Genomic DNA, 227,398 nt, shown 5'->3' on the forward strand with positions numbered 1-227,398 from the left:
CCGGCACGCGCTGGTGCAGGCCGGTGGGCTGCACTTCCATGATGCGCTGCGTGCCCGTCGTCGCGGCGCCGCCGGCCTGTTCGACGATGAACGACATCGGGTTCGCCTCGTACATCAGGCGCAGCTTGCCCGGGCGGTCCGGCGTGCGCTTGTCGGCCGGGTACATGAAGATGCCGCCGCGGTTCAGGATCCGGTGCACGTCGGCGACCATCGAGGCGATCCAGCGCATGTTGAAGTTGTCGCCGCGCGGGCCGTCCTTGCCGGCGTTCAGTTCGTCGATGTAGCGCTTCACCGGGTCATACCAGTGGCGCGCGTTCGATGCGTTGATCGCGTATTCGCGCGTCTCCGCGGGGATCTGCATGTTGCTCTGCGTGAGCACCCACGAACCGACTTCGCGATCGAGCGTGAAGCAGTTCACGCCGTTGCCGGTGGTCAGCACGAACACCGTCTGCGGGCCGTACACCGCGTAGCCGGCCGCGACCTGCTGCGTGCCGGGCTGCAGGAACGACTGCTCGGTCGCCTGCTGGCCGTCCGGGCAACGCAGCACCGAGAAGATCGTGCCGATCGATACGTTCACGTCGATGTTCGACGAGCCGTCGAGCGGATCGAACACCAGCAGGTATTCGCCGCGCGGGTAGTTCGACGGGATCGGGAAGAACGTTTCCATTTCCTCGGACGCCATCGCGGCGAGGTTGCCGCCCCATTCGTTGGCGTCGAGCAGGATTTCGTTGGACAGGATGTCGAGCTTCTTCTGCACCTCGCCCTGGACGTTCTCGCTGCCGGCGGTGCCGAGCGCTTCGCCGAGCGCGCCCTTCTGCACGTTGTAGCTGATCGCCTTGCATGCGCGGGCGACGACTTCGATCAGGAGGCGGAGGTCGGCGGGGAGGTTGTTGGTCTCACGCTGCTGTTCGATCAGGAACTTGGACAGCGTGGTGCGGCGGGCAATGGACATGACAGACTCCGAGAGGCCAAATGAATCCTTGAATTGCGTCAATTTTACCCGCCGCGTCCCGGGCCCCACGGGCTTTTTTCGTCCGGTTACACGGCCGGGCGGTCAGAGCAGTTCGATTTCCGGCAGCGCCGCGGCGCACGTCGCGCGCATCGTCGACACGAAATCGGCCGCGTACGGCCGCGACGAAAACGCGGGCAGCGTGGCCGCGTACAGTTCGCCGGACAACGTCGTGCCGTCGCCGCGCAGCACCGGGCGCGCGCTCACGTAATGCTTGTCGAGATAGGTGGCGACCGCCCACAGCGGCAGCGCCGCGACCCCGCGCCGGCTCGCGACGAGCTGCAGGATCGCAACCGTCAGCTCCGACGTGCGCCGCTTCGGCGCGATGCCGGCCGGCACGAGGACCTGCCGCATGATGTCGAGCATCTCGTCCGGGACGGGGTAGGTGATCAGCGTCTCGGCGCGGAAATCGTCGGCGCAAAGCGCGGGCTTCGCTGCGAGCGGATGCGCGTTGCCGACGAGGCCGACGATCTGGAAGCGGAACAGCGGATGATAGTCGACTGCCTCGGCCGGGTCCGCCTCGGCGACGATCGCGAGATCCGCGCGGTCCTGGTGCAGCAGGCCGACCGGGTCCGCATGGAAGCCCGACACGATGTCGAGCTCGACTTCCGGCCAGCGCTGGCGGAACGCGTCCATTGCCGGCATCAGCCAGTCGAAGCAGGTATGGCACTCGACGGCGATCCGCAGCGTGCCGCCCGTGCCCTGCGCGAGGCGCGCGATATCGCGCTCGGTCTCCTCGATCGCGGGCACGACCTGCTCGGCGAGCGCGAGCAGTCGCTTGCCGGCCGGCGTAAACGTCAGCGGCGCCGATTTGCGCACGAACAGCGGCAAGCCGAAGTGCGCCTCCAGCGCCTTGAGCTGATGCGACAGCGCCGACTGCGTGAGGCACAGGAACTGCGCGGCGCGCGACAGGTTGCCGGTGTCGCGCAACGCGACCAGCGTCTGCAGATGACGGAATTCGAGCGGTGAGCGGATCATCGACGAGCCCGCTTCGCGATGCGATATTGAAATTTATTCATATTCAATCGAAAAAACTTTCGTTTGAGTAATGATAAGGCAAATCCGATACTCGCTGGACTATTGGAGGATCGAGATGAGCACTGCACACGTATTGGGTTTCCCGCGCATCGGCGCGCAGCGTGAACTGAAATTCGCGCTCGAGCGCTATTGGCGCGACGGGCAGGGCGCCGACGCCGAGCGCGCGCTGGTCGACACCGGCGTCTCGCTGCGCGCCGCGCACTGGGCCGCGCAGCGAGACGCCGGGCTCGACTGGGTGACGGTCGGCGATTTTGCGTGGTACGACCACGTGCTGACGACGCTCGCGCACGTCGGCGGGCTGCCGGCGCGGTTCGGCTTCGATGCGCGCAAGCTGTCGCTGGCCGACTATTTCGCGGCCGCGCGCGGCAACGTCGCGCAGCCGGCGATGGAAATGACCAAATGGTTCGACACGAACTATCACTACCTCGTGCCGGAATACTCGCCGTCGACGACGTTCGGCGCGGGCGTCGAATGGCTGTTCGACGAAGTGCGCGAAGCGCAGGCGCTCGGCCATCCGGTGAAGGTCGCGCTCGTCGGCCCGCTGACGCTGCTGTGGCTCGGCAAGGCGCGCGACGGGCTGGCCGACCGGCTGTCGCTGCTGCCGCGCCTGCTGCCCGCGTACCAGGCGCTGCTCGCGCGCCTGAAGGCCGACGGCGTCGAATGGGTGCAGATCGACGAGCCGATCTTCGCGCTCGACCTGCCCGGCGCGTGGCGCGACGCCGCGCCCGCCGCGTACGCCGAACTGGTTGCGCATGCGCCGCGCGTGCTGCTTGCGACCTACTTCGAATCGGTCGACGCGCACGCGACGCTGCTGAAATCGTTGCCGGTCGCGGGGCTGCACGTCGATCTGGTGCGCGGCGCCGCGCAGCTCGACGCGATCCTGGCCGGCTATCCGGCCGACAAGGTGCTGTCGTGCGGGATCGTCGACGGGCGCAACGTGTGGCGCAACGATCTCGACCGGTCGCTCGCGCGGCTCGCGGCGGCGCGCGCGCAACTGGGCGAGCGGCTGTGGATCGCGACGAGCTGCTCGTTGCTGCACGCGCCGGTCGATCTCGGCAACGAGCCGAAGCTGGACGCCGAGCTGAAGCAGTGGCTTGCGTTCGCGGTGCAGAAGGCGCGTGAAGTCGCGGTGCTGCGCGATGCGTTCGTGAAGGGGCGCGAGGTCGTCGCCGGCGAGCTCGACGCGTCGCGCGCGGCGGCGCAGGCGCGCCGCACGTCGACCCGCATCCACAACCCGCTCGTGCAGCGCCGCGTCGCCGCGCTGACGGATGCCGATGCGCGGCGCGCCGCGCGCTACGACGAGCGGGCGCGCCGCCAGCGCGCGCGCTTCCAGCTGCCGCTGCTGCCGACCACGACGATCGGCTCGTTCCCGCAGACAGTGGAGATCCGCAAGGCACGCGCGGACTTCAAGGCGGGCGCGCTCGACCATCTCGGCTACCTCGAGGCGATGCGCGAGCAGATCCGCATCGCGATCGGCAAGCAGGCGCAGTACGGGCTCGACGTGTACGTGCACGGCGAAGCCGAGCGCAACGACATGGTCGAATATTTCGGCGAGCTGCTGTGGGGCTTCGCGATCACCGCGAACGGCTGGGTGCAGAGCTACGGGTCGCGCTGCGTGAAGCCGCCGCTGATCTACGGCGACGTGTTCCTGCCGGAGGCGATGACGGTCGGCTGGGCGCAGTACGCGCAAGGCCTGACCGACAAGCCCGTGAAGGGGATGCTGACGGGGCCCGTGACGATGCTGCAGTGGTCGTTCGTGCGCGACGACCAGCCGCGTGCGACCACCGCGCTGCAGATCGCGCTCGCGCTGCGCCAGGAGACGGTCGACCTCGAGCGCGCCGGCATCGGCATGATCCAGATCGACGAGCCGGCGCTGCGCGAAGGCCTGCCGCTGCGCGAGCGCGACCGCGCCGCGTATCTCGACTGGGCGGTGCGCGCGTTCCGGGTGGCGGCGTCGGGCGTCGCCGACGACACGCAGATCCACACGCACATGTGCTATTCGGAGTTCGGCGACATCCTGCCGTCGATCGCCGCGCTCGACGCCGACGTGATCTCGATCGAGACGACCCGCTCGAACATGGAGCTGCTCGACGATTTCGAATCGTTCGCGTATCCGAACGAGATCGGCCCGGGCGTCTACGACATCCATTCGCCGCGCGTGCCCGGCCGCGACGAGATGGTCGCGCTGATCGAGCGCGCGCTGGTGCGGATTCCGGCCGAGCGGCTGTGGGTCAATCCGGACTGCGGGCTGAAGACGCGTGACTGGCGCGAAGTCGACGCGGCGCTGACCGCGATGGTCGAGGCCGCGCGGATCGCGCGTTCGCGGGTGGAGGCGCAGGCGCCGGCCGTGCCGGCCTGAAGCGGACCCGAACCCGGCCCGTCCGGCCGGGGGACGCAAAAAAGCCGGCGCCGCATCGAGCGGCGCCGGCTTTGTCGCGTTGGGCCGACGCGGAAACGGGTCGCGTCAGGCGAGCGCCTTCTCGACGATCTCGCGCACGTCGCGCGACTTGGCGCCGGCGGCGACCTGCTCGAGCGCAGCCTTCATCCGCTCGCGCAGCGCGGGCGTGAAGCGGCGCCACAGTTCGAGCGAGCGTGCGAGGCGCGCGGCGACCTGCGGATTGATCGCGTCGAGCGCCAGCACCTGCTCGGCCCAGAACGCGTAGCCCGAGCCGTCCGCCGCGTGGAACTGCGCGGGGTTCGCCGCGCAGAAGCTGAAGATCAGCGAGCGGGCGCGGTTCGGGTTCTTCAGGTTGAACGCCGGATGCGCGAGCAGCTTGCGAACCTTGTCGAGCGTCGGGTGCGCGGGCGTGCCGCGTTGCGCCGCCTGCATCGAGAACCACTTGTCGATCACCAGCGCTTCCTTTTCGAAGCGCCGGTAGAAGTCGGCGAGCGCGCGCTCGGCCGGCTCGTTCGCGCCGGCCGCGGCGGCCGACAGCAGCGCGCCCAGCGCGGCCGCGCGATCGGTCATGTTGTTCGCCACGTCGTATTGCGCGCTCGCGACGCGCACCGCGTCGGCCGGATCTTCCAGCTCGGCGAGGTAGGCGAGCGCGAGATTCTTCAGCGCGCGGCGGCCGGACGCGTCCGGCGTCGGTTCATAGGCGCCCGGCGTCTGCTGGCCGTCGTATGCGGCGAGCCAGTCGGCTCGCAGCGCGGTCGCGAGCTGGCGGCGCACGAACTGGCGCGCGCGATGCACGGCGGCCGGATCGGACTCGGCCATCTGGTCGGCGAGGTAGGTTTCGGACGGCAGCGTCAGCGCGAGCTCGCGGAACGCGGGCGACAGCGCGTCGTCGGTCAGCACGCGGCGGAACGCGGTGACAAAATTCTCGCCGAGCGTGAGCGGCTCGTCGGCGGCCGCGCGCGCGGCGAGCGTCAGCAGCGCGCGGGTCGCGAGGCGCTGGCCTGCTTCCCAGCGGTTGAACGGATCGCTGTCGTGTGCGAGCAGGAACGCGAGGTCGTCGTCGCTGTAGTCGTACTCGACGATCACCGGCGCGGAGAAGTTGCGCAGCAGCGAGGGCAGCGGCTCGCCCGGCACGTCGACGAACGTGAAGGTCTGTTCGGCGTCGGTGAATTCGAGCACGCGCGTCGTGCCGGCGGCGGCCGCCTCGCCGTCGAGGCGCAGCGGCAGGTCGCGGCCGTCGCGGCCGATCAGGCCGATCGCGAACGGAATCAGGAGCGGACCCTTCTGCGTTTCGCGCGCAGCCGGTGACGCGTCGCCGAAGCCCTGCGCGAGGGTCAGCGTGTAGCGGCGCGCGGCCGCGTCATACGCGGTCTTCACGGTCACGCGCGGCGTGCCGGCCTGGCTGTACCAGCGCTCGAACTGTGCGAGGTCGCGGCCGTTCGCGTCCGCCATCGCGTGGCGGAAATCGTCGCAGGTGACCGCGTGGCCGTCGTGGCGCTTGAAGTACAGGTCCATCCCCTTGCGGAAGCCGTCGCGGCCGAACAGCGTCTGGTACATCCGCACGACTTCCGAGCCTTTCTCGTAGACGGTCATCGTGTAGAAGTTGTTGATCTCGACGTAGCTTTCCGGGCGCACCGGGTGCGCCATCGGGCCCGCGTCCTCGGCGAACTGCAACTGGCGCAGCACGCGCACGTCCTCGATGCGCTTGACCGCGCGGGCCGCCGCGTTCGCGTCGTCGCCCGCGGCCATGTCGGCCGAGAATTCCTGGTCGCGGAACACCGTCAGGCCTTCCTTCAGGCTCAGCTGGAACCAGTCGCGGCAGGTCACGCGGTTGCCGGTCCAGTTGTGGAAATACTCGTGGCCGACCACCGATTCGATGTTCGCGAAATCGGTGTCGGTCGCCGTTTCGGGATTCGCCAGCACGTACTTCGTGTTGAAGATGTTGAGCCCCTTGTTTTCCATCGCGCCCATATTGAAGTCGCCGACCGCGACGATCATGAAGCGGTCGAGATCGAGCTCGAGGCCGAAGCGCTGCTCGTCCCAGCGGATCGAGTGGATCAGCGAATCCATCGCGTGACGGGTCTTGTCGAGGTCTTGCGGCTCGACCCACACCTGCAGCAGCTTCTCCTTGCCGGAGCCGGTCGTGATCTTTTCCTCGATCGCGACGAGCTTGCCCGCGACGAGCGCGAACAGATAGCTCGGCTTCCTGAACGGGTCTTCCCACTTCGCGAAGTGGCGGCCGTCGGGCAGCTCGCCGGAATCGACCAGGTTGCCGTTCGACAGCAGCACCGGGTATGCGGCCTTGTCCGCGCGCAGCGTCACCGTGTACGACGCCATCACGTCGGGACGGTCCAGGAAATAGGTGATGCGGCGGAAGCCCTCGGCCTCGCACTGCGTGAAGAAGTTGCCGCTCGACACGTACAGGCCCGACAGCGTCGTGTTCTGGTCGGGGGCGCAGGCGCTGTCGAGCGTCAGCTCGAACGCGTCGGGCACGTTCTCGACGGTCAGCCCGCGCTCGTGCGCGCGCACGGCCGCATGCGGCGCACCGTCGAGCGATGCGCCGACGAATTCGAGCGCTTCGCCCATCAGCTCCAGGTGCGGGGCGGGCGCGGTGTCGGGATTGCGGCGCACGCGCATCGTGTTCCTGACGATCGTGCGGGCCGGCGCGAGGTCGAATTCGAGCGCGACGGAATCGATGAGGAACGCCGGCGGCGTGTAGTCGGCGCGGCGGATCACGGTGGAGGAGGCGTTGTCGGACATGGTTGTCGAGGTCGGTGGAATCGGGATCGGGCGCGCGGCGCGGGCCCGGCGAATCGGCCCATTGTACAAAGGCTTGAGTTTGCGTGCCGTGCGAACTTTTTACCGTTTCGGACAGTCCGCGTATTATCGGCATCCCGACCGTTTCGCGCGACGCGACGGCCGGGTGACGGATTGACGAGGACGATCATGAGACGCGAACGGATTTTTCGCGGTGCGGGTTGGCTGGCGGCGCTGTGCGTGGCGCTGCTGGCGGGCTGCACCAGCTACGTGACGACGCAGGTCACGGCCTTCTCCGACTGGAGCGGCAGCGACGCGACACGCACCTATGCCTTCACGCGCAGCGACGCGCAGAAGAACAGCATCGAGCAGTCGACCTACGAGCCGATCGTTGCCGGCGAGCTGTCCTCGTATGCGTTCCGCCAGGTGCCGCAGGCGAGTGCACGCTACCTGGTCGGGCTGACCTACGGCGTCGGCAGCGACCTGGTGGCGGTGCCGACGCCGGTCTATTACGACCCCTGGTTCCCGGGGCCGTACTGGCGGCGCGGGCCGTGGGGCCCGTGGGGGCCCTGGGGGCCGTTCCCGGCCGGCTACGTGAACCAGACGTACCAGGTGTTCGACTACACGCTCGGCATCCGCATCACCGAGCGCGCGACGGGCAAGGAAGTCTATAACGTGACCGCGCGCACGACCGGCGACAACGGCGTGCTGCTGTATGCGATGCCGTTCCTCGCGCGCAGCGCGCTCGCCGATTTCCCGCTCGGCAACGGCGCGGTCAGGACGGTGCGGCTGCCGGTCGACAAGAAGGGCGGGCCGGCCGCGCCGGCGGCCAACGAGCGCGCGGTGTCGGCCGCGCCGGCGTCGGGCGCGGCGGCGGTCAAGTAGCAGGCGATGGCGGCGCCGCGCCGCGCGGGTCATGCCCCGACGCCGAACAGCGCGAGCACGCCGAGCACGACGAACAGCACGGCCGCGATGCCGTGCACGACCTTCGTCGGCAGGCGGTGCGCAAAGCGGTCGCCGAGCAGGATCGCCGGCACGTTTGCGAGCATCATCCCGAACGTCGTGCCGGCGACGACGCCGATGTAATCCTGGAAGCGCGCGGCGAGCGCGACGGTCGCGATCTGGGTCTTGTCGCCCATTTCGGCGAGGAAGAACGCGACCAGGGTCGCGCCGAACACGCCGAGCCGCGAGCGGTTCGCGTTGGCTTCGTCGGCGTCGAGCTTGTCCGGCACCAGGATCCACAGCCCCATCCCGATGAACGAGAACGCGAGCGCCCAGCGCATGATCGACGGCGTGACGAGCGCGCCGAGCCATTCGCCGAGCGCGCCCGCGAAGCCGTGGTTGACGAGCGTCGCGACCAGCACGCCGAGAATGATCGGAACGGGCTTGCGATAGCGCGCGGCGAGCACGAGGGAAAGCAGTTGCGTCTTGTCGCCGATTTCTGCGAGGGCGACGGCGCCGGTGGAGATCAGGAAGGCTTGGGTCACGTACGGGGGTTCCACGGGCCTGTCGTTATGCGTGCGAGCGACGATCCACGGCGCGCCGGGCCCTGATGCGGCGCACTGTGAACCATCGGTCTCGCCAGGCCTTCGGTGGCTGCGCCCGCCATGGCCGAACGGCCAAGTCTGTTGACGGACGCCTCCGTCACGATGCGCGCCGGTGGCGCGGGACATCGAGCGGAGCGGCTACTCCCCAATGAGGAGCGGATTCTAGCACGGTGCGCGCCGCGCGCAAAAGCGGTTCGGATACCGCATCGCGCGGCGCGCGCCGGCATTCGGTCAGGCGGCGCGGCGCGCGGTGCCGCGCTCGTGCACGCAGCGGCCGGCCGCGTAAGTACGGTACACGGCCCGGTCGTCGCCGAGCAGCGCGAACGCGAACAGCAGCTCCTCGAGCGATTCCGCGCGTTGCGTGCGGCGCGCGAGCAGCGGCGTCGCCTGCGGATCGAGCACGACGAAGTCCGCCTCGGTGCGTGGCGCGAGCGTGCCGACCGTGTCCGCGAGGTCGAGCGCGTGCGCGGCGCCCGCGGTCGCGAGCCAGAACATCCGCGTGGCGCTCAGGTGATGCCCGGACAGCCGCGCGACCTTGTGCGCCTCGTTCATCGTCTGCAGCATCGAGAACGACGTGCCGCCGCCGACGTCGGTCGCGAGCGCGACCGGCACGCCGTATTCGCCCGCCTTGTCGAAGTCGAACAGGCCGCTGCCGAGGAAGAAGTTCGACGTCGGGCAGTGCGCGACCACGGTGCCCGTCTCGGCCATCCGGCGGCGGTCCTCGTCGTCGAGATGGATGCAGTGGCCGTACACCGCGCGGCGGCGCAGCAGCCCGTAATGATCGTAGATGTCGAGGTAGCTGCGGTGGCCGGGGAACAGCTCGGCCGCCCATTTCACCTCGTCGACGTTCTCGGCCACGTGGCTCTGCACGAACACGTCCGGATGGCGGCGCGCGAGTTCGGCGCACGCCTCGAGCTGCGCGTCGGTCGACGTCGGCGCGAAGCGCGGCGTGAGCGCGTACATCTGGCGGCCGCGGCCGTGCCAGCGGCCGATCAGCTCCGCGCTGTCGTCGTACCCCGATTGCGCGGTGTCGCGCAGGAATTCGGGGCAGTTGCGGTCCATCAGCACCTTGCCCGCGATCATCCGCAGGTCGCGCGCGTCGCTCACCGTGAACAGCGCGTCCGCCGACTGCTTGTGCACCGTGCAGTAGACGAGCGCGCTCGTCGTGCCGCACGCGAGCAGTTCGTCGACGAAGAATTCCGCGACCTCGCGCGCATGGTCGGCGTCGCCGAACTGCCGCTCGGTCGGGAACGTGTACTTGTCGAGCCACGGCAGCAGGCCGGGCGCCGGCGACGCGATCATGTCCGTCTGCGGATAGTGGATGTGCGTGTCGATGAAGCCGGGCACGATCAGCTTGTCGCGCAGGTCGTGCACGAGCGCGTCGGGCGGCAGCGTCGCGGCGAGCCGCGCGTGCGGGCCGGCCGCGACGACCTTGCCGTCGTCGACGATCAGAAGGCCGTCGGTCTCGTAGTGCACGGCCTGGGCGGATTGCGCCGGGTCGCCGCTGAAGGTCAGCAGCCGGGCGCGGAAAGCGGTTTGCGTCATGACGAATGGTCCTGCGTGAAAAAAACGATCAGCGTGGTGCGAGCGGCGGCGCGGGGTGGGTTGCGACGGCCCGCGCCGCCTCGGATATCAATCGGAAAAGCGTTCCTCACGGTCGGTCGCCGTGACCGCGGCAGTCCGCATTCGTCGGTCGCCTCGTCAGGCGGCGTGCCAGTACGCGTCGAGGCGCGCGGTCAGCGCGTCGCGCTGCGCGGCGTCGACGAACGACGCCTCGAAGCCGTTGCGGATCACGGTGTGGACTTCCGCGTCCGTCAGGCGCAGCCCTTCGACGGTCGCGAAATAGTTGTCGTTGACGTAGCCGCCGAAGTAGGCCGGATCGTCGGAATTGATCGTTACCGCGACGCCCCGGTCGAGCAGCGCCTTCAGCGTGTGCTTCGCCATGTCGTCGAACACGCACAGCTTCAGGTTCGACAGCGGGCAGACGGTGAGCGCCATCCGCGAGCGGGCGAGACGCTCGACGAGCGCCGCATCCTCGATGCTGCGCACGCCGTGGTCGATCCGGTCGACCTTCAGCAGATCGAGCGCTTCGTATACATACGCGGGCGGGCCTTCCTCGCCCGCGTGCGCGACGAGCTTCAGGCCGAGCGCGCGCGCCTTTTCGAACACCCGCGCGAACTTCGACGGCGGGTTGCCGCGCTCGGACGAGTCGAGGCCGACGCCGATCAGGCGATGCTTGTACTGCTCGAAGAGCGGCAGCGCGGCGTCGAACGTCGCGAGCGCATCCTCTTCGGACAGATGGCGCAGGAAGCACAGGATCAGCCGGCTCGACAGGCCGCGCTGCTCCGCATCGGCGAGCGCGCGCTCGATCCCCGCGACGACCGTTTCGATCGGCACGCCGCGCTCGGTGTGCGTCTGCGGGTCGAAGAACAGCTCGGTGTGGACGACGTTGTCCGCGAGCGCGCGTTCGCAGTACGCAGCCGTCATGTCGTAGAAATCCTGCTCGGTGAGCAGCACGCTCGCGCCCGCGTAGTAGATGTCGAGGAACGACTGCAGGTCGGTGAACGCGTACGCGGCGCGCAGCGCGTCGATCGAGTCGTACGCGAGCTTCACGTCGTTGCGCTTCGCGAGCGCGAAGATCAGCTCCGGCTCGAGCGAGCCTTCGATATGGATGTGCAGCTCCGCTTTCGGCGCACGGGCGATTTTCTCTTTGAATGTCGGGGTCATGGCGTTTTTCTTGGTCGGTCAGAAAGTAGGGGAAGCCTGCGCGTGCGCTTCGACGGCCTGCAGCAATTGCGCGGCCACCGAGATCGCGATCACTTCGGGCGCCTTGTCGACGATGCCTTCGACGCCGATCGGGCAGCGCATCCGCGCGATCTGCGCCGGATCGACGCCGATCGCCGCGAGCCGGTGATCGAACTGCACGCGCTTCGTGTGCGAGCCGATCATCCCGAAGTACGCGTAGTCGCCGCGCCGCAGGATGCGCTCGGCCAGCGCGAAGTCGCGCGCATGATCGTGCGTCATCACGACGAAGTAGCTCTGCGGCGGCGCGGCGTCGACGGCGTCGCCCGGGTTGTCGCTCGCGTCGATCGTCAGGTTGCCGATCCCGGCGAGCGTTTCGGACGGCGGGAACGCCGCGTCGCGACGGTCGACCCAGCGCACGCTGCACGGCAGCGTCGCGAGCACCTTCACGAGCGCGGCGCTCACGTGCCCGGCGCCGAACAGCACGACCGGGAACGCATGCGGCGCGATCGTCTCGGTCATCAGCGAGACGCCGCCGGTTTCCCACAGCAGGCAGTCGGCGCGCGCGGCGGCCGGTTCCGGCTCGCTCAGGAGCGGCGCGCCCGGCGAGGGGCCGAATGATACGCTACGCACGGTCGCGGCGCCGGCCGCGACGCGTTTCGCGAGCGACATGATCCAGCCGAGATCGCCGACGTCGAGCCGCTCGAACGCGAGCACCACCGCGCCGCCGCAGCACTGGCCGAGGCTCGGGCCGAGCGCGAGCCGCTCGAGCTTGCGTGCGTGCGGCACGTGCGCGCCGTCCTTCAGCAGGTGCCGCGCGATTTCGATCGCCTTCCATTCCAGATGGCCGCCGCCGATCGTGTGGCGCGCGGTGTCGCGCGTCACGAGCATCTTGGTGCCGGCTTCGCGCGGCGCGGAGCCGTCGGTGTGCGCGACGGTGACGAGCACGGCCGCTTCGCCGTGCGCGAGCATGTGCTGGAGATCGCCGAGCCACGGTTCCATCAGCGCGCTCCCGGACGGTCGGCGCAGGATGCGCGGCGCGGGCGAGGTGCGCCGCCGAATGAGCCGCCGAATGCGGCGCGGACGCCATGAGGGTGACAGATGCGGATGGTTTGCGTTGTCATGATGAATCCGGTCGACATTGCGGATCAGGCGCGCGTTACGCAGGGGTCGAGACTGCCCGGCCTCGCGCACGTAGATCGCCATCCAGCACGCACGATATCACTGCAAAAAGGCCGGAAGATCGTTCGGCGTTGATGCGCGCTATCAGACGGCGATCATGTCGATCATAGGCCCGTCGCGGGACGTCGCGGGTCCGGCGGTCCGAGGCCGGGCCGGGATGCAGGCCCGGCGGGGCTGGGCGGGGTGCGACGGTGAAGCGGGGCGGGAGGCGGTCTGCCCGGAAAGGCGCGCCGCAAAGGGGTAGGTGTTTACGCGCGGCCGGCCAGGCGCGGCCGGCCGCGCCTGGCCAGTGAGATGCGGCCGGCAGTTGCGGCCGGCCGCGGCCGCGCGCGCGGAACCGGTCGCGGCTCAGCCCGCGAGCTTGCGGCGATTGCGCCAGAGGCTCGCGGCAACCGGGATCAGGATCGCCGCGAAGCCGATCAGCGCCCAGCCGGGCAGCAGGATGCCGAAGATCGGCGGATAGACCGTCTCGCACAGACCGGCGACCTTGAACATGCCGGGGAACCAGTGCGCGGGCGGCAGGCTGTCGACGATCGGCTGCAGCGTGTCGAAGCCGCAGCTGAAGCCGGGGTTCATCTGGATCGACAGGTGCCGCGCGGCGGTGCCGACGCCGGCGGCCGCCGAGATCGCGATCAGCAGTTCGAGCAGCCAGACGCCGCGCCAGTGGCGCATCCCGGCGGCGAGGAACGCGAAGATGCCGATCGCCGCGAAGAAGTAGCGCTGGATGATGCACAGCGGGCACGGGTCCTCGTTCTTCACGTACTGCAGATAGAGCGCGCCGGCGAGCAGGGCGATGCATACCCAGCCGAGCAGCATCAGCAGGCGGCGTTCACGGCGTAGCGCAAGCGTGTAGTCGTTCATGGTCAGCGAGGTCCCTCGTGGGTCGGTCCGGAAATCAATCGCGCGATTTTAGCGCGAACGAACTGGCACGAAACTGACAGCGCGCTCCGCTCATGCGTCAGCGGATCGTGTTCAGCACCGCTTCCACCGCCTGGCCGATCGCGAGCAGCGCGTCGTCGCGATGCGGCGCGGCGGCGAGCATCAGGCCGACCGGCGCGGCGTCGCGCGGATGGCACGGCAGCGACAGCGCGCACGCGTCGAGGAAGTTGAACGCGCTCGGGTTGCGCAGGATCAGCGCGTTGGCGCGCGCGAACGCGTCGTCGTCCGTTTCCAGCTCGGCGATGCGCGGCGGCACGACCGGCACCGTCGGCGCGACCAGCGCGTCAAAGCGCGACCAGACCGTGTGCGCGGCTTCGTCGAGCAGCGCGTGGCGCGCGGCGAGCAGGTCGAGGTAGTCGGCCGCGCTCGCGGGCTCGCCCTTCAGGATCCGCGTCAGCACGCGCGGGTCGTAGCGGTCGCGGTGCTGCGCGAGCAGCGGCCGGTGCCATGCGTAGGCCTCGATCGGCGAGAAGCCGAAGCGGTTGATGTCCGGCAGCCGGTCGAGCGCCGCGAAACGCACCTCGGCGACGATTGCGCCGGCCGCTTCCAGATGCTTGAGCGCGGCGTCGAGCGATGCGGCGACGTCGGCGTCGACGCCGTCCGTCACGTAGTTCGTCAGCACGCCGAGCCGCACGCCTTCGAGCGGGCGTGCGGCGGGCACGTGCGGCTCGAGGCCGGCGAGCATCCGGTCGACGAGCGCGCAGCACGCGACCGTCAGGCCGATCGGGCCGAACGAGTCGAGCGTCGTCGACAGCGGCACGCCGCCTTGCCGCGGAATCCGGCTCGCGGTCGGCTTGAAGCCCGTGAGCCCGCACAGCGCGGCCGGGATGCGGATCGAGCCGCCGGTGTCGGTGCCGAGCGCGACGGCCGCCATGCCGTCGGCGACGGACGCGGCGGCGCCCGACGACGAGCCGCCGGCGATCCGCGCGTCGCCCGGCACGTCGCGGCGATACGGCGAGCGCGGCGTGCCGAAATGCGGATTCAGGCCGAGGCCGGAGAACGCGAATTCGCTCATGTTGGTGCGGCCGACCAGCACCGCGCCCGCGCGCTTGAGCCGCGCGACGGCGATCGCGTCGGTCGCGGCGGGCGGCGCGCCGTCGAGCACGCGCGAGCCGGCCCGCGTCACCTGGCCGGCGACGTCGAACAGGTCCTTCACCGACACCGGAATGCCCGCGAGCGGCGACAGCACGGTGCCGGCCGCGCGCAGCCGGTCGTGCGCGTCGGCGGCGGCGCGCGCGTTGTCGGCGTCGACTTCGGTGAACACGACCGCGCCCTGGCCGGCCGGATCGGCAATCCGTGCGAGCGCGGTGTCGACGAGCGCGCGGCTCGTCGTCCTGCCGGACGCGAGATCCGCGGCGAGCTGGGCGAGCGGAGGGAAGGGCGTGAAAGTGGTCATGGTCGGCTCAGGGGTGAAGATGTTGAAGAAGGGCGGCGCGGAACGAGTCGATATGGCGTTCGACGGCCGCGCGCGCACCGGCGGCGTCGCGCGCGGCGAGCCGTTCGAACAGTTCGCGGTGTTCGCGCTGGACGTCGGCGAGGTGGTCCGGTGCGGACAGCGTGACGAACCAGAAGCGCAGCGAGCGCTCGTGCAGCCCGCGCAGGATCTCGGCCAGCACCGGGTTGCGCGCGGCCGCGCCGATCGTCAGATGAAACGCGCGGTCGAGTTCCATCATGCCCTCGACGTCGTGCGCGTCGGCGCGGGTCTCGCCGTCGTCGAGCAGCGCGGCCAGGCGCGCGAAATCGTCCGGCGTCGCGTGGCGGGCGGCGAGCTCGACGCAGTGCGCTTCGTTGATGCGCCGCACGTCGATGATCGCGACGATGTCGTCGAGCGACAGCGGCTGCACCATCAGCCCCTTGCGCGGGATGACCGACAGCAGCCCCTCGAGCACGAGGCGATGCACGGCCTGATGGACCGGCGTGCGGCCGATGCCGGTGCGCGCGACGAGCTCGGCTTCGTTGAGCGCCGCGCCGGGCTTGAGGCGCATCGTGATGATGTCGCGCTGGATCAGCGCATACGCGCGTTCGGCGAGACTGGCGGACGAGGCCGGGGGCCGGTGGACGTGCGGGGCGTCGATCCGGGTGTTCATGCGGATGGCGGCGCGGCGGCCGGGCGAGGCGAGGGCATGCGGATTGTTCCGGCGCGTGGGCAATGAGCCGATATTATGGTGATATATCACTGGTGTCCAGTGCGCCGGCGGGCGGCGATTTCCGCGCGGGATGTGACCGGACCCCTGCAACATTGATGACAAGATGTTGTCGGCTCCCCAAGCGATCGGGCACTGAAGCATAATGAACCTTCGTCAATCCACCCGCGTGAGCGACGCAGCAGACCACCGTCATGAGCGAAAACACGCCTTCCTTCGCCGGCTCGGCCGGCACGTCATCTCCTTCTTCCGATCCCACCCGTCCGAATTCGGTGAACGCAGCGGCCGGCACGGCCGCTCAGACGTCCGAGGCACAAGGCGTCGTCGATGACGTCGCCGGGGCGGGCGCTTCGCCCGTCACCGGGGCGTCCGAGCCGGGTGCGCCGGGGGCCGCGGCCGGCGGCGCCGGCGCGACGGCGAACGAACGCAAACCGGGCGCGCCGCCGCCGGGATTCGGCGCGCCGCCCGACTTCGACACGCCGCGGCCGCCGCCCGCGAGCGCGCAGACCGCGCCGCCCGCCTACCTGAAGCAGAGCGACACGCCGTGGTCGGTGTTCGGCCGGATCATCGCGGCGCGTGCGCGCCGCCTGTTCGATCGCGCCGGCCAGCGCATCACGCAGCGCACGCTGCGCATCGGCGTGTCCGCGCGGATCTTCCATCCGGAGCCGGGTGCAAAGGGGCTGCGCGGCAAGACGCTGCAGTATCTGGAGGAATCGATCGCGCACTGGGTGATGTCGCGCGACGTGCTGGTCTTCATGATTCCGACCGTCGGTCATCAGGGGATGCTGCATCCGAGCAACATCCGCCTGCGCGACTATGCGAAGCATCTCGACGGCCTGCTGCTGCAGGGCGGCGCCGACGTGTCGCCGCAGACCTATGCGGCGTCGGACGCGCATCCCGAATGGCCGGGCGACCGCGTGCGCGACATGTACGAGCTCGAGCTGCTGCACGAATTCGTCGAGTCCGGCAAGCCGGTGCTCGGCGTGTGCCGCGGCTGCCAGCTGATCAACGTCGCGTTCGGCGGGTCGCTCTACCAGGACATCGCGACCGACGTGCCGACCGCGAACCCGCACGTGAGCGAGCATTACGACCAGCACCGCCACGCGATCCGGTTTCCCGACAGCTCGACGCTCGCGAGCATGTTCCCGGGGCGCCGCGAGGCGATCGTCAACTCGATTCACCATCAGGCGATCCGCGACCTGGGCCGTGACCTGAACATCGAGGCCGTCTCGGCCGGCGACGGGATCATCGAGGGCATCCGCTACCGGCGCGCGCCGTTCGTCGTCGGCGTGCAGTGGCACCCCGAGTTCCATCGCGCGGGCGGGGCCGAACTGCTCGATTGCACGCCGCTGCTCGACGCATTCCTGCGTGCCGCGCGCGAGACCCGCCTGTAAGACCGTCAAGCGTTGCAACGACGCGCCGCATCTCGCTAAATTCGAGATGCGGCGTCGGCGAATTGAACGATAATCGTGCGTTCCCGATTCGTCCGCCGGAGTCTGACGTTGGTCTTCCGAAATCTTTCCCCTGTCCGATGCGCAACGTGGATCGTTGCGATGGCCGCATGCGCGCACGCCGTTGCGGCGTGGTCCGCCGACGACACGGCGCCCGTCGCCGGCACCCGCCCGGCCGTGACGAGCCTGGGCGGCGAAGCCGCACCCGCGGCGGAGGGGGCCGCGCAAGGCAACGTCGCCGAGCTGACGCGGATGCTGCGCGACGGCCGGGTCGTCGAAATGCGCACCACGTACAACGGCAGCTACGGCGCGAGCCTGATGTTCGATCCGCAGGAAATGACGTACTACGTCGCGCTGTTCCAGGACAAGCACCTGTGGCGCGTGATCAAGTCGCAGGACAAGAGTCGCGCGGAAATGATCTATGCGAATTTCAGTCAGCAGACCGTACAGTTGTCGGACATCGAAATCCGCCGGACCGAACTGCAGGCGCAGAAGGCGTTTCTCGAGCGCGTGATCGCATTGTCGAACAGTCGCGCGCAGCAGCTGCAGGCGGACCTGGGCATCGCGCGCAGCCAGCAGGCGGAAGTCGCGCAGCGGCAGAAGTCGGCGCAGGAGCAGGCGCATGCGCTGCAGATCGAGAAGCGCGCCGCGCAGGCGCAGCTGCGCGAGCTGCAGCAGCAGGTGCAGCAGCTCGAGCGGCAGACCGAGACGGGGCTGCCGGCGCACAAGTAGCCGCGCGCCGGCCTGGAACTACAAGGATCGACGATCCTCGCCGGGCCTGACGACAAGGGCACACTGAACGAATCAACCCGATCGGCTTGCACGGATCGGGTTGTTTTTTTGCGGCACGCCGGTCAGTGCATGAATGCGTCCGGCGTGTCGGTCAGGCGCCGATGTGACAGCCGCGACGTCCAGTCGCCGTCGGCCGCAGCCGTTTGCGGTGCCCGCACGGCGGCGGGCTGTTCGGTTCGCAGCGCCTTTTCCAGCGCGATCAGCGTTCGCGGGTCGTCGAGATCGTCGAGCGGCGCTGACATGGACGCGCGCCGAAGCGCGGAGGCTGCCGCCGGCGGTGGTGCGGGCTGGACGCGTGCGGCGACCCGGTGGTGCGCGGCGGGCATCGCGGGCTGCGCGCGCGCCGTTGCCTGCCGTTCGCTCGCACGACCAGTCCGCGGTAGCGCGGCGGCGTGCGTCACGACCGGATGTTCGGTTTTGGCGGTCATCGGCGCGGCGTCGGCAGTGATCACTGGCTTGGCCGCTGCCGCTTCGGGCGCGGCGTGGACCGAAGACTCGGTGGCAGGTACGCGGGCAGCGGCGAGCGCGGGCTCCGGCGGCTGGGCGATGCGGCTGATGGCGGTGACGCCCGTTTGCGTGTTTCCCGGCACCCGCGCAGGATCGAAAGCCGGTTCGTGGGCAGCGATGAGCCAGCCGATGATGCCGAGCGCGCCGAGGGTCCAGCAGGACGCGAGCACGGCGCGCCGCGCAGGTGCGGCAGCGTCCGAATGCGAGCGAGGGTGGACCACGACGGGTTCGGGCTCCGCATTGCTCGACGGCGTCCAGTGGCAGGCGCGATGCGGAGCATCGACGTCGATGCAGGTAGTCTCGGTCCGAGCGGTGTACGGGCTGCCCGATCGGGCGTCCGACGTGCCGCGAAACGCCCATTCGCGCCCGAGCGGGATGCCGTCGAGCGGACGGAATCGGGGAACGGCAAGGTCGCCTTCAACGGGAACGAATGGCGATGGATTCATGGCGGCGATACGCGGTGCGGCACGGGCGTGGAGCGGATGTGGCGCTGGCGTCGAAGTAAATCCGAAATTGTGATCGCTGGGGCGCCGGCAGTCGATCGGACTGATCTGAATTTGGAGGCCGATGTTCTGACAACCCAGGGCAATCGCACGAAACGTATAGCGCTCTTGCCGTCTATCACCACGACTTCATCGCCCAGCGCCGGGCGGAGCCCTCGCAGTCTGGCTGCCGCTGTCGGACCGCATCGGCCGCCGCCCGGTGCTGATCGCGTTCACGCTGCTCATGCTCGTGACCGCCTATCCGGCCGTTCAGTGTCTGGTCGCGCAGCCGTCGTTCCTGCGGCTGCGCGTGGTCGAGCTGCGGCTATCGTTCCTTTATGCATCAAGCAACGGCGCGATGCCGGCCGACGTGCGCACGGCCGGCTTCGCGCTCGCGTACAGCCTCGCGACGACGATCGACGGGTTTACGCCCGCGATCTCGACACTGCCGATGGGCTCAGGCAGTGCGCAGCATGTCGGCGACTTCGCTCACGACGTCGCGCCATTGCCCCGGCGCGGGCTGGCGCACGAGCCGGGCTTGCGGATACCACGGGCAGTCGCGACCGCCGAACCAGCGCCAGTCGGCCGCGAACGGCAGCATCAGCCACAACGGCTTGCCGAGCGCGCCGGCGAGGTGCGCGGCTGCGGTGTCGATCGACACGACGCCGTCGAGCCGTTCGATCAGCGCGGCCGTCGCGGCGAAGTCGGTCAGCCGGTCGCCGAACGGGTGGACGCGCGGATGCGCGTCGAGGCGGGCCAGCTCGTCGTCGTCGACGGCCGGCTGCAGCACGATCCAGTCGATGTCGGGCAACGCGAACAGCGGCTCGAGCTCGGCCAGCGGCATCGAGCGATTGTCCCGTGCGTTGCGCCGCCCGGACCAGACGATGCCGAACTTGCGTCGTTGCTGCCCGCCGAGGGAGCCGCGAAAGCGCCGGCGGGCTGCGTCCGGGGTGTGGAGGTAGCGCGTGCCGGACAGGATGTCGTCCGGCTGCAGCCCGAGCGCGAACGGCAGGCTCAGCAGCGTGCAACCGATGTCCGCCGCGGGCGCCTTCGCCGCGCCCTGCGCGACGAGCGTGACGCGCCAGCGCGCGGCGGCCGGTTCGAGCAGCGCGACGAGTTCCGGCTGCACTTCGAGCACGACGTGCGCGCAGCGCGCGCGGGCGAGCGGCACGAAGCGGACGAACTGCAGCGTGTCGCCGAACCCCTGCTCCGCGCGGATCAGCAGCGTGCGCGACGCGATCGGCTCGCCCTGCCAGCGCGGCAGCGCGCCGAGCGGCGTCGCGCCGGGCGTGGCGTGGCGCGCCTCGTAGGCGGGCAGGCCGCGGGTGAAATCGCCGAGCGTCAGCAGCGTGACCGCGCGATGCAATTGCGCCAGCGTGAAGTCCGGCTCGACGCGCAGCGCCTGGTCGAACGCGCGCAGCGCCATCTCGTGCGCGCCGAGCGCGTGGTGCGCGGTGCCGAGGTTCAGCCATGCGAGGCTGAACGACGGATCGAGGCCGACCGCGCGTTCGTAGTAGGGCAGCGCGTCGCGATGGCGGTCCTGCGCGCTCAGCGCGTTCGCGAGGCCGAACAGCGCGAGCGGAAAGGACGGATGCAGCGCGAGCGTCGCTTCGAACGCCGCGGCCGCTTCGGCGTGGCGGCCGACCGCGTCGAGCGTGTTGCCGAGGTTGAAATGGGCGGCGACGAAGCGCGGCTGCGCGGCGATGGCCGCGTGGAAATGCGCGATCGCGTCGTCGGCCCGGCCCATCGCGGACAGCGCCATCGCGAGGTTGTTGTGCGCGCCGGCATGGCCCGGCCGCAGCGCCAGCGCGCGATGGAACGCGGCCAGCGCATCGTCGTGGCGGCCGAGCGCGTTCAGCGCGTTGCCGAGATTGTTGTGGATCGACGCGTCGTCGGGCGTGAGCCGCAGCGCGCGGCCGAACGCGTCGATCGCCTCGTCGTGACGCTGCAGCGCCGCATACGCGTTGCCGAGGTTGTAGTGCGCGAGCGGAAATTCGGGTGCGAGCGTCAGCGCGTTGCGAAAGCGGTCGAGCGCCTCCTCCACGCGGCCGAGCGCTTTCAGCGCATTGCCGAGATTGAGCTGCAGCGCGGCATCGTCCGGGCGCAGCGCGACCGCGCGGCCGACGAGATCGGCCGCTTCGGCGTGCTGCCCCTGCTGATGCCGAAGCACGCCGAACAGATGCAGCGCGTCGGCGTCAGCGGGATTGGCGGCGAGCGCGGCGCGGTAGCCGTGCTCGGCGTCGGCGAGGCGGCCCGCGCGATGCGCGGCGTACGCTCGGTCGAAGGCGGAATCCATGACGCGAAAACTGGCGGGAAACGCGCATTGTCCCATACCCGGCCAGGGGCCCCGGTCGGCCGTCCGGCATATGGTCCCGTCAGGCGGAGCGGCGTAGACTTGCAGGGTCGCGTGTCATCGAGGTTCTCATGGTCGACGAACTGCTCGATATCCCACCCGTGCTGGTCGTCGGCGCGGGGCCGACCGGCCTTGCCGCCGCGATGAGCCTTGCCCGGGCGCGCGTGCCGGTGCGCGTGATCGACCAGGCGGCGGAGCCGTCGCCGTATTCGCGCGCGATCGGCATCCAGGCGCGCACGCTCGAATTGCTGGAGCAGCACCGCGTGGTCGAACCGTTTCTCGCGAGCGGGCATCGCGCGCACGCGGCGGCGCTGCACGCGGACGGCCGCGTGATCGCCCGGCTCGATTTCGATCCGCTGCAGACGCGCTATCCGTATCTGCTTTTTCTTGACCAGAGCGTCACGGAGCGGCTGCTCGCCGAGCATCTCGAAAGCCTCGGCGTCACGGTCGAGCGCGGCCTTGCGCTGACCGCCTGCGACGCGGGCGGCGCGTCCCTCGACGTGACGATCCGCGATGCGCGCGGCGCGGAGGAGCGGCTCGCGCCGTCGTACCTGATCGCCGCCGACGGCGCGCACAGCACGGTGCGGCATCTGCTCGGCGTGGGCTTTGCCGGCCGGCCGTTCGAGCAGACCTTCCTGCTCGCCGATCTCGCGGCGATTCCCGACTGGCCGGACGACGAGATTCATCTGTTCACGACGGCGGAAGGCATCGCGGGCCTGTTTCCGATGGGCGACGGCCGCTACCGGCTGGTCGCGGACCGGCCGCGGGAGAACGGCGCGCTGTCCGACGAGCGCGGGCCGTCGCTTGCACAATGCCAGGAGATCGTCCGTGCGCGGATGGGGACGCCGATCGTCCTGAGCGACCTGACGTGGTCGTCCTATTTCCACCTGCATAGCAGGATGGTCGAGCGCTTGCGGCACGGGCGCGTGTTCTTCGCGGGCGACGCCGCGCACGTCCATAGCCCGGCGGGCGCGCAGGGCATGAACACCGGCATCCAGGAGGCGTTCAACCTCGGCTGGAAGCTCGCGCGGGTGCTGGGCGCGGGGGCGCCGGAGCGGCTGCTCGACACGTATCACGCGGAGCGCCATCCGATCGAGCGCGACGTGTTGCGGCAGACGAGCTTCCTGACGCAGATCGTCGAGGCCGATCGCGGGCCGATGAAGCTGTTGCGCGATCATGTCGTGCCGCTGCTGGCGTCGTTCGGGCCGATGCGCGACGCAGTGCGGCGCACGGTCAGCGAACTGGGGGTGCAGTACCGCAAGAGCCCGCTCACGCTCGAGCGCGTGCTCGACGGCGGCCCGCGCGCGGGAGAGCGGGCGCCCGATGCGCTCGTGCACGTGATCGACGGGCCGCTCGGGCAGGCGCCGGGCGTCGCGCGGCTGTTCGACCTGCACGAGCCGACGGGCTTCACGCTGCTGCTGCTCGAGGAGCCGCCCCAGGAGGGCGGGGCGGGCGCGCCGCCGCCCGCTGCCGAGGCCGCGCAAGCGCTTGCGCAGTCGCTCGAACGGATCATGCCGGGCGCGGTGCGCGTGTGGCGCGTCGCCGATACCGAAGGCGACGGCGCGGCAGGGCTGGCCGACGCCTACGGCCGGTCTCGTCCGTCGTTCTACCTGGTGCGGCCCGACGGCTACATCGCGGCGCGCGGCCGGCTCGCGTCCGACACGAACGCGCTGCTGCGCCACTGCGAGAGCTGGTTCGCCGGCGTGTCGCTGCCCGCGTAGCGGCGGCGATACGCCGGTCGGGCGTTCAGACGGGCGCGTCGGCAGGCGTCAGCGTGTCGCGATAGGCGGCAATCGCCTCGCGGACGATCGGCGCGGCGCGCTGCGCCGCGTCGCCGGCCGGATCGTCGAACGCCGCGAGCAGCGCGCGGCGCATCCGCGGTTCCCAGAAGCGCCGGATGTGGTCGGCGATACCGGCCAGCGCCTCGTCGCGATCCGGCATCGATGCAAAGAACTCGCCGATCTGGTTGGCCATGTCGATCAGGTGTCCGGTGTTCATGGCGTCCTCACTTGCCGGTCGTCACGGCCGCGGGCGGGGCTGCGCGGCGTTCGAGCAGGTCGAGCTGCTCGGCGTTGAAGCGCGCGTACGCGCGCTGCCAGTCGGACGGCTGCGCGACCGGCATCACCTGTACCGCCGTCACCTTGTACTCGGGGCAGTTCGTCGCCCAGTCCGAGCTGTCGGTCGTGATCACGTTCGCGCCCGATTCGGGGAAGTGGAACGTCGTGTATACGACGCCCGGCTGCATGCGCTCGGTCACGAGCGCGCGCAGCACGGTCTGGCCCGCGCGCGACTCGATGCCGACCCAGTCGCCGCTGCGGATCCCGCGGTCCTGCGCGTCGTGCGGATGAATCTCGAGCCGGTCCTCCTTGTGCCACTGCACGTTGTCGGTGCGGCGCGTCTGCGCGCCGACGTTGTATTGCGACAGGATGCGGCCCGTCGTCAGGATCAGCGGATAGCGCTGCGTGACCTTTTCCGGCGTCGGAATGAACTGCGTGATCATGAACCTGCCCTTGCCGCGCACGAACGTGTCGATGTGCATCGTCGGCGTGCCTTCCGGCGCATGCTCGTTGCACGGCCACTGGATGCTGCCGAGCGCGTCGAGCTTCGCGTACGACACGCCCGAGAAGGTCGGCGTGAGCCGCGCGATCTCGTCCATGATCTCCGACGGATGCGCGTAGTCCATCTCGTAGCCGAGCGCGCGGGCGAGCATCAGCGTCACTTCCCAGTCCGCGTAGCCGGCGAGCGGCGGCATCACCTTGCGCACCCGCGAGATGCGGCGCTCCGCGTTCGTGAACGTGCCGTCCTTCTCGAGGAACGACGAACCGGGCAGGAACACGTGCGCGTACTTCGCCGTCTCGTTCAGGAAGATGTCCTGCACGACGATGCACTCCATCGACGACAGCGCGGCCGCGACGTGCTGGGTGTTCGGGTCCGACTGCACGATGTCCTCGCCCTGGCAGTACAGCCCCTTGAAGCTGCCGTCGAGCGCCGCGTCGAACATGTTCGGGATGCGCAGCCCCGGCTCCGGCTGCAGCTTGGCCGCCCACGCGTCCTCGAACAGCGCGCGCACGCCGGCGTCGCCGATATGCCGGTAGCCGGGCAGCTCGTGCGGGAACGAGCCCATGTCGCACGAGCCCTGCACGTTGTTCTGGCCGCGCAGCGGATTGACGCCGACGCCTTCGCGGCCGATGTTGCCGGTCGCCATCGCGAGGTTCGCGATGCCCATCACCATCGTCGAGCCTTGCGCGTGCTCGGTCACGCCGAGCCCGTAGTAGATCGCGGCATTGCCGCCGGTCGCGTACAGCCGCGCGGCGGCGCGCACCTGCTCGGCCGGCACGCCGGTCACGTCCGCGGTCGCTTCCGGCGAATTCTCGGCGCGCGAAACGAACTCGCGCCACTGCTCGAACGCGCGCGTCTCGCAGCGTTCGGCGACGAAGGCCGTGTCGACGAGCCCTTCGGTGACGATCACGTGCGCGAGCGCATTGACGATCGCGACGTTGGTGCCGGGGCGCAGCTGCAGGTGATGCGACGCCTTCACGTGCGGGCCGTCGACCACGTCGATGCGGCGCGGATCGACGACGATCAGCTTCGCGCCTTCGCGCACGCGGCGCTTCAGGCGCGAGCCGAACACGGGGTGGCCGTCGGTCGGGTTCGCGCCGATCACGACGATCACGTCGGCCTTGGCGACCGACGCGAAGGTCTGCGTGCCGGCCGATTCGCCGAGCGTCGTCTTCAGGCCGTAGCCGGTCGGCGAGTGGCACACGCGCGCGCAGGTGTCGACGTTGTTGTTGCCGAACGCGGCGCGCACGAGCTTCTGCACGAGATAGGTTTCCTCGTTCGTGCAGCGCGACGACGTGATGCCGCCGATCGAGTCGCGGCCGTACTTCGCCTGCAGCTTGCGGAACTGCGTGGCGGCATAGGTGAGCGCCTCTTCCCAGCTCACTTCGCGCCACGGGTCGGTGATCCTCTCGCGGATCATCGGCTTAGTGATGCGATCCTTGTGCGTCGCATAGCCCCACGCGAAGCGTCCCTTCACGCACGCGTGGCCTTCGTTCGCGAGGCCGTTCTTGTGCGGCGTCATGCGCACGACCTGCGTGCCTTTCATCTCCGCCTTGAACGAGCAGCCGACGCCGCAATACGCGCAGGTCGTCACGATCGCGTGCTCGGGCTGGCCGAGCTGCACGACCGACTTCTCCTGCAGCGTCGCGGTCGGGCACGCGGCCACGCACGCGCCGCACGACACGCATTCCGAATCCATGAACGCTTCGCCTTCGCCCGCGGCGACGCGCGATTCGAAGCCGCGCGCCGCGATCGTTAGCGCGAACGTGCCCTGCGTTTCCTCGCACGCGCGCACGCAGCGGTTGCAGACGATGCACTTCGACGGGTCGTACGTGAAGTACGGATTCGACTCGTCCTTTTGATCGCGCAGATGGTTCGCGCCGTCGAAGCCGTAGCGCACCTCGCGCAGCCCGACGACGCCCGCCATGTCCTGCAGGTCGCAGTCGCCGTTGGCGGGGCAGGTGAGGCAGTCGAGCGGGTGGTCGGAGATGTACAGCTCCATCACGTTGCGGCGCAGCGCCTGCAGCCGGTCGGACTGCGTGCGCACCTTCATGCCGGCTTCGGCCGGCGTCGTGCACGACGCCGGATAGCCGCGCCGGCCTTCGATCTCGACGAGGCACAGCCGGCACGAGCCGAACGGTTCGAGCGAGTCGGTCGCGCACAGCTTCGGCACGTTCACGCCGGCTTCGATCGCCGCGCGCATCACCGACGTGCCGGCCGGCACCGTGACCGGCTGGCCGTCGATCTCGAGCGTGACGTCGGTATCGGCGTAACGCTGCGGCGTGCCATAGTCGGTGTCGTCGAACGGATCGCGCGCGCGCGCGCCTGCGCGGCGCTCTTGCACGCGCACTGGCCCGAGCCGCAGCCGCCTTGTCTGGAATTGAGCGCATCGAGGGACATGCAATGCTCCTTCTGGGTCAGGCCGCGGCCTTGGCCGGGCCCGGCGCGGCATCCTTGCCGGCGGCGAGCCCGAAATCTTCGGGGAAATGGTCGAGCGCGGACAGCACCGGGTACGGCGTCATCCCGCCCATCGCGCAGAGCGAGCCGGCGAGCATCGTGTCGCACAGGTCGCGCAGCAGCGTGACCTGGCGCTCCGACGTGTCGCCCCGGCGGATGCGCGCGATCGTCTCGACGCCGCGCGTGGAGCCGATCCGGCACGGCGTGCATTTGCCGCACGATTCGATCGCGCAGAATTTCATCGCGTACTCGGCGAGCTCGGCGAGGTTCGACGTGTCGTCGTGCAGCACGATGCCGCCGTGGCCGACCACCGCGCCGATCGCCGCGTACGCCTCGTAATCGAGCGGCACGTCCCATTGGTGCTCGGGCAGGTAGGTGCCGAGCGGGCCGCCGACCTGCGCGGCGCGTGCGGGCCGGCCGCTGGCGGTGCCGCCGCCGAAATCGAACAGCAGCTCGCGCAGCGTGACGCCGAACGCGAGTTCGACGAGCCCGCCGTGCCGGATGTTGCCGGCGAGCTGGAACGGCAGCGTGCCGCGCGAGCGGCCCATCCCGAAGTCGCGATAGAACGCGGCGCCGCGCGCGAAGATCACCGGCGCGGTCGCGAGCGTGATCACGTTGTTGATCACGGTAGGCTGGCCGAACAGCCCGGCGAGCGCCGGCAGCGGCGGCTTCGCGCGCACGACGCCGCGCTTGCCCTCGAGCGATTCGAGCAGCGCGGTTTCCTCGCCGCATACGTACGAGCCCGCGCCTTTCGCGACGTGCAGCTCGAACGCGTGCGCGGAGCCGAGTACGCTCGCGCCGAGCCAGCCGGCGTCGCGGGCGCGCGCGATCGCGGCTTCGAGCGTCGCGATCGCGTGCGGATATTCGCTGCGCACGTAGATGTAGCCGATCGTCGCGCCGGTCGCGATGCCCGCGATGATCATCCCTTCGATCAGGCAGTACGGGTCGCTTTCCATGATCAGGCGATCGGAGAACGTGCCCGAGTCGCCTTCGTCCGCATTGCAGACGATGTATTTCTGATTCGCGCTCGCGTGCCGCACCGTGCGCCATTTGATGCCGGCCGGAAATGCCGCGCCGCCGCGGCCGCGCAGGCCCGACTCGATCAGCGCGTCGCACGCGGCGTCGCCGTCGAGCGCGAGCGCGTTCTTCAGGCCGGCGAGGCCGTCGTGCCGCAGGTAGTCGTCGATCGACAGCGGGTCGGTCAGGCCGATGCGCGCGAACGTGAGGCGCTGCTGGCGCGCGAGATACGGCAGCGCGTCGACGAGGCCGACGCCGCTCGGGTGTGCGCCGCCGTCGAGCCAGTTGGCGTCGAACAGGGCAGGCACGTCGGCGGCCGACAGGTTCGCATAGCCGACGCGGCCGGCCGCCGTGCCGATCTCGACGAGCGGTTCGAGCCACAGCAGGCCGCGCGTGCCGTTGCGCACGAGGTCGATCGCGATGCCGCGCCGTTCGGCTTCCGCGACGATCGCGGCGGCGAGCGCATCGGCGCCGAGGGCGAGCGCGGACGAATCGCGCGGCACATAGATGCGGGTCGTCATGCGGTCTCCTGAGCGTGGGCGACGGCGTCGGCGAGCAGCGCGTCGAATTTCTCCGGGGTGACCTTCGCGTGCAGCACGCCGTTGACCGTCATCGACGGCGATTGCGCGCAGAGCCCCAGGCAGTAGACGGACTCGAGCGCGACGGCGCCCGGCGCGACGGCGCCCGCGTGCGACGCGTCGAACGTGCAGCCGGTGCGCGCTTGCGCGTGCGCCGCGAGCGCCTCGCAGCCCATGCTGCGGCACGCTTCGGCGCGGCACATCTGGATCGTCACGCGCGCCGGCGGCTCGGTGCGGAAATGGTGGTAATAGGTGAGGACGCCGTGCACTTCCGCGCGCGACAGGTTCAGCGCCTTCGCGAGCGGCGCGACGCAACCGGGCGGCACGTAGCCCGCTTCGTCCTGGATCGCGTGCAGCACGGCGACGAGCGACCGGCCGCCGTGCGCATGCCGCGCGACGAGTGCGTCGGGCGCTTCGGAAATCGGGGACATCTGTTATGCTCCTCCAAAGTCTCATATGCGCCGGTGATTCATATATTGCGCATGCTGACTTCGTTCTGTTGGATTTGGTTCAACGATAAGCGGAACATTGAGTGGTCGCAATAGGAAGTCATGGTGCATAAATGATTCGAGTCGAATGCGACGCAAATCTGATCGTGCGCGACAGCGAGGGGCGCAAGGCGAGCCTGTCGGACGTCGCGCCGCTGCTGGAGCTCGTCGCCGGGACGGGCAGCATCGCGCAGGCGGCGCAGGCCAAGGGGTTGTCGTACCGGCACGCATGGGGGGTGCTGCGCGCGCTGGAGGCCTGCGTCGGCGGCGCGCTGATCGAAACCGCGCGAGGCAAGGGCTCGGTGCTGTCCGAGCTCGGGCAGGCGGTCGTCGACGCGCAGCGCCTCGCGCGCAGCCGTCTCGACGGGAACCTGCGCGCGCTGGCCGCCGAAGTCGCGAGCGACCTGAACCGGCGGCTCGCGCAGCGCGACGGCGGCGTGCGGATCCACGCGTCGCACGGTTATGCGGTTGCGGCGCTCGTCTCTGCCCTGGTCGACGCACATGCGGCGGTCGACATCAAGTATCGCGAGAGCGTCGAGGCCGTGCAGGCGCTCGCGCGCGGCGAATGCGAGCTGGCGGGGTTTCATCTGCCGCGTGGCGAGTTTCGCGAACAATGCGCGCAGATCTACCGGCCCTGGCTCGACGACGCGCGCCACGTGCTGATTCACCTGACGCGGCGCAAGCAAGGGTTGTTCTTGCCGCGCGGCAACCCGAAGCAGGTGCGCGGCCTGTCCGACCTCGCGCGCGACGACATCCGCTTCGTCAACCGCCAGCCGGGTTCGGGCACGCGCATGCTGCTGGATCTCGCGTTGCGCCGGATCGGCGTCGATCCCGAACGCATCAACGGCTATGCGTCGGCCGAGTTGACCCATTCGGCGATCGCCGCGTTCGTCGCCAGCGGGATGGCCGATCTCGGCTTCGGCGTCGAGCCGGCCGCGCATCATTTCGGTCTCGATTTCATTCCGGTCGTCGACGAGGATTACTACTTCGCTTGCGAGCGCGAAGGGCTCGACGAGCGGCCGCTCGACGGCGTGCTGGCGTTGCTGCGCGATGCGCGCTACGTCGAGCGGGTCGCGCGTCTCGACGGCTACGATCCGGCCGCGTGCGGCACGGTGACGAGCGTCGCGGCGGGGCTCGCCGGCACGGACGCGTAGATGGCGCGCAGCGACAACGCACGGTAACGGGGCCGCGCGAGAGCGGCTCTGCAGCGGCTGCGGATTTGCGCTACGCTTGCCGCTCGATCAACGTTCCAACAAGCACGCCAGCCAGGCGTCGTCACGCCATGAAACTTTCCCTTCCCCTCGCCGCGGCAGCGTTGACCGCGGGGTTGCTGATCGCGGCTTCGCCGCTCGCGTTCGCGCAGAATTCGCCCGGCGTGCCCGGCGGCATTCTGAGCGACCAGTTCCGGCTGAATGAACATCCGCAGATGCCGTTTGCGGCGTCGGCGCCGTCGAAGAAATATCAGAGCGGCAAGAAATCCGCGCTGCGCCGCAAGGGCGACCTGGGTGATCCGAACGGCTGCAACCTGAAGTGCCCGATGGACGGCGAATGAAGCGGCGATGAGGGCGTCCGGGCGTCGCCCGGCGTGGTTTCGTTCCCGGGCGTACTGACATGTTTCATTCATTGCGAGCCCCGCGAGCATCCTGCTTCGCGGGGCTCGCGCGTTTCCGCGGTACCGGCGGCAAACGGAGCCCGCGAGAATCTGACGCTTGCGTAGTGGTTAACCCGTATTCTGGAAGTCTGTCTTCCCGAAACCTGCCTTATTCTTAAGCAACTGCCTACATAAACTTCAGGTGTCAGCGATGAACGAGGTGTTCATCGCGAAAACGGACAAATCTGGAGGTAGGTCATCATGAAATCGCTCGTTCAAGCCGTCGTCGTTGCTGCAGCCCTCGTTGCCCCGGTCGTGTCGTTCGCCCAGCCGGGTTCGCAGATTACCCGCGCGCAGGTGCGCGCCGAACTGGTTCAGCTCCAGCAGGCAGGCTACAACTCGGCACGCGGTGAAGATCCGCATTACCCGGAAGCGATCCAGGCCGCGACCGCGCGCGTCGCCGAGCAGCAGCGCAATGCCGTCGCGCAGGCGCAAGGTGTCGATGCGAGCGGTTACGGCGCGCAAGCGCAGGGCTCATCGGCGTCCGGTTCGCGCGCAGCGGGCGTGCGTCCGGCCACTGCCGACGAAATGAACTTGCTGTATCGCGGCAGCTAAGCCGCGCGTCACCCGGGACGGCGGGCGGAGCGTCAGGTGCGACGATCAGTCGCGCGGCGCGCCGAACGGTCGGGCCAGGGTGGGCTGTCGCCGCGTGCGCCTGTATGAGGCGCTCGCGGGGCGGCCCGATATCCGTCACCTCCTGCCGCCGGGTTTTCCGCGGCATTCCGCCCGGCCCATCGGGGCTGGGCGCTTTTTCCGAAGGAGGGCGGCACCGTGCGCCACGGATGCGTTGCACAGGCAACAAAAAACCCCGCAGGACGGTCGTCGTGCGGGGTTCGTTGCATCGCGAGAATTTGGTGGAGGCGGCGGGAATCGAACCCGCGTCCAGAAGCGCTCCACGACCAGTTCTACATGTTTAGTTCTGTCATTTGATTTAACCGCAGCGACGCGGACGAACACGCTGCGCTACGGCGATTCGCTAGGTTTTCGACCCGGGCGTCGCGACGCCGCCAAGGCTTAACTGACGTAAATGACCTCTGGCGGTATTGCTACCGGTCTTGCGACGCTAGCCCGTCAGTGAACTAGGCAGAGGACGGCGGCCCTTAGGCTGCCAGTGCGAACGTATCGTCGTTTGCAGTTACGTTTTTCCCATTGATTAACGAGGTGACGGGTCCTCGACATGCCCTAGCCGCTTCACAACCCCTGTCGAAACCAGGTCGCCCCCGCGGATAAGATCTAACATTATAGCCCAACATCGCGCAGCAGCTCGCGTAATTGCTGCGTCGTTTCGACAAGGTGCTGCGCTTGCCAGTCTCCCGGCGCGGCGCCGTCGCCGCAATAGCCATAGGCGGCCGCGACGGTCGCCATGCCCGCCGCGCTGCCGGCCTGAATGTCGCGCAGGTCGTCGCCGACGTAGACGATGCGTTCGGGCGAGATCGTCAGCTGTCCGGCCGCATGCAGCAGCGGGGCAGGGTGCGGCTTCGCGTGCGGCGTCGTGTCGCCCCCGACGACGCACGCCGCGCGCGGGCCGAGGCCGAGCAGGCCGACGAGCGGTTCGGTCAGGCGCATCGCCTTGTTCGTGACGATGCCCCAGCGCACGCCGCGCGCGTCGAGTTCGTCGAGCAGCGTGTCGATGCCGGGGAACAGCGTCGTGTGCACGCAAAGGTCGGTCGCGTAGTTGGCCAGGAACTCGTCGCGCATCGCGTCGTAGTCGGCCGATTGCGGGGTGATGCCGAATGCGCCGCCGAGCAGGCCGCGCGCGCCGGCGGACGCCAGCGGCCGCAGCGTGTCGAGCGGGGTTTCGGCCAGCCCGCGCGCGCGCTGCATCTTGTTGACGGCGGCCGCGAGATCGGGTGCGGTATCGGCGAGCGTGCCGTCGAGATCGAACAGCACCGCGTCGCAGCGCTGCAGGCCCGGGTCGTCAGGCGCGGCCCGCGTGGGCGAGAGGGAAGTCGTCATACCGGTCGAATCGTTGTCACGCACCGCGACGGCACGCGACGAGATAATTGATGTCGGTGTCGTTCGACAGCGCGAAGCGCTTGCCGAGCGGATGATACGTGATGCCCTTGATCTCCACGACGTGCAGATCGGTGGCGCGCACGAAGCCGGCCAGTTCCGACGGACGGATGAAGCGTGCGTAGTCGTGCGTGCCCTTCGGCAGCATTTGTGCGATGTACTCGGCGCCGATCACCGCGAACAGGTAGGACTTCAGGTTGCGGTTCAGCGTCGAGAAGAACACCCAGCCGCCCGGCTTGACGAGCGTTGCGCAGGCCGCGACGACATTGGCCGGCGACGGCACGTGCTCGAGCATTTCCATGCACGTGACCACGTCGTAGGTGCCGGGCTCGCGTTCCGCGATCGCTTCGGCCGCGATCGCCTCGTAGTCGACCGTCACGCCGCTCTCGAGGCTGTGCAGGTCGGCGACGCCAAGCGCTTCGGTGGACAGGTCGATGCCTTTCACCTGCGCGCCGAGCCCCGCCATCGATTCGGACAGGATGCCGCCGCCGCAACCGATGTCGAGCACGCGCTTGCCGGCCAGATGGGCGTGCGCGTCGATCCAGCCGAGCCGGACCGGGTTCAGGTCGTGCAGCGGCTTGAATTCGGCATTCGGATCCCACCACCGATGGGCGAGGTCGCTGAATTTCTGGAGTTCGTGCGGATCGGCGTTGGTCATGTCGGCAAACGGGCTACGGGAGGAGGGCGACGCATCGCTGCATCAAGCCCCGAGTATATAAGCGGGCGGACGGCGAGGCCAGCGAGCGCCCCGGCAGGCGTCAATGAAAAAGCCCCGCCGAGGCGGGGCTTTGAGGCAGTCGAGGACCGCGGCTTACTGTGCCGGAACGGTCGTCTTCTGCACTTCTTGCGTACCGACCACTTCGACTTCCACGCGGCGGTCCGGTGCGAGGCAGGCGATCAGCTGCTTGCGGTTCTTCTGGTTGCAGCCGGTCGTGACCGGGTTGCGCTTGCCCTTGCCTTCCGTGTAGATCTTGTTGGCCGGGATGCCCTTGCTGACCAGGTACGACTTCACGGCTTGCGCACGGCGCAGCGACAGACGGTCGTTGTACTTGTCCGAACCGATGCGGTCGGTGTAGCCCGTTGCGACGACCACTTCCGTGTTCATGCCCTGGATCTTGCCAGCCAGGTCGTCCAGCTTCTGCTTGCCCAGCGGCTTCAGCGTTGCCTTGTCGAAGTCGAACAGTGCGTCGGCTTGATACGTGATCTTCTGGCTCGAGATTGCCGGAGCTGCCGGTGCGACCGGGGTCGGTGCGGCTGCCTGGGTGACCAGTGCGCCATCGCACTTCGCATTGGCGGTGGCCGGCGTCCAGAATGCATCGCGCCAGCAAAGCTCGTTCGTGCCGTTCATCCAGACGTATTCGCCGGTACCGTTCACCCAGTTGTCATTCACGGCTTGTCGCGACGCCGGCACCGATTGTGCCGATGCGGATGCAGCCATAACTGCGGTAGCTGCAATGAACGCGAGCTTTGAAAGTTTATTCATATTTCTCCTCTCGAAATTGAGATTACCGCAGGTTTACTGCGAGCCTGTTGACGGTGACAAGTCATACATTGCTCGAAGTATAACATTGGTGCGGCACAAAAAACGCGGCGCCGCTCTGTGTAGACTTCGAGCAGCGTCTAACTTTCAGTGCGTTGGCATTTTGCCATATCGTTCCCTTCCCACGAAAAAAAATCCTCCCCACCCCAACATCGCCTCTCCGTTTGTGGCGCATGCGCAACACCGCCCTGCCGTAACTTTTAGAGATTGTCAAGTGTGCGGGTGCGAATTTGCGCGCGGGTGCGGGAATGTCTGCGTGTACATGTGAAATGGCCGGGCGGGGTGCTTTCGGGGCGCGAACGGGCATGCGGGCGGCCGCCGCGGCTTTCGCCATTCTTATATAGAGGGGGGGCGAATTTGCGGGAGAAGTGCGCATGTTAGAATCTCGCGTTGCGTTGCGCATGCAGCGCTCATGCGAAAGGCGTTCCCGTCTTCGCTCCGAAAAGATACGGATACATGGATCAATTCGCCAAAGAGACCCTGCCCACCTCCCTCGAGGAGGAAATGCGCCGTTCGTATCTCGATTACGCGATGAGCGTGATCGTCGGACGTGCCCTTCCGGATGTCCGCGATGGCCTGAAGCCCGTGCACCGGCGCGTCCTGTTCGCGATGCACGAACTGAACAACGACTGGAACCGGGCCTACAAGAAGTCGGCGCGTATCGTCGGCGACGTGATCGGTAAGTACCACCCTCACGGCGACAGCGCGGTCTACGAAACGATCGTGCGGATGGCGCAGGATTTCTCGCTGCGCTACATGCTGGTCGACGGGCAAGGCAACTTCGGCTCGATCGACGGCGACAACGCCGCCGCGATGCGTTACACCGAAATTCGCATGGCGAAGATCGGTCACGAGCTGCTTGCCGACATCGACAAGGAAACCGTCGATTTCGGCCCGAACTACGACGGCAGCGAGATGCAGCCGCTGATCCTGCCGTCGCGGATCCCGAACCTGCTGATCAACGGTTCGTCGGGCATCGCGGTCGGCATGGCGACCAACATCCCGCCGCACAACCTGAACGAAGTCGTCGACGCGTGCCAGCACCTGCTGCACAACCCTGAAGCGACGATCGACGAGCTGATCGAGATCATCCCGGCGCCGGACTTCCCGACGGCGGGCATCATCTACGGCGTCGCCGGCGTGCGCGACGGCTATCGCACCGGCCGCGGGCGCGTCGTGATGCGCGCGGCCACGCACTTCGAGGAGATCGACCGCGGCCAGCGGATGGCGATCATCGTCGACGAGCTGCCGTACCAGGTCAACAAGCGCTCGCTGCTCGAGCGCATCGCCGAGCTCGTCAATGAGAAGAAGCTCGAGGGCATCTCCGACATCCGCGACGAGTCCGACAAGAGCGGCATGCGCGTCGTGATCGAGCTCAAGCGCGGCGAAGTGCCGGAAGTGGTGCTGAACAACCTGTACAAGGCGACCCAGCTGCAGGACACCTTCGGCATGAACATGGTCGCGCTGGTCGACGGCCAGCCGAAGCTGCTCAACCTGAAGGAAATCCTGCAGTGCTTCCTCGCGCACCGCCGCGAAGTGCTCACGCGCCGGACAGTCTACGAACTGCGCAAGGCGCGCGAGCGCGGCCACGTGCTCGAAGGCCTCGCGGTGGCGCTCGCGAACATCGACGAGTTCATCGCGATCATCAAGGCCGCGCCGACGCCGCCGATCGCGAAGCAGGAGCTGATGGCCAAGGCGTGGGATTCGTCGCTGGTGCGCGAGATGCTCACCCGCGCCGAGACCGAGAACGCCACGGCGGGCGGCCGCGACGCGTATCGCCCGGAAGGGCTGAACCCGGCGTTCGGCATGCAGGGCGACGGCCTTTACAGGCTGTCCGACACGCAGGCCCAGGAAATCCTGCAGATGCGCCTGCAGCGCCTGACCGGCCTCGAGCAGGACAAGATCATCGGCGAATACCGCGACGTGATGGCGCAGATCGCAGACCTGCTGGATATCCTGTCCCGCCCCGAGCGGATCACGGTGATGATCGGCGAGGAGCTGACCGCCGTGAAGGCCGAATTCGGCGATGCGCGCCGCTCGAAGATCGAGCTGAACGCGACCGAGCTGAACACCGAAGACCTGATCACCCCGCAGGACATGGTCGTCACGATGTCCCATTCGGGCTACGTGAAGTCGCAGCCGCTGTCCGAATACCGCGCACAGAAGCGCGGCGGCCGCGGCAAGCAGGCGACGCAGATGAAGGAAGACGACTGGATCGAGACGCTCTTCATCGCGAACACGCACGACTACATGCTGTGCTTCTCGAACCGCGGCCGCGTGTACTGGGTCAAGGTCTACGAGGTACCGCAGGGCTCGCGCAATTCGCGCGGCCGCCCGATCGTCAACATGTTCCCGCTGCAGGACGGCGAGAAGATCAACGTCGTGCTGCCGGTCAAGGAGTTCTCGGCCGACAAGTTCGTGTTCATGGCGACGTCGCTCGGCACCGTGAAGAAGACGCCGCTCGAGGCGTTCAGCCGCCCGATGAAGAAGGGCATCATCGCGGTCGGCCTCGACGACGGCGATTACCTGATCGGCGCGTCGATCACCGACGGCGCGCACGACGTGATGCTGTTCTCCGACGCCGGCAAGGCGGTGCGCTTCGACGAGAACGACGTGCGTCCGATGGGCCGCGAGGCGCGCGGCGTGCGCGGGATGCAGCTCGAGGATGGCCAGCAGGTCATCGCGATGCTGGTCGCGGGCAGCGAGGAGCAGTCGGTGCTCACCGCGACCGAGAACGGCTACGGCAAGCGCACCCCGATCACCGAGTACACGCGTCACGGCCGCGGCACGAAGGGCATGATCGCGATCCAGACGTCCGAGCGCAACGGCAAGGTGGTCGCCGCGACGCTCGTCGACGCCGAGGACCAGATCATGCTGATCACCACGGCCGGTGTCCTGATTCGCACGCGCGTTTCGGAGATTCGCGAAATGGGACGCGCCACGCAAGGTGTTACACTCATCAGCCTCGACGAGGGTACGAAGCTCTCCGGCCTGCAGCAGATCGCGGAAGCCGAAGATGGCGACGGCGAGGCCGACGAGGCGTCGGACGGCGAAGCCTGAACAAGGATGTGACTCTCGAGCGGCCGCGGGCAGGCGCGCAACGCGAACAAGCGCGCCGCGTGCGGCGAAGTACCCATTCATATTTCCAAGAAGGGAGTGATGATGCAAAAGCAATTCAAGCGACTGGTCCTGCTGGCTGCACTGGTGCCGACGTTCGCGATGGCGCAATCGCTGTCGAACCCCGCGCCGGCTCCGGCGGCGGCTGCGCCGATCGACGCCGACAAGAAGGCTGCGATCAAGGATCTGCTCGACGCGATCGACGCGCCGAAGCTCGTGTCGGCAATCGGCAACAGCGCTGAAATGCAGGCGAAGCAACTGGTGCCGGCGATCCTGTCGGACGCGCTGTCGGAAAACAAGACGCTGAACGACAAGCAGAAGCAGGCTGCGGTCCCGACGCTGCAGAAGAACGCAGTGCCGAAGCTGGTCGACGGCGCGGGCAAGGTGTTCTCGACGCCGGCGTTCAGCAACGACGCGATGCAGGCTCAGTACGACGCGTACGCGAAGTACTACAGCACGTCGGAGATCAAGGACCTGACGACGTTCTACAAGAGCACGACGGGCCGCAAGTTCATCCAGGTGCAGGATCAGGTCGGCCGCGACGTGGTCAACGGCCTGATGCAGAAGTACATGCCGCAAGCGATCCAGGCGACGCGCGCGCAGGCTGACAAGGAAGTTTCCGCAGTCAAGCCGGGCAAGTAAGCCGTCGCGGTCCGCCCCCGGCCGCGCGGCCGGGTTTGGCGGGAGCCTGACGACAGTGCGATAATGGCCGTTTGCGCGTGAGCGCAAGCGGCCATTCCTTTTCTGGCGCGGTTCCTTTGCCGGCGGCGAGCCGGCCGCGTCCCTCCCGAGGTTTTCACGATGCGCGTCTTTAATTTCTCCGCCGGCCCCGCGGCGATGCCCGAGGAAGTGCTGCGGCAAGCCGCCGACGAAATGCTCGACTGGCATGGCAGCGGCATGAGCGTGATGGAGATGAGCCATCGCGGCAAGGAGTTCATGTCGATCCACGAAACGGCGCTCGCCGACCTGCGCGAGCTGCTCGACGTGCCGGCGAGCCACCGGATCCTGTTCCTGCAGGGCGGCGGCATCGCGGAAAACGCAGTCGTGCCGATGAACCTGCTCGGGTCGCGCAAGACGGCCGATTTCGTCGTGACGGGCTCGTGGTCGCAGAAGTCGTTCAACGAGGCGAAGAAGTACGGCACGCCGCATCTCGCCGCGACCGGCAAGACCGACGCCGGCTACACGCGCGCGCCGGCCCGCGCCGAATGGCAGCTGTCGGACGATCCGGCCTACGTGCACCTGTGCACGAACGAGACGATCGACGGCGTCGAGACGTTCGAGATTCCCGATCTCGGCGACGTGCCGCTCGTCGCGGACGTGTCGTCGCACATCCTGTCGCGCCCGATGGACGTTGCGAAGTACGGCGTGCTGTTCGGCGGCGCGCAGAAGAACATCGGGATGGCGGGCGTCACGCTCGTGATCGTCCGCGAGGACCTGCTCGACCGCGCGCTGTCGATCTGCCCGTCCGCATTCGAATGGAAGACGGTCGCCGCGAACAACTCGCTGTACAACACGCCGCCGACCTACGCGATCTACATCGCGGGCCTCGTGTTCCAGTGGCTGAAGCGGCAGGGCGGCCTGAAGGCGATCGAGGCCCGCAACATCGAGAAGGCGAAGCTGCTCTACGACACGATCGACGCGAGCAGCTTCTATTTGAACAAGGTCGAGCCGGCGGCGCGTTCGCGGATGAACGTGCCCTTTTTCCTGGCCGACGAAACGCGCAACGAAGACTTCCTTGCCGGCGCAAAGGCGCGCGGGCTGCTGCAGCTGAAGGGCCACAAGTCCGTCGGCGGCATGCGGGCGTCGATCTACAACGCGGTGCCGCTCGAGGGCGTGAAGGCGCTCGTCGAGTATATGAAGGATTTCGAGCAGCACCGCGCCTGACGGCGGCGGTGCTGGTCAACAGCACGGCAAAACGCATGGACGACGAACTGAATTCCCGCCTGAAACCGCTGCGCGACCGCATCGATGCGATCGACGCGCAGCTGATCGAGCTCCTGAACCAGCGCGCCGCGGTGGCGCTCGAGGTAGGCGAGGTCAAGAAGCACTTCAACGCGCCGGTGTTCCGGCCGGAACGCGAGCTGCAGGTGATCAACCGCCTGCAGGACATGAGCGCGGGGCCGCTCGCGAGCGAGCACATCAGCGCGATCTGGCGCGAGATCATGGCCGCGAGCCGCGCGCTCGAGCAGACGATCCACGTCGCGTTCCTCGGGCCGGTCGGCACGTACAGCGAACAGGCAATGTTCGAGTATTTCGGCCAGTCGATCGAAGGACTGCCGTGCCCGTCGATCGACGAGGTGTTCCGCTCGGTCGAGGCGGGCGCCGCGGCGTTCGGCATCGCGCCGGTCGAGAATTCGACCGAGGGCGCGGTGTCGCGCACGCTCGACCTGCTGCTGCAGACGCAACTGCTGATCAGCGGCGAGCTCGCGCTGCCGATCCACCACAACCTGCTCACGCAGAACGGCACGCTCGACGGCGTGAAGCGCGTGTGCGCGCATGCGCAGGCGCTGGCCCAGTGCCAGCAATGGCTGTCGGCGAACGCGCCGCAACTCGAGCGGCAGGCGGTCGCGAGCAATGCCGAGGCGGCGCGCCTCGCGGCGGCCGATCCGACGGTTGCCGCGATCGCCGGCGACCGCGCGGCCGCGCACTACGGCCTGCAGATCGCGTTCTCGCTGATCCAGGACGATCCGCACAACCGCACCCGTTTCGTGATCGTCGGCAAGCAGCCGGCGGGGCCGAGCGGCCACGACCAGACCTCGCTAATCGTGTCGGTGAAGAACGAGCCGGGCGCGGTGTTCAAGCTGCTCGAGCCGCTCGCGCGGCACGGCGTGTCGATGACCCGCTTCGAGTCGCGCCCGGCGCGCGTCGGTACGTGGGAGTACTACTTCTACATCGACATCGAAGGGCACCGGGACGACGCGTCGGTCACGGCCGCGCTCGCGGAACTTGGCCAGAAGGCCGCGTTCCTGAAGATTCTCGGTTCGTATCCGCGCGCGCGCTGACGGGGCGCGCGTCGCGGTGGTGCCGGCGCGCATCGCGCCGGAGTGGGCACGGCAGGCCGGTCGGCGCTGCCGAAGGCGGGGCGGACGACGTTCGGCGCATGGCGCCGGCCGCCGGTCCGCCCGGAATCTGGACTCACGCGTAGCGCGGCATCGGCCGCCACGCGCAACTTGGCTCTTGTCGTGTCAGGCTTTGCATTCAACAAACTGGTCATCTTCGGCGTCGGCCTGATCGGCGGATCGCTGGCCCGTGCGCTGCGCGAGCGCGCGCCGGGCGGCGCGGGCGAGATCGTCGGCGTCGGTCGCTCGGCGGCGTCGGTCGAGCGGGCGGTGTCGCTCGGCGTGATCGATCGCGCAGCGGCGCTCGACGACGATGCGCAATTGCGCGACGCGCTCGCCGGCGCCGATCTGGTGCTGCTGGCCGCGCCGGTCGCGCAGACGGGCCCGCTGCTCGCACGCATCGCGCCGTGGCTCGCCGGCGCGACGATCGTCACCGACGCGGGCAGCACCAAGTCGGACGTGGTGGCCGCCGCGCGCGACGCGCTCGGCGCGCGCGTCGCGCAGTTCGTGCCGGGGCATCCGATCGCCGGGCGCGAATCGAGCGGCGTCGAGGCTGCGCTGCCGGACCTGTACGTCGGCCGCAACGTCGTGCTGTGCCCGCTGCCGGAGAATCCGGCGGCGTCGGTCGCGCGGATCGACGCGATGTGGCGCGCGACCGGCGCCGACGTGCGGACGATGAGCGCGCAGCAGCACGATCGCGTGTTCGCGTCGGTGAGCCATCTGCCGCACGTGCTGTCGTTCGCGCTCGTCGAGCAGATCCTCGGCGAGGCGGACGCGGAACTGAAATTCTCGTATGCGGCGGGCGGGTTCCGCGATTTCACGCGCATCGCCGCATCGAGCCCCGAAATGTGGCGCGACATCTGCGTCGCGAACCGCGCCGCGCTGCTCGACGAGCTCGACGGCTACACGCGCGTGCTCGAACGGCTGCGGGCCGCGATCGACGCCGGCGACGGCGCGGCGCTCGAAACCGTATTCGCGCGTTCGCGCGCCGCGCGCTCGGCGTGGCAGGAGCGCGGCGGCAAGCACGCGCCCGGCGAGCCGGCCCCCGGACAGCCAGCCCAAACGATCAGGAAATAACAGGAAGCTCCCATGGAATATCTCGATCTCGGCCCGTACTCCAGCGCATCGGGCACCGTGCGCCTGCCCGGCTCGAAGAGCATCTCGAATCGCGTGCTGCTGCTCGCGGCGCTCGCCGAAGGCGAAACGACGATCACCAATCTGCTGGATTCCGACGACACGCGCGTGATGCTCGATGCGCTCGACAAGCTCGGCGTGAAGCTCGCGCGCGACGGCGACACCTGCGTCGTCGCCGGCACGCGCGGCGCGTTTACCGCGAGGACGGCCGACCTGTTCCTCGGCAACGCGGGCACCGCGGTGCGGCCGCTCACGGCGGCGCTGGCGGTCAACGGCGGCGACTACCGCGTGCACGGCGTGCCGCGCATGCACGAGCGGCCGATCGGCGATCTCGTCGACGGCCTGCGGCAGATCGGTGCGCAGATCGACTACGAGCAGAACGAAGGCTTCCCGCCGCTGCGCATCAAGCCGGCGTCGATCAAGGTCGACGCGCCGATCGTCGTGCGCGGCGACGTGTCGAGCCAGTTCCTGACCGCGCTGCTGATGACGCTGCCGCTCGTGAAGGCGCCGGACGGCCGGATCGTCGTCGAGGTCGACGGCGAGCTGATCTCGAAGCCTTACATCGAGATCACGATCAAGCTGATGGCGCGCTTCGGCGTGAGCGTCGAGCGCGACGGCTGGCAGCGCTTCATCGTGCCGGCCGGCGTCCGCTACAAGTCGCCGGGACGGATCATGGTCGAGGGCGACGCGTCGTCCGCGTCGTACTTCCTCGCGGCCGGCGCGCTCGGCGGCGGCCCGCTGCGCGTCGAGGGCGTGGGGCGGGCGAGCATCCAGGGCGACGTCGGTTTCGCCAACGCGCTGATGCAGATGGGCGCGAACGTGACGATGGGCGACGACTGGATCGAGGTGCGCGGCATCGGCCACGACCACGGCAAGCTCGAAGCGATCGACATGGATTTCAACCTGATTCCCGACGCGGCGATGACGATCGCGGTCGCGGCGCTGTTCGCCGACGGCCCGAGCACGCTGCGCAACATCGCGAGCTGGCGCGTGAAGGAGACGGATCGCATCGCGGCGATGGCGGCCGAGCTGCGCAAGGTCGGCGCGACCGTCGAGGAAGGGCCGGACTACCTGGTCGTCACGCCGCCGGAAAAGCTCACGCCGAACGCGGCGATCGACACCTACGACGATCACCGGATGGCGATGTGCTTCTCGCTCGTGAGCCTGGGCGGCGTGCCGGTGCGCATCAACGATCCGAAGTGCGTCGGCAAGACGTTCCCCGACTATTTCGACCGCTTCACCGCGCTCGCGAAAGCCTGACCCCGTATTTCCGATGAAATCCAACCGACCCTTTCACCCGACCCCGGTCATCACGATCGACGGCCCGACCGCTTCCGGCAAGGGCACCGTCGCGGCGCTCGTCGCCGCCCACCTCGGCTTTCACCTGCTCGACAGCGGCGCGCTGTACCGTCTCGCCGCGCTGGCGAGCATGCGCTACGACATCGCGGCCGAAGACGTCGATGCGCTCGTGAAACTGATCGACGATCTCCATATCACGTTCCGCGAAGGCTGCGCGCAGCTCGACGGCGCGGACGTGTCGAACGACATTCGCGCTGAAGCGGTCGGCAACCGCGCGTCCGCGATCGCCGTGCATGCGCCGGTGCGCACCGCGCTCGTCGCCCGCCAGCGCGCGTTCCGCAAGACGCCGGGCCTCGTCGCGGACGGCCGCGACATGGGCACGGTGATCTTCCCGGATGCCGTGCTGAAGGTGTTTCTGACGGCCAGCGTCGAGGCGCGCGCGGCCAGACGGCATAAGCAATTGATGCAAAAAGGTTTTTCTGCTAATATTGATAACTTGCTCCGGGATCTCCGTGATCGCGACGCGCGCGACAGCAATCGCGCGGCCGCGCCGCTGAAGCCCGCGGCAGATGCCAAGCTGCTCGATACGTCGGCGCTTTCGATCGACCAGGCGGTCGATCAGGTGCTGCAGTGGTACCGGGCGCTCGGCCAGCCCGCCTGAAAGGGCGGGTGCGGCAGTAGGTGCTCCGCGCGTGAGCGTGGAGCGTGTGTTGAACCCTTAACCCCGTGTGGCTTTCGCTCTGGCCCTCATAGCCGACCATTCCGGCCGGCGCGGCCCTGCGTTCCACGCACAATCCGATTTTTATGTCCGACCTGCAAACCTCCAACCCGAATACCGAATCCTTTGCGGCTCTGTTCGAAGAGTCGCTGACCCGCCAAGACATGCGCGCCGGCGAAGTGATCTCCGCCGAAGTCGTGCGCGTCGACCACAACTTCGTGGTCGTCAATGCAGGCCTGAAGTCCGAGGCTTACATTCCGATCGAGGAATTCCTGAACGATCAGGGCGAGGTTGAGGTGCAGGCGGGCGATTTCGTGTCCGTCGCGATCGACGCGCTCGAAAACGGCTACGGCGACACAATCCTGTCGCGCGACAAGGCGAAGCGCCTTGCATCGTGGCTGTCGCTGGAAAAGGCACTCGACAACAACGAACTCGTCACCGGCACGATCACCGGCAAGGTGAAGGGCGGCATGACCGTGATGGTCAACGGCATCCGCGCGTTCCTGCCGGGTTCGCTGGTCGACACCCGTCCGGTCAAGGACACGACTCCGTACGAAGGCAAGACGCTCGAGTTCCGCGTCATCAAGCTCGACCGCAAGCGTAACAACGTCGTGCTGTCGCGCCGCGCAGTGATCGAAGCGACCCAGGGCGAAGAGCGCGCGAAGCTGCTCGAGACGCTGAAGGAAGGCGCGATCGTCAACGGCGTGGTCAAGAACATCACCGACTACGGCGCGTTCGTGGACCTCGGCGGCATCGACGGCCTGCTGCACATCACCGACATCGCATGGCGCCGCGTGCGTCACCCGAGCGAAGTCCTGTCGGTTGGCCAGGAAGTCACCGCGAAGATCCTCAAGTTCGACCAAGAGAAGAACCGCGTCTCGCTGGGCATCAAGCAGCTGGGCGACGATCCGTGGGAAGGCATCTCGCGCCGCTACCCGTCGGGCACCCGCCTGTTCGGCAAGGTCACGAACATCACCGACTACGGCGCATTCGTCGAAGTGGAATCGGGCATCGAAGGCCTGGTCCACGTGTCGGAAATGGACTGGACGAACAAGAACGTCGCTCCGTCGAAGGTTGTCCAGCTGGGCGACGAAGTCGAAGTCATGGTCCTCGAGATCGACGAAGACCGTCGTCGTATCAGCCTCGGCATGAAGCAGTGCAAGCCGAATCCGTGGGATGACTTCAGCCGCAACTTCAAGAAGGGCGACAAGATCACGGGCGCAATCAAGTCGATCACCGACTTCGGCGTGTTCATCGGTCTGCCGGGCGGCATCGACGGCCTGGTCCACCTGTCGGACCTGTCGTGGAGCGAAGCTGGCGAAGAAGCGGTTCGCAAGTACAAGAAGGGCGACGAAGTCGAGGCAATCGTGCTCGGCATCGACGTCGAGAAGGAGCGCATTTCGCTCGGCATCAAGCAGCTCGAAGGCGACCCGTTCAGCAACTACGTTGCAATGAACGACAAGGGCTCGATCGTTGACGGCGTGGTGAAGTCGGTCGACGCGAAGGGCGCGGTCATCACGCTGACGGGCGACATCGAAGGCTACCTGCGTGCGTCGGAAATCTCGCAGGATCGCGTCGAAGATGCACGCAACGTGCTGAAGGAAGGCGACAAGGTCAACGCGATGGTGATCAACATCGATCGCAAGTCGCGCGGCATCAACCTGTCGATCAAGGCGAAGGATTCGGCCGAGCAGCAGGAAGCGATCCGCGGCCTGCAAGCCGACACCAGCTCTGCCGCGACGGGCACGACCAACCTCGGCGCGCTGCTGAAGGCCAAGCTCGACGGCCAGAACCAGTAAGCCTTACGAGGTCTGCTGAAGTATGACCAAATCCGAGTTGGTCGCGCAGCTGGCATCGCGATTTCCGCAACTTGTCCTCAAGGATGCGGATTTCGCGGTGAAAACGATGCTCGATGCGATGTCCGATGCTCTGTCCAAAGGGCATCGCATCGAAATTCGGGGTTTCGGCAGCTTCGGTCTCAACCGTCGCCCGGCCCGCGTCGGTCGCAACCCGAAGTCGGGGGAAAAAGTGCAGGTGCCCGAGAAGTTCGTGCCGCACTTCAAGCCCGGCAAGGAGTTGCGCGAACGCGTCGACGGCCGCGCCGGTGAGCCGCTGAAGGCCGACGAGCCGGACGACGATCGCTGAACGTCGCCCGGCCCGCCCGGAACCCATCCGGCAAAGGCTGAAGAAGAGCGCCCCTTGCGGGCGCTTTTTTTATTTTTGCGGCACGTGTCTGATGCGCGCGGGCGCGTGCATGCATCGGATGCGCTGACGCAGAAACGCATCCTTTACAATACGGGTCGATTCGGCGCGGCGAAGGGGAGTCGCGTGCGCCGCGGCGAAATCTCAATCATCGAGAGGGCTTCATGAAATTTATCGTCTGGCTGATCCGGGTATTGGTGTTCGTGCTGTTGCTGGTGCTCGCGCTGGCCAATACGCAAACCGCGACGCTGAATTTCCTCGCCGGCTACGCATGGCAAGCTCCGCTGATCCTGATCGGCCTCGCTTTCTTCGGCGTCGGACTGATTGCCGGCCTGCTGTCCGCGGTGCCCGCGATCTTCCGCATGCGCGTCGAGAACGGGCGCCTGAAGCGCGATCTGCGCGCGGCGCGCGAAACTCCGGCCGTCATCGACCAACCGCCGATGCCGCCGGTCATTTAACGACCTTTCAAGCCGCGCGAAGGCTGCGCGGTTTTCGTTTCCGCTTCGATATTTCGCATGGATCTGGATTTCTGGTGGTTGCTCGCGATTCCGGTCGCATTCGCACTCGGCTGGGTGGCGTCACGCTATGACCTGAAGAGTCTCCTGTCGGAGAGCGCGAACCTGCCGCGCTCGTATTTCCGCGGCCTGAATTTTCTGCTGAACGAACAACCCGACAAGGCGATCGACGCGTTCATCGAGGTCGCGAAGCTCGACCCCGAAACGGTCGAGCTGCACTTCGCGCTCGGCAACCTGTTCCGTCGTCGCGGCGAAACGGATCGCGCGATTCGCGTGCACCAGAACCTGCTGAGCCGCACCGACCTGCCCGTCAACGAACGCGACCACGCGCTGTACGAGCTCGGCCAGGACTTCCTGAAGGCCGGCCTGCTCGATCGCGCGGAAGAAACCTTCCACATGCTGGTCGATGGCGACCGTGCACTCGGCGCGCAGCGTGCGCTCCTGACGATCTACGAGATCGAGAAGGACTGGAACAAGTCGATCGAAACCGCGAAGCGCATCGAGTCGATGGGCGCGGGTTCTCTCGGCACCGAGATCGCGCAGTTCCACTGCGAGCTCGCGCAGGAGGCGCTGCAACGCAAGAACGCGGCGGCTGCCACGGAGCAGCTGCGGCTCGCGCTGGCCGCGAATCCGCAGAACGTCCGCGCGACGATCCTGTCCGGCGACGCCGCGGCGGCGGCCGGCGACCATGCGGACGCGATCGACCACTGGAAGCGCGTCGAGTCGCAGAACCCGGCCTACCTGCCGCTCGTCGCGGACAAGCTGATGAAGGCTTATGTCGCGCTCGACCGGGCCGGCGAGGGCGCCGAGCTGCTGATGGACTATGTCGACCGCTACCCGTCGAACGACCTGCTCGACACCGCGTACCAGCACATTGCCGGACTGCGCGGCCAGGATGCCGCGCATCTGCTCGCGCGCACGCAGATGGAAAAGTCGCCGAACCTGTCGGGCATGCTGCACCTGCTCGACGCGCAGATCGCGACGGCCGACGAAGCGCGCCGTAAGGAACTTGAAATGATGCGTGCGCTGATCAAGCAGCGCACCAAGAATCTGCCACGGTATACGTGCCAGAATTGCGGTTTCCGGGCGCGGCTCTTCTACTGGCAATGCCCCGGATGCAGCGGCTGGGAAACCTATGCGCCGCGTCGCGTCGAACCTGCCGTGCCGAACTGATCGAGGCCGGCTGGGCGAACGCGATGCGGACGCCGCCGGGCGCGGCCCGGCGGCCAAGTTAGTCAATCACCGGGAACCATCACCGGAACATCTATGAAAATCACCATCATCGGCACCGGTTACGTCGGTCTCGTCACGGGTTCGTGCCTGGCTGAGATCGGCCACGACGTCTTCTGCCTCGACGTCGATCCGCGCAAGATCGACATCCTGAACAACGGCGGCATGCCGATTCACGAACCCGGCCTGCTGGACATCATCGCCCGCAACCGCGCGGCCGGACGGCTGCGCTTCTCGACCGACGTCGAGGCGAGCGTCGCGCACGGCGAGATCCAGTTCATCGCGGTCGGCACGCCGCCCGACGAGGACGGCTCGGCCGACCTGCAATACGTGCTCGAGGCGGCGCGCAACATCGGCCGCCACATGACCGGCTTCAAGGTGATCGTCGACAAGTCGACCGTGCCGGTCGGCACCGCGCAGCGCGTGCGCGGCGTGGTCGACGAGGCGCTGGCCGCACGCGGCCTGGCGGGCAGCGTCGCGCACCGGTTCTCGGTCGTGTCGAATCCGGAATTCCTGAAGGAAGGCGCGGCGGTCGAGGACTTCATGCGTCCGGACCGGATCATCATCGGCGTCGACGGCGACGAGACGGGCGAGATCGCGCGCGAGAAGATGAAGAAGCTCTACGCGCCGTTCAACCGCAACCACGAGCGCACGATCTACATGGACGTGCGTTCGGCGGAATTCGCGAAGTACGCGGCGAACGCGATGCTCGCGACGCGCATCTCGTTCATGAACGAGATGTCGAACCTGGCCGACAAGGTCGGCGCCGACATCGAGGCCGTGCGCCGCGGAATCGGCTCCGATCCGCGCATCGGCTATCACTTCCTGTATGCGGGCGTCGGCTACGGCGGCTCGTGCTTCCCGAAGGACGTGCAGGCGCTGATCCGCACCGCGAGCGAAAACGGCCAGCCGCTGCGCATTCTCGAGGCAGTCGAGGAGGCGAACCACGCGCAGAAGGCCGTGCTGCTCGGCAAGATCGAGCACCGCTTCGGCGCGGATCTGACCGGCCGCGAGTTCGCGGTCTGGGGCCTCGCGTTCAAGCCGAACACCGACGACATGCGCGAGGCGCCGAGCCGCCGCCTGATCGCCGAGCTGCTCGAGCGCGGCGCGACGGTGCGCGCGTACGATCCGGTCGCGATCGACGAGGCGCGCCGCGTGTTCGCGCTGGATCTCGGCGCGGGTTCCGACGCGCTGTCGCGCCTGCACTTCGTCGACACGCAGGACGTGGCGGTGACGGGCGCGGACGCGCTCGTGATCGTGACCGAATGGAAGGAATTCAGGAGCCCCGACTTCAACCGGCTCAAGGCGGAGCTGAAGGCGCCGGTGATTTTCGACGGCCGCAACCTGTACGAGCCGGAAGCAATGGCCGAGCTCGGCATCGATTACTACGCGATCGGACGTCCCCATGTCGACCCCCAGGCTGGCTCCCGTGGATGATCCGACGATGAGCGCCCCGCGCGAAGCGGCCCCGGTGCCGCGCGAACAACTGGCGGGCTCGCGTGTGCTGGTCGTCGGCGACGTGATGCTCGATCGCTACTGGTTCGGCAACGTCGACCGCATTTCGCCCGAGGCGCCGGTGCCGGTCGTGCACGTGCAGCGCCAGGAAGAGCGGCTCGGCGGCGCGGCGAACGTCGCGCGCAACGCGGTGACGCTCGGCGGCCAGGCGGGGCTCCTGTGCGTGGTCGGCTGCGACGAGCCGGGCGAGCGGATCGTCGAGCTGCTCGGCACGAGCGGCGTGACGCCGCATCTCGAGCGCGACCCGTCGTTGCCGACGACGATCAAGCTGCGCGTGCTCGCACGCCAGCAGCAGCTGCTGCGCGTCGATTTCGAGGCGACGCCGACCCACGAGGTGCTGCTGGCGGGCCTCGCGCGTTTCGACGCGCTGCTGCCGCAGCACGACGTGATCCTGATGTCGGATTACGCGAAGGGCGGCCTCACGCACGTGACGACGATGATCGCGAAGGCGCGCGCGGCCGGCAAGCCCGTGCTCGTCGATCCGAAAGGCGACGACTGGGAGCGGTATCGCGGCGCATCGCTGATCACGCCGAATCGTGCCGAGCTGCGCGAGGTCGTCGGGCAATGGAAGTCGGAAGACGACCTGCGCGACCGGGTCGCGAAGCTGCGTGCGTCGCTGGGCATCGACGCGCTCCTGCTCACGCGTTCGGAGGAGGGCATGACGCTGTTCTCCGACGCGGGCGAGCTGCACGCGCCGGCGCTGGCGCGCGAAGTGTTCGACGTGTCCGGCGCGGGCGATACGGTGATCGCGACGGTCGCGACGATGCTCGGCGCGGGCGTGCCGCTCGTCGACGCGGTCGTGCTGGCAAATCGCGCGGCGGGGATCGTGGTCGGCAAGCTGGGTACGGCCACGGTCGACTACGACGAACTGTTTCATTGAGCGCGGGCGCGCGGTGCGACGAACGCGCGGCGTGCGGCCTCATTTCTCTTTTCAGGCAGGACGATCATGACCCTCATCGTCACCGGCGCAGCCGGTTTCATCGGCGCGAATCTCGTCAAGGCGCTCAACGAGCGCGGCGAGACGCGCATCATCGCCGTCGACAATCTGACGCGCGCCGAGAAGTTCCGGAACCTCGTCGATTGCGAGATCGACGACTATCTCGACAAGACCGAATTCGTCGAGCGCTTCGCGCGCGGCGATTTCGGCAAGGTGCGCGCGGTGTTCCACGAAGGCGCGTGTTCCGACACGATGGAACACGACGGCCGCTACATGATGGACAACAACTTCCGCTACAGCCGCGCGGTGCTCGACGCGTGCCTCGCACAGGGCGCGCAGTTCCTGTACGCGTCGTCGGCGGCGACCTACGGCGGCTCGACGCGCTTCGTCGAGGAGCGCGAGGTCGAGGCGCCGCTCAACGTCTACGGCTACTCGAAGTTCCTGTTCGACCAGGTGGTCCGCCGCGTGCTGCCGAGCGCGAAGAGCCAGATCGCCGGCTTCCGCTACTTCAACGTGTACGGCCCGCGCGAGACGCACAAGGGCCGCATGGCGTCGGTCGCGTTCCACAACTTCAACCAGTTCCGCGCGGAAGGCAAGGTCAAGCTGTTCGGCGAATACAACGGCTACGCGCCGGGCGAGCAGACGCGCGACTTCGTGTCGGTCGAGGACGTCGCGAAGGTCAACCTGTTCTTCTTCGATCATCCGGAGAAGTCGGGCATCTTCAACCTCGGCACGGGCCGCGCACAGCCGTTCAACGACGTCGCGACGTCGGTGGTCAACACGCTGCGTGCGCTCGACAACCTGCCGCCGCTGACGCTTGCGCAGCAGGTCGAGCAGGGCCTGATCGAATACGTGCCGTTCCCGGACGCGCTGCGCGGCAAGTACCAGTGCTACACGCAGGCGGACCAGACGAAGCTGCGCGCGGCCGGCTACGATGCGCCGTTCCTGACGGTGCAGGAAGGCGTCGACCGCTACGTACGTTGGCTGTCCGGCCAGGTTTAAGCCGGCGCGTCGAATCCTTAGACTGGGTCTCACGGTCGGCGGCCGCCGGCCGTTTTTACTTGGAGATCCGGAACATGATCAAGCAATGGTTCGCTGCGGCGGCCCTGCTCGGCGCGATCGCGTCGGCGTGGGCGGCTGTCGACGTCAATACCGCGGGCGAGGATGCGCTCATCGGCATCAAGGGCATCGGGCCCGCGAGAGCCAAGGCGATCCTCGACGAACGCAGCGCGCACGGTCCGTTCAAGAACGCCGACGACCTCGCGGCGCGCGTGAAGGGCATGGGTGGTCACACGGTCGAGCGGCTGCAGCGCGAAGGGCTGACGGTCGGCGCGGCCGGCGCAGGCGCCACACCTGCGGCCGCCAAGCCGGCGGCCGCGCCGGCGCCGGCCAAACCGGCCGCGGCGCGCACCGCCCAGAAATAGCGCACCCGGGGTCGGGTTCGCGAGCCCGGTGAAACGGTTCCTTCAGGCCGTCATTGCGACGGGTTCCCGCGGCATGCCGCGGGTTTTTTGCGTGGACGACGTCCCGCCTGCGCGCTCATGCCGGTCCGGCGCTGGTATCCATCGCTGCAAAGGGGGTAGGCGGCGCGCACTTCTGCGCTGGTTTAAAATCCACCGATTGATCGGCCTCGCATTCACGGTACCTCCATGGCTTACAAAACTATCGAAGACACGATCGGCAACACGCCGCTGGTGCAACTGGTCCGCCTGCCGGACGACGAGATTCGCGCGCGCAACAACGTGATTCTCGCGAAGCTGGAAGGCAACAACCCGGCGGGGTCCGTGAAGGACCGCCCGGCGCTGTCGATGATCCGCAAGGCCGAGGCGCGTGGCCGTATCAAGGCGGGCGATACGCTGATCGAGGCGACGAGCGGCAACACGGGCATCGCGCTCGCGATGGCCGCGGCGATCCGCGGCTACAAGATGGTGCTGATCATGCCGGAGGACCTGTCGGTCGAACGCCGCCAGAGCATGGCGGCCTATGGCGCGGAAATCATCCTCACGCCGGTCAAGGGCGGGATGGAGCTGGCGCGCGATCTCGCGGAGCAGATGCAGCGTGAAGGCAAGGGCGTGATCCTCGACCAGTTCGCGAACCTGGACAACCCGCTCGCACACTATGAAGCGACGGGCCCGGAAATCTGGCGCGACACCGAAGGCCGCATCACGCACTTCGTGTCGGCGATGGGCACGACCGGCACGATCATGGGCGTGTCGCAGTATCTGAAGGAGCAGAACCCGAAGATCGAGATCGTCGGCGCGCAACCGGAAGAGGGCTCGCGCATACCGGGCATCCGCAAGTGGCCGGAAGCCTATCTGCCGAAGATTTTCGATCGCAGCCGCGTCGACCGCGTCGAGAACGTGGGCCAAGCGGCGTCCGAAGCGATGGCGCGCAAGCTTGCGGCCGTCGAAGGCATCTTCGCCGGCATTTCGTCGGGCGGCGCGTGCGAGGTCGCGATGCGCATCGCGCGCCAGGTCGAGAACGCGACGATCGTATTCATCATCTGCGACCGCGGCGACCGCTATCTGTCGACGGGCGTATTTCCCGCTTAAGCGAGACCGGACGCATCAAACGAAGAAGCCCCGCGATCGCGGGGCTTCTTGCTGATGGCCGGAGCGCTTACTGCGCGGCCTGTGGCGGGTTCGCGGCGGCGGGCCTGAGCGCGCCGGTCGCTTCCATCTGCGCCTTCACGCTCTCGCCGAGCTGGTAGACCGCGAGCGCATAGAAGAAGCTGCGGTTGTAGCGCGTCAGCACGTAGAAATTCTTGAGGCCGAGCAGGTATTCGGTCGCGCGTCCCGGCGACGGCAGATCGACCACGGTGACCGGCGTGTCCGCCTCGGCAGCGATATCGATCGCCGGCTCGTTGAGCGTCAGGCCCGCGCGCAACAGCTGCGACAGCGCCCAGTGCGGTTCCGGCTGCCCGTCCGCGGCGGCCTGCGCGATGCCCTGGCTGCCGATGTCGGGCGCGATCTGCCAGACCACCGGGCGATTGTTTTCCCAGCCGTGCTGCTTCAGGTAGTTCGCGACGCTGCCGATCGCGTCGGCCGGGCTGTTGCGCAGGTCGACGTGGCCGTTGCCTTCGTAGTCGACCGCGTATTCGCGGATGCTGCTCGGCAGGAACTGCGGGATGCCGATCGCGCCCGTGTACGAGCCGAGCACGGTCGTCGGGTCGAGCTGGCTGTCGCGCGTCCAGACGAGGAAGTCCTCGAGGTTCTTGCGGAACGTCGCCTGGCGGCTGTCGCGATTCGGCGTGTCCGGATAATCGAAGGTGAGCGTCGTCAGCGCGTCGAGCACGCGGAAGTTGCCCATGTAGCGGCCGTAGATCGTCTCGACGCCGATGATGCCGACGATCACCTCCGGCGGCACGCCGAATTCCTCGGACGCGCGCTGCAGCGTCTCCATGTTCGCTTTCCAGAACTTCACGCCCGCGTTGATGCGGATCGGCTCGATGAAGCGGGAGCGATACACGCGCCAGTTCTTCACCGTCGGCGACGGCGCGGGCTTCACGAGCTTGACCGCGGTCGCCGAGTAGCTCACGCGCCCGAACAGCGCGCGCAGGCTGGCCGGATTGAAGCCGTCGCGGCTCGCGATCTCGTCGATGAATGCATCGACCTGCGCGTTGTTCGCATAACGCTGCGGGACGATTTCTTCCTCGAAGGTCTGGCCTTGCGGCGCCGGCTGCTGCGGCTGGGCCTGCGCGACGCGCATGCCGGCGGACGCCGCCGGCTGCGTCTGCGCACCGGCCGGCGCAGCGGACAGCGCGGCGGCGAGGGCGACGGCAACGAGTGGGAGGCGAACGCGGTACGGCGCGGAGAAGGGTGCGGCAGGCTTCTTGTAATTCATGACGAACCGGGGCGGACAAGGCAAATGAGTTCGGCGCAGTATACCCGACGCATCCGGCGCGCCGGGGCGAAACGGCGCCCCGTTGTGGTAAGTTAGCGGCGAATTCGCGACAGACGATGGACCTCATTGATGGAGACCTGCGGCGCGCATGCGCCGCGGACGACGCTTATGGCAACCGCCTTCTTTACGCACCCCGACTGCATGCTGCACGAGATGGGGGAATGGCATCCGGAGTGTCCGGCACGCCTGTCGGCGATCCAGGACCAGCTGATCGCGAGCCGCATCGACGACCTGATCGCGCACGAGACCGCCGCGCCGTTCGCGAGCGAAGTGGCGCTCGCGCGCGTGCACACGCAGGCGCATATCGACTACATCCGCGGCATGGCACCGGCCGACGGCTATGCCGAGATCGATCCCGACACGCTGATGAATCGCAATACGTGGCGCGCGGCGCTGCGCGCGGCCGGCGCCGCGATCGCGGCGACCGACGCGGTGATCGAGGGGCGCTACGGCAATGCGTTCTGCAGCGTGCGGCCGCCCGGCCATCACGCGGAGCCGGCGCGCGCGATGGGCTTCTGCTTCTTCAACAACGTCGCGATCGCGGCGCGGCATGCGCTCGACGTGCACGGCCTCGAGCGCGTCGCGATCGTCGACTTCGACGTGCATCACGGCAACGGCACCGAAGCCGCGTTCGCGAACGACGAGCGCGTGCTGATGTGCAGCTTCTTCCAGCACCCGCTGTATCCGTTCTCGGGCGCCGAGCATCAGGCGCCGAACATGGTCAACCTGCCGATGCCGGCGCGCAGCAACGGGATGGCGATCCGCGAGGCGGTCGACATGTTCTGGCTGCCGCGCCTCGATGCGTTCAAGCCGCAGATGCTGTTCGTGTCCGCGGGCTTCGACGCGCATCGCGAGGACGACATCGGCGGCCTCGGTCTCGTCGAGGCGGACTTCGAATGGCTGACCGCGCAGATCGTCGAGATCGCGCGCCGTCACGCGCAGGGCCGCATCGTCAGCTGCCTCGAGGGCGGCTACAACCTGTCCGCGCTCGGGCGCAGCGTCGTCGCGCACCTGCGCGTGCTGGCCGGCATCTGACGCCGCGGGCGTCCGGTCAGCGCAGCGGCGCGCGCGCGTGCAGCCACGCGATCAGCGCGCCGATCACCCGGTCGCGCTCGAGGTCGTTCATCGTTTCGTGAAAGCCCCCTTCGTAGAGGGTGAGCGTGCGGTCGGGCGAGCCGACGCGCGCGCCGAATGCGCGGCTGCCGTTTGGCTCGGTCAGCTTGTCCTCGGTGCCGTGGTAGACGAGCACCGGCACGCGCAGCGCGCCGCGGCCCCGTTCGATGCGCGCCATGGCGTCGAGGATTTCCGCGCCGGTGCGCGCGGGCACCGCGCCGTGATGCACGAGCGGATCGGCGCGATTGGCCGCGACGACGGCCGGATCGCGCGACAGCAGCGCCGCATCGATCCGCATCGCGGGGAAGGTCGGCCACACGCGGCTGATGAAGCGGCTCGCCGCAAGCATCCAGCGCGGCACGTCGCGGCCCGGCGCGAGCGCCGGGCTCGACAGCACGAGGCCCGCGAGCGCGCGGCCGCGCGCCGCCGCGCGCTCGATCGCATACAGCGCCGCGACGGCGCCGCCCATGCTGTGCCCCAGCAGGAACAGCGGCGCGCCGCTTCGCGCGGCTTCGTCGACGAGCGCGTCGGCATCGTTCAGGTAGCCGTCGAACCGTTCGACCCACGCGCGCTTGCCGGGCGACTGGCCATGCCCGCGCAGGTCGACCGCCAGCACGTCGATGCCGGCCGCGTTCAGGCGTGCCGCGAGCGCGTCGTAGCGCCCCGCATGCTCGGCGAGGCCGTGCACGAGCGCGACCGTCGCGCGCGGCGCAGCGGCGCCGTCGCCGGCCGGCCAGCGGTACGACGCCAGCTCCAGCCCGTCGGCGGTGCGCAGCCGCCCCATCCGCGGCGCGTGCGCAGCGGGTGACCCGGATGACGCAGTGGCGGGCGCGGAGGCCGGGGTGGTGGTGGCGGTCATCTGGCGTGTCTCCTTCGATCGTTTGTCGTCGCGCTCCCGATCATAGACGCCGCGCCGTCGCCACGCGCCAGCGCTTTCCTCTAATTTCGCCTGGTTATGAAAAGATCGGAATCGATTATTAAGGGGAATGAGGGGTTTGCGGTAAAATCGCCGGCTATTCCGGATCCATCGGCGGCCGACTGGGCGGGCCTGCTCCCCAGCCGTCCGCCGTTTTGTTTACATGATCGAATTACGCAATCTGTCGCAGCGCTTCCCCGGCCCGAACGGCTGGGTCGAGGCGTTGCACAACGTCAACCTGACGATTCCCAAGGGCGAGGTGTTCGGCATCATCGGCCGCAGCGGCGCGGGCAAGAGCACGCTCGTGCGCACCATCAACCTGCTGACCCGGCCGACCGAAGGCAACGTCGTCGTCGGCGGGCGGGACCTCACGCTGCTGCCCACGCGCGAGCTGCGCGAAGCGCGGCGCGAGATCGGCATGATCTTCCAGCACTTCAACCTGCTGTCGTCGCGCACGGTGTTCGACAACGTCGCGCTGCCGTTGGAGCTGGCCGGCGCGAGCCGCGCCGACATCGAGGCCGCGGTGCTGCCGCTGCTCGATCTCGTCGGGCTGTCCGCGCAGAAGGACCGCTACCCCGCGCAGATCAGCGGCGGCCAGAAGCAGCGCGTCGGCATCGCGCGCGCGCTTGCGAGCCAGCCGAAAGTGCTGCTGTCCGACGAGGCGACGTCGGCGCTCGACCCCGAGACGACGCGTTCGATCCTCGACCTGCTGAAGCGCATCAATCGCGAACTGGGTCTGACGATCGTGCTGATCACGCACCAGATGGAAGTGATCAAGCAGGTGTGCGATCGCGTCGCGGTGCTCGACGCCGGGCGCGTGGCCGAGGAAGGCCGGGTCATCGACGTGTTCCTGCAGCCGCGCCACGAAGTGACGCGCGCGCTGATCGGCGACGTGATCGCGCAGGAGCTGCCGCCCGCGCTGAAGGCGCGCGTCGCCGAGCGCCTCAAGACGGGCAGCGGCCACCTGCTGCGCCTCGCGTTCACGGGGTCGGGCGTCGACCAGCCGATCCTGTCGGAGACGATCCGCCGCTACGAGCTCGATTTCAACATCCTGCACGGCCAGATCGACGAGATCCAGGGCCAGGCGTTCGGTTCGCTCGCGGTGCTCGCGGGCGGCGAGCCGGGCAAGGTCGGACAGGCGCTCGCGTTCCTGCGCGAGCAAGGCGTGGTGGTGGAGGAGCTTTCGTATGTTGAGTGAAATGTTCGACATGTTCGTGCAGTCGTTCTGGGAGACGCTGATCATGGTCGGCATCTCCGGCGTGGTCGGCGCGCTCGTCGGGCTGCCGCTTGGCGTGCTGCTGTACCTGACCGATCGCCAGGGCGTGTTGCAGAACCTCTCGGTGAACCGCGTGCTCGGCGGCTTCGTGAACGCGGTGCGCTCGACGCCGTTCATCATCCTGCTGGTCGCGGTGATTCCATTCACGCGGCTCGTCACGGGCTCGTCGATCGGCACCGCGGCGGCAGTCGTGCCGCTGACGCTCGCGGCCGCGCCGTTCATCGCGCGCCTCGTCGAGACCGCGCTGCGCGAAGTGGACCGCGGGCTGATCGAGGCCGCGCAGTCGATGGGCGCGACGACGTCGCAGATCGTGTTCAAGGTGCTGCTGCCGGAATCGCTGCCGGGCATCGTCGCGGGGCTGACGATCACGTTCGTGTCGCTCGTCGGCTATTCGGCGATGGCGGGCGCGATCGGCGGCGGCGGGCTCGGCGATCTCGGGATCCGCTACGGCTACCAGCGCTACCTGCCGGAAGTGATGTGGACGGTGGTCGCGATCCTGATCGTGTTCGTGCAGATCGTGCAGTCGTTCGGCGACTGGCTCGTGCGACGGCTCAGCCACAAGTAAAGCGACATCCGACGTGTTTGGGGGAATGACGATGCAACGACGGTTCATGCTGAAGTTCGCGGCGGCGCTCGGCGCGGCCGCACTGTTCGCGGGTGCGCAGGCGCGCGCCGAGACCATCAAGGTCGGCGTGACGGGCGGCCCGCACGCGCAGGTGATGGAGGTGGTGAAGAAGGTCGCGGCGAAGGGCGGCCTCGACATCCGGATCGTCGAATTTTCCGACTACGTGCAGCCGAACGCGGCGCTCGCCGCCGGCGACCTCGACGCGAACAGCTACCAGCACGCGCCGTATCTTGACGCGCAGGTAAAGGATCGCGGCTACAAGCTGATCAAGGTCGCGGAGACGGTGACGTTCCCGATGGGCATCTACTCGAAGCGCGTGAAAACGCTCGCCGAGCTGAAGCCCGGCGCGCGCGTCGCGATCCCGAATGATCCGACCAATGGCGGCCGCGCGCTGCTGTTGCTGCAAAAGCAGGGCCTGCTGAAGCTGCGCGCGGATGCCGGGCTGAAGGCGACGCCGCTCGACATCATCGACAATCCGAAGAAGCTGAAGATCGTCGAACTGGATGCCGCACAGATCCCGCGTTCGCTCGGCGACGTCGACGCAGCCGCGATCAACACGAACTTCGCAATGGAAGCGGGCTTGAAACCGAAACAGGACGCGATCGCGATCGAGGGGCCGAACGGTCCTTACGCGAACATCATCGCGATTCGCGACGCGGATCGGAGCAAGCCATGGGTCGCGAAGCTCGTCGCGGCCTATCACTCGCCCGAGGTGAAGCAGTTCATCGAGGGCAAATTCGGCGGCGCGGTGATCGCCGCCTGGTAACGCGTGGCGGACGGGGCGCCCGGTGGTGATTAGAGGCCGTGATCGAAAACCCGGGCTTTGCGTCCGGGTTTTTTCTCTTTTAAAATAGAACGACCGTTCGATATCATTGGCGCGTCGCCAAGAAGCGGTATCCTCGACATCCACGATGGATGGGTCCGCTTGGCCGCGCAGTCACGAGGCCTCGCTATAAAATGGGCCTCTGGTCGTATTCGTAACTTTGGAGCGTGTGCATGAAAATCCTGGTGCCAGTGAAAAGAGTGGTCGATTACAACGTGAAGGTCCGCGTGAAGTCGGACAACACGGGCGTCGACATTGCGAACGTGAAGATGTCGATGAACCCGTTCGACGAAATCGCCGTTGAAGAGGCGGTGCGCCTGAAGGAAGCGGGCGTGGCGACGGAAATCGTCGCGGTGTCGGTCGGCGTTGCGCAGGCGCAGGAAACGCTGCGCACGGCGCTGGCGATCGGTGCGGATCGCGCGATCCTCGTGGAGTCGAACGACGGCGTCGAGCCGCTCGCCGTCGCGAAGATCCTGAAGGCGCTGGTCGACAAGGAGCAGCCGCAACTCGTGATCCTCGGCAAGCAGGCGATCGACGACGATTCGAACCAGACCGGCCAGATGCTCGCTGCGCTCGCGGGCCTGCCGCAGGCGACGTTCGCGTCGAAGGTGACGATCGCCGACGGCCGTGCGACGGTCGCGCGCGAAGTCGACGGCGGCGCGGAAACGCTGTCGCTGACGCTGCCGGCCGTGGTCACGACCGATCTGCGCCTGAACGAGCCGCGCTACGTGACGCTGCCGAACATCATGAAGGCGAAGAAGAAGCCGCTGGAAACGGTGAAGCCGGACGACCTCGGTGTCGACGTCGCGCCGCGCCTGAAGACGCTGAAGGTGGTCGAGCCGCCGAAGCGCGCGGCCGGCGTGAAGGTGCCGGACGTGAAGACGCTGGTCGAGAAGCTGAAGACCGAAGCCAAGGTGCTGTAAGAGGGAGCGCAAGGAAATGACGATTCTGGTGATTGCAGAACACGACAACGCGTCGATCAAGGCCGCGACGCTGAACACGGTGGCGGCGGCGCAGAAGATCGGCGGCGACATTCACGTGCTGGTCGCGGGCCACAATGCACAAGCCGCGGCGGATGCGGCAGCGAAGATCGCGGGTGTCTCGAAGGTGCTGCTGGCCGACGCGCCGCAGCTGGCCGAAGGCCTCGCGGAAAACGTCGAGGCGACTGCGCTGAACATCGCGAAGGACTACTCGCACATCCTCGCGCCGGCGACCGCCTACGGCAAGAACATCGCGCCGCGTATCGCAGCGAAGCTCGACGTCGCGCAGATCTCGGACATCACGGCGGTCGATTCGGCTGACACGTTCGAGCGCCCGATCTACGCGGGCAACGCAATCGCGACGGTGCAATCGAGCGACCCGGTCAAGGTGATCACGGTGCGCGCGACGGGCTTCGATCCGGTTGCAGCCGAAGGCGGCAGCGCAGCGGTCGAGAAGATCGACGCGGCGGCCGACGTCGGCAAGTCGCAATTCGTCAGCCGTGAAGTGACGAAGCTGGACCGTCCGGAGCTGACGTCGGCAAGCATCATCGTGTCGGGCGGCCGTGGCCTGGGCAGCGGCGAGAACTACACGAAGGTGCTGGAGCCGCTGGCCGACAAGCTGCAAGCGGCGCTCGGCGCATCGCGCGCGGCGGTGGACGCCGGCTACGTGCCGAACGACTACCAGGTCGGCCAGACCGGCAAGATCGTCGCGCCGCAGCTGTACATCGCGGTCGGCATTTCGGGCGCGATCCAGCATCTGGCCGGCATGAAAGATTCGAAGGTGATCGTCGCGATCAACAAGGATCCGGAAGCGCCGATCTTCAGCGTCGCGGATTACGGCCTCGTCGGCGATCTGTTCACGCTCGTGCCGGAGCTCGTGAACGAGCTCGGCTGACGCGGCGTGACGCTTCAGCGGTAAGCACACGAGACGAGGGGCGCGACGAGCGCCCCTTTTTTACGCCATCAGCAGAAGAATAAGGAGGAGCACCATGAGCTACATCGCCCCCGTCAAGGACATGCTGTTCGTGCTGAAGGAACTGGCCGGCATCGACGCCGTCGCGCAGCTGCCGGGTTTCGAGGACGCGGGCTTCGACACCGCGCAGGCGGTGCTCGACGAATCCGCGAAGTTCTGCGGCGAAGTGCTGGCGCCGCTGAACGTCGACGGCGACCGCGATCCGAGCAGCTGGAAGGACGGCGTCGTGAGCGCGACGCCGGGCTTCAAGGACGCGTTCCGCCAGTTCGTCGAAGGCGGCTGGCAGGGGCTGCAGCATCCGGCCGAGTATGACGGCCAGGGGCTGCCGAAGCTGATCGCGACGCCGTGCATCGAGATGCTGAACGCGGCGAACCTGTCGTTCGCGCTGTGTCCGCTCCTGACCGACGGCGCGATCGAGGCGCTCCTGACAGCAGGCACCGACGAGCAGAAGCAGCGCTACGTGCCGAAGCTGATCTCGGGCGAATGGACCGGCACGATGAACCTGACCGAGCCGCAGGCCGGCTCCGACCTCGCGCTGGTGCGCTCGCGCGCCGAGCCGCAGGGCGACGGGTCGTACAAGGTGTTCGGCACCAAGATCTTCATCACGTGGGGCGAGCACGACATGGCCGAGAACATCGTCCACCTCGTGCTGGCGCGCACGCCGAACGCGCCGGAAGGCGTGAAGGGGATTTCGCTGTTCATCGTGCCGAAGTTCCTGGTCAACGACGACGGCAGCCTCGGCGCGCGCAACGACGTGCACTGCGTGTCGATCGAGCACAAGCTCGGCATCAAGGCGAGCCCCACCGCGGTGCTGCAATACGGCGACCACGGCGGCGCGATCGGCTACCTGGTCGGCGAGGAGAATCGCGGCCTCGAATACATGTTCATCATGATGAACGCGGCGCGCTTCGGCGTCGGGATGCAGGGCATCGGCGTGGCCGATCGCGCGTACCAGAAGGCGGCGGCGTTCGCGAAGGAGCGCGTGCAGAGCCGGCCGGTGGACGGTTCGGCGAAGCAGTCGGTGTCGATCATCCACCACCCGGACGTGCGCCGGATGCTCGGCACGATGCGCGCGCTGACGGAAGGCGCACGGGCGCTGGCCTATGTGGCGGCCGCGCACAGCGACATGGCGCATCGTCATCCGGACGAGGCGACGCGGGCGCGCCATCAGGCGATCTACGAGTATCTCGTGCCGGTCGTGAAGGGCTGGAGCACGGAGATGGTGAACGACGTCGCGAGCCTGGGCGTGCAGGTGCACGGCGGGATGGGCTTCATCGAGGAGACGGGCGCGGCGCAGTACTACCGCGACGCGCGAATCCTGGCGATCTACGAAGGGACGACGGCGATCCAGGCGAACGACCTGGTGGGCCGCAAGACGGTGCGCGACGGCGGCGCGGTGGCGAAGGCGCTGCTCGGCGAGATCGGTCGGACGGTCGATGCGCTGGCCAAGCTCGACGGCGCGGCGGCGGCATCGATGAAGGCGCAGCTGGAGAAGGGCGCGCGCTCGCTGTCGGCGGTGGTCGATTACGTGGTGGCGAACACGAAGCGGGACCCGAACGCGGTGTTCGCGGGCAGCGTGCCGTACCTGAAGCTGGCGGGCGTGGTGCTGTGCGGGTGGCAGATGGCGCGCGCGCTGGTGGTGGCGCAGGCGAACCGCGCGAACGATCCGGCGTTCTTCGATGCGAAGATCGCGATCGCACAGTTCTACGCGGAACACATCCTCGTGCAGGCGGGCGGGTTCGAAGCGTCGATCGTCGGCGCGAAGGGCGGCGAGGGCGTGCTCGCGTTGACGGAAGACCAGTTCTGACGCCGAAGGGGGATGCAATGCAACAAGGCGCCCGAGGGCGCCTTGTTGCTTGATGTGAGACCGGCCCGCGCGCTGCAGCGGGCCGGTGCAGCTTACGCGTAAGCGGGGCGCGGCTGGCCCGCCGTGTCCTTCAGGTAACGGTGCACCGACAGGTCGTCCGCCTGGATCGCCGGCTTCTTGCCGGAAATCAGGTCGGCGAGCAGCTGGCCGGAGCCGCACGACATCGTCCAGCCGAGCGTGCCGTGACCGGTGTTCAGGAACAGGTTCGACACCGGCGTGCGACCGACGATCGGCGTGCCGTCCGGCGTCATCGGGCGCAGGCCGGTCCAGAACGTCGCCTTCGACGTATCGCCGCCGCCCGGGAACAGGTCGTTCACGCACATTTCGAGCGTTTCGCGGCGCGCGTCGCGCAGGCGCTTGTCGAAGCCGACGATTTCCGCCATCCCGCCGACGCGGATGCGCTGGTCGAAACGCGTGATCGCGATCTTGTAGGTTTCGTCGAGCACGGTCGACACCGGCGCGGCCGCTTCGTCGACGATCGGCGCGGTGATCGAGTAGCCCTTGAGCGGATACACCGGAATCTTCATCAGGTTCGCGATGAAGCGGGTCGAGTGCGAGCCGAGCGCGACGACATAAGCGTCGGCGCGCACCATCTCGCCGCCGCACTGCACGCCGGCGATCTTACCGCCGGCGACCGCGAGCGCGTCGATCGGCGTGTTGTAGCGGAACTTGACGCCGAGCCCTTCGGCGAGCGCGGCGAGGCGCGTCGTGAACAGCTGGCAGTCGCCGGTTTCGTCGCCCGGCAGGCGCAGGCCGCCCGTCAGCTTGTGCGACACCGCGGCAAGCGCCGGCTCGGCGTTCTTCAGCTCGGCCGGCGACAGCAGCTCGAACGGCACGTTGGCGTCCTGCAGCACCGCGATGTCCTTCGCCGCGCCGTCGAGTTGCTGCTGCGTGCGGAACAGTTGCAGCGTGCCGCCCGTGCGGCCTTCGTACTCGATGCCCGTGTCGGCGCGCAGCGTCTGGATGCAATCGCGGCTGTATTCGGCGAGGCGGACCATGCGGCCCTTGTTCACCGAGTAGCGCTCGGCCGTGCAGTTGCGCAGCATCTGCCACATCCATTGCAGCTGGAAGCGGGTGCCGTCGAGGCGGATCGCGAGCGGCGCGTGCTTCTCGAACATCCACTTAACCGCCTTCAGCGGCACGCCGGGCGCGGCCCACGGCGCCGCGTAGCCGGGCGAGATCTGGCCCGCGTTCGCGAAGCTCGTGTCGAGCGCCGGGCCGGCCTCCCGGTCGATCACCGTGACTTCATGACCGGCGCGCGCGAGGTAATACGCGCTTGCCACGCCCACTACACCGCTGCCCAGAACGACGACTCGCATAGCTGCTCCAGATGGAAGGACCAGATCGAGGCCGGATGCACCCGCGGCTCCGTGTAACCTCTAGCTGATCTAGTTTTTTGCGCTATGGTATTGTCGAATGTGCAGTTTTTGTTATCGTATTTTTCGGCTTTTCAGCATAAACGAATGAGAACGCAACGCCAACCGGTACGCACGCTCGACAAGCTCGACCGGCGCATCCTCAAACTGCTCCAGAACGACGGCCGGATGGCGATGAAGGATCTCGCCGAGCAGGTCGGGCTGACCGTCACGCCGTGCATCGAACGCGTGCGGCGCATGGAGCGCGACGGGGTGATCACCGGCTATCACGCGCGAGTCGATCCGGCCCAGCTCGGCGCGGCGCTGCTCGTGTTCGTCGAGATCACGCTCGGTCACAAGGGCGGCAACATGTTCGAGCAGTTCCGCCGCGAGGTGATGAAGATCGACGAGGTGCTCGAGTGCCATCTCGTGTCCGGTGATTTCGATTACCTGATCAAGGCGCGAATCGGCGAGATGGCCGACTACCGCAAGTTGCTCGGCGACATCCTGCTGCAGCTGCCGGGCGCGGTGCAGTCGAAGAGCTATGTCGTGATGGAGGAAATCAAGGAGACGCTGACGATTTCTGTCGACGAATAGATCGCTTGTCTCGTCCCCGGGGTTTCGCCCTTGGCACGCGGCATTCAATACTGTATAAATATACAGCATTGAATGCCGGTGACTGGGTGAGGCGATGGACGATCGATCCGACAATGAATTTCCGGTTGCGCCGCCCATGCCCCGCAAGGGGCGCGGGGCGGTCGACAACCTGCAGGGGCGGTACGAGACGGCGCTTCGCGAGGCGGTCGACGACGGCTGGACGCACGAGGCGGACGACGCCGATTTGCCGGCGCCGCTGCGCACGCAGGTATTCGAGGAGCGGGCGCGCAGCATCCTCACGCGCAACCAGTCGCCCGACATTCCGTTCAGCGTGTCGCTCAATCCGTATCGCGGCTGCGAGCATGGCTGCATCTATTGCTTCGCGCGGCCGACTCACAGCTATCTCGGCCTGTCGCCGGGGCTCGATTTCGAGAGTCGCATCTATGCGAAGGTCAACGCGGCCGAACTGCTCGAGCGCGAGATTTCCAGAAAGCGCTACATGCCGGAGCCGATCGCGCTCGGCGTCAATACCGATGCATACCAGCCGGTCGAGCGGGATCTGCGCATCACGCGCAGCGTGATTCAGGTCATGCACGATCACGGGCTGCCGTTCGCCGCGATCACGAAGTCGTCGCTGATCGAGCGCGATCTCGACCTGCTGGCGCCGATGGCGGCGCGCGGGCAGGTGATGGCGGCGGTCACGATCACGACGCTCGACGCGGAACTTGCGCGCACGCTCGAGCCGCGCGCTGCGACGCCGGCTCGCCGGTTGCGTACGATCCGCGCGTTGCGCGACGCGGGGGTGCCGGTCGGCGTGAGCATCGCGCCGTTGATTCCGTTCGTTACCGAGCCGGACCTGGAGCGGGTGCTCGAGGCGTGTGCGGAAGCGGGCGCGACGCACGCGAGCTACATCATCCTGCGGTTGCCTTGGGAAGTTGCGCCGCTGTTCAGGAACTGGCTGACCGCACATTTTCCGGATCGAGCGGAGCGCGTGATGAACCGCGTGCGCGACATGCGCGGCGGCAAGGACTACGACTCGGATTTCGGCAAGCGGATGAAGGGCGAAGGGATCTGGGCGGATCTGCTGAAGCAGCGCTTTCGTCAGGCGGTCAAGCGGCTTGGGCTGAACGAGCGCGCGAACGGCATTCTCGATCTGTCGCAGTTTAGAGGGGCCGGCCAACCGGAGCTGCACACCCGCGGGCCGGAGGGGGGAGGGGCGGCCACCTCTCGATCAAACGCGCGTGTGGCCGGATCGACGTTGCGCGACGACATGCAGTTGAGTCTTTTCTAGTTCCCGGCGCGCCACCGGATGGAGCGCGATGCCGGCACCCGACGCGCCGCTCCTGTTTGTTTATTGCGAGATCTGCTTGGCCGCTTCAACCTGCGACTCGAAATACGTCTGGAACGAAAGGGCGAGCGCGGTCATCAGCAGGAACGCGCCGATCAGCAACGAGAAGATCACGACGAAGATCACCGTCCAGCCCGAGCGGCTGTGCCTGCCGGTGTCCGCATTGAATTGCGCGTCCCACTTTTCGTCCGGACGCAGGCCGTAGACGATGGCCGCAAGGAAGGCCGCGAGCAGTGAAATCGCGCCGGGCAGCGCCAGCCACCAGCCAAGGCCGGCGGTGCGCTGGGTCGCAGCGAGCAGCAGGAAGCCGGGAATGCCGACGATCGTCGCGAGCAGATGGGCCCAGCCATACACGTCCCGAAAGCCGTACAGATAGAAGCGGTGCGCGCCGATCGAGCCGAACAGGAACGCGAGGGCGGCGGTAAGCGTCTTGGAGCGGAAGCGGTGGATCGGGGCGGTGCTGCTGCTGGACATGGATGGGCGGGCGTAATGTCGTTGGGATGGGGCGTTGGAATGGGCCGCCGCAGACGCGGCGCGGGCGTTCAGCCCGGCACGCATTCTACGATGCGGTGGTGGAGGCGGTCACCCCTGCTTTGCGTCAAGGTGCCGCATAGGTGATGCGGTAGATCGCGCCCGCGTAGTCGTCGCTGACGAGCAGCGAGCCGTCGGGCAACGCCAGCACGTCGGCCGGGCGGCCCCACACGGTGCCGTCGGGCCGCAGCCAGCCGGTCACGAACGGTGTTTGCCGCGCGTGGCTGCCGTCGGCGGACGCCACGACGCGCATCACGCGATAACCGACCTTGGTGCTGCGGTTCCACGAGCCGTGTTCGGCGATGAAGATGTTGTTACGATACGCGGCCGGAAACATCGAACCGGTATAGAAGCGCATGCCGAGCGAGGCGACATGCGCGCCGAGCTTCAGCACGGGGCCCGTGTAGTGGCGGCACGCGTCCTGGTTGCCGTATTCGGGGTCGGGCGTGTCGCCGCCGTGGCAATAGGGGAAGCCGAAGTCGAGGCCCGCGTGCGGCGCGCGGTTGAGCTTGTCGTCCGGCACGTCGTCGCCCATCCAGTCGCGGCCGTTGTCGGTGAACCACAGCTCGCCCGTGTCTGGATGCCATGCGAATCCGACCGTATTGCGCACACCGCGCGCGACCACCTCCCGGTGACTGCCGTCCGGATTCATGCGCGCGATGATCGCGAACCGGTTGCGATCGGCGAGGCATACGTTGCATGGTGCGCCGGTCGGCACGTACAGCCGGCCGTCCGGCCCGAACGCGATGAATTTCCAGCCGTGATGGTGCTCGGCAGGCAGCGCATCGGTGACGACCACAGGCTTCGGCGGCGCGGCAAGCTGGTCGTCGATGCGGTCGAGGCGCACAATGCGCGATACGGCCGACACGTACAATGCGCCGTCCCGGTAGGCGACGCCGACCGGCATGTCGAGCCCGGACGCGATCACGTAATGCGCGCTGATCTGGCCCTCCCGCATCACGAGTGCGTGCACGCGGCCTTCGCGGGTGCCGACATACAGGATGCCGCGCGGCGACCACGCCATTTCCCGTGCGGTCGGCACCGCATCGGTGAGCAGCGACACGTGGAAACCGGGCGGCACGACGAGTTCGCTCACCGGCAGGCCGGCGGCGAACGTCGTTGCGGAGGCGAGACAGGCGACGCCGGCAACGAGCGCCGCGACGCGGCGCTGCGCGCGGCGCGCCACGGCGCGAAGCGGCGGCATGGCGGCGGCGGACGGTCCTGGACAGGCCGATTGTATGCCCGGCGGTCGGGCGTTCGCGGATTTTTTGCGCGTAAGTGTTTGTTGTGCCTCTGGTTTCCAGCTATAATTGCACGTTTCAGTAGTTTCGAACCCGGTTTTCCCGAAGGATTTCATATGGTTATCATCCGTCTGGCTCGCGGCGGCTCGAAGAAGCGCCCGTTCTACAACATCGTCGCTACCGATTCGCGTAACCGTCGTGACGGCCGCTTCATCGAGCGCGTCGGCTTCTACAACCCGGTCGCTACGAAGGGCGAATCGCTGCGTATCGCTCAGGATCGCCTGACGTACTGGCAAGGCGTTGGCGCGCAACTGTCGCCGACCGTCGAGCGTCTCGTGAAGCAGGCGCAGAAGGCGCAGCCGGCTGCCTAACATGGCGCGGTGTGCCGGTCGTGCCGGCTGCGAGGTGCATTGATGGCGGGTCACGATTCCGGTAATGCAAGGCGCGGGCGAGCGTCGTTCGGCGCATTCGTCCGCAAGCCGGTCGAGCGCGGTACTGCCGCGAACGCCGGCGCGGCTGCCGAGCAGGGCGGCCGCGAAGCGGTGCAAGCCTGGCCCGACGACGCCGTCGAGGTCGGAGCGGTGGTCGATGCCTACGGCCTGAAGGGCTGGGTCAAGGTGATGACCCACGCCGACGCCGGTCGCGGTGGCGACGCGCTGCTCAACGCGCGCCGCTGGTGGCTGGAAAAAGGTGCGGAGCGGCATGCCGTCCGCATCACGCAGGCGAAGACGCACGGCGACACGGTCGTCGCGCATCTCGCCGGTCTGGGCGATCGCGATGCCGCGCTGGCTTTGCGCGGCTATCGCGTGTTCGTGCGCCGGGAAGATTTTCCGGCGCTGGACGCAGACGAGTTCTACTGGGTCGACCTGATCGGTCTCGACGTCGTCAACGAGCAATCGGTGGCGCTCGGGAAAGTGATCGGGATGATCGACAACGGCGCGCATTCGATCATGCGCATCGAATATCCGGCGACCGGGAAAGACGGCCAGCCGGCGCCTGCCGAGCGGTTGATCCCGTTCGTCGGTGTGTATGTCAAAACGGTCGATCAGGCGGCGCGTCGCATCGTCGTCGACTGGGAAGCCGATTATTAAATGAACCAGGTCACGGAGAGCGCGGTGCAGTTCGATGTCGTCACGCTCTTTCCCGAAATGTTCCGTGCGCTGACCGACTGGGGCATCACCAGCCGGGCCGTTAAGCAGGGCAGCTTCGGGTTGCGTACCTGGAACCCGCGTGATTTCACGACGAACAACTACCGCACGGTCGACGATCGGCCGTACGGTGGCGGTCCGGGCATGGTGATGCTGGCGAAGCCGCTCGAGGCTGCGATCGGCGCCGCGAAGGCGGCGCAGGCGGAGCAGGGCGTCGCAAGTTCGCGCGTGGTGATGATGTCGCCGCAGGGCGCGCCGCTCACGCACGAACGCGTCGTGCGGATGGCGCAGGAGCCGGGCGTCATCGTGCTGTGCGGCCGCTACGAAGCGATCGACCAGCGCCTGCTCGACCGCTGCGTCGACGAGGAAATCAGCCTCGGCGATTTCGTGCTGTCAGGCGGCGAGCTGCCGGCGATGGCGATGATGGACGCGGTCGTGCGCCTGCTGCCCGGCGTGCTGAACGATGCGCAGTCGGCCGTGCAGGACAGCTTCGTCGGCGGCCTGCTCGATTGTCCGCATTACACGCGGCCCGAGGAATACGAGGGCGTGCGGGTGCCGGACGTGCTGCTCGGCGGCCATCATGCCGAGATCGAGCGCTGGCGGCGCCAGGAAGCATTGAGGAATACGTGGCTGAAGCGTCCGGACCTGATCGACCGGGCGCGTCGCGACAAGTTGCTGAGCCGTGCCGACGAGGCGTGGCTCGCGAATCTCGCACGCGAAGCGAAGAACGCCTCCTGAGGCGGCGCTGGCGGGCGGGAATTGGCGGTGCCGTGCATGCGTGCGCGGTGCCTGATGTGAATCCATCCTCTATCGGGGCCGGGCCTGGAAACGGGCGGGCGCAAACGCCGACAAGATGGTTTTAGGAGTCAGTGATGAATCTGATTGCAAAGCTTGAGCAGGAAGAAATCGAGCGCGCGCTCGCAGGCAAGACGATCCCCGAATTCGCCCCGGGCGACACGGTGATCGTGAACGTGAACGTGGTTGAAGGTAACCGCAAGCGCGTTCAGGCTTACGAAGGCGTCGTGATCGCGAAGCGCAACCGTGGCCTCAACTCGGCGTTCATCGTCCGCAAGATCTCGTCGGGCGAAGGCGTTGAGCGTACGTTCCAGACCTACTCGCCGCTGCTGGCGAGCATCGTCGTGAAGCGTCGCGGCGACGTGCGTCGCGCGAAGCTGTACTACCTGCGCGAGCGTTCGGGCAAGTCGGCTCGAATCAAGGAAAAGCTGGTGTCGAAGGATCGCACCGCAGCTGCCCAGGCGTAAGAGCTGTAAGGAAAAAGCACCCACCCGGGTGCTTTTTTCATTCTGGCGCGACAATACGCTCATATCGACTCGAATCAAGAGAGCCCCCGTTGACTCGCCGCCTCATCATTGATCCAGAAGTGCTGCCGGTCGAAGGCACCAGTGCCGGCCTGCCGCCCATCGATCGCGAACGGATGACGCCATCCGGCATGCGCGACCGCTTTGCCCGTCAGCTCGAATGGACCACCGAACCCTCGGAATTCCGCATCCTGGATGGCGTCGATCCGCGCAGCGCGGCCGTGCTCGTGCCGCTCGTCGTCCGTGACGCCGGCCTGACCGTGCTGCTCACGCAGCGTGCCGATCACCTGAACGATCATGCCGGACAGGTCAGCTTTCCCGGCGGCCGGCGCGAGCCGTTCGACCCCGACGCAACCGCGACGGCGTTGCGCGAGGCGAAGGAGGAGATCGGGCTCGCCGGCGAGCAGGTCGAGATCCTCGGCGCGTTGCCCGACTACCTGACGGGCACCGGGTTTTGCGTGACGCCGGTCGTCGGCCTCGTGCATCCACCCTTCACGGTGCAGGCGGATACGTTCGAAGTCGCCGAGATCTTCGAGGTGCCGCTGGCGTTCCTGATGAATCCGGCGAACCACCAGATCCGCACATTCCGTTGGGACGGCGGAGAGCGTCGTTTTTTTGCGATGCCTTATCCGCGCGGCGACGGGAGCGGGGATTACTTCATCTGGGGCGCAACTGCCGGCATGTTGCGCAATCTGTACCGCTTCTTGGTCGCGAAATGAACACGCGCGCCGTTCCGCGCGCGCGGCCGGCCGCAGGCGTCGGCAGCCATGCCCGGCTTACGCTGTGCTATCGTTATGCAAAAAATGACATAACCCGAAGACGGCGCTACGCATGACTTTCTTTTCGGTTCTTCTCGCCCTCATCATCGAACAGGTCCGCGCGTTGTCGCCGAGCAATCCGGTGTTCGCCCTGTTTCAGTTTCATGCGGAAACCGTCGCGCATGGCCTCGACGCAGGCAAGCAGAAGCACGGCATCCTTGCCTGGCTCGCGGTCGTGCTGCCGTGGGTGCTGGTCGTCGCGCTGATCTATTTCCTGCTGTACAAGGTGAGCTTCGTGCTCGCGTTCCTGTGGAACGTCGCCGTCGTGTATTTCACGCTTGGCTTCCGCCAGTTCAGCCATTACTTCACCGATATCCATCTCGCGCTCAACAACGACGACGTGCCGCGCGCGCGCGAAATCCTGCACGAGTGGACGGGCATCGACACGGTCGACATGCCGGTCGGCGAGATCGTCCGCCATACGCTGATCCACGCGGTCGTCGCGTCGCATCGCCACGTGTTCGGCGTGTTCTTCTGGTACGTGCTGCCGGTCGGCCCGGCAGGCGCGGTGCTGTATCGCATTTCCGAATACCTGGCGCGCAGCTGGTCGACGCCGGCCGACGACCGCACCGCCGCCTTCTCGACGTTCGCACAGCGCGCATTCTTCGTGATCGACTGGGTGCCTTCGCGGCTGACTGCGCTGGGCTTCGCGATCGTCGGCAACTTCGAGGATGCGATCTACGCGTGGCGCAACCACACGCGCCAGTGGCCCGACCCGAACGACGGCGTGCTGTTGGCGGCGGGCAGCGGGGCGCTCGGCGCGCGGCTGGCCGGGCCGCTCGCCGAGCCGTCGAGCCTCGACGCGCTGGCGGTCGGTGACAGCGGCCCGTTGACGGTGGGCGACGATTGCACGCCGCGCACGCTGCAGTCGGCGGTCGGCCTCGTGTGGCGCGCGGTGATTCTGTGGATGATCCTGCTGCTGATGCTGACGATCGCGGTCTGGGTGTCCTGACGCAGGGCCCGGAACGGAACGCACAAGGCCGGCTCGACGCCGGCCTTTTTGCTGTGCGTCAGCCGTCGCGCGGGTCGCGCACGGCGCCGCAACGCCAGCAGGCGGTGAATTGCGCCTCGAGCGACTCGCCGCACTGCGGGCAACGCCAGGGCGTCGCGCCGGCGGCCGGCCCGCGCGATGCGGCGTCGAGCAGGCGCCGCGCAAGCGCTTCGTCGCGTTCGTCGTCGAGCCAGACTTCGGGCGTGCACGCATCGGCCGGCAGGCCGCCGAGCGCGCCCGGCGCATAGCGGTTGTGCAGCTCGCAGCCGACGCCGGCCGCCTCGAGGACGTTGGCCCAATGCTGCGCGGTCGCAAGATCCGGCGCCTTGAAACGCATCATCGCTCCCGTCGGTGATGGCCGGGCATCGCGCAGGGCAGGGCGGCCCGGCCGCGCAGCGCGCGCCGTCCGAACGTCAACGCACGACCTGGCTCGCCTCGTGCACCAGTTGCGCGTACAACGCGTGCCGCGACGGCGCGATGCGGCCGTCGGCGACGGCTTCCAGAATCGCGCAGCCCGGCTCGTGCAGATGATGACAATTATAGAAACGGCAGTCCGCGAGCAGCGGGCGGAATTCCGGGAACGCGCGCTCGAGGCGCCCTTCCGTCAGATGATAGAGGCCGAATTCCTGGAAGCCCGGCGAATCGATCAGCGCGCCGTCGCTGCCGGGCAGCGGGTAGAGCCGCGTGAACGTCGTCGTGTGCCGGCCGCTGTTCAGTGCCGCCGAGATCTCGCGCGTCGCGGCTTCGGCGTCCGGCACGAGCAGGTTCACGAGCGTCGACTTGCCCATCCCCGACTGGCCGAGCAGGATCGTCGAATGGCCCGCCAGATGCGGCATCAGTTGCGCGCGCGCATCGTCGGGCGCACCCTTGACCGACAGCTCCAGCACGTCGTAGCCGAGCGCGCGATACGGCGCGAGCCGCTCGCGGGCGACCGGCAGCGCCGCTTCGACGTCGATCTTGTTCAGCACGACGAGCGGCTTCAGGTCGTTCGCCTCGGCGGCGATCAGCGCACGCCCGAGCAGGTCCTCGCTGAAATAGGGCTCGGTCGCGAGCACGATCAGCAGCTGGTCGAGGTTGGCCGCGAACAGCTTCGACTTGAACTGGTCGGAGCGGTACAGCAGATTGCGGCGCTCGCCGATCTCGACGATCACGCCCTGGTCGGCGGACGTGCGCTCGTAGGCGATGCGGTCGCCGACCGCGACGTCGCTTTTCTTGCCGCGCGGGAAGCACTGCAGCATCGGGCCGCCTTCGTCGGGCGCGACGATGTAGTGGCGGCCGTGCGCCGCGATCACGCGGCCTTCGGCGCGTGCCGCGCCCGGGGCGCGCGGGGCCGGCTTGCGGGGGGAGGTCGGCCGGCTCATGCGCGCTGCAGCAGCCGATCGATCCGCTGCGACGCGGGCGGGTGCGAATAGTAGAAGGCCGTGTAGACCGGGTCGGGCGTCAGCGTCGACGCGTTGTCCTCGTACAGCTTCACGAGCGCGCTGACGAGATCCTGCGCGTCGGTCTGGCTGGCGGCGAACGCGTCCGCCTCGAATTCGTGCTTGCGCGACGTGAGGCTGCCGATAGGCGTCGCGAAGAACAGGAACACGGGGATCGCGAGGAAGAACAGCACGAGCGCCGCGCCGGCGTTGCTGGAGTCGAGCGACGGCGTGACGCCGAGCCCCGTATAGAACCACACGCGCTGCGCGAGCCAGCCGAGCAGCGCGAGCAGCGCGAGGCTCAGCACGAACGACACGAGCATGCGCTTCATCACGTGGCGGCGCTTGAAATGGCCGAGCTCGTGCGCGAGCACGGCCTCGATCTCCTCGCCGGACAGCCGCGCGAGCAGCGTGTCGAAGAACACGATCCGCTTGGACGCGCCGAAGCCGGTGAAGTATGCGTTGCCGTGCGCGGACCGGCGGCTGCCGTCCATCACGAACAGGCCCTTTGCCGCGAAGCCGCAGCGCTTCATCAGCGACTCGATGCGCTCGCGCAGCGCGTCGTCCTTCAGCGGTTCGAACTTGTTGAAGAGCGGGGCGATGAAGCTCGGGTAGATCAGCAGCACGAGCATCTGGAACGCCACCCAGACGATCCACGTCCACAGCCACCACAGGCTGCCGGCCTGGTTCATCAGCCACAGCACGACGAACAGCAGCGGCAGGCCGAGCGCGGCGCCGAGCAGCACGTTCTTCAGCATGTCGGTGAAGAACAGGCGCTTGGCCATCCGGTTGAAGCCGAAGCGCTGCTCGATGCCGAACTGGCGGTAATACTCGAACGGCACGTCGACCACGCTCGTGATCGCGAACACCGCCGCGACGAGCGCGACCTGCTGCCCGTAGCCGCGGCCGAGCCAGCCGGACAGCAGCGCATCGAGCGCGCCGACGCCGCCGAGCAGCGTGAGGCCGACCAGCACGGCCGCGCTGACGACGATCTCGAGCATCGTCAGCCGGGTGCGCTCGACCGTGTAGTCGGCCGCGCGCTGGTGCGCGGACAGCGGGATGGTCGCGCTGAAGCGGGCAGGGACGCGGTTGCGGTGCGCGGCGACGAAGCGGACCTGCCGCGACGCGAGCCACAGCTTGGTGACGACCATCGCGAGAACGGCGAGCGCGAACAGCAGGGTGAACGAAAAAGGTGACATCGAAGGCGCCAAAGGGTTCTATGCGAGAATTATATGTTCTTGCGGACCGGGCCCGCTGACGCGAAACCGGCCGCCGGGGCGGCGCCGCGCGCCGTCCGCCATTTTCCAGGATGACTCATGACCGATACCCCCGCTTCCGCCAGCCAGCCCGAACTCGTGCGCAACGAGTTGAACCTCGTCTGGCTCGACATGGAAATGACGGGCCTCGACCCGGATAACGACCGCATCATCGAGATCGCGGTCGTCGTGACCAATTCGACGCTCGAGATCGCGGTCGAAGGCCCGGTGTTCGCGATCCACCAGAGCGACGCGACGCTCGCGAAGATGGACGACTGGAACAAGAACACGCACGGCCGCTCGGGCCTGATCGACCGCGTACGTGCGTCGACCGTGACCGAGGCGGACGCCGCCGCGCAGCTCCAGGCGTTCCTCGCGCAGTACGTATCGCCCGGCAAGTCGCCGATGTGCGGCAACTCGATCTGCCAGGACCGCCGCTTCATGGCGCGCTGGATGCCGGACCTCGAGCGCTTCTTCCATTACCGCAACCTCGACGTCAGCACGCTCAAGGAGCTGTGCCGCCGCTGGCAGCCGGCGATCTACAAGGGCTTCCAGAAGCGCGCGATGCATACGGCGCTGGCCGACATCCACGAGTCGATCGACGAGCTGAAGTACTACCGCGAGCATTTCCTGATCCCGGCCACGCCGGCGCCGGCCGGCGAATCCGCGCCGGCCGCCTGAGCGGGCCGGCATTCTGCGCCGCGTCAGCGCGGCGCGCGCTGCGCGCTCTTCGGCCGGAACGCCGCGACCACCGCGGCGTTCGTCTCGATGTACGGGCCGCCGATCAGGTCGACGCAGTAGGGCACCGCGGCGAAGATGCCGGGCACGGTGGCCCGGCCATCCGCGTCGCGCAGCCCTTCGAGGGTTTCCTTGATCGATTTCGGCTGGCCCGGCAGGTTGATGATCAGCGCCGCGTGGTCGGCCGTCTCGCGGATTACCGCCACCTGCCGCGACAGGATCGCGGTCGGCACGAAATTCAGGCTGATCTGCCGCATCTGTTCGCCGAATCCCGGCATTTCCTTCGTCGCCACCGCGAGCGTCGCCTCGGGCGTCACGTCGCGGCGCGCCGGGCCGGTGCCGCCCGTCGTCAGCACCAGGTCGCAGCCGGCCGTGTCGACCAGCTCGACGAGCGTCGCCGAGATCGTTGCGGCGTCGTCCTGGATCAGCCGGGTCTCCGCGCGCCACGGCGAGCTCAGCGCGGCGGCGAGCCAGTCCTGCAGCGCCGGAATGCCCTTGTCCTCGTAGACGCCGGTGCTCGCGCGGTCGCTGATCGACACGAGGCCGACCACCAGCTCGTCGGGATGGTTACGCTTCGTCGCCATGATCCTCTCCGGAGGACTCGTCTTCCTCGTCGTCCGCGTCAGGTGCGCCGCTCGCGGTCTTGATCCACTGGAACAGCTCGCGGAAGTAGCGCGGCGGCTTGTTCTGCTGCGCCTCCCTGCGGGCATTGCGGATCAGCGTACGGCCTTCCTGCACGTCGGCGTCCGGATGCTGGCGCACGAATTCGGTCAGCGCGGCGTCGTCGGCCAGCAGCTGCTCGCGGGTGCGTTCGATCCAGTGCAGGCGGGCCGTCGCGGCCTTGTTCACGCCGCGCTGCGCGTCGAGCGCGGTGCGCAGCGCGGCCGTCTCGTCGTCGGTCAGCGAGCGCATCACGCGGCCGACGTACTGGAGCTGGCGGCGCTTGCCTTCGTGATCGGTGATGCGGCGCGCTTCGCGCACCGCATCCGCGAGATCTTCGGGCATCGGCATGCGCTTGAGCGCGTCCTTCGGCAGGTCGACGAGCGCCTGGCCGAGTTCCTGCAGCGCGTGCATTTCGCGCTTCAACTGGGATTTGCTGGGGCGATCGTAGCCGTGGCCGGCGTCGTCGTCGGCGTGCTCGATCGGCTGAATACGGGTTTTGCGTGTCATGGGCGGCATTGTATCGCGCCGCGGCCGCCCCAAGCTTCTCCATTGCGGTGTCCCGGACCTGAAATGAAACGGCCCCGGCGCACACTGATATGATCGCGGCATACGACATTTTGAACACGCGGGCCGCGAGCCCGCCACCGGATAAAACGAAGATGGCTGCCAATCTCGACACGCAAGCGCGCTATTTCCCGCATACGCAGGATCAGCTGAAAGAAATCGCCTCGGACATCCTCCGGCACGCGAAGACGCTCGGCGCGTCGGACGCCGCGACCGAAATCTCCGAAGGCGACGGCCTGTCGGTGTCGGTGCGCCGCGGCGAGGTCGAGACGATCGAGCACAATCGCGACAAGATGGTCGGCGTGACCGTGTTCATCGGCAAGAAGCGCGGCAATGCGAGCACGTCGGACTTCTCGCCGGCCGCGATCAAGGACACCGTCGCCGCCGCGTACAACATCGCACGCTTCACCGCCGAGGACGACGCGGCCGGGCTCGCCGAGGCCGAGCTGCTCGAGACGGCGCCGCGTGACCTCGACCTCTATCACCCGTGGGAGCTGTCCGCCGACGACGCGGTCGAGATTGCCCGCCGCGCGGAAGACGCCGCGTTCGCGGTCAGTCCGCAGATCCGCAATTCGGAAGGCGCGAGCGTGTCCGCGCAGCATTCGCAGTTCGTGCTCGCGACGTCGCGCGGCTTCCTCGCCGGCTACCCGTATTCGCGCCATTACATCGCCTGCGCGCCGATCGCGGGCAGCGGCCGCCACATGCAGCGCGACGACTGGTACACGTCGAAGCGCAGCGCGGCCGACCTCGCGGCGCCGGAAGCGGTCGGGCGCTACGCGGCCGAGCGCGCGCTCGCGCGGATGGGCGCGCGCCGCCTCGACACCCGCAAGGTGCCGGTGCTGTTCGAGGCGCCGCTCGCGGCCGGGCTGCTCGGCGCGTTCGTGCAGGCGGTGAGCGGCGGCGCGCTGTACCGCAAGACCTCGTTCCTCGTCGACAGCCTCGGCAAGCCGGTGTTCGCGCCGCACGTGCAGATCGTCGAGGACCCGCACGTGCCGCGCGCGATGGGCAGCGCGCCGTTCGACGAGGAAGGCGTGCGCACGCGCGCGCGCAGCGTCGTCAAGGATGGCGTCGTCGAGGGCTATTTCCTGTCGACCTACTCGGCGCGCAAGCTCGGCACGCAGACGACCGGCAACGCCGGCGGCTCGCACAACCTCGCGCTGCGCAGCAGCAACACGCAGTCGGGCGACGATTTCGACGCGATGCTGAAGAAGCTCGGCACGGGCCTGTTGCTGACCGAGCTGATGGGGCAGGGCGTGAACTACGTGACGGGCGACTATTCGCGCGGCGCGGCGGGGTTCTGGGTCGAGAACGGCGTGATCCAGTACCCGGTCGAGGAGATCACGGTCGCGAGCACGCTGCAGGAGATGTTCCGGCACATCGTCGCGATCGGCGCGGATTCGATCGTGCGCGGCACGAAGGAAACCGGCTCGGTGCTGATCGAGCAGATGACGATCGCCGGGCAGTAAGCGGCGTCGCGTGGCTCGCGCCGCGTCAGGACGGGCCAGCACTGACAAAAAAGCCCGACCGGCAAATCGCCGGTCGGGCTTTTTCATGGGCGCGCGTCAGCCGCGCTTTTTCTCGTAGACGACGAACGCGTAGCCGAACGTGTTCGGCGCGGCGGCCTGGTGCGGATCGCGCGACACTTCCCGCCAGTGCGCGGGATCGGGTGCGGGGAACGTCGCGTCGCCGTCGAAGTCGGCGTCGATCTCGGTGACGACCAGCTTGTCGGCGAGCGCGAGGCCTTCCGCGTAGAGCTGCGCGCCGCCGATCAGGAACGCTTCGGGCGCGCCGTCGCGCGCGGCGAGCGCGAGTGCGTCGGCGAGCGACGTGACGGTGTCGCAGCCGTCGAAGCGGCGCGACCCGTCGCGCGTGACGACGATGTTGCGGCGCCCCGGCAGCGGCCGGCCGATCGATTCGTGGGTCTTACGGCCCATCACGATCGGCGCGCCCATCGTCGTGCGCTTGAAGAAGGCGAGATCCTCGGGAAGTTTCCAGGGCAACTGGTTGTCGCGGCCGATGATGCCATTGCGGGCGCGCGCGACGATCAGGGTCAGCGTCGTCATGAACGTAGGGAAGGGGAAAGCCGGAACGGCGCCGATTCTACCGGAATGCCGGCGCGCATCGCGCGTCGAGTTCGGCTCGATCCGTGCGCCGCATCTATCCCCGGTGCTCGTCGCCGGCCGCCGCCGCCGCGCGCTGCTCCGTGTCGGACAGCTCGCGCAGCCCGTGCGCGCCCATCAGGCGGTACAGCGTGACGCGCGAGATGCCGAGCTCCGCGGCGGCTTCCGTGAGCCGGTGCCGGTGGCGCAGCAGCGCCGCCTCGATCGCGCGCTTCTCCGCGTGCTCGCGGGCCTCGGCGAGCGTCGACGACTGCTGGGCGGCGTACGGCCCGAGATCGAGGTCGGCAGCCGAGATCAGCCGGCTGTCGGCCATCACGATCGCGCGGCGGATCCGGTTGATCAGTTCGCGCACGTTGCCCGGCCACGGGTAGCTGTACATCGCCTCGATCGCACACGGCGTGAAGCCGCGGATCTTCCGCGCGCTGTCGCTGCGAAACTTCAGCAGCACGTGATGCGCGAGCAGTTCGATGTCCTTGCCGCGCGCGCGCAGCGGCGGCTCGTCGATGCGCAGCACGCACAGGCGATGGAACAGGTCGGCGCGAAAGGCGCCGTCGCGCATCGCCGCCTCGAGGTCGACGTGTGTCGCCGAGATGATGCGGACGTCGATCGGAATCGATTCGTGGCCGCCGAGCCGTTCGATCTTGCCCTCCTGCAGGAAGCGCAGCAGGCTCGCCTGGCTCTCGGGCGGCATGTCGCCGATCTCGTCGAGGAACAGCGTGCCGCCATGCGCGGCCTCGACGCGGCCGATCTTGCGCTGGTGCGCACCGGTGAACGCGCCGCGCTCGTAGCCGAACAATTCGGATTGCAGCAGGTGATGCGGAATCGCGCCGCAATTGATCGCGACGAACGGCGCCTTGCGGCGCGACGAGCGCTCGTGGATCGCGAGCGCGGTCAGTTCCTTGCCGGTGCCCGATTCCCCGGAAATGAACACGGTCGCATCGGTGTTGGCGACCTTGCGGATCGTGCGGAACAGCTTCTGCATCACATCGCAGGTGCCGACCATTTCGTCGTCGCCGGTTGCGGCGACGTCGGACGCGAGATCGAGGTCGCACAGCGTCATCATTCCGTATGCGTGGCCGACGAGGTAGTCGATCGTCGTGAGCGTCGGCGCGTCTTTCACGTAGTCGAAGCAGCACTGGCGGATCAGCTTGCGGATGTCGGGTTCGGCGAGCCGCGTGGAGTCGGTGAGCGCGATCCAGCCGATCTGCTGATGGCGCAGGATCGGCTCGAGCGTGGGGAGATCGCGCGCCACGAAGCCGTCGAGATCGACGATGCCCGCATGTGCGGCTTCCGGCTTCACGAGCCGCTGCGCGTCGTGTGCGCTTCTCGCGTGCAGCACGTCCCAGCGGCGCTCGAGCAGATGCGCAACGAGCGTCGCGTCAGGGTGGCGGGACAGATAGACGAGCGGCCGGACGGCATCGGGGTGGCCGTGAGCGGCGGCGCCGTCCGAGCGCGCGATCGTCAGTCGCGGCACGAAGCCCTGCGGGGCGGCTGAGGTGACGAAATGAGAGTCATGCACGATAACCTCGCTGCGTAAGCGCGCTTCGGAAAGAGGGCGAAGCGCGCAGGGCGGCGATCCAGGCCGGCGTGTCGGACGTGCGCCCGAACGCGGCTGGCATCTTCGTCGCCGAGAGTTTCTTCAAGGTATAGGGGCGGCCGGCGCGCGACACGACGGTCGGTGTGTGGCGCGCGGTGGCGCATGCGGTCGGTGCGAGACGCCCGGCCCGATGCCGGGCGAGCGCCGCAGGTTGGCATGCTGCTGGCCGGCGCGCAGAGGCCGCCGCGGCCAGGTCATCGCATGTTGTCGGGTTCGCCGCGAGCTGGTCCGGGATGACGCGTTCGCTCCCCGCGCGCAGGCGCAGCGCCGTGCGCGCATGGTGCAGCGGGTCAGCGGGCAAGCTGAATGCGGACGGCTGCTGTTGCGACACGTTCCCTCCCCCGGTTGGACGGCCTGGCCGCGAACCGACGGGTTCGGGGGCGGGCGTCCGGAATGGCATATCGAATACCATGCAATTTCGGTTCCACGGCTTGCGCGCCGTGCGTCATCTCCTGGTAAACCTGCTGTCGTGCAGCGCTGGCGGGACACTCGTCTGACGGAGCGTTACGCGTAAATCGGTTGTGTACGCAACCGGATATGAAATCGGCCGGAACCGATCATACGGTAACCGGCGAGCGACGGACGGCGTGCAATGTCTAGCGCGCCGTTCGCAAAATGCAGTGGAACGGTATGACGCAGTTCGCATCCGGGCCGCAGCGCCGTGGCCATACGCATCCGGGCCGTCGGGATTCGACGGCGCGAATGGGGCGGTGCGGTTCACGCGGATTGCCATGTCAGTCGTCCGCCGCAACCGTAGCGATCGTCTCCCGGACATGCCGATCTCGCATGGCGCGCGTCGGGCGGACATACGGATCATGCGCGGTCTCCGATGGTTCCGTCAGGACATTGTGTCGAGCACGTCGAGCGCGACATCGTCATGCGCCGAGCGTCGACGCAATGCGGCTGACCGGCCTCACCCGACATTCCGACGTGCCCGCTCGCGCCGGCTGGCGTGATCGCGCACAGGTGTCCGGGCGGGGGCGTATTTGCGTCGCCGGCATCATGTCCGGCTGACGGATCGGAATGTGGCGTGTGCTTCACGGTGTGCTCCGTCACGTGATGGCCTGATCAAGGAAGCGTGTAAAAACAGCATCGAGCGTGTAAAAAGAGTGCCCGCCGGGGGACGGAGCACAAAACCGTTTGCCGCAGCTCGGCGGGCGTCGGGTTTCGGCGCATTCGATCGCATTGCTTCTGACCATGTTGCGTGCGTCTGGCGGGCACGCCTGTCCGTCGCGCCGAGTGATCTCGAAAAATGATTCGTAATCCAATATGAATGATCGGCTTGCGTCTGCAACGTGCAACGCAAGCCCGACGTCCGGCACGCCGCACCCGGTGCCGGCGATTGCCGGCACCGGCCTGTCGGGAAGAGGACAGGGCAGCGCGATCATGACGGATCTCGTGGACGGTTCATTGAAAGAAGTGGTGGGCGCGACAGGTTTTCGATATCGAAGGTCGGTGGTCGTCACTTGCTCGGTGGCGCCGTGACGCGGCCCTGCAATGCATGCTGCGTGTTCACGGGCGCCGGAAGTGGCTTGGGCGGAGTAATCTCGTCCCACAGCGTGACCGTGCCGTTGCCCGGCGTGGACGACGGCGCGAGCGCGACGTCCGATGTGCTGGCCGGCTGGAGCGCAGGCCGGCTCTCGTCGACCTGCGTGTAACGCTTCATCCATGTAGCGTCGTTTGCCGGAGACGCGAGCATGGTGTCGGGTGCATCTCCCTGGGCGGTTTCCTGTGCGATCGCCGCGACCTGTAGCGACGCGGCTGTGAACGCGACGTCGACCCAGGCGATGGAAAGCCGATGAAGAGTTCGCATGGCGTGTCTCCGGTGTGCAGTGATACCAGCGAAATACATGCCACTGCGCCCGGATTGTTGTCGCGATTGCGCCCGCCTCGACGGTGCGGCGGCGCGCGCGGCGAAACGAGGGGAATTTGTTTCAGCTCTGAAACGAGGTGCCTTGGGAGTACTGCTGATTCAAGCGATTCGCTTCGCGGATGACAATCGACCTACGTGTCGATACGGAAACAGCCCGGGCCTGCGGTTATACGCAGAGGAATGGCGAACCTCCGGTTCGTTCGGGTTGCCCTTCGAGCACGCGCATGGCGTTGAAATCGGCTTGTTTCGATCGACGCCTGTAACTAAGCTGTCTTCACCAAAGAACAACCACACGCGAAGAGACCCGCGGCCGCTGTCCGCGATTTCGTGAGCGCCATCATGCGAGGTGTGGCGTTGCCTCGCATTGCATGGTGAATCGAGCCAGCCTGGGCATGGACCCGATTCGATTTTTGCATGCGACTTGGCATGCGCGGTAATCGTCAGACGGTTGATGAACGGGGGTGGGCATATGGAAGCCGAAGCGCGGCACGTGATCTATTTCTCCCGGGAGCCGAGCGATGCGTTGCGCGGGCACCTCGACGCGCGCGGCTGGCGCGTCGATCTCGCCGAAACCGTGCGCGACGTGCGGCGTGTCGTGCAGCACGGCGTCGCGACGGCCGGGCTGCTCGAATTCTCGACGGGTTTCAAGCCGGCCGACCTGCGCGAACTGGAGCCCTGCCTGACGATTCCGCATATCGGCTGGATCGCGGCGACATTGCGCGACCAGTTGCGGGACGCCGCGCTGCGGCACCTGATTCGCGACTATTGCTTCGATTACGTGACGATGCCGTTCGAGACGTCGCGCATCGTCGAGACGATCGGCCATGCGCACGGGATGGTCGCGCTGACCGATCCGGTCACGCCGCAGCCGGGCGCCGGGCGCGGCGAAGGCGAGATGGTCGGCACCTGCGAGGCGATGCTCGCGCTCTTCAAGATGATTCGCCGGGTCGCGACGACCGATGCGCCGGTGTTCATCTCCGGCGAGTCGGGCACCGGCAAGGAGCTGACGGCCGTCGCGATCCACGAGCGCTCGCCGCGCGCGCAGGCGCCGTTCATCGCGATCAATTGCGGCGCGATTCCGTCGACGCTGCTGCAGGCCGAGCTGTTCGGCTACGAGCGCGGCGCGTTCACCGGCGCGAACCAGCGCAAGACCGGCCGCGTCGAGGCCGCGCACGGCGGCACGCTGTTCCTCGACGAGATCGGCGACCTGCCGCTCGAAAGCCAGGCGAGCCTGCTGCGCTTCCTGCAGGAGGGCAAGATCGAGCGGCTCGGCGCGCACGCGTCGATTCCGGTCGACGTGCGGGTGATCTGCGCGACCCATGTCGATCTCGTGGCGGCGATGCGCGAAGGGCGCTTTCGCGAGGACCTGTTCCACCGGCTGTGCGTGCTGAAGATCGAGGAGCCGCCGCTGCGCGCGCGCGGCAAGGACATCGAAGTGCTCGCGCGGCACATGCTCGAACGCTTCAAGGGCGATTCGCATCGCCGCCTGCGCGGCTTTTCGCCCGACGCGATCGCGGCGCTGTACGGCTATCCGTGGCCGGGCAACGTGCGCGAGCTGATCAATCGCGTGCGCCGCGCGATCGTGATGTCGGAAGGCCGGACGATCACCGCGGCGGATCTCGAGCTGGGCGACTATGCGGTGCTGGCGCCGGTGTCGCTCGTCGAGGCGCGCGAGGCGGCGGAGCGGCAGGCGATCGAGCATGCGCTGCTGCGGCATCGCGGCCGGTTCGCCGACGCGGCGCGCGAGCTCGGCGTGTCGCGCGTCACGCTGTACCGGCTGATGTGCGCGCACGGGATGCGCGAGCGCGGCGATGCCGCGCTCGCCGGGTTCTCGGCGCCGCTGCCTGAGCTTCCGCGGCACGCTTGCTAGAATTGGCGGGTGCGGCCGCCCTCGCGGCCGAAGGAACCCGCATGAAACAGTATCTCGATCTCGTCCGCACCATTCTCGACACCGGCACCTGGCAGGAGAACCGCACGGGCATCCGCACCATCAGCATGCCCGGCGCGATGCTGCGCTTCGACCTCCAGCAAGGCTTTCCGGCCGTGACGACGAAGAAGCTCGCGTTCAAGTCCGCGATCGGCGAGCTGGTCGGCTTCCTGCGCGCGTCGCGCAGCGCCGCCGATTTCCGCGCGCTCGGCTGCAAGGTGTGGGACGCCAATGCGAACGAGAACGCGCAATGGCTCGCGAATCCGTACCGGCAGGGCGTGGACGATCTCGGCGACGTATACGGCGTGCAATGGCGCCGGTGGCCCGGCTACAAGGTGCTCGACGCGGGCGCCGACGCGCAGATCGCCGACGCGACCGGCCGCGGCTTTCGGATCGTCGCGCGTTTCGACGAGGACGGGGCGCCGAAGGTGCTGTTGTACAAGGCGATCGACCAGCTGCGCCAGTGTCTCGACACGATCATGCAGGACCCGGGCAGCCGCCGCATCCTGTTCCACGGGTGGAATCCGGCGGTGCTCGACGAGATCGCGCTGCCGGCTTGCCACTTGCTGTACCAGTTCCTGCCGAACGTTGCGAAGCGCGAGATCTCGCTGTGCCTGTACATCCGCAGCAACGACGTCGGACTCGGCACGCCGTTCAACCTGACGGAAGGGGCCGCGCTGCTGTCGCTCGTCGGCCGGCTGACCGGCTATACGCCGCGCTGGTTCACGTATTTCGTCGGGGACGCGCACATCTACGAGAACCAGCTCGACATGCTGCAGCAGCAGCTCGCGCGCGAGCCGTACGAGAGCCCGCGGCTCGCGATCGCCGATCGCGTGCCGGAGTATGCGCAGACGGGCGTGTACGCGCCCGAATGGCTGGAGAAGGTCGAGCCGTCCGACTTCTCGCTCGTCGGCTACCGGCATCATGAGCCGCTGACCGCGCCGATGGCCGTCTGAGCGCCGCGCGCTCGCGCGACGCTGATCCCGCTTCGCACGAAGGCCCGACCGGCTTGCGCCGGCCGGGCTTTTTTTCATCTGCGCGGGCGCTTACTGGCGATGGCGGTCGTCATGACCATTGTTGTGCGGCGCCTGCGGCGGAGGGCTGCTCTGGACGTGCGGTGCGGGCATCGACGGACGAGGCTCCATGCGCGGCGGCTGCGCCGGTGGCCGCGGCTCCATGCGTGGCGCCTGCATCTGCGGACGCGGTTCCATATGCGGTTCCATATGCGGCGCCTGCATCTGCGGCCGGGCTTCCACATGGGGCGGGGGCAGTTGCGGCCGGGGCAAGGCCTGCATCTGCATCGCCGGCGGTTGCTGTCGCGGCGTCTCGCGAGCGGGGGCCGGCGGGCGATATTCGTTCGCTCGCGGCGGCGCGACGTCCTGGCGCGGCGCGGGCGGCGCGTAGTCGCCACGCGGGCGCGGCGCCGGGGTCGCGTCGTCGGGCCGCGGCTGCCCGTGCTGCGCCGGCGTGGAGAAATCGGGGCGCGGTTGCGGCGTCGGGGCGGCGAGGTCGGCCCTCGGGTTCGGCAATGCGCGTGGCGTAGGCGCGGTTTCGGCCGGCCGCGCGGCCGGCGCCGGTGCGGCGTCAGGGCGCGGCGGCTGCATCGCGCTGCGCACCGGCGGCAGCGCGTTCTGTCCCGCCGGATGGGTCGCGGTCGGCGCGCCGGACGAGCCGGGCGCCGCGCGCTGCCGGTCGATCGGCGGGTGCGGCTGCATCCACGCGGGCGATGGCGCAGGCGCGGCCTGCGCGGCGCGCGCGCCGCCGCGCAGCTCGGGCGCGTTGCCGAACGATGGCGGATGCGGGACGTCGGGCGCCGGCGCCGCGGCGGCGTGTTGGCCCGCGGGCGCGTTCGGCGCGGCGCCGTTCATCAAATGCGGTGCACGCGCGGGCTCGCCGTTCGCCGGATGGCCGCCGTGCATGGCGCCCATCAGCGCAGCCGCGCCCAGGCCGGCGGCGGCAGCGCCGACCCCGGCCGCGGCGAGGCCGGACGGGCCGGACGGGCCCGCATGCGCGGCGCCGGGCTGGCCTTCGGCCTGCGCATGCGTCGGCTGCACGACCGGGCCGTGTGGATTGACGAGCTGCACGTTGCGCATCGCCCAGCCGCTCTCGTGCGGATTGCCGGGCACCTTGACCGGGCGCGGCGTGTAGTCGGGCGGCACGCTGGTTTTCACCACCGGTGCGCCCGCGCCGGGCACGCGTGCGCCTTGCTGGACCAGATGCTCGGCCGCCCGGTCGCGGAACGCGGGCGGCACGGCCGGGTTGCGCGTCGCGATGACCGGATGCTGCGCGACGGCGGCCGGCGGACGATAGGCGGCGTTGCGCAGCCCGCCGGTGAAGCTCTGGCGCACCGGCGCGATGCCCGGCGTACCCGGCGTCACGTGCGCGTTGCGCCACTGCTGCGGGTCGACGTGCTGCGCGAAGTGCGCGACCGGCTGGCCATGCACGAACGCGGTCGCGGGCACGGCCGTGATCGCGTGCGGCGCGCGGTAATTGATGTACGTGTTGTTGATGTTGGTGATGTTCGTCACGTTCACGGTCTTGTTCACGTTGACGTTGTTCACCACGATGTTCCGGTTCACGCGGTCGTAGTAATGCGGGCTCCAGCCGCCCCAGCCCGGATGCCAGCGTTCGCCCGGGCCGAGCGGGAACCACGCGCAGCCCGCCGCGGCGACGCCGCCGACCGTGAGCCCGATGCTCCAGTCGAAGCCGCCGCCCCCGCCGCCGACGAACGCGACGAGCGCCGGCGCATAGACGGGCGGCTCGCTGACGACGACCGGACCGGGCACCCACGCCCAGCTGTCGTCGACGTAGGCCCAGCGGCCGTAGTGATACGGCGCGAAGCCCCACGGTGCGTCATCGACCCAGGTCCAGCCCCACGGCGCCTGCCAGATCCAGTGGCCGTCGTGGTACGGCGCCCAGCCCTCCGGCACGTCGTTCGGCACCCACGTTGCGCCGTAGGTCGGGTTCTCGCGCCACGTGCCGTTCGCGTCGAGGTCCTGATAGCCGGGAATGTCGCGCGACACGTAGCGGGCCGACACCGAGCGGTCTTCGCCGGCATCGCGGCCGGCGGCCCATTGGTCGAATGGATCGAGGCCCGGCGTCGGCGCCTGCTGCGCGACCTGCAGGCTGGTGCCGGTGAACACGACCTGCTGCCCGGCCGACAGCGGGTACTGGCCGTTGTCGCCGTAGACGGTCGCGCTGCCGCGCCGCACGGTGACCGTCGTGCTCGCGCCGTTCGGCGCGACGTCGACGCGGTAGTCGCCGGGGCCGGCGATGCCGAGCGCGAGGTTGGGTGTGTCGATTTCATATGACGTGCCGGGCGGCAGCGAACGCACGTGCGTCGACACGGAGCCGAGGCCGACCTTCAGCTGCGTCGTCGTGTCGTCGAGATTCATCACCGACAGGCTCGTCGATTCGCCGAGCCGCACGGCGGTCGAGCCGATGTGCAGCTCCGAGCGCGCCCCCGCGTCGTTCCACAACTGGTCGCCGGTGGTCAGCGGCCGATTCACGGCGGCGTACGACCAGGTATCGGTGCCGGCCGGCTCGGTCGTCACGGCGCCCGACAGGTAATTGAGCCGCGCGACGCGCCCGGGCGGATCGCCTTGCTGCTGTTGCCGGGCGGCCGCGTACGGCGGCGCGCCCGTCGACTGCGCGAATGCGGGGGGCAGCGCGGCCAGCGCGGCGAAGGCGAGCAGGGTGACGCGTGTGGTGCGTTTGAGCGTGAACAGGGTGGCCATGATGAGCGTCTTTCGTCGTTATCCCGGCGCGTCGATTCGTGCCGTTGAATTCACAATATCCGCTCAGGCTGTTTCAGTGCTCTGTGTTTTGTAAGACCTCATGCCCGTCATGTAACAAAACTTGTCCGCCGCACGTGCGCGTCATGGGGCTGTAAGCCACGCGTCGAGCGCCTGCTGTCCGGGCACGGTCACGCGCAGCACGCGCGGCCGCTCGGTGCGCTCGACCCAGCCCTGCGCGCAGAAGCTGTCGAGCAGCGCCGCGCCGAGCGCGCCGCCGAGGTGCGAGCGGCGCTCGCTCCAGTCCAGGCAGCCGCACGCGAAGCGGCGCCGGCGCGTGCGCTGCTGCGCGACGTCGATGCCCCAGCGCGCGAGCGCCTGCGTGCCGAGCTCGGTTGCGTCGACCGCGTCGCCTTGCGTGTCCAGCCAGCCGCGCGCGGTGAGCGCGTCGAAGATGCGCACGGCGAGCTCGCCCGCCATGTGGTCGTAGCAGGTGCGCGCGTAGCGCAGCTCGGCGGGCACGGCGCGCGACGGCGGCGGAACCGGCCGGTGCGGCGCGGCCGCGCGGGCGACGTTCGCGAGCGCCTCGAGCGACGCGGCGATGTCGGCGGACGCGATCCGGTAATAGCGGTGCCGGCCGCGGACGTCGAGCGCGAGCAGCCCGCCTTCGGTCAGGCGCGCGAGGTGCGCGCTGGCGGCGGACGGCGACAGCCCGGCGACCAGCGTGAGCTCGCCGGCGGGGCGGGCGCTGCCGTCCATCAGCACCCACAGCATCGCGGCCCGCCCGGGGTCGGCGATCAGCGCGCCGATGCGGCTCAGGCCCGGAAAATGGTGGTCGTCGGAGTCGGTCATCTTGGCGCCTCGGAGAAGGGGGATGTCTCGCAGTGTAGGCGCTGATCGTATTCGATGTTTCGCGTCGGGCTGAAATGTCGAGTGCGGAGGGCCGGTGGCGGAGGGCCGGCCGCCCCGCGCGTACAATGGCCGGGCGCGGCGGCAGTGGGGCCGCCGCATGCGACACGATGCGACGATGAAGACGATTTTCTGCATGCTGGCGGCCGCGCTGGTCTGCGCGGCTTGCGCACAAGGCGGCGCGAGCGCCGCGGACGAACGCGGCAGCCATATCGAGATGTACGGCGTGATCGACCAGGGCGTGACGGTGCGTCGCTGACCAGGGGCGCATCGCCCGTCCGGCGTGACCCGCTCCCGCTCCCGCGCGCCGGGCCGGCCGGCGCGCCGCGGCGCATTGTCGCGGTGCACCGCGCAGTGCACCGTATAATGGCGCCGTTTGCCGTGCCCCCCGCCGCCTGGAGTCAACAAGATGTCCGCCTCGTCCCCCGCCACCGCGACTCTCGATCGCAACGAAACCGTTTTCCGCTTCCTCGCCGAGCCGTCGTCCGTGAACTTCGGCGGCAAGGTGCATGGCGGTGCGCTGATGAAATGGATCGACGAGGTCGCCTACGCGTGCGCGGCAGTCTGGTCGAGCCGCTACTGCGTGACGGTCAGCGTCGGCAACATCCGCTTCCAGCGTCCGATCATGGTCGGCAACCTGGTCGAGTTGAAAGCGCGCGTCGTCGCGACGGGGCGCACCAGCATGCACATCCACGTGTCGGTGCACGCCGGCGATCCGAAGGGCGGCGTGCTGCGCCAGACGACCGACTGCCTCGTCGTGTTCGTCGCCGTCGACGAGAACGGCAACCCGCTGCCGGTGCCGCCGTTCGTGCCGGAGACCGACGAGCAGAAGCGCCTCGCGAAGTACGCGATGGACGTGCGCGCCGCGCTCGACAAGATCGTCGAGATGAAGCCCGAAGAGGTCGCGAAGGGCACGGTCTGACGCAAGCGCCGCCGTGCCGGACCCGTCGCGCGCCGCGCGATGCCGGCGGCGCGCGACCCGCGCGTCAGCGCGTCCCGATCATCTGCTCGGGACGCACCCATTCATCGAATTCCGCGTCGGTCAGATAGCCGAGCGCGAGCGCGGCGGCCTTCAGCGTCGTGCCTTCCTTGTGCGCCTTCTTCGCGATCTGCGCGGCCTTGTCGTAGCCGATGTGCGGATTGAGCGCCGTCACGAGCATCAGCGATTCGTTGAGCAGCAGGTCGATGCGAGCGCGGTTCGGCTCGATGCCGACCGCGCAATGGTCGTTGAAGCTCTGCGCGCCGTCGGCGAGCAGCCGCACGGATTGCAGCACGTTGTGCGCGATCATCGGCCGGAACACGTTCAGCTCGAAATTGCCGCTCGCGCCGCCGACGTTCACCGCGACGTCGTTGCCGAACACCTGGCAGCACAGCATCGTCACGGCTTCGGACTGCGTCGGGTTCACCTTGCCCGGCATGATCGAGCTGCCCGGCTCGTTCTCGGGAATCGACAGCTCGCCGAGCCCGCAACGCGGCCCGCTCGCGAGCCAGCGGACGTCGTTGGCGATCTTCATCAGGCTTGCCGCGACGGTCTTCAGCGCGCCGTGCGCGAACACCAGCGCGTCGGCGGCCGCCATCACCTCGAACTTGCTCGGCGCGCTCACGAACGGCAGCTTCGCCAGGCGGCCGATTTCGTCGGCGACGCGCACCGCGAATTCCGGATGCGCGTTCAGCCCGGTGCCGACCGCGGTGCCGCCGAGCGCGAGCTCGTACAGGTGCGGCAGCGCCGATTCGACGTGCCGGATGCCCTGGTCGAGCTGCGCGACGTAGCCGGAGAATTCCTGGCCGAGCGTGAGCGGCGTCGCGTCCTGCAAGTGCGTGCGGCCAATCTTCACGATGTCGGCGAACGCCTTCGACTTCGCGTCGAGCGTCGCGCGCAGCGTGCGCAGCGCGGGCAGCAGGTGGTTGACGATCGCATACGCGGCGGCGACGTGCATCGCGGTCGGGAACACGTCGTTCGACGACTGGCCGCGGTTCACGTCGTCGTTCGGATGGACCTTGCGCGCTTCACCGCGCTCGCCGCCCATCAGCTCGCTTGCGCGGTTCGCGATCACCTCGTTGAGGTTCATGTTGGTCTGCGTGCCGGAGCCGGTCTGCCAGACCGCGAGCGGGAATTCGCGCGGATGCTGGCCCGCGATGATCTCGTCGGCCGCCGCGATGATCGCGTGCGCCTTGTCGGCGGCCAGCACGCCGAGCGACTGGTTCACGGCCGCCGCCGCGCGCTTCACGATCGCGAGCGCGTGGATCAGCTCCGGCGACTGCTTCTCGGTCGAGATCCGGAAATTCTGCAGCGAGCGCTCGGTCTGCGCGCCCCAGAGCCGGGCGGCCGGCACGGCGATCTCGCCGAACGTGTCGCGTTCCATCCGAACTGCTTCGTTCATGATGCACTCCTCTTCGAAAGGGGAAAGGCCGCGCGGCGCGCGGCGTCGGGCGTATCGTGGGCAGGCCGCGCCGCTCGTGCGCGGCGTCTCTTCGGCGGGCCTGGCGCAGGCCCGTGATCTGCGTGATCCGGGTGAACAGCCGCTAGCATAGCGCCGGCGGCGGTTTTGCGCCGTCGGGCGCGCTCACGCGCGCAGCGTGGCGAGCGACGCGCTCTTGCGGTGGAAGCGCCACGCCATCAGCGCGGCGACGCTCGCGAGCCCGGCCGCGAGCCCCCACCACAGGCCGCGCGCGCCGAGACCCGCGTGGAACGCGAGCCAGTAGCCGGTCGGAAAGCCGATGCCCCAGTAGCCGAGGGTAGCGGCGAGCATCGGCACGCGCGTGTCCTTCAGGCCGCGCAGCGCGCCGGAGCCGACCGTCTGCATGCCGTCGACGATCTGGAACACCGCGGCGATGCCGAGCAGCGACGCGGCGAGCGACACCGTGGCGGCATTGGCGGGGTCGTCGAGGCGCAGGTAGAGGCTGACGATCGTGTGCGGCGCGACGATCATCACGAGGCCCGACAGCGACATGAACGCGACCCCGAGCCCGAGCGCGACGAAGCCCGCGTGCCGCGCGGCCACGGCGTTGCCCGCGCCGGCCCAGTAGCCGACCCGGACGTTGGCTGCCTGGCCGATCGCGAGCGGCACCATGAACGATACCGACGCGACGTTCAGCGCGATCTGGTGCGCGGCGAGCGACGTCGCGCCGAGCACGCCGACCGTGAGGCCGGTGGCGAGGAACAGCGTCGATTCGACCCCGTACGTGATCGCGACCGGCCAGCCGATGCCGATCAGCTCGCCCATCATCGGCAGCTTCGGGCGCGATACGGTCACGAAGTGCTTGAACCGCTGGCGGCCGTGCAGCAGCCACACGAGCGCGAGCGCGCTGAGCCAGATCGTGATCGTCGTCGCGACCGCGGAGCCGAGAAAGCCGAGCCGCGGCAGCCCGAACGCGCCGTGGATCAGCCCGTAGTTCAGCACCGCGTTGACGCCGACGCCGCCGATCGATACCCACAGCAGCCGTCGCGCGGCGCCGATCGCGGGCAGGAACGAGCGCATCAGGCCGACGCCGATCAGGCTGCCGAGCGCGGCGAACCGCAGGATGCCCGTGTATTCGCCGACGTTGCGCGCGAGCGCCGGCGGCTCGTGGAACATCAGCAGGATCGGCTCGGAAAGCGACAGCGCGACGATCGCGGGGATCGCGAGCAGCACGGATAGCGCGAAGCCCGTCCAGTAGATGTGCGGCACGCGATGATCGGCTTGCGCGCCGCGCGCGTGCGCGACGCTGACGCTGATCGACGACAGGACGCCCTGCAGCACCGTGACGATGACGAAGAAGAAGTTCGCGCCGAGGCCGCCCGCCGCGAGCGAATCGGGGCCGAGCGACCCGAGCAGCACGGTGTCGGTGACGCTCATCGCCATCTGCGACAGTTGCGCAATGGCGAGCGGGGCGGCGAGGCGCGCGGTATCGGCGGCGTGACTGGACAGGGAGGGCGGCGCGGCGGCCGTCCGCGAGAGACCGGAATGCGACATGGAATGAACGCCTGCGCGGGTGCCGGCCCGCGCTGTGTTTATTTTGAGAGAGGCGCCTAGCTTACGGGTTTATTCGCACCGTGTCGAACGAGGGGCGATGGCCCTGTCGCGCGCAGGGTCGGGTGCGGCGTCGCGCGGCCGGATGCTTGCGCTACGCGCCGTGCACCGCGATGCGCGTGTCGCCGAGCAGCACGACCTGGCCTGCGCGGATCTTGCAGGTCTTGCGGAGTTCGACTGCGCCGTCGACCTTCACCGCGCCGGACGCGACGATTCCCTTCGCGGAGCCGCCGCTGTCGGCGAGGCCGGTGATCTTCAGGAGGTTGTGCAACTCGACGAATTCGCCGGTCAGCGTGAAATCCAGATTGGGCATGACGAGGAAAGCGCGCGGGGCGCGGGATGAATCGCCCCGCATCATACGGCACCGGAAGCCTGCGCGCGAGCGCGGCGATACGGCGTCGGCGCGGGATGTTAAAGAGTGTGAGCGATTCGTCAGCAAATGAAACGGTGGGTAACAGTCTGCGAGATCGGCGAACCCGTCCTGCGAACGCCGGGTCTCTAGGCGTACCTGTTGCATGTTGCGGCGGGGGACGCGATGGACCGCATCGATGCAGTCCACGCCAACAACTTCTTGAGGAGGATTGTCATGTCCACGATTCGTACGATGCTGATCGGTGCCGCGCTGACGGCGTTCGCGACCTCGGCTGCGTTTGCGCAGACGGCGGGCGCACAAGGCTCGGCAGGCGCCGGCGTGCAGGTTCAGACGCCGGCCGCCGGTGCGGGCATGCAGGGCGGCGCCGACGCGTCGGGCGGCGCGACCGGCGCAATGAGCTCGGCGACTGACGAGGCGAAGGACACCGCATCGTCGGCCGTCCACTCGACGAAGAAGCACGTCAAGCACGCCGCGAAGTCGGCGAAGGGGCACGCCAGCGCCGCGAAGGCGAAGGCCGGCGAAGCCGCCGACGGCGGCGCATCGGCCGGCGTGAAGGGCGGTGCGTCGGCCGAAGGCGCCACGCAGTAACGTCGTTCGTCCGCCGCGCGACGCTCGCCCCGGAAGGCGCGTCGTGGCGGCGGCATCAACCCGGCGGCCCGGTTCGCTTCGCGCGGCCCGGGCCGTTGTTCATGGCCGCGAGCGCGCGGTCACGGCCGGCGCTGTTCGGGCGTCTGGCCCTGTTGCGTGCGCACCGCGGGCGGCGAGAACACGCTGCGCAGCCACGCGGCGAGCCGCGCGAACACGTCGTACGGTTCCTCGACGAAGATTTCCGGCTTCAGGAGCCGCAGGTATTCCATGATCTGCTGCGCTTCCGCCTTCTGGAACGAGCCGTGCGCGAGCGCCAGCCGCAGCAGCCCGCGCAGTTCGCCGAGCTTGTCGCGCGCCGTGCTGCCGACGCTCATCTCACACGCGAGCTTGGCTTCGTAGATCCGCTGCCGCAGCGATTCCGCGAGCCGCCACGCGGGCGTCTGCATCTGCTCCTCGAGCGCCTGGATGTCCAGCACCGCGCTCTTGATCTGCGCGGCGAGCGGATCGATCAGGGTCGCATCGCCCTGCGCTTCGGCGACGATCGCCTTCGCCCAGTCGCGGCATGCCTTCGCCAGCTCGTCGGGCGTCCATTCCGAGCGCGACGCGAAGCCGAAGCCGAATTCGCCGGCCTGCCGCATCAGGATCGCGACCACGTCCGGGAATTCCTTGTCGAGCGTGCGCTTGGCCCACGCATACTGGCCGCCCTCCAGCATGCGCTGCACGGCGTGCTCGGTGAGCGGCACCATGTTGTCGAGCAGTTTTGCGCGCAGGAAATCCTCGAACGACGGCGTCGCGAACTGCGGGTCGAGTTTCAGCGACACGCGCACGAATGCGTCGTAGTCCTTGCGCAAGGACGCGAGCGTGTCGTCCTTGAGGGAAAGGGTGATCTGGCCCATGAATCGTCTCGGTGGCGGCCCGCGCCGGCCGGATGCCGGGGTCTCGCGCGCCGGCGCCGGCGCGTCGTCGACGGTCCGGCGCGCGCCGGGACCGACAGCGGGTCTTCAACCGTTTATCGGCCGGGCGGCGCGAAACTTGAGCGGGATGTGCGCTCGCGCATTCCGGGGCGCCGGTTCAGCCGGGCAGCCAGCCGTGCGGCAGCACCACGCCCTGCCAGAAGAAGAACATCGCGAGCCCGGCCGCGATCGTCACGAGCGGCCGGCGCGTCGCCGCCGACACGAGCACCGCGGCGAGCGCGCCGACGAGCTGCGGATTGCGCCACGTCAGCTCGGCCGCGCCGCCGTGCGGCGACACGGTCATCGGCACGATGATCGCGGTCAGCACGGTGACGGGCACGAAGCCGAGCGCCGTGCGCGCGAGCGGCGGGAACGTCAGCCGCTCGCCGAACAGGAACAGCGTCGCGCGGATTGCATAGGTGATGGCGGCCATGCCGAGGATCAGCAGCGCGTAGCTCACGATGCGGCCTCCGGGTGCGAGCCGGCGCGTGCGCGGTCCTGCAGCAGCGTCAGCGCGACGCCGACGACAACCCCCGCCGCGACCGCGCCCAGCAGGCCGAGCTTGTACGGCCAGCCCTGCCAGTAATACGCGAGCACGCCGGCCGTCGCGGCGGCCGAGAAATAGCGCAGCGTGCCCAGTTGCGGCACGACGATCGCGATGAAGGTCGCCGCCATCGCGAAGTCGAGGCCGAGCGACTGGAGCCCCGGGAATGCCGAGCCGAACCCCAGGCCGGCGAGCGTCCAGATCTGCCAGTTCACGTACATCGCGAGTCCCGAGCCGAAGAAGTAGTGCGGGCCGATCGCGCCCGGCGGGAAATGCCGATAGTGCGCGTACGCGACCGCGAACACCTCGTCGGTCATCAGCGCGCCGAGCGTCGCGCGCCAGCGCAGCGGCAGATGGGCGACGTACGGCGCGAGCGTCGCGCTGTACAGCAGGTGGCGCAGGTTAACGATCAGCGTCGTCGCAAGCACGACGACGAAGCTCGCGCCGCCCGCGACGAGCCCGAGCGCGATGAACTGCGCAGAGCCGGCGAACACGGTCAGCGACATCAGCGCGCCGTGCCAGCCGGCGAGCGGACCGCCGGCGACGAGCGTGCCGAAGATCACGCCGAACGGCGCTGCGCCGACCATCATCGGGATCGTGTCGCGGGCGCCGTCGAGCCATTCGTTCAGCGGACGGCGTGGGGATGACGCGGATGAGTGATTCACGATTGTCACGATTGCTCCTCCATATGCGGGAGGATAGCGGGCCGGCGAACGGGCGGCTTGTACGTTCTTGCGCTGCCGGGCAGGCGGCGCCGTTGCGTGCGTCGCCGGCGGCCTGCAGCGATGCGCCGGGGCGTCAGCGTGTCTGCCAGCGCCCCGGCGGCACGCCGAACATCCGCCTGAAGTGGCGGGTGAAATGGCTCTGGTCGACGAAGCCGCTGGCCGCGGCAACCTCGGCGACGGCCGCGCCCGCGCGCAGCGGCGCGAGCGCGCGCTGCAACCGCAACTGGTTGCGCCACGCGTGCGGCGGCATGCCGGTCGTGCGCGTAAACAGGCGCGCCGCATGGAACGGCGACAAGCCCGCCGCCTGCGCGATCTCGTCGAGCGTGACCGCGCCCGTCAGGTCGGCGGCAAGCCGCTCGCGCATCGCTTCGACGCGCGGTTCGTCCGCGACGAGCGACGCCGGCCGCAGATGCGCGTCCGCGTGGCGCACGATCAGCGTCGAGAATGCGTCGAGCATCGCCGTCTCGGCGGCGAGCGGGTCGTAGATCCGCGGCGCGTCGGGCATCGCGGTGGCGTCGGCCGGCGGCCCGCAGTCATGTGGCGCCGGCGCGCGTACGCTGCCGGCCTCCATCATCCGGTGCGCCCGCGCGACCCGGGCCGCAAGATCCGGATCGCGGATCACGTCGTGCGGAAACCACGGCGCATCCTGCGGGCGTCCGGCGATCGTGCTCGCGAGCGACCGGATGAACTCGACCGGCACGTAGCAGACCCGGTAGCGCCAGCCGTCGTCGGCCGCGCGCGAGCCGGTGTGCACTTCGCCGGGATTGATCACGGGGACGGTGCCCGTGTCGGCGACATGGCCGGCGCCGCGACAGACATAGCGTTCGGCGCCCGCTTCGATGACGGGGATCGTGTACGCGTCGTGCCAGTGCGGCGCGAACGTGTGGTCGCGATAGGTGGCCGTGACGAGATCCGCGTCCGGCAGGAGCGGGGTGCGCCAGTAGCGGGCGGAATCTCGGAGGCGGGCGGCGGACATGGCGGGCACTGGATCGGGCGAATCGACAGTGTAGTCCCGCGTGCCGGTTGCGGCTTACTTGACGGGGATCGGCGTGGCGGCCGGCACCGGCACCGCGGTCACGCTGTTCTTCGGGCTGCCGCTGACGACCCGGTCGCTGTAGGTCAGGTAGACGAGCGTGTTGCGCTTCTTGTCGACCACGCGCACGACATGAAGCGTCTTGAAGATGAACGACATGCGTTCGCTGAACACGTCGGTCTGCTGCTTGAGCGGGCCGGTGAAGCTGATCGGGCCGACCTGCCGGCACGCGATCGACGCCTCGCTCGGATCCTCGGCGAGGCCGAGCGAGCCCTTGATCCCGCCGGTGCGTGCGCGCGACACGTAGCAGGTCACGCCGGCGACGAGCGGATCGTCGTAGGCCTCGACGACCACGCGGTCGGAACCCGTCAGGCGGAAATTGGTGTTGACGCTGCCGACTTCCTCCGCGTGCGCGAGCGGCGCGGCGGCAAGCGTGGCGAGGAGGAGGGCGGACGGCGCGACGGCGGCAAGACGGCTCTTCATCGGCGAAATCTGAAGCGATTGCGGGACAGAGACTCTAGCACGCTCGGATCGCGTTATCGTGCCGACGCCGGAAAAACAAAAGGCCCGTCGCTTGACGGGCCTTTCGCTGTTTGGCTCCCCGACCTGGGCTCGAACCAGGGACCTACGGATTAACAGTCCGGCGCTCTACCGACTGAGCTATCGGGGAATAAATCGGTATCTTCTGCGTTTGGTGGCCATCAAAAAACCCGTCCACTTTCAACGGGCTCTTTGCATTTTTGGCTCCCCGACCTGGGCTCGAACCAGGGACCTACGGATTAACAGTCCGGCGCTCTACCGACTGAGCTATCGGGGAACAAACAGCAGAGAAACGAGATTCTATGGGGTGTTGGTTAGGCTGTCAACACCTTTTATGCCCGCCGCGCAAAATTTTTTTTCCGGCGGGCATGCGCGCGATCAGCGCTCGAGCAGGTGCAGCTTTTCCTGCACGTCCTTCCACTCGTCAGCGTCGGCCGGCGCCGGCTTCGTCTTCGTGATCGACGGCCAGTTCTTCGCCAGCTCGGCGTTCAGCGCGGTGAACTGCTGCTGATCGCCCGGAACGTCTTCTTCTGCATAGATCGCATTGGTCGGGCACTCGGCGACGCACACGGCGCAGTCGATACACTCGTCCGGATCGATGGCGAGAAAGTTGGGACCTTCACGGAAGCAATCCACCGGGCATACATCCACGCAATCCGTGTATTTGCACTTGATGCAGCCTTCGGTCACAACGTGAGTCATTAAAACGCTCCTGCTTGGCGGTCGGTATATATGGGGTGGCGTATGCGCCAAAAGCGGCATTGTAACTGATGCGCAAAACCCGTATCACGTGGCCGGCTTTCCAGCTTATACCGTTTCGTGATTAGTTTATGAGCGCCTGTCCGGAGCGGCCCGCGCAGGGCAGCGCGCTGCGGTTTCCCGATGGTCCGGCCCGCATTCGGGTAACATGGCCGGCAGACCGGGCGGCGCGCGGTGCGCCGGGGCCGGTTCCGAAATTGGCGGTGCCGTCACCATGATCATCACTTCGCTGCTCGACACGGATCTCTACAAGTTCACGATGATGCAGGTCGTCCTGCATCACTTCCCGGCCGCAAGCGTCGAATACCGCTTCAAGTGCCGCACGCCCGGCGTCGATCTCGTGCCGTACATCGACGAGATGCGCGACGAGGTGCGCGGCCTGTGCGCGCTGCGCTTTACCGACGTCGAGCTCGACTACCTGCGCCGGATGCGCTTCATCAAGAGCGACTTCGTCGATTTCCTCGCGCTCTTTCACCTGAACGAGAAATACATCTCGATCACGCCGTCGCCCAAGGGCAACGGCGAGATCGACATCGAGATCAAGGGGCCGTGGCTGCACACGATCCTGTTCGAGATCCCGGTGCTCGCGATCGTCAACGAGGTGTACTTCCGCAACACGCAACGCGAGCCCGACTACCGCGAGGGGCGCGGGCGGCTGGGCGAGAAGATCAAGCTGCTCGGCGCGAAGCCGGAATTCGCCGACTGCAAGATCGCCGACTACGGCACGCGCCGGCGCTTCTCGAAGGTGTGGCACGAGGAGGTCGCGCGCACGCTGCGCGACGGCCTCGGGCCGCAGTTCGCCGGCACGAGCAACGTGCTGTACGCGATGAAGCACGGCATCACGCCGCTCGGCACGATGGCGCACGAATACCTGCAGGCGTGCCAGGCGCTCGGGCCGCGGCTGCGCGATTCGCAGATCTACGGCTTCGAGATGTGGGCGAAGGAGTACCGCGGCGACCTCGGCATCGCGCTGTCGGACGTCTACGGGATGGACGCGTTCCTGCGCGACTTCGACATGTACTTCTGCAAGCTGTTCGACGGCGCGCGCCACGATTCGGGCGATCCGTTCGAATGGGGCGAGCGGATGATCTCGCACTACGAAGCGAACCGCTGCGACCCGCGCACCAAGGTGCTGGTGTTCTCCGACGCGCTCGACATCCCGAAGGTCATGCAGCTGTACGAACGGTTCCGCGGCCGCTGCAAGCTCGCGTTCGGCGTGGGCACCAACCTGACCAACGACCTCGGCTACGTGCCGCTGCAGATCGTGATCAAGATGGTCCGCTGCAACGGCCAGCCGGTCGCGAAGCTGTCCGACTCGCCGGGCAAGAGCATGTGCGACGACAAGGCATATCTCGCGTACCTGCGCCAGGTGTTCGGCATCGCGCAGCCGGTCGAGGACGACGCGTCGCAATAGTCGCCGGTCTTTTGGCCGTTCGGCCGAAGGTGCGTGGCGCGAGGGGCGGCCGGTATAATCCGACGGTATCGCCCGCCAACGTCACGAGGACCGTTCATGGACACTTCCGCTGCCCGTCGCCAGATCCTCGCGCGCATCCGCGCCGCGCAGGGGCGCGCGGCCGAGCCGGACGCGACGGAGCGCGAAGGTGTCGACGACTACCTCGCCCGTCATCCGCAAGGCCCGCGTCCGCCGGCGCCGGCCGACTTGGTCGCCGCGTTCGTCGACGAAGCGACGAAGCTCGCGACGACCGTCGACGAAGTCGCGACGCTGGCCGACGCACCCGCCGCCGCGGCCCGCTACCTGTTGGCGCACGGCCTGCCGATGCAGGCTGTCGCGTGGCGCACGCTGGCCGACCTCGACTGGGCGGGCGCGGGGCTGGCCGTCGAATGCCGCAAGCCGGCCGACGGTGATCTCGTCGGTCTGACCGGCTGCTTCTGCGCGACGGCGGAAACCGGCTCGCTGGTTCTGCTGTCCGGTCCCGATACTTATGCGTCGGCCGGCCTGCTGCCCGAGACGCACATCGCGATCGTGCCCGCGTCGCGGATCGTTGCCGGCCACGAGGACGCGTTCGCGCTGATCCGCGCGGAGCGCGGCGAATTGCCGCGTGCGGTCAATTTCGTGTCCGGCCCGTCGCGCACGGGCGACATCGAGCAAACCATCGTGCTGGGCGCGCACGGCCCGTACCGCGTCCACGTGATCGTCGTACGGGGCGCGTGACGCGCCCGCTGCATCCACCACTGTTCAACAAAGGAAGTTCCGCATGAAACGACATGCCGCCTGGGCGGGCATGGCGTCGGGGGCTGCGCTTGGCGCCGCTCCCGCGCTCGCATCGGCCGCGACGCTCGACGGCGCCACGCTGTCCGCCCTGTGGGGCGTCCCGTTCGCCGGGATCCTGCTGTCCATCGCGCTGTTCCCGCTCGTGGCTCCGGTGTTCTGGCATCACCACTTCGGCAAGATCGCGGCCGCGTGGGCCGTCGCGTTCCTGGTGCCGTTCGCCGTCGTGTTCGGCGCGGGCACCGCGCTCGGCACGCTCGTGCACGCGCTGCTCGAGGAGTACGTCCCGTTCATCGTGCTGCTCGCCGCGCTCTATACGGTCGCGGGCGGGATCTGCGTGAACGGCAACCTGCATGGCACGCCGAAGCTCAACACCGCGATCCTCGCGCTCGGCACGCTGCTTGCCAGCGTGATGGGCACGACCGGCGCCGCGATGCTGCTGATCCGGCCGCTCCTGCGTGCAAACGACAATCGCAAGCACGTCGTGCACGTCGTGATCTTCTTCATCTTCCTCGTCGCGAACGCGGGCGGCTCGCTGTCGCCGCTCGGTGATCCGCCGCTGTTCCTTGGCTTCCTGAACGGCGTGAGCTTCTTCTGGACGACGACGCATCTCGCGCTGCCGATGCTGTTCATCTGCGCGGTGCTGCTGACGATTTTCTTCGCGCTCGACACGTATTACTACCGCAAGGGCGGCGAGGAGCGGCCGGTCGCGCTCGACCCGACGCCCGACGGCGGCGGGCTGTCGATCGACGGCAAGATCAACTTCGTGCTGCTCGCGGTGGTGGTCGGCCTCGTGCTGCTGAGCGGGATCTGGAAGCCCGGCGTCACGTTCGACGTGTTGGGCACGCACGTCGCGCTGCAGAACCTGGTCCGCGACGTCGCGCTCGTCGCCGTGACGTTCGCGTCGCTCGCGCTGACGCCGCGCTCCGCGCGCGAGGGCAACGCATTCAACTGGGCGCCGATCGAGGAGGTCGCGAAGCTGTTCGCGGGCATCTTCGTGACGATCGCGCCGGTGATCGTGATCCTGCGCGCGGGCGCGGACGGCGCGTTCGCGCAGATCGTCCATCTCGTCACGGGGCCGGACGGCAAGCCGGTCGACGCGATGTACTTCTGGGCGACGGGCCTGCTGTCGTCGTTCCTCGACAATGCGCCGACCTACCTCGTGTTCTTCAACCTCGCGGGCGGCGACGCGCAGTCGCTGATGACCACCGGCGCGACGACGCTCGCGGCGATTTCCGCGGGCGCGGTGTTCATGGGCGCAAACAGCTACATTGGCAACGCGCCGAACTTCATGGTGAAGGCGATCGCCGAGTCGCGCGGCGTGAAGATGCCGAGCTTCTTCGCGTATCTCGGCTGGGCGGTCGTGATCTTGGTGCCGGTGTTCCTGCTGACGACGTGGCTGTTCTTCACGGCGTAAGCTGACGGTTTTCAACAAGGAGCGGGTGGCCGGCGAACGAGCCCCCCGCGGCATGCGGAGATGGCGATGCAGAAGATCCTGGTCGCGCGTCCGATCTTCCCGGACGTGATCGAACGGCTCGAGCAGTATTTCGAAGTCGACTGGAACAATGGCGATGCGCTCGCGCCCGACGCGCTCGCCGCGCGGCTGGCCGACAAGGACGGCGCGCTGACGGCGGGCGACCCGATCGGCGCGGCCACGCTCGCGGCGGCGCCGCGCCTGCGCGTCGTGTCGAACATGGCGGTCGGCTACAACAATTTCGACATGGCCGCGTTCAACGCGGCGAACGTGCTCGGCACCAACACGCCGGACGTGCTGAACGAATCCACCGCCGATTTCGGCTGGGCGCTGATGATGGCAGCCGCGCGGCGCATCGCCGAAGCCGAGCACTGGCTGCGCGCCGGGCGCTGGCAGAAGTGGGAATACGACGGCTTTCTTGGCCACGACATCTACGGTTCGACGCTCGGCATCATCGGCATGGGCCGTATCGGGCAGGCGCTCGCGCGCCGCGCGCAAGGCTTCGGCATGCAGGTGATCTATCACAACCGGTCGCGGGTCGCGCCCGAGATCGAAGCGGCGCTGAACGCCGAGTACGTGTCGAAGGAAGCGCTGCTGTCGCGCGCCGACCACGTCGTGCTCGTGCTGCCGTATACGAAGGACAACCACCACACGATCGGCGCGGCCGAGCTCGCGCTGATGAAGCCCACCGCGACGCTGACCAACATCGCGCGCGGCGGGATCGTCGACGACGCGGCGCTGGCGGCCGCGTTGCGCGACCGGAAGATCGCCGCGGCCGGCCTCGACGTGTACGAGGGCGAGCCGAGCGTGCATCCGGCGCTGCTCGAGGTGCCGAACGTCGTGCTGACGCCGCACATCGCGAGTGCGACCGAGAAGACCCGCCGCGCGATGGCGAACCTTGCCGCCGACAACCTGATCGCCGCACTGGGCGAAGGGCCGCGCGCGGGGCGTCCGCCGAACCCGATCAACCCGGACGTGATAGGGAAGACGCGCGCATGACGATCACGTTGTTGCTCGCGGCGGTCGTCGTGCTGGCCGCCGCACTGGCGGTGGCGGTCGTCGCAATCGTGCGGGGCGGCGGCCGCCACGACGACGTGGCGGTGCTCGGCGACCAGATCGAGGACGCCGCGCACGCGCAGGTGCGCGCGGTCGAGCGGCTCGAGCGCGAACTGCGCGGCGAGATCGTCGAGGGCGCGCGCGGCTCGCGCACCGAACTGGCGGGCAGCTTTGCGCGGCTGCAGCAGACGCTCGCCGCGCAGCTCACGAGCGTCGCCACCGTGCAGAACAACCAGATCGACGGTTTCGCGCAGCAGCTCGCGAAGCTCGTCGCCGGCAACGCGCAGCAGTTCGACGCGATGCGCGACAGCCTGCAGCGCCAGGCGCAGCAGGCGCGCGAGGAGCAGAGCGCGGCGCTGCGAATGTTCGGCGACACGCTGAACCGCCAGCTCACGCAGCTGACCGAAGCGAACGACCGCCGGATCGGCGAAGTGCGCGCGACGCTCGAACAGCGCCTGAAGGAAATCGAGACGAACAACGCGGCGAAGCTCGAGGAGATGCGGCGCACCGTCGACGAGAAGCTGCACGCGACGCTCGAGCAGCGGCTCGGCGAGTCGTTCAAGCTGGTCTCCGACCGGCTCGAGCAGGTGCATCGCGGGCTCGGCGAGATGCAGACGCTCGCAGCCGGCGTCGGCGACCTGAAGAAGGTGCTGACCAACGTGAAGACGCGCGGCACCTGGGGTGAAGTGCAGCTCGAGGCGCTGCTCGAGCAGATGCTGACGCCCGACCAGTACGCGAAGAACGTCGCGACCGTGCCGAAGAGCAGCGAGCGGGTCGAGTTCGCGATCAGGTTGCCGGGGCGCGACGCCGGCGCGAACGACGCGCCGCCGGTCTGGCTGCCGATCGACGCGAAATTCCCGCGCGAGGACTACGAGCGGCTGATCGACGCGCAGGAGCGGGCCGACGCGGCCGCGGTCGACGAGGCCGCGCGCGCGCTCGAGGCGCGCGTGCGGGCGGAAGCGCGCACTATTGCCGAGAAGTACGTCGCGCCGCCGCACACGACCGATTTCGCGCTGCTGTTCCTGCCGACCGAAGGGCTGTACGCGGAGATCCTGCGCCGCCCGGGGCTGACCGACCTGCTGCAGCGCGATTACCGCGTGACGGTGGCGGGCCCGACGACGCTCACCGCATTGCTGAACAGCCTGCAGATGGGCTTCCGGACCCTCGCGATCGAGAAGCGTTCGAGCGAGGTCTGGCAGGTGCTCGGCGCGGTGAAGACGGAGTTCGGCAAGTTCGGCGACGTGCTCGCGCGCACGAAGTCGCAGCTGGAGACGGTCACGCGTTCGATCGAGGCGGCCGAGCAGCGCACGCGCGTGATGAACCGCAAGCTCAAGCAGGTAGAGGCGCTGCCGGGCGATACGGCGGCCGGCCTGCTGGGCGCGGACGGTGTCGATCCCGACGACGCGTGACCGGCGTCGGCCACGCGAGCCGTCATTGAAACGAAAATGGGCGCGATGAGCGCCCATTTCTTTTGACGGCTGCTGCCGCGGCGGCCGGGTTCAGTGCCCGGCGAGCGTATCCAGCGCGTCGCCCGTCACGCGCACGATGCGCCAGTCCGGCAGCACGGTCGCGCCCATCTTCTCGTAGAAATCGATCGCGCGCTGGTTCCAGTCGAGCACCGACCACTCGAAGCGTGCGCAGCGGCGCTCGACGGCGAGCGCGGCAAGCTGCCGGAGCATCGCGGTGCCGAGGCCCGTGCCGCGCTGCGACGGCTGCACGTAGAGATCCTCGAGATACAGGCCGCGACGGCCCAAGAACGTCGAATAGTTGTGGAAGAACAGCGCATACGCGACGAGCGCACCGTCGCGTTCGGCGACGAGCGCTTCGGCCGCCGGGTGCGCGCCGAACAGCGCGTCGGCGAGATCGGGCTCGGTTGCGACGAACAGGTGCGTGAGCTGTTCGAATTCCGCCAGCTCGCGCATCAGCGCGAGGATCGCGCCGACGTCTCGTGCCTCGGCCGCGCGGATCAGCGGGCTGCCGCTCACGCTTCCTCCGGCGGGTCGGACAGCACGATCTCGATGCCGCCGAAGCGCGACGCAACCCAGTTGTATGCGTGGCAGGCGATCCACAGCAGCACGAAGCCGACCACCGCGTTCAGCAGCAGCGCACTCAGGATCGTGCTCAGTTCGACCATCCCGAAGCGGACGTATGCGACGAGAATGCCGAGCAGCACGATCGGCACGCTGAACGTCAGGTAGACGAGGATCAGCGCCTTGGCGGTCTGTCCCGCGGCGATCGACGAAATTTGTTTCTTCATGTGCGGATTGCCCCCGTAGTGATACCGATAAATGGAATTCAGATCAGGCCGTCGAACGGCAGGATGTCGACCGGCGCGCCGGCGTCGACCGCGCCCGCGTCATGGCCGAGAACGATGAAGCAGTTGGCGGCCGCGAGGCCGCTCAGCGACGCCGAGCTTTGCGAGCCGGCCGGCGCGACCTGCCAGCCGCCGTCGGCGGCGCGCGTGGCGACGCCGCGCAGGTATTCGGCGCGGCCGGGCCGCTTCTTCAGCGGCTGCGTGCTGAGCGCGGTGTACAGCGCGGGCGGCGGCGTCTGCGCGCCGGCCATCGCCAGCAGAGCAGGGCGGACAATCGCGTAGAACGTCACCGCGGATGCCACCGGGTTGCCGGGCAGGCCGAAGAACAGCGCGCCGCGTTCGCCGGCGGACGGCGGCGCGAGCGTCCCGCACGCGAGCGGCCTGCCGGGGCGCAGCGCGAGACTCGCGAACGTGACGTCGCCGAGGCGCGCCATCACGTCGCGCGTGAAATCCGCCTCGCCGACCGATACGCCGCCCGACGTGATCACCGCATCCGCGTGCGCGGCGACCGCGTCGCGCAGCACCGCTTCGAGCGCGGCCGGGTCGTCGCGGACGATGCCGAGATCGAGCGGTTCGGCGTTCAAGCGGGCGAGCATCGCGACGAGCATCCCGCGATTGCTGTCGTACAGCGTGCCGCGGTCGAGCGGCGTGCCCGGCGCGCGCAATTCGTCGCCGGTCGAGAACACGGCGACGCGCAGGCGGCGGCGCACGGTCACGTCGGCGTGGCCGAACGACGCGAGCAGGCCGAGGTCGGCCGGGCGCAGGATGCGGCCCGCGGCGAGCGCGCAGGCGCCGCGCGCGAGATCTTCGCCGGCCTTGCGGCAGTTCGCGCCGCGCGACACGTCGCGCGCGGCGAACCGGATCGCGCCGTCCAGCGCGGTCACGCGCTCCTGCGGGATCACGGTGTCGCATCCGGCCGGCACCGGCGCGCCCGTCATGATGCGGATGCAGCCACGCGCGGGCACGGCGCCGTCGAACGGGTGGCCGGCGAACGCCGCGCCCGCGATCGCGAGCGTCACGTCGCCATCCGGCGACGCGTGCGCGCATTCGCCGCCGTCGAACGCGTAGCCGTCCATCGCCGAATTGTCGTATGCGGGGATGTCGAACGGCGCCGTCACGTCGGCCGCGAGCACGCGGTCGAGCGCATCGCGCAACGGCACCGTGTCGCACGCGTCGACCGGCGCCGCGCAGCGGCACGCGAGCGCCTGCGCGTCGGCGAGCGACAGCGGCACGTCGTGGTCGGCTGCGGATCGGGAAGCGGACGAGGATTGCGTGGTCATGAGTCGGACTGCGCCGCGAGGCTTATCGGTTGGTGGCCGGGGTTCGTAGCCGGTTGGACGACGGCGGCGCGATTGCGCGGGGTCGCAGGCGGCGGGCGGCGCGCGGGAACCGGGCCGGCGCCGTCAGCGACGGGCGAGCGCGGCGAGCTCCTGCCAAGAGTTGGCATTGTAAAACGCACGCTCGTCATGAAACTCGACTTCGACCGCCTTGTGGCGCGCGTACCACGCACGCACCTTGCGGTCGCCGGCGTCGAGCCGCGCCGCGAGATCGTCGGCCAGCGACGTGCGCAGCAGCGCGAACGTCGGCTGCGGAGCGCGCTGATGCTGCGCGTCGACCGTGACCGCCATGGCGATGTCGGCGTGCTGCGCGACGAGCGCCGCGTGGAGCCGCGCGACCAGATCCTCGGGCAGGAACGGCGAATCGCACGGTGCGCACGCAACGAGCGGTGCGCGCGCCGCGCGCATGCCGGCGAGCAGGCCCGCGAGCGGACCGGGGAAGTCGTGCGTCGCATCGGGCACCACGCGCGCGCCGAACGGCGCGCCCAGTTCCGCATAGCGCTCCGGATGGCGGTTCGCGCTGATCAGCGTTTCGTCGACCTGCGGCGCGAGCCGGCGCAGCACGTGCAGCGCGAGCGGCGTGCCGTCCAGCAGTTGCAGGCCCTTGTCGACGCCGTCCATGCGCGTTGCGCGGCCGCCCGCGAGCAGCAGGCCGGCGATCGACGGGAGCGGGGCAGCGGCCATCGCGCGTCAGCCGCCGATGTAGGACATTTCGACGCGCTTGCCCGCGCGCTCGGCCGCCGTGTCGGCCATGGCGCTGCCGCGCAGTTGCGAGTAGCGGTCGGTGCGGGCCTGCCAGATGCGCGCGATCGCGGTGGCGATCTCGGCGTCGCTCGCGCCGTTGCGCACCAGCGCGCGCAGGTCGTGGCCGGCCGTCGCGAACAGGCACAGGTACAGCCTGCCTTCGGTCGACAGGCGCGCGCGCGTACAGTCGCCGCAGAACGCCTGCGTGACGCTGGAGATCACGCCGATCTCGCCGCCGCCGTCCGCGTAGCCCCAGCGCTGCGCGGTTTCGGCCGCCGTGTGGGCCTCGAGCGGCACGAGCGGGAAATGCTCGGCGATGCGTGCGACGACGTCGGCGGACGGCAGCACCTCGGCCATGTTCCAGCCGTTCGACGTGCCGACGTCCATGTATTCGATGAAGCGCAGCACGACGCCCGTGCCGCGGAAGCGCGCCGCCATCGGCAGTATCTCGCTGTCGTTGGTGCCGCGCTTCACGACCATGTTGACCTTGACCGGCTCGAGGCCGGCGGCCTGCGCGGCGAAGATGCCGTCGAGCACGTCGGCGCTCGCGAAGTCGGCGTCGTTCATGCGCCGGAACAGCGTGTCGTCGAGCGCGTCGAGGCTGACCGTCACGCGCGTGAGCCCGGCATCCTTCAGCGTGCGCGCCTTGCGGGCGAGCAGCGAGCCGTTGGTGGTCAGCGTCAGGTCGAGCGGGCGGCCGTCGTGGGTCGTCAGGCGCGCGAGGCGCTCGATCAGGAATTCGAGGTTCTTGCGCAGCAGCGGCTCGCCGCCCGTGATGCGGATCTTCTCGACGCCGTGCGCGACGAACAGCCGCGCGATCCGCTCGATTTCCTCGAGCGTCAGCAGCGCGCTATGCGGCAGGAACGGGTAATCCTTGTCGAACACCGCGCGCGGCATGCAGTACACGCAGCGGAAGTTGCAGCGATCCGTCACCGAGATGCGCAGGTCGCGCAGCGGGCGCGCAAGCGTGTCGTGCAGCAGGCCATCCGGGGTGTGCGCGGCGCCGGAGACGTCCGGCAACCCGCTGACGTCGGCGAGGGGAATGATGCGTCGGGACATGTTGAAAGCGGTACGAGCCAGACCTCTATTCTAGCCGCAAGCGCCGGGGCGGGCTGCGGGCGGAAAACCCTCGGCGCGGACGTGAAAAAGCCCGCCGAAGCGGGCTTTTTCGTGACGGCGGACGCGATCAGTGATGCGTCGTTTCCACCTGCTGCATCGGCGTCGTGTCGACCGGCGGCAGCGCCTTGCGCTCACGCGGCACGCGAGCCGGCCGCGGGAGCTGCGCGGCGGCGTCCTGCGCGGCGCGGAACTTGTCGGCGTCCGTGTTCACCCAGACGAGCCCGGCTTGCGTCAGCACCGACTCCAGGCTGGCCGAGGCGGGCGCCGCGGCAGCCGGTTGCGCTTGCTCGACGACCGGGGCGGCCACGGCAGCCTCGACCGGCGCCGCTTCGACGCGAACCGGCTCGGCTGCCACCGCCGGGGCGGTTTCGACCATCGCGACCGGGGCGGCCGGGGCGACTTCGGCGACCGGTGCAGGTTGCGGCGCTGCGACGGCCGCAGGCGCTTCCGGCACTTCCAGCGCATCGTTCGGCGAGACCGCGACCGGGGCGGGGCCGGCTTCGGCCGCAGCGACCGGCGCAGCGGTTTCAACCGGTTGCGCCGCGACGGCGGGTTCGACCGCGGTGACGGCCGGTGCGGGCTCGACGCGAGCCGGTTCCGGCTGCATGTCGGCAGTGGCCGGCTCTGCGTGCGCGACCGCTTCCGCAACGACGGCGCCGGCTGCCGCGACAGCCGCCGCGACTGCCGGTGCTGCCGCGTGCGGCGCTTCGGCGACCGGTGCTGCATGCGCAACGGGCTCCGCTGCCGGTGCGACAGCGGCTTCGCCTTCAGCGCCTTCCGCTGCGTGGGCGACGATCGCGCCGTCTTCCTCGCGCTCGCGACGACCGCCGCGGCGGCCGCGACGGCGGCGGCGGCGTTCCTCGCCGTCACGCGCGCCGGCTTCGGCGTCGGCCGTCACCTCGGCGCCCGGCAGGGCAGCGGCCTTGTCGGCTTCGAGTTCCGGATGGCTTTCGCCGCGGGTGACCGTTTCGAGCGTGGCCGCATGCTGGGTCGGCTTGCGGCGCTCGCCGCGCTCGCGACGTTCGCCGCGTTCCTGGCGCTCGCCGCGACCGGCTGCCTCGACGGCTTCCGGCTGCTCGACGCGCTCGCGCGGCTCGCGGCTTTCACGCGGCTCGCGGGTTTCGCGGCCCTCGCGCGCTTCACGCGGCTCGCGTTGGCCACGGCCTTCGCGGCCTTCGCGACCCTCGCGGCCTTCACGCGGCTCGCGTGCTTCACGGGCTTCCTTGCCTTCGCGCTCCGGACGCTGCGGCTGGCCGCCGCGGCCGGCTGCGGCCTGGTCGCGGCCGCCTTGCGGCTGCTGGGCGCCGCCGCGGCGGTTGCGATTGCGATCGCGATCGCCGCCGCGTTCGCCGCGCTGCTCGGACTTCTCGGTGCGCTCGCGCGCCGGGCGGGCGGCCTGCTCTTTCACGGGGGCCGGAGCCGGGGCGGGCGCGGGCGCCGGCTGCATGCCGAACAGGCCCTTCAGCCAGCCGATGATGCCGCCGCTTGCAGCGGCGACCGGGACGGGCGCGGGCGTCGGCTCGGCCGGACGCTGCGGCGCCGGGCTCGGCGCCGGTCGCTCGGGCGTGATGCCCTTGACCGCGGCTTCCTGCTTCGGCTTCACTTCGGCGGCGCGCTTGCTGTAGCCGGTTTCCGATTCCAGCTCGCGGGCGGCTTCCTCGGCCATCTTCCACGAGGCGCGCGGATCGTCCAGGCGCGCGTCGTCGTGACGCAGGCGCTCGAGCTTGTAGTGCGGCGTATCGAGGTGCTTGTTCGGGATCAGCACGATGCCGACCTTGAAGCGCGACTCGATCTTGTTGATTTCCTGGCGCTTTTCGTTGAGCAGGAAGGCGGTCACCTCGACCGGCACCTGGCAGTGGATTGCCGCGGTGTTTTCCTTCATCGCTTCTTCCTGAATGATCCGCAGGACTTGCAGCGCGGACGATTCGGTGTCGCGGATATGGCCGGTGCCGTTGCAGCGCGGGCAGGTCACGTGGCTGCCTTCGGACAGCGCCGGGCGCAGCCGCTGGCGCGACAGCTCCATCAGGCCGAAGCGCGAGATCTTGCCCATCTGCACGCGGGCGCGATCATGCTTGAGCGCATCCTTCAGGCGCTGCTCGACCTCGCGCTGGCTCTTGGCCGATTCCATGTCGATGAAATCGATCACGATCAGGCCGCCGAGGTCGCGCAGGCGCAGCTGGCGGGCGACTTCGTCGGCCGCCTCGAGGTTGGTGCGGGTCGCCGTTTCCTCGATGTCCGCGCCCTTGGTCGCGCGCGCCGAGTTCACGTCGATCGCGACGAGCGCCTCGGTGTGGTCGATCACGATCGCGCCGCCCGACGGCAGCGGCACCGTGCGCGAATACGCGGTCTCGATCTGGTGCTCGATCTGGAAGCGGGAGAAGAGGGGCACGTCGTCGTGGTAGCGCTTCACCTTCGACACGTTGTCCGGCATCACGATGTCCATGAACGCACGGGCCTGATCGTGGATCTCGGTCGTGTCGATCAGGATTTCGCCGATGTCCGGCTGGAAATAGTCCCGGATCGCGCGGATCACGAGGCTCGATTCCAGGTAGATCAGCATCGGCTCGCCCGAGCGGCCGCTCTGCGATGCGGCTTCGATCGCGCGCCACAGCTGCAGCAGGTAGTTCAGGTCCCACTGCAGTTCCTCGGCGCTGCGGCCGATGCCCGCGGTGCGGGCGATCATGCTCATGCCGTCCGGAATCTGCAGCTGCGCCATCGTTTCGCGCAGTTCCTGGCGCTCGTCGCCCTCGATGCGGCGCGACACGCCGCCGCCGCGGGGGTTGTTCGGCATCAGCACGAGGTAGCGGCCGGCGAGCGAGATGAACGTCGTGAGCGCCGCGCCCTTGTTGCCGCGCTCTTCCTTCTCGACCTGGACGATCAGCTCCTGGCCTTCACGCAGCGCGTCCTGGATGCGCGCGGAGCGCATGTCGACGCCTTCCTTGAAGTACTGGCGGGCGACTTCCTTGAACGGCAGGAAGCCGTGGCGGTCTTCGCCGTAGTTGACGAAGCAGGCTTCGAGCGACGGCTCGATGCGGGTGATGACGCCTTTGTAGATATTGCCTTTGCGTTGTTCGCGTCCGGCGGTCTCGATATCGATGTCGATGAGTTTTTGCCCATCGACGATGGCGACGCGCAGCTCCTCCTGCTGCGTCGCATTGAACAGCATGCGTTTCATGAACGACTCCAGGCGGCTCTGCTGCCGGCGCCTCGCGGTTGTCAGCCGCAAGGGCGGGAACGACGGCAGGCCGCGCCTTGTTGTGTTGTCACAAGCACGCTGGAGCGGGATCGATGGCGGGGAGAATTGCCTGAAGAGGCGCTTGGGTCCCGAACGACGGGGCCGGCGGCCATAGGGCACCTGCGAACACGGCTTCAAAGCACGGCGTCCACACTCCGCACGCTGCACAAGCGCGCTAAGCCTCAGACCGGGCACTGCCGCGGGCGCGCACAGAAAGTCGCGCGCGCCGACGGGCGGCAGATGCTGCGGCTTGGGCCGCAGCGGGGAGTATCGAATCCAGCCCGACTTTCCCGCCTGGGGTGTTCTTCCTTGGTTTGACGTCGCCAGTCCCCGCACGCTTCGCGGGGCCAAATCGGGCGCAACGCCGTTTTTCGCAACCGGCAGCCGGATCGGACGCGTCGCGCCGCCCGGCTGCCAATTAAATTCTTTTCAACCAACTTTCCGTTACCGCGGCGCCTTGCCGACCGAATCCGCCTGTGGGCGTGATCCCTGCCGGCGGCCGGCGCCGTGCGTGCAACTTGCTGCTTCTCTTTGTTCGGGGCGAGCAGCCAGCCCCCGGCGCAAGTAAAATGACGGTTTGCGCTTGCGCCTTGCCCAATCCGTCCGTGCCGGCCGATCAGGCCGCCCGCTACGTCAGGCTGGGCAAAATTATATTCAGTATGAATGAGTTAGGCAAAATATCCCAGAATTCGGTCGCAAGCGGCCAGGTCTCGATGGTCGAGATCGACGAAACTGCCGCGGGTCAGCGGATCGACAATTTCCTGTTGCGCGTCTGTAAAGGCGTGCCGAAAAGCCATATTTACCGGATCCTGCGCAGCGGGGAAGTCCGTGTGAACAAGGGTCGGGTCGACGCGCAGTATCGGCTCGCGCACGGCGATATCGTGCGGGTGCCGCCGGTGCGGATGGCCGCGGCCGATCTCGCGCGCGCCGACAAGTCGGTCGTGCCGCCCGCGCATTTCGACGTGCTGTTCGAGGACGACGCGATGCTCGTGATCGACAAGCCGGCCGGCGTCGCGGTGCACGGCGGCAGCGGCGTCGCGTTCGGCGTGATCGAGCAGCTGCGCCAGGCGCGCCCGCGGGCGAAATTCCTCGAACTCGTGCATCGTCTGGACCGCGAGACGTCCGGCGTCCTGATGCTCGCGAAGAAGCGTGCCGCGCTCGTCGGCCTGCACGAGATGATCCGCGAGAACCGGATGGACAAGCGCTATTTCGCGTGCGTGCACGGCGAGTGGCAGTCCGACTGGGGCCGCCGCCGCGCGGTGAAGGCGCCGCTGTTCAAGTACACGACCCCGGAAGGGGAGCGCCGGGTGCGCGTGCAGGACGATGGCCTGCCGTCGCACACCGTGTTCAACCTCGTCGAGCGCTGGCCCGACTATGCGCTCGTCGAAGCGGAACTCAAAACGGGTCGGACCCATCAGATTCGCGTGCACCTCGCGCATCTCGGCCTGCCGATCGCCGGCGACGCCAAGTATGGCGATTTCGCACTGAACAAGGCGCTGTCGCGCGCGAACGCGCAGCCGTCGCTGAAGCGCATGTTCCTGCATGCGCACCGGCTGCGGCTCGCGCATCCGCTGACCGGCGAGGCGCTGCAGTTCGACGCGCCGCTGCCGGACGAATGCCGGCGCTTCCTCGACCAACTGAGCGCATTGCGCGATACCGCTTGAACCGCATGGCACGACAGCAATTTGACCTGATCGTCTTCGACTGGGACGGCACGCTGATGGATTCGACGGCGCACATCGCCTTCAGCATCCAGGCGGCATGCCGCGATCTCGGCTTGCCCGCGCCGTCCGACGAGGCGGCCCGCTACGTGATCGGCCTCGGCCTGCGCGACGCGCTGCAGATCACGGCGCCGACCCTCGATCCGTCCGACTATCCGCGGCTCGCCGAGCGCTACCGCTATCACTACCTGATCAAGGACCAGCGCATCGAGTTGTTCGCCGGCGTGCGCGAACTGCTCGCGGAGCTGCGCGACACCGGCTACCTGCTGGCGGTCGCGACCGGCAAGGGCCGGGTCGGGCTGAACCGCGCGCTCGACCAGGCGAAGCTGACGAGCCTGTTCGACGCGACGCGCTGCGCGGACGAGACGTTCTCGAAGCCGCATCCGGCGATGCTTCAGGAACTGGGCCGGGAACTGGGGCAGGATCTGGCGCGCACCGTGATGATCGGCGACACGACCCACGATCTGCAGATGGCGGCCAGCGCGGGTGCGGCCGGCATCGGCGTCGCGTACGGCGCGCATTCGGCCGACGCGCTCGCCGCACTGGCGCCACGCTTCGTCGCGCCGGACGTCGAGGCGCTGGCCGGCTGGCTGCGGGAGTTCGCATGAGCGCAGCCGTTCCCGCCCCGGACGCGGTGCGCGTCTGCGCGTCGGACGCACTGGCCGACGGCGGCGCCGGCGTGCGCGTCGACGCGACGCTGCGCGGCGAGCAGGCCGTCGTGTTCTTCGTGCGCTACGACGGCCGCGCGTACGGCTACCTGAACCGCTGCGCGCACGTGCCGATGGAGCTCGACTGGGCCGAGGGCCAGTTCTTCGAATCGTCGGGCCTATACTTGATGTGCGCGACGCATGGCGCGATCTATGCGCCGGACACCGGCAAATGTGTCGGCGGTCCGTGCCGCGGCGGCCGCCTGCGGCCGGTCGAGGTCGACGAGCGGGACACGCCCGACGGCCGCGCGGTATTCTGGGTGCCCGACGCCGATCTGCGTCCCGCCACGACTGACTGACGACAACCACGCATGGCCGACCAACCGACGACTCCTCCCGATTCCTCCTCCCGCCCCGACGGCCGCGAACCGAACTGGGAGCGCGCGGCGCTCGAGCGGATCGCGCTCGCGGCGGTGAAGGAGCAGCGCGCGGCACGGCGCTGGAAGATCTTCTTCCGCTTCGCGTTCCTCGCCGTGTTCCTGCTGCTCGCGTTCGCGCTGATCGATTTCTCGAGCGATGCGAAGTTCTCGACGAGCGGCCGGCACACGGCTGTCGTGACGATCGACGGCGAGATCGCGGCCGGCGTCAACGCGAACGCCGACGACATCAACACGGCGCTCAACGCCGCGTTCGACGACGACGGCGCGGTCGGCGTCGTGCTGCAGATCAACAGCCCGGGCGGCAGCCCGGTGCAGGCGGGCATGGTCTACGACGAGATCAAGCGCCTGCGCGCGAAATACCCGGGCAAGCCGCTGTACGTGGTCGTGACCGACATGTGCGCGTCGGGCGGTTATTACATCGCGGCGGCGGCTGACCGGATCTACGTCGACAAGGCGAGCATCGTCGGCTCGATCGGCGTGCTGATGGACGGCTTCGGCTTCACCGGCCTGATGGACAAGCTCGGCATCCAGCGGCGCCTGCATACGTCGGGCGAGAACAAGGGCTTTTACGATCCGTTCTCGCCGGAAACCCCGAAGATGGACACGCACGCGCAGGCGCTGCTCGATCAGGTGCACGCGCAGTTCATCAAGGCGGTGAAGGATGGGCGCGGCGCGCGCCTGCACGAGACGCCGGACATGTTCTCGGGCCTGTTCTGGACCGGCGAGAAGGGCGTCGAGCTCGGGCTCGCGGACGGCTTCGGCACGACCGACTCGGTCGCGCGCGACGTGCTGAAGGCGCCCGACCTCGTCGACTACACGGTGAAGGAGAGCCTGACGAACCGCGTCGCGCGCAAGTTCGGCGCGGCGGTCGGCAATGCCGCGATGAAGGCGCTGGCTTCGGGCGCGCAGTTGAGCTTGCGCTAGGGGCGGTTCGCGCGCCGGGCGAGACCCGGCGCGGGTTCCGCCGTCAGTTCGCCAGCAACAGGAAGATCGCAGGGCGCTTGTGCAGATCGGGCACCGGCGCCTTTTTCCATTCCGCCGCGGTGCGGCTCGCGATGGTCTCGGTCGCGAGCGTCAGGTCGGCCGCGACGCAGATCAGCGTCGATGGCGCGCAGGTCGCGACGAGCGTGTCGAGCATCGCGTGATTGCGGTACGGCGTCTCGATGAAGATCTGCGTCTGGCGCGCCTTGCGCGACAGTTGCTCGAGCTCGCGCAGCCGCTTCGCGCGTGCGCCCGCGTCGACCGGCAGGTAGCCGTTGAACGCGAAGCTCTGGCCGTTCAGGCCGGACGCCATCAGCGCCAGCAGGATCGAGCTCGGCCCGACGAGTGGCACGACCTTCACGCCGCGCTCGTGCGCGCGGCGCACCAGCAGCGCGCCCGGGTCGGCGACGGCCGGGCAGCCGGCCTCGGACACGAGCCCGGCGTCCGCGCCGGCCAGCACCGGCGCGAGCAGCCGGTCGATCTCGCCGGCCGGCGTGTTGACGTTCAGCTCGCGGATCTGGATTTCCTGGATCGGCCGCGTCGTGCCGATCTTCTTCAGGAACGCGCGCGTGGTTTTCGCGTTTTCGCCGATGTAGTAGCCGAGCGTGCCGGCTTGCGCCTGCACGGCGGCGGGCAGCACGGCGGCCAGCATCGATGCGTCGCCGTCGCCGAGGGTGTTCGGCACCAGGTAGAGCGTGCCGGCCGTCATGCGCGGTCTCCGCGGGCGGCGAACAGCGGGTAGTGCGCGGCGCGCAGCATCCGCGTCAGCGCGATCAGCGGCAGCCCGACGAGCGCGGTCGGGTCGTCCGAGTCGATCGCGTCGAGCAGCGCGATGCCGAGCCCCTCGGATTTCGCGCTGCCGGCGACGTCGTAGGGCGTTTCCGCCCGCAGGTAGGCGTCGAGTTCGGTCTCGGGCAGCGTGCGGAAGCGCACGCGCGTCACGACGTCCTCGTTCTGCGATTCGCCGGTGCGGCTGTCGTACAGGCTGAGCGCGCTGTGGAATTCGACCTCGCGGCCCTGCATCGAGACGAGCTGTGCAAGCGCGCGCTCGTGCGTGCCGGGCTTGCCGATCTGCAGGCCGTCGAAGGTCGCGACCTGATCGGAGCCGATCACGAGCACGCCGTCCGGCGCGTCGATCGTGGCGGCAACCGCGCGCGCCTTCGCGCCGGCAAGGCGCAGCGCGGTTGCGGCCGGCGTCTCGCCGGGCAGCGGGGTTTCGTCGAGGTCGGGCGACATGACGTCGAACGGTACGCCGAGCCGCTCGAGCAGCGCGCGGCGGTAACGGGAACTGGAGGCGAGAATCAGCCGCGGCGAGCGGCAAAAGGTGTCCGGCATGGTCGGTTGGTGATGAGTCGTCGGGGCGCGACGCGACGGCGCGCGCGGGCGTAAGCTTAAGTGATTGACCGGAAAAGGTAAAACGGGTATGCTTTCCCGCTTTTCATCGGCAGGCTCCTGGTTGGGCGTCTGCCGGGTCTTCGGAAGTTCACGGCGCACGGCCGGATCGATACGCAGGAGCGCACATGAGCACCTCTTCTGGCAAACCTGCGGTTTCGCTCGATCCGCACGCGGTCGACCTGTTCGAATTCGCCCGCAGCGGGCGGCAGGCGGCCGGCGCGGTGCGCCTTTCGCAGCTGCCGCGCATGTTAAACGAAGTGCCGGCGGACGCGCCAGATCGCGACACGGTCTTCACCTGGCAGGCGGAAGGGTTCACCCAGAACGAGCTGCAGGACGACGGCGCCGAGGGGCAGCAGCCTTATCTGCGCCTTGCGCTGCACGGCCATGCGTGGCTCACGTGCCAGCGCTGCATGAGTCCGTGCGACCAGGCGTTCGACGTCGACATGACGTACCGGGTCGTCGCGACCGAAGAAGAAGCTGAAGAATTTCCGCTCGACGACGATGAAGCCGATGTGATCGTGGGCTCCCGCCAGTTCGATCTCGTCGACTTGATCGAGGAGGAGTTGCTGCTTTCGCTGCCGCTCGTGCCCAAGCACGAGGTTTGCCCGGCGGTTCACGAAAGCCTCGTGTCGGGTGCGAGCGGTCCCTCGGACGAATCGGACGAAGCGTCCGAAGAAGACGGGGACGAAGGCAAACAGCCGAATCCGTTTGCAGCGCTCGAAGCGCTGAAGAAGGGCGGGGACGGCAACAAGAAACACTGAGCAGTGTGGCGCGGGAAGGCGTAGGGCCGTGGGCCAGGGTAGTTAAGCGCCGGATCGGGCTGTGTTAGAATCCGGAAAATTTTTAGGAGTTAGTCATGGCAGTCCAGCAAAACAAGAAGTCGCCGTCGAAGCGCGGCATGCATCGTTCGCACGATTTCCTGACGGCAGCGCCGCTGGCAGTCGAGCCGAGCACGGGTGAAGTGCACCTGCGTCACCACATCAGCCCGAACGGCTACTATCGCGGCAAGAAAGTCGTCAAGACGAAGAACGACTAAGCGTCATGTCACGCGTGCTGCGATCGCCGTTCGCGTGACCACTGGTTCGCTTGACACTTTCCTGGCTCAACAAAAAGGCGGCATTCAACTGCCGCTTTTTTGTGCCTGAAATTCGTCGCATTCCATGACTGTAAAGCTCACAATCGATTGCATGGGAGGCGACCACGGCCCGTCCGTGACCGTTCCCGCGGCAGTCAAGTTCGTTCGCGCGCACCCCGATGCGCACCTGATGCTCGTCGGCATCGAGAGTGCGATCCGTGCGCAGCTCAAGAAGTGCAAGGCGCTCGACGACCCTGCGCTGACCATCGTGCCCGCCACCGAAGTCGTGGCGATGGACGATCCGGTCGAAGTGGCATTGCGCAAGAAGAAGGATTCTTCGATGCGCGTCGCCCTCAACCAAGTCAAGGAAGGCCAGGCCCAGGCCTGCATCTCCGCCGGCAATACCGGCGCGCTGATGGCCGTCTCCCGTTACGTGCTCAAGACGCTGCCCGGCATCGAGCGGCCCGCGATCGCGTTCGCGCTGCCGAACCCGACCGGCTACACGATGATGCTGGACCTCGGCGCGAACGTCGATTGCGAACCGCAGCACCTGCTGCAGTTCGCGGAGATGGGGCACGCGCTCGTGGCGGCGCTCGAGGGCAAGGAGCGGCCGACCATCGGCCTCTTGAACATCGGCGAAGAGGTCATCAAGGGCAACGAGACGATCAAGCGCGCGGGTGAACTGCTGCGCGCAAGCACGCTCAATTTCCGCGGCAACGTCGAAGGTAACGACATCTACAAGGGCACGGTCGACGTGATCGTGTGCGACGGCTTCGTCGGCAACGTCGCACTGAAGACGTCCGAAGGCCTCGCGCAGATGCTGTCCGACATCATCCGCGAGGAATTCGGCCGCTCGCTGCTGTCGAATCTGATGGCCGTGCTCGCGCTGCCGGTGCTGCTGCGCTTCAAGAAGCGCGTCGACCACCGCCAGTACAACGGCGCGGCGCTGCTGGGCCTGAAGAGCCTCGTGATCAAGAGCCACGGCTCCGCGGACGCCTACGCGTTTGAGTGGGCGATCAAACGCGGGTATGATGCCGTCAAAAATGGCGTCCTGGAGCGCCTCGCGCGCGCGATGGCGGATAATTCCGGATCGCTCGGCGACGCCGCCGGGCATGACGCGAGCGGCGCAGGCCACGCGAGTCCCGCCGCAGGCCAGCACGCCGAGCCCTCCGCTGCGCTATCCTCTAAAGCATAAATGGCCCAATCGACTCTCTATTCCCGCGTGCTCGGCACGGGCAGCTTCCTGCCGCCCGACCGTGTCACGAACCAGCAGCTGGCCGATCGCCTTGCGAAGGACGGCATCGAGACGAGCGACGAGTGGATCGTTGCGCGCACGGGCATCCATGCGCGCCACTTCGCCGCACCGGACGTCGCGACGAGCGACCTCGCGCTTGAAGCGTCGCGACGCGCGATCGAGGCGGCCGATATCGATCCGCAGTCGATCGACCTGATCATCGTCGCGACTTCGACCCCCGATTTCGTGTTCCCGAGCACCGCTTGCCTGCTGCAGAGCAAGCTCGGCATCAAGAACGGCGGCGCCGCGTTCGACGTGCAGGCCGTGTGTTCCGGCTTCGCGTACGCGATGGCGACGGCCGACAGCTTCATCCGCAGCGGCCAGCACCGCACGGCGCTCGTCGTCGGCGCGGAGACGTTCTCGCGCATCCTCGACTTCAAGGACCGCACGACCTGCGTGCTGTTCGGCGACGGCGCGGGCGCGGTGATCCTGTCCGCCTCCGAGGAGCCGGGCGTGCTCGGCAGCGCGCTGCACGCGGACGGCAGCTACGCGGACATTCTCTGCGTGCCCGGCCACGTCAACGGCGGCGTGGTCGCCGGCAACGCATTCCTTCACATGGATGGCCAGGCCGTGTTCAAGCTCGCGGTCAACGTGCTCGAGAAGGTCGCGATCGAGGCGCTCGCCAAGGCGAACCTCGCGCCCGAGCAGGTCGACTGGCTGATTCCGCACCAGGCCAACATCCGCATCATGACGAGCACCTGCCGCAAGCTGGGCCTGCCGCAGGAGCGCATGGTCGTGACGGTCGGCGAACACGGCAACACGTCGGCCGCGTCGATTCCGCTCGCGCTCGACGCTGCGGTGCGCGACGGCCGCATCAAGCGCGGCCAGCACGTGCTGATCGAGGGCGTCGGCGGCGGCTTCACGTGGGGCGCGTCGGTGTTCCGCTTCTAAGCCGTCACACGCGACTGCTGCGCGTGCCTGCTGCGCGCGCTCCCATCCGGCGCGCCGTGCGCGCGCGCCGTCCGAATCGATTCAATTGGGGACGATATGAAATTTGCGTTCGTTTTTCCGGGGCAGGGCTCGCAGTCGGTCGGCATGCTCAATGCATTCGCCGATCTGGCTGTCGTGCGCGAAACGCTCCAGGAAGCGTCCGATGCGCTCAATCAGGATCTCGGCAAGCTGATCGCCGAAGGTCCGGCTGAAGAGCTGAATCTCACCACCAACACCCAGCCCGTGATGCTGACGGCCGCGTATGCGTGCTACCGCGCGTGGCAGCAGGCGGGCGGCCCGGCGCCGTCGATCGTCGCCGGCCACAGCCTCGGCGAATACACGGCGCTGGTTGCCGCCGGTGCGATCGCGTTCAAGGACGCGGTGCCGCTCGTGCGCTTCCGCGCGCAGGCGATGCAGACGGCGGTGCCGGTCGGCCAGGGCGGCATGGCCGCGATCCTCGGCCTCGACGACGACACGGTGCGTGCAGTGTGCGCCGAAGCCGCGCAAGCGGGCGTCGTCGAAGCGGTGAACTTCAACGCGCCGGCGCAGGTCGTCATCGCCGGCAACAAGGCGGCCGTCGAAAAGGCCTGCGAGATCGCGAAGGCGAAGGGCGCGAAGCGCGCGCTGCCGCTGCCGGTGTCGGCGCCGTTCCACTCGTCGCTGCTGAAGCCCGCATCGGACCAACTGCGCGACTACCTCGCGACCGTCGACGTGAAGGCGCCGCAGATCCCGGTGGTCAACAACATCGACGTCGCGGTCGTGAGCGATCCGGCCGCGATCAAGGACGCGCTGGTGCGTCAGGCCGCGGGCCCGGTGCGCTGGGTCGAGTGCGTGCGGCACATCGCCGGCACCGGCGTCACGCACGTGATCGAATGCGGTCCGGGCAAGGTGCTCGCGGGCCTCACGAAGCGCATCGACGCCAACCTGACGGGCGCGTCGGTGTTCGATCCGGCGTCGCTCGACGAAGCGCTCAAGCTGGCGACCGCCTGACCCGGCGGCGCCTTTCCACCAGAGACGGATATTCGATCCATGGAAAAGACTCTCGATAAACAGGTTGCGATCGTGACCGGCGCGTCGCGCGGCATCGGCCGGGCGATCGCGCTCGAGCTGGCGCGCCTGGGCGCGACGGTAATCGGCACGGCCACGAGCGAATCGGGCGCGTCCGCCATCACCGCGGCCTTCGCGGAAGCGGGCGTCACGGGACGCGGCGCGGTGCTGAACGTCAACGACGCGGCGGCGGCCGAAGCGCTGATCGACGCGACGGTCAAGGAATTCGGCGCGCTGCACGTGCTCGTCAACAACGCGGGCATTACGCAGGACCAGCTCGCGATGCGGATGAAGGACGAGGACTGGGACGCCGTGATCGACACCAACCTGAAGTCGGTGTTCCGCCTGTCGCGCGCAGTGCTGCGCCCGATGATGAAGGCGCGTGGCGGCCGCATCATCAACATCACGTCGGTGGTCGGCTCGGCCGGCAACCCGGGCCAGGCGAACTACGCGGCCGCGAAGGCCGGCGTCGCGGGCATGACCCGCGCGCTTGCGCGCGAGATCGGCAGCCGCGGCATCACGGTCAACTGCGTGGCGCCGGGCTTCATCGACACCGACATGACGAAGACGCTGCCGGAAGAACAGCAGGCCGCGCTCAAGACCCAGATTCCGCTTGGCCGCCTCGGCAGCCCGGAAGACATCGCCCATGCCGTCGCGTTCCTCGCATCGCCGCAGGCCGGTTACATCACCGGCACGACGCTGCACGTGAACGGCGGCATGTACATGTCGTAAGGATTTTCGTTTACCATCCGCGCCGTATCCGGTTATTGGCGGATCGGCGCTTGATCGACCATCAAGCCAACGCGCGTTTTGGCCGGCAGCAAACCTGATAAAATGCGCGCACTTGTAAATCTGAACTTTCCCTCGGAGGGGTAATGGACAATATCGAACAACGTGTCAAGAAGATCGTCGCTGAGCAGCTGGGCGTCGCAGAAGCCGAGATCAAGAACGAAGCTTCGTTCGTGAACGACCTGGGCGCCGACTCGCTCGACACCGTCGAGCTGGTGATGGCCCTGGAAGACGAGTTCGGCATGGAAATCCCGGACGAAGAAGCCGAGAAGATCACGACGGTTCAGCAAGCGATCGACTACGCTCGCGCAAACGTCAAGGCGTAAGCGCCATCCGCGCTTTTCGCGACTGTCGCATTTGACGCGCCATCCTGCCGGCATCCTTGCCGGACGGAGTAACAGCCACAGGGCTTGCAGGGCTGGTTCCTGTGGCCGCTGTGGCTTTTGTTTTTGTCATCCAATGGAAAAGAGGTTACCGTGAGCCGCCGTCGTGTTGTCGTTACAGGCCTGGGGCTGATTTCGCCTGTTGGCAATAGTGTTGCCGACGGCTGGGCCAATCTCGTCGCCGGCAAGTCCGGCATCGCCACCGTCACCAAATTCGATTCGTCGAACCTGGCCGTGCATTTCGCGGGCGAGGTGAAGGGCTTCAACGCCGAGGAATACATCCCGGCGAAGGAAGCCCGCAGCATGGACACCTTCATTCATTACGGCATTGCCGCCGGCATGCAGGCGTTCAGGGACAGCGGGCTGGAAGTGACCGAAGCCAATGCGGAACGCATCGGCGTGATGGTCGGCTCCGGCATCGGCGGCCTGCCGATGATCGAGGAAACCCATCAGACCTACGTCGATCGCGGCCCGCGCCGGATTTCGCCGTTCTTCGTGCCGGGTTCGATCATCAACATGATCTCGGGCCACCTGAGCATCATGTTCGGCCTGAAGGGCCCGAACCTCGCGGCCGTCACGGCCTGCACGACCGGCCTGCACAGCATCGGTCTCGCCGCGCGCCTGATCCAGGCCGGCGACGCCGACGTGATGGTCGCGGGCGGCGCCGAATCGACGGTGTCGCCGCTCGGCATCGGCGGCTTCGCGGCGGCGCGTGCGCTGTCGACCCGCAACGACGATCCGGCGACCGCGTCCCGTCCGTGGGACAAGGACCGCGACGGCTTCGTGCTGGGCGAGGGCGCAGGCGTGATGGTGCTGGAAGAGTACGAGTCGGCGAAGGCGCGCGGCGCAAAGATCTACGCGGAAGTCGCGGGCTTCGGCATGACGGGCGACGCGTACCACATGACCGCGCCGAACATGGACGGCCCGCGCCGCTGCATGGTCGCGGCACTGCGCGACGCCGGCATGAACCCGGACGAGGTCCAGTACCTGAACGCGCACGGCACGTCGACGCCGCTGGGCGACAAGAACGAATCCGATGCCGTGAAGGCTGCGTTCGGCGACCACGCGTACAAGCTCGTCGTGAACTCGACGAAGTCGATGACGGGCCACCTGCTGGGCGGCGCGGGCGGCCTCGAATCGGTGTTCACGGTGCTGGCGCTGCACAACAACGTGTCGCCGCCGACGATCAACATCTTCAACCAGGATCCGGAGTGCGATCTCGATTACTGCGCGAACACCGCGCGTGACATGAAGATCGACGTGGCCGTGAAGAACAATTTCGGCTTCGGCGGCACCAACGGCACGCTGGTGTTCAAGCGCGCCTGACGCGGAATCGCTTGACGAATCCTGTCGGAATCACGGCCGGGTGCCCGCAGCGTTTCGCGCTGCGGGCCTCGGCCGTGTTGTACGTGGCGCTGGCCGTTTTCATCGCGGCGGCTGCAGTGGCGGTGCACCTGTTCGTCGCGCCGCGTGCCGGCGTCGCGGCCGGGGCGGGGGCGCTGGCCGTGACGGCGGCGCTGCTGGCCTTCGGCGTGGCCCGTGCTTGCGCGCGGCGACTGCCGGCCGAGGTGCAGGTCGATGCGCTCGGCGAGGTTGCGGCATTCGGTCGCGCCGGGCAATTGCTCGCGCGCGGCCGTGTGACCGGTTACGCTCACTGGAGCAGCCTGCTGCTCGTGCTGTCGGTCGGGCAGGGCGGGCGCCGCGCGCGTCCGTTGCTGATTCCGGCCGACGCGCTCGACGCGCCGGCGTTCAGCGCGCTGTCCGTGCTGGCGAGAACCGCGACGGCGGCGCGGCCGGCGTGATGGTGTGGCCGTTACGCATCGTAACCAGCGGCCGGCGCGGGAACGCTACAATAGCCCTCCGCGTTGCATCCCTAGTTAACGGATTTGTCAGGTGAGTGAAAAAGAAATCGATCAGGTTCTGGTCGAGCGCGTTCAGAAAGGCGACAAGGCGGCGTTCGAACTCCTGGTCTCCAAATACCACCGCAAGATCATTCGGCTGATCTCGCGCCTCGTGCGGGACCCCGCCGAGGTCGAGGATGTGGCCCAGGACGCGTTCATCAAGGCGTACCGCGCGCTGCCGCAGTTCCGCGGCGAGTCCGCGTTCTACACGTGGTTGTACCGGATTGCCGTGAATACGGCGAAGAACTACCTTGCGACGCAGGGCCGCCGGGCGCCGACCTCGACCGAGGCGGATGCCGAGGAGGCGGAAACTTTCTCCGACGCAGACCAACTAAGGGATATCAACACGCCTGAGTCGATGTTGATGAGCAAGCAGATTGCCGAGACGGTCAATGCTGCAATGGCCGTTCTGCCCGAGGAGCTGCGCCAGGCGATCACGCTGCGCGAGATCGAAGGCCTGAGCTACGAGGAAATCGCGGAAATGATGGGCTGCCCGATCGGGACGGTTCGCTCGCGGATTTTCCGGGCGCGCGAGGCAATCGCGACAAAATTGCGTCCGCTGCTCGATACGCCCGAAGGCAAGCGCTGGTAAGCGCTGCGGGCGGACCGGCGCGGTCGGGGTCCAGTTACGATAGAGTCGTGAAGTCACGACGGGGTGTGCAAGATGGGGAGCATCATGGGGTCGGTCAATACGCAGTCGCAGGCGTGCCCGCGCGGCGAGCGCCTTTCCGCTCTGGTCGACGGCGAAATGTTCGACGGCCCGGATCACGGGCAGTTTCTGGCTGAGCTCGACCGCGCGGATCGCGCTGCGTGGGCCCACTACCACCTGATCGGCGATGCGCTGCGCTCGGACGAGCTGGCGCTGGCGCCGGCGATGAGCGCGTCGTTCACCGCGCGCCTGTCGGAGCGACTCGAAGCCGAGCCGCATCTGCTCGCGCCGGCCGCCGCGCCGGTTTCCCGCAGGCTGCTGTCACTGCGCCGGCGCGTCGTGCCGGCCTTCGCGGTTGCCGCGGCCGCCGCGACGCTGACGTGGATCGTCGTCCCGCAGATGCAGACGGCCGGCGCGCCGGGCGCCGTCCAGGTCGCATCGACCGGTGCGCCGCAGCAGAACGGCCTGCAGCGCGTGACGGTCGCGCAGGCGCCGTCGCAGCAGGGGCTGCAGGAGGCGAACATCATTCGCGACGCAAGCCTCGACCAATACCTTGAAGCGCATCAGCAATTCGCGCAGCAGCCCGTCGTCACGGGCTCGATGCCGCTGATTCGCGCTGCCGTGACCACGACGACGCCAAGCCAATAACCCGATGCGGACATTGCGGTTGAATCACGCCATCTCCGGATGGAAGCGGCTGCCGGCCTTCCTGCTTTGCGCAGCCGCGTTGTTGTCCGTTCAATCCCTTCACGCCAACGCCCAGCAGCCGGACGATCCCGTCGCGACCCGCAAGGCCGCCGCGGACTGGCTCGACCGCATCCAGCAGGCGGCGCAGCAGCAGAGTTACGAAGGCACGTTCGTCTACCAGCGAGGCGGATACGTGCAGTCGTCGCGGATCACGCATGTCGCTTCCCGCGACGGCGAATTCGAGCGGATCGAGAGTCTCGACGGCAAGCCCCGCAAGCTGCTGCGGCATAACGACGAGCTGTACACGTTCGTGCCCGAGCGCAAGCTGTGCGTCGTCGAGCGCCGGCAGGCCCGCGACTCGTTTCCCGCGCTGCTCGGTGCGAGCGGCGAGCATGTGATGTCGGTCTACGACGCGAAGCTGCTCGGCAAGGATCGCGTGGCGGGGCTCGATGCACAGGTCGTCGAACTGGCGCCGAAGGACGGGTACCGCTTCACCTACAAGCTGTGGGCCGACGCCCGCAGCGGCCTGCTGCTGCGCTCGCAGACGCTCGATGCGAGCGATCACGTGCTCGAGCAGATCGCGTTCTCCCAGTTGCAGATGGGTGGCGCGGGCGCAGCCGACAAGTCGGCGATCATGTCCGGCATGCGCAGCCTGAGCGGCTGGACGGTCGTGCACCCGCCGGTGGCGCCGGTCGACATGGAGGCGCAGGGCTGGCAGCTCGCGCCGAGCATCGCCGGCTTCCAGAAGATTCGCGAGGTGCGGCGGCCGATGGCCGCGCGCGATGCGGGCGACCCGCCGATTCCGGTCGATCAGGCCGTCTTTACCGACGGTCTCGCGACGGTCTCGGTGTTCGTCGAGCCGGCCGAGAAGAATACGCGCAAGGAAGGCGCGGGCAGCACCGGCGCGACGCACGTGCTCGTCAAGCGCCGCGGGGGCTACTGGATCACCGTGCTCGGCGAAGTGCCGCCGGCCACGTTGCAGCAATTCGCGTCTGCCATAGAATACAAGGCTTCCAAGTAACGTTTTTCGTTCCCGACATGATGAAACTCACGCTGCGCAAATGGCTGGCCGTTGCGGCGGTGGCGGCTTGCCTGCCGCTCATGCCGCATTCCGCGCGGCGGCGGCCCCGCCGCCAGCCTTCCCGATTTCGCGGATCTGGTCGAAAAGGTCGGGCCGGCCGTCGTCAACATCCGGACGACTGCCAACGTACCGTCGGGCGGCCCGCGCGGCGCGCTCCCGCCGGGTTTCGACAATGGCGACATGTCGGAATTCTTCCGCCGCTTCTTCGGCATTCCGCTGCCGCAGGCGCCGGGCAACCCGAAGAACGCGCCTCAGCCCGACAATCCGCCCGACACCGAGCAGAACCGCGGCGTCGGCTCGGGCTTCATCGTGTCGGCCGACGGCTACGTGATGACCAACGCGCACGTCATCGACGACGCCGACACGATCTACGTGACGCTGACCGACAAGCGCGAGTTCAAGGCGAAGCTGATCGGCGTCGACGATCGCACCGACGTCGCGGTCGTCAAGATCCAGGCGTCGAACCTGCCGGTCGTCGCGATCGGCGATTCGAACAAGGTGCGCGTCGGCGAGTGGGTCGTCGCGATCGGCTCGCCGTTCGGCCTGGACAACACGGTGACGGCCGGCATCGTCAGCTCGAAGAGCCGCAACACGGGCGACTACCTGCCGTTCATCCAGACCGACGTGGCCGTGAACCCCGGCAATTCCGGCGGCCCGCTGATCAACATGCAGGGCGAGGTGATCGGCATCAATTCGCAGATCTACAGCCGCACGGGCGGCTTCATGGGCATCTCGTTCGCGATCCCGATCGACGAGGCGATGCGCGTGGCCGACCAGCTGAAGGCGACCGGCAAGGTCACGCGCGGCCGGATCGCGGTGGCGATCGGCGAGGTGACGAAGGACGTGGCCGACTCGATCGGCCTGCCGAAGACGGAAGGCGCGCTCGTCAGCAGCGTCGAGCCGGGTGGGCCGGCCGACAAGGCGGGCGTCCAGCCGGGCGACATCATCCTGAAGTTCAACGGCAAGCCGGTCGACACGGCGTCGGATCTGCCGCGCATGGTCGGCGACACGAAGCCGGGCGCGAAGGCGACGATCAACGTGTGGCGCAAGGGGCAGGCACGCGATCTGCCGATCACGATCGCCGAGACGCCGGCCGAAACGACTGCGAAGGCCGATCCGGGCAAGAAGCCGCCGCAGAAGCCACGCCAGAGCAACGCGCTCGGCTTGACGGTCAGCGACATTCCGGCCGACCAGCTGAAGGCGCTGAAGCTGAGGAGCGGCGTGCAGGTCGACGGCGTCGACGGTCCGGCGGCGCGCGCGGGGCTGCAACGCGGCGACATCGTGCTGCGCGTCGGCGACACCGACATCACGAGCGCGAAGCAGTTCGCCGACGTCACCGCCCAGCTCGATCCGCAAAAGGCGGTCGCGGTGCTGGTGCGGCGCGGCGACAATACGCAGTTCTTCCCGCTGCGTCCGCGCCAGAAGTAACGCGAGCGCGATGTTCACGCTCTACGGCCGCGGCTGGTGCCACCTGTGCGACGACATGCGCGACGCACTGGCGCCGGTGGCGACCGAATTCGGCGTGACGGTCGACTACGTCGACATCGACGCGGACGCGGCGCTCGTCGCCCGCTACGACGAGGACGTGCCGGTGCTGCTGCTGGATGGCGCGGAAGTGTGCCGTCACCGCTTCGACGAGATGCGGGTGCGGAACGCGCTCGCCGCGCGGCGCTGAGGCCCGGCGGCGGCCGGTCGCCAAAATGCCGCCCGGCGGGGGGCTTTTCGGCTAAAATAGGCTGTTTTTTCACCGACTTACACAAGGCGTGCTCCGCAGTCGTCGAGCGCGCCTTTTTCGCTTGATCGGCACTGAATGGATCATATTCGCAATTTCTCGATCATCGCGCACATCGACCATGGCAAGTCGACGCTCGCGGATCGCATCATCCAGGTATGCGGTGGGCTTGCCGACCGTGAAATGGAAGCGCAGGTGCTCGACTCGATGGATATCGAGCGCGAGCGCGGCATCACGATCAAGGCGCAGACTGCCGCGCTGTCGTATCGCGCGCGCGACGGCAAGGTGTACAACCTGAACCTGATCGACACGCCGGGGCACGTCGACTTCTCGTACGAGGTCAGCCGCTCGCTGTCCGCGTGCGAAGGCGCGCTGCTCGTGGTCGACGCGAGCCAGGGCGTCGAGGCGCAGACGGTCGCCAACTGCTACACGGCGATCGAGCTGGGCGTCGAGGTCGTGCCCGTGCTGAACAAGATCGACCTGCCGGCCGCGAATCCCGAGAGCGCGATCGAGGAGATCGAGGACGTGATCGGCATCGACGCGATGGACGCCACCCGCTGCAGCGCGAAGACGGGCCTCGGCGTCGAGGACGTGCTCGAAGCGCTGGTCGCGAAGGTGCCGCCGCCGAAGGGCGACCCGGCCGCGCCGCTGCAGGCGCTGATCATCGACTCGTGGTTCGACAACTACGTCGGCGTCGTGATGCTCGTGCGCATCGTCAACGGCACGCTGCGTCCGAAGGAAAAGATCAAGCTGATGGCGACCGGCGCGCAGTATCCGGTCGAGCACATCGGCGTGTTCACGCCGAAGTCGCGCAATCTCGAATCGCTGTCGGCGGGGCAGGTGGGCTTCATCATCGCCGGCATCAAGGAACTGAACGCCGCGAAGGTGGGCGACACGGTCACGCACGCGACCAAGCCGGCCGCCGAGCCGCTGCCGGGCTTCAAGGAAGTGAAGCCGCAGGTGTTCGCGGGCCTGTACCCGGTCGAGGCGAACCAGTACGACGCGCTGCGCGAATCGCTGGAAAAGCTCAAGCTCAACGACGCGTCGCTGCAGTACGAGCCGGAAGTGTCGCAGGCGCTCGGCTTCGGCTTCCGCTGCGGCTTCCTCGGCCTGCTGCACATGGAGATCGTGCAGGAGCGGCTCGAGCGCGAGTTCGACATGGACCTCATCACGACCGCGCCCACCGTGGTCTACGAGGTCGTGCAGAGCGACGGCACGACGATCATGGTCGAGAACCCGGCGAAGATGCCGGAGCCCGCGCGGATCGGCGAGATCCGCGAGCCGATCGTCACCGTGAACCTGTACATGCCGCAGGACTATGTCGGCTCGGTCATCACGCTGTGCGAGCAGAAGCGCGGCGTGCAGATCAACATGCAGTACCACGGTCGCCAGGTGCAGCTCACGTACGAAATCCCGATGGCCGAGATCGTGCTCGACTTCTTCGATCGCCTGAAGTCGGTGTCGCGCGGCTATGCATCGATGGACTACGAGTTCAAGGAATACCGTTCCGCGGACGTCGTGAAGGTCGACATGCTGATCAACGGCGACAAGGTCGATGCGCTGTCGATCATCGTGCACCGTTCGCAGTCGCAGTACCGCGGCCGCGAAGTCGCCGCGAAGATGCGCGAGATCATCCCGCGCCAGATGTACGACGTGGCGATCCAGGCCGCGATCGGCGCACACATCATCGCGCGCGAGAACATCAAGGCGCTGCGCAAGAACGTGCTCGCGAAGTGCTACGGCGGCGACATCACGCGGAAGAAGAAACTGCTCGAGAAGCAGAAGGAAGGCAAGAAGCGGATGAAGCAGGTGGGTTCGGTCGAGATTCCGCAGGAAGCGTTCCTGGCGATCTTGCGCGTCGAAGACAAATAACAGGACTGATCCTTTTATGAATTTTGCGCTGATTCTTTTTGTGCTCGTCGCACTGACGGGCGTGGCGTGGGTTGCGGACAAGATGGTGTTCCTGCCGCAGCGCCGGCGGGCGGCCGATGCGGCAGTCGACGCGTTCGACCAGCAGCAGTCGCGCATCGACAAGCGTTTCGCCGACGAGAACGCGGTGCAGACCCGTTCGAAGCTGCGCGACGAGAAGCTGCGCCAGCCGTGGTGGCTCGAGTACACCGCGAGCTTCTTCCCGGTAATCCTCGCGGTGTTCGTCGTGCGTTCGTTCATCGTCGAGCCGTTCAAGATCCCGTCGGGCTCGATGGTGCCGACGCTGCTCGTCGGCGACTTCATCCTCGTCAACAAGTTCGACTACGGCCTGCGCATGCCGGTCACGAACACGAAGCTCACGCAAGGCCGTCCGCTCGAACGCGGCGACGTCGTCGTGTTCCGCTACCCGAAGGACGAGTCGGTCGACTACATCAAGCGCGTGATCGGTCTGCCGGGCGACACCGTCGCCTACCAGGACAAGCAGCTGACGATCAACGGCAAGGCGGTGCCCGAAACGCCGCTGGCCGACTACTTCGACGAAGAGCGGCAGAACTACGCGAAGCAGTTCGAGGAATCGCTCGGCGGCCGCAAGAACGCGATCCTCAACAACCCCGCGGTGCCGCCGTTCGTGATGGGCGCATACGACTATCCGTATCGCGACAATTGCACGTACAACAGCCGCGGCGTGATCTGCAAGGTGCCGGCGGGCCATTACTTCATGATGGGCGACAACCGCGACAACAGCGCGGACAGCCGCTACTGGGGCTTCGTGCCGGACCAGAACATCGTCGGCCGCGCGTTCTTCATCTGGATGAACTTCGGCGACCTGAAGCGGATCGGCTCCTTCAACTGATCCCGATCGATGCACGCGCAATGCGCGGCGCCCGGGCCGCGCCGCGTATTGCCGAACTACTTTAAGAACCGGCGGTAACACCGCTTCGTCATGCCTTTTCGGGGCCGGCTGCGTCGTTTCGGCGCGACCGGCGCCCGCGTTATACTCCTGCACATGCCCCTATCTCAGTTGGAAAGCCGGCTGCGCTATGAATTTCGCAATGCGGAATTGCTGCGCCAGGCTTTGACCCATCGCAGTCACAGTGCCACGCACAACGAGCGGCTCGAGTTCCTCGGCGATTCCGTTCTCAATTGCGCGGTGGCCGCCCTTTTGTTCCAGCGTTTCGGCAAGCTGGACGAAGGCGATCTGTCGCGGGTGCGGGCGAACCTCGTCAAGCAGCAGTCGCTGTACGAAATTGCTCAGGCCCTGAATATTTCCGACGGGCTGCGGCTGGGCGAGGGCGAACTGCGCAGCGGCGGGTTCCGCCGCCCGTCGATCCTCGCGGACGCATTCGAAGCCATCATCGGGGCCGTATTCCTCGATGGCGGCTTCGAAGCCGCCCAAGGGGTGATCAAGCGGCTCTACATCCCGATCCTCGACCACATCGATCCGCGCACGCTCGGCAAGGACGCGAAGACGCTGCTGCAGGAATACCTGCAGGGGCACAAGATCGCGTTGCCGACCTACACGGTCGTCGCGACGCATGGTGCGGCGCACAATCAGCAGTTCGAGGTCGAATGCACGGTGCCGAAGCTGGACGTCAAGGTGTCCGGTTCCGGCGCGAGCCGTCGCGCGGCCGAGCAGGCCGCCGCGAAGAAGGCGCTCGACGAAGTGGTCGCGGCCGCGCCGATGCTGGCCGCGAAGCCGAAACGTTCGAAGAACGCACGCGCGGCCAAGCACGTGGAGCCGGAAATCGTGCCCGGCGTGAAAGGCGTGCAGGAAGCGCTCGACCTGCGCTCGCCCGAACGGAAGGAGCGCGCCGCGGCGCGCGCCGAAGCGAAGGCCGCGGCGGCTTCGGCAGGCGCGAGCAGCGTGGCGGAGGCGGTCGAGCGCGCGGCGCAGGCGCCGGTGGCCGCGATTCGCGCCGCGCATGTCGAGCACGGTGCGGACAAGGCCGAGCGGGCGGCGAAGCCGGCGACGGACAAGCCCGCGGACCGCGCCGATGCCGCGCCGAAACCTGCCGACAAGGCGGTCGAGCGAACCGATGCCGCGCCGCGTGCAGCCGACAAGCCTGCCGACCACCGCGCCGACGCGGCGCCTCACGCGGCCGAGAAGACCGAGAAGGCCGCCGAGCGCGCCGCGCCGCGCGTGCGCGACGTGACGCCCGGCCAGGATGCGTCGTCCGGCGAAACGAGCCTCGCCGCTGCGCCGGCGCGCGTGGCCGATGCCGGCCACTGAATTGCCCATCGATCGTGCCGCGCGCCGCGCGGCCGGTTCCGAACCTGTCTCCCAATCGATATGAACGCTACCGCTCCCACTGGTTTCCGCTGCGGCATGATCGCGATCGTGGGCCGTCCGAACGTCGGCAAGTCGACGCTGATGAACGCGCTCGTCGGCCAGAAGATCAGCATCACGTCCCGCAAGGCGCAGACGACCCGCCACCGCATCACCGGCATCAACACGACCGAAGACGCGCAATTCATCTTCGTCGATACGCCCGGCTTCCAGACCCGCCACAGCACCGCGCTGAACCGCTCGCTGAACCGCGCGGTCACGTCGACGCTGACGTCGGTCGACGCGATCCTGTTCGTGATCGAGGCCGGCCGCTTCGGGCCGGACGACCAGAAGGTGCTCGACCTGATTCCGCCCGGCGTGCCGACGCTGCTGATCGCGAACAAGCTCGACCGCGTGAACGACAAGACGACGCTGTACCCGTTCATGCAGAAGGTGAGCGCGCTGCGCGAGTTCACCGAGATCGTGCCGCTGTCGGCGAAGCACGTGGAAGACATCGAGCGCCTGATGGAGACGGTCAAGCCGTACCTGCCGGAAGGCGAGCCGATCTACGGCGAGGACGACCTGACGGACCGCAGCTCGCGCTTCCTCGCGGCCGAGATCCTGCGCGAGAAGGTGTTCCGCTGGACCGGCGACGAGCTGCCGTACACGAGCACGGTCATCATCGACAAGTTCGAGGAGGAAGGGCGGCTGAAGCGCGTCTTCGCGACGATCCTCGTCGAGCGCGATTCGCACAAGGCGATGGTGATCGGCAAGAAGGGCGCGAAGCTCAAGCAGATCAGCACCGAAGCGCGGATGGACATGGAAAAGCTGTTCGACGGCCCCGTCTATCTCGAGACCTTCGTCAAGGTGAAGAGCGGCTGGGCCGACAACGAAGCGGGGCTTCGTGCCTATGGGTACGAATGACGCGCTGGCGTCGACCGAACACGCGGTAGAGGCGAGCGCTGACGCGCCGCCGCCTGCCGCGCCCCCGCACCGCCGCGCAAGGCGCGGCGCGCGACCTCGCGCACGTCCGATTTCCGCGTCGCCGAGCAGCCGGCGTTCGTGCTGCACAGCTATCCCTATCGTGAAACGAGCCTGATCATCGACGTGCTGACGCGTGATCACGGCCGGCTCGCGCTCGTCGCGAAGGGCGCGAAGCGTCCGCATTCCGCGCTGCGCGGCGTGCTGCAGACGTTCCAGCCGCTGCTGCTGTCGTGGTCCGGCAAGTCCGAGATGCGCACGCTGACGGGGGCCGAGTGGGTCGGCGGGATGCTGCCGCTCGCCGGCGACGCGCTGCTGTGCGGCTTCTACGCGAACGAACTGCTCGTCAAGTTCTGCGCACGCGAAGATCCGCAGCCGCCGCTCTTCAATCATTACGTCGTGACGCTCACGCGCCTCGCGCATGGCGAGCCCGCGGTGCAGGTGCTGCGCTCGTTCGAGCGCGTGCTGCTGCGCGAAACGGGCTATGCGATGGCGCTGAACCGCACGGTCGCGCGCCGCGCAGTCGAGGCCGACCGCCTGTACGTGTTCGATCCCGAGCGCGGCGTGCGCGGCGCGGACGACGACGTGCCGTCGCACTGGCCGGTGGTTTCCGGGCAGACGTTGCTCGACATGGAGCAGGACGATTACCATCGAGCCCAGACCGTCGCGCAAAGCAAGACGCTGATGCGCTTCCTGCTGAACACCTATCTCGGCGGCACGCCGCTCGCGACGCGCCAGATCCTGATCGACCTGCAAAATCTATGAGCTTCTTCCTGACTTCGTCCACCACCATCGATCTCGGCGTCAACATCGACCACGTCGCGACGCTGCGCAATGCGCGCGGCACGAGCTATCCCGACCCGATCCGCGCGGCGCTCGCCGCCGAAGAGGCCGGCGCCGACGCGATCACGCTGCACCTGCGCGAGGATCGCCGGCACATCGTCGACGCGGACGTGCGCAAGCTGCGCCCGCTCCTGAAGACGCGCATGAACCTCGAATGCGCGGTGACGGCCGAGATGCTCGACATCGCGTGCGAGGTCAAGCCGCACGACGCGTGCCTCGTGCCCGAAAAGCGCGAGGAGCTGACGACCGAAGGCGGTCTCGACGTCGCGGGGCGCTTCGAGGCCGTGCGTGCCGCGTGCCGGCAACTCGCCGACGCCGGCGTGCGCGTGTCGCTGTTCATCGATCCGGACGAGACACAGATCCGCGCCGCGCACGAAGCGGGCGCGCCGGTGATCGAACTGCACACGGGCCGCTACGCCGACGCGCACGACGCGGCCGAGCAGCAGCGCGAATACGAGCGGATCGTCGCGGGCGTGCAGGCGGGCGCGCAGCTCGGCCTGAAGGTCAACGCGGGGCACGGCCTGCATTACACGAACGTGCAGCAGATCGCCGCGATCGACGGCATCGTCGAGCTGAACATCGGCCACGCGATCGTCGCGCATGCGATCTTCGCGGGCTGGGACAACGCGGTGCGCGAGATGAAGGCGATCATGGTCGCGGCGCGCGTCGCGGCGCTGCACGGCGCACGTTGAACGCTGACCGCATGGCGATCTACGGCATCGGCACCGACATCGTCCAGGTGAGCCGCATCGCGGCAGTGCTCGAGCGCACTGGCGGCCGGTTCGCCGAGAAAGTGCTGGGGCCCGACGAGCTGCGCGTGTTTCACGCGCGCCGCGCACGCTCCGAGGCGCGCGGCATCGCGTTCCTCGCGACGCGCTTTTCCGCGAAGGAGGCGTTCTCGAAGGCGATCGGGCTCGGCATGCACTGGCCGATGACGTGGCGCGCGCTGCAGACCCTCAATCAACCGAGCGGCGAGCCGTATGTCGCCGCGTCCGGCGAGCTGGCCGACTGGCTTGCGGCGCGCGGCATCACCGCCCGCGTGACGGTCAGCGACGAGCGCGACTACGCAGTGTCGTTCGTGATCGCCGAGACCAACTTGCCTGCGGCGGCCCCGCCGGTTCCACGATCTTCTTCCTGACGGATTCCCGATTCGATGAAAACGACTCCCGGCCCGGTCATGCTCGACGTCGTCGGCACGGCCCTGACGCGCGACGATGCGCGCCGTCTCGCGCATCCGAACACCGGCGGCGTGATCCTGTTCGCGCGGCACTTCCAGAATCGTGCGCAGCTGACTGCGCTGACCGACGCCATTCGCGCGGTCCGCGAGGACGTGCTGATTGCCGTCGATCACGAGGGCGGCCGCGTGCAGCGCTTTCGCACCGACGGCTTCACGGTGCTGCCCGCGATGCGCCGCCTGGGCGAGCTGTGGGACCAGGACGTGCTGCGGGCGACGAAGGTCGCGACCGCGGTCGGCTACGTCCTCGCCGCGGAGCTGCGCGCATGCGGGATCGACATGAGCTTCACGCCCGTGCTCGACCTCGACTACGGCCACTCGAAAGTGATCGGCGATCGCGCGTTCCATCGCGATCCGCGCGTCGTGACGATGCTCGCGAAGAGCCTGAACCACGGGCTCTCGCTCGCCGGCATGGCGAACTGCGGCAAGCATTTCCCCGGGCACGGTTTCGCGCAAGCCGATTCGCACGTCGCGCTGCCTACCGACGACCGGCCGCTCGACACGATCCTCGAGCAGGACGTCGCGCCCTACGACTGGCTCGGCCTGTCGCTGGCGGCGGTGATTCCGGCGCATGTGATCTACACGCAGGTCGACGCGCGGCCGGCCGGTTTCTCGCGGGTCTGGCTGCAGGACATCCTGCGCGGCCAGCTCGGCTTCACCGGCGCGATCTTCAGCGACGACCTGTCGATGGAGGCCGCGCGAGAAGGCGGCACGCTGACGCAGGCGGCCGAGGCTGCGCTTGCGGCCGGCTGCGACATGGTGCTGGTTTGCAACCAGCCGGATGCGGCCGAAGCCGTGCTGAACGGATTGAAGGCGCAGCCGTCGCCGGACTCGGTGCGACGCCTCAAGCGGATGCGCGCGCGCGGCAAGCCGGCCAGGTGGGACAAGCTGATCGCGCAGCCCGAGTATCTGCGTGCGCAGGCGCTGCTGCGCGACGCGTTCGCGTAAGCGCGCGAAACGAAACAGCCGCGCAACTCGCGGCTTCGGGAGGCCGGTCAGCCTGGCCGACGCGGCCCGATCAGCAGACGCTGATCGGGCTGTTTCATTCTTGGCGGCGCGATCCGCGCCGCGCTGCCTCAATCCATCTTCATTCGCTGCAGCTTGTTGTACAGCGTCTTCGGGCTGATGCCGAGCAGCGTCGCCGCGCGGTGGCGCGTGCCGCCGACCGCATCGAGCGTCGCGCGGATCAACAGGTCCTCGACGTCCGACAGCGGCGTGCCGACCTTGATCTGCACGCTGCTGCCGTTCAGCGCGGCGCCCGCCGAGAAGCTTGCTTCGCCGGCGCGCAGCGTGTCGATGAAGTCGCCGGACGCGTCGTACGCGAAGCGCACGCGCTCCTGCAGCTCGCGCACGTTGCCCGGCCACTCGTAGGACAGGCATTCGCGCACGAAACCCGGCGCGGCGCGCTTGTCGGTCGTGCTGCGGCCGGTCGCGCGCGCTTCGCGGTTCAGTTCGTCGATCAGCGCATCGGCGATCGACAGCGCATCGCCGTCGCGTTCGCGCAGCGGCGGCATCGAGATCGACGCCGCGTCGAGGCGCAGCCACAGATCTTCGCGCAGCGTGCCGTTCGCGACCGCTTCGCGCGCCGGGCGGCGCGTGGCGGCGATCAGCCGGAAGTCGCTCGCGACCGGGCTCGTGCCGCCGATGCGCATGAAGTTCTGCGAATCGAGCGCCTGCAGCAGCGCTTCCTGCAGCACGAGCGGCAGCGCGGTGATCTCGTCGAGGAACAGCGTGCCGCCGCTCGCCTGCTCGAACAGGCCGGATTCGCGCCGCTCGGCGCCGTCGTACGCGCCGCGCTCGTGGCCGAACAGCACGCTGTCGAGCGCCGCGCCGTGGCGTCCGACCTGCGCGAGCGTGCGGCAGTCGAACGCGACGAACGGCCCCTTGCGGCGGCGGCTCAGGTCATGCAGCGTGCGCGCGGCCAGCTTCTTGCCGGTGCCGGCCTCGCCCGAGAACAGCACGGCCGTCTCGGTGCGCGCGTTGTGCTCGATCATGTCGTACACGTGCTGCATGGCTTCGCTGCGGCCGACCAGCGCGCCGAAGCGGCCGAGGTGGCGCAGCGTTGCGCGCAGCGACTGCACTTCGTCGATCAGTTCGTAGGGCCGGGGAATGCGCGCGAGCAGGCTGCGCAGGCGCGGAATGTTGATCGGCTTGAGAAGGTAGTCCCAGATTCCGTGGCGCAGGCCTTCGATCGCGCTTTCGACGGTCGCGTTGCCGGTCAGCACGATGACCGGCAGCGAGCCGTTCGGCTGCTGCTGCGGCAGGTGTTGAAGCAGGTCGAACCCGCTGCCGTCCGGCAGGTTCAGGTCGACGAGGACGACGTCGGGGATCGAGCGGCCGAGCGCGGTGCGCGCTTCGGCAAGCGACGTGGCCGTGTCGACCGAGAAGCCGTCCGCGGCGAGAAGCGCGGTGAGACCGGACAGACTGTTGGGATCGTCTTCGACAATCAGGGCGTGTGGCATGGTGGACGCGTGTCGTGTCAAGAGAGGCGGGCCATCGGCCAAAAAATCCGCAGCCGCATTTCGAGATTAAAAACTGATTTTATGCCCCTGCGAACACCTAACGAAGATTATTTCTCCATCGCTGTAAAACAGTTACCGATGATACAAATTGAATATCTTTATGCGTCGCTTTTGTGGTGCATTCGGGTATCGGCCGGCGGTGTGCTGTTGGCGCCGACAAAACAAAAGCGCCCCGAAGGGCGCTTTGTTCGACGCGGAAACCGCCCGCCGATTACGCGCGGCTGCGGTATTCGTGCGTACGCGTGTCGATTTCGATCTTGTCGCCGGTGTTGCAGAACAGCGGAACCTGCAGTTCGAAACCGGTTGCGAGCTTCGCGTTCTTCAGCACCTTGCCCGACGACGTGTCGCCCTTGACGGCCGGCTCGGTGTAGGTGATTTCGCGCACGAGGATCGTCGGCAGTTCGACCGAGATCGCCTTCTCGTTGTAGAACACGACTTCGCACGCCATGCCGTCTTCGAGGTAGTGCAGCGCGTCGCCCATCATTTCCGCTTCGACTTCGTACTGGTTGTAGTCGGCGTCCATGAACACGTACATCGGGTCGGCGAAGTACGAGTACGTCACTTCCTTGCGGTCGAGCACGACGACGTCGAACTTGTCGTCGGCCTTGTACACCGATTCCTGGCCTGCGTTGGTCAGCAGGTTCTTCATCTTCATCTTGACGACGGCGGCGTTACGGCCCGACTTGTTGTATTCCGTCTTCGAGATGACCCAAGCGTCGCTGCCGATCTGCACGACGTTGCCTACGCGGAGTTCCTGTGCGGTTTTCATAAAAACACTGTCCTGATCAAATCAAATAAATAGGTGCCTGAGCGTTGCGCAACGGGTGACGGCGCCAAGCAGGTGCGTTCCGGGCGGGCGCCAAAAGCAAGCGCTTGCGTGGTCAGCCGTCGGATAACCGCTTATTTTAACTGAGATTTTGCATATTCGGCCAGCTTTCCGGCGAGATCGCCGACGGCCGCCAGCGCGTCGGCCCAATCGGCCGCATTCGCCTGCAGCGCCGCGCGGTGCTGCCAGAAATCGGCCCAGTCGGGCGTGCCCGCGCCGTTCCACGCATGCCAGAAGCGGGCGAGGGCGTCGCGCGGCGCGTCGGCGAGGCCCGCGCCGACGTGCGCGAGCGCGGCGTCGAGCTTCGGCAGGTGCGCGTCGTCGGCCTGCGGATAGATGTGCCACACGAAGGGCTTGCGCGCCCATTGCGCGCGGACGAACGAATCCTCGCCGCGCACGAAGTTCAGGTCGCCGATCCACAGCAGCGGATCGTAGTCGGACTGCGGGACGAACGCGAGCCCGTACGCGGTGAGATTGCCGCAGCTCGCCCGTGCGCCGGCGCCGAATGATTCAACCCCGGACTCGACCCCGAAAAAGCGCGCGACGGCGGGCGACACGCGCCCCTCCGGCACGAGCGCGACGACCGGCGTCGGGCCGTCGCGCCATTGCGCGAGAAGTGCGTCGACGGCCGGATTCTCGTACGCGAACAGGCTGACGACCGTCGTGCCCGGCGCGGGCGGCGCGTCGCCCGTCGTGCGCCGCCACCAGGCGGCACGCGCGTGGGCGTCGGCGTCGAAGGCCGCACGTCGCGCGTCGAGGTCGCGTTCCTTCAGCACGCCGCCGGTGCCGGCCGACAGGCCGGGGAAGAAGAACGTCTTGACGAGCGGGTAGCGCGGATGCGGCGACGGCCGCAGATGGAAATCGGCAACCCAGTCCTCGGCGCTCAGGTATTCGAGGTTGATCCACACGGGCCGGCGCTCGCGGCGCGCCATCGCCGCGAGATACGGGCCCGGCAGCTCGCACGCGAACGCCTCGATCACGACGTCGGCGATCTCGATCGCGTCGCCGACCTCGGCGTGCCAGTGCTCGATCACGACCCCGTCGGCGGTCTGCCGCAGCGCGTCGGGCTCGACGCCGGGCAAGAGGCGCGTGAACGTGCGCAGGTCGTCGACGATGAGCCGCACCTGCCAGCCGTGCTCGTGCGCGAGCTGGCGCGCGAGGCGCCAGCACACGCCGATGTCGCCGAAGTTGTCGACGACGGTGCAGAAGATGTCGCAGGCGACGGTTTCGTCCGGCGTGCGCGGGGTCGGGTCGTGGGGGCGGGGGGCGGTGCGTGGCATCGAAGCGGGCAGGTGGAATGCTCTAAACTGGCGATTCTAATAGACCCGTTCGCGCGCCTCGCGGCGCCCGGATCACGCATGACATCCCCAGAAGCCTCCGCAGCCCCGTTCGAACCGAAGAAGATCCTCGCGCAACTGCCGCACCTGCCCGGCGTCTACCGCTATTACGACGCGGCCGGCGCGGTGCTTTACGTCGGCAAGGCGCGCGACCTGAAGAAGCGCGTGTCGAGCTATTTCACGAAGACGCAGCTGTCGCCGCGCATCGCGATGATGGTCACGCGCATCGCGCGCGTCGAGACGACCGTCACGCGCTCGGAGGCGGAAGCGCTGCTGCTCGAGAACAACCTGATCAAGGCGCTCGCGCCGCGCTACAACATCCTGTTTCGCGACGACAAGTCGTATCCGTACCTGAAACTCACCGCGCATCGTTTTCCGCGGATGGCGTACTACCGCGGCGCCGTCGACAAGCAGAACCAGTATTTCGGGCCGTTCCCGAGCGCGTGGGCCGTGCGCGAGAGCATCCAGATCCTGCAGCGCGTGTTCCAGTTGCGCACCTGCGAGGATTCGGTGTTCAACAACCGCACGCGGCCGTGCCTGCTGCACCAGATCGGGCGTTGCACCGCGCCGTGCGTCGGCGCGATCGCCGAGGAGGACTATGCGCGCGACGTGTCGAACGCCGCGCGCTTCCTGCTCGGCCGGCAGTCCGAGGTGATGAAGGAGCTCGAGCAGAAGATGCACGGGTTCGCGGCAGAGCTGAAGTTCGAGCAGGCGGCGGCCGTGCGCAACCAGATGAGCTCGCTCGCGACCGTGCTGCATCAGCAGGCGATCGAGGTCGGCAGCGACAGCGACGTCGACATCCTCGCGGTGGTCGCGCAGGGCGGGCGCGTGTGCGTGAACCTCGCGATGGTGCGCGGCGGCCGGCATCTCGGCGACAAGGCGTATTTCCCGACGCACGTCGAGAGCGCGTTGACGCTTGCGGAAGGCGGGCTCGACGACGAGGCCGAGCCGGCGGTCGAGGCGCTGCCTGACCAGCCGGCGGAAGACGCGGGCGGCGCGCGCAATGCGCAGGCGTCGGTCGAGGCCGAGGTGCTCGATGCGTTCATCGCGCAGCACTATCTCGGCAACCGCGTGCCGCCGGTGCTCGTCGTGAGCCATGCGCCCGCGAGCCGCGACCTGCTCGACCTGCTGTCCGAGCAGGCCGGCCACAAGGTGTCGCTGGTGCGGCAGCCGCAGGGCCAGCGGCGCGCGTGGCTGTCGATGGCCGAGCAGAACGCGACCCTCGCGCTCGCGCGGCTGCTGTCGGAGCAGGGCTCGCAGCAGGCGCGCACGCGCGCGCTCGCCGACACGCTCAGCTACGAGAACGACGACCTCGCGCATCTGCGGATCGAGTGCTTCGACATCAGCCACACGATGGGCGAGGCGACCCAGGCTTCGTGCGTCGTCTATCACCATCACAAGATGCAGTCCGGTGAATACCGGCGCTACAACATCACCGGCATCACGCCCGGCGACGATTACGCGGCGATGCGGCAGGTGCTGACGCGCCGCTACGAAAAGATGGTCGAGCAGGCGGCGCAGGCCGCGGCCGCCGACGACGCGGCCGGCATCGACGGCGAGACGACGCGCCAGGCCGAGGCCGCCAGCCTGTTGCCGAACATCGTGCTGATCGACGGCGGCAAGGGGCAGGTCGAGATCGCGCGGCAGGTGTTCACCGAGCTGGGCCTCGACACGTCGATGCTGGTCGGCGTCGCGAAGGGCGAGGGGCGCAAGGTCGGGCTCGAGACGCTCGTGTTCGCCGACGGCCGCGCGCCGCTCGAGCTCGGCAAGGAGAGCGCCGCGCTGATGCTCGTCGCGCAGATCCGCGACGAGGCGCACCGGTTCGCGATCACCGGGATGCGCGCGAAGCGGGCGAAGGCCCGCCAGACGTCGCGGCTCGAGGAGCTCGAGGGGGTCGGCGCGAAACGCCGGCAGCGGCTGCTCGCCCGCTTCGGCGGGCTGCGCGGCGTCGTCGCGGCGAGCGTGGACGAACTCGCGAGCGTCGAGGGCATTTCGCGCGCGCTTGCCGAGCAGATCTACAGGCAGTTGCACTGACAAGGCGCCGCCGCCCGCCTCGCTTGTGGCAGGGCGGTCGACGCGGCACAATTGCGAATCCTTTACTGTCCCGGATGCCATGCCGTTCAATTTCCCGATTTTCCTGACGTGGGTGCGGATCGTGCTGATTCCGCTCGTCGTCGGCGTGTTCTATCTGCCGGACACGGTGATGGGCGGCGCGCACCGCAATCTCGCGGCGGCGCTGATCTTCATCCTCGCCGCGCTGACGGACTGGTTCGACGGCTACCTGGCGCGCAAATGGAATCAGACGTCGTCGTTCGGCGCGTTCCTCGATCCGGTCGCGGACAAGCTGATGGTGACGGCCGCGCTGCTGATCCTCGTGCAGATCGCGCGGGTCGACGCGGCGATCGCGCTCGTGATCGTCGGCCGCGAGATCGCGATCTCGGCGCTGCGTGAATGGATGGCACAGATCGGTGCGTCGAAGAGCGTCGCGGTGAATCAGCTCGGCAAGTTCAAGACCGCATGCCAGATGGTCGCGATTCCGATGCTGCTGTACTTCGGGCCGCTGCCGCTCGGTTTTGCGACGCTCGACACGCGCATATGGGGCGAATGGCTGATGTATCTCGCGGCAGTGCTGACGATCTGGTCGATGCTGTACTACATGAAGCTCGCGTGGCCGCAGATTCGCGAGCGCAGCCGCGTGTGACGCGGTCCGCCATGCCGGGGCGGAGAACTTTTTGGAAAAAGGGCGCGAAAAACCCTTGACACCCGGATGAGCCTTCGACATAATCTCGCTTCTCCGCTGCACGACGAAGTGAGTGCGGCGAAGCAGAAGCAGTATGCGGGAGTAGCTCAGTTGGTAGAGCGCAACCTTGCCAAGGTTGAGGTCGCGAGTTCGAGACTCGTCTCCCGCTCCAGGTTTTTTGGCGGCGCGTTGTACGGCAAGCGCTGCGGTTGCAGGACAATGCGGGAGTAGCTCAGTTGGTAGAGCGCAACCTTGCCAAGGTTGAGGTCGCGAGTTCGAGACTCGTCTCCCGCTCCAGGTTTTTGGCGGCGCGTTGTACGGCAAGCGCTGCAGTTGCAGGACAATGCGGGAGTAGCTCAGTTGGTAGAGCGCAACCTTGCCAAGGTTGAGGTCGCGAGTTCGAGACTCGTCTCCCGCTCCAGACACTGGGGAAGCCACGCTTCCCTTTTTATTTGATGGACCGACGGTCATCAAAGAAATCTGTCGCTTGCCGGCACGGCGAGTGAACAGTCCGCTTACGGCGCGATAGCAAAGCGGTTATGCAGCGGCCTGCAAAGCCGTGTAGGCCGGTTCGACTCCGGCTCGCGCCTCCAGAAAAAGCCCCGCTCTGTCGGGGCTTTTCTTTTTTCTCCCCTTCATTCGCTGCCGGACGCCAAACACGTTGCACGGACGGCACTCCGTCGAAAGTGCTGACGACCGTCAATACCGCCGGGACTTTATCGATCTGGTCAAAACGCCGCTATTTGTTGAAAGGCGGGGCGCATTCCGTGCAAATATTTAAATTATCGTGCATGAATATGCTTGCATGCATGTAATTGCCCTATGTTTGTCGAGTCGGCGGTGTTATATTTTTTCGCTATAAATATAACCGAGGGTAATTCGAATGCTAATAACCGGAATATCTCGCAAAACCCGTCGCTGGTCGGCCGCCGTGGCATTGGCGGCATTCGCGGGGCTGGTCGGTGTTGCGTCGGCCAACACGCAGCCGACGCAGCAAAAGCAGGCGCGCATGCCGCGCGTGCCGCAGAACCTGCCGGTCTCGCCCGAACAGGCCGAGTACAACCTGCCGCTCAGCGAGCAGGACCGCGCGATGCTGACCAGGCCTTCGCAGCAGAAGCTGCCGCTCAAGCGCAGCAAACGCAGCGCATCGGGCGCCGATTGCCGCGACATGGCGGTGATGACCCAGTATCGCGGCGCGGCACTCGCCGACTATATTGCCAATCTTCCCGATTATGAATGCCATTACGGCCTGTTTTCAGTCGATAAAACCTTGGCCGCGCAGATCTTTAATGCCGAAAACGTGCACGCCGTTGCGGGTCGTTTCGTGCAGGAGTTATATCGCTATGAAGCAAGCAATTTGATTCTGGTCAATTTGCTGATTTATCTGCGTTCCGCTTATTACCAGTATGACGTGTCGGGCATTGCGGATCCGATTCCGAATCTCGCGGTGCAGTTGCGCCCGTATATCAAGCAAAGCCTCGAGGGCGATGCGCTCTATCGTGAGAATTCGCGTGCGCCGAGCACCGCGAACGAGCTGATGAAGCTCATCACGAACATGAAGGACGAGGCGTACTACCTGCCCGCACTGAAGAACCGTGTTGCGCTCTATACGGCGAGCGCGGCGAATCCGCAGGCGGCGGCGCCGCTGCAGCAGCGGAGCGCGGCGGGCGGCTTCACCGGCCTGCTGACGGTGTTCTTCTACGCGCATCAGCGCACCGGCGCGCAGCAGCTGCTCGACAGCGATGCGGCCCTGCCCGAGACGCTCAATCGCTTCGTCACCGCGAACCGCGCGAGCCTGTCGAATACCAGCGCCGCGTATCAGCTCGCCGACGCGGCGCGCGAGACCTATCGCTTTCTCCGTTATCCGACGCAGAAGCCGCGCGTGAAGAAGATGATCCAGGACATGCTCGCGTCGACGAGCATGACGGGCGCGGACAGCGATCTGTGGCTCGCGGCGGCGGAAGCGGTCGACTATGGCGACTCCGGCAACTGCGCGGATTACGGCACGTGCGACTACAAGAAGCGTCTGGCCGACGCGGTGCTGACGCATCGTTACGCGTGCAACGCGAGCGTGCGTGTTCTCGCGCAGGACATGACGGCGCCGCAGTTGCAGTCGGTATGCGCGGCGGTCGCCCGGCAGGACGATTACTTTCACCGGATGATGAAGACCGGACGCAAGCCGGTCGCGGGCGATCGAAATGACACGATCGAGCTCGTCGTCTTCGACGACTACGCGAACTACCGCAAGTACGCTTCGGTGATCTACGGAATCAGCACCGACAATGGCGGCATGTACCTCGAAGGCGATCCGTCGGCGCCCGGCAACCAGGCGCGCTTCATCGCGCATGAGGCGTCGTGGCTGCGGCCCGAGTTCAAGGTGTGGAACCTCGAGCACGAGTTCACGCACTATCTCGACGGCCGCTACGACATGGCGGGCGACTTCACGGCGAGCACCGCGAAGCCGACCGTCTGGTGGATCGAAGGCGTTGCCGAATATCTGTCGAGAAAGAACGACAACCAGGAATCGATCGACGCCGCGCACACGGGCGCGTACCGGTTCTCGGACGTGCTCGGGACGCGTTACGCGTCGAGCGACTACGTCGCGCGTGCATACCGGTGGGGCTATATGGCGACGCGCTTCATGTTCGAGCGCCATCGCGCCGACGTCGACACGATCGTTGCGCGCTTCCGCGCGGGTGATTACGACGGCTACGAGAACTACGTCGGGTACATCGGCCGCCGCTACGACAGCGAGTTCGCCGATTGGGCGCGCAATGCAACGACGGGAGGGGAGCCGCCGCTGCCGACGGCGAGATGATCGAGCGCGGCCGCCTGAGTCCAGGTGCGGGGCGACGGGAATGCCCGGTTGGTCCGCATAGCCGCTCAGGCCGGTTTGACTCCCGCTCGCGCCTCCAGGAAAAGCCCCGCTCGGTTCGCAGTCGGGGTTTTTCTTTTTCCGCGCTGCTTTCGTTCCGCTACGACAGTCGGCATTGGCGATTGCGCGAACGACCATGTGCGCGCATTGCGATGGGTGTGCGTCCGGCTTGCATCTGCGCAAGCAGCAGGCCATCCGCCCCCTCCCCGAGACGTAAAAATCGGGCATGAACAGTTGATTTCACTTCGCTTGTATTGTTACATTCGCCTTTCGCGCTCGGGAGGACGGGGCGCGCCTGCGCGCGGCAATTTGCGAACAGAGGGCATGACGTGTCGACAGCACATGACTCGCAATGGCTGCGAGGCGCGTGCCCCACTATGACCAGAAGCAAAAACATGAATACGAAGAGAGGACCCCGGGGGGCGGGGGCGGCATTAGGGCGGGCTGCGATGCTCTGCTTGATGATCGCTGCGTTCGGCGGATGCAGTGACGCAAAGAACGATCGCACGGATATCCCCGCGACATCGCCGAGCGCGGAAGCGGCTGCCGGCAACGAGGTTCCCTCGCCGACATCTTCGGACGCCGCGCGTCCGGAAGCCGGCGTTTCGAGCCACCAATACGTGCTCCGCCAGGATGGCGCGTACGGGTATGAGCCGGCATTGAGCGAGGACGACATTCGAGCCGGCAAGGCCGTGAAGGCGTTGGTCATGATGCGCTATGTCGGATTCAGAGACGGTACGCATACCTTGCTGATCGTCGACGAAGACGATCCGGGCGTCGTCGGCCGGGTGACTTGCGCGGTGCCGTGCGAGTTCGCCAAATTCCAGACCGTAGTCGACGGCAAGGTAACGTCGACGGAGACGTTGCGTATGACGCCGGGTTCGCTCGTAGGGTCGATGTTCGAAGACGCGATTGCGGGCCGCCTGGTTCCCTACCGGAAGACCGCGGGTTCCCGACAGCGAGGCAAAGTTGCGAAGTCGGACGACGTCGATACCCGGGACGAGTAAGCGGCCGCATCGACCTTTCACAAACAGATCACCCAACCACCAATCGAGGAAACCAAAATGAACAATCTCGCACTGCAGTCCCGTTTGTCCATCGCCGACATCATTGGGCACGCCGTCATCTGGATCTTGCTGACCGTCGTGACGCTGGGCCTGGCACTGTTCGTGTACCCGTACTATCTGTACCGGTTCGTGATCAGCAAGACGGTCGCGCTCGATCGTGACGGCAAGGTTGCCGGGCGGCTCGAGTGCACCATCGACCTCGTGACGATCACCGGAAAAATCGTCATCTGGACGATCATCTCGATCGTCACGTTCGGCATCGGCTACTTCTTCTTCCTGTACAAGATCGTCGCGCATTGCATGGATCACACGCGACTCGTCAGCGCTCAGTAACAGGCGTTGAACGAGGAGGGCGCGGGCGGGAGCCGCGTCGCGCCCTCCGAGCAAGGAGGCGTGCAAATCGGCGCAGTGCCGAAGCACGCCAGAGGAACGCGGCCCCGGCTTTCGCGCTTCGCAACGCGTCATTGGCAGTTGCGCGCGCATTGCACGGACGCGAACGCGCAGCGACACCCGCGCAGATCAGCCTCGCGCCTTCTCCCACGCGTGCTCGACGAACACGCGGCACAACGCTTCCATCCCTTGCCGATCCTCGTCGTCGAAGCGCGCGGCGACCGGGCTGTCGACGTCCCATACGCCGATCAGCGTGCCGTCGCGCGCGACGAGCGGCACGACGATTTCGGATTCCGACGCCGCGTCACATGCGATGTGGCCCGGGAACGCGTGCACGTCGCGCACCACCTGCGTCTCGCGCGTCTGCGCGGCCGTGCCGCACACGCCTTTGCCGAGCGCGATCCGCACGCAGGCGGGCTTGCCCTGGAACGGGCCGACCACGAGCTCGGCGCCGTCGAAGAAATAGAAGCCGGCCCAGTTGAGCCGGTCGAGCGAGTGATAGACGAGCGCTGCGAAGTTCGCGGCGTTGGCGATCAGGTCGCGTTCCGATTCGACGAGCGAGCGGGCCTGCTCGACGAGCGTCGCGTATTGATCGGACTTGGAGGCGTGCGGGTCGTTGGACAGCGTGAACATGGCTGGAATGCGCAAGGGTGGTCGGAAGTGCGCGGAGCGCGCATGCGGCAGTCTACGGCACATGCCGCTGACGCGCAGCGCGCGTCCTCGCGCACGCGAATGCGCAAGCTGGCGCCGCGGGGTCAGTCGGGCTCGAGCTCGGCAAAGCGCTGCGCCAGGAAATCCAGCAGCGCGCGCACCGCCGGCAGCAATCCGCGGCGCGACGCGAACACCGCATGCACGATCTCGCGACGCGGCGCCCAATCCGGCAGCACGGCGGTCAGCGCACCCTGTGCGATCGCGTCGCGCACCATCATCGTCGGCAACTGCACGATGCCGACGCCGGCGACCGCGGCCGCGCGCAATGCGAGCATCCCGCCCGTGACGAGTCTCGGCTGGTGATGAATCTCCGCGCGGGCGCCGTCGGGCCCCTGCAGCTGCCACACGTGCGCGGCCTGCGGTGCGCCGAGCTCGAGGCTCGGCAGGCGGGCGAGGTCGGCAGGCACGGCTGGCATGCCGCGCTCGCGCAGCAGCGCGGGACTCGCGACCAGACATTGCCCGCGCTCGGCCAGCACGCGCAGCGCGAGATCGCTGTCTTCGAGCGGCGGCGGGCGCACGCGCAACGCGACGTCGATCCCTTCGCCGACCACGTCGACACGCCGGTTGGTCGCTTCCAGATGAATCTCGACGCGCGGGCACGCGTTCATGAACGCGGCGATCATCCCGCCGACGAGCGAGTCGAGCAGCGCGACCGGGCACGTGACCCGCACGATGCCGCGCGGCTCCTCGTGCAGCAGCGCGATAGCCTCGTCGGCGGCGTCGGCCTCGACGAGCATCGCGCGGCAATGCGCGTAGTAGGTCTGGCCGACTTCGGTCACCGTGAAGCGGCGCGTCGAGCGCTGGATCAGCCGCATGCCGACGCGTGCCTCGAGCAGTGCGATGCGCCGGCTCAGCTTCGATTTCGGCATGTTCAGCGCGCGGCCCGCCGGCGCGAAGCCGCCGTGGTCGACCACCTGCACGAAGTAGTAGAGATCGTTCAGATCCCGCTGGCTATCGTTCATCAAATAGAACGCTGAGTGTGATTTTCGCAGTCTACCGGATCGATCGTTCTGATTCTATATTCCTGTCCAGGATGCAAAACACGGGTTTCGCCGCAATTCGGAGAGGAAGATGAAGAAGATCCAGGGTGTGTACAGTGCGCCGCGCGGCCATTGGGTTGGCGACGGGTTTCCGGTGCGCTCGATGTTCAGCTACCAGTCGCACGGCGCGCATCTGAGCCCGTTCCTGCTGCTCGACTACGCGGGCCCGGCGACGTTCGAGCCGGGTTCGGCCTCGGCGCCGCGCGGCGTCGGCCAGCATCCGCACCGCGGTTTCGAGACGGTCACGATCGTCTATGACGGCGAGGTCGCGCACCGCGACTCGACGGGCGCGGGCGGCGTGATCGGCCCCGGCGACGTCCAGTGGATGACGGCCGCGAGCGGGATCCTGCACGAGGAATTTCACTCGGAGGCGTTCACGAAGCGCGGCGGGCCGCTCGAAATGGTGCAGCTGTGGGTGAACCTGCCCGCCGCGGACAAGATGGGCGCGCCCGGCTACCAGACGCTGCTGAGCGCGGACATCCCGGTGGTCGAGCTGCCGGAAGGCGCGGGTCGCGCGCGGATCATCGCGGGCGAACTCGACGGGCGGCGCGGCCCGGCCCGCACGCACACGCCGATCGACGTGTGGGACGTGCGGCTCGCGGCGGGCGGTCGTGCGCGGTTTCCGGTCGCGGAAGGGCGCACGCTCGCGGTGGTCGTGCTGAGCGGCACGGTGCTCGTGAACGGCGAAACGGTCGCGCGCGACGCGCAGTTCGTGCAGTTGAGCCGCGACGGCCGTGACGTCGAGCTCGAAGCGAACGGCGACGCGAAGCTGCTGATCCTGAGCGGCGAGCCGATCGACGAGCCGGTCGTCGGCTACGGGCCGTTCGTGATGAACTCGCAAGCGGAGATTCGCGTCGCGATCGACGATTTCAACGGCGGCCGCTTCGGCACGATGCCGGCATGACGGACGGGCCCCGCGCGATGCGGGACCCGTCGTCGTGCGTGCAGGGCGGTCGCGCGTCGCGTGCGCTTCGAGGCATAATCGGCGATTGCCGCGCGCCGGCCGGCGCGCCCGAAGCCCGAATCAGGACCGCACATGAACGCACCCGCAACCGCCACAAACCCGCCCGCCACCGATGCGCTCGAATGGCGCTGGAAAGCCTTCGACGCGTTGTCGGCGCGCGAGGTCTATACGATTCTCGAGGCGCGCAGCGCGGTGTTCGTCGTCGAGCAGAATTGCGTGTACCGCGACATCGACGACGCGGACCAGGCGGCGTGGCATCTGGCCGCGTACGACGAAGCGGGCCGGCTGGTCGGCTACCTGCGCGTGCTGCTGCCCGATGCGCAGGATCCCGACGTCCGGATCGGCCGCGTGCTGACGACTGCCGCGTTCCGCGGCGCGGGCCTCGGCAACGCGCTGCTGTCGCGCGCGCTCGGGCACATCCGCGCGCAATGGCCCGACACGCCGGTCAGCCTGCATGCGCAGGCCCATCTGCAGCGCTTCTACGGCGCGTTCGGCTTCGCGCCGAGTTCCGACGTGCACGACGAGGACGGCATTCCGCACGTGTGGATGCGCAGCGCGCGCGCCTGATACGGCGGCGCGCGCCGCGTCAGCGCGCGCCGTGCATGGAGCGCGCGACCGCCTGGCCGGCCTCGCGCTCGGCTTCACGCTTCGCCGCGCGTTCGTCCCGCAGGCGTCCGCGCGCGGACAGCCGCAGCCAGTGGCGCAGCGCGATCACCGCGCCGATCACGCTCATCATCGAGCCCGGAATCCACAGCAGCAGGCCGCCGATCTGCTGGTCGCGCAGCGGGCTCAGCCATGTGAACGCGCGTCCGCAGATCGAGTAGATCGGATACAGCTCCTGCGGCGTGAAGAAGATCATCGCGCCGAGCACGATCTGCGGCGGGATCGCCGCGACGACGACCAGGATCCGGCGCCCCGGCGCGAGCCGCGCGGGCGGCGCCGGGCGCGGATCGACGACGAGCCACCAGAACAGCAGGCCGTCGATCACCATGCTCCAGTTCATCACGCGATACAGGCGCCAGTCGAGCATCGCGACGAAGTGGATCGGCGACAGCAGCCAGAAATAGATCAGCCCGACGAACAGCACGACCGCGACGACCGGGTTGAACACGACGTCGAGCGTCGCGCGCACCGGCCGCCACGCGAGCGCGGGGCGCACGAAGCGCTGCCGCCAGCGGAACGGAATGCCCGCGCGGATCGCCGCGCCCGGATACGCGAGCGCGATGAAGAACGGCCCGAGATGATGCAGCACGAGGTGCTGCGCGCGATGCAGGAAGAACTCGTGCTCGAAGAAGTAGTCGAGCCGCGTATGCAGCGCGACGTACAGCGCCGTCAGCCCGAGCCAGAACGAGAACTGCCGCAGCGGCGTGACCCGGGCCTTCTTCACGCCGCGCGCGAACAGCACGCCGGCCGCCAGCACCGCGACGACCACGGTCGGCGACGGTTCCCACGGGTCGAGCCAGTACAGGAGATCCATCGCGCGGCGTTACTTCGCCTGGGCGGGCGATTTCACCGCGAACGGCGTGTCGAGCGTCTCGCCGTCGGAGAATTTCAGGCGCACGCGCACCGTGTCGCCGGGCTTGATCGCGTGCTTCGGCTCCTCGAGCATGAAGTGGTAGCCGCCCGGCGCGATGTCGACCTTGCCGCGCGCGGGAACCGTCAGCTTGTCGACCATCTCCATCTTCTGCGTCGAGCCGTTCGAGACGGTCTGGTGCAGCATCGCCATCCCATAGTCGGGGCTGTCGACGTCGACGAGGTCGACCGGCTTGTCGCTCGTGTTGACGAGCGTCACGTAGCCGCCCGCGGGCAGCTTGTTCGGCAGCCAGCGCACCCAGCCGTTCTGCGCGGAGATCGCGCCGGCGGCGTAGGCGTGCGCGCCGACGGACAGCGCGGCGAGGAGGGCGAGCGTCTTGAGTTTCGTGGTCATGATTCGGGATCAGGTGAAGGAAGCGGAGTCGAGGATCCGGCGCACATCGGCGGCGATGGCGTCGGGCTTGTCGCGGTCGGTCGCGAGCAGACGCGCGCGGCCGCTCGCGTCGAAGATGTAGACCGCCGAGCTGTGCGTCACTTCGTAGCCGCCCGACGGATCGCGTTGCTCCATCTGGTACGCGACCCGATAGCGCTTCGCGAGCGATTCGATCTGGCGGTCGGTGCCCGTCAGGCCGCGCGCGTGTTCGGCATCGAACGCGGCGACATACGATTGCATTGCCTGCGGCGTGTCGCGCGCGGGGTCGACCGACACGAACAGGATGCGCACGTTGCGCGCCTGCGGGCCGAGTTGCGCGAGGACTTCCATCAGTCGCGCCATCGTTTCGGGGCAGACGTCCGGGCAGTGCGTGTAGCCGAAATAGACGAGCGAGACGCGGCCGCGGAACGCGGACGCCTCGACCGGCCGGCCGTCGCCGCCCGTCAGCGTGAACGACAGGTCGGGCAGGTGGCCGGTGACGTCGGTCAGGCGCCAGGGGGGTTCGCCGCGCGTGCAGGCGGCGAGCGCCACGGCGGCGGCGAGCGCCGCGACGGTGCGGACGACGCGGGAGAGGCGCCGGCGCGGCGCGTAATGAACAGGCGGGACTGGCGGCATCCAGGGGCTCGATCGGACGGAACGGACGCACGGCCGGCGCGACGCCAAGCGTCGCGCGGCCGGCGGTTGCGACTGTAGCGCAATTCGCGCGCGAGCGTCCCGGCGAAACGCGCGCGACGCGCCGGGGCGGGGCAATATGTCGCAGCGGCCCGCAGCGGGACGCATCGCCCGCGCCGCACGCCGGTTTCGCCCATCCGGACGCGAAGGCGCGGTAAGATGCGCACAATTCCTCTCGTGCAGCGGCGGTCTTGCGGGCCGCCGCTCAGACTATCGACTCGATGCAATCCGTCCCGGCTTCCCTGTCCCTGACCGATACCGCGTTCTTTTTCGACTTCGACGGCACGCTCGTCGAACTGGCGCCGACGCCCGACAGCATTCACGTGCCGCCGTCGCTGCTCGCACTGATCGACGCGCTGCGGCGCCGCTCGCACGGCGCGGTCGCGATCCTGTCCGGCCGCGGCATCGACAACATCGACCAGTACCTGAAGATGCCCGACCTGCCGGTCGCCGGCCTGCACGGCGCGGAGCGGCGCGACGCCAACGGCGACACGCAGCGCGTCGGCTTCAACGACGCGCGCCTGTTGCGCATCGAGCGCGAGCTCGCGGACGTCGTCGACCGCTATCCGGGCATGCTGCTCGAAATCAAGGGCGCGGCGGTCGCGCTGCATTACCGCAATGCGCCCGAGCGCGAGGCGATTGCGCGCGAGGCGGCCGAGCGGCTCGTCGCCGACTATGCGGACGCGTACGTGCTGCAGCCGGGCAAGATGGTGTTCGAGATCAAGCCGAAGGGCGTCGACAAGGGGCGCGCGCTCGCGGCCTTCCTCGACGAGCCGCCGTTCGCGGGCCGCACGCCGGTGTTCGCGGGCGACGACCTGACCGACGAGAAGGGGTTCGCGGTCGTCAACGCGCGCGGCGGCCTGTCGATCAAGGTCGGCGCGGGCGAGACGTCGGCGCGCGTGCGGCTCGACTCGGTCGACGCGCTGCACGCTCAGATCCGCCGCTGGCTCGACGTGGAGCCGCAGCACGCATGAGCCGTCTCATCATCGTTTCGAACCGCGTCGCGCCGATTTCCGAAGGCGAGCCGGCGGCGGGCGGGCTTGCCATCGGCGTGTATGACGCGCTGAAGGAAACCGGCGGCATGTGGTTCGGCTGGAGCGGCGAGGTCGTCGCGTCCGGCGCGCCGCAGATCCGCGTCGAGGAGCACGGGCCGGTTACGTTCGCGACGGTCGGCCTGGCGCGGCGCGACTACGACCAGTACTACCGCGGCTTCTCGAACGCGACGCTGTGGCCCGCGTTCCACTACCGTGCGGACCTGATCCAGTACGACCGCCACGAGTTCGAAGGCTACGGCCGCGTGAACGTGTGGCTCGCGCAGCAGCTCGTGCCGCTGCTGCAGGACGACGACGTGATCTGGGTGCACGACTATCACCTGATCCCGTTCGCCCGCGCGCTGCGCGCTGCCGGCGTGAAGAACCGCATCGGCTTTTTCCTGCACATTCCGTTTCCGGCGGCGCAGGTGCTCGTCAACGTGCCGCCGCATCGCGAGCTCGTCGAGGCGCTGTGCGCGTTCGACCTGCTCGGCTTCCAGACCGAGCCCGACCTGCGCGCGTTCTGCGACTACGTCGAGTCCGAAGCGGACGGCGTGGTCGAACGCGACGGGCGCGACGTTCGCGCGGTGACCGTGCGCGCATTCGGCCAGACGCTGCGCGCGGCCGCATATCCGATCGGCGTGCATCCGGACGAGATCGCGTCGCTCGCGCAGGCGGGCGAGCACGGCAAGGCGGTGCGCACGCTGGCCACGTCGCTGCGCGGCCGCAAGCTGATCATGAGCGTCGACCGGCTCGATTACTCGAAGGGGCTCGTCGAGCGCTTCCGCGCGTTCGAGAAGCTGCTCGAGCACGAACCGTCGCACCGCAACCGCGTGTCGTTCCTGCAGATCGCGCCGTCGACCCGCGCGGAACTGCGCGCGTACCAGGACATCCGCCTGCAGCTCGAAGCGGAGTCGGGCCGCATCAACGGACGCTTTGCGGAGCTCGACTGGGCGCCGATCCTCTATATCCATCGCCAGTACGACCGCCAGCTGCTCGCCGCGCTGTACCGGCTCGCACGGGTCGGCTACGTGACGCCGCTGCGCGACGGGATGAACCTCGTCGCGAAGGAATACGTGTCCGCGCAGAACCCCGACGATCCGGGCGTGCTGGTGCTGTCGCGTTTCGCGGGCGCCGCGCGCGAGCTGACGGGCGCGCTGATCGTCAATCCGATCGACATCGCGGGGATGGCCGAAGCGCTGTCGCGGGCGCTGTCGATGCCGCTCGCCGAGCGGCGCGCGCGCTATGCGGACATGATCGCGCAGCTGCGCGAGAACAACGTGTCGGTGTGGCGCGACAACTTCCTGCGCGACCTGCAGCGTGCCTGAGCCGCCGCCCGGTGCGGCGACGGGAATGAAAAAAGCCGCAGTGCGTGATGCACTGCGGCTTTGTTTTCGGGCGGGCGCGCCGCGCGTCAGGCGACGCGCTCGCCGGCCGCCGGGCCGCCGTCGGGCGCCACGTGTTGGCGGCCGTGCTGTTTCGCGAGCAGGTCGCGATACAGGCCGGGGCGGTTGCGCAGGACTTCCGGTTCGCCGTCGTCGATCACCTTGCCGCTGCTCATCACGATGATCCGGTCGAAATTGCGCAGCGTCGACAGGCGGTGCGCGATCGCGATCACCGTGCGGCCGACCATCAGGCGGTCGAGCGCGCTCTGGATCGCTTCCTCCGACGCGCTGTCGAGCGCGGACGTCGCCTCGTCGAGCAGCAGGATCGGCGCGTTCTTCAGGATCGCGCGCGCGATCGCGATGCGCTGGCGCTGGCCGCCCGACAGCTTGACGCCGCGGTCGCCGACGATCGTGTCGTAGCCTTCCGGCATCGCCTCGATGAACTCCGCGCAGCGCGCGTCGCGCGCGGCGGCGAGCACCTCGTCGCGCGACGCGTCGGGGCGGCCGTACGCGATGTTCTCGTAGATCGACCGGTGCATCAGCGAGATGTCCTGCGGGACGAGCGCGATCGCATGGCGCAGGCTGTCCTGCGTGATCGACTTCACGTCCTGGCCGTCGACCTTCACGACGCCGTCCTGCGTGTCGTAGAAGCGCTGCAGCAGCGCGAGCACGGTCGACTTGCCGGCGCCGGACTTGCCGATCAGGCCGACGCGCTGGCCCGGCTCGATGTGCAGCTCGAAGTGGTCGAGGATCGGGCGGCGGTGCGGATACGCGAACGTCACGCGCTCGAAGTCGACGCGGCCGCCCGATGCGGCGAGCGGCACCGCGTCGGAGCGGTCCGGCATCCCGTGCGGCTCGAGCAGCGTCTTCACGGCTTCGGCGAGGCGCGCGACATGCTGCGTGACGTCGACGAGCGCCACCGCGAGGTCGCGCGTGCCGTGCAGGATCGTGAAGCCGAGCGAGCTGACCAGCACGATGTCGCCCGAGGTCGCGCGGCCCTGGTCCCACAGCCACAGCGCCCAGCCGAGCAGGCCGGCGGACAGCATCGCGGTGATCACCGCGTGCAGCAGCCGCAGCTTTTCAAGATAGAGCAGGCTCTGCTGGCGCGCGTCCATCTCGGCCTTGACCGTCGCGCCGAAGCGCTTCTGCTCGCGCAGCGTCATCCCGAACGCGCGCACGAGGCCCATGTTGCCGATCACGTCGACGAGCTCGCCGTCGACTGCGGCGGCCTTCGCCGCGAACGCGTGATGGCGCGCGGAGCCGCGTCCGGCGAGCCTGAACAGCACGACGGAGAGCACCGCCGAGCAGCCGAGCAGGCCGGCCGCCATCATCGGGTTGACGACGATGATCATCAGGATCGCGCCCATCACCGCGATGCACGGCGGCAGCACGTTCCACGCCATCGTGTTCTCGGACGTATAGACGGCGTTCGACGTCGCGGTGATGCGGCTCGCGAGCGTGCCGGGCTGCTTTTCCGCGTAATACGTCGGCGAGTGGCCGATCAGGTACTGGAACAGGTCGCGCCGCAGGTCGCCCGTGACCGCGACGAACGTGTGCGCGGCGAACCAGCCGCCGACGCGCCACAGCAGGTTGTCGGCGGCGATCAGGCCGACGAGCAGCGCGAACGCGCTCCACAGCGGGCCCGGGTGGTGGCGGCCGGTCGCGAGGACGTCGATCAGGTGCTTGATCGCGTATTGCGAGCCGAGCGCGCAGCCGACGGCGGCCAGCACGCTGAAGAGCACGACGAAGTGCGCGACCGGATGCAGGCGGATGTAGCGGAACAGGAACGCGAGTGGCCGGTGCGCGTAGCTCGACAGCTTCGCGTTGTAGGCGTTGCGCTGGGCAGGGGTGAGAGCTTCCAAAATATGCGTGCGGTGAATCGGTGGTTGAACGTTGCAGCCGGACCGGATGCCGACCTTCGGCCAGGCGCAACGTAATCCGGCATTGTAAACAAGGCCGTGCCTCGCGCTGCGCAAATCTTGCCGACGGCAGGAGGCGCTGAGTTAATTTTGGGATAAAATTCGTCATTCCGCGCCTTGCGATGGGTGCCGCGTTCGCGGTCCCGGTCGTGCGGACGGCGGCGAGGAATGTCAAAAGGGCCTTCCACTCTAGAACGGACGCCGAAGTCCGCGGGTTGCAAAGTGTTGCCGCTTTGTAACAAAGTAAAGTGTTTGAAATGTTGTGCGCCGTATCGGGATTAACCCTAGATAATCGGCTCCGGGTTCGCGCCTTGGTATTTTTACGAACCCCTGTCAACGGGTCTTCGTTTCAAACGTTCTATGCCTGTCGCGTCGCCGACGCTCCTTGAGCAGCGCGGGTTCGACGCCGCCAGCAGGCCGAATCGTCCGAATGTCGGATGAAATGCGTCCAGCCAGGATCGCCGGCAGGCTGCTGACCCAATGCTTGGTTTATTGCCGATTTTTTAGGAGTTACGCATGCGAATCGCCCAAATCGCTCCGTTGCACGAAGCGGTTCCCCCGAAGCTGTATGGTGGTACCGAGCGAGTGGTGTCCTACCTGACCGAAGCGCTCGTCGAGATGGGGCATGACGTCACGCTCTTCGCGAGCGGCGATTCGCAAACCTCCGCGAAGCTCGAAGCCTGCTGGCCGCAGGCGCTGCGCCTCGACCCGACGATCCGCGACGTGATGGCCCCGCACATGCTGCTGCTCGAGCAGGTGCGCCGCCGCGCGGAAGAGTTCGATGTCCTGCACTGCCACATCGACTACTACCCGTTCTCGCTGTTCTCGCGCCAGCCGGTCCCGCATCTGACGACGATGCACGGCCGTCTCGACCTGCCGGAGCTGCAGCCGATCTTCAACGCATTCAGCGACGTGCCGGTCGTGTCGATCTCCGACAACCAGCGCATCCCGCTGCCGCAGGCGAACTGGCTGTCGACCGTCTACCACGGCCTGCCGGAAAACCTGCTGACGCCGATCCCGAACGTGAAGCCGAGCTACCTCGCGTTCCTCGGCCGCATCTCGCCGGAGAAGCGCGTCGACACGGCGATCCGCATCGCCGAGCAGGCCGGCCTGCCGATCAAGATCGCCGCGAAGCTCGACAAGGCCGACCGCGCGTACTACGAAGAGAAGATCAAGCCGCTGTTCGCGCTGCCGCACGTCGAGTACATCGGTGAAATCAGCGAAGCCGAGAAGACCGAGTTCCTGGGCAACGCGCACGCGCTACTGTTCCCGATCGACTGGCCGGAGCCGTTCGGCCTGGTGATGATCGAGGCGATGGCCTGCGGCACGCCGGTGATCGCGTTCAAGCGCGGCTCGGTGCCGGAAGTGATCGAGAACGGCGTGTCGGGCTTCGTCGTCGAAGACGAGCTGTCGGCCGTCGCGGCGCTCAAGCGCCTGGACACGCTGCCGCGCGAGAAGGTCCGCGCCGCGTTCGAAGCGCGCTTCTCGTCGAAGGTGATGGCGCAGAACTACGTGAAGGGCTACGAAGAGCTGCTGCGCCAGAAGCGCCGCACCGTGCTGCGCGAAGTCAACGCAGGCTGAATCCGGCCGGCCGCCTCGCGGCGGCCGGCTTCACGGCGACGCCCCGTCCGGGTTTTCCGGCGGGGCGTCGTCGCATTCGCGGCGCCGATGGCCAATGTGTTGTATTCTCGCCGCGCCCGGCGGCCGCGACGGGCCGGAACGCGCCCGCGCACGCCTGCTGTTCGTCTGTCCAGCCGGTAATGTCCCTATAATGGCCGTGCCGTAAAATCCGGCCCCGCAGATCATCGAGAGGAGAGCAGTCTTGGCGAGAACGAAACCCACGCGCGCAGCCCCGGCCCCCGGCGCCGGCGTGATCTTCGCGTTGCGCGCGATCGGTCTCGTGCTGCTCGCCCGGTGGCTGTTCTCGATGTCGCAGATGGGCTATCGCGAGTCGTTGTCGGCGATGGCGTCGTCGCCATGGGCATTCGTCTACCTGGTGCTGATCTTCCTGCTGCTCGCGTTGCCGGGCGCGGTCGCGCGCGCCGAGCGCCCGTTCCATCCGCTGCCGCAATGGCTGCGCCAGGCGCTCCGCTTCTTCGCGCTGATCGGTTTCCTGTTCGCCGTCTGGTCGATCGGCGTCTACGTGTGGGCGGCCGGCTGGCGCCGGGCGATGCATGCGGTGACCGCGACCAACGGCTGGCTCGTCGCCGCGCCGGCGCTGTACGCGGCCGTCGTCTGGATCTGCCGGCCGCGGCCGCTGTGGCGCACCAACGTCGCCGCGCGGCGGTTCGCGGTCGGCCGTTACGCGATCTCCCTCGATACGCTGACCCGCACCGTGATCGTCTGGATGGAAAGCCGCAAGGTCGGCCAATACGACGCGCGCGAGCTGTCGGTGCGCTGGCCCGGCCACTCCGGCTCGGCGAGCCGCCAGGTTCAGGGCGACCCGCCACAGGATTGCGCGCCGCCCGTCGCGCTGCCCCGCGGCAGCTGGTTCCAGCGGCCGAAGGTCGAGCTGCTGTGGGATTCGCCGGCGGCCGTCGGTCATAACCGGCAGATCGTGATGCGCGCGCCGCTCGCGACCGAGGGCGACCGCGTCGCGGTGCTCGCGCTCGACGCGGCGCTCAAGCAGATCGTCTGATATGTCCGGCGCGGTGCGCCGCGTCATTGCGTCGGCGCGGGCGACAATGCCAGCCCGCGCTTGAGCCGTCGCCGCAGGCCCGCCCGCCGCTCAGCGCGCGAGGCAGGGGCGCTTGTTGTCGAACGTCCACCCCGGAATCAGGTACTGCATCGCCGCCGCATCGTCGCGCGCGCCGAGGCCGTGCTGCTTGTAAAGCGCGTGCGCGGCCGCGACCGCATCCATGTCGAGCTCGACGCCGAGGCCCGGCCGCTGCGGCACGTCCACCAGCCCGTTCTCGATCTTCAGCGGCTCGCGCGTGAGCTGCTCGCCGTCCTGCCAGATCCAGTGCGTGTCGATCGCCGTGACCTTGCCGGGCGCGGCGGCCGCGACGTGCGTGAACATCGCGAGCGACACGTCGAAGTGGTTGTTCGAGTGCGAACCCCACGTCAGGCCCCAGTCGCGGCACATCTGCGCGACGCGCACCGAGCCCTGCATCGTCCAGAAATGCGGATCGGCGAGCGGGATGTCGACCGCATGCAGCTGCACCGCGTGGCCCATCTGCCGCCAGTCGGTCGCGATCATGTTGGTCGCCGTCGGCAGCCCCGTCGCGCGGCGGAATTCCGCCATCACTTCGCGTCCCGAGTAGCCGTTCTCCGCGCCGCACGGGTCTTCCGCGTACGCCAGCACGTGGTGGAGGTCGCGGCACAGCCGCACGGCTTCGTCGAGCGACCACGCGCCGTTCGGATCGAGCGTCACGCGCGCGCCGGGGAAGCGCTCGGCCAGCGCGGTCACGGCCTCGATCTCGCGCGCGCCTTCGAAAACGCCGCCTTTCAGCTTGAAGTCGTTGAAGCCGTAGCGCGCATGCGCGGCCTCGGCGAGCCGCACGACGGCCTCCGGCGTCAGCGCGGGCTCGTTGCGAACGCGCGTCCAGTCGTCGGTCGCGCCGCTGCTGTCGCGGTAGGGCAGCGCAGTCCGCGTGCGGTCGCCGACGTAGAACAGGTAGCCGAGCATTTCGACTTGCTCGCGCTGCTGGCCTTCGCCGAGCAGCGCGGCGACGGGCACGCCGAGGTGCTGGCCGAGCAGGTCGAGCAGCGCGGCTTCGAGCGCGGTGACCGCATGGATCGTCGTGCGCAGGTCGAAGGTCTGCAGCCCGCGGCCGCCCGCGTCGCGGTCCGCGAAGCGGCGGCGCACGTCATTGAGCACCGCGTGGTAGTTGCCGACCGGCTGGCCGACGACGAGCGCGCGCGCGTCGTCGAGCGTGCGCCGGATGCTTTCGCCGCCCGGCACTTCGCCGACGCCGGTGCGTCCCGCGCTGTCCGTCAGGATCACGAGGTTGCGGGTAAAGAACGGGCCGTGCGCGCCGCTCAGGTTGAGCAGCATGCTGTCGTGGCCGGCAACCGGGATCGCTTGCAGGTCGACGATGCGCGGCGTGTCGTGTCGGGGCGGGGAAGTGGCGGCGTTCATGGGCGGCGATGGTAAATGGGTGGGGGCGCCGCGTCCCGCAAAAGCTTTGCCGGGTGCGGCAGGAGGTGCGATCATTCGACAACCGACGTGCGCGGAACGGCAACGACCGCGGCATTGGCATTGGAGCGATGAATCCACGATAGCGGTGCGAATCGTCCGATGCCAGCGTGGGTCGACAGGAGGCAGCAGATCGAGCAATCATCAGTCGTCGGATGACTTGTGACGCAGTATAATGAATCGACGGCTTTCGCTCAAACCCCGCGTAAACCCTCGGCTTACCGATACGATATTCAAAAAGGAACCGGCCCATGTCCGTGCCTACGCTTCCCGCAGCGCCGCGTCGTCGCGCGCGCAGCCTCGCACAAGATGTCGTCGACGCGCTGACCGCGCAGATCGAAAACGGCACGCTGCGTCCCGGCGACAAGCTGCCGACCGAAACCGAAGTGATGGCGACGCAGGGCGTGAGCCGCACGGTCGTGCGCGAGGCGATCTCGCGGATGCAGGCGAGCGGCCTGGTCGAGACGCGTCACGGCATCGGCAGCTTCGTGCTCGAGCCTTCGCGCCGCCAGGCGCTCGGCATCGATCCCGCAACGATCACGACGCTGCGCGACGTGCTCGCGGTGCTCGAGCTGCGCATCAGCCTCGAGAGCGAGTGTGCGAGCCTCGCCGCGCAGCGGGCGAACGACGCGGACCTCGCGGCGCTGCGGCGCGCGCTCGACGCGATCGCGTCGGGCTCGGGCGGCGGCCGCGACACCGCGCAGCTCGACTACCAGTTCCACCTGCAGATCGCGCAATCGACCGGCAACCGGTATTTCGTCGACATCATGACGCAGCTCGGCGCGTCGATCATCCCGCGCACGCGGGTGAATTCCGCGCGCTTCGCGGGCGACGACCTGGAGCGCTACGTGGCGCGGCTGAACCACGAGCACGAGGACATCTACGAGGCGATCGCGCGCCACGACCCGGAAGCGGCGCGCGCCGCGATGCGCACGCACCTGACCAACAGCCGGGAGCGGCTGCGCCGCGCGCACGAGGCGGCCGAAGCGGGGCGGGACGCGCACGCCGAGTAGGCCGCCGGTCCGCCGGCGCGCGCCGTCAGGGCTCGGCGCGGCGGCGGTTCTGCCAAATATCAGTCATCGTATGATTGCATCGCGCATCACACCGGATGACCACGCCCGCGCCGCCGACGCAAGGCCGGCGCGGGCGTTCCGCGCTCAACCGCCCTTCGTTACGATCGTCTTCCAGGCGCCGCTCTTCACCTGGTAAAGCGTCGACATGCCGCTCTTCAGCGAGCCGTCGTTCGCAAACGAGATGCGACCGGTGATCCCCTCGAAGTCGATCTTCTTGAGCGCCGGCCGATAGACCTTCGGATCGGTCGAGCCGGCCGCCTGCATCGCCTTGATCGCGGCCCAGGTCGCGTCGTAGCCGAACTGCGCGTACGACAGCACGTCGACCCCGAAGCGCTTTCTGAAGCGCTGCTCGAAATCCTTCCCTTGCGGCAGCTCGTCGAGCGGACGGCCGTACTCCCACGCCATCGCGCCTTCCGCGGCGGGGCCGGCGATCTTGATGAACTCGTTGTCCTTCACGCCGCCGCCGCCGACGAACTGCGCGTTCAGCCCGAGCTGGCGCATCTGCTTGATGAAGTTCGCGGCGAGCGAGTCGAGGCCGCCGAAGAAGATCAGGTCGGGGTTCTTGCCTTTCAGGCTCGTGATCTGCGCGCGGAAGTCGACCGCCTGGTTGCTCGTGAATTCGCGCGCGACGATCGCGCCGCCGGCTGCCTTCACCGCCTTCTCGAATTCGTCCGCTTCGCCCTGGCCGAACGCGGTGCGGTCGTCGACGATCGCGATGCGCTTCGCCTTCGTCACGTCGACCGCGTACCGGCCCGCGTTGCCGGCGTTCTGGCCGTCGGTCGCGATCACCATGAACATGTTGGCGAGCCCGCGCGACGTGAGCGTCGGGTTGGTCGCGGCCGGGTCGATCACGGGGATGCCGGCCTTGTCGTAGACGACCGACGCCGGAATCGTCGTGCCCGAGTTGAAGTGGCCGACCACGACCGACACGTTCTGGTCGACGAGGCTTTGCGCGGCCTGCACGCCGATCCGCGGGTCGGCCTGGTCGTCCTGCACGACGAGATCGAAGCGCGCCGGCTTGCCGGCGATCTGGATCTTCTGCGCGGCGGCGTCGTCGAGCGCGAGCTGGACGCCGTTCTGCAGATCCTTGCCGTAGCCGGCGTTGACGCCGGTGAGCGGCGCGGCGAAGCCGACCTTGATGTCGGTGTCGCCGGCCGCCTGCGCGGCCTGGTGCGAGAGGACGGCAAGCGCGGTGGCGAGCGAGAGGGACAGCAGCGATGGGCGGAATTTCATAGTCATTCCTTGGACGGCGAGACACGAGAACGCGCGCAACGGCGCGCGCGGGCGACGCTTCTGCGGGCACGACCGAAGGCAGGCCCGAGCGTCTGACGACGAGTTATAGGGGGCCAAATTGGACGAGTCTTGTCGATTCGACGCACGAAACGTGCGGATTTCCGCACAGCGTCGGTGCGACAAGGGAAAGCGGCGATGAGGGAATTCCCGCGCCGGGCGGCGGCGGGGCGGGCGCGGCAGCAGATGCCGCGCCCGCAGCGGTGGGAAGGGGGCGCCGGCCGCATCGAACGGCCGGCGCAGGGTGACGGCGTCGGCGCTGGCGTTACTCGGCGGTTACTCGGCGGCCCCGACCGCGGCCTCGACCGCGTCGTCGGCGGCGGACGCCGATGCCGGCTCGGTGCGGATCAGCGGATCGCTCGTGCTCGGGCGGCCCGTCTCGACGTGGCCGGCGAAGCGGCGCACGAAGCCGAGCGGCTTGCCGTCGCTGACGGTCAGGTCGTACCAGCCGTGGCTGCCGCGCAGGTCCCAGTAGTCGTCGACGCGCGCGCCGGGCGCCAGGTCGAACACGCGCGGATGCGCGTGGCCGTAGGCGCTCGTCACCTTGAGGCGCACCGCCCGGTGGCCGCGGTTCATCAGGCGCAGCGTGATGTTGCCGTTCGCGACGTCGTAGCCGTAGATCACTTCCGGATTGACGCTCGCCGGCCCGACCGCCGGTGCGGCGGGAGTGCGGAAGTGGCAGTAGAAACCGTTCGGGCCGTACACGTCGAGGTCGTACAGGCCGAGCGACGGCGCGGGGCTCCACGTGTCGGAGAGGCGCTTGCCGGCTTCCACCGTGTAGGTCCACGGGCCGTCGACGCGATTGCGCGCCTGGACCTGGAACGCCGCGCCCGCGCGGCCGGTGTTCGCGAAGGTCAGCCGGAACTGGCCGCTCGCGTTGTCGATCCGGCCGTATGCAAACAGCTCGTAGGGCAGCGCGCGCGCCGGCCGCAGGCCGGCCTCCTGCTTCGGCAGCTTCTGCGCGAGCGGCGGGATCGGGATGTAGTCGGGATGGCGGTTGCGATCGGGCGGCGCGTAGCCGCTCGTGTCCGGCAGTTGCGGCCAGCTCGCGTCGGTCGACGCGAAGTCGAACGCGGACGTCAGGTCGCCGCACACCGTGCGCCGCCACGGCGACACGTTGCCGGCCGTCACCGCGTACTGCGCGCCGAAGCGCGCCTCGATGAATTGCAGCAGCGACGTGTGATCGAACGTCTGCGAGCAGACCCAGCCGCCTTTCGTCCACGGCGACACGACGAGCATCGGCACGCGCGGGCCGAGGCCGTACGGGCCGGCCATGTGCGACGCGTCGCCGGGGAACGCCTCGTTGGTGGTCGCGACCGTCGACAGCCCGTTCTCGCGCGACTGCGGCGCGAACGGCGGCGGCACGTGGTCGAAGAAGCCGTCGTTCTCGTCGTAGGTGATGAAGAGCGCGGTCTTGCTCCACATGTCCGGGTTCGACACGAGCGTCTTCAGCACCTGCTCGATGTACCACGCGCCGTAGTTGGCCGGCCAGTTCGGGTGCTCCGAATACGCTTCCGGCGCGCAGATCCACGACACCTGCGGCAGCGTGCCGTTCTTCACGTCCTGCTGCAGCACGTCGAACAGCGTGCCGCCCGCGCTGATGTTGGTGCCGGTGCGCGCCTTCTCGTACAGCGGCGAGCCGGGCTGCGCGGTGCGGTACTGGTTGAAGTAGAGCAGCGCGTTGTCGCCGTAGTTGCCGATGTACGGGTTCTGCGTCCAGCCCCACGAGCCGTTCGCGTCGAGGCCCGTGCCGACGTCCTGGTAGATCTTCCACGACACGCCGGCCTGCTCGAGCACTTCCGGATAGGTGCTCCAGCCGTAGCCCTTCTCCTCGTTGCCGAGCACCGGGCCGCCGCCGACGCCGTCGTTGCCGACGTAGCCCGTCCACATGTAGTAGCGGTTCGGGTCGGTCGAGCTCGGGATCGCGCAGTGGTACGCGTCGCAGATCGTGAACGCGTCGGCGAGCTGGTAGTGGAACGGGATGTCGTCGCGCTTCAGGTACGCCATCGTCGTCGTGCCCTTGTTCGGCACCCACTGGTCGTAGCGGCCCTTGTTCCACGCGGCGTGCATGTCCTGCCAGCCGTGCGGCAGGTCCTGCAGGAACTGCATCCCGAGCTTGTCGGCGCGCGGATGGAACGGCAGCAGCTCCGCGAGGCCGACCGGCTGGTGAAACACCGACTTGCCGTTCGCGAGGCGCAGCGGGCGCGGATCGCCGAAGCCGCGCACGCCGCGCAGCGTGCCGAAGTAATGGTCGAACGAGCGGTTCTCCTGCATCAGGATCACGATGTGCTCGATGTCGCGGATCGTGCCGGTGCGGCGGTTCGCGGGAATCGCGAGCGCGTCGCGGATCACGGGCGGGAAGAGGTTCAGCGCGGTAGCGCCGGCGGTGCCGGCGGCGACGCGCAGGAAGTCACGACGGGTCGATCGGGTCATGGTCGGTATCGTGCGGAAAAGGTGGGCGCCGGATGGCGGGGAGTGATGCAAGCGTGCTGCCCCGGCGCGCGAATGCGGGAGCGTGCCGGGCCGTGCCGCCGCGAGCATAGCGGCGAAACGGTGTCATTCATGTGAAGCGGTGGAAACGTTTGCGCGCTCGGGCCGGGCGGCGGGGCGGGATGGCGTGCCGACGGGCGCGGCGTCGCGGCCGGTGTATCGGGACGAACTGCGGGACGAACCGCGGAACGAATCGCGGTGCGGACCGGCGACGGGCGATGCGCGTCGGGCGTCGTCACGCGGCGCGCGCCGTCAGACGTCCGTGACCCACGCGCCGAACCACTCGCTCGGGCTCGCGATTTCGTCCTGCGCGGCGATCAGTTCCAGCTCGTAGCGGCGCGCGTCATAGGTGGCCTTGACGACCGCGTGCACGGCCGCGAGCGTATGTTCGAACGCCGCGCGCACCGAATCGCCGCGCAGCCGCCGCGCGACGAAGACCGCGCTCGTCAGGTCGCCGACGCCGACCGGATGGCGCGGAAACGCATACAGCGGGCGCTGGCCGATCCAGGCCTCGGTGGCGGTGACGGCCAGCATGTTGAAGCGGTCGGCCGGGCTGTTTCGGTCGTGCAGGTGCTTGACGAGCACGATCTGCGGGCCGCGGCGGATCAGTGCGCGGCACGCGTCGACCGCTTCGGCGACGGTCTCGATGCGCCGGCCCGCCAGCTTCTGCAGTTCGGTGTGGTTCGGCGCCATGCCGTCCGCGAGCGCGGGCACCTCGTGGACGATGAACTCCTCGACGCCCGGCTCCGGGCGAATGCCGCCCGTCTGGCCCATCGCCGGATCGCAGAAGTACCATGCGTTCGGATTCGTCGCCTTCACCGCGCGCACGATCTCGACCGTCGCGCGGGCCTGCGCGGGCGAGCCGAGGAACCCGGAGAGCACCGCGTCGCAGCGCTTGAGCGCGCCGATCGCGGCGATGCCGTCGACGAGCTGCTCCATCTTCGCGGCGTCGATCGCGCTGCCCGCCCAGTGGCCGTACTGCATGTGATTCGACAGCTGGACGGTGTTGAGCGGCCAGACGTTGACGCCGAGGCGCTGCATCGGAAACACGGCCGCGCTGTTGCCGGCGTGGCCGTAGATCACGTGAGACTGAATGCTGAGGACGTTTTTCATGGGAATTCGCCTGCACGCGGGCCAGGTTCACGTCACACGATACCCGAGTTCGTCGTGGGCGAGAAAGCCGCCCGGCAACGGAGTGTTGCGCGCCGTCGTCAACGCGACCCGCGTAGAATCGCGGGGCGCGGCGCCGTCCGGTGATCCGCGTGCGTCTCCACTCATCGTGTTCGCCATGGTTTCGATTTGCAAGATGTTGTCCGCCGCCCGCACCGCCATGCTCGGCGCCGGCCTCGCCGCCGCGTGCGCGGCGTCGGTCGCGGCGCCGGCGCCGGCGCCCGCCGGCAACGACGGGCCCGCGTACGGCGCGCGGCTCGAAGGCTTCACGTATCCGGAGCCGCTGCACCGCTATTCGTTCGTGTCGCAGCGCGAGACCGTCGAGATGGTGTACATGGACGTGCAGCCCGCGCATCCGAACGGGCGCACGGTCGTGCTGCTGCACGGGAAGAATTTCTGCGCGGCGACCTGGGAGGAGACGATCACGGTGCTGAGCCATGCGGGCTATCGCGTGATCGCGCCCGACCAGATCGGCTTCTGCAAGTCGTCGAAGCCCGAGCGCTACCAGTACAGCTTCCAGCAGCTCGCGCGCAACACGCATGCGCTGCTCGAATCGATCGGCGTGAAGTCGGCGACGCTCGTCGGCCACTCGACAGGCGGCATGCTCGCGATGCGCTACGCGCTGATGTATCCGAAGGCGACCGAGCAGCTCGTGCTCGTCAACCCGATCGGGCTGGAAGACTGGAAGGCGCTCGGCGTGCCGCCGCTGTCGGTCGACTACTGGTACGCGCGCGAGCTGAAGACGAGCGCCGACGGCATCCGCCGCTACGAGCAGGCGACGTACTACGCGGGCAAGTGGTCGCCGTCCTACGAGCGCTGGGTGCAGATGCTCGCGGGGATGTACCGCGGGCCGGGCCGCGACGCGGTCGCATGGAATTCCGCGCTGCTCTACGACATGATCTTCACGCAGCCGGTGGTCTACGAGCTGGGCGCGATCCGCGTGCCGACCCTGCTGATGATCGGCGACAAGGACACCACCGCGATCGGCAAGGACGTCGCGCCGCCCGACGTCCACGCGAAGCTCGGGCGCTATCCCGAACTCGCGAAGCGCGCGCAGGCGGCGATTCCCGGCGCGCAGCTCGTCGAGTTCGCGGCGCTCGGCCACGCGCCGCAGATCCAGGATCCGGACGCGTTCCACAAGGCGCTGCTCGACGGGCTCGCGCAGGCGCATCCGCAGTGACGGGGGCCGCCCCGCGGCGCGACGGCAGGCGTGCTGCCTGACGTGCTGCGCTAGCGCGCCTCGCTCGCGAGCTCGTCGCGAATCTGCGCGGCGAGCTCGAACGAGCGCAGCCGCGCCGCGTGATCGTGGATCTGCGCGGTGATGATCAGCTCGTCCGCGCCGGTCTGCGCGATCCGCTCGCGCAGCCTGTCGCGCACGGTGTCGCGCGAGCCGACCGCGGCGAACGACAGCGAATGCGCGACGCTCGCCAGCTCCAGCTCGGTCGCCTCGAGCACGTCGACGGGCGGCGGCAGCTTGCCCGGCGTGCCGCGCCGCAGGTTCAGGAACTGCTGCTGCAGCGACGTGAACAGGCGGCGCGCCTCGTCGTCGGTTTGCGCCGCGAACACGTTCACCCCGACCATCGCATACGGTTTCGGCCACGCGGCCGACGGCCGGTATTGCGCGCGATAGACCTCGAGCGCGCGCATCAGGTAGTCCGGCGCGAAGTGCGACGCGAACGCGAACGGCAGGCCGAGCATCGCGGCGAGCTGCGCGCTGAACAGGCTCGAGCCGAGCAGCCAGACCGGCACGTCGAGCCCCGCGCCGGGCACCGCGCGCACGCGTTGGCCCGCCGCCGGCTCGGCGAAGTAGCGCAGCAGCTCGGCCACGTCGTCGGGGAACGCGTCGGCGCTGCCGAGCAGGTCGCGGCGCAGCGCGCGCGACGTGGTCTGGTCGGTGCCGGGCGCGCGGCCGAGGCCGAGATCGATCCGGCCCGGATACAGCGACGCGAGCGTGCCGAACTGCTCGGCGATCACGAGCGGCGAATGGTTCGGCAGCATGATGCCGCCCGAGCCGACGCGGATCGTCCGCGTGCCGCCGGCGACGTGGCCGATCACGACGGCGGTCGCCGCGCTCGCGATGCCGGGCATGTTGTGGTGCTCGGCGAGCCAGTAGCGGTGGTAGCCCCAGCGCTCGGCGTGCTGCGCGAGGTCGAGGGTGTTGCGGAACGCCTGCGCGGCGTCGGCGCCGGCCGGAATGGGGGCGAGATCGAGTACGGAAAACGGAATCATCGGATGGGCCTTCGAACGTGAGGGCGCGCGGTGATGCGCGCACGCAACAGATGCGGAAGATTTTGCCAAAGGGTTCCGGATCGCGCTGGCGACGCGCCGATATCCCTGCGGGCATCAGGGGCGGCCGGGCGGTGCGCACCGATTGTTTCCGCAATCAACGTAATCATCGAAAAATTACGAAATTTTACGGAGATTGGATGCGAATTTGTGCGTAGACACAAAAAACCACGAAAGGCCAAGATTTAAAGACTGCAATACGCCTGCAAACCGCTTACGCTAGGGTTTACGAGGTTGCATCGGAAGAATGTCGGCTGTCCGGATTTTGATGATTTCGCATCAGTCCGTTTCATGGCGTGTTCGAGCGCGGGGTTTCGCCGGCTGTTAAAATCCGCCGATTGTCCATCTCGCGCTCACGGTTGCCGTTCGCATTTTCTGCGTTTTGCCCGCGCGTTGCGCAGGAGCGCCTCTCGAGCGGGGCAGGGCTGCTTTCGAGCATCGCATGCCCCTGATACAGACGCTGCAGGAACAAGGAGTCGGGTCGTGCCCGCGTTCGTCCCAATCGAATCATCCATCATCGCTTGCCCGTTCGATCAACGCCGCGGCACGGCCGCCGCAGGGCGGCGCGCATGACGTCGTCGGCCGTATCGCTCATCGAGTGGCTGCTGGTCGCGTTCACGCTGGCCGCGGCCGGGTATGCGCTCGTCGCGGCCTTCGCGCCGCGTCCGCGCACGCCGCGCACGGCCGCGCGCGACGGCTTCGCGCCCGTCAGCGTGCTGAAGCCGCTGTGCGGCGCGGAGCCGCACCTGTACGAGAACCTCGCGACGTTCTGCGAGCAGCGCCATCCGCGCTACGAGGTGCTGTTCGGCGTCGCGTCGGCGGCGGACCCGGCGGTGGCGGTCGTCGAGCGGCTGCGCGCGGACTACCCGGAGTGCGACATCACGCTCGTGATCGACGCGCGCGTGTACGGCAAGAACCTGAAGGTCAGCAACCTGATCAATCTTGCCGAGCGCGCGAAGTACGGGCGGATCGTGATCGCCGACAGCGACATCGCGGTGAAGCCGGATTATCTCGAGCGCGTGACGGCGCCGCTCGCCGATGCGTCGGTCGGCGTCGTCACTTGCCTGTATCATGCGCGCAGTGTCGGCGGGTTCTGGACGCGCATCGGCGCGCAGTTCGTCGACGCGTGGTTCGCGCCGTCGGTGCGGATCACGCACCTCGGCCGCTCGAGCCGCTTCGGCTTCGGCGCGACGCTCGCGCTGACGCGCGACACGCTCGACCGGATCGGCGGCTTCAAGGCGCTGAAGGACGAGCTGGCCGACGATTTCTGGCTCGCCGAGCTGCCGCGCCGCCTCGGGCGGCGCACGGTGCTGTCGGAGGTCGAAGTCGCGACCGACGTGATCGAGGCGGCGTTCGGGCCGCTCTGGCACCGCGAAACGCGCTGGCTGCGCACGATCCGGTCGCTGAACCCGGCCGGTTTCGCGTTCCTGTTCATCACGTTCACCGCGCCGTGGCTCGCGATCGGCGCGGGGCTTGCGCTGCGTCTCGACGGCACGTTCGCCGGCACGCTGGCGGGCGCGGCGACCGCGGCAGGCGCGTTCGGGCGGCTCGTGCTGCACGCGCGCGGCGAGGACGGCTGGCGCGCGTTCTGGCGCGATTTGCCGCTGATCGCGGTGCGCGACACGCTGCTCGCGCTCGAGTGGCTCGTCGCGGCGTTCGGCACGCAGGTCGTGTGGCGCGGCGCCAGGATGACGGTCGTCGGCGGCGAGCGCGCGACGGCCGTGGAGGGCGGCGACGGCCGCTGAACGGCACGGCGCAGGCTGGCCAACCATGACGAGAGGCGGGCGCCCGGATGGGCGGCCCGCGGTTTTTTTACTAGATTCTTGAAACGAACTCGAACTATGCAGGCTACCGGAGCATTGATGAAAACCCTGTTCTTGCAGGCCCCTTCGTACGACGGCTTCGACGGTGGTGCCGGCTCGCGCTACCAGGCGAAGCGTGAAATCCGTTCCTTCTGGTATCCGACGTGGCTCGCGCAGCCGGCCGCGCTCGTGCCGGGCAGCCGTGTCGTCGATGCGCCGGCCGACGGCCTGTCGGTCGAGGAAACGCTGAAGATCGCGAACGACTACGACCTCGTGATCATCCACACGAGCACGCCGTCGTTCCCGACCGACGCGATGTTCGCGCAAGATCTGAAGAAGATGAAGCCGTCGATGCTGGTCGGCATGGTGGGCGCGAAGGTGATGGTCGATCCGCACAACTCGCTCACGGCGACCGAGGCAATCGACTTCGTGTGCCGCGAGGAATTCGACTTCACCTGCAAGGAAATCGCCGAAGGCAAGCCGTTCCCCGAGATCAAGGGCTTGAGCTGGCGCGCGAAGGACGGCTCGATCGAGCACAACGAAGCACGTCCGATCCTCGAGAACATGGACGAACTGCCGTTCGTCGCACCCGTCTACAAGCGCGACCTGAAGATCGACAACTACTTCATCGGCTACCTGAACTACCCGTACGTGTCGATCTACACGGGCCGCGGCTGCAAGTCGCGCTGCACGTTCTGCCTATGGCCGCAGACGGTCAGCGGCCATCGCTACCGCACGCGCTCGGTCGAGAACGTGCTCGCGGAAGCGAAGTGGATCCGCGACAACATGCCGGAAGTGAAGGAACTGATGTTCGACGACGACACCTTCACCGACGACCTGCCGCGCGCCGAAGCCATCGCCATCGGTCTGGGCAAGCTCGGCATGACGTGGTCGTGCAACGCGAAGGCGAACGTGCCGTACAAGTCGCTCAAGGTCATGAAGGAAAACGGCCTGCGCCTGCTGCTGGTCGGCTTCGAATCCGGCGACGACCAGATCCTCGTGAACATCAAGAAGGGCGTGCGCACCGATTTCGCGCGCCGCTTCAGCGCGGACTGCAAGAAGCTCGGCATCAAGATCCACGGCACCTTCATTCTCGGCCTGCCGGGCGAGACCCAGGAAACGATCAAGAAGACGATCGAGTACGCGAAGGAAATCAATCCGCACACGATCCAGGTGTCGCTCGCCGCGCCCTATCCGGGCACGACGCTCTACAAGCAGGCCGTCGAAAACGGCTGGATGGAAGAGAACAAGACCATCAACCTGGTGAGCAAGGAGGGCGTGCAGCTCGCGGCGATCGGCTATCCGCACCTGTCGCGCGACGAGATCTATCACCACCTCGAGCAGTTCTATCGCGAGTTCTACTTCCGTCCGTCGAAGATCTGGGAGATCGTCCGCGAGATGCTGACGAGCTGGGACATGATGAAGCGCCGTCTGCGCGAGGGCGTCGAATTCTTCCGTTTCCTGCGCGCGCACGAGGCCTGATTCGTGACGACGCAGCGGGCGGCGCGGGCGCTCATCTTCACCGCGGACGACTTCGGGCTGCATCCGCGCGTCAACGCGGCGGTCGAGCGCGCGCATCGCGACGGCGTGCTGAACGCCGCGAGCCTGATGGTCGGCGCGCCGGCCGCGGCCGATGCGATCGAACGCGCGCGGCGGCTGCCGTCGCTCGCGGTCGGTCTGCATCTCGTCCTCGCGGACGGCCCGGCCACGCTGCCCGCCCGTGAGATCCCCGCGCTCGTCGGCCCCGACGGCCGGTTCGGCGACGCGATGGCGAAGGACGGCTGCCGCTTCTTCTTCCTGCCGCACGTTCGTGCGCAGCTGCGCCGCGAGATCCGCGCGCAGTTCGACGCGTTCGCGGCGAGCGGCCTGCCGCTCGACCACGTGAACGCGCACAAGCATTTCCATCTGCATCCGACCGTGCTGTCGATGATCGTCGAGATCGGCCGCGACTACGGGCTGCGCGCGGTCCGGCTGCCGTACGAGACGACCGCGCCCGCGTGGCTCAAGCCGTGGATCGGGCTCGTGCGCGCGCGGCTCGACCGCGCGGGGCTTGCGCACAACGACTACGTGGTCGGCATCGAGCACACGGGCGGCATGGACGAGGCGGTGCTGCTCGACGCGCTCGCGAGCCTGCCGCCGGGCGTCGGCGAGATCTATTGCCATCCGGCCGAGGCAGGCGACGGCCCGATCACGCCGACGATGGCCGGCTACCGTCCCGTCGACGAACTGGACGCGCTGCTGTCGCCGCGCGTCGCCGCCGCGCTGAAGGCCGCGGGCGTCGCGACGGGCGGTTTCGCCGACGTGTTCGGCCAGACCTCGCCGTCGCGCGCGCCGCGCGCGGCGCGCCAACCGGGAGCGCAGCCGTCGTGAGCAAGTGGATCAAATGGCTCGGCTGGCCGATCGGCATCGCGATCCTGCTCGCGCTGGTGCTGCATGACGGCGTCGGCGACGTCACGCAGATGATCGGGCGCGCCGGGTTCGCGCTGCTGTGGCTCGTGCCGTTCCACGCGCTGCCGCTGCTGCTCGACGCGTATGCGTGGCACCTGCTGCTCGACAAGCGCAGCTCGCTGCCGTTCCTGTGGTGGGTCGCGACCGTCCGCGAGGCCGTGAACCGGCTGCTGCCGGTGGTCGGCATCGGCGGCGAGATCGTCGGCATTCGCCTCGTGCGCTGGCGGACCCCGGACGCGAGCCGCGTGACCGCGTCGGTGATCGTCGAAGTGCTCGTGACGATCGTCGTCCAGTATGCGTTCGCCGCGCTCGGCCTCGTGCTGCTGCTCGCGACGACGCGCGACGTCGATGCCGGGACGATCGGCCTCGCGCTGCTGCTGTCGCTGCCGCTGCCGGTGCTCGGCGTCGTGCTGATGCGGCGCGGCGGCATCTTCCATGCGATCGAGCGTTTCGCGGGCCGCCTGCTCGGCGATTCGCACCGGCTGCTGCAGGGCGTCGACGGCCGGCGCCTCGACGCGGACATCGACGCGCTGATGTCGCGCGCGGGCCTGCTGTTCAGCGCATTCTTCTGGCAATTGGCCGGCTATGCGGTCGGCGCGCTCGAGATCTACTGGGCGCTCGAACTGCTCGGCCATCCGGTGTCGATCGGCGGCGCGCTCGCGATCGAGGCGATGACCCAGGCTGCGCGCCACGCCGCGTTCATGGTGCCGGGCGGCCTCGGCGTGCAGGAGGCGACCGTCGTGCTGCTCGCGCAGATGTTCGGCGTCGACCGCGATACGGCGCTGTCGCTCGCGCTCGTGAAGCGCGCCCGCGAGGTCGTGTTCGGCTGCCTCGCGCTCGGCTCCTGGCAGCTCGCCGAGCTCGCCCATACGCGGCGCCGGATGACGGCGAGCGTGCCGCCCGCGCCGCAGGCGCAGGCCGCCGCGCGCGAAACCGAACCGACGCACTGAACGAGACGGGCCGCGCGCCCGTCTCGCGCTTTTGGCGGCGCGCGGGTATGCTTGCCGCGTGTTTTCCACGACGCGCATTTCCATCGATGACTTTCCGTTTCCGGCTGTTCCCCGTCGCCATGCTGGCTGCCGCGCTGGCGCTGTCCGCGTGCGACGACAAGCAAGGCGAGCTCAACGTGCAACGCATCCGGGACTTCTTCAAGGCGATCAAGCCGGCTCAATTGCTGCTGAAGGGCCTGAAGCCGGGCGAATCGACCGAGGCCGACATCCGCGCCACGATGGGCCCGCCGGAGACCGAGCGCGTGTTCACCGACGGCTCGAAGCGCTTCGAGTATCCGCGCGGCCCGATGGGCAACCAGACCTGGTTCGTCGATATCGACGCGAACGGGCGCTACATGGGCGCGACCCAGGTGCTGACCGCGGCCAACTTCGCGAAGGTGGCGCCCGGGATGAGCGAGGACGAGGTGCGGCGCCTGCTCGGCAAGCCGGGCGAGATCGCGCAATATCCGCTCAAGCCCGAAACGGTGTGGAGCTGGCGCTGGCTCGAGGACGGCGTCAACCAGGACGCGTTCTTCAACGTGCATTTCGGCCCGGACGGGCGCGTGTACACGACGTCGCGCTCCGACATCCTGAAAGGGCGCTGAGCGCGGCGCGCCACTCGCGACCGTTTCGTCATCCATCGTCCGCCTCCGTCGCTATATCGAAAAAGCGACCGGAATATTGCAAAAAGTCCGCTTCCCGGCCTGTTGCCCGACTGTCCGGAAGCGGACTTTTTCGTTTCGAAACAGGCAACTAGCACGCAATTGCGAATAGTGAAGCGGATTGTTGCGACGCAGCAACCGGGCGGGCAGTAATTTGAGACAACTATTTTCGCTTGCGACTATGCGCGTCAGCCCGGCGCGGACAGGAAATGGTGCCGGCTTTCATTCACGTTCTGGAGACGCGCGTGTTTCTTTACGGCTTTGGTCCCGTCCTGTGGGCGGGCACCGTGCAGACGATCGAGCTGTCGGTGCTGTCGCTCGCCACCGCGGTGGTGCTCGGGCTGATCGGCGCGGTGGCGAAGCTGTCGCACAACCGGGTGCTGCGTTCGCTCGCGACCGGTTATACGACGCTGATCCGCTCGGTGCCCGATCTCGTCCTGATGCTGCTGCTGTTCTACAGCATCCAGATCTGGCTGAACCAGTTCACCGACCTCGTCGGCTGGGAGCAGATCGACATCGATCCGTTCGTCGCGGGCGTGCTGACGCTCGGCTTCATCTACGGCGCGTATTTCACGGAGACGTTCCGCGGCGCCTTCCTGTCGGTGCCGCGCGGCCAGCTCGAGGCGGGCGCGGCCTACGGGATGAGCGGGATGCGGGTGTTCGCGCGGATCATGTTTCCTCAGATGATGCGCTTCGCGCTGCCGGGCATCGGCAACAACTGGCAGGTGCTCGTGAAGGCGACCGCGCTGGTGTCGATCATCGGGCTCGCCGACGTCGTGAAGGCGGCGCAGGACGCGGGCAAGAGCACGTTCAACATGTTCTTCTTCATCCTCGTCGCGGCGCTGATCTATCTCGCGATCACGACCGTTTCCAACCTCGTGCTGATGCAGCTCGAGAAGCGTTATTCCATGGGCGTGCGCCACGCAGAACTATGATCGAGATTCTCCAGGAATTTGGCCAGGCGTTCCTTTACTGGGACGGCCAGCGGCTGTCGGGCCTTGCGGTGACGCTGTGGCTGCTCGTCGCGTCGATTTCGCTCGGCTTCGTCTGCGCGGTGCCGCTGGCGGTCGCGCGGGTGTCGAAGAAGAAATGGGTGTCGATGCCGGTGCGCTTCTACACCTACGTGTTCCGCGGCACGCCGCTCTACGTGCAGCTGCTGCTGATGTACACGGGCATGTACAGCCTGGAGTTCGTGCGCTCGCACTCGCTGCTCGACGCGTTCTTCAGGAGCGGCTTCAACTGCGCGATTCTCGCGTTCGCGCTGAACACCTGCGCGTACACGACCGAGATCTTCGCGGGCGCGATCCGCGCGATTCCGCACGGCGAGGTCGAGGCGGCGCGCGCGTACGGGATGACGCCGTTCACGATGTACCGCCGCGTGATCCTGCCGTCGGCGCTGCGCCGTGCGCTGCCGCTGTACAGCAACGAGGTGATCCTGATGCTGCACGCGACGACGGTTGCGTTCACGGCGACGGTGCCGGACATCCTGAAGGTCGCGCGCGACGCGAATTCCGCGACCTACATGGCGTTCCAGTCGTTCGGCATCGCCGCGCTGATCTATCTTGCGGTATCGTTCGCACTCGTCGCGGCGTTTCGCCGTGCGGAGCGCCACTGGCTCGCGTATCTCGCGGCCGGCCGTCATTGATTTCACTTCGAGGAGAGCCAGTTGGCCGAGATCACTCAAACGGGCGCTGCCTGCAAGCTTGCGGCGCTCGACATTCACAAGCGCTACGGTGACAACGAGGTGCTCAAGGGCGTCTCGCTGAATGCGAAGGCCGGCGACGTCATCAGCATCATCGGCGCGAGCGGCTCGGGCAAGAGCACGTTCCTGCGCTGCATCAATTTCCTCGAACGGCCGAATGCGGGGCAGATCGTCGTCGACGGCGAGGCCGTGCGCACGAAGACCGACAAGGCCGGCGCGCTCGAGGTCGCCGACCACAAGCAGCTGCAGCGGATCCGCACGAAGCTCGCGATGGTGTTCCAGCACTTCAATCTGTGGGCGCACATGAACGTGCTCGAGAACGTGATGGAAGCGCCGGTGCACGTGCTCGGCATCCCGAAGAAGGAAGCCGAGGAGCGCGCGCGCGAGTATCTGGAGAAGGTGGGCCTGGCGCCGCGGGTCGAGAAGCAGTATCCGTCGCACCTGTCGGGCGGCCAGCAGCAGCGCGTCGCGATCGCGCGGGCGCTGGCGATGCATCCGGACGTGATGCTGTTCGACGAACCGACGTCGGCGCTCGATCCCGAACTCGTCGGCGAAGTGCTGAAGGTGATGCAGAAGCTGGCCGAGGAAGGCCGGACGATGATCGTCGTCACGCACGAGATGGGCTTTGCGCGCAACGTGTCGAACCACGTGATGTTCCTGCACCAGGGGCGGACCGAGGAAGAGGGGAATCCGTCGGAGGTGCTCGTGCGGCCGCAGAGCGAGCGGCTCAAGCAGTTCCTGTCCGGAAGCCTGAAGTAACGTCACGCAGGTCGCATACGTGGTATCGGTGCTCCGTCCCGCAGGCGCCACCCGCACGACGCAGGTGGCGATCGTCGCCTTGCCGCCCGTGTCGATGTCGGGCGTGGGTCCGATCGTCGACGCGCTGAATCTCGCGAACGAGATCGACGGGCGGCTGCTGTACCGCTGGCAGGTGTGTTCGTGGGACGGGCGGCCGGTGCCGCTTGCGGGCGGCGCGCAGTGGCATGCCGACGCGGCGTTCAACGATGCGATTGCATGCGACTGGCTGATCGTCGTCAGCGAGCGTTTCCAGCAGTTCGCCGACTACCGGCTGTTTCTCGCGAGTCTCGCGCGGGTCGGGCAGCGCACGCCGCTCGTGACGGGCATCCATCACGGCGTGTGGTGGCTCGCGATGGCGGGGCAATTGTCCGGCTACCGGGTGAGCGTGAACTGGGAGACGTACCAGCAGTTTGCCGAGCAGTTCGAGCGGTCGATCGTCACGCAGCAGATCTTCGAGATCGACCGGGACCGCGCGACGTGTGCCGGCGGGCAGGCGACGGTTGATTTCATGCTCGCGATGATCGGCCGCGAGCACGGGCCGGAGCTGGCGGAAAGGATTGCCGATGCGCTTGGCGCGGGCACTTTGCGCAGTGGCGAGGAGCGGCAGCGGATTCCCTTTGTGACCGCGCCGGGCGAGCGGCATCCTCGTTTGAACGATGCATTGCTGCTGATGGAAGCCAACATCGAAGATCCGTTGACGACGGATGAAATCGCCGGGTTGGTCGGCGTGTCGCGCCGACAATTGGAGAGGCTCTTTCGGCAGTATCTTGGCGCGATGCCTTCGAAGTATTACCTCAATTTGCGGTTGCTCAAGGCTCGCACGCAGTTGCAGCGGACCAGCAAGTCGGTCGTTCAGGTCAGCCTCGCCTGTGGGTTTTCTTCTGCCGCGCATTTTTCCAACGCGTACCGCGAGCGGTTTGGTGTGACGCCGCGGGAGGATCGGCGCGCGTGGCTCGAGAAGCAGACGGGCGGGGAGCCTCGTGGAGGGGCGCTCGTCGAGCGCGTGAACAAGGACTGAGTTTGTTCGGTGGACGGTCAGCGCTTTTCGTGAAGCACCTGTAATGTTTTCGGTCTATTAGCGTCGCCCCTGCGCGGGGCGGCGGTTACTTTTCTTTGTCTTGCCAAAGAAAAGTAACCAAAAGAAAGGCGCTCGAATGACGCAAGGCTTCCCGTGCCATGGTCATCAGAGTGGATCGCGCAAAAGTGTCCGCGCCAGTCACGACACCGGAGTGGTTCGAGCAATGGATCTGACGCGCCGCACCACCAAGCAGAGCGGTATACCGCCCGCCAGCTCCGTCCTCGCTACGCTCGGCCGACAGGTCCACACCTGCTGAACAGATGATTGGTTGATTGGCGTTGGCTATCGCGGGCGATGCATGTGTAGCGCGAACCATGAAGTACCTCGCAGCCGAGCGCAGCGAGGATGGAACTGATGAGTGGTATACCACTCCGTTTGGCGGTGCGACGTGTCAGATCCATTGCTCGAACCACTCCGGCGTCGTGACTGGCGCGGACACTTTTGCGCGATCCACTCTGATGACCATGGCACGGGAAGCCTTGCGTCATTCGAGCGCCTTTCTTTTGGTTACTTTTCTTTGGCAAGACAAAGAAAAGTGACCCCCGCCCCGGGGAGGGGCGACGCTAACAGACCGAAAGCATTACAGGCAATTCACGAAAAGCCCAGGCAGACCACCCAAAAACGCGCCAGCACCCCCAACCCGATAGAACCCGTCGCAATTCTGCAAGACGCTTGCACGACCCTTACCTAAACTTGAACCTATTGTTCAAGACCTCTACCGAAAGGAACAGCCATGACGAACCTGACCGTGAACCGCCAGACTTTCGACGAAGTGATGGTGCCGGTGTTTTCCCCCGCACCGTTCGTGCCGGATCGCGGCGAAGGCTCGCGCGTGTGGGACACGGCAGGCCGTGAATACGTGGATTTCGCATGCGGCATCGCCGTGACGTCGCTCGGCCACGGCCACCCGGAACTGCTGAAGGTGCTGGACGAACAAAGCCGCAAGCTCTGGCACATCGGCAACGGCTACACGAACGAGCCGGTGCTGCGCCTCGCGAAACGCCTCGAATCGCTGACCTTCGCCGACCGCGCATTCTTCGCGAACTCGGGCGCGGAAGCGAACGAAGCGGCGCTGAAGCTCGCGCGCCGCGTCGCGTTCGAACGCCACGGCGCCGATAAATTCGAAATCATCTCGTTCGTGCAGTCGTTCCACGGCCGCACGTTCTTCACGGTCAGCGTCGGCGGCCAGCCGAAATACTCGGAAGGCTTCGGCCCGGTGCCGGAAGGCATCAAGCACCTGCCGTTCAACGACATCGCAGCCGCCAAGGCCGCGATCGGCCCGCAGACCTGCGCGGTGATCGTCGAGCCGGTGCAGGGCGAAGGCGGCGTGATCCCGGCCGATCCGGCCTTCCTGAAGGCACTGCGCGAAGCGTGCGACGCCAACAACGCGCTGCTGATCTTCGACGAAGTGCAGACGGGCGTCGGCCGCACGGGCCACTTCTACGCATACATGGACACGGGCGTGACGCCCGACATCCTGACGACCGCGAAGGCGCTCGGCAACGGCTTCCCGATCGGCGCGATGCTGACGACGAAAGAACTCGCCGCGCACTTCAAGGTCGGCGTGCACGGCACGACCTACGGCGGCAACCCGCTCGCGTCGGCGATCGCCGACAAGGTCGTCGAGCTGATCGGCGAGCCGGCGCTGCTCGAAGGCGTGCGCGAACGCAGCGTGCGCCTGAAAGGCGCGCTCGAACGCATCAACGCGCGCTTCGGCATCTTCAAGGAAGTGCGCGGCAAGGGCCTGCTGGTCGGCGCGGAACTCACGGCCGCTTTCGACGGCCGCGCGAAGGACTTCGTGAATGCGGCTGCCGAGCAGGGCGTGATCATGCTGATCGCAGGCCCGAACGTGCTGCGCTTCGTGCCGTCGCTGGTGATCCCGTTCGACGTGCTCGACGAAGGCCTCGCGCGCTTCGAGAAGGCGGTCGAACAGGTGCTCGCCGCGCAGGAAGCCAACGCGCGCTGATCGGCGCCTCCATCGCAGACAGGAACGACGATGCTATTTGTTCGCCCCGGCAAACTCACGGATCTCGATGCGCTCGCGCAGATGGCGCGCACCGCGCAGCCGGTCCTGCACTCGCTGCCGCACGACCGCGCGGCGCTCGAGGCGCGCGTCGCGCTCTCGGAGGATTCGTTTCGCGCGGACGTCGACTTCCCCGGCGAGGAGTTCTATCTCTTCGTGCTGGAAGACACCGAGACCGGCAAGCTGCTCGGCACCGCCAGCATCGTGGCGGCGGCCGGCTACTCCGAGCCGTTCTACGCGTTCCGCAACGACGCGCTGATCCACGCGTCGCGCGAGCTGCACGTGAACCGCAAGATCCACGCGCTGACGATGTCGCACGAGCTGACCGGCAAGAGCCGGCTCGCGGGCTTCTACGTCGATCCGTCGCTGCGCGGCGACGCGGCCGCGCACCTGATCTCGCGCGCGCGGATGATGTACATCGCCGCGAACCGCCGCCGCTTCACGCCCGAAGTATTCACGCTGCTGCTCGGCGTGAGCGACGAGCACGGCGCATCGCCGTTCTGGGAAGCGGTGGGCCGCAAGTTCTTCGGCCGCGATTTCGAGGACGTCGACATCGCGTCGGGCGGCCGCAGCCGCACGTTCATCGCCGAAGTGATGCCCGGCTACCCGCTGTACGTGCCGCTGCTGCCGGAAGCCGCGCAGCGCGTGCTGGGCGAGCCGAACGCGAGCGCGCTGCTCGCGTACGACATCCATCTCGAGGAAGGCTTCGAGCCGGACCGCTTCGTCGACATCTTCGACGCGGGCCCGGTGCTGACCCAGCAGATGGACCGCACCGCATGCGTGAAGCATGCGGCCGAACGCACGGTGCGCGAGGCCGCGCACCAGCAGGGCGACGCCGCGTACCTCGTGTCGAGCGGCAGCGGCGAATCGTTCCGCTGCGTGCTCGCGGACCTGCCGGCCGATGCCGGCAAGGGCGCGCCGCTCGCCGGCGACGTGCGCGCGGCGCTGAACGTGAAGGATGGCGATGTCGTGCGCTGCGTGCCGCTGCACCAGCGCGACGATGAAGAATCGAAGGGAGACGCAGCATGATCGTCGTTCGGGTCGTACAAACGGGCGACGTGGACGCGCTCGTGTCGCTCGCGAAGGAAACCGGTCCGGGCCTGACCACGTTCAAGCCCGACCGCGACGCGCTCGCCGCGCGCATCGAACGCACCCGCCGCACGCTCGAAGGGCGGGCCGCGCCGTCGGAAGCCGGCTACTTCTTCGTGATGGAAGACTCGGCGACGGGCGACATCGCGGGCGTGTGCGGTATCGAATCGCAGGTCGGCCTCGAGCAGCCGTTCTACAACTACCGCGTGAGCACGGTCGTGCATGCGAGCCAGGAGCTCGGCGTGTGGACGCGGATGCATGCGCTGAACATCTCGCACGACCTGACCGGCTACGCGGAAGTGTGCTCGCTGTTCCTCAGCCCGCGCTACCGCACGGGCGGCGTCGGCGGCCTGCTGTCGCGCTCGCGCTTCATGTTCATCGCGCAGTTCCGCGAGCTGTTTCCGGAACGCATCTGCGCGGAGCTGCGCGGCCACTTCGACGACGACGGCACGTCGCCGTTCTGGCGCGCGGTCGGTTCGCACTTCTACCAGATCGACTTCAACGCCGCGGACTACCTGAGCTCGCACGGCCGCAAGTCGTTCCTCGCGGAACTGATGCCGCGCTATCCGGTGTACGTCGACCTGCTGCCGCAGGACGCGCAGGACGCGGTCGGCCTCACGCATCGCGACACGCTGCCGGCGCGCAAGATGCTCGAGGCGGAAGGGCTGCGCTATCAGAACCACGTCGACATCTTCGACGCAGGCCCGGTGCTCGAATGCCACATCAACGACCTGCGCACGGTGCGCGAGAGCGTCGTCGTGCCGGTCGCGATCGGCGTAGCCGACACGCGCGCTGACGCGCCGAAGTCGCTCGTGTCGAACACGTCGCTCGGCGACTTCCGCGTCGGCGTCGCGCCGGGCGTGGTCGCGAACGGCGCGTTCGTGCTGTCGGCCGACGATGCCGCCGCGCTCGACGTGAAGGCGGGCGATCCGGTCCGCGTGCTGCCGCTCAAAGTCAAACAGGGATAAACGAATCATGACGGAACTCTTCATCGACGGCGCCTGGGTCGCGGGCTCGGGCCACGTCTTCGCTTCGCGCAACCCGGGCACCGACGAGATCGCATGGCAGGGCGCGAGCGCGTCGGCCGCCGACGTCGACCGCGCGGTCGCGAGCGCGCGCCGCGCATTCGCCGGCTGGTCGGCGCTCGACTTCGAAGCGCGCTGCGAGATCGCGAAGCGCTTCGCGGCGCTGCTCAACGAGCGCAAGGAAGCGCTCGCCGCGGCGATCGGCCGCGAGACCGGCAAGCCGCTGTGGGAAGCGCGCACCGAGGTCGCGGCGATGGCCGCGAAGGTCGGCATCTCGATCCAGGCCTACCAGGAACGCACCGGCGAGAAGCGCCAGGACATGGCCGACGGCGTCGCGGTGCTGCGCCACCGTCCGCACGGCGTCGTCGCGGTGTTCGGGCCGTACAACTTCCCGGGCCACTTGCCGAACGGGCATATCGTGCCGGCGCTGATCGCGGGCAACACGGTCGTGTTCAAGCCGTCCGAGCTCGCGCCGGGCGTCGCGCGCGCGACCGTCGAAGCATGGAAGGACGCGGGCCTGCCCGACGGCGTGTTGAACCTCGTGCAGGGCGAGAAGGACACCGGCATCGCGCTCGCGAACCATCGCCAGATCGACGGGCTGTTCTTCACCGGCAGCTCGGACACGGGCACGCTGCTGCACAAGCAGTTCGGCGGCCGTCCGGAGATCGTGCTCGCGCTCGAGATGGGCGGCAACAACCCGCTCGTGATCGGCGAGATCGAGGACGTCGACGCGGCCGTGCATCATACGATCCAGTCGGCGTTCCTGTCCGCGGGCCAGCGCTGCACGTGCGCGCGCCGCATCTTCGTGCCGCAGGGCGCGGCGGGCGACCGCTTCCTCGCGCGCTTCGTCGACGTCACGTCGAAGATCACGGCGGACGTGTTCGACGCCGATCCGCAGCCGTTCATGGGCGCGGTGATCTCGGCGCGCGCGGCCGCGAAGCTCGTCGATGCCCAGTCGCGTCTCCTCGCGCAAGGCGCGAAGCCGATCATCGCGATGGAACAGCGCGACCCGCGCCTCGGCTTCGTGAACGCGTCGATCCTCGACGTGACCGGCGTAGCCGACCTGCCCGACGAGGAGCACTTCGGCCCGCTCGCGCAGATCATCCGCTACGCGACGTTCGACGAAGCGATCGAGCGCGCGAACGACACCGCGTTCGGCCTGTCCGCGGGCCTCATCGCCGACGACGCGCGCGCGTGGGAGCACTTCCGCCGCATGATCCGCGCGGGGATCGTCAACTGGAACCGGCCGACCAACGGCGCGTCGTCCGCCGCGCCGTTCGGCGGCGCGGGCCGCTCCGGCAACCACCGCCCGAGCGCGTACTACGCGGCCGACTACTGCGCGTATCCGATGGCGTCGGTGGAGAGCGCCCAACTGACCCTGCCCGCGAGCCTGTCGCCGGGCCTGCATTTCTGATCGAGGGAACGACGATGAACGCACAAGAAGCCAATTTCGACGGACTCGTCGGCCCGACCCACAACTACGCCGGGCTGTCGTTCGGCAACGTGGCGTCGCTGAACAACGAGAAATCGGCCGCGAACCCGAAGGCCGCCGCGAAGCAGGGCCTGCGCAAGATGAAGCAGCTCGCCGACCTCGGCTTCGCGCAGGGCGTGCTGCCGCCGCAGGAGCGCCCGTCGCTGCGCCTGCTGCGCGAGCTCGGCTTCTCCGGCAAGGACGCGGACGTGATCGCGAAGGCCGCGAAGCAGGCGCCCGAGCTGCTCGCCGCGGCGAGCTCCGCGTCGGCGATGTGGACCGCGAACGCGGCGACGGTGAGCCCGTCGGCCGATACCGGCGACGGCCGCGTGCACTTCACGCCGGCGAACCTGTGCAGCAAGCTGCACCGCGCGATCGAGCACGAGTCGACGCGCCGCACGCTGTCGACGCTGTTCGCCGATCCGACGCGCTTCGTCGTGCATGAAGCGCTGACCGGCACGCCGGCGCTCGGCGACGAAGGCGCGGCGAACCACACGCGCTTTTGCGCGCAGTACGGCCAGCCGGGCGTCGAGTTCTTCGTGTACGGCCGCTCGGAATACCGCCGCGGGCCGGAGCCGAAGCGCTTCCCGGCGCGCCAGACCTTCGAGGCGAGCCGCGCGGTCGCGCATCGTCACGGGCTGCGCGAGGACGCGACGGTCTATGCGCAGCAGGACCCGGACGTGATCGACGCGGGCGTGTTCCACAACGACGTGATCTCGGTCGGCAACCGCGACACGCTGTTCACGCACGAGCGCGCGTTCGTCAACAAGCAGGCGGTCTACGACACGCTGACGGCGGCGCTCGACGCGCGCGGCGCGCACCTGAACGTGATCGAGGTGCCGGATGCGGCGGTGAGCGTGTCCGATGCGGTGACGTCGTACCTGTTCAACAGCCAGCTGCTGTCGCGCGCCGACGGCTCGCAGGTGCTCGTCGTGCCGCAGGAATGCCGCGAGAACGCGAACGTCGCCGCCTACCTGGACAGCCTCGCGGCCGGCCACGGCCCGATTCGCGACGTGCTGGTGTTCGACCTGCGCGAGAGCATGAAGAACGGCGGCGGCCCGGCGTGCCTGCGGCTGCGCGTCGTGCTGAACGACGCGGAGCGCGCGGCCGTCACGTCGAACGTGTGGATCAACGACACGCTGTTCGCGTCGCTCGATGCGTGGATCGAGAAGCACTACCGCGACCGCCTCGCGCCGGACGACCTGGCCGACCCGGCGCTGCTCGACGAGTCGCGCACCGCGCTCGACGAACTGACGCAGATCCTGCGCGTCGGGTCGCTGTATGACTTCCAGCGCTGAGGCCGGCATGCGCGACGCGGCCTGGCTCGACGACTTCCTCGCGTTCACGCTGGCCGGCGACGCGCCGGCCGCGCGTGACGGCGTCTGCGCCGGCGGCGCGGTGCGCTGGCAGTGGCAGGGCGAGGGGCTGCTCGCGCTCGAGCCGGGTGCGGCGGGCGTGGCAGACGTGGCATCGAGCCGTAGCGTGCTGGTATCGGCCGGCGTGCACGGCGACGAGACCGCGCCGATCGAGCTGCTGTCGATGCTGGTGCGCGACGTCGCGGCCGGCACGCTGCCGCTCGCGTGCCGGCTGCTCGTCGTGTTCGGCAATTCGCCGGCGATGCGCGCGGGCGGGCGCTATCTCGACGACGACCTGAACCGCCTGTTCAGCGGGCGCCACGCGCAGGTGCCGGACAGCCGCGAGGCGCCGCGCGCCGCGCAGCTCGAGGCGGCCGCCGCGGCGTTCTTCGCCGCTGCGCCGGACACCCCCGGCGCACGCTGGCACGTCGACATGCACACGGCGATCCGCGCGTCGGTGTTCGAGCAGTTCGCGCTGCTGCCGCATACGGGCACGCCGCCGTCGCGCGCGATGATCGAATGGCTCGGCGATGCGCGCATCGCGGCGGTGCTGCTGCATACCGCGAAGGGCCATACGTATTCGCATTTCACGGCCGAGCATTGCGGCGCGCTCGCGTGCACGCTGGAGCTCGGCAAGGTGCGGCCGTTCGGCCAGAACGACCTGACGCGCTTCGCGGCCGCCGACCTGGCGGTGCGCCGGCTCGTGTCGGGCGCGTGGGGCGGCCATCCGTGGGGCGGCCATCCGCGGGGCGACGAACGCGCATCGTTGCCGCGCGTGTTCACGGTGATCGACCAGATCACGAAGCAGAGCGACGCGCTCGAGCTGTTCGTCGCAGCCGACGTCGCGAACTTCACGCCGTTTCCGCGCGGCACGGTGCTCGCGCAGGACGGCGCGTACCGCTACACGGTGCGGCACGACGAGGAGCGGATCGTGTTTCCGAACCCGTCGGTGAAGCCGGGCCTGCGCGCGGGCCTGCTCGTCGTCGACACCACGCGCGAGACGCTCGCCGCGCTCGTCTGACGCGCGGGGCAGCGACGGCTGCCTTGCGCATTTGCGACATCGTCTTGCAAGTTCCGCATGCGCGCCGCGTGGCGGCGTGCACGCAGTGCAGCAGGCCGCGCGACCGGCCGCTTTGCCGTGACGGCGCGCGGGGATTGGTACAATCGCGGCCTTGCGGCTGTTGCGCCGCATCACGGCGACGCATCGCGATTGTCCGGGCGTTGAGGCCCTGCAATGATGCATGCGCACGTTGTTCCAGAACTATCCGTTCGTATCGAGGAGATTCCCTGATGAAGTTGGATTGGCGAAAAGTGGCCGCGCACGCGGTGGTGACGGCGGTGGCCGTGGCGGCAGGCAGCGCGTTTGCGGCGGATCTGAAGGAGATCCGCTTCGGCGTCGAGGCATCGTATGCGCCGTTCGAATACAAGACGCCCGACGGCAAGCTGACCGGCTTCGACATCGATATCGGCAACGCGGTGTGCGCGAAGCTGAAGGCAAAGTGCGTGTGGGTCGAGAACGACTTCGACGGCCTGATCCCGGCGCTGCAGGCGCGCAAGTTCGACGCGATCAACTCGGACATGACGATCACCGACCAGCGCAAGCACGCGATCGCGTTCACCGATCCGATCTACACGATCCCGAACCAGCTGATCGCGAAGGCGGGCAGCGGCCTGCAGCCGACTCCGCAGTCGCTGAAAGGCAAGCGCGTCGGCGTGCTGCAGGGCACGATCCAGGAATCGTACGCGAAGAAGAAGTGGGCGCCGGCCGGCGTCGACGTCGTGCCGTACCAGACGCAGGATCTCGCGTATGCGGACCTGAAGTCGGGCCGCCTCGACGCGACGTTCCAGGATTCCGAAGCGGGCGCGAAGGGCTTCCTGTCGAAGCCGCAGGGCGCGGGCTTCGCGTTCGCGGGCGGCACGGTCAGCGACGCCGAGATCCTCGGCACGGGCGTCGGCTTCGGCCTGCGCAAGAACGACGCGGCGCTGAAGACCGCGCTCGACCAGGCGCTCAAGGACCTGAAGGCGGACGGCACGATCGACAACCTCGCGAAGAAGTACTTCAGCGTGCCGGTGACGCTGAAGTAAGCGCGCGGTCCGATCCGCCGTACAATGCAAACCGGCCGCTGATGCGGCCGGTTTGCTTTTGGGGGAGGGGTTTTCGGTGCCGGCCCGCCGGGCCGCTCAGTGCTTGAAGAACCGCGCCAGTTCCCGCGCCATCTCGTTGAGCACCGCCATTTCCTGCTGCGTGATCTTCCGCGCCGGCTGCGCGCCCGCCCAGTCGCCATACAGCAGCGCGACCGCACCCGCGCCGACGCGCACCGGCAGCAGCACGAACGCGTGCGCGTCGTCGAACGCATCCAGATACCACGCCGGCAGGCGCTTCATCATCTTCGGCTCGCGCGCCTGCTCGATGAAGATGCCGACGGAATTGGTGATCGCGAGGTGGAACACGTCGGGCTCGAAGCGCTCGTCGAAGCGCAGCTTGTCGAGCGCCGCGTCGACGCCGGCGCCGAAGCCGAGGCGCGCGGCGAACATGCCGTCGTCGTGCCGCACGAACATCACCGTGCGGGTGAACGCGAGCCCCGCGAGCAGGCTTTCCGACGCGAGCGCGAGCACCGGCGTCAGCACGTGCTCGGACGGCAGCGCGCGCAAGTCCGAGAGGCCCGCCTCGAGGCAGGCCTCGGGCTCGCCCTGCGCACGCGCAATCGCGTCCGCGTTCGCGCGCAGCTCGACGATCTCGCGCATCACGGTATCGCTCGCCTCTTCGCGCACCAGCCGGTCGGCGATCTCGACGAGCGCGTCCGGGCCCGTTTCGAGCACCGCGCCGTAGTGCTGCGCGAGCGACGCGATGCGCGCGTCGCGCTGCGGGCTCGCCGGCATCGCCAGCGCACCCGCGACGTCGGTCGAGCAGCGGCTCACCGCGCGCAGCCACGCGATTTCGCTGGCCGGGCTGTCGTCGTCGGCCGTGTCGCGCGCTTCGCCGTCGACTTCCACGAGGTCGTGGCCGTCGTCGTCGGTCATGCTCGCGCGGATCACGTCGGGCAGCCGCCAGCGGGCCGCCGCCTCGAGGCCGATCTCGTCGAAGCCGACGCCGAGCACGTCGATGCAGGCCGCGGCCTCGTCGCCGTGCAGCTCGGCGGCGCGCCGGCGGATCCGGTCCCATTCGCTGTCGAGGTAGCAGACGACCAGCAGCTTGCCGACCTGGCGCATCAGCGTGCAGACGACCGCTTCCTCGCCGGCGCGCAGGTCCACATGCTCGGTCAGCTTGCGGGCGACGCAGCCCGACAGCAGCGCGCGGTTCAGCTCGAGCTTCGCGTCGATGCGGCGCGACGTGCTCTGGTGGAAGTGATCGACGAGCTTCAGGCCGACGACGAGGTGGCCGACCGCGTCCATGCCGAGCACCATCAGCGCGCGGGTCACGGTCGTGATGTTGCCGCCGAACGCCATGTACATCGCGGAGTTGGCGAGCCGCAGCACTTTCTGCGTCAGGGCGAAGTCGGACAGCACGACGCGCACGAGCGCGGTGAAGTCGAGATCGTCGTTCTTCATCGCGGCCATCGTCGCGCGCAGCGATTCCGACAGCAGCGGGAAGTCGCCGCGTTCGTTCATCCGGTCCCACAGCTTGTCGAGCAGCGTTGTCCGGGGCAGGTGTTCGGTGATTGACATACGGATCTGTTCGGTTCGCGTGGGCGGCGCGTCAGGCCGCCTCGTGCAGGCGGAGCTGCTGCGCCTCGAAGCGCTGCGCCAGTTCCTCGGACGGCAGCGCCTGGCAGACGAGCCAGCCCTGGATATGGTTGCAGCCCATCTCGGTCAGCAATTCGCGCTGCGCCTCGGTCTCGACGCCTTCGGCGACGAGTTCGAGATCGAGCGTCTGTGCGAGGCCGACGACGGCCGACACGATCGCGCGATCGTTGCGCGACGTCAACAGGTTCTCGACGAAGCTGCGGTCGATCTTCAGCTTCGCGAGCGGGAAGCGCTGCAGGTAGGCGAGGCTCGAATAGCCGGTGCCGAAATCGTCGATCGCGAAGCGGATGCCGAGTTCGGTCAGCTCCTCGAGCAGCCCTTTCGCGCGCACCGGATCGTGCATCAGCAGGCTCTCGGTGATCTCGAGCACGATCCGGCGCGGATCGATGCCGGTCAGCGAGATCGCGTCGCGCACGCTCTGCGTGAAGCGCGGATCACGGAACTGCTGCGGCGATACGTTGACGGCGACGTACTGCAGCGGGAGCTCCTGGCGGTCCCACGCGACGAGCTGCATGCACGCGGCCTTCAGCACCCAGTTGCCGAGGTAGTTGATGAGGCCGATCGATTCCGCGAGCGGAATGAAGGTCGCCGGCGGCACGAGCCCGTGCACCGGATGGCGCCAGCGGATCAGCGCCTCGACGCCGACCACCGCGCCCGACTGGCTGCGCGTGATCGGCTGGAAGTGCAGCGAGAATTCGCCGTTGCGCACGCCGTCGTAGAGGTCGGCCTCGAGCTTCAGGCGCTCGGCGTCGGAGCGATCGTCGAGCGGCGTGTGGAACGCGAGCGCGTTGCCGCCCGACGCCTTGGCCTGCTCGAGCGCATGGTCCGCGCGGCGCAACAGCGGGCTGTGGTGCTGCGCGCGATGCGTCGCCGCGCGCTCGTCCGGATAGAGCGCGATGCCGATGCTCGCGGACAGGTGCACGGGCTGCCCGTTGTACACGTAAGGCTGCCGCACCGCGGCCTGCAGCCGGCGGCCGAGCGCGCCCGCGATGTCGCTTGCCCGCGCGCGGTCGGCGGCGGTGAACACCACCGCGAACTTGTCGCTCGCGACCCGCGCGAGCTGCTCGTCCGGCGTCACGAGCGCCTGCAGCCGCTGCGCGGTTTCGCGCAGCAGCGCGTCGCCGGCGTCGTAGCCGAGCGCGCGGTTGATCCGCTGGTAGTCGTCGAGGTCGAGCAGCACGAGCGCCGCGCAGGTGCCGGACTCTTCGGCGAGCTGCTGCGCGCGCATCAGCGCGGGCACCAGCGCCGACAGGTTGTCGAGCCCCGTCATCGGGTCGTGATGCATCTCGTAGGTGAGGCGCGCCTCGAGCGCGCGCCACGACGACACGTCGAACGCGGCGACCGCGAAGCCGTCGACGCCGTGGTGGCGGCTCTTCACCGCGCGCACCTCGACGTCGAGCGGATAGGTCAGCGACTTGACGATGCACATCGTCGCCTTCTCGACCTGGCCGGAACGCGCGGCGCGCGCGAGCAGGTCTTCGAGCGCCGCGGTATCCTGTTCGGCGATCAGGTCGCGCAGCGTCAACGTGTGCAGGTAGTCGCGGTGATAGCCGATGAAGCGCAGGCTCGCATCGGAGACGTACAGAAAGCGCAGCTCACGATCGACATGGGCGAGGAAATCCACCGGGCCGACCGTCTGCTCCAGCCAGTTGCGCACGGTGTCGTCGCGACGCGGCGCGCCGGCGCGCGCGGGCATCAGCGCGCCGCCCGACCAGGCGAAGCGGCGCAGCGTATGCAGGGCGCTGCGCCAGGAGCCCTTGCGTGGCGTCTGTTTCCTGTTGGCTTCCATGTTTCTCGCTGACGTGAAGGGCTGGAACCGGTTGTCCGCAACAAATAACGGCAAATCACGCGGAATCTTTAATTCATGCGCGGCCCGCATGGAAGCGGTTCCGCGCGACCGGATCAAGTGCAGATGTTCATCGGGCGAACATTTGCGAACACGTATCGAGGCTGACTTTATAAGAAATGAGGACGCAGATGAAGCGAAAACTGACGGTGATGTGCGCCGCGGCGGCGCTGGTGGCGGGTCATGCGCTGAACGCGCAGGCGGAATTGAAGCCGGGCGATGCCGCGCCGGATTTCACGGCGCAGGCGTCGCTGGGCGGCAAGACTTACACGTACGCGCTCGCCGACGCGCTGAAGAAGGGGCCGGTCGTGCTGTACTTCTACCCGGCCGCGTTCACGAAGGGTTGCACGATCGAGGCGCATGCGTTCGCGGATGCGGTCGACCGCTACGCCGCGTACGGCGCGACCGTGATCGGCGTATCCGCCGACAAGATCGACACGCTGACGAAGTTCTCGGTCAGCGAATGCCGCAGCAAGTTCCCGGTCGCCGCCGACCCCGACGCGCGGATCATCCGCGCGTACGATGCGAAGCTGCCCGCGCTCGATCGCGCGAACCGCGTGTCCTACGTGATTTCGCCGGAAGGGAAGATCCTGTACGAGTACACGAGCCTGTCGCCGGACAAGCACGTCGAGAATACGCTCGGCGCCGTCAAGGCGTGGGCGGACGCGCACCCGAAGAAGCAGTAACGACGGCGATGGCGGCCGCCGGGGCCGCCAGGGCCGTGCCGACGGGCGTCACGCGCGCAGCGCCTGCTCGATCGGCACGCCGCCGCCGACGAAGCCGATGGTCTTGCGCGAGATGCCGAGCTTGATCGCCTCGATCGCGGCCCAGGCGACGTCCTGGCGCGACACGGGCGGCGCCGGGTCGAGGCGCTCCTCGGTCAGTGCGATCTTGCCGACGCCGGGCTCGTCCGCGAGCGGGCCGGGGCGCAGGATCACGTAGTCGACCCCCGACGCGATCACGTGGTCGTCGCCTTCGCGTTTCATCTGCGAATAGTGGCGCAGCGCGTCGGGGCTGCGCTCGGGCCAGTAGGCCGTCAGCGAACTGATCACGACCAGCTTCTGCACGTTGCAGGCCAGCGCATAGTCGGCCGCGCGGGCGACCGCGTCGCGATCGACCTGCTCCTCCTCGGCCGCGCCGTCCGACTCGGCCGACCCGGCCGCGTAGATCGCGTGCGTGACGCCCTGGAACGCGTGCGAGAAGTCGCCCGCCAGGTCGGCCTCGATCACCTTCGCGCCCGGCAGCGTGTAGCCGTGCCGGCGCACGAGCGCCGTGACCTCGAATTCCGGCTGCTTGAGCAGCAGATCCGCGCAGGCCTGGCCGGTGCGGCCGGTCGCGCCAATCAGCAGTACCTTCGTCGTCATGAAACCGCTCCTTGCTCGATGCGTCGCCGGTCCAGATGGGGACGGACGACCGATACTCAAGTGTATGTCGAATTGGCCCGGCAGCGGGCGGGGAAATGGGGGCGTACCGGCGAGGGCATACCGGCGAGGGCGTACCGGCGGGGGCATGCCGGCTTCTGCGGAAGCGACTCGCGAACCGGCTATCATGTGCGCCATGCATTTTTTGCCGCAACGCGACGACGCGTCGGCCAACCGGTTGGAGTACACATGGCATTACCCCTGGATAACGTCAGCATGGCGGTGTTCTGCGACTTCGAGAACGTCGCGCTCGGCGTGCGCGACGCGAAGTACGAGAAGTTCGACATCAAGCCGGTGCTCGAACGGCTGCTGCTGAAGGGCAGCATCGTCGTCAAGAAGGCCTATTGCGACTGGGATCGCTACAAGGGCTTCAAGGCGTCCATGCACGAGGCGAGCTTCGAGCTGATCGAGATTCCGCACGTGCGCCAGTCGGGCAAGAACTCGGCCGACATCCGGCTCGTCGTCGACGCGCTCGACCTCTGCTACACGAAGTCGCACGTCGACACCTTCGTGATCATCAGCGGCGACTCGGATTTCTCGCCGCTCGTGTCGAAGCTGCGCGAGAACGCGAAGAAGGTGATCGGGGTCGGCGTGAAGCAGTCGACGTCGGACCTGCTGGTCGCGAACTGCGACGAATTCATCTTCTACGACGATCTCGTGCGCGAGCAGCAGCGCGCGCTCGCGAAGCGCGAACAGCAGCGCGCCGGCAACGGCGGCGCGAAGCGGCCCGACGAGCCGTCCCGCAAGCCGGAGCTCGAAGCGCGCCGGACCGAGGCGATCGCGCTCGCGGTCGAGACCTTCGACGCGCTCGCGTCGGAGCGCGACGACGTCGGCAAGATCTGGGCGTCGGTGCTCAAGAGCGCGATCAAGCGCCGCAAGCCGGACTTCAACGAGTCGTATTACGGCTTCCGCGCGTTCGGCAACCTGCTCGACGAAGCGCAGGCGCGCGGCCTGCTCGAAGTCGGCCGCGACGACAAGTCGGGCGCGTTCGTGTCGCGCGCGCGCCAGGCCGCGGCGGCGGAGCCGGCGGCGCCCGTCGATGCGCCGGCGGCGCAGGACGATGCACGGGCGGCTGAACCGGCGCGCGCCGAACGCGAGCGCCGCCACGGGCGGCACGGCGCGGCGCACGCGCAGGAAGCGGCGGCGCCGGTCGTGGCCGAAGCGGTCGAGCGCGACGTGGCGCACGCCGCCGCGCCGGAAGCGGCGGAGCACGCGGACGCGGCCGGCCCGGCAGGTCCGGGCGAGGCGCACGATGTGAAGAAGGACGGCCGCAAGCGTGCGCGCAAGAGCGCGGCAAAGAAGGCCGGGACGAAGAAGGGCGACGCGAAGAAGGCTGACGCGAAGCAAGCCGACGCGCGGCACGGCGACGAGCAACACGGAGAGGCGAAGCATGCCGACGTGAAGCACGGCGACGGGAAGCATGCGGAGCGGACCCACGCGGATGCGCCGCAGGTCGAGATGAACTTCGTCGACAGCGTGCATGCCGACGCGACGTCGGCAGGCACGAAGGCGGCTGACGTCGCCGTCGTGGAGCCGCAACCCGAAGCGGCCGCGCCGGCCGAAGCGGTCGCCGACGCCAAGCCGAAAAAGCCGGCCCGCAAGACGGCGCCGCGCGCGCGCGCCGTCCGCGCAAGACCACGCCGGCCGCCGAGTAAGCGCCTAGCCGCCCAGCGAGTAAGGCTGGGTCATCACTTCGAGGAAATGGCCGTCGGGATCGTCGAAATACACGCCCCGGCCGCCGTTGTGCCGGTAGATTTCACCGGCGCGCTGTTTCGACGGATCGGCCCAGTGCGGCAGCCCGCGGTCGCGAATGCGCGCGAACACGCGGTCGAAAGCGGCTTCGTCGATCAGGAACGCGTAGTGCTGACTCCTGATCGCGCCGTCCTGCTCGTAGAAATCGAGCGACACGCCGTTGTCGAGCTGGACGACCAGCATCGGCCCGAACGGGACCGGCGGCGGCAGCTCCAGCAGTTCCGTCAGGAACCGGGTCGACGCGAGCTTGTCGCGGCACCAGACGATCGTATGGTTCAACTGGACGTTCATGGTGTGTCCCCATGACACGCGCGCGCAAGCGCGCATGCCCACACGATAGTCGATGCTCGCCCGCGTGCAAGGCCGGGCGCCGTCAATTGCCCGCGACCGTCGCGCCGCCCGACGAACCCCGGCCGCGGCGCTTCTCGGCCCACACCCGCAGCCGGTCCATGTACAGGTAGACGACCGGCGTCGTATAGAGCGTCAGCATCTGCGACATGATCAGGCCGCCGGCGATCGCGATCCCGAGCGGCGCGCGCAGCTCGGCGCCGTCGCCGCTGCCGAACGCGAGCGGCACCGCGCCGAGCAGCGCGGCCATCGTCGTCATCATGATCGGCCGGAAGCGCAGCAGGCATGCCTCGTGGATCGCGTCGAACGACGACATCCCGCCGTTGCGCGTCGCGTCGATCGCGAAGTCGACCATCATGATCGCGTTCTTCTTCACGATGCCGATCAGCAGGATCACGCCGATCAGCGCGATGATGCTGAACTCGGTCCGGAACAGCAGCAGGCCGAGCAGCGCGCCGACGCCGGCCGACGGCAGCGTCGACAGGATCGTGATCGGGTGGATGTAGCTCTCGTACAGCACGCCGAGCACGATGTAGACGGCCATCAGCGCGGCGAGGATCAGGATCGGCTGGTCGTTCAGCGATTGCTGGAACGCCTGCGCGGTGCCCTGGAAGCTGCCGTGGATCGTCGGCGGCATGCCGATCGCGGCCATCGTCTCGTAGATGACCTGCGTGGCCTGCGACAGCGACACGCCGGGCGGCAGGTTGAACGAGATCGTCGTCGCGACGAACAGGCCCTGGTGGTTCACCGACAGCGGCGTCGTGCTCGGCCCGAACGTCGCGATCGCCGACAGCGGGATCATCGTCGACTTCGACGTCGACACGGCCGCGCCCGACGACGCGCTCGACTTGCCGCTCGCCGCGATCGAATTGAGCGCCTGGTTGCGCGCGGAATCGGCCGCGATCGCGGCGGCGCTCGGCGCGGCGGTGCCGGCGCTCGACGTGCCGGCCTTCGTCGCGACGTAGGTGCCCGCCGCCGAGTTGGTGGTCTGCGCGCCGCTCGCGCTGCCGCCGGACGTGCTGACCCACACCTGGTTCAGCATCTGCGGGCTCTGCCAGTACTTCGGCGCGACTTCCATCACCACGTGGTACTGGTTCAGCGGGTTGTAGATCGTCGAGACCTGGCGCTGGCCGAACGCGTCGTACAGCGTGTTGTCGATCTGCGCGGGCTTGATGCCGAGCCGCGCGGCGCTCGCGCGGTCGATCGTCACCATCGCCTCGAGGCCGCCCTGCTGCTGGTCGGAGTTCACGTCGATCAGCTCGCGGCGCTTCTGCAGCGCCTCGGTCAGGAGCGGCCCCCACTTGTACAGCTCGGCGCTCGAATCGCCGAGCAGCGTGAACTGGTATTGCGCGTTGCTCTGCCGGCCGCCCACGCGGATGTCCTGCGCGGCCTGCAGGAAGGTGCGCGCGCCCGCGACGTCGGCGAGCGGCCGGCGCAGTTCCTGGATCACCTGGTCGGCCGACAGCTTGCGCTCGGTGCGGTCCTTCAGCGTGACGAACATGAAGCCCGAGTTGGTCTGCGAGCCGCCCGTGAAGCCCGCGACGCTCTTCACGTTCGGGTTGGCCTGCACGATCCGCATCATCTCCGAGAACTTCAGCTTCATCGCCTGGAACGACGTGCTCTGGTCGGCCTGGATGCCGCCGATCATCAGCCCCGTGTCCTGCTGCGGGAAGAAACCCTTCGGCACGACGATGTACAGGTAGACGTTCAGGCCGATCGTCGCGAACAGGATCGCGAGGATCATCAGCGGATGGCGCAGCGCCCACGACAGCGAGCGCTCGTAGCCGCGCTGCATGCGCGTGAAGCCGCGCTCGAGGAAGCGCGCGAGGCGGCCTTCGTCGCGCTTGTCGTGCGCGTCGGGGAGCAGCCGCGCGCACATCATCGGCGTGACGGTGAGCGACACCGCGAGCGACACCGCGATCGCGAGCGACAGCGTCAGCGCGAATTCGCGGAACAGCCGCCCGACGATGCCGCCCATCAGCAGGATCGGCAGGAACACCGCGACGAGCGACAGGCTCATCGACAGCACCGTGAAGCCGACCTCGCGCGCGCCGTCGAACGCGGCCTGCAGCCGCGGCGTGCCGTTCTCGATGTGGCGCGAGATGTTCTCGAGCACGACGATCGCATCGTCGACGACGAAGCCGGTCGCGACGATCAGCGCCATCAGCGACAGGTTGTCGATCGAGAAGCCGAGCAGGTACATCGCGCCGAACGTGCCGATGATCGAGATCGGCACCGCGACGCTCGGGATCAGCGTCGCGCGCCAGTTGCGCAGGAACAGGAACACGACCATCACGACGAGGCCGACCGCGATCAGCAGCGTGTGCTCGGTGTCGCGCAGCGACGCGCGGATCGTGGTCGAGCGGTCGAGCACGGGCGTCACCGTGATGTCGGCCGGCAGCGACGCGGTGAGCTGCGGCAGCGCCGCGCGCACGCGGTCGATCGTCTCGATGATGTTCGCGCCGGGCGAGCGGTAGAGGATCACGAGCACCGCGCGCTTGCCGTTCGCGAGGCCGAGGTTGCGCAGGTCCTCGACCGAATCGACGACCTCGGACAGGTCGGCGAGCCGCACGGCCGAGCCGTTGCGGTACGCGACGACGAGGTCGCGGTATTGCGACGCCTGCGAGGCCTGGTCGTTCGTGTAGAGCTGGTAGCGCTGCGGGCCGAACTCGATCGCGCCCTTCGGGCTGTTCGCGTTCGCCGACGCGAGCGCCGCGCGCACGTCCTCGAGGCCGATGCCGTAGTGGAACAGCGCCTGCGGTTCGAGCTCGACGCGCACCGCCGGGTTCGCGGAGCCGCTCACCGACACCTGGCCGATCCCGTCGATCTGCGACAGCGACTGCTGCAGCACGGTCGACGCCGCGTCGTACAGCTTCGCCGGCGACGAGGTTTCCGACGTCAGCGACACGACCATGATCGGCGAGTCGGCCGGGTTGACCTTGCGGTAGGTCGGGTTGCTCTTCAGCGCGGCCGGCAGGTCGGCGCGCGCCGCGTTGATCGCCGCCTGCACGTCGCGCGCCGCGCCGTCGATGTCGCGGTTCAGCCCGAACTGCAGGATGATCCGCGCGTTGCCGACCGTGCTGGTCGACGTCATCTCGGACACGTCGGCGATCGAGCCGAGATGCCGCTCGAGCGGGCTCGTCACGCTGGTCGCGACGGTCTCCGGGCTCGCGCCGGGCAGCGACGCCTGCACGAGAATCGTCGGGAAGTCGACCTGCGGCAGCGGCGACACCGGCAGCTTGATGAACGCGAACAGGCCCGCGAGCGCGACCCCGAGCGCGAGCAGCGTCGTCGCGATGGGGCGGGTGATGAAGGGGCGGGACAGGTTCATCGGTCAGGCATCCGTGCGCGGGCCAGCGGCGGGGCCGTGGCGTTCGAACCAGCCGCGCACGCGGCGCGCGAGCGAATCGAAGCCGAGGTAGATCACGGGCGTCGTGAACAGCGTCAGCACCTGCGACACGATCAGGCCGCCGGCGATCGCGATGCCGAGCGGCTGGCGCAGCTCGGAGCCGGCGCCGGCGCCGACGATCAGCGGCACCGCGCCGAGCAGCGCGGCGAGCGTCGTCATCAGGATCGGCCGGAAGCGCAGCAGGCACGCCTGGTAGATCGCCTCGCGCGGCGGCTTGCCTTCCGCGCGTTCGGCCTCGAGCGCGAAGTCGATCATCATGATCGCGTTCTTCTTCACGATGCCGATCAAGAGCACGATGCCGATGATGCCGATGATGTCGAGGTCGTGCCCGGTCATCATCAGCGCGAGCAGCGCGCCGACGCCGGCCGACGGCAGCGTCGACAGGATCGTGATCGGGTGGATGTAGCTCTCGTACAGCACGCCGAGCACGATGTACATCGTGACGATCGCCGCGAGGATCAGGAACAGCTGGTTCGACAGCGACGCCTGGAACGCGAGCGCCGCGCCCTGGTAGCGGGTCTGGAACGACGCGGGCAGGCCGATCTCCTGCTCGGCCGCGCCGATCGCCTTGACCGCCTCGCCGAGCGACGCGCCCGGCGCGAGGTTGAACGAGATCGTCGTCGACGGGAACTGCGACAGGTGCGACACGAGCAGCGGCGACGGCCGCTCGCGGAACGTCGCGATCGATGCGAGCGGCACCTGGCCGCCGCCCGCGGACGGCAGGTACAGGTTGTTCAGCGAGTCGGTGTAGTGCTGCATCTGCGGCTCGGACTCGAGGATCACGCGGTACTGGTTCGACTGCGTGAAGATCGTCGACACGATGCGCTGGCCGTATGCGTCGTACAGCGCGTTGTCGACGGTCGCGGGCGTGATGCCGAAGCGCGCGGCGCTCGCGCGGTCGATCTCGATGTACACCGACTGGCCGCCGTTCTGCAGGTCGGTCGCGACGTCGGCGAGCGACGGCTCCTGCTTCAGGCGCGACACGAGCTTCGGCACCCAGGTCGCGAACTCGTCGGCGTTCGGGCTCGTCAGCATGAACTGGTACTGCGTCGGGCTGACCGTCGAGTCGATCGTCAGGTCCTGCACCGACTGCATGTAGAGCGAGATGCCCGGCACGTGCGACACGCGCTGGCGCAGGTCGCGGATGATTTCCGCCGCCGTCTCCTTGCGCTGGCCGCGCGCCTTCAGGTTGATCAGCATCCGGCCGCTGTTCAGCGTGATGTTGGTGCCGTCGACGCCGATGAACGACGTCAGGCTCTCGACGTTCGGATCCTTCAGGATCTCGGCGGCGAGCTGCTGCTGGCGCTCGGCCATCGCGCCGTACGAGATCGACTGCGGCGCCTGCGTGATCGCCTGGATCACGCCGGTGTCCTGCGGCGGGAAGAAGCCCTTCGGGATCAGCACGTACAGCAGGCCCGTCAGCACGAGCGTCAGCACCGCGACGACGAGCGTCGAGCGCTTGCGGTTCAGCACCCATTCGAGCGCGACCGCGTAGCGCGCGATCACCCGGTCGATCGCCTGGTGCACGCGCGCCTCGAAGCGGTGGCTCTCCGGCGGCGGCGAGTGGCGCAGGAGCTTCGCGCACATCATCGGCACGAGCGTGAGCGACACGATCGCCGAGATCACGATCGTCACCGCGAGCGTGATCGCGAACTCGTGGAACAGCCGCCCGACCACGTCGCCCATGAACAGCAGCGGGATCAGCACGGCGATCAGCGACACCGTCAGCGAGATGATCGTGAAGCCGATCTGCTTCGAGCCCTTCAGCGCGGCCTCGAGCGGCGGGTCGCCGTCCTCGACGTAGCGCGCGATGTTCTCGATCATCACGATCGCGTCGTCGACGACGAAGCCGGTCGCGATCGTCAGCGCCATCAGCGACAGGTTGTTCAGCGAGAAGCCCGACAGATACATCACCGCGAGCGTGCCGATCAGCGACAGCGGCACCGACAGGCTCGGGATGATCGTCGCGTAGACGTTCGCGAGGAACAGGTACATCACCAGCACGACCAGCGCGACCGCGAGCATCAGCTCGAACTGCACGTCGCGCACCGCCGCGCGGATCATCGTCGTGCGGTCGGTGACGATGCGCACGTCGAGCGCCGCGGGCAGCGACTCCTGCAGCTTCGGCAGTTGCGCCTTGATCGCGTCGACCGTCTGGATCACGTTCGCGCCGGGCTGGCGCTGCACGTTCAGGACGATCGCGGGCTCCGCGTCGACCCACGCGCCGAGCTTGGTGTTCTCCGAGCCGGCGACGATCTTCGCGACGTCGGTCAGCATCACCGGCCGGCCGTTCTTGTACGCGACGACGGCGTCCTGGTACTGGTCGGCGCTCGTCAGCTGGTCGTTCGCGTTGATCGTGTATGCGCGCGTCGGGCCGTCGAAGTTGCCCTTCGGCGTGTTGACGTTCAGGTTCGAGATCGTCGTGCGCAGGTCGTCGAGGTTCAGCCCGTACTGCGCGAGCGCGGTCGGGTTCGCCTGGATCCGCACGGCCGGGCGGTTGCCGCCCGACAGGCTGACGAGGCCGACGCCCGCGACCTGCGAGATCTTCATCGCGAGCCGCGTGTCGGCGAGATCCTGCACCTGCGTGAGCGGCAGCGTCTTCGACGTGACCGCGAGCGTCAGCACCGGCGCGTCGGCCGGGTTGACCTTCGCGTAGATCGGCGGCGCGGGCAGGTCGGACGGCAGCAGGTTGCCGGCCGCGTTGATCGCGGCCTGCACTTCCTGTTCGGCGACGTCGAGCGGCAGGTCGAGCGCGAACTGCAGCGTGATCACCGACGCGCCGGCCGAGCTCTGCGACGACATCTGGTTCAACGACGGCATCTGCCCGAACTGCCGTTCGAGCGGCGCGGTCACCGACGACGTCATCACCTCGGGGCTCGCGCCGGGATAGAAGGTCTGCACCTGGATGGTCGGGTAGTCGACCTCGGGCAGCGCCGCGAGCGGCAGGAAGCGCAGCGCGACGAGGCCGGCCAGCATGATGGCCGCCATCAGGAGGGCGGTGCCGACCGGCCGGAGAATGAAGATGCGGGACGGATTCATCGGACGGCCCGCGCGTTACCGTGCCGGCGCTTGCGATGCGCCGCCGCGATGCTGGCCGCGGTGCCCGCCCGTCGTGCCGGATGCGCCGGCGGCCGCGCCCGCGCCGTGCGCGCCGGATGTTCCCGACGCGCCCTTCGGCTTGTCGGCCGGGATCGTGATCGTCGAGCCTTCGCGCAGGCGGTCGGACCCGTCGGTGACGACCCGCTCGCCGACCGCGACGCCGTCGACGATGCTGGTGCGCTCGCCGTCGACCGGGCCGACCTTGACCTTGCGCACCGTCACCGTGTTGTCCGGCTTGACGACGTAGACGAACTGGCCGATCGAGCCCGTCAGCACCGCCGACGTCGGCACGATCGTCGCGTCGCGGACCGTGTCGACGAGCAGCCGCGTGTTGACGAACTGATTCGGGAACAGCAGCCCGTCCTGGTTCGCGAACGTCGCGCGCAGCTTGACCGTGCCGGTGGCCGTGTCGATCTGGTTGTCGAGCGTCTCGAGCGAGCCGGTCTCGAGCGGCACCGTGTTGTTGCGGTTGTACGCGGTGACCGACAGCTTGCTGCCCGCGTTCATCTGCTTGAGGATCTGCGGCAGGTTGTCCTCTGACGTCGTGAAGATCACGCTGATCGGCTGGATCTGCGTGATCACGACGATGCCGTTCGTGTCGCCCGGCGTCACGTAGTTGCCCGGGTCGACCTGGCGCAGGCCGACGCGGCCCGACACTGGCGCGGTGATGCGCGCGTAGACGAGGTTCAGCTTCGCGGAATCGATCGCCGCCTGGTCGGTCTTCACCGCGCCCTCGTACTGCTTGACGAGCGACGCCTGCGTGTCGACCTGCTGCGACGCGATCGAATCCTGCGCGAGCAGCGTCTGGTAGCGCTTCAGGTCGAGGCGCGCGGTCGCGAGCAGCGCGGCGTCGCGCGCGTGCGTGCCTTCGGCGTTCTCGAGCGCGTTCTGGTACGGGCGCGGATCGATCTGCGCGAGCACGTCGCCCTTCTTCACGAGCTGGCCTTCCTGGAACGCGACCGACTGCAGGTAGCCCGACAACTGCGTCTTGACGGTCACGTTCGCGAGCGGCGTCACGGTGCCGAGCGCGGACAGCACGACCGGCATTTCGCCGCGCGTCGCGGCAGCGACCTGCACCGGCTGCGGCACGTTCGCCATCGCGGCCGGGCCGCCGCGGCCGTGGCGGCCGCTGCCCGCACTCGCACCCGTGCCGGACTTGCCGTCGGGGTCGCCGCTCCACGGATGCCACCACAGCAGGCCGCCGGCCGCGACGAGCGCAAGCGCGCCGAGCATCAGCTTGCGGCGCGGGCGGCGCGCGGGGGGGAGGCGGGCGCAGGGTCGTACGCGGGGGGCGTGGGCTTTTGCTGGTTGTCCATCGGTTCGGTCTGAAAGACGGCGTGCCGCGAGGCGGGCAGCGCATGTGCATGCGGCGTCAGGGGGAGCCGGCCGGGCTCCGTCCTGCGCGGGAAAAGAGCGGTGCGCACCGCGAGGGCGGCGCGACGATGGGCATGATGCTACGTCCCGTCCCCGTTACAGTCCAGCGGACTATCTTTCAACGGGTTACGTTGGTTACAGACGGCGACGGACGGCGCTCGCGCGCATGACGTGCACGCGGCTTGCACGTCAAGCGACGCGGCGCCGGGCGGGCGCGCCGCCGATCTCGCGGGTGATCTTCGCGATGCATTCGTGCAGCGCCGGCACCACGTGCTCGTCGAGCCATTCGGGCGGGCACTGGTGCGACGCACCGCCGCAATTGACCGAATAGCACTGGCCCGACGGGCCGACGAACCCGGCGGCGACCGCGCTCAGGCCCTCGCGCCATTCGCCGATCGCGATCGTGTAGCCCTGGCGCTGCGCGTCGTCGAGCGCGGGGTTGAGCCGCGCGAACACGTGCGGCCAGTCGTCGCCCGCCGCGGCCCGCAGCGCGTCGATCAGCCCGCGGCGTTCGTCGTCCTCGAGCGCGGCGAGATACGCGCGGCCGACCGCGGTGCGCGCGATGTCCATCCGCGAGCCGATCTCGAGACGCGTGACGAGCACCGCCGAGCGCGGCCGGATCACGTCGATCGCGACCATGTCGAGGCGGTCGCGCACCGCGAGGTGCACGGACAGCGACGTGCGCTCGGCCAGCTCGATCATGAACGGCCGCGAGCGCGCGCGGATGTCGAAGTTGCGCAGGAAGCCGTGGCTCAGCTCCAGCACCGACGCGGTGAGCACGAACCGCTCGCTGTCGGGCAGCTGGTACAGGAAGCCGGCGCTGACGAGCGTCGCGGTGATCCGCGACACGGTCGGTTTCGGGATGCCGGTCAGTTCGGTCAGCTCGCGGTTGCTGACCGGCGCGTCGGCGGCGGCGATGCGCCGCAGCACGGCCAGACCGCGCGCGAGCGCGGTGATTTCGTCGGGCGACGATTCGCGTTCGCGGGAAGCAGGAGGATTCACGGGTGTCGACACGGGGCGTTCTCTCTATTTCCGAAACTGGATTTCAATTTTGTTGGAATTGTAGGATGATTGTCAAAGGATGCATGTTATTTGGGTCAACCGGTCATGAGATGGGATTTTACGGGTTCCCCCTTGGTTTATTAGGAAAACTCCTGATCCTGCATCGCGAAAAACCGCATCGTTGGATGCAAATACCGCTTGACTTGTCCGGCGGAAACGGAAAGAATGTCTCACGTTTTCGAAACATCGTTTCGCAGTTTAACCGGCAACGATGTTTCGCGCAGTCTCTCAGGTTCTAGCACGGCCCTCGGAATGGCTAGAACTTTTTTAGCGCCACGGTCTCCGTGGCGCTTTTTTTTTGGTTCATCGCAGGAAACCGTGGAGCCTTGGAGAGCGATTGCGTAACCTGACATCTGACTTTAAGGATGTCAGGAGGAAGAATTGCTCGATCGCAAGGCACTGCAAGCACTGGGCTGCTGGACAGGCTATCGGCTAGAGCGGGTGGAGTGGCCGCAAGGCGAAAACCGCACGCTGTCGCTCTACCTGAAGCCGGTCAGCAAGGTCATGTACTGCGAGCAATGCGGCGCGCGTTGCCAGCAGATTCATGAAACGACCGTTCGGCGGGTACGCGATCTGCCGCTGTTCGAGTACCGGGTCGTGCTGCACGTGCCCCGACGCTGGGTCTGGTGCGAACGCTGCGGCGGCCCACGGCTGGAGAAGCTGGACTGGCTGGGCCGCTACTGCCAATCCCTTCTAGTTGACATGCCCGTCAAGTGGCCGGTATCACCGTGTCAGCATAATCTGCGCGGTGGGGTGTTGGGAGGCAGAGGTTACGTGGCGTACCGATACGAATCGGCTGCTGGTTCCACTTTTTCTGCCGGGAGAGCAAATACTCGTTGACCGTCAAGCGGTACGTTACCTTGCCTATGACGCGTTATTGCTCGATTGGATTTTCGTTTACCAATGGCACTGAGGGCTCGCTTGAGGTGTCGTTCCTGGAGCGTAGTCGACGGGCCAGCGTGCGTGCACGCAGGTCGATGCCGAAACCAAAGGCGATGTTTGTCTCGACGATGAGAACGAAAAACAAGAACACCGCGATAGCTCGGCGTTGATACTTTATCCCGTCGTTTACCGTGTCCCTGAGCGCACCGTCTGCAATGCCCTTGCAAATGGCTGTCGTCTCATCATTGGTCAAGCCGGTGAGGGTGGTACCGGGCAGCGGGAGCTTTGCACACGACTGAGCATCGAGTCGCCACGAATTTCCTAGAGTGCCCTCGACACTCGCTCCGTCACTCCATAGCCATGTCTTCGAGACATGCATGGTGAGTAGTGTTGTTTTCGAGGTGCTCGCCTTGTCGAAGGTCACCATCAAGCCCACCATTATGAGCAAGGCTAGGGCAGCGCGCGTGACAAGATGTCGCGTCCGCGGGGCTTCGAGCGGCTCGTCTTTGGATGGATCGATACGGGCGCGAACCTGTTTAACCTCTATCGGAGTGAGGTGATGACGTTCCATCCAGGACAGCAATCGATGCAGATCTTGAACTGATCGGGCCGTTACGCCATACACCAAACGAAAACGTGTCAAGTCAAGCTGATTCTGTCCGAAAGACTTCAGTTTCTCGTCGTTGAAATCTTTGTCGCCGACGAAAGTACTCCACACCTTTTCTCGAATGATCTGGGTGGAGTTTAGTCGGAAGATCGCATAGCCAGCGAAGCCAACGAGACCAAGGATGGAAAGAAGATAGGTGACAAGCGGAACGATTGCGGCTCCCCAGATGGTATTCATAGCAGATTTTCGTAACTATCAGGCGGTGGTTTTAGGGAAAAAGGAAAGCGATTGACGGCCTTCCCTTTACAGATGGCGCATGGTCGTGAAGGGCGCTCGGCAGCGATCAGCCGCAACTTGGTTCGCGGTCCGCCCGTGCTTCATCGATTCGAGCCATTTCCATCTTGGTCGCGAAATGGTCGCTGCCATGTGCAGTAGCGACATCTCGCCGCGGGACTGTGACTGGCATTGCAATGTTCGATTGGGCACCGCAAAGTGGTTGTGTGTCGAAGGGCTATTCCGATGGTTCACAATGGATAGCACCTCCACTTAAAGGCGGCGCAAGAAATCCGCCAAATCGTCCCGTGCGGACTGATCAAGCGCTGCGTCCCACATTGGAAGGTTTTGTGTGATCCCGGCCTCGAGCGCCTGGCGAAGCAGGGTCGCGCCTACCAAGCGCCCCGCGTCTAAGGTGGCAGTGTCCGATGCTTCAGACCTCGCGATTTGCCAGAGACGCGCATATTCGGCAGTCGGCTCTAACTGATCGGCTAGGAAGTCGGCGAGGTCACTGACCGGAAGGGCGCCAAGCTCGACAAGCGCCGCGCCCAGCTGAACCGTGACCCGAGTTATCGGTGGCATCGCGCCATTGAATATGCTCGCGTTCGGGTCAATGCGTTGCGTCTCGAACACTGCGGCCGCAATCGCGCGCCAGAAGTTCGCTGCGTCGACATGTGTTGGCTGTGAGGAGTTAAGTCCAATCAGGCCCCAGACCAGAGCGGGATACGCTGGATTGTCGAGGCCACGGTGCGCCGGGTAGCTCAACTGCTCTCGCAGTTCGTAAGTATCACGCCATAGAGTCCGGAACCACTGGTTCATGTCGGGCAGATGAGAAAGCACGCGGCCGACGACTGTCGCTTCCGGCGAACTCGTGGCGAGCCCTGCGGATCGACCGGTGGCGTTCACCAACCCTTGCCGAACCGCTCCTGCGAGAATCTCGGCCGCCGCGCCCGCGTCACCGTGTGCGTCCAGAATCGAGGCTTCGGTCAAGACGCGATCAACTCCCCAGAGCGGCTCTTCCTGACGTACCCAGTCAAATACGGTTTCGCCGAGAGGTGTGATACGACTGGATAGTTGCGCGAGTAGCGTATCCCGTAGGGCTCTCTGTGTAGTCACGTCCGCCTGTGCGCGACCTGCTCGCCGCGGGGAATCTTGCCAGATGATACGTTGCAGCCATGCTCGGCCGATCCAGTTCCCGTCGCTACGGGAGAACACGCTATCGAGGATGTTGCCGAGTTCGATCTCTACAGTGTTCATGTCCTGTGCCCCGACCGTTGCGAGCCGTGCCTCGGTCACATCGAGCAGGACGAAGACGACCACGGGTCCGAGGGGCGCCCCGTCGCCCGAGAAAACATCGGGGGACACGCGCACGAGTGCCGCGACCAAGGCAAGGTCGATTTGCGACAGGGGCATGCCAAAGGCATGCTGAAATAGTGCGGGAAAGCTAGCCAGCATCTCCATGTAGCGATCTGGCCAAAGCGTCGCAGCAACCCGATGTGCCCACCGGTCACCGAGCAGCATACTGTCATGCCCAGGCCAGAGGTGTCGCGACGTCAACGGTTGAGTGGCGGTCGCTTCGACATAACCCCGAAGCCGCTCGTTAAAGCGAGAGTTCCATGCTGACTGCAGGCGCGAGCGGAGGGACTCCAGAAGTGAGTAATTATCGGTCGCATTCGCGATGCGGCTACAGATCGTGGACACCAATTCGACGTCGCTGACTTCACCGAGAGACTGCAACTCCTGGACTACGGGGAGGATGCTGCGCTGATTGGTGTCGACGGCGATCTCAATTGCGGCTTGGCCCATGAGCCATCGCAAGTGAGGATCTAAATGAAGAGGTTGTCCTGGACCTGCTGCGGTGACGATGGCATCGCGCCAGTCCATGAGACCTGCGGCGGCTAAGTGCTCCGCCAGAGTGTCGGGTGTGCCCGATCCGTCGATCGGCTTCGGCTCGAGGTTTCCAAATTCATTCGTCCGATCCGGCAGGCGAAGCCAATCGAGTGTTATGGCCAGAGCCGCTGCACCGTCGACTGGGGGCGGAAGTGCTCTGCCGTCGTCACTCATGGCCAGCCTCCTGGGGCTGCGTGTTGCGTGACCGTTCGAGCCACTTTGCAAGGCGGCGCAGCAGGTAACTAACCTCTCGCCTCAGCGACCACGGCGGGACGGGACGATTTGCCCAATAGTTTTCGAAGGGTTCGGCTTCGGCGAATGCCTCCGCAAGCACCTCGCGTGTTTCGGCGGGTTCAGCGACTAGTGTCATCAGGCTGATCTCCCCTTTGCCCATCTGGTTGAACGAGTGACCGGAGTGCCAAACCACATCGTCGACCTGCAAGAAGCGATCATGTAGACGGCGGATCTTCGAAACCCGAATGTCGATATTCCCAAACTCCTGTGCGGGGTCCCGCAGTTCAGCAATTTTTTCGAGCATCTGGTCACCGAATAACTTGCCGCTTTCATCAGCGTGGCGGCTGCGGTTTGGCCGTGGATTGATTAGACCGCGGATGGCAACACCTTGGTACGACGCGGCCGTTGCGAACTCTTGAAGGTCGTCAGCATCGAGATAAGGATCGACGAAGAGAACTTGAGATCGAGCTGAGGCAATGAGCTCTCGGATCCACAAAACCGTCCCTTCTCGGTCGTTTTCGAGGAGGCGGGCGTTGCGATGGATTAGGCGCGCTTCAGTCGGTCGAAAATCTCCGAAGCGTTCTGCGCGCGCTCGCTGCAGATCCTCTAGTTGACGGAGTGCCGTCGGCGGTGGAGTAGCCGATGGCTTATGAGGAGGGCGAACGTGGACTATTCGCGGTTGGGCGGATGGTGTACGCCTTGGGGGTGCAACCTCCCGCACGGATCCCTGTGGTGTGTGGCTGATGTTGATGCTGCGAAAAAAGGAAGCCGGAGCGTCGTGATCAAGAAGGCCACGAAGTTGACAAGATAGATCGTGACGGACAGTCGCAACCTGAGAGTGCGCTGGGGCACGAAAGCGGCCGAGAGCATTGGGAGTACCTTCGGCGCGCCAGGCCGGTGCGCCCGCGCGTACCTCTTCGACGATAAGTCGAAGGGTCGAGAGATTGGCGCCGCGACGTGGTGTTCCGCCGACTTCGATGGTTTCGCCCGCTGCCGATCGCTCCGCGATGCGGGTGCCGCAGTAGCGAAGAAGGGGGTTCGGAGCGATCAGTACACCAGATCCAAGCCAGTCGTCGTAGGCTAGCAAGTCGAAGTGAATTTTCTGGCGCAACCATTCCCGGGCACGGACGAAGGCTTCGATCTCGGTCGAACCGTTTCGCATTGCCACCACAGGTTCGGACAGTGCCGCCATCGGCACGAGACGATGCAGCCGGGGTTTATCATGCCAAACTGGAGAAAAGGGTGGCGGATCAGGTAAGACGGTGAACCCATTGTAATCCGGCTCAGGAGACAAGGGCGGGGCCGCGATCCGGAAGGTTTTGCCAGGGACGACGGCTTGACCTTGCTTGAGCGTCTCGTACCACGCGATTGCGTCCGCTAGCGGCAGAACGGTTCGACCAACACAGAGTCGATCAAGTCCGAAGTTTTGTGACCATCCACCGTCCAGGGGCGGCGGTGGAACTGGCATCTCTGCAGGCAGGAGTTCAACGGAGGCGAACAGCAGGTGATTGACCCGCTCTCGAATGAGGGTAACGAGGCGAATAACTCCAACGGAGTAATCGCCCTCAATGAGAGTCGGCCATTCTCCTGATGTTGATCCCAGCACATCGGAAATAGATTCTTGCATTGTGCCCAGCCTTGTGATTCACCTAAATCAATCTCGTGAAGCTTTCGCGACACAATAGAGAAGCCGGTACGGATGAGTTCATAAACGACGAGTCGAAATCAGCCTGATGACGAATCCGATTATGCTACTTGAACCGCACCGGGAATCGTGGAGGCTGGTTGGTTTAATTTAATGCAGGCCCATCAGCGGCATATCTGAGTTGCCTGTAGTAGTTTGCCTCAGCCTCCGCGGGCGGGATATAGCCGAGCGGTTCCATCAGCCGATGATGGTTGTACCAGGCCACCCACTCCAGCGTTGCCGAACCTGTCCGCATTTTTGTGGGTGAGGCGGTTGAACAAATCGTTAGCCACGCGCCTGCGTGAATCGCTCACCGAACAGGATAGCAAACTGGTTCATGGCGGATTTCCAGTCGAAGGCCGACCGCACGGTCTTGGCCAGCACGTTGCGCAGCGCCAGCCAGAGCAGCTTGATGGCAGCCTCGTCATTCGGGAAGTGGCCGCGGGTCTTGATGATCTTGCGCAACTGCATGTTCAGGCTTTCGATGGCGTTGGTCGTGTACACAACCCGTCGAATCTCCGGCGGAAACACGAAGAACGGTGTGACGTGCTCCCAGGCGCGCTGCCACGATTGCGCGATGGTCGGGTATTTCTCGCCCCAGGGGCCGTCGGCGAAGTCCTGTAGCGCCTGACTTGCCGCCCCTTCGCTGGCCGCCGCGTAGATCGGGCGCAGTGCCTGCGCCACGGCTTTACGGTCCTTCCAGCCAGCATATTCCAGGCTGTTGCGGATCAGATGCACGATGCAGGTCTGAACCGCCGTCCTAGGATAGGCGGCGCCGATGGCCTCGGTCAGCCCCTTCAGGCCGTCGACCACGGCGATCAGGATGTCCTGGCAGCCGCGCGTCTTCAGTTCGTTGAACACCTTGAGCCAGAACTTGGCGCCCTCGGTCTGCTCGATCCAGAGGCCCAGCACGTCGCGCTGGCCGTCGGCCTGGATGCCCAAGGCCAGATAGACCGCCTTGTTGCTGACCACGCCGTCGTCGCGGATCTTGACCCGCAGCGCATCGAAGAACACCACCGGGTACATCGTTTCGAGCGGGCGGCTCTGCCAGCTCAGCGCCTCGGCCATCACCTCGTCGGTGACCGAGCTGATGAAGTCGGGCGACACTTCGGTGCCGTAGTGCTCGGCCAGAAACCCTTGAATCTCGCGCACGCTCATGCCGCGCGCGTACATCGCGATGATGCGCTCGTCGAAGCCGGTGAAGCGGCGTTCGTGCTTGGGAATCAGGATCGGCTCGAAGCTGCCATCGCGGTCACGAGGCACCTCGACCCGGACCGGGCCGCGATCGGTGATGACGGTCTTGCCGCTGGCGCCGTTGCGTTCGTTGGCCTGGCCGGGCGGCTTGGACTGGCCCGGCTGATAGGCCCAGATGCAGATTCATCTCGGCGCCCATTGCGCGTTCGATGAGCGCCTTGTTGAACGCCAGCATCAGGTCCTGCACCTCAGCCGGCGTCATTGGCCCCTTGACAAGTTGGTCCAGCAGTTCCTTGGGCAGTTCAGGCAGCGGCCCTCGGGCCGCTGCCTGCGAGGCCACCGTTCGTCTCTTCTTCTTCATCGGCATACCCATGATTTTTAACCCTCATGATATGCCTCGCCCACAAAATGACGGATAGGTCCGCGTTGCCAGTTCGACGGATTCCCTCGTTATCCAAGTGGCGCGCCGATGAATCAGTTCTGTCTTGTACAGCCCGTTGATCGCTTCAGCCAGTGCGTTGTCGTAGCTGTCGCCGCGGCTGACGACCGACCGCTCGATGCCCGCTTCGGCGAATCGTTCGCTATACCGAATACTGACGAATTGCGACCCTCTGTCGGAATGGTGAACCAACGTCCCGTCATTGCCCGGCTGACGAGCATACAGCGCCTGTTCAAGTGCATCCAGCACGAAGTCCGTGGTCATCGACGAACTGATCCGCCAGCCGACGATGCGGCGAGCAAACACGTCGACCACGAACGCCACGTACAGCCAGCCCTGCCACGTCGAGACATCGGTGAAGTCCGACACCCAAAGCTGATTCGGCCGGTCGGCCTTAAACTGCCGGTTGACTCGATCCAGTGGGCGCGGTGCGCTCATGTCGGGGATCGTCATGCGAATCCGTTTGCCGCGAACCGCGCCACGCAAGCCCTGCCGTTTCATCAGCCGCCCGACCGTGCAGCGCGCCACCGCAATGCACTCCCGGTTCATCTGCTTCCAGACCTTCGGCACGCCATAGACCTGCATGTTGGCTTGCCAGACGCGCTTGATCTCTGGTCGCAGAATCTGATTGCGTTTCGCGCGGGCACTGCGTTCGGACGGATCGCGAAGCTGTGCCGCATGGCGTCGGTAGCCCGACGGGGCAATCCGCAGGACCTTGCAGATCGGCTCGACCCCGAAGGTGTCGCGATGCTGATTGACCCAACAGCCATTCTTCCCCACAAGCTTTGATGTGCGCCAATAGTGCGCGCCCGCCACAGGCGAAAAAAAAGCGCGACGCCCGCAAGGGGCATCGCGCATGAAGCGGCGTAGCGCCACGAATGAAACGTGATGAAGCAGGGGGCGGTTCCCGTCGGCGACGGGAACCGGTGCAGGGCGTCAGGCCTTCGCGAGCTTGATGCTGGTCGGCTCGGCCGTCAGGTAGCCGACGCTCGCGCCGAAGCGGTCCTTGAAGTTCGCGCGCACGAGCGGATCGAGGGTCGGCTTGACCTTGTCGTGCAGCGGCGACTCCCAGTCGCCCGCGTGCTGGAAGTTGCTCATGATGTAGGTCCAGCCGTTGATCTCGTCGACCGCGTGCAGGCCCGTCGATTCGGCGCCGGCCGGGCAGGACAGCACGCGCGTGAGCGCCTTCGTGTCGACGTTGTACGCCCACAGGAAGTTGTTCACGTGCATGCCCGAGTCCTCGCCGATGAAGAGCGTGCGCAGCTTCTCCGAGAACTTCAGGTTGTCCGGGTTCGCGATCTTGTCCGGGTTCGCGAGGTTGCCGAGCGCGTCCGCGGCGGCGAGGTCCTCGCCGACCAGCGCGGCCGGCGCGCTCATGTCGACCGGCACCCAGTCGCTGTCGATCGCGGCGCCCGACGCGTCGCGCTGGCCGCCCTTCAGGTTCAGCGCATAAACCGCGCCCGCGGCGATCTTCTTGTCGAGCGCGACGTCGCGCGACACCGCGTTGCCCTTGACCATCGACGTCTCGATCCGCGACATCGCCGTGTAGACGATCTGGTCCTTCGCGTTCACCGTCGTGCCTTCGAGCTTCGTGAACGCCATGCTGCCGCCGAGCAGCGCCGCGTAGCGGTGCGTCTCCAGGAACGCGGCGGCCTTTTCCATGCCCGGCTTGACGCGAACCCAGTTGAACTTGCCGCCGAAGTGGACCTTCGTGTAGCTCGCGTCGGCCGGATCGGCCGTCGCGACGTCCATGATGTCCGACGCCTTCAGCGTGTTCGCGAGCGCCTCGATCTCGGCGCTCGTCGCGTGGCCGATCTTGAGCCATGCGAGCGTCGCGGAGCCGGCGCCCGCCGACGACGTCTGCGTCCACTTCGCGACGTACAGCGTGCCCGCCGACAGGTCGGCCGCCTTGTCCGCGACGAACATGAAGAGGCCGCCGTTGGTCGCGTCGTCGCCCATCATCACGGTGCGCTGGTCCGGCATCACCTGGATCAGCTCGTGCGAGATGCGGCCGAGGCAGTAGTGCTTCTTCACGGTGCCGGTGCCGTCCGGGTTCACGGTGATCTCGGGCAGGTGGCCGTAGTGATACGGGTTGGCCTTCGTCTCGTCGCCGAACGTGTTCCGGCTGAATGCCTTGAATTGCGCGTCGGTCGCGGCCTTCGTCGCGTCCGGCTCGTATTCCTCGCTCGACAGGTGCGTGCCCCACGGCGACAGGCTCGCGCCGCAGGTGATCCACAGGCCGTGCGCCTTCGACGTGTCGACGTTGTGGTACTTGACGAGCTTGAGCGCGCCGCTCGCCGGGTCCTGGTCGAGCGTGAGCACCGCGATCGGCGACGGCAGCTGGCCGTACTGCGACACGCTCGCCTGGTCGCGCGTCGTGTATTCGAACTGCACGACCGCGAACACCGTGTTGCCCTTCACGCCGGGCACGTTCGCGTTCTTCAGCGTCAGCAGCGAGCTGCCGTCCGGGCAGTCGGAATAGAACTGGCGCTCCTTGCCCGCGACCGAGCGGTCGATGATCGGCTGGTTGTTGATGTCGTAGTAGCCGCCCGCGAGCGTCGTGCCGCCCTTGCCGTCCGGCACCAGGTCGCCCGTTGCGAAGAACGGCCGGTAGGCGAGCTTGAAGTTGCGCGACGTGCCGTCGGAGAAGGACACCGACAGCGTCGAGCCCACCGTCGTCGTCGCCATGGCCGCCGGGTTGTCGAGCGTGGGCGCCGCCATCGATGCGAAGCTCGCCGCGGCGAATGCCGCGGCGGCCGGTGTCGCGGCCGCATTGTCGTCGCCGCCGCAGCCCGTCAGCAGGGCGGGCAGCGCGAGTCCGGAAAGGGGAAGCATGGGTGCGCCGGCGAGAATCTTCAGGGCCTGGCGACGGGAAGCATTGGGCAACGCGGGCATGTGGAGTCCAGTTTCGGTTGTTGGAAGCGTCGTCGCCTTCGCGTGGCTTGCGATCGCAAGCCACGCGAAGGCGAATTGAAAACTGGACTGAAGTGTAGGGACGCCAGATGAAAGTTTTTTGAATAGAAATTGTAGGGTGGTCGAGCATTCGCTCGAATCTCAGTCGCGCTCGGGCGTCGCCGAAATGCGGTGGATCGACAGGTCGGCGCCGTCGAATTCCGCCTCGCGGTCGAGGCGCAGGCCGACGGTCGCCTTCAGCGCGCCGTAGACGAGCGTGCCGCCGGCGAGCGCGATCGCGATGCCGCCGAGCGTGCCGATGACCTGCGAGCCGAACGCGACGCCGCCGAGGCCGCCGAGCGCGGGCAGCCCGAACACGCCGGCCGCGATGCCGCCGAGCGCGCCGCACATCCCGTGCAGCGGCCACACGCCGAGCACGTCGTCGATGCGCCACTTGTTCTGCACGCAGGTGAACATCGCGACGAACAGCGCGCCGGCCGCGGCGCCGGTCGCGAGCGCGCCGATCGGGTGCATCACGTCGGACCCCGCGCAGACCGCGACGAGCCCCGCAAGCGGGCCGTTGTACGTGAAGCCCGGATCGTTGCGGCCGGCCAGCCACGCGGCGAGCGTGCCGCCGACCATCGCCATCAGCGAATTCAGCGCGACGAGGCCGCTCACCTTGTCGAGCGTCTGCGCGCTCATCACGTTGAAGCCGAACCAGCCGACCGCGAGCACCCAGGCGCCGAGCGCGAGGAACGGGATGTTTGACGGCGGGTGTGCGGCGATCCGGCCGTCGTTGCCGTAGCGGCCGTGGCGCGCGCCGAGCAGCAGCACGGCGGGCAGCGCGACCCAGCCGCCGAACGCGTGCACGACGACCGAGCCCGCGAAATCGTGGAACGGCGCGCCGAACGCGTGCGCGAGCCACGCCTGGATGCCGAAGCGCTCGTTCCACGCGATGCCTTCGAAGAACGGATAGACGAAGCCGACGATGATCAGCGTCGCGACGAGCTGCGGGTTGAATTTCGCGCGTTCGGCGATGCCGCCGGAGATGATCGCCGGAATCGCCGCGGCGAACGTCAGCAGGAAGAAGAAGCGCACGAGCGCATAGCCGCTGTGTTGCGACAGCGTGCCGATGTCGTCGAAGAACTCGACGCCGTACGCGATCGTATAGCCGATGAAGAAGTACGCGATGGTCGACACCGAGAAGTCGACCAGGATTTTCACGAGCGCGTTGACCTGGTTCTTCTTGCGCACCGTGCCCAGCTCGAGGAACGCGAAGCCCGCGTGCATCGCGAGCACCATGACGGCGCCGATCAACAGGAACAGCGTGTCGACGCCGGATTTCAGACCATCCATTCCGAGGCTTCCTTGCTCAAAAAGAGGGCGAGGAACGCAAAAATCGAGCCAAGCTGGTGAACGGCTGCGTGGAATTGGTGCGGCGCGCGCTGCCGGATGGGGCGCCGGCGCGATGCGCGCGCACCGGGGAGCGGCGGCTGCCCGGGCGTGGCGGCGTCGATCGCACGGGCGTGGTGCGGAACGTTCCGATCTGGTGCGGACGAGGCGCGCGATGGTGCGCGATCGTGCGGCATCGCGCACCGGCCTGGCGCGTCAGGAGCGCCGGAAGAACAGGCGCGGGCGGCGCAGCCGCACGGCGCAGACGCACCAGTACGCCGCGACAGCCGCGAGCCCGAGCGCGGCGAATGCGATCGCCGCGAAGCCGACCTGGGACGCGTCGGCGCTGTCGGCGGCCAGCATTTCGCGCGCGACGATCAGCGCGGCCGTCCAGAAGCCGAGAATGCCCTGCGTGAGCAGGCGCGCGGATTCGATGCGGCGTGCGCGGCCGATTTCCGGCGGGTGGCGCGAGCACGGCGCGCGCAGGCACAGGAACCAGGCGACGGCCAGCATGGCCGCCAGGATGATGAGCCAGTCGACGAGGAAGTCCATGAATTGCGGATCGCGGGCGATGCGGGTCGGAGGGACTTCACTTTAGGGCGATCGCTCGCACGATTGAATCGGATAAATCCGAAATTGAAAGCCGTTTTTAACCCGGAGTGAGCGAAATGCGGCTCGCATCGGCGGTATCATCGACGTCGTTTCAACCAGAAAGGCCGCGCGGCGCGTGGCCGGAGAATGCAGATGAAGGTAAGTGAATGGCGAGTGAGCGGGCGCGGGCCCGCGCTGGCGGTTGCCGCCGCGTGCGCGGCGCTGCTGCTCGGAGGATGCGAGAAGTCCGGCGCGCCCGCGCAACCCGACACGGCCGCGAGCGCGGCTGCCGACGCGGCGAAGCACGCGACGCAGGCAATCGACCAGATGACGAGCGCGGCGAAGGCCGGCATCGCGTCCGCGGCGTCCGCCGTGCCGCCGCTTTCCGCGAGCGGCCTCGCGTCCGCCGCGCAGGCGCAGATCGACGCGGCGGCGTCCGCGGTCGTCGCGCACGCCGCGTCCGAAGCCGGCGCGAAGCTCGCGGAAGCCGGGCGCAAGCTCCAGCAATGGAGCCAGCAGGGCGCATCCGCCACCAAGCCTGCCAGCGGCCAGTGAGCGGACGCTTGCACGATCCGCAAAATGTAATTATCATGGTTACACATTGTCGCCGGCAGCCGGTTCGGACCGGCGGCGCTCGAGTGAGCAACGAATGAATACCAGCAGCCGATTCGCGTTTGCCGTTCACGTGCTCGCCTTGCTGTCGATGCAGGAGGGCGTGCCGCTGTCGTCCGACATCATCGCGGGCAGCGTGAACACGAATCCGGCGCTGATTCGCCGGCTGCTGTCGATGCTCGCGGCGGCCGGGCTTACGACGTCCCAGCTCGGCGCGGGCGGCGGCGCGCTGCTGGCGCGCGAGCCGGACAGCATCACGCTGCTCGACGTGTACCGGGCGGTCGACGACGCGCAGCTGTTTGCGCTGCATCGCGAGGCGCCGAATCCGGCGTGTCTCGTCGGGCGGCACATCCAGGGCGTGCTGACCGACTACATCGGCGACGCGCAGCGCGCGATGGAAGCATCGCTCGCCACCCGCACGCTGACCGACGTGACGGCCGACGTGCTGAATTCCGAGCAGCTTCGGCTCGATCGGGCCGGCGCCGGCGGATGAGCGAATGATGGAGCAGTGAGCCGGCCGCGCCGCGCGTGGCCGGTGCAACGGGGTGGATCACCCCATTTTTTTCGGTCTTATATGTAATTAACTAAGTTACATATGTTTCTTTCTGGAGAATCGACATGACGCAACGTACCTTGAACATCGCCCTGTTCGGCGCAACCGGCATGATCGGCTCGCGCATCGCCGCGGAAGCCGCGCGGCGCGGGCACCGTGTGACGGCGCTGTCGCGCACGCCGGGCGCGGGCGGCGACGGCATCACCGCGAAGGCCGCCGACCTGTTCGATCCGGCGAGCATCGCGGCCGCGCTGCCGGGCCACGACGTCGTCGCGAGCGCGTACGGCCCGAAGCAAGACGATCCGGCGAAGGTGATCGCGGCCACCGAGGCGCTCGTCGCCGGCGTGCGCCAGGCCGGCCTGAAGCGGCTCGTCGTGGTGGGCGGCGCGGGCTCGCTCGAAGTCGCGCCGGGCAAGCAGCTCGTCGACGCCGAAGGCTTCCCGGACGCGTACAAGGCGGTCGCGCTCGCGCACCGCGATGCGCTCACGTACCTGCGCAGCGTCGGCGATCTCGACTGGACGTTCTTCGCGCCGGCCGCGCTGATCGCCCCGGGCGAGCGCACGGGCACGTTCCGCACCGGCGTCGGCAAGCTGATCGTCGACGCGAACGGCGACAGCAAGATTTCGGCCGAAGACTACGCGATCGCATTCGTCGACGCGCTCGAGCAGGGCAGCTTCGTGCGCGAGATCGCGACCGCCGCGTATTGAGCGGCAGACGGCGGCGCGGCCCGTTTTGGCGGGGGCGCCGCCGGTTGACGCTACACTAGGCGATCCGTGCTTCCCCAGACAGGATCGCAATTTGCTTTCGTTCTCCTTGCAATTTCTGGGCTGGGCAGTAACGGCCTGTTGTGTCGTTTTGCTGTCCTGCCTTGTCACAGTGCGCCGGCCGGTCCGGCCCCTTGTTGCGCCTCGTCTCACGACGTGCGCCGTCGCGCTCGGTCTCGTGTTCGGGGTCGGGTTCGCACAGCCCGCGCCGGCGGCGACCGTGCCCGGGCTCGCGACGTTCCAGAAGCTGATCGCGCCCGCGGTTGCCGAGGCGCCCGCGTCGGCGGCCTCCGGCGCGGCGGCCGCGTCGGGCGCCGCGGCGGCTTCCACGCCGTCGCCGGCGAGCGCCGCCGAGATCGCCCAGTCGTTCAATTCCGTGATCCGCATGCTCGACAACGATCGGCAGCGGACCGCGCTCGTGTCGCAGCTCAAGGCGTTGCGCGACGTCGCGCAGACCGCGCAGGCGGCTTCCGCCGCATCGGCCCCGTCGGCGGCGAACGCTGGCCTGTGGGGCGCGATCGCGTCCGGGATGGCGTCCGTCGAATCGAGCATGAAGCAGGGCGATTCGCCGTTGCACTACTGGGCGGGGCGCTTCACGGCGGCCGGCAACGAGTTCTATACGATCGTGAGCGGCCACGGCCCCGAATCGTTCGGCATGACCCTGCTCGATTGCGCGCTGCTGCTGGTCGGCTGGGGGGCGTGCGCGGTCGCGCTGATTGCCGTGCAGCAGCGGCTCGCCGCGCGCCTGGGCGTGGCCGTCAGGCTGAATCCGAACCCGAGCGCGCACGAGATGCTGATGTTCGCGCTGCGCCGGGTCGGCCCGTGGATCATCGCGTTCGTGCTCGTGCTGTCGATCGCGCGCAACCTGCCGGAATCGCTCGGCCGCACCGTCGCGCTCGTGATCGCGTATGCGATCGTGGCGGGCTCGGTGTTCGCGGCGCTGTGCCTGATCATGTTCGCGCTGTTCAGCGCCGGCCACCGCCGCGCGGCGGGGCGCGTGCTGATCGAGCGATCGTGGCGCCTGCTGCGCGTGATCGGCGCGTTCGGCGCGCTCGGCGACGCGGCGCTCAACTACGACGTCGCGCATCTGCTCGGCACCAATCTCGCGGGCCTGATCGCGACGGTCGCGAACATGATCGCGGCCACGCTGTGCGCGTATTTCGCGCTCGCGTTCCGGCGCCCGGTCGCGCACCTGATCCGCAACCGCAGCTATGCGCTGCGCACCGGCCATCGCGCGACGACCGAGATGGCCGAATTCGCCGCGTGGATCTGGCCGGTGCCGGTGCTGCTGCTCGCGTTCGCCGCGGTATTCGGCACGCTGGCGGGCAGCCGCACGTCGTCGAACCTGCTGCAGACGTCGATCGTCACCGCGCTGCTGCTGGTGCTCGCGTTTTTCCTGTCGGCGGTCGTACTGCGCGTCACGCGTCCGAACCCCGCGCACCGCCGCGTGCGGCGCAACCAGTCCGCGTACGTCGCGCGGCTCGTGCGCTTCGCCGGCTCGCTGATGACGCTGTTCGTCTGGCTCGGCTACGTCGAGCTGACGTCGCGGCTGTGGGGCATCTCGATCGCGCGCGTCGTCGAGCATAGCGTGGCGGCGCGCGGCATCGCGCAGGCGATGTCCGCGATCGTCATCACGTGGTTCGTGTCGTGGCTCACGTGGATCATCGTCGATACGGCGATCCTCGAGGCGCTCAATTCGGCGGCCGCGCGCCGCGGCCGCAATCCGAGCGTTCGCGCACGCACGATGCTGCCGCTCGTGCGCAACGTGGTGTTCGTCACGATCCTCACGATCGCCGCGGTCGTTACCGCGGCGAACCTCGGCATCAACGTCACGCCGCTGCTCGCGGGTGCGGGCGTGATCGGCCTCGCGGTCGGCTTCGGCGCGCAGTCGCTCGTGTCCGACCTGATCACCGGGCTGTTCATCATCGTCGAGGACACGATCTCGGTCGGCGACTGGATCGACGTCGACGGCGGCCACGCGGGCACCGTCGAGCACCTGTCGATCCGCACCGTGCGGCTGCGCGACGGGCAGGGCGCGCTGCACGCGATTCCGTTCTCGCAGATCAAGATCGTCAAGAACCTGTCGCGCGACTTCGGCTATGCGGTGTTCGAGGTGCGCGCGCCGCTGTCCGCCGACGTCGACGAGATCACGCACCTGATTCGCGACGCGGGCGCCGACCTGTGGAGCGACTTCACGGTGCGGCGCCTGATGCTGGGCGGCGTCGAGGTGTGGGGGCTCGACCGCTTCGAGCCGAACTGGCTGATCTTCAAGGGGCAGATTCGCACGCAGCCGCTGCAGCAGTCGACCGTGATGCGCGCGTTCAACGCGCGCGTGAAAGCGCGGATGGAAGCGGCAGGCATCGCGATTCCGGTGCCGCAGATGCAGGTGGTGTCGCCGTCGCCGCGCGGCACGGCGGAAGACGGGACGGTCGAAGGGCCGGTCGTCGGGGCTGGCGAGGCCGGGGCGGCCAATGAACCGTTGGCGTCCGGGCCGGCAGCGGCGGCGGCAGCGGCGGCGGCAGCGGCAACGGCGCGGGCCGCGCGCGACGACGGCGGCGTGTGAGCCGCCGCGATGGGCGGGTGACTTCCGCTACGCCCTGACCAGGATTCGCGTGTACGCGCGCCGCACTCGCATGTCGGTATTTATACCGTTCGACGCCGAGAAGCGGTTTTTCATATTGTTCCCCCGAACGAAGTGTGCATAGAATAAATTTCTATACACGAGGAACCGGGGAAATGGATGCCATCGATCGCAAGCTGCTGGAGCTGTTGCAGGCGGATGCCACGCTGCCGATCGCGGAGCTTGCGCAGCGCGTGAACCTGTCGCAGACGCCGTGCTGGAAGCGCGTGCAGCGGCTCAAGGAAACCGGCGCGATCCGCGCGCAGGTCGCGCTGTGCGATCCGCGCAAGCTGGGGGTCGGCACGACGGTGTTCGTCGCGGTGCGGACGAACCAGCACACCGAGGAATGGGCGCAGCGCTTCACGCAGGTGGTGCGCGACATGCCGGAAGTCGTCGAGGTCTACCGGATGAGCGGCGAGACCGATTACCTGCTGCGCGTCGTGGTGGCCGACATCGACGACTACGACCGCGTCTACAAGCAGCTGATCCGCTCGGTGCCGCTGTTCGACGTCAGCTCGTCGTTCGCGATGGAGCAGATCAAGTACTCGACCGCGCTGCCGGTGCGCGCGGACGACGGCGCTTAGCCGTTCGCGCTGACGGCCGCGCTTCGTTACTTCGGCGCGATCGGCCGGGCGGCGCGTCAGCAGCCGCGCGCGAGCGCGCGCCGGCGCTCGTCGGCGAGCGCGTCGTCGCGCACGAACGACGCGACGAACGCGTCGGCCGGCTCGTGACGCAGCACATACGGCGTGTCCCACTGCGCGAGGCGGCCTTCGTGCATCACGCCGATCCGGTCGCCCAGCGCGACGGCTTCCGCCTGGTTGTGCGTGACGACGATCGCCGTGTGGCCGGTTTCCTTCAGGATGTCGCGCACCTCGAACGCGAGACGTTCGCGGGTATCCACGTCGAGATTCGAGAACGGCTCGTCGAGCAGCAGCAGCTCCGGCGACGGCGCGAGCGCGCGGGCGAGCGCGACGCGCTGCTGCTGGCCGCCGGACAACTCGTGCGGATACGCGCCGGCGGCATCCGCGAGGCCGACGAGTTCGAGCATCTGCGCGACGCGCGCGCGCCGCGCGGCCTTCGGCTGCCGCCGCAGCCCGAACCCGACGTTGCCCGCGGCGCTCAGGTGCGGGAACAGCGCGTAATCCTGGAACATCATGCCGATGCGCCGCCGCTCGGGCGGCACGTCGAGCGTCGGCGTCGCAATGGGCGCGCCGTCCAGCAGGATGCGGCCCGCGCGCACCGGCTCGAAGCCGGCAATCGCGCGCAGCACGGTCGTCTTGCCGCAGCCGGATGCGCCGAGCAGGCAGCCGATGTCGCCGCGGGCCAGCGCGAGGCTTAGCCCGTCGACCACCGTGCGGGGGCCGTGCGGCGTGTCGTAGGCGAGGGTGAGGGCGTCGAGTTCGAGCAGGTTCACGGTGTCAGGCTCCGATCTGGTGGCGGGTGCGGGCGAGCAGGATCACGGGCACGAGCCCGGCGAGCACGATCGCGAGCGCGGCAACCGCGCCTTCCTCGTAGGTGCCGCGCGCAGCCTCCGCATACAGCCAGGTCGCGAGCGTGTCGAAGTTGAGCGGGCGCAGCAGCAGCGTCGCGGGCAGTTCCTTCATCGCGTCGACGAACACCAGCAGCGCGCTCGTCGTCAGCGCGGGCCGCAACAGCGGCAAGTGCACGCGCCGCAGCGTGCCGCCCGCGGTTTCGCCGAGCGAGCGCGCCGCCTGTTCGAGCGACGGCGGGATGCGTGCGAGGCCGGCTTCGATGCTGCCGGCCGAGATCGCGAGGAAGCGCACGGTGTACGCGATCACGAGCGCGGCCGCGGACCCCATCAGGATCAGCCCGTCGCGGCCCAGCGCCGCGCCGATCGCGCGGTCGGCGGCCGCGAGCGGCAGCAGCAGGCCGATCGCGAGCACCGTGCCCGGCACCGCGTAGCCGAGGCTCGCGATCCGCGCGCCCACGCGCGCCGGGCCCGTGCCCGCGCTGTCGCGCTGCGCGCGCGCGGCCCATGCGACGACCAGCCCGCAGGCGAGCGTCGCCGCGGTCGCGGCGAGCGCGATCGTCAGCGTGTTGGCGAGCCCCGTCAGCAGCTGCGCGGACACGCCGCCGACGAGATGCAGCCGCTTGCCCGTTTCGACCGCGAGATACGCGGCCGGCGCGCCGAAGCCGAGCAGCACCGGCAGCCAGCCGAGCGCGGCGATGCCCCACGCGGCCGGGCCGCTCAGGCGGCGCGGCGCGAGCGGGCGCATGCGCCGCCCGTGCGCATAGCGCTGGCGGCGGCGCCCGTAGCGCTCGAGCACGATCATGCCGACGACGATCGCGAGCATCGCGAGCGCGATCTGTGCGGCGCCGGCGAGATCGGAGCGCGTGATCCAGGTGGTGTAGACGGACACGGTCAGCGTCTGCACGCCGAGAAATTCCGAGGCGCCGATGTCGTTCAGCGTCTCGAGCAGCGCGAGGCTGACGCCGACCGCGATCGCCGGCCGCGCGAGCGGCACGACGACCCGCCAGAACGTCGCGATGCGTCCCGCGCCGAGCGTGCGCGCGGCTTCGAGCAGGCTCGCCGACTGCGTGACGAACATCGCGCGGGTGCTCAGGTACACGTACGGATACAGCACGAAGCCGAGCACGAAGATCGCGCCGGGCAGCGAGCGCAGGTCGGGCAGGCGGAACTGGCGCGGGCTGTCGAAGCCGAGCAGCCAGCGGATCGCGCCCTGCACGGGGCCGATCGGGTGCAGCAGGTCGAGATACGCGAACGCGACGATGTAGGTCGGCACCGCGAGCGGCAGCAGCAGCGCCCAGGTCAGCGCGCGGCGCCCCGGGAAGTCGTACGCGGTGACGAGCCATGCGCAGCCGGTGCCGACCAGCGTGACGATCGCGCCGACGCCCGCGAGCAGCAGCAGCGTGTTCGCGAGCGCCTGCGGCAGCACGAATTCGGCGAGATGCCGCCAGTGCGCGAGGTCGGCATCGAACGCGGCGCCGACGAGCGTGGCGAGCGGCGCCGCGACCGCCGCGGCGATCGCGAGCGCCGCGGCGAGCCACACGCCGCCCTTCAGGCGCGGCGTGCGCCGCACGCGGCGCGCGGGCGCGAGCGGGGCGTCAGTTGTCAAAGCCGACCTTGTCGACGAGCTGGCTGGCCTGCTTGCGGTACTTCGCGATTTCCGCGAGCGGCAGCGGATCGACCTTCAGCGTGCCGAAGCTCGCGATGACCGGATCGAGCTTCACGTTCGCGCGCACCGGATACTCGTAGTTCGCCTGCGCATACAGCGTCTGCGCGTCGGGCGACACGAGGTATTCGAGCAGCTTGACCGCGTTGGCCTTGTGCGGCGCGTGCTTCGCGACCGCCGCGCCGCTGATGTTGACGTGCGTGCCGCCGCTCTTCTCGTTCGCGAAGGTCGGCCGCACGACCTTGATCGCGTCGCCCCATTTGCGTGCGTCGGTGCCCGGCTCGGCGTGCTTCATGTGGCCGACGTAGTACGCGTTCGCGAGGCCGACGTCGCAGATGCCGCCGAGGATGTCGCGCGCGACGTCGCGGTCGCCGCCCGTCGCCTTGCGCGCGAGGTTCGCCTTCACGCCGCGCAGCCATTTCTCGGTCGCGGCCTCGCCGTCGTGCGCGATCATCGCGGCGACGAGCGCCGTGTTGTACGGGTGCTGGCCGGAGCGGATGCAGACCTTGCCCTTCCACTTGGGATCGGCGAGATCCTCATAGCGGAACGCGTCGACCTTCAGGTCCTTCTCGACGTACAGCACGCGGTCGCGCAGCGACAGCGCATACCAGTCGCCCTGCGCGCCGCGCAGGTTCGCGGGAATTGCGTCGTCGAGCGCCTTCGAGCGCACCGGCTGCGTGAGCCCGCCGTCGACGAGATCGAGCAGGTTGCCGACGTCGACCGTCATCAGCACGTCGGCCGGCGACTGGCCGCCTTCCGCCTTCACGCGCTCGAGCAGGCCGTCCTTCACGAACACCGTGTTGACCTTGATGCCGCTCTGCTTCGTGAACGCGTCGATCAGCGGCTGAATCAGCTTCGGCTCGCGGGTGGTGTACAGGCTGACTTCCTCGGCGGCGTGGGCGAGCGGTGCGAACGCGGCGGCGGCGAAGGCGATGGCGCCGACGAGCGGAAGCAGGCGGGTGCGCGAGTGCGACATGGGAGCTCCGTGAGGCAGGCGGACGAAGAGGGCGCGCCGGGCCGCGCCTGCCGTTCGATCGGCCCGGAACATTACATAATGAAAGACTCAGGATTCTAGATCGAAATGGGAACGATTATCAAATGAAAGCTTGGGCGGGTGCGGAGAAGGGAGGGCGGCGGGAGTGGGGAAATGCGCGGCAACGCGCGCGCAAGCGCGTAGAATGCCCGCTTCGATGAATTTGACGGAGCCGGGCCGGACTATGAGCGATCAGCGCAAGAAGAACCCTGTACGCAACGTGAGCATCCTGATCGTCGTGGCCGTGCTGCTCGTGATCGGCACGATCCTCTATAACGCGATCTCGGAGAAGCGCGCGTACGACGACGCGCACCCGGCCGTCGCGTCGAGCGCATCGGCCGCGCACTGACGCGGCGCGTGCGCCCGCCGAAGCAGGGCGCCGCGTGTGTGCGTCAACCGTGCGTCAACGTGACGCAGCGGCGAATTTCGGCCGGAGCCGCGTGAAGAAGACCGCCGCGAGCAGCACGAGCCAGGCGGCGCCGACCACCAACGCGATGCGGGTGTCCTCGAACCAGCCGAGCATCGCGATCACGAAGCCCATGAACGCGATCGTCAGCGCCGGCGCGACCGGCCACAGCGGCACCTTGAACTTCAGCGCCGCGACTTCCGCGGCCGACAGGCGCCGCCGCATCGCGACCTGCGACAGCAGGATCATCAGCCACACCCAAACGGTCGCGAACGTCGCGATCGCCGCGACCATCAGGAACACGTCCTTCGGCATCAGGTAGTTGAGCAGCACGCCGACGAACAGCGCGCCGGCCATCACGAGCACCGTGACCCACGGCACTCCGTGCCGCGACGTCTTCGTCAGCACGCGCGGCGCCTGGCCCTGCCGCGCCATCCCGAACATCATGCGGCCCGCGCCGAAGATGTCGCTGTTGATCGCCGAGATCGCCGCGCTGATCACGACGAGGTTGAGGATCGTCGCCGCCGATTTCACGCCGAGCGCGGAGAAGATCTGCACGAACGGGCTGCCGCCGTTGCCGACGGTCGTCCACGGGCTGATCGACATCAGCACGACCATCGTCAGCACGTAGAACAGCAGGATCCGCGCCGGCACCGCGTTGATCGCGCGCGGGATCACGCGCTCCGGGTCCTTCGCCTCGCCGGCGCTCATCCCGATCACCTCGATGCCGCCGTACGCGAAGATCACGACCGACAGCGACGCGACGAGCCCGCCGATGCCGTTCGGCAGGAAGCCGCCGTGATTCCACAGGTTCGCGAACGACGGCGCGTCGGCCGCGTGGCCGATGCGCATGCCGGTCGCGAGGATCGCGACGCCGCCGCCGATCATCGCGACGATCGCGCCGACCTTGATGATCGACAGCCAGAACTCGAGCTCGCCGAACACCTTCACGTGGCACAGGTTGAGCCCGCAGATGATCGTCACGACCGCGAGCACCCAGATCCACTGCGGCACGCCCGGAAACCAGAAGGCCATGTAAATGCCGAACGCGGTGATGTCCGCGATCGCGACGATCACCATTTCGAGCGTGTAGGTCCAGCCGGTGACGAAGCCCGCGAACGGGCCGAGGTTCTCGGTCGCGTAGTGGCCGAACGAGCCGGCAACCGGCTCGCGCACGGCCATCTCGCCGAGCGCGCGCATCACCATGTAGACGGCCGCGCCGCCGAGGATGTAAGCCAGGATCACCGCCGGGCCAGCGAGCTGGATCGCGGACGCCGAGCCGTAGAAGAGGCCGGTGCCGATCGCCGAGCCCAGCGCGAGAAAGCGGATGTGCCGCGCGCTCAGGTGGCGCTGCAAGTTCTTCATCGAGTCTCCGATATCGTTTTGCGACGGACCGGTCGAACGGGCCGGTCCGGTCGTCTCAAGTTGTCTATACAACTTAGTCGTGGACGAATGATAACAAGCGGGGCCGGGTGGCTGGAATCGGGTATTCCCTGACTGGCGTACCGGACGGAATGGCTTGCGGCGTGCGCGCGGGGCGGGCAGGTCATGCGTGGGGCTTCGTTTTATCGGGAAACGCCGCGGGCCGGCCCGCGGCGGCAAACGTCATGCGGGCAGGCGGATGACGCTCGCATCCTTGCGGATCAGCAGCGACGACGCGAGCATCTGCTTGCACTGGTGCGCGAGCACCTTCAGGTCGTGCGTGAGCTCCGCGCCGACCGCGTCGGACTGCTCGGCGGCGACCACCATCGCGTCGAGCTCGCGCGTGATCTGCTTGGTGGCCTCGAGCTGGTGCGCGGGCGGCGGTTCGCCGGCCTCGGCCTTCTCGAGGTTCTCGAGGATCGCGGTGAGCCCGCGTTCGAGCGTGTCGCCGTGGCTTGCGCCCGGCCCGGCCGCGCACGCGTTGCGGATCAGCGGCGCGGCGGCCGTGATCTGCGCGCCGAGCACGTGCGTCTGCACGAGCAGGTCGTTCAGCTCCGGCACGAAGCGCTGGTGCGCCTTCGGCTCGATCATCATCCGCTGGAACGCCTGGCCGAGGTTCGCGAACGCGATGTGCACGTTCTTGCGGGCGAGGCGGTACGGATAATCGTCGTCGAGGCCGGCGGCCGGCGTCTCGACCGCCGCGGCGACGACCGGCACGACGGCCGCGCCGTCGGCGGTCGGCACCGCCGGCGCGGACGTGCCGCGCCCGGCGCGCCACGCGGCCTGGAAGTACTTGCGGGTGGCCGTCAGCATGTCGGCGACCTGCTTGCCCATCAGCCGGTATTCCCAGTACGGGAACAGCCGGCTCGCGGCGATCGCGATCATGCAGCCGACCACGGTGTCGATCGCGCGCTCGCCGATGATCGCCATGTTGCCCGGCGCGAGCAGGTGGAACATCAGCAGCACGTATGCCGACGTGAACACGACGCTCGCCGCGTAGTTGAACAGCAGCAGGCTGTAGCTCATCACCATCGAGCCGAACATGATCGCGATCAGCAGGTGCGCATCCTTGACCGTGTAGATCAGCGCGACGCTCGCCGCGCAGCCGATCAGCGTGCCGACGATACGCGCCGTGTTGCGCTGCTTGGTCAGCGAGTAGCCGGGCTTCAGGATGATGATGGTCGTCATCACGATCCAGTACGCGTTGGTGAGCGGCAGGAGCCGCCCGAGCCAGAAGCCGACCGCGACCGCGATCGTCACGCGCAGCGCATGGCGCAAGCTCGGCGAGCGCATGTTCAGGTTCGAGAAGATCAGCAGCGGCGACACGCTGCGGC

At 68.0% G+C, this 227,398-nt stretch carries 197 protein-coding genes, 6 tRNA genes, 1 other RNA gene, 10 pseudogenes, 1 riboswitch and 1 other annotated feature (2 of these 216 running past the window's edge); of the genes and pseudogenes, 121 read left to right on the plus strand and 93 right to left on the minus strand.

Features of this window, described 5'->3' with window-relative positions; genetic code table 11:
- Both KY49_RS03590 and KY49_RS03595 read right to left on the minus strand, forming a co-directional pair.
- A protein-coding gene (locus KY49_RS03590) for a class 1 fructose-bisphosphatase (protein ID WP_042583393.1) crosses the window boundary here: on the minus strand, nt 1-952 show its 5' portion. It extends 62 nt beyond the left edge of the window; the window shows 952 of its 1,014 coding nt (coding positions 1-952); it begins with the start codon at nt 950-952; the stop codon falls past the left edge of the window.
- A gap of 102 nt (nt 953-1,054) precedes the next feature.
- On the minus strand, nt 1,055-1,987 hold the full coding sequence (locus tag KY49_RS03595; RefSeq protein ID WP_042583394.1) for a LysR family transcriptional regulator: 933 nt from the start codon (nt 1,985-1,987) through the stop codon (nt 1,055-1,057).
- A gap of 115 nt (nt 1,988-2,102) precedes the next feature.
- Here KY49_RS03595 and metE point away from each other — a divergent pair, with 115 nt between their 5' ends.
- Nucleotides 2,103-4,406 (plus strand): 5-methyltetrahydropteroyltriglutamate--homocysteine S-methyltransferase, encoded by a 2,304-nt coding sequence (metE, locus tag KY49_RS03600; RefSeq protein ID WP_042583395.1) that lies wholly within the window; start codon nt 2,103-2,105, stop codon nt 4,404-4,406.
- Nucleotides 4,407-4,511: 105 nt separating this feature from the next.
- Here metE and pepN read toward each other — a convergent pair whose 3' ends face one another.
- Complete coding sequence (pepN, locus tag KY49_RS03605; RefSeq protein ID WP_042583396.1) at nt 4,512-7,205, minus strand: aminopeptidase N; 2,694 nt, start codon at nt 7,203-7,205, stop codon at nt 4,512-4,514.
- 186 nt (nt 7,206-7,391) lie between these two features.
- Here pepN and KY49_RS03610 point away from each other — a divergent pair, with 186 nt between their 5' ends.
- Nucleotides 7,392-8,087: a DUF4136 domain-containing protein gene (locus KY49_RS03610; RefSeq protein ID WP_010091711.1), complete on the plus strand. Its 696-nt coding sequence runs from the start codon at nt 7,392-7,394 to the stop codon at nt 8,085-8,087.
- Between the two features lie 29 nt (nt 8,088-8,116).
- On the opposite strand, the gene KY49_RS03615 is transcribed toward KY49_RS03610, so the two are convergent.
- From KY49_RS03615 to KY49_RS03645, 7 genes are all read right to left on the minus strand, one after another.
- Entirely contained in the window at nt 8,117-8,689 is a 573-nt protein-coding gene (locus KY49_RS03615) for a TMEM165/GDT1 family protein (RefSeq protein WP_010091713.1), read from the minus strand.
- An 80-nt stretch (nt 8,690-8,769) separates the two neighbouring features.
- A riboswitch (yybP-ykoY riboswitch) is annotated at nt 8,770-8,908 on the minus strand.
- Between the two features lie 72 nt (nt 8,909-8,980).
- Nucleotides 8,981-10,294, minus strand: coding sequence for a guanine deaminase (guaD, locus tag KY49_RS03620; protein WP_042583397.1), 1,314 nt, complete (start codon nt 10,292-10,294; stop codon nt 8,981-8,983).
- Nucleotides 10,295-10,450: 156 nt separating this feature from the next.
- Nucleotides 10,451-11,476 (minus strand): adenosine deaminase, encoded by a 1,026-nt coding sequence (locus KY49_RS03625; protein ID WP_042583398.1) that lies wholly within the window; start codon nt 11,474-11,476, stop codon nt 10,451-10,453.
- Nucleotides 11,477-11,494: 18 nt separating this feature from the next.
- Entirely contained in the window at nt 11,495-12,493 is a 999-nt protein-coding gene (gene xdhC, locus KY49_RS03630; protein ID WP_042583399.1) for a xanthine dehydrogenase accessory protein XdhC, read from the minus strand.
- Between the two features lie 528 nt (nt 12,494-13,021).
- Nucleotides 13,022-13,534, minus strand: a complete 513-nt coding sequence (locus tag KY49_RS03635; protein WP_042583400.1) for a disulfide bond formation protein B — start codon at nt 13,532-13,534, stop codon at nt 13,022-13,024.
- Between the two features lie 97 nt (nt 13,535-13,631).
- Nucleotides 13,632-15,008 carry an amidase gene (locus KY49_RS03640; RefSeq protein WP_042583401.1) on the minus strand — a complete coding sequence of 459 codons (1,377 nt, stop codon included), beginning with the start codon at nt 15,006-15,008 and terminating at the stop codon, nt 13,632-13,634.
- 7 nt (nt 15,009-15,015) lie between these two features.
- Nucleotides 15,016-15,699 carry a GntR family transcriptional regulator gene (locus KY49_RS03645; protein ID WP_042584541.1) on the minus strand — a complete coding sequence of 228 codons (684 nt, stop codon included), beginning with the start codon at nt 15,697-15,699 and terminating at the stop codon, nt 15,016-15,018.
- Between the two features lie 251 nt (nt 15,700-15,950).
- On the opposite strand from KY49_RS03645, the gene KY49_RS03650 reads away from it, so the two are divergent.
- Together KY49_RS03650 and KY49_RS03655 are read left to right on the plus strand one after the other, a co-directional pair.
- Entirely contained in the window at nt 15,951-17,150 is a 1,200-nt protein-coding gene (locus KY49_RS03650) for a gamma-glutamyl-gamma-aminobutyrate hydrolase family protein (protein ID WP_042583402.1), read from the plus strand.
- Nucleotides 17,151-17,258: 108 nt separating this feature from the next.
- Complete coding sequence (locus tag KY49_RS03655) at nt 17,259-17,939, plus strand: DUF2968 domain-containing protein (RefSeq protein ID WP_071733167.1); 681 nt, start codon at nt 17,259-17,261, stop codon at nt 17,937-17,939.
- A gap of 122 nt (nt 17,940-18,061) precedes the next feature.
- Here KY49_RS03655 and KY49_RS03660 read toward each other — a convergent pair whose 3' ends face one another.
- Entirely contained in the window at nt 18,062-18,952 is an 891-nt protein-coding gene (locus tag KY49_RS03660; protein WP_042583404.1) for a hypothetical protein, read from the minus strand.
- A gap of 217 nt (nt 18,953-19,169) precedes the next feature.
- Here KY49_RS03660 and KY49_RS35055 point away from each other — a divergent pair.
- Nucleotides 19,170-19,436: pseudogene (locus tag KY49_RS35055) on the plus strand (MFS transporter); the annotation flags it as partial.
- A 9-nt stretch (nt 19,437-19,445) separates the two neighbouring features.
- Here the strand turns inward: KY49_RS35055 and KY49_RS03665 are convergent.
- Nucleotides 19,446-21,284 (minus strand): tetratricopeptide repeat protein, encoded by a 1,839-nt coding sequence (locus KY49_RS03665; RefSeq protein WP_042583405.1) that lies wholly within the window; start codon nt 21,282-21,284, stop codon nt 19,446-19,448.
- 128 nt (nt 21,285-21,412) lie between these two features.
- On the opposite strand from KY49_RS03665, the gene KY49_RS03670 reads away from it, so the two are divergent.
- The gene (locus KY49_RS03670) at nt 21,413-23,062 is read left to right on the plus strand and encodes an FAD-dependent monooxygenase (protein ID WP_042583406.1); all 1,650 of its coding nucleotides are present in this window, start codon (nt 21,413-21,415) and stop codon (nt 23,060-23,062) included.
- A gap of 25 nt (nt 23,063-23,087) precedes the next feature.
- On the opposite strand, the gene KY49_RS03675 is transcribed toward KY49_RS03670, so the two are convergent.
- The 4 genes and pseudogenes from KY49_RS03675 to KY49_RS03690 form a co-directional block, all read right to left on the minus strand.
- Complete coding sequence (locus KY49_RS03675; protein WP_042583407.1) at nt 23,088-23,339, minus strand: formate dehydrogenase subunit delta; 252 nt, start codon at nt 23,337-23,339, stop codon at nt 23,088-23,090.
- A 7-nt stretch (nt 23,340-23,346) separates the two neighbouring features.
- A pseudogene (fdhF, locus tag KY49_RS03680) lies at nt 23,347-26,300 on the minus strand (formate dehydrogenase subunit alpha).
- Nucleotides 26,301-26,317: 17 nt separating this feature from the next.
- The gene (locus KY49_RS03685; RefSeq protein WP_042583408.1) at nt 26,318-27,895 is read right to left on the minus strand and encodes a formate dehydrogenase beta subunit; all 1,578 of its coding nucleotides are present in this window, start codon (nt 27,893-27,895) and stop codon (nt 26,318-26,320) included.
- Nucleotides 27,892-28,383 carry an NAD(P)H-dependent oxidoreductase subunit E gene (locus KY49_RS03690; protein ID WP_042583409.1) on the minus strand — a complete coding sequence of 164 codons (492 nt, stop codon included), beginning with the start codon at nt 28,381-28,383 and terminating at the stop codon, nt 27,892-27,894. Before KY49_RS03690 ends, KY49_RS03685 begins: the two co-directional genes overlap by 4 nt.
- 131 nt (nt 28,384-28,514) lie before the next feature.
- On the opposite strand from KY49_RS03690, the gene KY49_RS03695 reads away from it, so the two are divergent.
- The 3 genes from KY49_RS03695 to KY49_RS03705 all read left to right on the plus strand — a co-directional run bounded on the left by KY49_RS03695 (nt 28,515) and on the right by KY49_RS03705 (nt 30,646).
- Nucleotides 28,515-29,594, plus strand: a complete 1,080-nt coding sequence (locus KY49_RS03695) for a substrate-binding domain-containing protein (RefSeq protein ID WP_042583410.1) — start codon at nt 28,515-28,517, stop codon at nt 29,592-29,594.
- A 128-nt stretch (nt 29,595-29,722) separates the two neighbouring features.
- Nucleotides 29,723-29,992, plus strand: a complete 270-nt coding sequence (locus tag KY49_RS03700) for a hypothetical protein (protein WP_042583411.1) — start codon at nt 29,723-29,725, stop codon at nt 29,990-29,992.
- A 300-nt stretch (nt 29,993-30,292) separates the two neighbouring features.
- Nucleotides 30,293-30,646, plus strand: a complete 354-nt coding sequence (locus KY49_RS03705; protein WP_042583412.1) for a DUF4148 domain-containing protein — start codon at nt 30,293-30,295, stop codon at nt 30,644-30,646.
- 297 nt (nt 30,647-30,943) lie between these two features.
- On the opposite strand, the gene ssrA is transcribed toward KY49_RS03705, so the two are convergent.
- The 4 genes from ssrA to ompA form a co-directional block, all read right to left on the minus strand.
- Nucleotides 30,944-31,313, minus strand: a transfer-messenger RNA (tmRNA) gene (ssrA, locus tag KY49_RS34760).
- 17 nt (nt 31,314-31,330) lie between these two features.
- Nucleotides 31,331-32,047, minus strand: coding sequence for a phosphoglycolate phosphatase (gph, locus tag KY49_RS03710; protein ID WP_042583413.1), 717 nt, complete (start codon nt 32,045-32,047; stop codon nt 31,331-31,333).
- A 16-nt stretch (nt 32,048-32,063) separates the two neighbouring features.
- Nucleotides 32,064-32,762 (minus strand): bifunctional 2-polyprenyl-6-hydroxyphenol methylase/3-demethylubiquinol 3-O-methyltransferase UbiG, encoded by a 699-nt coding sequence (gene ubiG, locus KY49_RS03715; protein WP_010091733.1) that lies wholly within the window; start codon nt 32,760-32,762, stop codon nt 32,064-32,066.
- Between the two features lie 153 nt (nt 32,763-32,915).
- Nucleotides 32,916-33,587 (minus strand): outer membrane protein OmpA, encoded by a 672-nt coding sequence (ompA, locus tag KY49_RS03720; RefSeq protein WP_042583414.1) that lies wholly within the window; start codon nt 33,585-33,587, stop codon nt 32,916-32,918.
- A gap of 513 nt (nt 33,588-34,100) precedes the next feature.
- Between ompA and gyrA the strand changes: the two genes are divergently transcribed.
- The 16 genes from gyrA (at nt 34,101) to cysM (ending at nt 51,922) form a co-directional block, all read left to right on the plus strand.
- A complete protein-coding gene (gene gyrA / locus KY49_RS03725) occupies nt 34,101-36,704 on the plus strand; it encodes a DNA gyrase subunit A (protein WP_029226461.1) in 2,604 nt (867 codons plus the stop codon).
- Nucleotides 36,705-36,806: 102 nt separating this feature from the next.
- Complete coding sequence (locus KY49_RS03730; protein ID WP_042584542.1) at nt 36,807-37,403, plus strand: DUF2059 domain-containing protein; 597 nt, start codon at nt 36,807-36,809, stop codon at nt 37,401-37,403.
- Nucleotides 37,404-37,562: 159 nt separating this feature from the next.
- The gene (gene serC, locus KY49_RS03735) at nt 37,563-38,645 is read left to right on the plus strand and encodes a 3-phosphoserine/phosphohydroxythreonine transaminase (RefSeq protein ID WP_042583415.1); all 1,083 of its coding nucleotides are present in this window, start codon (nt 37,563-37,565) and stop codon (nt 38,643-38,645) included.
- Between the two features lie 35 nt (nt 38,646-38,680).
- Nucleotides 38,681-39,763: a prephenate dehydratase gene (gene pheA / locus KY49_RS03740; protein ID WP_042584543.1), complete on the plus strand. Its 1,083-nt coding sequence runs from the start codon at nt 38,681-38,683 to the stop codon at nt 39,761-39,763.
- Between the two features lie 180 nt (nt 39,764-39,943).
- Entirely contained in the window at nt 39,944-40,897 is a 954-nt protein-coding gene (locus tag KY49_RS03745) for a prephenate dehydrogenase (RefSeq protein WP_042583416.1), read from the plus strand.
- Nucleotides 40,898-40,909: 12 nt separating this feature from the next.
- Nucleotides 40,910-42,214, plus strand: a complete 1,305-nt coding sequence (aroA, locus tag KY49_RS03750; protein ID WP_042583417.1) for a 3-phosphoshikimate 1-carboxyvinyltransferase — start codon at nt 40,910-40,912, stop codon at nt 42,212-42,214.
- 13 nt (nt 42,215-42,227) lie between these two features.
- Nucleotides 42,228-42,914, plus strand: a complete 687-nt coding sequence (gene cmk, locus KY49_RS03755) for a (d)CMP kinase (RefSeq protein ID WP_042583418.1) — start codon at nt 42,228-42,230, stop codon at nt 42,912-42,914.
- 143 nt (nt 42,915-43,057) lie between these two features.
- Nucleotides 43,058-44,770: a 30S ribosomal protein S1 gene (rpsA, locus tag KY49_RS03760; RefSeq protein ID WP_010091744.1), complete on the plus strand. Its 1,713-nt coding sequence runs from the start codon at nt 43,058-43,060 to the stop codon at nt 44,768-44,770.
- 22 nt (nt 44,771-44,792) lie between these two features.
- Nucleotides 44,793-45,116 (plus strand): integration host factor subunit beta, encoded by a 324-nt coding sequence (locus KY49_RS03765; RefSeq protein WP_010091745.1) that lies wholly within the window; start codon nt 44,793-44,795, stop codon nt 45,114-45,116.
- 221 nt (nt 45,117-45,337) lie between these two features.
- Nucleotides 45,338-45,631 carry a LapA family protein gene (locus tag KY49_RS03770; protein ID WP_010091746.1) on the plus strand — a complete coding sequence of 98 codons (294 nt, stop codon included), beginning with the start codon at nt 45,338-45,340 and terminating at the stop codon, nt 45,629-45,631.
- A gap of 57 nt (nt 45,632-45,688) precedes the next feature.
- Entirely contained in the window at nt 45,689-46,861 is a 1,173-nt protein-coding gene (gene lapB, locus KY49_RS03775) for a lipopolysaccharide assembly protein LapB (protein ID WP_042583419.1), read from the plus strand.
- Nucleotides 46,862-46,954: 93 nt separating this feature from the next.
- The gene (locus KY49_RS03780; protein WP_042583420.1) at nt 46,955-48,355 is read left to right on the plus strand and encodes a UDP-glucose dehydrogenase family protein; all 1,401 of its coding nucleotides are present in this window, start codon (nt 46,955-46,957) and stop codon (nt 48,353-48,355) included.
- Between the two features lie 7 nt (nt 48,356-48,362).
- The gene (gene rfaE1 / locus KY49_RS03785) at nt 48,363-49,313 is read left to right on the plus strand and encodes a D-glycero-beta-D-manno-heptose-7-phosphate kinase (protein WP_042584544.1); all 951 of its coding nucleotides are present in this window, start codon (nt 48,363-48,365) and stop codon (nt 49,311-49,313) included.
- A 66-nt stretch (nt 49,314-49,379) separates the two neighbouring features.
- A complete protein-coding gene (rfaD, locus tag KY49_RS03790) occupies nt 49,380-50,372 on the plus strand; it encodes an ADP-glyceromanno-heptose 6-epimerase (RefSeq protein WP_042583421.1) in 993 nt (330 codons plus the stop codon).
- Nucleotides 50,373-50,446: 74 nt separating this feature from the next.
- On the plus strand, nt 50,447-50,794 hold the full coding sequence (locus tag KY49_RS03795; protein WP_042583422.1) for a ComEA family DNA-binding protein: 348 nt from the start codon (nt 50,447-50,449) through the stop codon (nt 50,792-50,794).
- Between the two features lie 225 nt (nt 50,795-51,019).
- Nucleotides 51,020-51,922, plus strand: coding sequence for a cysteine synthase CysM (cysM, locus tag KY49_RS03800; protein WP_042583423.1), 903 nt, complete (start codon nt 51,020-51,022; stop codon nt 51,920-51,922).
- Between the two features lie 67 nt (nt 51,923-51,989).
- On the opposite strand, the gene mltB is transcribed toward cysM, so the two are convergent.
- Nucleotides 51,990-53,213: a lytic murein transglycosylase B gene (gene mltB, locus KY49_RS03805; protein WP_042583424.1), complete on the minus strand. Its 1,224-nt coding sequence runs from the start codon at nt 53,211-53,213 to the stop codon at nt 51,990-51,992.
- A 168-nt stretch (nt 53,214-53,381) separates the two neighbouring features.
- Here mltB and KY49_RS03810 point away from each other — a divergent pair, with 168 nt between their 5' ends.
- Nucleotides 53,382-54,308, plus strand: coding sequence for a histone deacetylase family protein (locus tag KY49_RS03810; RefSeq protein ID WP_042584545.1), 927 nt, complete (start codon nt 53,382-53,384; stop codon nt 54,306-54,308).
- A gap of 16 nt (nt 54,309-54,324) precedes the next feature.
- On the opposite strand, the gene KY49_RS03815 is transcribed toward KY49_RS03810, so the two are convergent.
- Complete coding sequence (locus tag KY49_RS03815) at nt 54,325-55,245, minus strand: alpha/beta hydrolase (protein WP_042583425.1); 921 nt, start codon at nt 55,243-55,245, stop codon at nt 54,325-54,327.
- A gap of 220 nt (nt 55,246-55,465) precedes the next feature.
- On the opposite strand from KY49_RS03815, the gene KY49_RS03820 reads away from it, so the two are divergent.
- From KY49_RS03820 to KY49_RS03845, 6 genes are all read left to right on the plus strand, one after another.
- On the plus strand, nt 55,466-56,500 hold the full coding sequence (locus KY49_RS03820) for a methionine ABC transporter ATP-binding protein (protein ID WP_042583426.1): 1,035 nt from the start codon (nt 55,466-55,468) through the stop codon (nt 56,498-56,500).
- Entirely contained in the window at nt 56,490-57,143 is a 654-nt protein-coding gene (locus KY49_RS03825; RefSeq protein ID WP_010091758.1) for a methionine ABC transporter permease, read from the plus strand. The genes KY49_RS03820 and KY49_RS03825 overlap by 11 nt, the downstream gene beginning before the upstream one ends.
- A 31-nt stretch (nt 57,144-57,174) precedes the next feature.
- Complete coding sequence (locus KY49_RS03830; RefSeq protein WP_042584546.1) at nt 57,175-57,969, plus strand: MetQ/NlpA family ABC transporter substrate-binding protein; 795 nt, start codon at nt 57,175-57,177, stop codon at nt 57,967-57,969.
- 230 nt (nt 57,970-58,199) lie between these two features.
- Nucleotides 58,200-58,949 carry an electron transfer flavoprotein subunit beta/FixA family protein gene (locus KY49_RS03835; RefSeq protein WP_042583427.1) on the plus strand — a complete coding sequence of 250 codons (750 nt, stop codon included), beginning with the start codon at nt 58,200-58,202 and terminating at the stop codon, nt 58,947-58,949.
- 16 nt (nt 58,950-58,965) lie between these two features.
- Complete coding sequence (locus KY49_RS03840; protein ID WP_042583428.1) at nt 58,966-59,901, plus strand: electron transfer flavoprotein subunit alpha/FixB family protein; 936 nt, start codon at nt 58,966-58,968, stop codon at nt 59,899-59,901.
- A 94-nt stretch (nt 59,902-59,995) separates the two neighbouring features.
- A complete protein-coding gene (locus KY49_RS03845; protein WP_042583429.1) occupies nt 59,996-61,786 on the plus strand; it encodes an acyl-CoA dehydrogenase in 1,791 nt (596 codons plus the stop codon).
- Nucleotides 61,787-61,878: 92 nt separating this feature from the next.
- On the opposite strand, the gene KY49_RS03850 is transcribed toward KY49_RS03845, so the two are convergent.
- The gene (locus tag KY49_RS03850) at nt 61,879-63,165 is read right to left on the minus strand and encodes a D-amino acid dehydrogenase (protein WP_042583430.1); all 1,287 of its coding nucleotides are present in this window, start codon (nt 63,163-63,165) and stop codon (nt 61,879-61,881) included.
- 144 nt (nt 63,166-63,309) lie between these two features.
- Between KY49_RS03850 and KY49_RS03855 the strand changes: the two genes are divergently transcribed.
- Nucleotides 63,310-63,798 (plus strand): Lrp/AsnC ligand binding domain-containing protein, encoded by a 489-nt coding sequence (locus KY49_RS03855; protein WP_017333107.1) that lies wholly within the window; start codon nt 63,310-63,312, stop codon nt 63,796-63,798.
- Between the two features lie 94 nt (nt 63,799-63,892).
- Nucleotides 63,893-65,089, plus strand: coding sequence for a PA0069 family radical SAM protein (locus KY49_RS03860; RefSeq protein WP_197083549.1), 1,197 nt, complete (start codon nt 63,893-63,895; stop codon nt 65,087-65,089).
- Between the two features lie 60 nt (nt 65,090-65,149).
- On the opposite strand, the gene KY49_RS03865 is transcribed toward KY49_RS03860, so the two are convergent.
- Nucleotides 65,150-65,620 carry an NINE protein gene (locus tag KY49_RS03865; protein WP_042583432.1) on the minus strand — a complete coding sequence of 157 codons (471 nt, stop codon included), beginning with the start codon at nt 65,618-65,620 and terminating at the stop codon, nt 65,150-65,152.
- A 124-nt stretch (nt 65,621-65,744) separates the two neighbouring features.
- Nucleotides 65,745-66,881, minus strand: coding sequence for a PQQ-dependent sugar dehydrogenase (locus tag KY49_RS03870; protein ID WP_042583433.1), 1,137 nt, complete (start codon nt 66,879-66,881; stop codon nt 65,745-65,747).
- Nucleotides 66,882-67,034: 153 nt separating this feature from the next.
- Here KY49_RS03870 and rpsP point away from each other — a divergent pair, with 153 nt between their 5' ends.
- The 6 genes from rpsP (at nt 67,035) to KY49_RS03900 (ending at nt 71,155) form a co-directional block, all read left to right on the plus strand.
- On the plus strand, nt 67,035-67,289 hold the full coding sequence (rpsP, locus tag KY49_RS03875; RefSeq protein WP_010091769.1) for a 30S ribosomal protein S16: 255 nt from the start codon (nt 67,035-67,037) through the stop codon (nt 67,287-67,289).
- 42 nt (nt 67,290-67,331) lie between these two features.
- Entirely contained in the window at nt 67,332-68,009 is a 678-nt protein-coding gene (rimM, locus tag KY49_RS03880; RefSeq protein ID WP_042583434.1) for a ribosome maturation factor RimM, read from the plus strand.
- Nucleotides 68,010-68,804 (plus strand): tRNA (guanosine(37)-N1)-methyltransferase TrmD, encoded by a 795-nt coding sequence (trmD, locus tag KY49_RS03885; RefSeq protein WP_042583435.1) that lies wholly within the window; start codon nt 68,010-68,012, stop codon nt 68,802-68,804.
- Nucleotides 68,805-68,938: 134 nt separating this feature from the next.
- Entirely contained in the window at nt 68,939-69,328 is a 390-nt protein-coding gene (gene rplS, locus KY49_RS03890; RefSeq protein ID WP_042583436.1) for a 50S ribosomal protein L19, read from the plus strand.
- Nucleotides 69,329-69,417: 89 nt separating this feature from the next.
- Nucleotides 69,418-70,104, plus strand: a complete 687-nt coding sequence (locus tag KY49_RS03895) for a CoA pyrophosphatase (protein ID WP_042583437.1) — start codon at nt 69,418-69,420, stop codon at nt 70,102-70,104.
- Nucleotides 70,105-70,216: 112 nt separating this feature from the next.
- Nucleotides 70,217-71,155 carry a CobD/CbiB family protein gene (locus KY49_RS03900; RefSeq protein WP_010091774.1) on the plus strand — a complete coding sequence of 313 codons (939 nt, stop codon included), beginning with the start codon at nt 70,217-70,219 and terminating at the stop codon, nt 71,153-71,155.
- 58 nt (nt 71,156-71,213) lie between these two features.
- Here the strand turns inward: KY49_RS03900 and KY49_RS03905 are convergent, their stop codons facing one another.
- The 3 genes from KY49_RS03905 to KY49_RS03915 all read right to left on the minus strand — a co-directional run bounded on the left by KY49_RS03905 (nt 71,214) and on the right by KY49_RS03915 (nt 73,811).
- Entirely contained in the window at nt 71,214-71,531 is a 318-nt protein-coding gene (locus KY49_RS03905) for a putative signal transducing protein (RefSeq protein WP_042584547.1), read from the minus strand.
- 76 nt (nt 71,532-71,607) lie between these two features.
- A complete protein-coding gene (gene rsgA / locus KY49_RS03910) occupies nt 71,608-72,555 on the minus strand; it encodes a ribosome small subunit-dependent GTPase A (protein ID WP_010091776.1) in 948 nt (315 codons plus the stop codon).
- On the minus strand, nt 72,552-73,811 hold the full coding sequence (locus KY49_RS03915; RefSeq protein WP_042583438.1) for a M48 family metallopeptidase: 1,260 nt from the start codon (nt 73,809-73,811) through the stop codon (nt 72,552-72,554). Before KY49_RS03915 ends, rsgA begins: the two co-directional genes overlap by 4 nt.
- A 117-nt stretch (nt 73,812-73,928) precedes the next feature.
- Here KY49_RS03915 and orn point away from each other — a divergent pair, with 117 nt between their 5' ends.
- Nucleotides 73,929-74,549 carry an oligoribonuclease gene (gene orn / locus KY49_RS03920; RefSeq protein ID WP_010091778.1) on the plus strand — a complete coding sequence of 207 codons (621 nt, stop codon included), beginning with the start codon at nt 73,929-73,931 and terminating at the stop codon, nt 74,547-74,549.
- Between the two features lie 23 nt (nt 74,550-74,572).
- Here the strand turns inward: orn and mog are convergent, their stop codons facing one another.
- Together mog and yjgA are read right to left on the minus strand one after the other, a co-directional pair.
- Nucleotides 74,573-75,190, minus strand: coding sequence for a molybdopterin adenylyltransferase (mog, locus tag KY49_RS03925; RefSeq protein ID WP_042583439.1), 618 nt, complete (start codon nt 75,188-75,190; stop codon nt 74,573-74,575).
- Nucleotides 75,174-75,776, minus strand: coding sequence for a ribosome biogenesis factor YjgA (gene yjgA / locus KY49_RS03930; protein WP_331456535.1), 603 nt, complete (start codon nt 75,774-75,776; stop codon nt 75,174-75,176). The genes mog and yjgA overlap by 17 nt, the downstream gene beginning before the upstream one ends.
- A gap of 152 nt (nt 75,777-75,928) precedes the next feature.
- On the opposite strand from yjgA, the gene pmbA reads away from it, so the two are divergent.
- Nucleotides 75,929-77,299, plus strand: a complete 1,371-nt coding sequence (gene pmbA, locus KY49_RS03935; RefSeq protein ID WP_042584548.1) for a metalloprotease PmbA — start codon at nt 75,929-75,931, stop codon at nt 77,297-77,299.
- 96 nt (nt 77,300-77,395) lie between these two features.
- Here the strand turns inward: pmbA and KY49_RS03940 are convergent, their stop codons facing one another.
- The 5 genes from KY49_RS03940 to KY49_RS36845 all read right to left on the minus strand — a co-directional run bounded on the left by KY49_RS03940 (nt 77,396) and on the right by KY49_RS36845 (nt 81,363).
- Nucleotides 77,396-77,896: a dihydrofolate reductase gene (locus KY49_RS03940; protein ID WP_042583441.1), complete on the minus strand. Its 501-nt coding sequence runs from the start codon at nt 77,894-77,896 to the stop codon at nt 77,396-77,398.
- A 94-nt stretch (nt 77,897-77,990) separates the two neighbouring features.
- Nucleotides 77,991-79,472, minus strand: coding sequence for a sigma 54-interacting transcriptional regulator (locus tag KY49_RS03945; RefSeq protein ID WP_442854603.1), 1,482 nt, complete (start codon nt 79,470-79,472; stop codon nt 77,991-77,993).
- Entirely contained in the window at nt 79,465-79,881 is a 417-nt protein-coding gene (locus tag KY49_RS36835) for a hypothetical protein (protein WP_156162420.1), read from the minus strand. Before KY49_RS36835 ends, KY49_RS03945 begins: the two co-directional genes overlap by 8 nt.
- 721 nt (nt 79,882-80,602) lie before the next feature.
- Entirely contained in the window at nt 80,603-80,938 is a 336-nt protein-coding gene (locus KY49_RS36840) for a hypothetical protein (RefSeq protein WP_139253197.1), read from the minus strand.
- Nucleotides 80,939-81,012: 74 nt separating this feature from the next.
- Nucleotides 81,013-81,363 carry a hypothetical protein gene (locus KY49_RS36845; protein WP_156162421.1) on the minus strand — a complete coding sequence of 117 codons (351 nt, stop codon included), beginning with the start codon at nt 81,361-81,363 and terminating at the stop codon, nt 81,013-81,015.
- Between the two features lie 529 nt (nt 81,364-81,892).
- On the opposite strand from KY49_RS36845, the gene KY49_RS03955 reads away from it, so the two are divergent.
- Nucleotides 81,893-83,293, plus strand: a complete 1,401-nt coding sequence (locus tag KY49_RS03955) for a sigma-54 dependent transcriptional regulator (RefSeq protein ID WP_042583443.1) — start codon at nt 81,893-81,895, stop codon at nt 83,291-83,293.
- A 41-nt stretch (nt 83,294-83,334) separates the two neighbouring features.
- Nucleotides 83,335-84,306: a thymidylate synthase gene (locus tag KY49_RS03960; RefSeq protein ID WP_042584550.1), complete on the plus strand. Its 972-nt coding sequence runs from the start codon at nt 83,335-83,337 to the stop codon at nt 84,304-84,306.
- Nucleotides 84,307-84,396: 90 nt separating this feature from the next.
- Here the strand turns inward: KY49_RS03960 and KY49_RS03965 are convergent, their stop codons facing one another.
- Together KY49_RS03965 and KY49_RS03970 are read right to left on the minus strand one after the other, a co-directional pair.
- The gene (locus KY49_RS03965; RefSeq protein ID WP_042583444.1) at nt 84,397-87,087 is read right to left on the minus strand and encodes a DUF6600 domain-containing protein; all 2,691 of its coding nucleotides are present in this window, start codon (nt 87,085-87,087) and stop codon (nt 84,397-84,399) included.
- Nucleotides 87,088-87,228: 141 nt separating this feature from the next.
- Complete coding sequence (locus tag KY49_RS03970) at nt 87,229-87,936, minus strand: ArsR/SmtB family transcription factor (RefSeq protein WP_042583445.1); 708 nt, start codon at nt 87,934-87,936, stop codon at nt 87,229-87,231.
- Between the two features lie 175 nt (nt 87,937-88,111).
- On the opposite strand from KY49_RS03970, the gene KY49_RS38020 reads away from it, so the two are divergent.
- Nucleotides 88,112-88,252, plus strand: coding sequence for a hypothetical protein (locus KY49_RS38020; RefSeq protein ID WP_175550627.1), 141 nt, complete (start codon nt 88,112-88,114; stop codon nt 88,250-88,252).
- Nucleotides 88,253-88,402: 150 nt separating this feature from the next.
- Nucleotides 88,403-88,915 (plus strand): acyl-CoA thioesterase, encoded by a 513-nt coding sequence (locus tag KY49_RS03980; RefSeq protein WP_010091795.1) that lies wholly within the window; start codon nt 88,403-88,405, stop codon nt 88,913-88,915.
- Nucleotides 88,916-88,979: 64 nt separating this feature from the next.
- Here KY49_RS03980 and fumC read toward each other — a convergent pair whose 3' ends face one another.
- From fumC to KY49_RS03995, 3 genes are all read right to left on the minus strand, one after another.
- Nucleotides 88,980-90,374 carry a class II fumarate hydratase gene (gene fumC / locus KY49_RS03985; RefSeq protein ID WP_042583447.1) on the minus strand — a complete coding sequence of 465 codons (1,395 nt, stop codon included), beginning with the start codon at nt 90,372-90,374 and terminating at the stop codon, nt 88,980-88,982.
- Nucleotides 90,375-90,557: 183 nt separating this feature from the next.
- Complete coding sequence (gene norM / locus KY49_RS03990; RefSeq protein WP_042583448.1) at nt 90,558-91,946, minus strand: multidrug efflux MATE transporter NorM; 1,389 nt, start codon at nt 91,944-91,946, stop codon at nt 90,558-90,560.
- Nucleotides 91,947-92,097: 151 nt separating this feature from the next.
- Nucleotides 92,098-92,316 carry an RNA-binding S4 domain-containing protein gene (locus tag KY49_RS03995; RefSeq protein ID WP_029226469.1) on the minus strand — a complete coding sequence of 73 codons (219 nt, stop codon included), beginning with the start codon at nt 92,314-92,316 and terminating at the stop codon, nt 92,098-92,100.
- A 273-nt stretch (nt 92,317-92,589) separates the two neighbouring features.
- Here KY49_RS03995 and KY49_RS04000 point away from each other — a divergent pair, with 273 nt between their 5' ends.
- Nucleotides 92,590-92,964: a hypothetical protein gene (locus tag KY49_RS04000; RefSeq protein WP_042583449.1), complete on the plus strand. Its 375-nt coding sequence runs from the start codon at nt 92,590-92,592 to the stop codon at nt 92,962-92,964.
- Between the two features lie 119 nt (nt 92,965-93,083).
- Here the strand turns inward: KY49_RS04000 and KY49_RS04005 are convergent, their stop codons facing one another.
- The 8 genes from KY49_RS04005 to fdxA form a co-directional block, all read right to left on the minus strand.
- Nucleotides 93,084-93,860, minus strand: coding sequence for a DUF4088 family protein (locus KY49_RS04005; protein ID WP_010091800.1), 777 nt, complete (start codon nt 93,858-93,860; stop codon nt 93,084-93,086).
- Nucleotides 93,861-94,035: 175 nt separating this feature from the next.
- Nucleotides 94,036-94,377, minus strand: coding sequence for an AzlD domain-containing protein (locus tag KY49_RS04010; RefSeq protein ID WP_042583450.1), 342 nt, complete (start codon nt 94,375-94,377; stop codon nt 94,036-94,038).
- Nucleotides 94,374-95,126 carry an AzlC family ABC transporter permease gene (locus tag KY49_RS04015; RefSeq protein ID WP_042583451.1) on the minus strand — a complete coding sequence of 251 codons (753 nt, stop codon included), beginning with the start codon at nt 95,124-95,126 and terminating at the stop codon, nt 94,374-94,376. The genes KY49_RS04010 and KY49_RS04015 overlap by 4 nt, the downstream gene beginning before the upstream one ends.
- A gap of 133 nt (nt 95,127-95,259) precedes the next feature.
- On the minus strand, nt 95,260-96,162 hold the full coding sequence (locus KY49_RS04020) for an AraC family transcriptional regulator (protein ID WP_042583452.1): 903 nt from the start codon (nt 96,160-96,162) through the stop codon (nt 95,260-95,262).
- Nucleotides 96,163-96,216: 54 nt separating this feature from the next.
- Entirely contained in the window at nt 96,217-96,702 is a 486-nt protein-coding gene (locus KY49_RS04025) for a CreA family protein (RefSeq protein WP_042583453.1), read from the minus strand.
- Nucleotides 96,703-96,813: 111 nt separating this feature from the next.
- Nucleotides 96,814-96,889, minus strand: a tRNA-Asn gene (locus tag KY49_RS04030).
- Between the two features lie 71 nt (nt 96,890-96,960).
- Nucleotides 96,961-97,036: transfer RNA gene (locus tag KY49_RS04035), tRNA-Asn, on the minus strand.
- Nucleotides 97,037-97,137: 101 nt separating this feature from the next.
- A complete protein-coding gene (fdxA, locus tag KY49_RS04040) occupies nt 97,138-97,461 on the minus strand; it encodes a ferredoxin FdxA (protein ID WP_042583454.1) in 324 nt (107 codons plus the stop codon).
- Between the two features lie 271 nt (nt 97,462-97,732).
- On the opposite strand from fdxA, the gene pncB reads away from it, so the two are divergent.
- The 5 genes from pncB (at nt 97,733) to rmuC (ending at nt 103,687) form a co-directional block, all read left to right on the plus strand.
- A complete protein-coding gene (gene pncB / locus KY49_RS04045) occupies nt 97,733-98,932 on the plus strand; it encodes a nicotinate phosphoribosyltransferase (protein WP_042583455.1) in 1,200 nt (399 codons plus the stop codon).
- Between the two features lie 96 nt (nt 98,933-99,028).
- Complete coding sequence (locus KY49_RS04050) at nt 99,029-99,691, plus strand: LutC/YkgG family protein (protein WP_042583456.1); 663 nt, start codon at nt 99,029-99,031, stop codon at nt 99,689-99,691.
- A 43-nt stretch (nt 99,692-99,734) separates the two neighbouring features.
- Nucleotides 99,735-101,165 (plus strand): sodium:proton antiporter, encoded by a 1,431-nt coding sequence (locus KY49_RS04055; protein ID WP_042583457.1) that lies wholly within the window; start codon nt 99,735-99,737, stop codon nt 101,163-101,165.
- A 66-nt stretch (nt 101,166-101,231) separates the two neighbouring features.
- Nucleotides 101,232-102,221 (plus strand): 2-hydroxyacid dehydrogenase, encoded by a 990-nt coding sequence (locus KY49_RS04060; protein WP_042584551.1) that lies wholly within the window; start codon nt 101,232-101,234, stop codon nt 102,219-102,221.
- The gene (rmuC, locus tag KY49_RS04065) at nt 102,218-103,687 is read left to right on the plus strand and encodes a DNA recombination protein RmuC (RefSeq protein ID WP_042583458.1); all 1,470 of its coding nucleotides are present in this window, start codon (nt 102,218-102,220) and stop codon (nt 103,685-103,687) included. The genes KY49_RS04060 and rmuC overlap by 4 nt, the downstream gene beginning before the upstream one ends.
- 90 nt (nt 103,688-103,777) lie before the next feature.
- On the opposite strand, the gene KY49_RS04070 is transcribed toward rmuC, so the two are convergent.
- From KY49_RS04070 to KY49_RS04095, 6 genes are all read right to left on the minus strand, one after another.
- Nucleotides 103,778-104,263 carry a GNAT family N-acetyltransferase gene (locus KY49_RS04070; RefSeq protein WP_042583459.1) on the minus strand — a complete coding sequence of 162 codons (486 nt, stop codon included), beginning with the start codon at nt 104,261-104,263 and terminating at the stop codon, nt 103,778-103,780.
- Complete coding sequence (locus tag KY49_RS04075; RefSeq protein ID WP_042583460.1) at nt 104,260-104,535, minus strand: hypothetical protein; 276 nt, start codon at nt 104,533-104,535, stop codon at nt 104,260-104,262. Before KY49_RS04075 ends, KY49_RS04070 begins: the two co-directional genes overlap by 4 nt.
- Nucleotides 104,536-104,573: 38 nt before the next feature.
- Nucleotides 104,574-105,872, minus strand: a complete 1,299-nt coding sequence (moeA, locus tag KY49_RS04080) for a molybdopterin molybdotransferase MoeA (protein ID WP_042583461.1) — start codon at nt 105,870-105,872, stop codon at nt 104,574-104,576.
- Nucleotides 105,873-105,995: 123 nt separating this feature from the next.
- Entirely contained in the window at nt 105,996-106,613 is a 618-nt protein-coding gene (gene mobA / locus KY49_RS04085) for a molybdenum cofactor guanylyltransferase MobA (RefSeq protein ID WP_042583462.1), read from the minus strand.
- A gap of 6 nt (nt 106,614-106,619) precedes the next feature.
- Nucleotides 106,620-107,732: a GTP 3',8-cyclase MoaA gene (moaA, locus tag KY49_RS04090; RefSeq protein WP_042583463.1), complete on the minus strand. Its 1,113-nt coding sequence runs from the start codon at nt 107,730-107,732 to the stop codon at nt 106,620-106,622.
- A gap of 127 nt (nt 107,733-107,859) precedes the next feature.
- Nucleotides 107,860-110,967 (minus strand): Rne/Rng family ribonuclease, encoded by a 3,108-nt coding sequence (locus KY49_RS04095; protein ID WP_042584552.1) that lies wholly within the window; start codon nt 110,965-110,967, stop codon nt 107,860-107,862.
- A gap of 719 nt (nt 110,968-111,686) precedes the next feature.
- On the opposite strand from KY49_RS04095, the gene KY49_RS04100 reads away from it, so the two are divergent.
- The 4 genes from KY49_RS04100 to KY49_RS04115 are packed head-to-tail and all read left to right on the plus strand — an operon-like array spanning nt 111,687 to nt 114,759.
- Complete coding sequence (locus tag KY49_RS04100) at nt 111,687-112,691, plus strand: RluA family pseudouridine synthase (RefSeq protein WP_042583464.1); 1,005 nt, start codon at nt 111,687-111,689, stop codon at nt 112,689-112,691.
- 5 nt (nt 112,692-112,696) lie between these two features.
- Nucleotides 112,697-113,356: an HAD-IA family hydrolase gene (locus KY49_RS04105; RefSeq protein ID WP_042583465.1), complete on the plus strand. Its 660-nt coding sequence runs from the start codon at nt 112,697-112,699 to the stop codon at nt 113,354-113,356.
- Nucleotides 113,353-113,754 carry a Rieske (2Fe-2S) protein gene (locus tag KY49_RS04110; protein WP_010091823.1) on the plus strand — a complete coding sequence of 134 codons (402 nt, stop codon included), beginning with the start codon at nt 113,353-113,355 and terminating at the stop codon, nt 113,752-113,754. Before KY49_RS04105 ends, KY49_RS04110 begins: the two co-directional genes overlap by 4 nt.
- 12 nt (nt 113,755-113,766) lie before the next feature.
- The gene (locus KY49_RS04115; RefSeq protein ID WP_042583466.1) at nt 113,767-114,759 is read left to right on the plus strand and encodes a S49 family peptidase; all 993 of its coding nucleotides are present in this window, start codon (nt 113,767-113,769) and stop codon (nt 114,757-114,759) included.
- A 43-nt stretch (nt 114,760-114,802) separates the two neighbouring features.
- Here the strand turns inward: KY49_RS04115 and KY49_RS04120 are convergent, their stop codons facing one another.
- Both KY49_RS04120 and KY49_RS04125 read right to left on the minus strand, forming a co-directional pair.
- Entirely contained in the window at nt 114,803-115,525 is a 723-nt protein-coding gene (locus KY49_RS04120) for an SAM-dependent methyltransferase (protein ID WP_042583467.1), read from the minus strand.
- Entirely contained in the window at nt 115,522-116,151 is a 630-nt protein-coding gene (locus KY49_RS04125; protein WP_042583468.1) for a Maf-like protein, read from the minus strand. The genes KY49_RS04120 and KY49_RS04125 overlap by 4 nt, the downstream gene beginning before the upstream one ends.
- 185 nt (nt 116,152-116,336) lie before the next feature.
- Here KY49_RS04125 and KY49_RS04130 point away from each other — a divergent pair, with 185 nt between their 5' ends.
- The 22 genes and pseudogenes from KY49_RS04130 to nagZ all read left to right on the plus strand — a co-directional run bounded on the left by KY49_RS04130 (nt 116,337) and on the right by nagZ (nt 135,980).
- Nucleotides 116,337-116,972, plus strand: a complete 636-nt coding sequence (locus tag KY49_RS04130; RefSeq protein ID WP_010091827.1) for a DUF177 domain-containing protein — start codon at nt 116,337-116,339, stop codon at nt 116,970-116,972.
- A gap of 95 nt (nt 116,973-117,067) precedes the next feature.
- Nucleotides 117,068-117,247, plus strand: coding sequence for a 50S ribosomal protein L32 (gene rpmF, locus KY49_RS04135; protein WP_006401275.1), 180 nt, complete (start codon nt 117,068-117,070; stop codon nt 117,245-117,247).
- A gap of 124 nt (nt 117,248-117,371) precedes the next feature.
- Entirely contained in the window at nt 117,372-118,481 is a 1,110-nt protein-coding gene (gene plsX / locus KY49_RS04140) for a phosphate acyltransferase PlsX (RefSeq protein WP_042583469.1), read from the plus strand.
- Nucleotides 118,482-119,471, plus strand: a complete 990-nt coding sequence (locus tag KY49_RS04145; RefSeq protein ID WP_042583470.1) for a beta-ketoacyl-ACP synthase III — start codon at nt 118,482-118,484, stop codon at nt 119,469-119,471.
- Between the two features lie 96 nt (nt 119,472-119,567).
- The gene (fabD, locus tag KY49_RS04150; RefSeq protein ID WP_042583471.1) at nt 119,568-120,500 is read left to right on the plus strand and encodes an ACP S-malonyltransferase; all 933 of its coding nucleotides are present in this window, start codon (nt 119,568-119,570) and stop codon (nt 120,498-120,500) included.
- Between the two features lie 39 nt (nt 120,501-120,539).
- The gene (gene fabG, locus KY49_RS04155; protein WP_010091831.1) at nt 120,540-121,289 is read left to right on the plus strand and encodes a 3-oxoacyl-ACP reductase FabG; all 750 of its coding nucleotides are present in this window, start codon (nt 120,540-120,542) and stop codon (nt 121,287-121,289) included.
- 143 nt (nt 121,290-121,432) lie between these two features.
- Complete coding sequence (gene acpP, locus KY49_RS04160) at nt 121,433-121,672, plus strand: acyl carrier protein (RefSeq protein ID WP_004197638.1); 240 nt, start codon at nt 121,433-121,435, stop codon at nt 121,670-121,672.
- 150 nt (nt 121,673-121,822) lie between these two features.
- Nucleotides 121,823-123,055 carry a beta-ketoacyl-ACP synthase II gene (gene fabF / locus KY49_RS04165; RefSeq protein WP_042583472.1) on the plus strand — a complete coding sequence of 411 codons (1,233 nt, stop codon included), beginning with the start codon at nt 121,823-121,825 and terminating at the stop codon, nt 123,053-123,055.
- A gap of 74 nt (nt 123,056-123,129) precedes the next feature.
- Nucleotides 123,130-123,531, plus strand: coding sequence for a hypothetical protein (locus KY49_RS04170; RefSeq protein ID WP_370445456.1), 402 nt, complete (start codon nt 123,130-123,132; stop codon nt 123,529-123,531).
- Between the two features lie 91 nt (nt 123,532-123,622).
- Nucleotides 123,623-124,222, plus strand: coding sequence for an RNA polymerase sigma factor RpoE (rpoE, locus tag KY49_RS04175; protein ID WP_042583474.1), 600 nt, complete (start codon nt 123,623-123,625; stop codon nt 124,220-124,222).
- Nucleotides 124,223-124,306: 84 nt separating this feature from the next.
- Nucleotides 124,307-124,927 carry a sigma-E factor negative regulatory protein gene (locus tag KY49_RS04180; protein ID WP_042583475.1) on the plus strand — a complete coding sequence of 207 codons (621 nt, stop codon included), beginning with the start codon at nt 124,307-124,309 and terminating at the stop codon, nt 124,925-124,927.
- Between the two features lie 4 nt (nt 124,928-124,931).
- A complete protein-coding gene (locus tag KY49_RS04185; protein WP_042583476.1) occupies nt 124,932-125,987 on the plus strand; it encodes a MucB/RseB C-terminal domain-containing protein in 1,056 nt (351 codons plus the stop codon).
- A gap of 17 nt (nt 125,988-126,004) precedes the next feature.
- A pseudogene (locus KY49_RS04190) lies at nt 126,005-127,475 on the plus strand (DegQ family serine endoprotease).
- A 10-nt stretch (nt 127,476-127,485) separates the two neighbouring features.
- The gene (locus tag KY49_RS04195; protein WP_042583477.1) at nt 127,486-127,722 is read left to right on the plus strand and encodes a glutaredoxin family protein; all 237 of its coding nucleotides are present in this window, start codon (nt 127,486-127,488) and stop codon (nt 127,720-127,722) included.
- A 135-nt stretch (nt 127,723-127,857) separates the two neighbouring features.
- A complete protein-coding gene (lepA, locus tag KY49_RS04200; RefSeq protein WP_042583478.1) occupies nt 127,858-129,651 on the plus strand; it encodes a translation elongation factor 4 in 1,794 nt (597 codons plus the stop codon).
- 16 nt (nt 129,652-129,667) lie between these two features.
- Nucleotides 129,668-130,561 (plus strand): signal peptidase I, encoded by an 894-nt coding sequence (gene lepB, locus KY49_RS04205; protein WP_042583479.1) that lies wholly within the window; start codon nt 129,668-129,670, stop codon nt 130,559-130,561.
- Nucleotides 130,562-130,714: 153 nt separating this feature from the next.
- Nucleotides 130,715-131,938, plus strand: a complete 1,224-nt coding sequence (rnc, locus tag KY49_RS04210) for a ribonuclease III (protein ID WP_042583480.1) — start codon at nt 130,715-130,717, stop codon at nt 131,936-131,938.
- Between the two features lie 60 nt (nt 131,939-131,998).
- A complete protein-coding gene (gene era, locus KY49_RS04215) occupies nt 131,999-132,898 on the plus strand; it encodes a GTPase Era (RefSeq protein WP_042583481.1) in 900 nt (299 codons plus the stop codon).
- A pseudogene (gene recO, locus KY49_RS04220) lies at nt 132,885-133,720 on the plus strand (DNA repair protein RecO). The gene era and the pseudogene recO overlap by 14 nt, the downstream one beginning before the upstream one ends.
- The gene (gene pdxJ, locus KY49_RS04225; protein ID WP_042583482.1) at nt 133,717-134,490 is read left to right on the plus strand and encodes a pyridoxine 5'-phosphate synthase; all 774 of its coding nucleotides are present in this window, start codon (nt 133,717-133,719) and stop codon (nt 134,488-134,490) included. The pseudogene recO and the gene pdxJ overlap by 4 nt, the downstream one beginning before the upstream one ends.
- An 11-nt stretch (nt 134,491-134,501) precedes the next feature.
- Nucleotides 134,502-134,936: a holo-ACP synthase gene (gene acpS, locus KY49_RS04230; RefSeq protein ID WP_042583483.1), complete on the plus strand. Its 435-nt coding sequence runs from the start codon at nt 134,502-134,504 to the stop codon at nt 134,934-134,936.
- A gap of 15 nt (nt 134,937-134,951) precedes the next feature.
- Nucleotides 134,952-135,980, plus strand: a complete 1,029-nt coding sequence (gene nagZ, locus KY49_RS04235; protein ID WP_042583484.1) for a beta-N-acetylhexosaminidase — start codon at nt 134,952-134,954, stop codon at nt 135,978-135,980.
- A gap of 128 nt (nt 135,981-136,108) precedes the next feature.
- On the opposite strand, the gene KY49_RS04240 is transcribed toward nagZ, so the two are convergent.
- From KY49_RS04240 to earP, 3 genes are all read right to left on the minus strand, one after another.
- The gene (locus tag KY49_RS04240; protein WP_042583485.1) at nt 136,109-137,494 is read right to left on the minus strand and encodes a sigma-54-dependent transcriptional regulator; all 1,386 of its coding nucleotides are present in this window, start codon (nt 137,492-137,494) and stop codon (nt 136,109-136,111) included.
- Between the two features lie 271 nt (nt 137,495-137,765).
- Nucleotides 137,766-138,323, minus strand: a complete 558-nt coding sequence (gene efp / locus KY49_RS04245) for an elongation factor P (RefSeq protein ID WP_042583486.1) — start codon at nt 138,321-138,323, stop codon at nt 137,766-137,768.
- Nucleotides 138,324-138,454: 131 nt separating this feature from the next.
- Nucleotides 138,455-139,660, minus strand: a complete 1,206-nt coding sequence (gene earP / locus KY49_RS04250; RefSeq protein WP_042583487.1) for an elongation factor P maturation arginine rhamnosyltransferase EarP — start codon at nt 139,658-139,660, stop codon at nt 138,455-138,457.
- A gap of 78 nt (nt 139,661-139,738) precedes the next feature.
- Between earP and uvrC the strand changes: the two genes are divergently transcribed.
- The 9 genes from uvrC (at nt 139,739) to KY49_RS04295 (ending at nt 146,732) form a co-directional block, all read left to right on the plus strand.
- Nucleotides 139,739-141,751, plus strand: coding sequence for an excinuclease ABC subunit UvrC (gene uvrC / locus KY49_RS04255; protein WP_042583488.1), 2,013 nt, complete (start codon nt 139,739-139,741; stop codon nt 141,749-141,751).
- 79 nt (nt 141,752-141,830) lie between these two features.
- Nucleotides 141,831-142,418 (plus strand): CDP-diacylglycerol--glycerol-3-phosphate 3-phosphatidyltransferase, encoded by a 588-nt coding sequence (gene pgsA, locus KY49_RS04260; RefSeq protein ID WP_042583489.1) that lies wholly within the window; start codon nt 141,831-141,833, stop codon nt 142,416-142,418.
- A gap of 135 nt (nt 142,419-142,553) precedes the next feature.
- Nucleotides 142,554-142,629, plus strand: a tRNA-Gly gene (locus KY49_RS04265).
- Between the two features lie 49 nt (nt 142,630-142,678).
- Nucleotides 142,679-142,754: transfer RNA gene (locus KY49_RS04270), tRNA-Gly, on the plus strand.
- Nucleotides 142,755-142,802: 48 nt separating this feature from the next.
- Nucleotides 142,803-142,878, plus strand: a tRNA-Gly gene (locus KY49_RS04275).
- 98 nt (nt 142,879-142,976) lie between these two features.
- Nucleotides 142,977-143,050, plus strand: a tRNA-Cys gene (locus KY49_RS04280).
- Between the two features lie 290 nt (nt 143,051-143,340).
- On the plus strand, nt 143,341-145,275 hold the full coding sequence (locus KY49_RS04285; RefSeq protein WP_042583490.1) for a collagenase: 1,935 nt from the start codon (nt 143,341-143,343) through the stop codon (nt 145,273-145,275).
- A gap of 452 nt (nt 145,276-145,727) precedes the next feature.
- Entirely contained in the window at nt 145,728-146,339 is a 612-nt protein-coding gene (locus KY49_RS34405; RefSeq protein ID WP_156162422.1) for a hypothetical protein, read from the plus strand.
- 57 nt (nt 146,340-146,396) lie between these two features.
- On the plus strand, nt 146,397-146,732 hold the full coding sequence (locus tag KY49_RS04295) for a DUF6693 family protein (protein WP_042583491.1): 336 nt from the start codon (nt 146,397-146,399) through the stop codon (nt 146,730-146,732).
- Between the two features lie 186 nt (nt 146,733-146,918).
- Here KY49_RS04295 and KY49_RS04300 read toward each other — a convergent pair whose 3' ends face one another.
- Nucleotides 146,919-147,422: a GAF domain-containing protein gene (locus tag KY49_RS04300; protein ID WP_010091858.1), complete on the minus strand. Its 504-nt coding sequence runs from the start codon at nt 147,420-147,422 to the stop codon at nt 146,919-146,921.
- 122 nt (nt 147,423-147,544) lie between these two features.
- Entirely contained in the window at nt 147,545-148,462 is a 918-nt protein-coding gene (locus KY49_RS04305) for a LysR family transcriptional regulator (protein ID WP_042583492.1), read from the minus strand.
- Between the two features lie 109 nt (nt 148,463-148,571).
- Between KY49_RS04305 and KY49_RS04310 the strand changes: the two genes are divergently transcribed.
- Nucleotides 148,572-149,444: a pirin family protein gene (locus KY49_RS04310; protein WP_042583493.1), complete on the plus strand. Its 873-nt coding sequence runs from the start codon at nt 148,572-148,574 to the stop codon at nt 149,442-149,444.
- A gap of 132 nt (nt 149,445-149,576) precedes the next feature.
- Nucleotides 149,577-150,071: a GNAT family N-acetyltransferase gene (locus tag KY49_RS04315; protein ID WP_042583494.1), complete on the plus strand. Its 495-nt coding sequence runs from the start codon at nt 149,577-149,579 to the stop codon at nt 150,069-150,071.
- Nucleotides 150,072-150,090: 19 nt separating this feature from the next.
- Here KY49_RS04315 and KY49_RS04320 read toward each other — a convergent pair whose 3' ends face one another.
- The 3 genes from KY49_RS04320 to KY49_RS04330 are packed head-to-tail and all read right to left on the minus strand — an operon-like array spanning nt 150,091 to nt 152,085.
- The gene (locus KY49_RS04320) at nt 150,091-150,981 is read right to left on the minus strand and encodes a cytochrome c oxidase assembly protein (protein WP_042583495.1); all 891 of its coding nucleotides are present in this window, start codon (nt 150,979-150,981) and stop codon (nt 150,091-150,093) included.
- A 9-nt stretch (nt 150,982-150,990) separates the two neighbouring features.
- Nucleotides 150,991-151,431: a copper chaperone PCu(A)C gene (locus KY49_RS04325; RefSeq protein WP_042583496.1), complete on the minus strand. Its 441-nt coding sequence runs from the start codon at nt 151,429-151,431 to the stop codon at nt 150,991-150,993.
- Between the two features lie 9 nt (nt 151,432-151,440).
- Entirely contained in the window at nt 151,441-152,085 is a 645-nt protein-coding gene (locus KY49_RS04330) for an SCO family protein (protein WP_042583497.1), read from the minus strand.
- Nucleotides 152,086-152,363: 278 nt separating this feature from the next.
- On the opposite strand from KY49_RS04330, the gene otsB reads away from it, so the two are divergent.
- Both otsB and otsA read left to right on the plus strand, forming a co-directional pair.
- Nucleotides 152,364-153,116, plus strand: coding sequence for a trehalose-phosphatase (gene otsB, locus KY49_RS04335; protein ID WP_010091865.1), 753 nt, complete (start codon nt 152,364-152,366; stop codon nt 153,114-153,116).
- Nucleotides 153,113-154,501: an alpha,alpha-trehalose-phosphate synthase (UDP-forming) gene (gene otsA / locus KY49_RS04340; protein WP_042583498.1), complete on the plus strand. Its 1,389-nt coding sequence runs from the start codon at nt 153,113-153,115 to the stop codon at nt 154,499-154,501. The genes otsB and otsA overlap by 4 nt, the downstream gene beginning before the upstream one ends.
- 86 nt (nt 154,502-154,587) lie before the next feature.
- Here otsA and KY49_RS04345 read toward each other — a convergent pair whose 3' ends face one another.
- A complete protein-coding gene (locus KY49_RS04345) occupies nt 154,588-156,420 on the minus strand; it encodes an ABC transporter ATP-binding protein (protein ID WP_042583499.1) in 1,833 nt (610 codons plus the stop codon).
- 573 nt (nt 156,421-156,993) lie between these two features.
- On the opposite strand from KY49_RS04345, the gene KY49_RS04350 reads away from it, so the two are divergent.
- On the plus strand, nt 156,994-158,058 hold the full coding sequence (locus KY49_RS04350) for a glycosyltransferase family 4 protein (RefSeq protein ID WP_010091870.1): 1,065 nt from the start codon (nt 156,994-156,996) through the stop codon (nt 158,056-158,058).
- Nucleotides 158,059-158,299: 241 nt separating this feature from the next.
- Nucleotides 158,300-159,115 (plus strand): hypothetical protein, encoded by an 816-nt coding sequence (locus KY49_RS04355; RefSeq protein ID WP_042583500.1) that lies wholly within the window; start codon nt 158,300-158,302, stop codon nt 159,113-159,115.
- 90 nt (nt 159,116-159,205) lie between these two features.
- On the opposite strand, the gene gudD is transcribed toward KY49_RS04355, so the two are convergent.
- Nucleotides 159,206-160,558: a glucarate dehydratase gene (gudD, locus tag KY49_RS04360; RefSeq protein ID WP_042583501.1), complete on the minus strand. Its 1,353-nt coding sequence runs from the start codon at nt 160,556-160,558 to the stop codon at nt 159,206-159,208.
- Nucleotides 160,559-160,866: 308 nt separating this feature from the next.
- On the opposite strand from gudD, the gene KY49_RS04365 reads away from it, so the two are divergent.
- Entirely contained in the window at nt 160,867-161,628 is a 762-nt protein-coding gene (locus KY49_RS04365; RefSeq protein ID WP_042583502.1) for a FadR/GntR family transcriptional regulator, read from the plus strand.
- A gap of 144 nt (nt 161,629-161,772) precedes the next feature.
- Here KY49_RS04365 and KY49_RS04370 read toward each other — a convergent pair whose 3' ends face one another.
- The 3 genes from KY49_RS04370 to pdxY all read right to left on the minus strand — a co-directional run bounded on the left by KY49_RS04370 (nt 161,773) and on the right by pdxY (nt 166,581).
- Nucleotides 161,773-162,921, minus strand: a complete 1,149-nt coding sequence (locus KY49_RS04370; protein WP_042583503.1) for a branched-chain amino acid ABC transporter substrate-binding protein — start codon at nt 162,919-162,921, stop codon at nt 161,773-161,775.
- A 333-nt stretch (nt 162,922-163,254) separates the two neighbouring features.
- Entirely contained in the window at nt 163,255-165,411 is a 2,157-nt protein-coding gene (locus tag KY49_RS04375; protein ID WP_042583504.1) for a phosphocholine-specific phospholipase C, read from the minus strand.
- A 309-nt stretch (nt 165,412-165,720) separates the two neighbouring features.
- The gene (gene pdxY, locus KY49_RS04380; protein WP_010091876.1) at nt 165,721-166,581 is read right to left on the minus strand and encodes a pyridoxal kinase PdxY; all 861 of its coding nucleotides are present in this window, start codon (nt 166,579-166,581) and stop codon (nt 165,721-165,723) included.
- Between the two features lie 175 nt (nt 166,582-166,756).
- On the opposite strand from pdxY, the gene KY49_RS04385 reads away from it, so the two are divergent.
- Nucleotides 166,757-167,818, plus strand: coding sequence for an alpha/beta fold hydrolase (locus KY49_RS04385; RefSeq protein ID WP_042583505.1), 1,062 nt, complete (start codon nt 166,757-166,759; stop codon nt 167,816-167,818).
- Nucleotides 167,819-167,868: 50 nt separating this feature from the next.
- On the opposite strand, the gene KY49_RS04390 is transcribed toward KY49_RS04385, so the two are convergent.
- Nucleotides 167,869-168,867, minus strand: coding sequence for an LLM class flavin-dependent oxidoreductase (locus KY49_RS04390; protein WP_042583506.1), 999 nt, complete (start codon nt 168,865-168,867; stop codon nt 167,869-167,871).
- 626 nt (nt 168,868-169,493) lie between these two features.
- Between KY49_RS04390 and hpnI the strand changes: the two genes are divergently transcribed.
- The 9 genes from hpnI to KY49_RS04435 all read left to right on the plus strand — a co-directional run bounded on the left by hpnI (nt 169,494) and on the right by KY49_RS04435 (nt 178,343).
- Nucleotides 169,494-170,669, plus strand: coding sequence for a bacteriohopanetetrol glucosamine biosynthesis glycosyltransferase HpnI (gene hpnI / locus KY49_RS04395; protein WP_042583507.1), 1,176 nt, complete (start codon nt 169,494-169,496; stop codon nt 170,667-170,669).
- A 117-nt stretch (nt 170,670-170,786) separates the two neighbouring features.
- Nucleotides 170,787-172,208 carry a hopanoid biosynthesis associated radical SAM protein HpnJ gene (gene hpnJ / locus KY49_RS04400; RefSeq protein ID WP_010091881.1) on the plus strand — a complete coding sequence of 474 codons (1,422 nt, stop codon included), beginning with the start codon at nt 170,787-170,789 and terminating at the stop codon, nt 172,206-172,208.
- Nucleotides 172,209-172,211: 3 nt separating this feature from the next.
- Complete coding sequence (gene hpnK / locus KY49_RS04405) at nt 172,212-173,096, plus strand: hopanoid biosynthesis-associated protein HpnK (RefSeq protein ID WP_042583508.1); 885 nt, start codon at nt 172,212-172,214, stop codon at nt 173,094-173,096.
- Nucleotides 173,093-174,124: an HpnL family protein gene (locus KY49_RS04410; RefSeq protein WP_042583509.1), complete on the plus strand. Its 1,032-nt coding sequence runs from the start codon at nt 173,093-173,095 to the stop codon at nt 174,122-174,124. The genes hpnK and KY49_RS04410 overlap by 4 nt, the downstream gene beginning before the upstream one ends.
- Nucleotides 174,125-174,210: 86 nt before the next feature.
- On the plus strand, nt 174,211-174,768 hold the full coding sequence (locus KY49_RS04415) for a lipoprotein (protein ID WP_042583510.1): 558 nt from the start codon (nt 174,211-174,213) through the stop codon (nt 174,766-174,768).
- Nucleotides 174,769-175,070: 302 nt separating this feature from the next.
- Nucleotides 175,071-175,760 (plus strand): ABC transporter permease, encoded by a 690-nt coding sequence (locus KY49_RS04420; protein WP_042584554.1) that lies wholly within the window; start codon nt 175,071-175,073, stop codon nt 175,758-175,760.
- Entirely contained in the window at nt 175,757-176,470 is a 714-nt protein-coding gene (locus tag KY49_RS04425) for an ABC transporter permease (protein WP_042583511.1), read from the plus strand. The genes KY49_RS04420 and KY49_RS04425 overlap by 4 nt, the downstream gene beginning before the upstream one ends.
- A 21-nt stretch (nt 176,471-176,491) precedes the next feature.
- Nucleotides 176,492-177,286: an ABC transporter ATP-binding protein gene (locus tag KY49_RS04430; RefSeq protein ID WP_042583512.1), complete on the plus strand. Its 795-nt coding sequence runs from the start codon at nt 176,492-176,494 to the stop codon at nt 177,284-177,286.
- 19 nt (nt 177,287-177,305) lie between these two features.
- Complete coding sequence (locus KY49_RS04435) at nt 177,306-178,343, plus strand: GlxA family transcriptional regulator (protein ID WP_042583513.1); 1,038 nt, start codon at nt 177,306-177,308, stop codon at nt 178,341-178,343.
- A gap of 85 nt (nt 178,344-178,428) precedes the next feature.
- Here the strand turns inward: KY49_RS04435 and KY49_RS36850 are convergent, their stop codons facing one another.
- Entirely contained in the window at nt 178,429-178,719 is a 291-nt protein-coding gene (locus tag KY49_RS36850; protein ID WP_156162423.1) for a hypothetical protein, read from the minus strand.
- On the opposite strand from KY49_RS36850, the gene KY49_RS36855 reads away from it, so the two are divergent.
- The 8 genes from KY49_RS36855 (at nt 178,718) to KY49_RS04470 (ending at nt 187,451) form a co-directional block, all read left to right on the plus strand.
- Nucleotides 178,718-178,942: a hypothetical protein gene (locus KY49_RS36855; protein WP_156162424.1), complete on the plus strand. Its 225-nt coding sequence runs from the start codon at nt 178,718-178,720 to the stop codon at nt 178,940-178,942. The genes KY49_RS36850 and KY49_RS36855 overlap by 2 nt on opposite strands.
- Before the next feature lie 194 nt (nt 178,943-179,136).
- Entirely contained in the window at nt 179,137-180,369 is a 1,233-nt protein-coding gene (locus tag KY49_RS04440; protein ID WP_042583514.1) for an aspartate aminotransferase family protein, read from the plus strand.
- Nucleotides 180,370-180,399: 30 nt separating this feature from the next.
- Entirely contained in the window at nt 180,400-181,455 is a 1,056-nt protein-coding gene (gene aruF, locus KY49_RS04445; protein WP_042583515.1) for an arginine/ornithine succinyltransferase subunit alpha, read from the plus strand.
- The gene (astA, locus tag KY49_RS04450) at nt 181,452-182,483 is read left to right on the plus strand and encodes an arginine N-succinyltransferase (RefSeq protein ID WP_010091893.1); all 1,032 of its coding nucleotides are present in this window, start codon (nt 181,452-181,454) and stop codon (nt 182,481-182,483) included. The genes aruF and astA overlap by 4 nt, the downstream gene beginning before the upstream one ends.
- 7 nt (nt 182,484-182,490) lie before the next feature.
- Nucleotides 182,491-183,954 carry a succinylglutamate-semialdehyde dehydrogenase gene (astD, locus tag KY49_RS04455; protein WP_042583516.1) on the plus strand — a complete coding sequence of 488 codons (1,464 nt, stop codon included), beginning with the start codon at nt 182,491-182,493 and terminating at the stop codon, nt 183,952-183,954.
- A gap of 14 nt (nt 183,955-183,968) precedes the next feature.
- The gene (astB, locus tag KY49_RS04460) at nt 183,969-185,309 is read left to right on the plus strand and encodes an N-succinylarginine dihydrolase (RefSeq protein ID WP_042583517.1); all 1,341 of its coding nucleotides are present in this window, start codon (nt 183,969-183,971) and stop codon (nt 185,307-185,309) included.
- Between the two features lie 7 nt (nt 185,310-185,316).
- On the plus strand, nt 185,317-186,387 hold the full coding sequence (gene astE / locus KY49_RS04465; protein ID WP_042583518.1) for a succinylglutamate desuccinylase: 1,071 nt from the start codon (nt 185,317-185,319) through the stop codon (nt 186,385-186,387).
- A gap of 269 nt (nt 186,388-186,656) precedes the next feature.
- Nucleotides 186,657-187,451, plus strand: a complete 795-nt coding sequence (locus KY49_RS04470; protein WP_042583519.1) for an ABC transporter substrate-binding protein — start codon at nt 186,657-186,659, stop codon at nt 187,449-187,451.
- Between the two features lie 96 nt (nt 187,452-187,547).
- Here KY49_RS04470 and KY49_RS04475 read toward each other — a convergent pair whose 3' ends face one another.
- A complete protein-coding gene (locus KY49_RS04475; RefSeq protein WP_042583520.1) occupies nt 187,548-189,032 on the minus strand; it encodes an HDOD domain-containing protein in 1,485 nt (494 codons plus the stop codon).
- A 31-nt stretch (nt 189,033-189,063) separates the two neighbouring features.
- The gene (gene cdpA / locus KY49_RS04480; protein WP_196216535.1) at nt 189,064-190,806 is read right to left on the minus strand and encodes a cyclic di-GMP phosphodiesterase CdpA; all 1,743 of its coding nucleotides are present in this window, start codon (nt 190,804-190,806) and stop codon (nt 189,064-189,066) included.
- A 281-nt stretch (nt 190,807-191,087) separates the two neighbouring features.
- Here cdpA and KY49_RS04485 point away from each other — a divergent pair, with 281 nt between their 5' ends.
- Complete coding sequence (locus KY49_RS04485; protein ID WP_042584555.1) at nt 191,088-191,642, plus strand: peroxiredoxin; 555 nt, start codon at nt 191,088-191,090, stop codon at nt 191,640-191,642.
- Between the two features lie 48 nt (nt 191,643-191,690).
- On the opposite strand, the gene KY49_RS04490 is transcribed toward KY49_RS04485, so the two are convergent.
- Complete coding sequence (locus KY49_RS04490; RefSeq protein WP_042583522.1) at nt 191,691-192,320, minus strand: SDR family oxidoreductase; 630 nt, start codon at nt 192,318-192,320, stop codon at nt 191,691-191,693.
- A gap of 246 nt (nt 192,321-192,566) precedes the next feature.
- On the opposite strand from KY49_RS04490, the pseudogene KY49_RS38410 reads away from it, so the two are divergent.
- Nucleotides 192,567-194,032: pseudogene (locus KY49_RS38410) on the plus strand (NYN domain-containing protein).
- A gap of 4 nt (nt 194,033-194,036) precedes the next feature.
- Here the strand turns inward: KY49_RS38410 and KY49_RS04500 are convergent.
- The 5 genes and pseudogenes from KY49_RS04500 to KY49_RS04520 form a co-directional block, all read right to left on the minus strand.
- Nucleotides 194,037-194,420, minus strand: a complete 384-nt coding sequence (locus tag KY49_RS04500; RefSeq protein WP_042583523.1) for a VOC family protein — start codon at nt 194,418-194,420, stop codon at nt 194,037-194,039.
- Nucleotides 194,421-194,502: 82 nt separating this feature from the next.
- On the minus strand, nt 194,503-197,808 hold the full coding sequence (locus tag KY49_RS04505; protein ID WP_042583524.1) for an efflux RND transporter permease subunit: 3,306 nt from the start codon (nt 197,806-197,808) through the stop codon (nt 194,503-194,505).
- A 3-nt stretch (nt 197,809-197,811) separates the two neighbouring features.
- On the minus strand, nt 197,812-200,925 hold the full coding sequence (locus KY49_RS04510) for an MdtB/MuxB family multidrug efflux RND transporter permease subunit (protein WP_042583525.1): 3,114 nt from the start codon (nt 200,923-200,925) through the stop codon (nt 197,812-197,814).
- Between the two features lie 15 nt (nt 200,926-200,940).
- Nucleotides 200,941-202,301 (minus strand): annotated as a pseudogene (locus KY49_RS04515) (MdtA/MuxA family multidrug efflux RND transporter periplasmic adaptor subunit).
- 247 nt (nt 202,302-202,548) lie between these two features.
- Nucleotides 202,549-203,373: an IclR family transcriptional regulator gene (locus tag KY49_RS04520; RefSeq protein WP_042583526.1), complete on the minus strand. Its 825-nt coding sequence runs from the start codon at nt 203,371-203,373 to the stop codon at nt 202,549-202,551.
- Between the two features lie 429 nt (nt 203,374-203,802).
- Between KY49_RS04520 and KY49_RS35085 the strand changes: the two are divergent.
- A pseudogene (locus KY49_RS35085) lies at nt 203,803-204,102 on the plus strand (transposase family protein); the annotation flags it as partial.
- A gap of 193 nt (nt 204,103-204,295) precedes the next feature.
- Here KY49_RS35085 and KY49_RS04525 read toward each other — a convergent pair.
- The 9 genes and pseudogenes from KY49_RS04525 to KY49_RS04560 form a co-directional block, all read right to left on the minus strand.
- Nucleotides 204,296-205,147, minus strand: coding sequence for a DUF6216 family protein (locus KY49_RS04525; protein WP_042583527.1), 852 nt, complete (start codon nt 205,145-205,147; stop codon nt 204,296-204,298).
- A 309-nt stretch (nt 205,148-205,456) separates the two neighbouring features.
- Nucleotides 205,457-207,247: a hypothetical protein gene (locus KY49_RS04530; RefSeq protein ID WP_156162425.1), complete on the minus strand. Its 1,791-nt coding sequence runs from the start codon at nt 207,245-207,247 to the stop codon at nt 205,457-205,459.
- Nucleotides 207,240-208,934 (minus strand): VPA1262 family N-terminal domain-containing protein, encoded by a 1,695-nt coding sequence (locus KY49_RS36865; RefSeq protein ID WP_156162426.1) that lies wholly within the window; start codon nt 208,932-208,934, stop codon nt 207,240-207,242. The genes KY49_RS04530 and KY49_RS36865 overlap by 8 nt, the downstream gene beginning before the upstream one ends.
- Nucleotides 208,935-209,097: 163 nt before the next feature.
- Nucleotides 209,098-209,232: pseudogene (locus KY49_RS36870) on the minus strand (IS3 family transposase); the annotation flags it as partial.
- A gap of 44 nt (nt 209,233-209,276) precedes the next feature.
- Nucleotides 209,277-210,552 (minus strand): annotated as a pseudogene (locus KY49_RS04540) (IS256 family transposase).
- An 18-nt stretch (nt 210,553-210,570) separates the two neighbouring features.
- Nucleotides 210,571-211,386: pseudogene (locus KY49_RS04545) on the minus strand (IS3 family transposase); the annotation flags it as partial.
- Nucleotides 211,321-211,456, minus strand: a sequence feature (AL1L pseudoknot). Its footprint overlaps the pseudogene before it by 66 nt.
- A gap of 104 nt (nt 211,457-211,560) precedes the next feature.
- Nucleotides 211,561-213,519: a PhoX family protein gene (locus KY49_RS04550; RefSeq protein ID WP_042583530.1), complete on the minus strand. Its 1,959-nt coding sequence runs from the start codon at nt 213,517-213,519 to the stop codon at nt 211,561-211,563.
- A gap of 159 nt (nt 213,520-213,678) precedes the next feature.
- Nucleotides 213,679-214,872 carry an ammonium transporter gene (locus tag KY49_RS04555; RefSeq protein ID WP_042583531.1) on the minus strand — a complete coding sequence of 398 codons (1,194 nt, stop codon included), beginning with the start codon at nt 214,870-214,872 and terminating at the stop codon, nt 213,679-213,681.
- 252 nt (nt 214,873-215,124) lie between these two features.
- Entirely contained in the window at nt 215,125-215,460 is a 336-nt protein-coding gene (locus KY49_RS04560) for a hypothetical protein (RefSeq protein ID WP_042583532.1), read from the minus strand.
- Between the two features lie 186 nt (nt 215,461-215,646).
- On the opposite strand from KY49_RS04560, the gene KY49_RS04565 reads away from it, so the two are divergent.
- The 5 genes from KY49_RS04565 to KY49_RS04585 all read left to right on the plus strand — a co-directional run bounded on the left by KY49_RS04565 (nt 215,647) and on the right by KY49_RS04585 (nt 220,632).
- Nucleotides 215,647-216,054 (plus strand): hypothetical protein, encoded by a 408-nt coding sequence (locus KY49_RS04565; protein ID WP_415867398.1) that lies wholly within the window; start codon nt 215,647-215,649, stop codon nt 216,052-216,054.
- 94 nt (nt 216,055-216,148) lie between these two features.
- Nucleotides 216,149-216,604, plus strand: a complete 456-nt coding sequence (locus KY49_RS04570; RefSeq protein WP_042583533.1) for an Rrf2 family transcriptional regulator — start codon at nt 216,149-216,151, stop codon at nt 216,602-216,604.
- A gap of 125 nt (nt 216,605-216,729) precedes the next feature.
- On the plus strand, nt 216,730-217,371 hold the full coding sequence (locus KY49_RS04575; RefSeq protein WP_042583534.1) for an NAD(P)-dependent oxidoreductase: 642 nt from the start codon (nt 216,730-216,732) through the stop codon (nt 217,369-217,371).
- 148 nt (nt 217,372-217,519) lie between these two features.
- Entirely contained in the window at nt 217,520-219,991 is a 2,472-nt protein-coding gene (locus KY49_RS04580; RefSeq protein WP_442854604.1) for a mechanosensitive ion channel family protein, read from the plus strand.
- A 173-nt stretch (nt 219,992-220,164) separates the two neighbouring features.
- On the plus strand, nt 220,165-220,632 hold the full coding sequence (locus KY49_RS04585; protein WP_042583536.1) for an Lrp/AsnC family transcriptional regulator: 468 nt from the start codon (nt 220,165-220,167) through the stop codon (nt 220,630-220,632).
- Between the two features lie 56 nt (nt 220,633-220,688).
- Here the strand turns inward: KY49_RS04585 and KY49_RS04590 are convergent, their stop codons facing one another.
- From KY49_RS04590 to KY49_RS04600, 3 genes are read right to left on the minus strand one after another with little or no spacing between them, the layout of a single operon-like run.
- Nucleotides 220,689-221,462 carry an ABC transporter ATP-binding protein gene (locus KY49_RS04590; RefSeq protein WP_042583537.1) on the minus strand — a complete coding sequence of 258 codons (774 nt, stop codon included), beginning with the start codon at nt 221,460-221,462 and terminating at the stop codon, nt 220,689-220,691.
- A gap of 4 nt (nt 221,463-221,466) precedes the next feature.
- Nucleotides 221,467-223,146 (minus strand): ABC transporter permease, encoded by a 1,680-nt coding sequence (locus KY49_RS04595; protein ID WP_042583538.1) that lies wholly within the window; start codon nt 223,144-223,146, stop codon nt 221,467-221,469.
- Nucleotides 223,136-224,179 (minus strand): Fe(3+) ABC transporter substrate-binding protein, encoded by a 1,044-nt coding sequence (locus KY49_RS04600; RefSeq protein ID WP_042583539.1) that lies wholly within the window; start codon nt 224,177-224,179, stop codon nt 223,136-223,138. The genes KY49_RS04595 and KY49_RS04600 overlap by 11 nt, the downstream gene beginning before the upstream one ends.
- 241 nt (nt 224,180-224,420) lie before the next feature.
- Here KY49_RS04600 and KY49_RS38025 point away from each other — a divergent pair, with 241 nt between their 5' ends.
- Nucleotides 224,421-224,585 (plus strand): hypothetical protein, encoded by a 165-nt coding sequence (locus KY49_RS38025; protein ID WP_088500533.1) that lies wholly within the window; start codon nt 224,421-224,423, stop codon nt 224,583-224,585.
- A 54-nt stretch (nt 224,586-224,639) separates the two neighbouring features.
- On the opposite strand, the gene KY49_RS04605 is transcribed toward KY49_RS38025, so the two are convergent.
- Together KY49_RS04605 and KY49_RS04610 are read right to left on the minus strand one after the other, a co-directional pair.
- On the minus strand, nt 224,640-226,007 hold the full coding sequence (locus KY49_RS04605) for an amino acid permease (RefSeq protein WP_042583540.1): 1,368 nt from the start codon (nt 226,005-226,007) through the stop codon (nt 224,640-224,642).
- Nucleotides 226,008-226,247: 240 nt separating this feature from the next.
- Nucleotides 226,248-227,398: the 3' portion of an FUSC family protein gene (locus tag KY49_RS04610; RefSeq protein ID WP_042583541.1), read on the minus strand. Its footprint extends 1,141 nt past the window's final position; only the last 1,151 of its 2,292 coding nucleotides appear in the window; the start codon falls outside the window, past its right edge — the gene reads right to left on this strand; it ends in the stop codon at nt 226,248-226,250.

The sequence above is a fragment of the Burkholderia sp. MSHR3999 genome, from assembly GCF_000833595.1.
Lineage (GTDB): Bacteria > Pseudomonadota > Gammaproteobacteria > Burkholderiales > Burkholderiaceae > Burkholderia > Burkholderia ubonensis.

What these genes read in the sequence shown, in the direction of transcription:
- KY49_RS03595 (WP_042583394.1), bottom strand. Translation starts at nt 1,987, where the DNA reads ATGATCCGCTCACCGCTCGAATTCCGTCATCTGCAGACGCTGGTCGCG.
- metE (WP_042583395.1), top strand. Translation starts at nt 2,103, where the DNA reads ATGAGCACTGCACACGTATTGGGTTTCCCGCGCATCGGCGCGCAGCGT.
- pepN (WP_042583396.1), bottom strand. Translation starts at nt 7,205, where the DNA reads ATGTCCGACAACGCCTCCTCCACCGTGATCCGCCGCGCCGACTACACG.
- KY49_RS03610 (WP_010091711.1), top strand. Translation starts at nt 7,392, where the DNA reads ATGAGACGCGAACGGATTTTTCGCGGTGCGGGTTGGCTGGCGGCGCTG.
- guaD (WP_042583397.1), bottom strand. Translation starts at nt 10,294, where the DNA reads ATGACGCAAACCGCTTTCCGCGCCCGGCTGCTGACCTTCAGCGGCGAC.
- KY49_RS03625 (WP_042583398.1), bottom strand. Translation starts at nt 11,476, where the DNA reads ATGACCCCGACATTCAAAGAGAAAATCGCCCGTGCGCCGAAAGCGGAG.
- xdhC (WP_042583399.1), bottom strand. Translation starts at nt 12,493, where the DNA reads ATGGAACCGTGGCTCGGCGATCTCCAGCACATGCTCGCGCACGGCGAA.
- KY49_RS03635 (WP_042583400.1), bottom strand. Translation starts at nt 13,534, where the DNA reads ATGAACGACTACACGCTTGCGCTACGCCGTGAACGCCGCCTGCTGATG.
- KY49_RS03640 (WP_042583401.1), bottom strand. Translation starts at nt 15,008, where the DNA reads ATGACCACTTTCACGCCCTTCCCTCCGCTCGCCCAGCTCGCCGCGGAT.
- KY49_RS03645 (WP_042584541.1), bottom strand. Translation starts at nt 15,699, where the DNA reads ATGAACACCCGGATCGACGCCCCGCACGTCCACCGGCCCCCGGCCTCG.
- KY49_RS03650 (WP_042583402.1), top strand. Translation starts at nt 15,951, where the DNA reads ATGAGCGAAAACACGCCTTCCTTCGCCGGCTCGGCCGGCACGTCATCT.
- KY49_RS03660 (WP_042583404.1), bottom strand. Translation starts at nt 18,952, where the DNA reads ATGAATCCATCGCCATTCGTTCCCGTTGAAGGCGACCTTGCCGTTCCC.
- KY49_RS03665 (WP_042583405.1), bottom strand. Translation starts at nt 21,284, where the DNA reads ATGGATTCCGCCTTCGACCGAGCGTACGCCGCGCATCGCGCGGGCCGC.
- KY49_RS03670 (WP_042583406.1), top strand. Translation starts at nt 21,413, where the DNA reads ATGGTCGACGAACTGCTCGATATCCCACCCGTGCTGGTCGTCGGCGCG.
- KY49_RS03675 (WP_042583407.1), bottom strand. Translation starts at nt 23,339, where the DNA reads ATGAACACCGGACACCTGATCGACATGGCCAACCAGATCGGCGAGTTC.
- KY49_RS03685 (WP_042583408.1), bottom strand. Translation starts at nt 27,895, where the DNA reads ATGACGACCCGCATCTATGTGCCGCGCGATTCGTCCGCGCTCGCCCTC.
- KY49_RS03690 (WP_042583409.1), bottom strand. Translation starts at nt 28,383, where the DNA reads ATGTCCCCGATTTCCGAAGCGCCCGACGCACTCGTCGCGCGGCATGCG.
- KY49_RS03695 (WP_042583410.1), top strand. Translation starts at nt 28,515, where the DNA reads ATGATTCGAGTCGAATGCGACGCAAATCTGATCGTGCGCGACAGCGAG.
- KY49_RS03700 (WP_042583411.1), top strand. Translation starts at nt 29,723, where the DNA reads ATGAAACTTTCCCTTCCCCTCGCCGCGGCAGCGTTGACCGCGGGGTTG.
- KY49_RS03705 (WP_042583412.1), top strand. Translation starts at nt 30,293, where the DNA reads ATGAAATCGCTCGTTCAAGCCGTCGTCGTTGCTGCAGCCCTCGTTGCC.
- gph (WP_042583413.1), bottom strand. Translation starts at nt 32,047, where the DNA reads ATGACGACTTCCCTCTCGCCCACGCGGGCCGCGCCTGACGACCCGGGC.
- ubiG (WP_010091733.1), bottom strand. Translation starts at nt 32,762, where the DNA reads ATGACCAACGCCGATCCGCACGAACTCCAGAAATTCAGCGACCTCGCC.
- ompA (WP_042583414.1), bottom strand. Translation starts at nt 33,587, where the DNA reads ATGAATAAACTTTCAAAGCTCGCGTTCATTGCAGCTACCGCAGTTATG.
- gyrA (WP_029226461.1), top strand. Translation starts at nt 34,101, where the DNA reads ATGGATCAATTCGCCAAAGAGACCCTGCCCACCTCCCTCGAGGAGGAA.
- KY49_RS03730 (WP_042584542.1), top strand. Translation starts at nt 36,807, where the DNA reads ATGCAAAAGCAATTCAAGCGACTGGTCCTGCTGGCTGCACTGGTGCCG.
- serC (WP_042583415.1), top strand. Translation starts at nt 37,563, where the DNA reads ATGCGCGTCTTTAATTTCTCCGCCGGCCCCGCGGCGATGCCCGAGGAA.
- pheA (WP_042584543.1), top strand. Translation starts at nt 38,681, where the DNA reads ATGGACGACGAACTGAATTCCCGCCTGAAACCGCTGCGCGACCGCATC.
- aroA (WP_042583417.1), top strand. Translation starts at nt 40,910, where the DNA reads ATGGAATATCTCGATCTCGGCCCGTACTCCAGCGCATCGGGCACCGTG.
- cmk (WP_042583418.1), top strand. Translation starts at nt 42,228, where the DNA reads ATGAAATCCAACCGACCCTTTCACCCGACCCCGGTCATCACGATCGAC.
- rpsA (WP_010091744.1), top strand. Translation starts at nt 43,058, where the DNA reads ATGTCCGACCTGCAAACCTCCAACCCGAATACCGAATCCTTTGCGGCT.
- KY49_RS03765 (WP_010091745.1), top strand. Translation starts at nt 44,793, where the DNA reads ATGACCAAATCCGAGTTGGTCGCGCAGCTGGCATCGCGATTTCCGCAA.
- KY49_RS03770 (WP_010091746.1), top strand. Translation starts at nt 45,338, where the DNA reads ATGAAATTTATCGTCTGGCTGATCCGGGTATTGGTGTTCGTGCTGTTG.
- lapB (WP_042583419.1), top strand. Translation starts at nt 45,689, where the DNA reads ATGGATCTGGATTTCTGGTGGTTGCTCGCGATTCCGGTCGCATTCGCA.
- KY49_RS03780 (WP_042583420.1), top strand. Translation starts at nt 46,955, where the DNA reads ATGAAAATCACCATCATCGGCACCGGTTACGTCGGTCTCGTCACGGGT.
- rfaE1 (WP_042584544.1), top strand. Translation starts at nt 48,363, where the DNA reads ATGAGCGCCCCGCGCGAAGCGGCCCCGGTGCCGCGCGAACAACTGGCG.
- rfaD (WP_042583421.1), top strand. Translation starts at nt 49,380, where the DNA reads ATGACCCTCATCGTCACCGGCGCAGCCGGTTTCATCGGCGCGAATCTC.
- KY49_RS03795 (WP_042583422.1), top strand. Translation starts at nt 50,447, where the DNA reads ATGATCAAGCAATGGTTCGCTGCGGCGGCCCTGCTCGGCGCGATCGCG.
- cysM (WP_042583423.1), top strand. Translation starts at nt 51,020, where the DNA reads ATGGCTTACAAAACTATCGAAGACACGATCGGCAACACGCCGCTGGTG.
- mltB (WP_042583424.1), bottom strand. Translation starts at nt 53,213, where the DNA reads ATGAATTACAAGAAGCCTGCCGCACCCTTCTCCGCGCCGTACCGCGTT.
- KY49_RS03810 (WP_042584545.1), top strand. Translation starts at nt 53,382, where the DNA reads ATGGCAACCGCCTTCTTTACGCACCCCGACTGCATGCTGCACGAGATG.
- KY49_RS03815 (WP_042583425.1), bottom strand. Translation starts at nt 55,245, where the DNA reads ATGACCGCCACCACCACCCCGGCCTCCGCGCCCGCCACTGCGTCATCC.
- KY49_RS03820 (WP_042583426.1), top strand. Translation starts at nt 55,466, where the DNA reads ATGATCGAATTACGCAATCTGTCGCAGCGCTTCCCCGGCCCGAACGGC.
- KY49_RS03825 (WP_010091758.1), top strand. Translation starts at nt 56,490, where the DNA reads ATGTTGAGTGAAATGTTCGACATGTTCGTGCAGTCGTTCTGGGAGACG.
- KY49_RS03830 (WP_042584546.1), top strand. Translation starts at nt 57,175, where the DNA reads ATGCAACGACGGTTCATGCTGAAGTTCGCGGCGGCGCTCGGCGCGGCC.
- KY49_RS03835 (WP_042583427.1), top strand. Translation starts at nt 58,200, where the DNA reads ATGAAAATCCTGGTGCCAGTGAAAAGAGTGGTCGATTACAACGTGAAG.
- KY49_RS03840 (WP_042583428.1), top strand. Translation starts at nt 58,966, where the DNA reads ATGACGATTCTGGTGATTGCAGAACACGACAACGCGTCGATCAAGGCC.
- KY49_RS03845 (WP_042583429.1), top strand. Translation starts at nt 59,996, where the DNA reads ATGAGCTACATCGCCCCCGTCAAGGACATGCTGTTCGTGCTGAAGGAA.
- KY49_RS03850 (WP_042583430.1), bottom strand. Translation starts at nt 63,165, where the DNA reads ATGCGAGTCGTCGTTCTGGGCAGCGGTGTAGTGGGCGTGGCAAGCGCG.
- KY49_RS03855 (WP_017333107.1), top strand. Translation starts at nt 63,310, where the DNA reads ATGAGAACGCAACGCCAACCGGTACGCACGCTCGACAAGCTCGACCGG.
- KY49_RS03860 (WP_197083549.1), top strand. Translation starts at nt 63,893, where the DNA reads ATGGACGATCGATCCGACAATGAATTTCCGGTTGCGCCGCCCATGCCC.
- KY49_RS03865 (WP_042583432.1), bottom strand. Translation starts at nt 65,620, where the DNA reads ATGTCCAGCAGCAGCACCGCCCCGATCCACCGCTTCCGCTCCAAGACG.
- KY49_RS03870 (WP_042583433.1), bottom strand. Translation starts at nt 66,881, where the DNA reads ATGCCGCCGCTTCGCGCCGTGGCGCGCCGCGCGCAGCGCCGCGTCGCG.
- rpsP (WP_010091769.1), top strand. Translation starts at nt 67,035, where the DNA reads ATGGTTATCATCCGTCTGGCTCGCGGCGGCTCGAAGAAGCGCCCGTTC.
- rimM (WP_042583434.1), top strand. Translation starts at nt 67,332, where the DNA reads ATGGCGGGTCACGATTCCGGTAATGCAAGGCGCGGGCGAGCGTCGTTC.
- trmD (WP_042583435.1), top strand. Translation starts at nt 68,010, where the DNA reads ATGAACCAGGTCACGGAGAGCGCGGTGCAGTTCGATGTCGTCACGCTC.
- rplS (WP_042583436.1), top strand. Translation starts at nt 68,939, where the DNA reads ATGAATCTGATTGCAAAGCTTGAGCAGGAAGAAATCGAGCGCGCGCTC.
- KY49_RS03900 (WP_010091774.1), top strand. Translation starts at nt 70,217, where the DNA reads ATGACTTTCTTTTCGGTTCTTCTCGCCCTCATCATCGAACAGGTCCGC.
- KY49_RS03905 (WP_042584547.1), bottom strand. Translation starts at nt 71,531, where the DNA reads ATGCGTTTCAAGGCGCCGGATCTTGCGACCGCGCAGCATTGGGCCAAC.
- rsgA (WP_010091776.1), bottom strand. Translation starts at nt 72,555, where the DNA reads ATGAGCCGGCCGACCTCCCCCCGCAAGCCGGCCCCGCGCGCCCCGGGC.
- KY49_RS03915 (WP_042583438.1), bottom strand. Translation starts at nt 73,811, where the DNA reads ATGTCACCTTTTTCGTTCACCCTGCTGTTCGCGCTCGCCGTTCTCGCG.
- orn (WP_010091778.1), top strand. Translation starts at nt 73,929, where the DNA reads ATGACCGATACCCCCGCTTCCGCCAGCCAGCCCGAACTCGTGCGCAAC.
- mog (WP_042583439.1), bottom strand. Translation starts at nt 75,190, where the DNA reads ATGGCGACGAAGCGTAACCATCCCGACGAGCTGGTGGTCGGCCTCGTG.
- yjgA (WP_331456535.1), bottom strand. Translation starts at nt 75,776, where the DNA reads ATGACACGCAAAACCCGTATTCAGCCGATCGAGCACGCCGACGACGAC.
- pmbA (WP_042584548.1), top strand. Translation starts at nt 75,929, where the DNA reads ATGGCTGCCAATCTCGACACGCAAGCGCGCTATTTCCCGCATACGCAG.
- KY49_RS03940 (WP_042583441.1), bottom strand. Translation starts at nt 77,896, where the DNA reads ATGACGACGCTGACCCTGATCGTCGCGCGCGCCCGCAATGGCATCATC.
- KY49_RS36840 (WP_139253197.1), bottom strand. Translation starts at nt 80,938, where the DNA reads ATGATCGCGCTGCCCTGTCCTCTTCCCGACAGGCCGGTGCCGGCAATC.
- KY49_RS36845 (WP_156162421.1), bottom strand. Translation starts at nt 81,363, where the DNA reads ATGCGAACTCTTCATCGGCTTTCCATCGCCTGGGTCGACGTCGCGTTC.
- KY49_RS03955 (WP_042583443.1), top strand. Translation starts at nt 81,893, where the DNA reads ATGGAAGCCGAAGCGCGGCACGTGATCTATTTCTCCCGGGAGCCGAGC.
- KY49_RS03960 (WP_042584550.1), top strand. Translation starts at nt 83,335, where the DNA reads ATGAAACAGTATCTCGATCTCGTCCGCACCATTCTCGACACCGGCACC.
- KY49_RS03965 (WP_042583444.1), bottom strand. Translation starts at nt 87,087, where the DNA reads ATGGCCACCCTGTTCACGCTCAAACGCACCACACGCGTCACCCTGCTC.
- KY49_RS03970 (WP_042583445.1), bottom strand. Translation starts at nt 87,936, where the DNA reads ATGACCGACTCCGACGACCACCATTTTCCGGGCCTGAGCCGCATCGGC.
- KY49_RS38020 (WP_175550627.1), top strand. Translation starts at nt 88,112, where the DNA reads ATGAAGACGATTTTCTGCATGCTGGCGGCCGCGCTGGTCTGCGCGGCT.
- KY49_RS03980 (WP_010091795.1), top strand. Translation starts at nt 88,403, where the DNA reads ATGTCCGCCTCGTCCCCCGCCACCGCGACTCTCGATCGCAACGAAACC.
- fumC (WP_042583447.1), bottom strand. Translation starts at nt 90,374, where the DNA reads ATGAACGAAGCAGTTCGGATGGAACGCGACACGTTCGGCGAGATCGCC.
- norM (WP_042583448.1), bottom strand. Translation starts at nt 91,946, where the DNA reads ATGTCGCATTCCGGTCTCTCGCGGACGGCCGCCGCGCCGCCCTCCCTG.
- KY49_RS03995 (WP_029226469.1), bottom strand. Translation starts at nt 92,316, where the DNA reads ATGCCCAATCTGGATTTCACGCTGACCGGCGAATTCGTCGAGTTGCAC.
- KY49_RS04000 (WP_042583449.1), top strand. Translation starts at nt 92,590, where the DNA reads ATGTCCACGATTCGTACGATGCTGATCGGTGCCGCGCTGACGGCGTTC.
- KY49_RS04005 (WP_010091800.1), bottom strand. Translation starts at nt 93,860, where the DNA reads ATGGGCCAGATCACCCTTTCCCTCAAGGACGACACGCTCGCGTCCTTG.
- KY49_RS04020 (WP_042583452.1), bottom strand. Translation starts at nt 96,162, where the DNA reads ATGTCCGCCGCCCGCCTCCGAGATTCCGCCCGCTACTGGCGCACCCCG.
- KY49_RS04025 (WP_042583453.1), bottom strand. Translation starts at nt 96,702, where the DNA reads ATGAAGAGCCGTCTTGCCGCCGTCGCGCCGTCCGCCCTCCTCCTCGCC.
- fdxA (WP_042583454.1), bottom strand. Translation starts at nt 97,461, where the DNA reads ATGACTCACGTTGTGACCGAAGGCTGCATCAAGTGCAAATACACGGAT.
- pncB (WP_042583455.1), top strand. Translation starts at nt 97,733, where the DNA reads ATGATCATCACTTCGCTGCTCGACACGGATCTCTACAAGTTCACGATG.
- KY49_RS04050 (WP_042583456.1), top strand. Translation starts at nt 99,029, where the DNA reads ATGGACACTTCCGCTGCCCGTCGCCAGATCCTCGCGCGCATCCGCGCC.
- KY49_RS04055 (WP_042583457.1), top strand. Translation starts at nt 99,735, where the DNA reads ATGAAACGACATGCCGCCTGGGCGGGCATGGCGTCGGGGGCTGCGCTT.
- KY49_RS04060 (WP_042584551.1), top strand. Translation starts at nt 101,232, where the DNA reads ATGCAGAAGATCCTGGTCGCGCGTCCGATCTTCCCGGACGTGATCGAA.
- rmuC (WP_042583458.1), top strand. Translation starts at nt 102,218, where the DNA reads ATGACGATCACGTTGTTGCTCGCGGCGGTCGTCGTGCTGGCCGCCGCA.
- KY49_RS04075 (WP_042583460.1), bottom strand. Translation starts at nt 104,535, where the DNA reads ATGAAGAAACAAATTTCGTCGATCGCCGCGGGACAGACCGCCAAGGCG.
- moeA (WP_042583461.1), bottom strand. Translation starts at nt 105,872, where the DNA reads ATGACCACGCAATCCTCGTCCGCTTCCCGATCCGCAGCCGACCACGAC.
- mobA (WP_042583462.1), bottom strand. Translation starts at nt 106,613, where the DNA reads ATGGCCGCTGCCCCGCTCCCGTCGATCGCCGGCCTGCTGCTCGCGGGC.
- moaA (WP_042583463.1), bottom strand. Translation starts at nt 107,732, where the DNA reads ATGTCCCGACGCATCATTCCCCTCGCCGACGTCAGCGGGTTGCCGGAC.
- KY49_RS04095 (WP_042584552.1), bottom strand. Translation starts at nt 110,967, where the DNA reads ATGAAACGCATGCTGTTCAATGCGACGCAGCAGGAGGAGCTGCGCGTC.
- KY49_RS04100 (WP_042583464.1), top strand. Translation starts at nt 111,687, where the DNA reads ATGAATGAGTTAGGCAAAATATCCCAGAATTCGGTCGCAAGCGGCCAG.
- KY49_RS04105 (WP_042583465.1), top strand. Translation starts at nt 112,697, where the DNA reads ATGGCACGACAGCAATTTGACCTGATCGTCTTCGACTGGGACGGCACG.
- KY49_RS04110 (WP_010091823.1), top strand. Translation starts at nt 113,353, where the DNA reads ATGAGCGCAGCCGTTCCCGCCCCGGACGCGGTGCGCGTCTGCGCGTCG.
- KY49_RS04115 (WP_042583466.1), top strand. Translation starts at nt 113,767, where the DNA reads ATGGCCGACCAACCGACGACTCCTCCCGATTCCTCCTCCCGCCCCGAC.
- KY49_RS04120 (WP_042583467.1), bottom strand. Translation starts at nt 115,525, where the DNA reads ATGACGGCCGGCACGCTCTACCTGGTGCCGAACACCCTCGGCGACGGC.
- KY49_RS04125 (WP_042583468.1), bottom strand. Translation starts at nt 116,151, where the DNA reads ATGCCGGACACCTTTTGCCGCTCGCCGCGGCTGATTCTCGCCTCCAGT.
- KY49_RS04130 (WP_010091827.1), top strand. Translation starts at nt 116,337, where the DNA reads ATGAGCACCTCTTCTGGCAAACCTGCGGTTTCGCTCGATCCGCACGCG.
- rpmF (WP_006401275.1), top strand. Translation starts at nt 117,068, where the DNA reads ATGGCAGTCCAGCAAAACAAGAAGTCGCCGTCGAAGCGCGGCATGCAT.
- plsX (WP_042583469.1), top strand. Translation starts at nt 117,372, where the DNA reads ATGACTGTAAAGCTCACAATCGATTGCATGGGAGGCGACCACGGCCCG.
- KY49_RS04145 (WP_042583470.1), top strand. Translation starts at nt 118,482, where the DNA reads ATGGCCCAATCGACTCTCTATTCCCGCGTGCTCGGCACGGGCAGCTTC.
- fabD (WP_042583471.1), top strand. Translation starts at nt 119,568, where the DNA reads ATGAAATTTGCGTTCGTTTTTCCGGGGCAGGGCTCGCAGTCGGTCGGC.
- fabG (WP_010091831.1), top strand. Translation starts at nt 120,540, where the DNA reads ATGGAAAAGACTCTCGATAAACAGGTTGCGATCGTGACCGGCGCGTCG.
- acpP (WP_004197638.1), top strand. Translation starts at nt 121,433, where the DNA reads ATGGACAATATCGAACAACGTGTCAAGAAGATCGTCGCTGAGCAGCTG.
- KY49_RS04180 (WP_042583475.1), top strand. Translation starts at nt 124,307, where the DNA reads ATGGGGTCGGTCAATACGCAGTCGCAGGCGTGCCCGCGCGGCGAGCGC.
- KY49_RS04185 (WP_042583476.1), top strand. Translation starts at nt 124,932, where the DNA reads ATGCGGACATTGCGGTTGAATCACGCCATCTCCGGATGGAAGCGGCTG.
- KY49_RS04195 (WP_042583477.1), top strand. Translation starts at nt 127,486, where the DNA reads ATGTTCACGCTCTACGGCCGCGGCTGGTGCCACCTGTGCGACGACATG.
- lepA (WP_042583478.1), top strand. Translation starts at nt 127,858, where the DNA reads ATGGATCATATTCGCAATTTCTCGATCATCGCGCACATCGACCATGGC.
- lepB (WP_042583479.1), top strand. Translation starts at nt 129,668, where the DNA reads ATGAATTTTGCGCTGATTCTTTTTGTGCTCGTCGCACTGACGGGCGTG.
- rnc (WP_042583480.1), top strand. Translation starts at nt 130,715, where the DNA reads ATGCCCCTATCTCAGTTGGAAAGCCGGCTGCGCTATGAATTTCGCAAT.
- era (WP_042583481.1), top strand. Translation starts at nt 131,999, where the DNA reads ATGAACGCTACCGCTCCCACTGGTTTCCGCTGCGGCATGATCGCGATC.
- pdxJ (WP_042583482.1), top strand. Translation starts at nt 133,717, where the DNA reads ATGAGCTTCTTCCTGACTTCGTCCACCACCATCGATCTCGGCGTCAAC.
- acpS (WP_042583483.1), top strand. Translation starts at nt 134,502, where the DNA reads ATGGCGATCTACGGCATCGGCACCGACATCGTCCAGGTGAGCCGCATC.
- nagZ (WP_042583484.1), top strand. Translation starts at nt 134,952, where the DNA reads ATGAAAACGACTCCCGGCCCGGTCATGCTCGACGTCGTCGGCACGGCC.
- KY49_RS04240 (WP_042583485.1), bottom strand. Translation starts at nt 137,494, where the DNA reads ATGCCACACGCCCTGATTGTCGAAGACGATCCCAACAGTCTGTCCGGT.
- efp (WP_042583486.1), bottom strand. Translation starts at nt 138,323, where the DNA reads ATGAAAACCGCACAGGAACTCCGCGTAGGCAACGTCGTGCAGATCGGC.
- earP (WP_042583487.1), bottom strand. Translation starts at nt 139,660, where the DNA reads ATGCCACGCACCGCCCCCCGCCCCCACGACCCGACCCCGCGCACGCCG.
- uvrC (WP_042583488.1), top strand. Translation starts at nt 139,739, where the DNA reads ATGACATCCCCAGAAGCCTCCGCAGCCCCGTTCGAACCGAAGAAGATC.
- pgsA (WP_042583489.1), top strand. Translation starts at nt 141,831, where the DNA reads ATGCCGTTCAATTTCCCGATTTTCCTGACGTGGGTGCGGATCGTGCTG.
- KY49_RS04285 (WP_042583490.1), top strand. Translation starts at nt 143,341, where the DNA reads ATGCTAATAACCGGAATATCTCGCAAAACCCGTCGCTGGTCGGCCGCC.
- KY49_RS34405 (WP_156162422.1), top strand. Translation starts at nt 145,728, where the DNA reads ATGAATACGAAGAGAGGACCCCGGGGGGCGGGGGCGGCATTAGGGCGG.
- KY49_RS04295 (WP_042583491.1), top strand. Translation starts at nt 146,397, where the DNA reads ATGAACAATCTCGCACTGCAGTCCCGTTTGTCCATCGCCGACATCATT.
- KY49_RS04300 (WP_010091858.1), bottom strand. Translation starts at nt 147,422, where the DNA reads ATGTTCACGCTGTCCAACGACCCGCACGCCTCCAAGTCCGATCAATAC.
- KY49_RS04305 (WP_042583492.1), bottom strand. Translation starts at nt 148,462, where the DNA reads ATGAACGATAGCCAGCGGGATCTGAACGATCTCTACTACTTCGTGCAG.
- KY49_RS04310 (WP_042583493.1), top strand. Translation starts at nt 148,572, where the DNA reads ATGAAGAAGATCCAGGGTGTGTACAGTGCGCCGCGCGGCCATTGGGTT.
- KY49_RS04315 (WP_042583494.1), top strand. Translation starts at nt 149,577, where the DNA reads ATGAACGCACCCGCAACCGCCACAAACCCGCCCGCCACCGATGCGCTC.
- KY49_RS04320 (WP_042583495.1), bottom strand. Translation starts at nt 150,981, where the DNA reads ATGGATCTCCTGTACTGGCTCGACCCGTGGGAACCGTCGCCGACCGTG.
- KY49_RS04325 (WP_042583496.1), bottom strand. Translation starts at nt 151,431, where the DNA reads ATGACCACGAAACTCAAGACGCTCGCCCTCCTCGCCGCGCTGTCCGTC.
- KY49_RS04330 (WP_042583497.1), bottom strand. Translation starts at nt 152,085, where the DNA reads ATGCCGCCAGTCCCGCCTGTTCATTACGCGCCGCGCCGGCGCCTCTCC.
- otsB (WP_010091865.1), top strand. Translation starts at nt 152,364, where the DNA reads ATGCAATCCGTCCCGGCTTCCCTGTCCCTGACCGATACCGCGTTCTTT.
- otsA (WP_042583498.1), top strand. Translation starts at nt 153,113, where the DNA reads ATGAGCCGTCTCATCATCGTTTCGAACCGCGTCGCGCCGATTTCCGAA.
- KY49_RS04350 (WP_010091870.1), top strand. Translation starts at nt 156,994, where the DNA reads ATGCGAATCGCCCAAATCGCTCCGTTGCACGAAGCGGTTCCCCCGAAG.
- gudD (WP_042583501.1), bottom strand. Translation starts at nt 160,558, where the DNA reads ATGAACGCCGCCACTTCCCCGCCCCGACACGACACGCCGCGCATCGTC.
- KY49_RS04365 (WP_042583502.1), top strand. Translation starts at nt 160,867, where the DNA reads ATGTCCGTGCCTACGCTTCCCGCAGCGCCGCGTCGTCGCGCGCGCAGC.
- KY49_RS04370 (WP_042583503.1), bottom strand. Translation starts at nt 162,921, where the DNA reads ATGAAATTCCGCCCATCGCTGCTGTCCCTCTCGCTCGCCACCGCGCTT.
- KY49_RS04375 (WP_042583504.1), bottom strand. Translation starts at nt 165,411, where the DNA reads ATGACCCGATCGACCCGTCGTGACTTCCTGCGCGTCGCCGCCGGCACC.
- pdxY (WP_010091876.1), bottom strand. Translation starts at nt 166,581, where the DNA reads ATGAAAAACGTCCTCAGCATTCAGTCTCACGTGATCTACGGCCACGCC.
- KY49_RS04385 (WP_042583505.1), top strand. Translation starts at nt 166,757, where the DNA reads ATGGTTTCGATTTGCAAGATGTTGTCCGCCGCCCGCACCGCCATGCTC.
- KY49_RS04390 (WP_042583506.1), bottom strand. Translation starts at nt 168,867, where the DNA reads ATGATTCCGTTTTCCGTACTCGATCTCGCCCCCATTCCGGCCGGCGCC.
- hpnI (WP_042583507.1), top strand. Translation starts at nt 169,494, where the DNA reads ATGACGTCGTCGGCCGTATCGCTCATCGAGTGGCTGCTGGTCGCGTTC.
- hpnJ (WP_010091881.1), top strand. Translation starts at nt 170,787, where the DNA reads ATGAAAACCCTGTTCTTGCAGGCCCCTTCGTACGACGGCTTCGACGGT.
- KY49_RS04415 (WP_042583510.1), top strand. Translation starts at nt 174,211, where the DNA reads ATGACTTTCCGTTTCCGGCTGTTCCCCGTCGCCATGCTGGCTGCCGCG.
- KY49_RS04425 (WP_042583511.1), top strand. Translation starts at nt 175,757, where the DNA reads ATGATCGAGATTCTCCAGGAATTTGGCCAGGCGTTCCTTTACTGGGAC.
- KY49_RS36855 (WP_156162424.1), top strand. Translation starts at nt 178,718, where the DNA reads ATGAAGTACCTCGCAGCCGAGCGCAGCGAGGATGGAACTGATGAGTGG.
- KY49_RS36850 (WP_156162423.1), bottom strand. Translation starts at nt 178,719, where the DNA reads ATGGTTCGCGCTACACATGCATCGCCCGCGATAGCCAACGCCAATCAA.
- KY49_RS04440 (WP_042583514.1), top strand. Translation starts at nt 179,137, where the DNA reads ATGACGAACCTGACCGTGAACCGCCAGACTTTCGACGAAGTGATGGTG.
- aruF (WP_042583515.1), top strand. Translation starts at nt 180,400, where the DNA reads ATGCTATTTGTTCGCCCCGGCAAACTCACGGATCTCGATGCGCTCGCG.
- astA (WP_010091893.1), top strand. Translation starts at nt 181,452, where the DNA reads ATGATCGTCGTTCGGGTCGTACAAACGGGCGACGTGGACGCGCTCGTG.
- astD (WP_042583516.1), top strand. Translation starts at nt 182,491, where the DNA reads ATGACGGAACTCTTCATCGACGGCGCCTGGGTCGCGGGCTCGGGCCAC.
- astB (WP_042583517.1), top strand. Translation starts at nt 183,969, where the DNA reads ATGAACGCACAAGAAGCCAATTTCGACGGACTCGTCGGCCCGACCCAC.
- astE (WP_042583518.1), top strand. Translation starts at nt 185,317, where the DNA reads ATGCGCGACGCGGCCTGGCTCGACGACTTCCTCGCGTTCACGCTGGCC.
- KY49_RS04470 (WP_042583519.1), top strand. Translation starts at nt 186,657, where the DNA reads ATGAAGTTGGATTGGCGAAAAGTGGCCGCGCACGCGGTGGTGACGGCG.
- KY49_RS04475 (WP_042583520.1), bottom strand. Translation starts at nt 189,032, where the DNA reads ATGTCAATCACCGAACACCTGCCCCGGACAACGCTGCTCGACAAGCTG.
- cdpA (WP_196216535.1), bottom strand. Translation starts at nt 190,806, where the DNA reads ATGCCCGCGCGCGCCGGCGCGCCGCGTCGCGACGACACCGTGCGCAAC.
- KY49_RS04485 (WP_042584555.1), top strand. Translation starts at nt 191,088, where the DNA reads ATGAAGCGAAAACTGACGGTGATGTGCGCCGCGGCGGCGCTGGTGGCG.
- KY49_RS04490 (WP_042583522.1), bottom strand. Translation starts at nt 192,320, where the DNA reads ATGACGACGAAGGTACTGCTGATTGGCGCGACCGGCCGCACCGGCCAG.
- KY49_RS04500 (WP_042583523.1), bottom strand. Translation starts at nt 194,420, where the DNA reads ATGAACGTCCAGTTGAACCATACGATCGTCTGGTGCCGCGACAAGCTC.
- KY49_RS04505 (WP_042583524.1), bottom strand. Translation starts at nt 197,808, where the DNA reads ATGAACCTGTCCCGCCCCTTCATCACCCGCCCCATCGCGACGACGCTG.
- KY49_RS04510 (WP_042583525.1), bottom strand. Translation starts at nt 200,925, where the DNA reads ATGAATCCGTCCCGCATCTTCATTCTCCGGCCGGTCGGCACCGCCCTC.
- KY49_RS04525 (WP_042583527.1), bottom strand. Translation starts at nt 205,147, where the DNA reads ATGAATACCATCTGGGGAGCCGCAATCGTTCCGCTTGTCACCTATCTT.
- KY49_RS04530 (WP_156162425.1), bottom strand. Translation starts at nt 207,247, where the DNA reads ATGAGTGACGACGGCAGAGCACTTCCGCCCCCAGTCGACGGTGCAGCG.
- KY49_RS36865 (WP_156162426.1), bottom strand. Translation starts at nt 208,934, where the DNA reads ATGCAAGAATCTATTTCCGATGTGCTGGGATCAACATCAGGAGAATGG.
- KY49_RS04550 (WP_042583530.1), bottom strand. Translation starts at nt 213,519, where the DNA reads ATGCCCGCGTTGCCCAATGCTTCCCGTCGCCAGGCCCTGAAGATTCTC.
- KY49_RS04555 (WP_042583531.1), bottom strand. Translation starts at nt 214,872, where the DNA reads ATGGATGGTCTGAAATCCGGCGTCGACACGCTGTTCCTGTTGATCGGC.
- KY49_RS04560 (WP_042583532.1), bottom strand. Translation starts at nt 215,460, where the DNA reads ATGGACTTCCTCGTCGACTGGCTCATCATCCTGGCGGCCATGCTGGCC.
- KY49_RS04565 (WP_415867398.1), top strand. Translation starts at nt 215,647, where the DNA reads ATGCAGATGAAGGTAAGTGAATGGCGAGTGAGCGGGCGCGGGCCCGCG.
- KY49_RS04570 (WP_042583533.1), top strand. Translation starts at nt 216,149, where the DNA reads ATGAATACCAGCAGCCGATTCGCGTTTGCCGTTCACGTGCTCGCCTTG.
- KY49_RS04575 (WP_042583534.1), top strand. Translation starts at nt 216,730, where the DNA reads ATGACGCAACGTACCTTGAACATCGCCCTGTTCGGCGCAACCGGCATG.
- KY49_RS04585 (WP_042583536.1), top strand. Translation starts at nt 220,165, where the DNA reads ATGGATGCCATCGATCGCAAGCTGCTGGAGCTGTTGCAGGCGGATGCC.
- KY49_RS04600 (WP_042583539.1), bottom strand. Translation starts at nt 224,179, where the DNA reads ATGTCGCACTCGCGCACCCGCCTGCTTCCGCTCGTCGGCGCCATCGCC.
- KY49_RS38025 (WP_088500533.1), top strand. Translation starts at nt 224,421, where the DNA reads ATGAGCGATCAGCGCAAGAAGAACCCTGTACGCAACGTGAGCATCCTG.
- KY49_RS04605 (WP_042583540.1), bottom strand. Translation starts at nt 226,007, where the DNA reads ATGAAGAACTTGCAGCGCCACCTGAGCGCGCGGCACATCCGCTTTCTC.